Annotated in this window: 185 protein-coding genes, 2 tRNA genes, 1 other RNA gene, 3 pseudogenes, 1 riboswitch and 1 other annotated feature (2 of these 193 running past the window's edge); of the genes and pseudogenes, 93 read left to right on the forward strand and 98 right to left on the reverse strand. The window is 48.2% G+C overall.

Annotation, left to right across the window (positions count from 1 at the left end; translation table 11 throughout):
- The 3 genes from odhB to sucD form a co-directional block, all read left to right on the forward strand.
- Positions 1 to 57, forward strand: partial view of a 2-oxoglutarate dehydrogenase complex dihydrolipoyllysine-residue succinyltransferase gene (gene odhB, locus VP504_RS16565; protein WP_325892130.1) — the end only. 1155 nt of this gene lie to the left of the window's left edge; only the last 57 of its 1212 coding nucleotides appear in the window; the start codon falls outside the window, past its left edge; the stop codon is at positions 55 to 57.
- Between the two features lie 95 nt (positions 58 to 152).
- Complete coding sequence (sucC, locus tag VP504_RS16570; RefSeq protein WP_062662709.1) at positions 153 to 1319, forward strand: ADP-forming succinate--CoA ligase subunit beta; 1167 nt, start codon at positions 153 to 155, stop codon at positions 1317 to 1319.
- On the forward strand, positions 1319 to 2191 hold the full coding sequence (gene sucD / locus VP504_RS16575) for a succinate--CoA ligase subunit alpha (RefSeq protein ID WP_325892131.1): 873 nt from the start codon (positions 1319 to 1321) through the stop codon (positions 2189 to 2191). The genes sucC and sucD overlap by 1 nt, the downstream gene beginning before the upstream one ends.
- Before the next feature lie 56 nt (positions 2192 to 2247).
- Here sucD and znuB read toward each other — a convergent pair whose 3' ends face one another.
- Together znuB and znuC are read right to left on the reverse strand one after the other, a co-directional pair.
- Complete coding sequence (gene znuB / locus VP504_RS16580) at positions 2248 to 3033, reverse strand: zinc ABC transporter permease subunit ZnuB (protein ID WP_325892132.1); 786 nt, start codon at positions 3031 to 3033, stop codon at positions 2248 to 2250.
- A complete protein-coding gene (gene znuC / locus VP504_RS16585; RefSeq protein ID WP_062704913.1) occupies positions 3026 to 3793 on the reverse strand; it encodes a zinc ABC transporter ATP-binding protein ZnuC in 768 nt (255 codons plus the stop codon). Before znuC ends, znuB begins: the two co-directional genes overlap by 8 nt.
- Before the next feature lie 81 nt (positions 3794 to 3874).
- On the opposite strand from znuC, the gene znuA reads away from it, so the two are divergent.
- From znuA to VP504_RS16610, 5 genes are all read left to right on the forward strand, one after another.
- Entirely contained in the window at positions 3875 to 4780 is a 906-nt protein-coding gene (gene znuA / locus VP504_RS16590; RefSeq protein WP_325892133.1) for a zinc ABC transporter substrate-binding protein ZnuA, read from the forward strand.
- Between the two features lie 103 nt (positions 4781 to 4883).
- Complete coding sequence (locus VP504_RS16595; RefSeq protein ID WP_325892135.1) at positions 4884 to 7616, forward strand: helix-turn-helix domain-containing protein; 2733 nt, start codon at positions 4884 to 4886, stop codon at positions 7614 to 7616.
- An 840-nt stretch (positions 7617 to 8456) separates the two neighbouring features.
- A complete protein-coding gene (locus VP504_RS16600; protein WP_325894067.1) occupies positions 8457 to 8690 on the forward strand; it encodes a FeoA family protein in 234 nt (77 codons plus the stop codon).
- Positions 8683 to 10959, forward strand: a complete 2277-nt coding sequence (feoB, locus tag VP504_RS16605; protein WP_325894068.1) for a Fe(2+) transporter permease subunit FeoB — start codon at positions 8683 to 8685, stop codon at positions 10957 to 10959. Before VP504_RS16600 ends, feoB begins: the two co-directional genes overlap by 8 nt.
- A complete protein-coding gene (locus tag VP504_RS16610; RefSeq protein WP_325892137.1) occupies positions 10956 to 11180 on the forward strand; it encodes a FeoC-like transcriptional regulator in 225 nt (74 codons plus the stop codon). The genes feoB and VP504_RS16610 overlap by 4 nt, the downstream gene beginning before the upstream one ends.
- A 37-nt stretch (positions 11181 to 11217) precedes the next feature.
- Here VP504_RS16610 and VP504_RS16615 read toward each other — a convergent pair whose 3' ends face one another.
- Entirely contained in the window at positions 11218 to 11649 is a 432-nt protein-coding gene (locus VP504_RS16615) for an HIT domain-containing protein (RefSeq protein WP_062704920.1), read from the reverse strand.
- 278 nt (positions 11650 to 11927) lie between these two features.
- On the opposite strand from VP504_RS16615, the gene VP504_RS16620 reads away from it, so the two are divergent.
- Entirely contained in the window at positions 11928 to 12527 is a 600-nt protein-coding gene (locus VP504_RS16620; protein WP_325892138.1) for a DUF924 family protein, read from the forward strand.
- A gap of 9 nt (positions 12528 to 12536) precedes the next feature.
- Here the strand turns inward: VP504_RS16620 and VP504_RS16625 are convergent, their stop codons facing one another.
- Positions 12537 to 13559, reverse strand: a complete 1023-nt coding sequence (locus VP504_RS16625) for a GGDEF domain-containing protein (RefSeq protein WP_325892139.1) — start codon at positions 13557 to 13559, stop codon at positions 12537 to 12539.
- A 134-nt stretch (positions 13560 to 13693) separates the two neighbouring features.
- Positions 13694 to 15424, reverse strand: coding sequence for an arginine--tRNA ligase (gene argS / locus VP504_RS16630; protein WP_325892140.1), 1731 nt, complete (start codon positions 15422 to 15424; stop codon positions 13694 to 13696).
- A gap of 295 nt (positions 15425 to 15719) precedes the next feature.
- Between argS and VP504_RS16635 the strand changes: the two genes are divergently transcribed.
- Positions 15720 to 16298, forward strand: coding sequence for a VOC family protein (locus VP504_RS16635; protein ID WP_325892141.1), 579 nt, complete (start codon positions 15720 to 15722; stop codon positions 16296 to 16298).
- Between the two features lie 29 nt (positions 16299 to 16327).
- On the opposite strand, the gene purU is transcribed toward VP504_RS16635, so the two are convergent.
- Positions 16328 to 17164: a formyltetrahydrofolate deformylase gene (gene purU / locus VP504_RS16640; protein WP_325892142.1), complete on the reverse strand. Its 837-nt coding sequence runs from the start codon at positions 17162 to 17164 to the stop codon at positions 16328 to 16330.
- A gap of 160 nt (positions 17165 to 17324) precedes the next feature.
- Between purU and VP504_RS16645 the strand changes: the two genes are divergently transcribed.
- From VP504_RS16645 to rnd, 6 genes are all read left to right on the forward strand, one after another.
- Positions 17325 to 19280, forward strand: a complete 1956-nt coding sequence (locus tag VP504_RS16645) for an ATP-dependent DNA helicase (protein WP_325892143.1) — start codon at positions 17325 to 17327, stop codon at positions 19278 to 19280.
- Positions 19281 to 19976: a tRNA (adenosine(37)-N6)-threonylcarbamoyltransferase complex dimerization subunit type 1 TsaB gene (gene tsaB, locus VP504_RS16650; protein ID WP_325892144.1), complete on the forward strand. Its 696-nt coding sequence runs from the start codon at positions 19281 to 19283 to the stop codon at positions 19974 to 19976. It abuts the gene before it with no gap.
- A 31-nt stretch (positions 19977 to 20007) separates the two neighbouring features.
- The gene (locus tag VP504_RS16655; protein WP_325892145.1) at positions 20008 to 20298 is read left to right on the forward strand and encodes a chromosome segregation ATPase; all 291 of its coding nucleotides are present in this window, start codon (positions 20008 to 20010) and stop codon (positions 20296 to 20298) included.
- Positions 20299 to 20365: 67 nt separating this feature from the next.
- Positions 20366 to 21244 (forward strand): alpha/beta fold hydrolase, encoded by an 879-nt coding sequence (locus tag VP504_RS16660; RefSeq protein ID WP_325892147.1) that lies wholly within the window; start codon positions 20366 to 20368, stop codon positions 21242 to 21244.
- A gap of 99 nt (positions 21245 to 21343) precedes the next feature.
- A complete protein-coding gene (gene fadD, locus VP504_RS16665) occupies positions 21344 to 23029 on the forward strand; it encodes a long-chain-fatty-acid--CoA ligase FadD (protein ID WP_325892148.1) in 1686 nt (561 codons plus the stop codon).
- Between the two features lie 128 nt (positions 23030 to 23157).
- A complete protein-coding gene (gene rnd, locus VP504_RS16670; protein WP_325892149.1) occupies positions 23158 to 24279 on the forward strand; it encodes a ribonuclease D in 1122 nt (373 codons plus the stop codon).
- A gap of 69 nt (positions 24280 to 24348) precedes the next feature.
- Here the strand turns inward: rnd and minE are convergent, their stop codons facing one another.
- From minE to minC, 3 genes are read right to left on the reverse strand one after another with little or no spacing between them, the layout of a single operon-like run.
- Positions 24349 to 24609, reverse strand: coding sequence for a cell division topological specificity factor MinE (minE, locus tag VP504_RS16675; protein WP_325892150.1), 261 nt, complete (start codon positions 24607 to 24609; stop codon positions 24349 to 24351).
- Between the two features lie 3 nt (positions 24610 to 24612).
- Complete coding sequence (gene minD / locus VP504_RS16680; protein WP_325892151.1) at positions 24613 to 25425, reverse strand: septum site-determining protein MinD; 813 nt, start codon at positions 25423 to 25425, stop codon at positions 24613 to 24615.
- 19 nt (positions 25426 to 25444) lie between these two features.
- Complete coding sequence (gene minC / locus VP504_RS16685) at positions 25445 to 26110, reverse strand: septum site-determining protein MinC (protein WP_325892152.1); 666 nt, start codon at positions 26108 to 26110, stop codon at positions 25445 to 25447.
- 287 nt (positions 26111 to 26397) lie between these two features.
- Here minC and VP504_RS16690 point away from each other — a divergent pair, with 287 nt between their 5' ends.
- Together VP504_RS16690 and VP504_RS16695 are read left to right on the forward strand one after the other, a co-directional pair.
- Positions 26398 to 26694, forward strand: coding sequence for a YcgL domain-containing protein (locus VP504_RS16690; RefSeq protein ID WP_442788884.1), 297 nt, complete (start codon positions 26398 to 26400; stop codon positions 26692 to 26694).
- Between the two features lie 9 nt (positions 26695 to 26703).
- Positions 26704 to 27681 carry a lytic murein transglycosylase gene (locus tag VP504_RS16695; RefSeq protein WP_325892153.1) on the forward strand — a complete coding sequence of 326 codons (978 nt, stop codon included), beginning with the start codon at positions 26704 to 26706 and terminating at the stop codon, positions 27679 to 27681.
- 161 nt (positions 27682 to 27842) lie between these two features.
- Here VP504_RS16695 and VP504_RS16700 read toward each other — a convergent pair whose 3' ends face one another.
- On the reverse strand, positions 27843 to 28241 hold the full coding sequence (locus VP504_RS16700) for an H-NS family histone-like protein (protein ID WP_062704950.1): 399 nt from the start codon (positions 28239 to 28241) through the stop codon (positions 27843 to 27845).
- Positions 28242 to 28658: 417 nt separating this feature from the next.
- Positions 28659 to 28839, forward strand: a riboswitch (Lysine riboswitch).
- An 89-nt stretch (positions 28840 to 28928) separates the two neighbouring features.
- Between VP504_RS16700 and VP504_RS16705 the strand changes: the two genes are divergently transcribed.
- Both VP504_RS16705 and VP504_RS16710 read left to right on the forward strand, forming a co-directional pair.
- Complete coding sequence (locus VP504_RS16705; protein WP_325892154.1) at positions 28929 to 30509, forward strand: Na+/H+ antiporter NhaC family protein; 1581 nt, start codon at positions 28929 to 28931, stop codon at positions 30507 to 30509.
- A 115-nt stretch (positions 30510 to 30624) separates the two neighbouring features.
- The gene (locus VP504_RS16710) at positions 30625 to 31203 is read left to right on the forward strand and encodes a thymidine kinase (protein WP_325892155.1); all 579 of its coding nucleotides are present in this window, start codon (positions 30625 to 30627) and stop codon (positions 31201 to 31203) included.
- A 73-nt stretch (positions 31204 to 31276) separates the two neighbouring features.
- Here the strand turns inward: VP504_RS16710 and VP504_RS16715 are convergent, their stop codons facing one another.
- From VP504_RS16715 to VP504_RS16735, 5 genes are read right to left on the reverse strand one after another with little or no spacing between them, the layout of a single operon-like run.
- Positions 31277 to 33043, reverse strand: coding sequence for a bifunctional molybdopterin-guanine dinucleotide biosynthesis adaptor protein MobB/molybdopterin molybdotransferase MoeA (locus VP504_RS16715; RefSeq protein WP_325892157.1), 1767 nt, complete (start codon positions 33041 to 33043; stop codon positions 31277 to 31279).
- The gene (gene mobA, locus VP504_RS16720) at positions 33040 to 33624 is read right to left on the reverse strand and encodes a molybdenum cofactor guanylyltransferase MobA (RefSeq protein WP_325892158.1); all 585 of its coding nucleotides are present in this window, start codon (positions 33622 to 33624) and stop codon (positions 33040 to 33042) included. Before mobA ends, VP504_RS16715 begins: the two co-directional genes overlap by 4 nt.
- Positions 33608 to 34309, reverse strand: coding sequence for an energy-coupling factor ABC transporter ATP-binding protein (locus VP504_RS16725; protein WP_325892159.1), 702 nt, complete (start codon positions 34307 to 34309; stop codon positions 33608 to 33610). The genes mobA and VP504_RS16725 overlap by 17 nt, the downstream gene beginning before the upstream one ends.
- Positions 34310 to 34317: 8 nt before the next feature.
- Positions 34318 to 35019, reverse strand: coding sequence for an ABC transporter permease (locus VP504_RS16730; RefSeq protein WP_325892160.1), 702 nt, complete (start codon positions 35017 to 35019; stop codon positions 34318 to 34320).
- A complete protein-coding gene (locus tag VP504_RS16735; protein WP_325892161.1) occupies positions 35019 to 35828 on the reverse strand; it encodes a substrate-binding domain-containing protein in 810 nt (269 codons plus the stop codon). Before VP504_RS16735 ends, VP504_RS16730 begins: the two co-directional genes overlap by 1 nt.
- A 423-nt stretch (positions 35829 to 36251) precedes the next feature.
- Here VP504_RS16735 and VP504_RS16740 point away from each other — a divergent pair, with 423 nt between their 5' ends.
- The gene (locus VP504_RS16740) at positions 36252 to 37631 is read left to right on the forward strand and encodes a sigma-54-dependent transcriptional regulator (protein WP_325892162.1); all 1380 of its coding nucleotides are present in this window, start codon (positions 36252 to 36254) and stop codon (positions 37629 to 37631) included.
- A gap of 18 nt (positions 37632 to 37649) precedes the next feature.
- A complete protein-coding gene (locus VP504_RS16745) occupies positions 37650 to 39686 on the forward strand; it encodes a sensor histidine kinase (protein ID WP_325892164.1) in 2037 nt (678 codons plus the stop codon).
- A 9-nt stretch (positions 39687 to 39695) separates the two neighbouring features.
- Here the strand turns inward: VP504_RS16745 and VP504_RS16750 are convergent, their stop codons facing one another.
- Together VP504_RS16750 and VP504_RS16755 are read right to left on the reverse strand one after the other, a co-directional pair.
- Positions 39696 to 40595, reverse strand: a complete 900-nt coding sequence (locus tag VP504_RS16750; RefSeq protein WP_325892165.1) for a helix-turn-helix transcriptional regulator — start codon at positions 40593 to 40595, stop codon at positions 39696 to 39698.
- Positions 40588 to 41418: a formate dehydrogenase accessory sulfurtransferase FdhD gene (locus VP504_RS16755; protein WP_325892166.1), complete on the reverse strand. Its 831-nt coding sequence runs from the start codon at positions 41416 to 41418 to the stop codon at positions 40588 to 40590. The genes VP504_RS16750 and VP504_RS16755 overlap by 8 nt, the downstream gene beginning before the upstream one ends.
- A 198-nt stretch (positions 41419 to 41616) precedes the next feature.
- On the opposite strand from VP504_RS16755, the gene VP504_RS16760 reads away from it, so the two are divergent.
- The 9 genes from VP504_RS16760 (at position 41617) to VP504_RS16800 (ending at position 50771) form a co-directional block, all read left to right on the forward strand.
- Positions 41617 to 42069 carry a DUF3305 domain-containing protein gene (locus tag VP504_RS16760; protein WP_325892167.1) on the forward strand — a complete coding sequence of 151 codons (453 nt, stop codon included), beginning with the start codon at positions 41617 to 41619 and terminating at the stop codon, positions 42067 to 42069.
- Positions 42059 to 42640, forward strand: a complete 582-nt coding sequence (locus VP504_RS16765; protein WP_325892169.1) for a DUF3306 domain-containing protein — start codon at positions 42059 to 42061, stop codon at positions 42638 to 42640. Before VP504_RS16760 ends, VP504_RS16765 begins: the two co-directional genes overlap by 11 nt.
- A gap of 180 nt (positions 42641 to 42820) precedes the next feature.
- Positions 42821 to 44536: a 4Fe-4S binding protein gene (locus VP504_RS16770; RefSeq protein ID WP_442788885.1), complete on the forward strand. Its 1716-nt coding sequence runs from the start codon at positions 42821 to 42823 to the stop codon at positions 44534 to 44536.
- 9 nt (positions 44537 to 44545) lie between these two features.
- Positions 44546 to 45157, forward strand: a complete 612-nt coding sequence (locus tag VP504_RS16775) for a TorD/DmsD family molecular chaperone (protein WP_325892170.1) — start codon at positions 44546 to 44548, stop codon at positions 45155 to 45157.
- 56 nt (positions 45158 to 45213) lie between these two features.
- Positions 45214 to 45423, forward strand: coding sequence for a twin-arginine translocation signal domain-containing protein (locus VP504_RS16780; protein WP_062704981.1), 210 nt, complete (start codon positions 45214 to 45216; stop codon positions 45421 to 45423).
- 21 nt (positions 45424 to 45444) lie between these two features.
- Complete coding sequence (locus VP504_RS16785; protein WP_325894073.1) at positions 45445 to 48300, forward strand: formate dehydrogenase subunit alpha; 2856 nt, start codon at positions 45445 to 45447, stop codon at positions 48298 to 48300.
- 15 nt (positions 48301 to 48315) lie between these two features.
- Positions 48316 to 48921, forward strand: a complete 606-nt coding sequence (gene fdh3B, locus VP504_RS16790) for a formate dehydrogenase FDH3 subunit beta (RefSeq protein ID WP_062704985.1) — start codon at positions 48316 to 48318, stop codon at positions 48919 to 48921.
- A 53-nt stretch (positions 48922 to 48974) separates the two neighbouring features.
- Entirely contained in the window at positions 48975 to 49979 is a 1005-nt protein-coding gene (locus VP504_RS16795) for a formate dehydrogenase subunit gamma (RefSeq protein WP_325892171.1), read from the forward strand.
- A 156-nt stretch (positions 49980 to 50135) separates the two neighbouring features.
- Positions 50136 to 50771 (forward strand): alternative oxidase, encoded by a 636-nt coding sequence (locus tag VP504_RS16800; RefSeq protein ID WP_325892173.1) that lies wholly within the window; start codon positions 50136 to 50138, stop codon positions 50769 to 50771.
- 123 nt (positions 50772 to 50894) lie between these two features.
- On the opposite strand, the gene arsJ is transcribed toward VP504_RS16800, so the two are convergent.
- From arsJ to VP504_RS16890, 18 genes are all read right to left on the reverse strand, one after another.
- Positions 50895 to 52121 carry an organoarsenical effux MFS transporter ArsJ gene (gene arsJ / locus VP504_RS16805; RefSeq protein ID WP_325892175.1) on the reverse strand — a complete coding sequence of 409 codons (1227 nt, stop codon included), beginning with the start codon at positions 52119 to 52121 and terminating at the stop codon, positions 50895 to 50897.
- 54 nt (positions 52122 to 52175) lie between these two features.
- Entirely contained in the window at positions 52176 to 53177 is a 1002-nt protein-coding gene (locus tag VP504_RS16810; protein ID WP_325892176.1) for an ArsJ-associated glyceraldehyde-3-phosphate dehydrogenase, read from the reverse strand.
- 12 nt (positions 53178 to 53189) lie between these two features.
- A complete protein-coding gene (locus VP504_RS16815) occupies positions 53190 to 53531 on the reverse strand; it encodes a metalloregulator ArsR/SmtB family transcription factor (RefSeq protein WP_325892177.1) in 342 nt (113 codons plus the stop codon).
- 144 nt (positions 53532 to 53675) lie between these two features.
- The gene (pseI, locus tag VP504_RS16820; protein ID WP_325892178.1) at positions 53676 to 54728 is read right to left on the reverse strand and encodes a pseudaminic acid synthase; all 1053 of its coding nucleotides are present in this window, start codon (positions 54726 to 54728) and stop codon (positions 53676 to 53678) included.
- Positions 54725 to 56311, reverse strand: coding sequence for a UDP-2,4-diacetamido-2,4,6-trideoxy-beta-L-altropyranose hydrolase (pseG, locus tag VP504_RS16825; protein ID WP_325892180.1), 1587 nt, complete (start codon positions 56309 to 56311; stop codon positions 54725 to 54727). Before pseG ends, pseI begins: the two co-directional genes overlap by 4 nt.
- Positions 56308 to 57009, reverse strand: a complete 702-nt coding sequence (gene pseF / locus VP504_RS16830) for a pseudaminic acid cytidylyltransferase (RefSeq protein ID WP_325892181.1) — start codon at positions 57007 to 57009, stop codon at positions 56308 to 56310. Before pseF ends, pseG begins: the two co-directional genes overlap by 4 nt.
- A 7-nt stretch (positions 57010 to 57016) precedes the next feature.
- Positions 57017 to 58165, reverse strand: coding sequence for a UDP-4-amino-4,6-dideoxy-N-acetyl-beta-L-altrosamine transaminase (gene pseC / locus VP504_RS16835; protein WP_325892183.1), 1149 nt, complete (start codon positions 58163 to 58165; stop codon positions 57017 to 57019).
- A gap of 220 nt (positions 58166 to 58385) precedes the next feature.
- A complete protein-coding gene (hisIE, locus tag VP504_RS16840; protein ID WP_325892184.1) occupies positions 58386 to 59018 on the reverse strand; it encodes a bifunctional phosphoribosyl-AMP cyclohydrolase/phosphoribosyl-ATP diphosphatase HisIE in 633 nt (210 codons plus the stop codon).
- Positions 59015 to 59788: an imidazole glycerol phosphate synthase subunit HisF gene (hisF, locus tag VP504_RS16845; RefSeq protein WP_046305799.1), complete on the reverse strand. Its 774-nt coding sequence runs from the start codon at positions 59786 to 59788 to the stop codon at positions 59015 to 59017. Before hisF ends, hisIE begins: the two co-directional genes overlap by 4 nt.
- Positions 59770 to 60507 carry a 1-(5-phosphoribosyl)-5-[(5-phosphoribosylamino)methylideneamino]imidazole-4-carboxamide isomerase gene (gene hisA / locus VP504_RS16850; protein ID WP_062705008.1) on the reverse strand — a complete coding sequence of 246 codons (738 nt, stop codon included), beginning with the start codon at positions 60505 to 60507 and terminating at the stop codon, positions 59770 to 59772. Before hisA ends, hisF begins: the two co-directional genes overlap by 19 nt.
- 6 nt (positions 60508 to 60513) lie before the next feature.
- Positions 60514 to 61116, reverse strand: a complete 603-nt coding sequence (hisH, locus tag VP504_RS16855; protein ID WP_062662602.1) for an imidazole glycerol phosphate synthase subunit HisH — start codon at positions 61114 to 61116, stop codon at positions 60514 to 60516.
- A complete protein-coding gene (gene hisB, locus VP504_RS16860; RefSeq protein WP_046305804.1) occupies positions 61116 to 62183 on the reverse strand; it encodes a bifunctional histidinol-phosphatase/imidazoleglycerol-phosphate dehydratase HisB in 1068 nt (355 codons plus the stop codon). Before hisB ends, hisH begins: the two co-directional genes overlap by 1 nt.
- 24 nt (positions 62184 to 62207) lie before the next feature.
- Positions 62208 to 63248 (reverse strand): histidinol-phosphate transaminase, encoded by a 1041-nt coding sequence (gene hisC, locus VP504_RS16865; RefSeq protein WP_156168218.1) that lies wholly within the window; start codon positions 63246 to 63248, stop codon positions 62208 to 62210.
- A gap of 19 nt (positions 63249 to 63267) precedes the next feature.
- Complete coding sequence (hisD, locus tag VP504_RS16870) at positions 63268 to 64563, reverse strand: histidinol dehydrogenase (RefSeq protein WP_325892185.1); 1296 nt, start codon at positions 64561 to 64563, stop codon at positions 63268 to 63270.
- Between the two features lie 3 nt (positions 64564 to 64566).
- Positions 64567 to 65463 (reverse strand): ATP phosphoribosyltransferase, encoded by an 897-nt coding sequence (gene hisG, locus VP504_RS16875; RefSeq protein ID WP_325892186.1) that lies wholly within the window; start codon positions 65461 to 65463, stop codon positions 64567 to 64569.
- Between the two features lie 77 nt (positions 65464 to 65540).
- Positions 65541 to 65680, reverse strand: a sequence feature (His leader region).
- Between the two features lie 279 nt (positions 65681 to 65959).
- A complete protein-coding gene (locus VP504_RS16880) occupies positions 65960 to 66145 on the reverse strand; it encodes a hypothetical protein (RefSeq protein ID WP_325892187.1) in 186 nt (61 codons plus the stop codon).
- A 62-nt stretch (positions 66146 to 66207) separates the two neighbouring features.
- A complete protein-coding gene (locus VP504_RS16885; RefSeq protein ID WP_062705014.1) occupies positions 66208 to 66684 on the reverse strand; it encodes a YchJ family metal-binding protein in 477 nt (158 codons plus the stop codon).
- A 115-nt stretch (positions 66685 to 66799) separates the two neighbouring features.
- Positions 66800 to 68209 carry a glutamine synthetase family protein gene (locus tag VP504_RS16890; RefSeq protein ID WP_325892188.1) on the reverse strand — a complete coding sequence of 470 codons (1410 nt, stop codon included), beginning with the start codon at positions 68207 to 68209 and terminating at the stop codon, positions 66800 to 66802.
- A gap of 313 nt (positions 68210 to 68522) precedes the next feature.
- On the opposite strand from VP504_RS16890, the gene VP504_RS16895 reads away from it, so the two are divergent.
- The 8 genes from VP504_RS16895 (at position 68523) to VP504_RS16930 (ending at position 77714) form a co-directional block, all read left to right on the forward strand.
- Positions 68523 to 69302 carry a gamma-glutamyl-gamma-aminobutyrate hydrolase family protein gene (locus tag VP504_RS16895; protein ID WP_325892189.1) on the forward strand — a complete coding sequence of 260 codons (780 nt, stop codon included), beginning with the start codon at positions 68523 to 68525 and terminating at the stop codon, positions 69300 to 69302.
- A complete protein-coding gene (locus VP504_RS16900; RefSeq protein ID WP_062705021.1) occupies positions 69289 to 70635 on the forward strand; it encodes a glutamine synthetase family protein in 1347 nt (448 codons plus the stop codon). Before VP504_RS16895 ends, VP504_RS16900 begins: the two co-directional genes overlap by 14 nt.
- A gap of 95 nt (positions 70636 to 70730) precedes the next feature.
- Entirely contained in the window at positions 70731 to 72119 is a 1389-nt protein-coding gene (locus tag VP504_RS16905; RefSeq protein WP_325892191.1) for an aspartate aminotransferase family protein, read from the forward strand.
- 155 nt (positions 72120 to 72274) lie between these two features.
- Positions 72275 to 73375 carry a polyamine ABC transporter substrate-binding protein gene (locus VP504_RS16910; RefSeq protein WP_325892193.1) on the forward strand — a complete coding sequence of 367 codons (1101 nt, stop codon included), beginning with the start codon at positions 72275 to 72277 and terminating at the stop codon, positions 73373 to 73375.
- 71 nt (positions 73376 to 73446) lie between these two features.
- Positions 73447 to 74577 (forward strand): ABC transporter ATP-binding protein, encoded by a 1131-nt coding sequence (locus tag VP504_RS16915; protein ID WP_325892195.1) that lies wholly within the window; start codon positions 73447 to 73449, stop codon positions 74575 to 74577.
- Positions 74578 to 74669: 92 nt separating this feature from the next.
- A complete protein-coding gene (locus VP504_RS16920; RefSeq protein ID WP_442788917.1) occupies positions 74670 to 75527 on the forward strand; it encodes an ABC transporter permease subunit in 858 nt (285 codons plus the stop codon).
- Entirely contained in the window at positions 75524 to 76363 is an 840-nt protein-coding gene (locus VP504_RS16925) for an ABC transporter permease subunit (RefSeq protein ID WP_325892197.1), read from the forward strand. The genes VP504_RS16920 and VP504_RS16925 overlap by 4 nt, the downstream gene beginning before the upstream one ends.
- 124 nt (positions 76364 to 76487) lie before the next feature.
- Positions 76488 to 77714: an NAD(P)/FAD-dependent oxidoreductase gene (locus VP504_RS16930; RefSeq protein WP_325894076.1), complete on the forward strand. Its 1227-nt coding sequence runs from the start codon at positions 76488 to 76490 to the stop codon at positions 77712 to 77714.
- 52 nt (positions 77715 to 77766) lie between these two features.
- Here VP504_RS16930 and VP504_RS16935 read toward each other — a convergent pair whose 3' ends face one another.
- Positions 77767 to 78315 (reverse strand): cupin domain-containing protein, encoded by a 549-nt coding sequence (locus tag VP504_RS16935; protein WP_062705035.1) that lies wholly within the window; start codon positions 78313 to 78315, stop codon positions 77767 to 77769.
- 348 nt (positions 78316 to 78663) lie between these two features.
- Here VP504_RS16935 and VP504_RS16940 point away from each other — a divergent pair, with 348 nt between their 5' ends.
- Together VP504_RS16940 and VP504_RS16945 are read left to right on the forward strand one after the other, a co-directional pair.
- Positions 78664 to 79968: an NAD(P)/FAD-dependent oxidoreductase gene (locus VP504_RS16940; RefSeq protein ID WP_325892198.1), complete on the forward strand. Its 1305-nt coding sequence runs from the start codon at positions 78664 to 78666 to the stop codon at positions 79966 to 79968.
- Between the two features lie 147 nt (positions 79969 to 80115).
- Complete coding sequence (locus VP504_RS16945) at positions 80116 to 81336, forward strand: bifunctional alpha/beta hydrolase/OsmC family protein (RefSeq protein ID WP_325892199.1); 1221 nt, start codon at positions 80116 to 80118, stop codon at positions 81334 to 81336.
- 72 nt (positions 81337 to 81408) lie between these two features.
- Here the strand turns inward: VP504_RS16945 and VP504_RS16950 are convergent, their stop codons facing one another.
- Positions 81409 to 82905 (reverse strand): aldehyde dehydrogenase, encoded by a 1497-nt coding sequence (locus VP504_RS16950; RefSeq protein ID WP_325892200.1) that lies wholly within the window; start codon positions 82903 to 82905, stop codon positions 81409 to 81411.
- Between the two features lie 193 nt (positions 82906 to 83098).
- Between VP504_RS16950 and VP504_RS16955 the strand changes: the two genes are divergently transcribed.
- Positions 83099 to 84436, forward strand: coding sequence for an aspartate aminotransferase family protein (locus VP504_RS16955; RefSeq protein WP_325892201.1), 1338 nt, complete (start codon positions 83099 to 83101; stop codon positions 84434 to 84436).
- A 20-nt stretch (positions 84437 to 84456) separates the two neighbouring features.
- Entirely contained in the window at positions 84457 to 85941 is a 1485-nt protein-coding gene (locus VP504_RS16960; protein ID WP_325892202.1) for a CoA-acylating methylmalonate-semialdehyde dehydrogenase, read from the forward strand.
- A gap of 231 nt (positions 85942 to 86172) precedes the next feature.
- Here the strand turns inward: VP504_RS16960 and VP504_RS16965 are convergent, their stop codons facing one another.
- The 3 genes from VP504_RS16965 to VP504_RS16975 form a co-directional block, all read right to left on the reverse strand.
- Entirely contained in the window at positions 86173 to 86781 is a 609-nt protein-coding gene (locus VP504_RS16965) for an EAL and HDOD domain-containing protein (protein ID WP_325892203.1), read from the reverse strand.
- 167 nt (positions 86782 to 86948) lie between these two features.
- Entirely contained in the window at positions 86949 to 87671 is a 723-nt protein-coding gene (lpxH, locus tag VP504_RS16970) for a UDP-2,3-diacylglucosamine diphosphatase (RefSeq protein ID WP_325892204.1), read from the reverse strand.
- 42 nt (positions 87672 to 87713) lie between these two features.
- A complete protein-coding gene (locus tag VP504_RS16975; RefSeq protein WP_325892205.1) occupies positions 87714 to 88211 on the reverse strand; it encodes a peptidylprolyl isomerase in 498 nt (165 codons plus the stop codon).
- A 226-nt stretch (positions 88212 to 88437) separates the two neighbouring features.
- Here VP504_RS16975 and cysS point away from each other — a divergent pair, with 226 nt between their 5' ends.
- The gene (cysS, locus tag VP504_RS16980) at positions 88438 to 89820 is read left to right on the forward strand and encodes a cysteine--tRNA ligase (protein WP_325892206.1); all 1383 of its coding nucleotides are present in this window, start codon (positions 88438 to 88440) and stop codon (positions 89818 to 89820) included.
- A 336-nt stretch (positions 89821 to 90156) separates the two neighbouring features.
- Positions 90157 to 91119 (forward strand): porin, encoded by a 963-nt coding sequence (locus VP504_RS16985; protein WP_062705050.1) that lies wholly within the window; start codon positions 90157 to 90159, stop codon positions 91117 to 91119.
- A gap of 228 nt (positions 91120 to 91347) precedes the next feature.
- Here VP504_RS16985 and VP504_RS16990 read toward each other — a convergent pair whose 3' ends face one another.
- Together VP504_RS16990 and VP504_RS16995 are read right to left on the reverse strand one after the other, a co-directional pair.
- Positions 91348 to 92178 carry an ion transporter gene (locus VP504_RS16990; protein ID WP_325892207.1) on the reverse strand — a complete coding sequence of 277 codons (831 nt, stop codon included), beginning with the start codon at positions 92176 to 92178 and terminating at the stop codon, positions 91348 to 91350.
- 89 nt (positions 92179 to 92267) lie between these two features.
- Positions 92268 to 92906, reverse strand: coding sequence for a YchE family NAAT transporter (locus VP504_RS16995; protein ID WP_325892208.1), 639 nt, complete (start codon positions 92904 to 92906; stop codon positions 92268 to 92270).
- A 606-nt stretch (positions 92907 to 93512) separates the two neighbouring features.
- On the opposite strand from VP504_RS16995, the gene adhE reads away from it, so the two are divergent.
- Positions 93513 to 96218 carry a bifunctional acetaldehyde-CoA/alcohol dehydrogenase gene (gene adhE / locus VP504_RS17000; RefSeq protein WP_062705055.1) on the forward strand — a complete coding sequence of 902 codons (2706 nt, stop codon included), beginning with the start codon at positions 93513 to 93515 and terminating at the stop codon, positions 96216 to 96218.
- Between the two features lie 174 nt (positions 96219 to 96392).
- Here adhE and VP504_RS17005 read toward each other — a convergent pair whose 3' ends face one another.
- From VP504_RS17005 to VP504_RS17025, 5 genes and pseudogenes are all read right to left on the reverse strand, one after another.
- Positions 96393 to 97079: an SDR family NAD(P)-dependent oxidoreductase gene (locus tag VP504_RS17005; protein WP_062705057.1), complete on the reverse strand. Its 687-nt coding sequence runs from the start codon at positions 97077 to 97079 to the stop codon at positions 96393 to 96395.
- A gap of 267 nt (positions 97080 to 97346) precedes the next feature.
- Complete coding sequence (locus VP504_RS17010) at positions 97347 to 97856, reverse strand: VC2046/SO_2500 family protein (protein ID WP_325892209.1); 510 nt, start codon at positions 97854 to 97856, stop codon at positions 97347 to 97349.
- Positions 97857 to 98022: 166 nt separating this feature from the next.
- Positions 98023 to 99291, reverse strand: coding sequence for an O-acetylhomoserine aminocarboxypropyltransferase/cysteine synthase family protein (locus VP504_RS17015; protein WP_325892210.1), 1269 nt, complete (start codon positions 99289 to 99291; stop codon positions 98023 to 98025).
- 83 nt (positions 99292 to 99374) lie between these two features.
- Positions 99375 to 100052: pseudogene (locus VP504_RS17020) on the reverse strand (YoaK family protein).
- A gap of 133 nt (positions 100053 to 100185) precedes the next feature.
- Positions 100186 to 100470, reverse strand: coding sequence for a 2Fe-2S iron-sulfur cluster-binding protein (locus tag VP504_RS17025; protein WP_062705064.1), 285 nt, complete (start codon positions 100468 to 100470; stop codon positions 100186 to 100188).
- Between the two features lie 166 nt (positions 100471 to 100636).
- Here VP504_RS17025 and VP504_RS17030 point away from each other — a divergent pair, with 166 nt between their 5' ends.
- A complete protein-coding gene (locus tag VP504_RS17030) occupies positions 100637 to 102127 on the forward strand; it encodes a deoxyribodipyrimidine photo-lyase (protein WP_325892211.1) in 1491 nt (496 codons plus the stop codon).
- A 354-nt stretch (positions 102128 to 102481) separates the two neighbouring features.
- On the opposite strand, the gene VP504_RS17035 is transcribed toward VP504_RS17030, so the two are convergent.
- Together VP504_RS17035 and VP504_RS17040 are read right to left on the reverse strand one after the other, a co-directional pair.
- The gene (locus VP504_RS17035; RefSeq protein ID WP_325892212.1) at positions 102482 to 102847 is read right to left on the reverse strand and encodes a hypothetical protein; all 366 of its coding nucleotides are present in this window, start codon (positions 102845 to 102847) and stop codon (positions 102482 to 102484) included.
- A 126-nt stretch (positions 102848 to 102973) separates the two neighbouring features.
- Complete coding sequence (locus VP504_RS17040) at positions 102974 to 103306, reverse strand: hypothetical protein (protein WP_325892213.1); 333 nt, start codon at positions 103304 to 103306, stop codon at positions 102974 to 102976.
- A 12-nt stretch (positions 103307 to 103318) separates the two neighbouring features.
- Here VP504_RS17040 and VP504_RS17045 point away from each other — a divergent pair, with 12 nt between their 5' ends.
- Positions 103319 to 103585 (forward strand): hypothetical protein, encoded by a 267-nt coding sequence (locus tag VP504_RS17045; protein ID WP_325892214.1) that lies wholly within the window; start codon positions 103319 to 103321, stop codon positions 103583 to 103585.
- A gap of 222 nt (positions 103586 to 103807) precedes the next feature.
- Here VP504_RS17045 and VP504_RS17050 read toward each other — a convergent pair whose 3' ends face one another.
- The 9 genes from VP504_RS17050 to VP504_RS17090 form a co-directional block, all read right to left on the reverse strand.
- Complete coding sequence (locus VP504_RS17050) at positions 103808 to 104140, reverse strand: hypothetical protein (protein WP_325892215.1); 333 nt, start codon at positions 104138 to 104140, stop codon at positions 103808 to 103810.
- 171 nt (positions 104141 to 104311) lie between these two features.
- A complete protein-coding gene (locus VP504_RS17055) occupies positions 104312 to 104662 on the reverse strand; it encodes a hypothetical protein (RefSeq protein ID WP_325892217.1) in 351 nt (116 codons plus the stop codon).
- A gap of 453 nt (positions 104663 to 105115) precedes the next feature.
- Positions 105116 to 105496, reverse strand: a complete 381-nt coding sequence (locus VP504_RS17060) for a hypothetical protein (RefSeq protein ID WP_325892218.1) — start codon at positions 105494 to 105496, stop codon at positions 105116 to 105118.
- A 73-nt stretch (positions 105497 to 105569) separates the two neighbouring features.
- Positions 105570 to 105899, reverse strand: a complete 330-nt coding sequence (locus tag VP504_RS17065) for a hypothetical protein (RefSeq protein ID WP_325892219.1) — start codon at positions 105897 to 105899, stop codon at positions 105570 to 105572.
- A gap of 485 nt (positions 105900 to 106384) precedes the next feature.
- Positions 106385 to 106933, reverse strand: coding sequence for a hypothetical protein (locus VP504_RS17070; RefSeq protein ID WP_325892220.1), 549 nt, complete (start codon positions 106931 to 106933; stop codon positions 106385 to 106387).
- 524 nt (positions 106934 to 107457) lie between these two features.
- Positions 107458 to 107790, reverse strand: a complete 333-nt coding sequence (locus VP504_RS17075; protein ID WP_325892221.1) for a hypothetical protein — start codon at positions 107788 to 107790, stop codon at positions 107458 to 107460.
- A 698-nt stretch (positions 107791 to 108488) separates the two neighbouring features.
- Positions 108489 to 108953 (reverse strand): hypothetical protein, encoded by a 465-nt coding sequence (locus VP504_RS17080; protein ID WP_325892222.1) that lies wholly within the window; start codon positions 108951 to 108953, stop codon positions 108489 to 108491.
- A complete protein-coding gene (locus VP504_RS17085; protein WP_325892223.1) occupies positions 108953 to 116608 on the reverse strand; it encodes a polymorphic toxin-type HINT domain-containing protein in 7656 nt (2551 codons plus the stop codon). The genes VP504_RS17080 and VP504_RS17085 overlap by 1 nt, the downstream gene beginning before the upstream one ends.
- Positions 116609 to 116678: 70 nt before the next feature.
- The gene (locus tag VP504_RS17090) at positions 116679 to 117071 is read right to left on the reverse strand and encodes a hypothetical protein (RefSeq protein ID WP_325892224.1); all 393 of its coding nucleotides are present in this window, start codon (positions 117069 to 117071) and stop codon (positions 116679 to 116681) included.
- Between the two features lie 340 nt (positions 117072 to 117411).
- On the opposite strand from VP504_RS17090, the gene VP504_RS17095 reads away from it, so the two are divergent.
- Positions 117412 to 118524, forward strand: a complete 1113-nt coding sequence (locus tag VP504_RS17095; RefSeq protein WP_325892225.1) for a sensor domain-containing diguanylate cyclase — start codon at positions 117412 to 117414, stop codon at positions 118522 to 118524.
- 10 nt (positions 118525 to 118534) lie between these two features.
- Here VP504_RS17095 and VP504_RS17100 read toward each other — a convergent pair whose 3' ends face one another.
- Entirely contained in the window at positions 118535 to 119017 is a 483-nt protein-coding gene (locus VP504_RS17100; protein ID WP_325892226.1) for an arsenate reductase/protein-tyrosine-phosphatase family protein, read from the reverse strand.
- Between the two features lie 401 nt (positions 119018 to 119418).
- Between VP504_RS17100 and VP504_RS17105 the strand changes: the two genes are divergently transcribed.
- The 6 genes from VP504_RS17105 (at position 119419) to VP504_RS17130 (ending at position 124576) form a co-directional block, all read left to right on the forward strand.
- Positions 119419 to 120459: a PstS family phosphate ABC transporter substrate-binding protein gene (locus VP504_RS17105; RefSeq protein ID WP_062714752.1), complete on the forward strand. Its 1041-nt coding sequence runs from the start codon at positions 119419 to 119421 to the stop codon at positions 120457 to 120459.
- A gap of 107 nt (positions 120460 to 120566) precedes the next feature.
- Positions 120567 to 121949: a phosphate ABC transporter permease subunit PstC gene (gene pstC / locus VP504_RS17110; RefSeq protein ID WP_325892227.1), complete on the forward strand. Its 1383-nt coding sequence runs from the start codon at positions 120567 to 120569 to the stop codon at positions 121947 to 121949.
- Positions 121942 to 123243, forward strand: a complete 1302-nt coding sequence (pstA, locus tag VP504_RS17115; RefSeq protein WP_325892228.1) for a phosphate ABC transporter permease PstA — start codon at positions 121942 to 121944, stop codon at positions 123241 to 123243. The genes pstC and pstA overlap by 8 nt, the downstream gene beginning before the upstream one ends.
- A 10-nt stretch (positions 123244 to 123253) precedes the next feature.
- A complete protein-coding gene (pstB, locus tag VP504_RS17120) occupies positions 123254 to 124123 on the forward strand; it encodes a phosphate ABC transporter ATP-binding protein PstB (RefSeq protein WP_046307479.1) in 870 nt (289 codons plus the stop codon).
- Between the two features lie 171 nt (positions 124124 to 124294).
- Positions 124295 to 124385: transfer RNA gene (locus tag VP504_RS17125), tRNA-Ser, on the forward strand.
- Between the two features lie 43 nt (positions 124386 to 124428).
- Positions 124429 to 124576, forward strand: a non-coding RNA gene (locus tag VP504_RS17130) — RtT sRNA.
- A 185-nt stretch (positions 124577 to 124761) separates the two neighbouring features.
- Here VP504_RS17130 and VP504_RS17135 read toward each other — a convergent pair.
- Complete coding sequence (locus VP504_RS17135; RefSeq protein ID WP_325892229.1) at positions 124762 to 125094, reverse strand: hypothetical protein; 333 nt, start codon at positions 125092 to 125094, stop codon at positions 124762 to 124764.
- A gap of 698 nt (positions 125095 to 125792) precedes the next feature.
- On the opposite strand from VP504_RS17135, the gene galE reads away from it, so the two are divergent.
- Positions 125793 to 126800, forward strand: coding sequence for a UDP-glucose 4-epimerase GalE (gene galE / locus VP504_RS17140; protein WP_325892230.1), 1008 nt, complete (start codon positions 125793 to 125795; stop codon positions 126798 to 126800).
- Positions 126801 to 126879: 79 nt separating this feature from the next.
- Here galE and ppsA read toward each other — a convergent pair whose 3' ends face one another.
- Positions 126880 to 129255 (reverse strand): phosphoenolpyruvate synthase, encoded by a 2376-nt coding sequence (gene ppsA, locus VP504_RS17145; RefSeq protein WP_325892231.1) that lies wholly within the window; start codon positions 129253 to 129255, stop codon positions 126880 to 126882.
- Between the two features lie 163 nt (positions 129256 to 129418).
- Between ppsA and ppsR the strand changes: the two genes are divergently transcribed.
- The 3 genes from ppsR (at position 129419) to VP504_RS17160 (ending at position 132332) form a co-directional block, all read left to right on the forward strand.
- Complete coding sequence (ppsR, locus tag VP504_RS17150) at positions 129419 to 130255, forward strand: posphoenolpyruvate synthetase regulatory kinase/phosphorylase PpsR (protein WP_325892232.1); 837 nt, start codon at positions 129419 to 129421, stop codon at positions 130253 to 130255.
- A gap of 77 nt (positions 130256 to 130332) precedes the next feature.
- Positions 130333 to 131232 (forward strand): LysR family transcriptional regulator, encoded by a 900-nt coding sequence (locus tag VP504_RS17155; protein WP_325892233.1) that lies wholly within the window; start codon positions 130333 to 130335, stop codon positions 131230 to 131232.
- A gap of 50 nt (positions 131233 to 131282) precedes the next feature.
- Positions 131283 to 132332 (forward strand): helix-turn-helix domain-containing protein, encoded by a 1050-nt coding sequence (locus VP504_RS17160; protein WP_325892234.1) that lies wholly within the window; start codon positions 131283 to 131285, stop codon positions 132330 to 132332.
- A 12-nt stretch (positions 132333 to 132344) separates the two neighbouring features.
- On the opposite strand, the gene VP504_RS17165 is transcribed toward VP504_RS17160, so the two are convergent.
- On the reverse strand, positions 132345 to 133358 hold the full coding sequence (locus VP504_RS17165) for an alpha/beta hydrolase family protein (RefSeq protein ID WP_325892235.1): 1014 nt from the start codon (positions 133356 to 133358) through the stop codon (positions 132345 to 132347).
- Between the two features lie 131 nt (positions 133359 to 133489).
- Between VP504_RS17165 and VP504_RS17170 the strand changes: the two are divergent.
- Positions 133490 to 133670 (forward strand): annotated as a pseudogene (locus VP504_RS17170) (PTS glucose transporter subunit IIBC); the annotation flags it as partial.
- Between the two features lie 189 nt (positions 133671 to 133859).
- Here VP504_RS17170 and VP504_RS17175 read toward each other — a convergent pair.
- A complete protein-coding gene (locus tag VP504_RS17175; protein WP_325892236.1) occupies positions 133860 to 134474 on the reverse strand; it encodes a cytochrome b/b6 domain-containing protein in 615 nt (204 codons plus the stop codon).
- A gap of 150 nt (positions 134475 to 134624) precedes the next feature.
- Here VP504_RS17175 and VP504_RS17180 point away from each other — a divergent pair, with 150 nt between their 5' ends.
- Positions 134625 to 135080 (forward strand): c-type cytochrome, encoded by a 456-nt coding sequence (locus tag VP504_RS17180; protein WP_325892238.1) that lies wholly within the window; start codon positions 134625 to 134627, stop codon positions 135078 to 135080.
- A gap of 247 nt (positions 135081 to 135327) precedes the next feature.
- Positions 135328 to 135867 (forward strand): DUF1176 domain-containing protein, encoded by a 540-nt coding sequence (locus tag VP504_RS17185; protein WP_325892239.1) that lies wholly within the window; start codon positions 135328 to 135330, stop codon positions 135865 to 135867.
- 96 nt (positions 135868 to 135963) lie between these two features.
- On the opposite strand, the gene VP504_RS17190 is transcribed toward VP504_RS17185, so the two are convergent.
- The 6 genes from VP504_RS17190 to cmoA form a co-directional block, all read right to left on the reverse strand.
- Complete coding sequence (locus VP504_RS17190; protein WP_325892240.1) at positions 135964 to 137133, reverse strand: MalY/PatB family protein; 1170 nt, start codon at positions 137131 to 137133, stop codon at positions 135964 to 135966.
- 384 nt (positions 137134 to 137517) lie between these two features.
- The gene (locus VP504_RS17195; RefSeq protein WP_325892241.1) at positions 137518 to 138501 is read right to left on the reverse strand and encodes an alpha-L-glutamate ligase-like protein; all 984 of its coding nucleotides are present in this window, start codon (positions 138499 to 138501) and stop codon (positions 137518 to 137520) included.
- Positions 138502 to 138504: 3 nt separating this feature from the next.
- Positions 138505 to 140010, reverse strand: coding sequence for an inactive transglutaminase family protein (locus tag VP504_RS17200; protein ID WP_325892242.1), 1506 nt, complete (start codon positions 140008 to 140010; stop codon positions 138505 to 138507).
- A 41-nt stretch (positions 140011 to 140051) separates the two neighbouring features.
- Positions 140052 to 140813 carry an ATP-dependent zinc protease family protein gene (locus VP504_RS17205; protein ID WP_325892243.1) on the reverse strand — a complete coding sequence of 254 codons (762 nt, stop codon included), beginning with the start codon at positions 140811 to 140813 and terminating at the stop codon, positions 140052 to 140054.
- A 315-nt stretch (positions 140814 to 141128) separates the two neighbouring features.
- The gene (gene cmoB, locus VP504_RS17210; protein ID WP_325892244.1) at positions 141129 to 142100 is read right to left on the reverse strand and encodes a tRNA 5-methoxyuridine(34)/uridine 5-oxyacetic acid(34) synthase CmoB; all 972 of its coding nucleotides are present in this window, start codon (positions 142098 to 142100) and stop codon (positions 141129 to 141131) included.
- Positions 142101 to 142168: 68 nt separating this feature from the next.
- Positions 142169 to 142897 (reverse strand): carboxy-S-adenosyl-L-methionine synthase CmoA, encoded by a 729-nt coding sequence (gene cmoA, locus VP504_RS17215; RefSeq protein ID WP_325892245.1) that lies wholly within the window; start codon positions 142895 to 142897, stop codon positions 142169 to 142171.
- 277 nt (positions 142898 to 143174) lie between these two features.
- Here cmoA and VP504_RS17220 point away from each other — a divergent pair, with 277 nt between their 5' ends.
- The 4 genes from VP504_RS17220 to VP504_RS17235 all read left to right on the forward strand — a co-directional run bounded on the left by VP504_RS17220 (position 143175) and on the right by VP504_RS17235 (position 148550).
- On the forward strand, positions 143175 to 143960 hold the full coding sequence (locus tag VP504_RS17220; protein WP_325892246.1) for a TetR/AcrR family transcriptional regulator: 786 nt from the start codon (positions 143175 to 143177) through the stop codon (positions 143958 to 143960).
- Positions 143961 to 144210: 250 nt separating this feature from the next.
- On the forward strand, positions 144211 to 146532 hold the full coding sequence (locus VP504_RS17225; RefSeq protein ID WP_325892247.1) for an efflux RND transporter permease subunit: 2322 nt from the start codon (positions 144211 to 144213) through the stop codon (positions 146530 to 146532).
- A gap of 48 nt (positions 146533 to 146580) precedes the next feature.
- Positions 146581 to 147366, forward strand: a complete 786-nt coding sequence (locus VP504_RS17230; RefSeq protein WP_325894078.1) for an outer membrane lipoprotein-sorting protein — start codon at positions 146581 to 146583, stop codon at positions 147364 to 147366.
- A gap of 8 nt (positions 147367 to 147374) precedes the next feature.
- Positions 147375 to 148550, forward strand: coding sequence for a hypothetical protein (locus VP504_RS17235; protein WP_325892248.1), 1176 nt, complete (start codon positions 147375 to 147377; stop codon positions 148548 to 148550).
- Positions 148551 to 148562: 12 nt separating this feature from the next.
- Here VP504_RS17235 and VP504_RS17240 read toward each other — a convergent pair whose 3' ends face one another.
- Positions 148563 to 149405: a DUF72 domain-containing protein gene (locus tag VP504_RS17240; protein ID WP_325894079.1), complete on the reverse strand. Its 843-nt coding sequence runs from the start codon at positions 149403 to 149405 to the stop codon at positions 148563 to 148565.
- A gap of 498 nt (positions 149406 to 149903) precedes the next feature.
- On the opposite strand from VP504_RS17240, the gene aspS reads away from it, so the two are divergent.
- Positions 149904 to 151691 (forward strand): aspartate--tRNA ligase, encoded by a 1788-nt coding sequence (gene aspS, locus VP504_RS17245; RefSeq protein WP_325892249.1) that lies wholly within the window; start codon positions 149904 to 149906, stop codon positions 151689 to 151691.
- A gap of 119 nt (positions 151692 to 151810) precedes the next feature.
- On the opposite strand, the gene VP504_RS17250 is transcribed toward aspS, so the two are convergent.
- The 7 genes from VP504_RS17250 to VP504_RS17280 are packed head-to-tail and all read right to left on the reverse strand — an operon-like array spanning position 151811 to position 160327.
- Positions 151811 to 153118 carry a type VI secretion system ImpA family N-terminal domain-containing protein gene (locus VP504_RS17250; RefSeq protein ID WP_325894080.1) on the reverse strand — a complete coding sequence of 436 codons (1308 nt, stop codon included), beginning with the start codon at positions 153116 to 153118 and terminating at the stop codon, positions 151811 to 151813.
- Positions 153118 to 153978: a hypothetical protein gene (locus VP504_RS17255; RefSeq protein ID WP_325892250.1), complete on the reverse strand. Its 861-nt coding sequence runs from the start codon at positions 153976 to 153978 to the stop codon at positions 153118 to 153120. The genes VP504_RS17250 and VP504_RS17255 overlap by 1 nt, the downstream gene beginning before the upstream one ends.
- 21 nt (positions 153979 to 153999) lie before the next feature.
- Positions 154000 to 157377 (reverse strand): type VI secretion protein IcmF/TssM N-terminal domain-containing protein, encoded by a 3378-nt coding sequence (locus VP504_RS17260; RefSeq protein WP_325892251.1) that lies wholly within the window; start codon positions 157375 to 157377, stop codon positions 154000 to 154002.
- Between the two features lie 23 nt (positions 157378 to 157400).
- Positions 157401 to 158036 carry a DotU family type IV/VI secretion system protein gene (locus VP504_RS17265; RefSeq protein WP_325892252.1) on the reverse strand — a complete coding sequence of 212 codons (636 nt, stop codon included), beginning with the start codon at positions 158034 to 158036 and terminating at the stop codon, positions 157401 to 157403.
- Between the two features lie 6 nt (positions 158037 to 158042).
- Entirely contained in the window at positions 158043 to 159416 is a 1374-nt protein-coding gene (gene tssK / locus VP504_RS17270) for a type VI secretion system baseplate subunit TssK (RefSeq protein WP_325892253.1), read from the reverse strand.
- A gap of 12 nt (positions 159417 to 159428) precedes the next feature.
- Positions 159429 to 159995, reverse strand: a complete 567-nt coding sequence (tssJ, locus tag VP504_RS17275) for a type VI secretion system lipoprotein TssJ (RefSeq protein WP_325892254.1) — start codon at positions 159993 to 159995, stop codon at positions 159429 to 159431.
- A 5-nt stretch (positions 159996 to 160000) separates the two neighbouring features.
- Entirely contained in the window at positions 160001 to 160327 is a 327-nt protein-coding gene (locus VP504_RS17280; RefSeq protein ID WP_325894082.1) for a PAAR-like domain-containing protein, read from the reverse strand.
- On the opposite strand from VP504_RS17280, the gene VP504_RS17285 reads away from it, so the two are divergent.
- Positions 160290 to 160424, forward strand: a complete 135-nt coding sequence (locus VP504_RS17285) for a hypothetical protein (protein ID WP_277814926.1) — start codon at positions 160290 to 160292, stop codon at positions 160422 to 160424. The genes VP504_RS17280 and VP504_RS17285 overlap by 38 nt on opposite strands.
- Here VP504_RS17285 and VP504_RS17290 read toward each other — a convergent pair.
- From VP504_RS17290 to VP504_RS17340, 11 genes are all read right to left on the reverse strand, one after another.
- A complete protein-coding gene (locus tag VP504_RS17290) occupies positions 160412 to 161062 on the reverse strand; it encodes a DUF3540 domain-containing protein (RefSeq protein ID WP_325892255.1) in 651 nt (216 codons plus the stop codon). The genes VP504_RS17285 and VP504_RS17290 overlap by 13 nt on opposite strands.
- Positions 161063 to 161077: 15 nt before the next feature.
- The gene (locus tag VP504_RS17295; protein ID WP_325892256.1) at positions 161078 to 162124 is read right to left on the reverse strand and encodes a pentapeptide repeat-containing protein; all 1047 of its coding nucleotides are present in this window, start codon (positions 162122 to 162124) and stop codon (positions 161078 to 161080) included.
- Positions 162125 to 162148: 24 nt separating this feature from the next.
- Positions 162149 to 165658, reverse strand: coding sequence for a DUF2169 domain-containing protein (locus VP504_RS17300; protein ID WP_325892257.1), 3510 nt, complete (start codon positions 165656 to 165658; stop codon positions 162149 to 162151).
- Between the two features lie 34 nt (positions 165659 to 165692).
- The gene (locus VP504_RS17305; protein ID WP_039849950.1) at positions 165693 to 167249 is read right to left on the reverse strand and encodes a type VI secretion system Vgr family protein; all 1557 of its coding nucleotides are present in this window, start codon (positions 167247 to 167249) and stop codon (positions 165693 to 165695) included.
- Positions 167250 to 167333: 84 nt separating this feature from the next.
- Entirely contained in the window at positions 167334 to 168317 is a 984-nt protein-coding gene (tssG, locus tag VP504_RS17310) for a type VI secretion system baseplate subunit TssG (RefSeq protein WP_002538472.1), read from the reverse strand.
- On the reverse strand, positions 168305 to 170017 hold the full coding sequence (tssF, locus tag VP504_RS17315) for a type VI secretion system baseplate subunit TssF (RefSeq protein WP_325892258.1): 1713 nt from the start codon (positions 170015 to 170017) through the stop codon (positions 168305 to 168307). The genes tssG and tssF overlap by 13 nt, the downstream gene beginning before the upstream one ends.
- 6 nt (positions 170018 to 170023) lie before the next feature.
- On the reverse strand, positions 170024 to 170428 hold the full coding sequence (gene tssE / locus VP504_RS17320) for a type VI secretion system baseplate subunit TssE (RefSeq protein WP_325892259.1): 405 nt from the start codon (positions 170426 to 170428) through the stop codon (positions 170024 to 170026).
- Positions 170429 to 170476: 48 nt separating this feature from the next.
- A complete protein-coding gene (gene tssD, locus VP504_RS17325) occupies positions 170477 to 170959 on the reverse strand; it encodes a type VI secretion system tube protein TssD (RefSeq protein ID WP_039849948.1) in 483 nt (160 codons plus the stop codon).
- A 34-nt stretch (positions 170960 to 170993) separates the two neighbouring features.
- Positions 170994 to 172478 carry a type VI secretion system contractile sheath large subunit gene (gene tssC / locus VP504_RS17330; RefSeq protein WP_325892260.1) on the reverse strand — a complete coding sequence of 495 codons (1485 nt, stop codon included), beginning with the start codon at positions 172476 to 172478 and terminating at the stop codon, positions 170994 to 170996.
- The gene (gene tssB / locus VP504_RS17335) at positions 172475 to 172987 is read right to left on the reverse strand and encodes a type VI secretion system contractile sheath small subunit (RefSeq protein WP_325892261.1); all 513 of its coding nucleotides are present in this window, start codon (positions 172985 to 172987) and stop codon (positions 172475 to 172477) included. The genes tssC and tssB overlap by 4 nt, the downstream gene beginning before the upstream one ends.
- Before the next feature lie 20 nt (positions 172988 to 173007).
- On the reverse strand, positions 173008 to 174459 hold the full coding sequence (locus tag VP504_RS17340) for a TssA family type VI secretion system protein (protein ID WP_325892263.1): 1452 nt from the start codon (positions 174457 to 174459) through the stop codon (positions 173008 to 173010).
- A 1031-nt stretch (positions 174460 to 175490) separates the two neighbouring features.
- Here VP504_RS17340 and VP504_RS17345 point away from each other — a divergent pair.
- The 22 genes and pseudogenes from VP504_RS17345 (at position 175491) to nadA (ending at position 195693) form a co-directional block, all read left to right on the forward strand.
- Positions 175491 to 176690, forward strand: a pseudogene (locus VP504_RS17345) (IS4 family transposase).
- A gap of 396 nt (positions 176691 to 177086) precedes the next feature.
- Positions 177087 to 177833 (forward strand): YebC/PmpR family DNA-binding transcriptional regulator, encoded by a 747-nt coding sequence (locus VP504_RS17350; RefSeq protein WP_325892264.1) that lies wholly within the window; start codon positions 177087 to 177089, stop codon positions 177831 to 177833.
- A 6-nt stretch (positions 177834 to 177839) separates the two neighbouring features.
- Entirely contained in the window at positions 177840 to 178361 is a 522-nt protein-coding gene (gene ruvC, locus VP504_RS17355) for a crossover junction endodeoxyribonuclease RuvC (protein ID WP_325892265.1), read from the forward strand.
- Positions 178362 to 178560: 199 nt separating this feature from the next.
- On the forward strand, positions 178561 to 178986 hold the full coding sequence (locus VP504_RS17360) for a hypothetical protein (protein ID WP_325892266.1): 426 nt from the start codon (positions 178561 to 178563) through the stop codon (positions 178984 to 178986).
- Positions 178987 to 179067: 81 nt separating this feature from the next.
- Complete coding sequence (locus VP504_RS17365; RefSeq protein ID WP_325892267.1) at positions 179068 to 180870, forward strand: ABC transporter transmembrane domain-containing protein; 1803 nt, start codon at positions 179068 to 179070, stop codon at positions 180868 to 180870.
- Between the two features lie 193 nt (positions 180871 to 181063).
- The gene (locus tag VP504_RS17370; RefSeq protein WP_325892268.1) at positions 181064 to 182479 is read left to right on the forward strand and encodes a cytochrome ubiquinol oxidase subunit I; all 1416 of its coding nucleotides are present in this window, start codon (positions 181064 to 181066) and stop codon (positions 182477 to 182479) included.
- Positions 182479 to 183477: a cytochrome d ubiquinol oxidase subunit II gene (cydB, locus tag VP504_RS17375; protein WP_325892269.1), complete on the forward strand. Its 999-nt coding sequence runs from the start codon at positions 182479 to 182481 to the stop codon at positions 183475 to 183477. Before VP504_RS17370 ends, cydB (VP504_RS17375) begins: the two co-directional genes overlap by 1 nt.
- Positions 183470 to 183589, forward strand: a complete 120-nt coding sequence (locus VP504_RS17380) for a DUF2474 family protein (protein WP_325892270.1) — start codon at positions 183470 to 183472, stop codon at positions 183587 to 183589. The genes cydB (VP504_RS17375) and VP504_RS17380 overlap by 8 nt, the downstream gene beginning before the upstream one ends.
- Before the next feature lie 102 nt (positions 183590 to 183691).
- Positions 183692 to 184321 (forward strand): Holliday junction branch migration protein RuvA, encoded by a 630-nt coding sequence (ruvA, locus tag VP504_RS17385; protein ID WP_325892272.1) that lies wholly within the window; start codon positions 183692 to 183694, stop codon positions 184319 to 184321.
- A gap of 14 nt (positions 184322 to 184335) precedes the next feature.
- On the forward strand, positions 184336 to 185343 hold the full coding sequence (gene ruvB / locus VP504_RS17390; protein ID WP_325892273.1) for a Holliday junction branch migration DNA helicase RuvB: 1008 nt from the start codon (positions 184336 to 184338) through the stop codon (positions 185341 to 185343).
- A 479-nt stretch (positions 185344 to 185822) separates the two neighbouring features.
- Positions 185823 to 187409: a cytochrome ubiquinol oxidase subunit I gene (gene cydA, locus VP504_RS17395; RefSeq protein ID WP_062710883.1), complete on the forward strand. Its 1587-nt coding sequence runs from the start codon at positions 185823 to 185825 to the stop codon at positions 187407 to 187409.
- A gap of 14 nt (positions 187410 to 187423) precedes the next feature.
- Entirely contained in the window at positions 187424 to 188560 is a 1137-nt protein-coding gene (gene cydB / locus VP504_RS17400; protein ID WP_325892274.1) for a cytochrome d ubiquinol oxidase subunit II, read from the forward strand.
- A gap of 19 nt (positions 188561 to 188579) precedes the next feature.
- Positions 188580 to 188690 carry a cytochrome bd-I oxidase subunit CydX gene (gene cydX / locus VP504_RS17405; RefSeq protein WP_039849945.1) on the forward strand — a complete coding sequence of 37 codons (111 nt, stop codon included), beginning with the start codon at positions 188580 to 188582 and terminating at the stop codon, positions 188688 to 188690.
- A gap of 10 nt (positions 188691 to 188700) precedes the next feature.
- Complete coding sequence (locus tag VP504_RS17410) at positions 188701 to 188985, forward strand: cyd operon YbgE family protein (RefSeq protein WP_062710890.1); 285 nt, start codon at positions 188701 to 188703, stop codon at positions 188983 to 188985.
- A gap of 166 nt (positions 188986 to 189151) precedes the next feature.
- On the forward strand, positions 189152 to 189565 hold the full coding sequence (ybgC, locus tag VP504_RS17415) for a tol-pal system-associated acyl-CoA thioesterase (protein WP_062710893.1): 414 nt from the start codon (positions 189152 to 189154) through the stop codon (positions 189563 to 189565).
- Complete coding sequence (tolQ, locus tag VP504_RS17420; protein ID WP_046306749.1) at positions 189555 to 190241, forward strand: protein TolQ; 687 nt, start codon at positions 189555 to 189557, stop codon at positions 190239 to 190241. Before ybgC ends, tolQ begins: the two co-directional genes overlap by 11 nt.
- A gap of 3 nt (positions 190242 to 190244) precedes the next feature.
- A complete protein-coding gene (gene tolR / locus VP504_RS17425) occupies positions 190245 to 190691 on the forward strand; it encodes a protein TolR (RefSeq protein ID WP_062710895.1) in 447 nt (148 codons plus the stop codon).
- An 8-nt stretch (positions 190692 to 190699) separates the two neighbouring features.
- Positions 190700 to 191797 carry a cell envelope integrity protein TolA gene (gene tolA, locus VP504_RS17430; RefSeq protein ID WP_325892276.1) on the forward strand — a complete coding sequence of 366 codons (1098 nt, stop codon included), beginning with the start codon at positions 190700 to 190702 and terminating at the stop codon, positions 191795 to 191797.
- Between the two features lie 10 nt (positions 191798 to 191807).
- On the forward strand, positions 191808 to 193160 hold the full coding sequence (gene tolB, locus VP504_RS17435; RefSeq protein ID WP_325892277.1) for a Tol-Pal system beta propeller repeat protein TolB: 1353 nt from the start codon (positions 191808 to 191810) through the stop codon (positions 193158 to 193160).
- 33 nt (positions 193161 to 193193) lie between these two features.
- Entirely contained in the window at positions 193194 to 193715 is a 522-nt protein-coding gene (pal, locus tag VP504_RS17440) for a peptidoglycan-associated lipoprotein Pal (RefSeq protein ID WP_062710903.1), read from the forward strand.
- Between the two features lie 15 nt (positions 193716 to 193730).
- Complete coding sequence (gene ybgF / locus VP504_RS17445; RefSeq protein ID WP_325892278.1) at positions 193731 to 194465, forward strand: tol-pal system protein YbgF; 735 nt, start codon at positions 193731 to 193733, stop codon at positions 194463 to 194465.
- 166 nt (positions 194466 to 194631) lie between these two features.
- Positions 194632 to 195693 carry a quinolinate synthase NadA gene (gene nadA / locus VP504_RS17450; RefSeq protein WP_325892279.1) on the forward strand — a complete coding sequence of 354 codons (1062 nt, stop codon included), beginning with the start codon at positions 194632 to 194634 and terminating at the stop codon, positions 195691 to 195693.
- Between the two features lie 77 nt (positions 195694 to 195770).
- Here nadA and VP504_RS17455 read toward each other — a convergent pair whose 3' ends face one another.
- Genes VP504_RS17455 through VP504_RS17465 form a run of 3 tightly spaced genes read right to left on the reverse strand, consistent with a single transcriptional unit; the run spans position 195771 to position 200010 of the window.
- The gene (locus tag VP504_RS17455; RefSeq protein ID WP_325892280.1) at positions 195771 to 197264 is read right to left on the reverse strand and encodes a CoA-acylating methylmalonate-semialdehyde dehydrogenase; all 1494 of its coding nucleotides are present in this window, start codon (positions 197262 to 197264) and stop codon (positions 195771 to 195773) included.
- A gap of 11 nt (positions 197265 to 197275) precedes the next feature.
- Positions 197276 to 198436: an iron-containing alcohol dehydrogenase gene (locus VP504_RS17460; RefSeq protein ID WP_325892281.1), complete on the reverse strand. Its 1161-nt coding sequence runs from the start codon at positions 198434 to 198436 to the stop codon at positions 197276 to 197278.
- Positions 198433 to 200010: a BCCT family transporter gene (locus tag VP504_RS17465; RefSeq protein ID WP_325892282.1), complete on the reverse strand. Its 1578-nt coding sequence runs from the start codon at positions 200008 to 200010 to the stop codon at positions 198433 to 198435. The genes VP504_RS17460 and VP504_RS17465 overlap by 4 nt, the downstream gene beginning before the upstream one ends.
- Positions 200011 to 200391: 381 nt before the next feature.
- Between VP504_RS17465 and VP504_RS17470 the strand changes: the two genes are divergently transcribed.
- Positions 200392 to 201318, forward strand: a complete 927-nt coding sequence (locus tag VP504_RS17470; RefSeq protein WP_325892283.1) for a LysR substrate-binding domain-containing protein — start codon at positions 200392 to 200394, stop codon at positions 201316 to 201318.
- Positions 201319 to 201466: 148 nt separating this feature from the next.
- On the forward strand, positions 201467 to 203968 hold the full coding sequence (locus tag VP504_RS17475; protein WP_325892284.1) for a CoA transferase: 2502 nt from the start codon (positions 201467 to 201469) through the stop codon (positions 203966 to 203968).
- Between the two features lie 81 nt (positions 203969 to 204049).
- On the opposite strand, the gene dbpA is transcribed toward VP504_RS17475, so the two are convergent.
- Together dbpA and VP504_RS17485 are read right to left on the reverse strand one after the other, a co-directional pair.
- Complete coding sequence (gene dbpA, locus VP504_RS17480) at positions 204050 to 205435, reverse strand: ATP-dependent RNA helicase DbpA (RefSeq protein ID WP_325892285.1); 1386 nt, start codon at positions 205433 to 205435, stop codon at positions 204050 to 204052.
- Between the two features lie 149 nt (positions 205436 to 205584).
- Complete coding sequence (locus VP504_RS17485) at positions 205585 to 206160, reverse strand: UPF0149 family protein (RefSeq protein WP_325892286.1); 576 nt, start codon at positions 206158 to 206160, stop codon at positions 205585 to 205587.
- A gap of 204 nt (positions 206161 to 206364) precedes the next feature.
- Between VP504_RS17485 and VP504_RS17490 the strand changes: the two genes are divergently transcribed.
- Positions 206365 to 206452: transfer RNA gene (locus VP504_RS17490), tRNA-Ser, on the forward strand.
- 216 nt (positions 206453 to 206668) lie between these two features.
- On the opposite strand, the gene VP504_RS17495 is transcribed toward VP504_RS17490, so the two are convergent.
- The 5 genes in view from VP504_RS17495 to VP504_RS17515 are tightly spaced (at most 55 nt apart) and all read right to left on the reverse strand, a layout consistent with a single transcriptional unit that may run on beyond the window.
- A complete protein-coding gene (locus VP504_RS17495) occupies positions 206669 to 208633 on the reverse strand; it encodes a bifunctional diguanylate cyclase/phosphodiesterase (protein WP_325892287.1) in 1965 nt (654 codons plus the stop codon).
- 55 nt (positions 208634 to 208688) lie between these two features.
- Positions 208689 to 210041: a TolC family outer membrane protein gene (locus VP504_RS17500; RefSeq protein ID WP_325892289.1), complete on the reverse strand. Its 1353-nt coding sequence runs from the start codon at positions 210039 to 210041 to the stop codon at positions 208689 to 208691.
- A 31-nt stretch (positions 210042 to 210072) separates the two neighbouring features.
- Positions 210073 to 211455, reverse strand: a complete 1383-nt coding sequence (locus tag VP504_RS17505; RefSeq protein WP_325892290.1) for an HlyD family type I secretion periplasmic adaptor subunit — start codon at positions 211453 to 211455, stop codon at positions 210073 to 210075.
- Positions 211448 to 213649 carry a type I secretion system permease/ATPase gene (locus tag VP504_RS17510; RefSeq protein WP_325894084.1) on the reverse strand — a complete coding sequence of 734 codons (2202 nt, stop codon included), beginning with the start codon at positions 213647 to 213649 and terminating at the stop codon, positions 211448 to 211450. The genes VP504_RS17505 and VP504_RS17510 overlap by 8 nt, the downstream gene beginning before the upstream one ends.
- A gap of 11 nt (positions 213650 to 213660) precedes the next feature.
- Positions 213661 to 230686, reverse strand: partial view of a hypothetical protein gene (locus VP504_RS17515; RefSeq protein WP_325892292.1) — the end only. It continues 33692 nt past the right edge of the window; the window shows 17026 of its 50718 coding nt (coding positions 33693–50718); the start codon falls outside the window, past its right edge; it ends in the stop codon at positions 213661 to 213663.

A 230686-nucleotide genomic window follows, 5' to 3' on the forward strand; every position in this document is an offset into this window, starting at 1 on the left:
TTGGTGACTGTAAAAGAGCTTTTAGAAGACCCAACGCGTCTGCTGCTTGACGTATAAGCAGCCCGGTTTATACCGGAGAGCAGGGGGCTGGAGCCCCCTGTGTGGAAAGCAAATTAAACCTATAAAACGGAAATAGACACGGATAGAACATCATGAATCTGCACGAATATCAGTCAAAACAGCTGTTTGCTGAATACGGGCTGCCAGTATCCGAAGGGTATGCCTGTGACACTCCTCAAGAAGCTGCTGAAGCCGCTGACAAACTAGGCGGAAACAAGTGGGTTGTTAAATGTCAGGTACACGCTGGTGGTCGCGGTAAAGCGGGCGGTGTGAAACTGGTTAGCAACAAAGAAGAAATCAAAGAATTCGCACAGAACTGGTTGGGCAAAAATCTGGTGACTTACCAGACAGATGCAAATGGCCAGCCTGTTAGCAAAATCCTGGTTGAAGAGTGTACTGACATTGCTCAAGAACTCTACCTGGGCGCAGTAGTAGACCGTGGTTCACGTCGCGTTGTTTTCATGGCATCTACTGAAGGTGGTGTGGAAATCGAAAAAGTCGCTGAGGAGACGCCAGAGCTGATCCACAAAGCGGCGATCGATCCATTGGTAGGGCCTCAGCCATACCAAGGCCGCCAACTGGCTTTCAAACTGGGTCTTCAAGGCGAGCAAATCAAGCAATTCACCAAAATTTTCATGGGTATTGCAAAGCTGTTCATCGAGCGCGATGTTGCACTGGTGGAAGTGAATCCACTGGTTATTACTGATCAAGGTAACCTGCACTGTCTGGATGCAAAACTGGCTGTAGATAGCAACGCCGTTTACCGTCAGCCAAAAATCCGTGAAATGCACGATCCATCTCAGGACGATCCACGTGAAGCACACGCTGCACAGTGGGAACTGAACTATGTTGCTTTGGACGGTAGCATTGGTTGTATGGTCAACGGTGCGGGCCTGGCAATGGGTACCATGGACATCGTAAACCTGCACGGCGGCAGCCCTGCAAACTTCCTGGATGTTGGTGGCGGCGCAACGAAAGAACGCGTTACTGAAGCATTCAAAATCATCCTCTCTGACGACAACGTAAAAGCTGTTCTGGTGAACATCTTCGGCGGTATCGTGCGCTGTGACCTGATAGCTGACGGCATCATCGGTGCGGTAGAAGAAGTTGGCGTTAAAGTACCGGTTGTTGTGCGCCTTGAAGGTAACAACGCTGAGCTTGGCGCGAAGAAACTGGCTGAGTCTGGCCTGAACATTATTGCTGCGACCTCACTGACTGAAGCAGCAGAGAAAGTTGTTGCTGCAGCGGAGGGCAAATAATGTCTGTTTTGATTAACAAAGATACCAAAGTAATCTGTCAGGGTTTCACCGGTGGTCAGGGTACTTTCCACTCAGAACAAGCGATAGAGTACGGAACGCAGATGGTTGGTGGTGTATCACCAGGCAAAGGCGGCACGACTCATCTGGGTCTTCCAGTGTTCAACACTGTGGCAGAAGCCGTGGAAGCAACTGGCGCGACAGCGACTGTAATCTATGTACCAGCACCGTTCTGTAAAGATGCGATCCTGGAAGCGATTGATGCAGGTATCGAACTGATTGTGACCATCACCGAAGGTATCCCTACGCTGGATATGCTGGAAGTGAAGGTGAAGCTTGATGAAGCTGGCGTTCGCATGATTGGCCCAAACTGCCCAGGCGTTATTACTCCGGGCGAATGTAAGATTGGTATTATGCCTGGCCACATTCACAAGCCAGGTAAAGTGGGTATCGTGTCTCGTTCAGGTACCCTGACTTATGAAGCGGTTAAGCAGACGACTGACGAAGGTTTCGGCCAATCTACTTGTGTAGGTATCGGTGGTGACCCAATCCCAGGCTCTAACTTCATCGACGTTCTGAAAATGTTTGAAGAAGATCCACAGACTGAAGCGATTGTGATGATCGGTGAAATCGGTGGTACCGCAGAAGAAGAAGCCGCTGCATTCATCAAAGAGAATGTGACTAAGCCAGTTGTTTCTTACATTGCTGGTGTGACTGCTCCTCCGGGCAAACGTATGGGTCACGCAGGTGCGATCATCTCTGGCGGTAAAGGTACTGCGGAAGACAAATTCGCAGCACTGGAAACCGCTGGTGTAACTACAGTAAAAAGCCTAGCCGATATCGGTAAAGCACTGCGTTCACGTACTGGCTGGTAAAACACCAGACGTTAAAAAACCGCTCCTCGGAGCGGTTTTTTTGTATCTAGGAAATGCTACTCAGCTTGCTTGTAAAACTGGCTGAGAAAGAAAAGAAAACCTGCAGCGACAACCACAGAAGGGCCAGCTGGCGTATCTTCAAACCACGACAATGCAATGCCGCCAAACACTGCAATAACACCAATCGCGCTGGCAAGTAACGCCATCTGCTCAGGACTCTTGGAAAACCGTCGCGCTGTTGCGGCGGGAATAATCATTAGCGAAGTAATAATAAGCGCACCGACAAACTTCATGGCGACCGCTATGACCAACCCAACCAACAGCATCAGAACAAGTTTGAGTCTATCGACGTTGTAACCGTCGACCCTAGCCATCTCTTCGTTAACGGTAATCGCAAGAAACGGCGTCCAGAGTTTGTATAGAAGAGCAGATACAACGACGCATCCTGCTGCAATCCAACTAATGTCCCCCATTGTGACAGATAAGAGATCACCAAACAGATAAGCCATTAAATCGACGCGCAGATCGTCGACAAAGCTTATCGTGACCAAGCCAAGCGACAGGGAAGTGTGAGCAATAATACCAAGCAGGGTATCTGTAGAAACGCTGCTTTTACGCTGCAGTCCAACCAACAAAGTGCCAATGACAACACAACTAAAAATCAGTGCAATATTCAGGTTTACCTGAAGCATAAATCCAAGAGCTAATCCCAAGAGGGAGCCATGTGCCAGCGTATCGCCGAAATATGCCATCTTGCGCCAAACAACGAACGAGCCTAGAGGACCGACAGTTGCAGCAATAAGGATGCCTGCAAAAAGTGGGATCGCAAGAAACTCAAGCATTATGGTTATCTCCGTGTTGGCAGGGACCAATAGGGCTTCCTGACAGGTCGTGTTCATGGTTATGGTGATGTTGGTAGAGTGCCAGTTGTTCGCATTCACGACGACCGAACAAAGCAATGTACTTAGGGTGTGAAGAGATGGCTTCAGGCTCACCTGAGCAGCAAACGTGGTGTTGAAGGCAGATAACTTCGTCAGTTTTTGCCATTACAATATGGAGGTCATGAGAAACCATGAGCACTGAGCACTGTAATTTGTCTTTCAATTCGCTTATTAGACTGTAAAGTTCAAGTTGGCCTGATACATCCACGCCTTGAACGGGTTCATCTAAAACCAACAAGTCGGGTTTTTTTAATACGGCGCTTGCCAACAATACCCGTTGACATTCCCCGCCGGACAAGGTGTGCATATTGGCATGGAGCAATTTAGTCGCACCAACAAGTGCCAACGCTTCAACAATGCTCTTCCGATTAGCTCCCGGCGAAAGCTTTAAAAAGCGTTCCACATTAAGGGGGAGACTTTCATTTAGTTTGAGTTTCTGCGGTACATAGCCAACTTTCAATCCTTTACTCTTTTCCACTTTCCCAATGCAGGGTTTTGTTAAGCCAATAACCGTCTTAACAAGCGTGGATTTTCCGGCACCATTTGGGCCGATCAATGTCGTGATCTTATTTCTGTAGAGGGACAGAGAGACGCGGTCCAATACACTTTTGCCATCAAAGATGACAGAAACGTGGTCGAGTTTAACGAGAGCTGAGGACATATTTTGAACAAGTTGTTTAAAAATGAAATGTTATATTATAACATTTCTCGCCTTATTTAAATTCGCATGATGGATGACACGATGATCAGTAGTACAAAGAAGTTTTTCATAGCCCTTTTGTTAATCCTTCCGGCTGTTGCGAGTGCCCAACCTAATCTGGTGACGACTATCAAACCACTTGGGCTGATAGCCAAAGATATAGCAGGTAATCATGCCAACGTGGAAGTCTTACTGCCGGATAGCGCTTCTCCGCATGATTATGCGCTTAAACCGTCGGACCTAAAAAAAATCTCTAAGGCTGACGCGGTATTCTGGGTAGGCCCAGAAGTGGAATTGTTTTTGGAGAAGCTTCTGGGTGACGCGGATAACGCAGTGCGTCTGACGACTTACCCAGGTATGCCAGTGCGTTATTTTGAAGAAGGTGCACATGGCCATGATGATCATGACCATCATGGTCACTCACATGATGGAATTGATGGTCATATATGGTTAGGACCGGATCAGAGTGTGGTGATTGCCCAAGCGGTGAAAGACAAATTGGTCAAACTTGATCCTTCAAATACCAAGGACTACGAGGTTAACTACGCCAGGTTTAAAACGGAACTGGAAAATTTGAAATCTTCTCTGCAAAACCGCTTTTCAGTCATCGATAATAAGGGATATTTTCTTTTCCATGATGCCTATGGGTATTTTGAAGATGCGTTTAAGCTGAACTCATTGGGACATCTCACCATCAACCCTGAACGTAAACCAGGTGCAAAAACGTTGGTGGCAATTCGAGGCGCTATTAAAAAAGGTCATGCAAAGTGTGTATTCAGTGAACCGCAGTTTAACCCAGCGATGGTATCAACACTGGTAAAAGGGACTAATGCTAAAGTACTGGTGCTTGACCCAATGGGAACGGACCTGAGGGTGGATAAGGATAAATATGTTGATTTCCTAAATCAATTGGGAAGTCAGTATTTGGCTTGTTTCGGAGAAATTTGAGTCGAGGTAATGTGAGGTTGTTCGCATAACCTCCAACTTCGCCGAAGACCAATTTCGAAAAGCTGCGAAAATGCAGTGACAGTAAGGAACATACAAAACAATAATGTCACTGCTTTACTATTTGCTTGCTAAATATAGACTTTTCCCCTTGGTGATCTTGACCTTTATCGGGCAGTCGGTAGCGGTTCAGGCGTCGCCCATTTTTTATACCTTTCCATTTCCCTCTGCTAGCGACACCTCAAAAATTAAAGAGATTGAATATGCGGATCGAAGAGGTGTTTGGCTTCTAGATACCAATGGGCGTGTTAGCTATTACGATGGCGTCCACTATCACAAGCTAGATGCATTTACACCCATAGGGCAGGATGTTTCGCATATTGAATTGTTTAATAGAGACTTGTGGCTGGTCTCCAAGGGGCAGCTACTTCAATATGACATAAGCAACAACCGATTGGCCCCGTTCAATTTGAAGGGGAAGGTGACGGAAATTATTGGAACACCTGACCACTTGTGGGTTAATACCGTCACCCACACCTATTTGATAGATAAAAAGGCACTCCAGACCCAGACGTATTCAGACGTCCCTTTTTCGGGGATCTTCGAGTTGGGGGAGCGTGCTGTTGCCCAGGACGGTGATAAGGTCTTTGCGTTGCCTTCGGGGTCTTTGATTTTTGAATTAAGCACTGAGCTAAGTGCGATTGAGGAAATCAATGACCAGTATTGGGCTGGAACCGAACAAGGGATCTTTGTCTTTGAAGAAGGAAATGGGCAGAGGCGTTATCTTAGCAATATTCGGATTGACCATTTAGCTGTGACGGCTGAGGGGGTATGGGCAGGTACTCCTTCAGGGCTTTTTCTTAAGAAAGCTGAAGACGAAGAGTTCGTACTTCTTTCGGGGCAAAGTGATGATGCATTTAGCTTTTCCGGGCACGCTATTCGTGACCTTCAACTAGGCGTGATGGAAGAGCTTTGGGTCGCAACTGACGTGGGGCTGAATTACCGCAGCACGGTTGCTACCCATATTGACCGATTTCCAATGTATATTCTGTCACCTGAGCCTGGTGAAGAGCAGCTTTCTGCACTTGTGCCTCATGGTAATGATTACCTGCTAAGTACGCGTTATAAACTAGTCGCCCTAGATGACAAACTTAACCCTATAAAATCGACACAGTTTGATTCCGCAATCGATAGCATGATCATGTTTGATGGTATTTTGTGGGTCGCCTCGGCTTCAGGCCTCAAAGCTTATGACCCCGAGACATTTTCGTTGCTGGAAGGAAAAGTGCCAAAGGCGATCGAGGATACTCCTGTGAACCGTATTATCAGTGACAGTCATTCTCTATGGCTCGCTGAGGGGGCTAATATTATGCGTTTTTGGCCCAAAGGTCAGACGGTGGTGGATTTTGGTAGTGACTGGTCGGGCTCTTTTAATAACAGGTTAACTTCTGTTATAGATCTTGAAGAGAGTGGCACTTGGCTAGGAACGATCAATGGCCTCTATTTCTATTTCGATGGCAGGTTTATTCCCAAGCTGACCCGAGAGCAAGTCGGCGCCATAAAGTCTCTCAAAGTGGGGCCTGACGGCGAAGTGTGGATGCTGACCCAACGTGGGGTTTATACCTATGACGCAGTAAAGCAAGCGCTGCCGCAAGAGCGCTTCGTAAATACACCTGATGATATTGCTAAGTGTTTGGTCGTAAACGGTGCGTCTTCTTTGTACGTCACCAGTAAAGGAATATATCGACATCAGTTTTCAAACCAGGCGTTGCAATTTGTTCAGGGTGCGCCGAATTCAGTCCCTTCGCTCCGCCACTATTGCCAAAAGAACGAAGAGAAAATGCTGATTGCTGGTGACTTCGGTGTGTTCTCAATACCCGAGCCAACTTTAGCCTTCCTTTTCAATGCTCCACCTGCCCCTGTTTCTCCTAGTGCAATATACGTGAATGGAATTCCTTGGAGGCTGGGACCTTCTTCAGATGAGCCTTTGAGTATATCCACCAGAGGAACGGTAGCGATTGAAGTGGGACAAATGCCTTTTGCCACTACCGATAAGGTCGAATATCGCCTGGAAGGCAATGGTGATGATAGCTGGTATACAACCAATGATCAGAAACTAGTATTCAGCGCTCTGAATACTGGCAAATACACGCTTGTTCTCAAGTTGAGAAAAGGAAGTGGCCCGAGCCAAGAGGTGAGTGTAATCAGTTTTGTGATTGAGCCTCCATGGCATGAGCGAATCGGGTACTTCCTGTTTGTGTTATGTGTTGTCATCATCTGCACCGCTTTGTACTACAGGAAGAAGAACACAGCTATTAGGGCGCAGAACAAGCAGTTAAGGGAAACCGTTCATCGCAAAGTCATTGAGATTGATAAGCGAGAGGCATCCACTAAGCGTTTCTGCAACGGCTCTCGCGACTCATTATCAGTTTTTGAATCTGGATCAGTCGAAATACCTCATAGTATGACCACAGACTCAGTGTCCAATAGCGTTGACAAAGAAGCCGAAGACTGGCACGAGCGTATCTTGTCCGAAATCGGAAACCATTTCCACGATCCTGAATATTCGACGGCATTATTGGCAAAAGCGCTGTTTACCTCTGAGCGGAGCTTACAACGAAGATTCAAGCTGGAGCTTGGCAGTACCTTCAAGGAAGTATTGATTACAACACGTTTGGAGAATGCAAAGCGAATGTTGTGCCAGGGAGACAAGATCACTGATGTGGCGGTAGCTTGCGGATTTAATGAGCCTTCCTACTTTACTAAGTCGTTCAAGTTGAAATATGGCGTCACACCCTCACAGTTCAGGGATACGTGTGGCAGTGAACAGCACGCATAACTATACCCAAGCAACCTGAATATGCAGTATTTAGTGAGTTTGACTAGCGTTGTGATCGCCGCGTTACTCAACGCGCCCGAAGGGAGTTCATCAATGCGCCTACTTCTTCGTTAAATTCCACGGAAACAGAACGACGATTTCCCGCAAAACTTGCCTTGAATTAAACGCATTGATGGCCTCTGAATGCGAGTATGTTCAGCTCGTTTGGGGACAAAGCGCCCTGAATAAAGTTTTTACTTGTGATTTGAGCCAGATACTTTCCGATAAGCGGGGAAATATAGATATGCTTGAGACTTAGGTTGATTGTAGCGCTTGAAAAGTAGAAGGAAGGAAAAAAAGAGCGTGGTATAGCCTGCTGACCATACCACGGGCGTCAAAGACACCTTCGCTTGCTGCCGGAGGTGTGTGGGAGGCCACACACCATCTGGAATTAGGTTTTAAATAACTTGGGTTTATTAAAGCGGTTTCAGCGTTTCAGCCGATAGTAATTTTCCGCCATTATTTCATTTCGATTAAAAAGCCCCCATTTTTTTGCACCGACTCTAAATTTTAGTGGGGTGAAAAACGCGTCTTTTTGAGCTTTTAACGTTTTTGACGAAAAATTCACGTGAAGTTTTTCTCTTTGACCCCTGCCAGTAATGTGCGTCAATCATGCAGTTTTAGCCGGAAATTTACGAAGTTAACGAAGAAATTAACGTTTTTGACGGCGATGCCGAAAGGAAAGCCATCCAAACTTTGCGCAATTCCCCTAACTTTGTTGATCAAAAACAACTTTCTTTATGAAACAATTTGCAATACTTTTGACTGCAAATGTGTATGATTCTCATTTTGGTTGTATTTATGAAGCTCACCGAACTCAAACCCGGCATGGCAGGGAGGGTTTTATCTCTTTCCACGGTCCCCACAATTCCAAGAAAAAAACTGATGGCAATGGGTTTACTGCCTGATACCGACATCAGTGTTGTTCGCTACGCTCCAATGGGAGATCCAATTCAAATCAGGGTGAGAGGATGTGACATCGCGCTCCGTGTATCTTTAGCGCAAAACATCGAGGTGACTTCTCATGATGGGTAAGCAATTACTTACTGTCGGTAATCCTAACTCAGGTAAGACGACCTTATTTAACCGACTAACAGGCTCTCGTCAGGAGATCGGCAATTGGACGGGCGTCACCGTCGATAAAAAGAAAGGTAAACTAACCTTGGAAGACCAGGACGCTACTCTCACTGATCTGCCGGGTATCTACACTCTGGATAATGCCGACGGTGAAAACAGCCTTGATGAGTCAATCGCGATATCTGCTTTGTTCAATCTCCCTTGTGATTTGATTATCAATGTTCTTGACGCCAGTAGCCTAGAGCGCAGTTTGTACCTTACGCTTCAGCTCCGTGAACTCGGCAGACCTATGGCAGTTATCCTCAATAAAATGGATGTTGTTAAAGCACTGGGCTTTGAGATTGACACATTGAAGTTGTCAAATCTCCTCCAGTGCCCGGTTTATTCGGTAACAGCAACGGATATGGAATCTGTCGCTTCGCTGAACGCATCATTATCAAATGCGTTGGCCGAGATTCAATCTGATACATCGTTAATGTTGGATTATGGTCAGGAGTTAGAGAGAGGCATTGAAACCCTTTCGAAGGAGTTGGAAAAAGAAGGGCAGGTTTATACCCGTGCCAGTGCGATTCGACTCCTCTGTGGAGACTGCGGGTTAAAACGACAGGTTTCTGAAGAAACCATTCAAACATTGTCGGGGGTTATCAGCCAACTCGATTCAACAGATATTGATCTTACTGTTGCAGATGTTCGCTATTCGCGTGTAGCGGAGATTTGCAGAGAATCCAAAACGCAGCTGATCCCCCTCAAAGCGAGAATCACAGATGCGATTGATAACCTTGTATTGAGCCGCTTCTTCGGATTGCCAATCTTCTTCGCTTTGATGTACCTGATGTTCATGTTTTCCATCAATATTGGCGGTGCATTCATCGACTTCTTCGACATTGGTACAGGGGCATTATTGGTCGATGGCAGTCACTACGTGCTGGATAATCACTTGCCAGTTTGGCTGGTGACGATCATTGCTGATGGCGTCGGTGGCGGTATCCAGACCGTTGCAACCTTCATACCCGTCATTGCCTGTTTGTATTTGTTCATGTCACTACTTGAAACGTCAGGTTACATGGCCCGCGCGGCTTTTGTATTGGACAAAGCTATGCAAAAAATTGGCTTACCAGGAAAGGCATTTGTTCCACTGGTGTTGGGCTTTGGCTGTAATGTACCTGCCATTATGGCAACTCGCACACTCGATCAAGAACGTGAACGTAGACTGGCAGCAGCCATGGCGCCATTCATGTCCTGTGGGGCGAGGTTACCGGTTTATGCGCTCTTTGCCGCCGCATTCTTTCCGGATAATGGTCAAAACATTGTGTTCCTCCTTTACCTTCTTGGGATCGCTGTTGCGATTTTCACTGGGGTTGTATTGCGCAGAACGCTTTATCCTGGAGACAGCGAGGCTTTACTGATGGAAATGCCCCGCTATGAATGGCCACGAGTGAAGGACATCCATGTGAAAACCTGGCAGAAACTGAAGCGTTTCGTGCTGGGTGCAGGTAAAACCATAGTGGTGGTTGTAACCATATTAAGCTTCGTTAACTCGATTGGCAGTGACGGTTCGTTTGGAAACGAAGATTCAGAGAATTCAGTGCTGGCAAAAGCTGCTCAATTTGTTACGCCTGTATTTGCGCCAATTGGTATTCAGGAAGACAATTGGCAGGCTACTGTCGGCATCATTACGGGGATTTTTGCAAAAGAAGCCGTCGTAGGTACGCTCAATAATCTCTATGCCTCTCCGAGCGGTGACGAAGCTTCAGAATATGACTTGTTGGGTAGCTTTACCGAAGCACTGCAGACGATTCCTGAAAACCTGATGGGGCTCAACTATGCAGATCCGCTGGGTATTAAGCTTGGCGATTTAGCAGACAATGAAGCGGTGGCCGAAGAGCAAGACGTTGACCTGAGCATTTTTGCTAATCTTAGCGCAAACTTTACCGTTGCCAGTGCCTTTGCTTATTTGGTCTTCGTTTTGCTTTACACGCCTTGTGTAGCAGCCATGGGCGCTTATGTGCGTGAATTCGGCCGGCCATTTGCCGTGTTCATTGCAGGGTGGACCATGCTGCTAGGCATAGTCGTGGCGACTATTACTTATCAATCGATGATGTTGATGGTGACGCCTCTGGTCAGTGGGCTTTGGATTGCCGGTAGCATCGCGCTAATGGTGGCGACGGTTGCACTACTTAAACGTAAGGGTTCTTTCAGTAATGCGCTCAGGGTTGTTGCAGTATGATTTTGTTTACCTTGAGGGATTATATTCAGTCTCACCCCAAATGCTCATTGAATGAGTTATCAAAAGCGTTCGCTCTTTCTGAGGATGGCGTTGAAGCCATGCTGGGTGAGTGGATTAAACGGGGAAAACTCAAGGTGACTGTGTCAGAGCGAACATCGGGGGAAGTCAGGCAATACATCTGGCTTGATGATTCTGAGCTTGGCGTGACTGTCTATCAGTAGAAAACAAAAAAGCGCGGTATGATTCCGCGCTTTGCTTTTATCCTGCTGGGGTAAATCCGGCCGAGTCTAATAACAGGCTACGCCACTTTTCGGCCATTTCAACTTGAGCCAACTGATGGCGCTGCACGCCATTGGTGTTTCCCCAAACTGGGCCAGGCCAAGCGATGTCTGTTTGAAAACGGGCAATATGGTGAACGTGCAGTTGAGGAACCATATTTCCCAGTGCGCCGATGTTGAGCTTGTCAGGGTTGGAGTGTGATTCCAGCTTTTCTGCAACCAACGAAGATTCTTTGATGAACTGTTGTTGTTCACTTTCCGTTAGGTGGTGAATTTCTCTAATCCCTTCGACTTTAGGAACCAAAATCAGCCAAGGGCCAATATCTTCTTTACTTAATAGCACTCGACAGAGCGGCAGATCGCCTAGCCATGTGGTGTCTGCATCCAATCGGGGGTGGAGTTCGAATGGCATCTCATCTTCTCTTGATGTCAGGAAATCAGGTCAAAACTACTTGTATTCAGCGCCAATGTAAATAATCGTTGACTTGCCTTTTCTTAAGATTAGAAAAACAGCTCAATCCCTTAAGGCGGCTTGACCAAGATTAAACTCTTGGTTGTCTGCCTGAGCGCGCTTTGCGCAAATGTCATAGTGAAATCACAAATCTAGCTCCAATCGTGTCATTGAACCACGTTGTGAAAAATATGCAGTTAGGCTTTAAGAGTAATTAATAGCATCAGATGGAGGCGCGAATGGACTATACAGAAGTTCTGGAGTTTTGGTTTGGTGCTCCAGACGCGCCCAAAACTGACGATGTGCTTAATTTCATGTGGTTTGAAGGTGGTGATAGCCTGGACAAAGATATCCGGGAAAAATTCCTTCCTTATGTCAGTATGGCTGGTGAAGGAAAATTAAGTCAGTGGCTTTCATCTCCGCAAGGAACGTTGGCGACTATTATATTGCTCGATCAGTTCAGTCGCCGTATCTATCGCGGATTAAGCGCGGCATTCCGCTATGATGAGTTTGCTCTTGCAGTGTGTAAGCGTGGCTTGGCAGAAGCGCAGGATTTCGAGTTACCAACGGTTCAGCGTGCGTTTTTCTACATGCCATTACAGCACTCTGAGCATATGGAAGATCAAGAGGAAGCACTTTTCAGGTTTAGCCAACTTTGCAGTTCAGCCGGACAGGAAGAAGCAGGGTTATTCGAGAATATTTTTCGTCACGCCCGTAACAACTTTGATGTAATAAAACGCTTTGGACGTTTTCCTACACGCAATGCGTCTCTAGGCAGACTCTCTACAGAGGCTGAATTACAGTGGCTTGCTGGTGGCGGTGCAAAGTTAACCCAATAGCCGGCTCGTTCATCTAACCTGCGGCATCACACAATTTCTGCCTTTGTGTTTAGCACAGTATAAAGCTTCGTCTGCTCTTGCTAGCAGCGCATGTCCACACTCATTTTTCTCATGTTCAGCAATGCCAAATGACGCAGTGATTGAATTTATCTTCTGGCCAGAACGTTTATCTGTGACTGACAGCCTTTCAAGCGTTGAACGCATTTTCTCAGCGACCAAGAAAGTTGATTTGAGGGGCTGACTGGGCAGAATCGCCACAAATTCTTCTCCTCCATACCTGAATACCGCGCCTGAAGTATCTACTACCTGCTTGAGTTTCGCTGCGACAATCTGAAGAACCTTGTCTCCCATTTGATGGCCAAATTCATCATTGAACGATTTGAAGTGATCAATGTCGACCATCATCACGCTGAATACATTGTTTTGATCGACGTGTTCATCAAGCTGCTTTTCGAACTCACGACGGTTTAAGCAGCCTGTCAAAGCATCATGCGAAGCTTGTTTCTGATATTCCTGGAGTTGTTTTTTTAGTGCGTCAATTTCAGTTTTTTGCGAGGTAACTTGTAACTGGTATTGGGACGTAGCACTCAGTAGATGCTGGGAGCCTTTGAGAAGTTCATGCAACACTTGCTTGTTTTCCCCGTTTTGGGCGATATCACCTTTTACGTTTTTTAATTTATCTACAGAACTACTTAGGATGTCTCTGAACTCTTCGGTATCTGATACCGTGTGTTCCATGGATTCGCCAAGATCAGCAGTCAGGTTTTGGAGCTTTTGACGGAAATTGTTCACTTCGCGTTTGGCATCATCCATGAGATACGTATCGATAATTTCATCGCAGTGTTTAATTGAGCAGGCCCCAAAAAGGCTGACTTTATTATCAACTGCTTGATTTAACCGAGGGTTAGTACCTGCACAATAGGTATACCAAAGCGAGAAATAGTGAGGTGTTGTCGGTACCTTATATTTTACCATTAAAGGTACGGCGCGCTTGAAAATACTGGTTGCTTCAAAAAAGGCGTAATCACTCATTAGTGTCTCCTTATCGAACACCTTATCCACTATTGATACAGGATTATGTGCGATAAATTAACACTAGGTGTAAAAAACCCCGTACATAAGCACAGGGTCTTTGAGAATTGTGATATTAATCTTATTTTGTCTGATTACATACGTTCTAACGTGTTAATACCGAGTAGATCAAGACCTTGTTTTATAGTGCGTGATGTCAATGCAGCTAGTTTCATTCTGCTTTGTTTAGTTTCGCCTTCTGCATTCAGAATTGGGCACGCTTCGTAGAAACTTGAGAAGGTGCCAGCCAGATCAAACAGGTAGCTGCACATGATGTGTGGCTGACCTTCGCGAGCGACACCATCAACGGCTTCTTCAAATTGCAGAAGTTTAGAAACCAGTGCTTTCTCTTTCTCTTCAGACACAATGATTTGGCCTTCGATGCTGTTCGCATCAATGCCAGCTTTGTTGAAGATAGAGGCCACGCGGGTGTAAGCGTATTGCATGTAAGGCGCAGTATTGCCTTCAAATGCCAGCATGTTGTCCCAGTCAAACACATAGTCAGTGGTGCGGTGCTTAGACAAGTCAGCGTATTTTACGGCTGCCATTGCTACTGTGTTCGCAATGTTGTCTTTTTCTTCCGCTGACAGTTCAGGGTTTTTCTCTTCAATTAGCTTCTTCGCGCGCACTTCTGCTTCGTCCAGCAGGTCAGCCAGACGAACGGTACCGCCTGCACGGGTCTTGAATGGCTTACCGTCTTTACCCAGCATCATGCCGAATGCATGGTGCTCAAGGCTCATGCTTTCAGGTACATAACCGGCTTTACGAACGATAGTCCACGCCTGCATCAGGTGCTGGTGCTGACGTGAGTCGATGAAGTACAGCACGCGATCTGCGTTGAAGGTTTCGTAGCGGTATTTCGCGCATGCGATATCCGTAGTGGTGTACAGGAAGCCGCCATCACGCTTCTGGATGATCACACCCATAGGCTCGCCATCTTTGTTCTTGTACTCGTCCAGGAACACAACCATGGCGCCGTCATCTTCGACTGCCAGACCTTGTGCTTTAAGGTCTTCAACAATGCCAGCCAGCATGCCGTTGTACATGCTTTCACCCATCACGTCTTTATCGGTTAGGGATACGTTCAAACGGTCGTAGTTACGCTGGTTTTGTTCCAGAGTGATTTTTACCAGTTGCTGCCACTTTTCTTTGCAGTACTCGTCTCCACTTTGCAGGCGAACCACGTAGTTACGTGCAGTCTTTGCAAACTCTTCGTCTTCGTCGTAAAGCTTCTTCGATTCACGGTAGAAGCCTTCGATGTCGCTAAGATCCATCGAAATGTCGCCGCCTTGCGCTTCATGACGCTCAAGGTTTGCGATCAGCATGCCGAACTGGGTACCCCAGTCGCCAAGGTGGTTAGCGCGGATAACGTTGTGACCCATGAACTCCAGAGTGCGCACAACCGCGTCACCAATGATGGTTGAACGCAAGTGACCAACGTGCATTTCTTTCGCTACGTTTGGTGCTGAGTAGTCAACCACAATGTTTTGTTTTTCAGCTTCTGCCACGCCCAGACGGTCACTCGCCAGCGCTTCGTCTGCTTTGGCTGCAAGCCACTCAGTGCTTAAGAAAATATTGATAAACCCAGGGCCAGCGATTTCGGTTTTTTCCGCCATGCCATCCAGATCCAGAACATCCAGCACTTTCTGCGCGAATTCGCGTGGGTTACAACCCAGCTTTTTGGCAACACCCATGATGCCGTTTGCCTGGTAGTCACCAAACTGTGGTTTCGCTGATTGACGGACAGCCGCTGGGCTGCCTTCAGGTGCACCTGCAGCAACCATGGCTGCAGCGACTTTGTCGTTAAGAAGGGCTTGAATATTCACTTGCTTACCTTAATTCTGACACCCGGCAAAATACAGCCGGGTTAAAGCAAAAAATCCGTCAACAATACCCACTGCAATTTGAGGCAAACAGGGCATGGTTGACGGCTTTAGCACTGAAACTTGGGCATCAAAGTGTGATGCGCGTATGTAGGCGTAATAATACCCACAAACAGGCGCAGTTTAAAAGCTGAATCCTGCGAAATAGGTGGATTTCATAACAAGTAAAAGCGTGTGCGTTCCAGTGATATCAACGCTGTGGTAAATTCCTGTCATCTTTGAAGGTAACGAGATGACCATGCCAGCATTAACCGTCGAATCCCTCTACGCCACACTCCCCGATTTTTCTGCTCGCTTGGATGCGCTGTTGGAAGTGTTGGAGTTGGATCTTAGCGCCTATCGTGCCGACCACATCGCTTTGCGCATCAACGACAGAAAAGCCGCTGAGGAACTTCACCAATCCTGGCTCTCTTCGGGTGAAGAACTTTCCGTGAATAACATCAATGGCCGTCCTATTGTGGTGATCAAAGCCAACGATCCGCTGTCTTTCGGTCAATGGCAAACGCAATGTGTCGAGTTGCCGTATCCGGGTGACAAGCTTTATCCGGAGGAAGGATGGGAACACGCCGAATGGGTGGTACCGTCAAAGGCGACAACACCGGAAGCATTGCTCGAGGATGTGTTTGGCTTGTTCCCAGCGCTTGCAGCAAAGTGGGATCAACTGGCATCACTGGGTGTGAAGGTGAAGCTGAGCTCTCCCGCAGGCGAGGGCGAGCGTATTGCCAACCCGACTGTGGCATTCAAGTTCAAGGGCATTTGCGTCAAGCTCCACCCCGTGACTCTGGAGCAAGTGATAGAAAGTGAAAAAGGAGCCTGAGGCTCCTTTTTCTTTGGTCGATTTCCTGCTTACAGAATGACGGTCTTATTGCCATAAACGAAGACTTTGTCTTCGATCACTTGGCTCAGAGCATTACTCAGCACGGTTTTCTCTACGTCACGACCCGCTTTCACCATGTCTTCTGCACTGAAGGTGTGGTCAACATGTTTCACGTTCTGGTCGATGATTGGACCTTCATCTAAATCGTTGGTCACGAAATGTGCCGTTGCACCAATGATTTTTACGCCTCGTTCCCATGCCTGATGATAAGGGCGTGCGCCGATGAATGCTGGCAGGAAGCTGTGGTGAATGTTGATGATTTTACGAGGGAAACGTGCAACGAAGTTTGGTGTCAGCACACGCATAAACTTTGCCAGAACAATATGGTTCGGTTCATACCCTTCGATGATGTCGATGATTTGGTTTTCATGCTCTTCACGTTCCAAGCCTTCATGGCTCACAAAGTGGAACGGAATATCGAATTTTTCCGTTAATGCTGCCAGCTTATCGTGGTTACCAATTACGGCGGCAATATCCACATCCAAAGAACCGTCATAGGCTTTCATCAGGATGTCACCCAGACAATGTGACTCTTTGGTCACCATGATCACCACACGTTTACGGCGACTGGTGTCAACGAGATTGCGGTGGCTGCCTGCCGGGAGCGCCTGATCGATATCCATCAGGAAGGTTTTATCATTGAAAATCCCTTCCAGCTCAGTACGCATGAAGAACTGACCGGTACTGTGGTCAACGTACTCATTGTTATGGATGATGTTGAGTTGGTGTTTGTAACAGATGTTGGTGATCTTGGCGATGAGGCCTTGAGCGTCAGGGCAGTCCGTCAGCAGGATTTTTCTTTCCATAGAAACGTATTACTCGTGATGAATTTTAATTTGCTATTCATCACGTTTTACTCTGAATTGGCCTCAAGGTCAAAGACTTGACGGTGGCGTTCTGCATGTCTGGCGATAAGGGGGGATTGTTGGCATAATGCAATCCTTTCAAATACTGTATAAATGACCAATGATTTCGAAGGTTTTCTCCACCACAGGTGCGTTGGCTAGAGCGATAAAAGGCTTCCAGCCACGCCAGCCGCAGACCGACATGGCGTTGTCAGTTGAGCGTTCAATCAAAAACCAAACTCAACTTGTGGTCGAGGCAGGGACGGGTACCGGTAAAACATATGCGTATCTGGTGCCGGCACTGCTCAGTGGAAAGAAAACCATTGTCAGCACAGGTTCGAAAAACCTTCAGGAACAGCTGTTTCACCGCGACCTACCTTTGATGGTCGATACGCTCGGCTTCTCAGGTCGCGTTGCCTTGCTGAAAGGGCGTGCAAACTACCTTTGTCCAGAACGTTTAAGCCGACAGATGATTGAGAGTCACGACGGTCACGCCGACCCGACGTTGCTTAGCCAGTTAGTAAAAGTACGAAGCTGGTCTTCAGAAACCAAAACTGGAGACTTGGGCGAGTGCGATGATTTGGCGGAAGACAGCCCAATCATTCCCACAATTACCTCGACCAATGACAACTGCCTGGGTAAAGAATGCCCAAGCTATGAAGACTGTTTTGTGGTGAAGGCCCGTAAGCGCGCCATGGATGCAGATTTGGTGGTTGTGAATCACCATCTTTTCCTTGCCGATCTGGCGATCAAAGAGACAGGGTTTGGTGAGCTTATCCCGGAAGCGGAAGTGTTTATCTTCGATGAAGCGCATCAGATCCCGGATATTGCCAGCCAGTATTTCGGCCAGAGTCTTTCCAGTCGTCAGCTTCAAGAACTCGCCAAAGACATCAACATTGCGTATCGCACGGAGCTTCGTGATACCAAACAGCTTGAGAAAGTGGCTGACCGCCTTTCTCAATCGGCATCAGATTTACGCATTGTACTGGGTGAGCCGGGCTTTCGCGGTAACTGGCGTGAAATAAGCACTTCGCCAGCCGTGGCAAGGGAGCTGGTGCGTTTGACTGATGCACTAGAACTTGCCCATGACGTGATGAAGCTGTCGTTGGGTCGAAGTCAGTTGTTGGATGCTGCTTTCGATCGCGCCACTTTATTTAAAGCCAGACTTGAGCGGGTAAAAGATATTTCCATCCCTGGCTATTCCTACTGGTACGAATGCAGCCGTCATCATTTCAGCCTGAACATCACGCCATTGTCAGTGGCTGAAAAATTCCGCGAGCAAATTCAGCAGCAGGAAGGGGCGTGGATATTTACCTCCGCAACGCTCGCGGTGAACGATGATTTCAGTCACTTCAGCAACCGCTTGGGTTTAGAGCCTACGGAGCAGTTTACCCTGCCAAGTCCATTCGATTACGAATCTCAGGCGATTCTCTGTGTGCCGCGCTTTTTGCCCGAGCCAAACAGCTATGGCATTGCAGACAAGCTGGTGGACTTGCTGATACCAGTGATTGAGCAAAACAATGGACGCTGTTTCTTCCTTTGTACCTCACATCAAATGGTGCGTGATTTGTCTGAGCGTTTCCGCGAATTGTCAGACTTGCCGGTGTTGGTGCAGGGGGAAATGTCTAAACAGAAACTGCTCACTGAATTTTTGGAGCTGGGTAATGCGCTTTTGGTTGCCACAGGAGCGTTCTGGGAAGGGATAGACGTTAGAGGGCAGGCGCTGAGCTGTGTTATTATCGACAAATTGCCTTTTACTGCACCGGATGATCCGCTGCTCAAAGCGCGGATTGAAGATTGTCGTCTTCAGGGCGGCGACCCGTTTTCCCAGGTTCAAATTCCCGATGCGGTGATCACCCTCAAGCAGGGGGTTGGGAGACTTATCCGCGACAGAAACGATCATGGTGCGCTCATTCTCTGTGATAACCGCTTGGTGAGCAGAAACTATGGCGAAACCTTCCTGCGCAGCTTACCGCCAATTCCGCGAACGCGTGATCTGGCAAAAGTCAGCGAGTTTCTCGCTGAAATAGATACGAACAACCAGTCTGCAGAATCATCTGCAGCGTCAGAGGTATAAATGGCTTCTAAGATCCTTGCCGTCGATACGGCCACTGAAAACTGCTCCGTCGCCCTGAAGGTGGGGAACGACATTATCGCGCGTTGTGAAATGGCACCGCGTGAACACACCACGAAAATCCTGCCTATGGTCGATAGTGTACTGGCTGAAGCAGGCTTAAAGCTTAACCAGCTGGATGCGCTGGCGTTTGGTCGTGGTCCTGGCAGTTTTACTGGTGTGCGAATCGGAATTGGTATCGCTCAGGGTCTGGCATTTGGTGCCGACCTGCCAATGGTCGGTGTATCTACGCTGACTGCGATGGCGGAGCAAGCACACCGAAAACAGTTGGCTACACACGTGCTGTCCACCATCGATGCGCGCATGAACGAAATCTATGCAGGTGGCTATGTACGCCTTGATAACGGCGATTGGGATATCGTCTTAGAAGAAGCGGTCCTGCCTCCTGAAATGTTCAAGCCAGAATTGGCAAAAGGTGAGTGGTTTGTAGCAGGAACAGGCTGGCAAGCTTACCCTGATTTGCAAGGCCAGCTACACTTGTCGGTAAGCGACAGTGGTGTGTTGTATCCTGAATCGCAGGATATGTTAATCCTTGCTCATCATGCGTTTGCGCGCGGAGAGGCAGTGGATGCAGAACACGCCAGCCCGGTATATCTTCGTGATACTGTGGCATGGAAGAAATTACCAGGTCGCGAATAGTTTTATCTAAAGCTAACCGATAAGGTCTTTCATGATTTCAATACAGGGATTACCTCAGCAGATACAGCGTCCGGGAAAAACCGGACGTAAACCTACAACTAAGAAGAATGAGGCACGTGATGTCTCTGAGCCTTCGGTGGTGGCAAAAGCGGTATCCCGTGGTATTCGAAACCCTGAAATGGCGGAAGATGCGTTTCAAAACATTCATTATGATTTACCCGATGGGCGAAGCCGTTATGCGCTGGCGTCCTATATGGATGTTAAGAATCAGGCTCGCCGTGAAGAACTTATCGCCATGTTCGGCGTAGATGTCTTCGTTTAAGAAACTCCTCGTACCACTTGACCTACACTCTCTGTGTTAGGCTTCGCGCGCCCTCAAACGGTCCAATATGACATTACAAGAAAAAAAATATGCAGTGAGATTTGGCGACCTCGCCGCGCAGGTTTATCTGACCGAGCGAAACACGCCGATTCTTCTGATGTTGCATGGGTGGCAAGATAATAGCGGAAGCTTTGTGCCACTGGCCCCGCAGCTCAGCGAGTACTTTGATTTAGTCATGCCAGATTGGCCCGGGCACGGTTATTCCGACCATAAAGGCGCCGACAGCTTCTATCCCTTCTTTGATTATGTGGACGACCTTCACCAACTGATCCTTCAGCTGGGCGACAAGCCGATCTACCTGGTCGGGCATTCACTGGGCGCATTGGTAGCGTCTTGCTGGAGTGCCGCCTTTCCGGAAAGGGCGAAAGGGTTGGTGATGATAGAAGCGCTTGGCCCAATGTCTGAGCGCGAAGATAAAGTCGTCGAAAGACTGAAACACGGCGTAGAAAGCCGCGCGAATATGAGGTTGCTACGTGATTTACCCTCGCTGGATGCGGCGCTGAAACTTCGCCGGGGTATCAACAAAGTCAGCATTGAAGATCTGACACCGTTGGTTACGCGCGGCATTGAGCAAGTAGGCGATATCTGGCGCTGGCGTCATGATGCCAAGTTGAAGACGGAATCGATTTACCGGATGTCGACACATCATGCCGAACATTTGGTCCGTGGCATTGAATGTCCAGTGATGGCGATTATTGGCGAAGACGGCTATCCAGAACTTCGCAGCCCAATGGCTGAAAAACGTAAGGCGTGGTTCAAGAACCTGACCGCGGAAATGGTGGAAGGTACACATCACTGCCACCTTCAGAGTCAGACAAAAACGGCGTCTTTGATCATTGATTTTGTGACCAAGTTACATCTCACAGCGCTTAGCGATGTTAATTGAATGTTACTTCTGGTCTAATTGCGAGTTAAAACACTCGTTTGAATTTATTGCGTCTGTCGCGGACTTTTTCTGTTCGCGGTAAAAAATAGGAGAGATCAAGTGGATAAGGTTTGGCTTAACCGCTACCCATCAGATGTACCAGCGGAAATTTCTTCGGACATGTACCCTTCACTGGTAGAAATGTTCGAGAAGTCTGTTCAGAAATATGCTGATCAGACTGCCTTCATCAATATGGGGCAGGTGATGACCTTCCGCAAACTGGAAGAGCGTAGCCGTGCTTTCGCTGCCTACCTGCAAACTGATCTTGGCCTGAAAAAAGGCGACCGCGTGGCTGTCATGATGCCAAACCTACTGCAATACCCAATTGCGCTGTTTGGAATTCTGCGTGCTGGCTGTGTGGTGGTTAACGTTAACCCGCTTTACACTCCACGTGAACTCGAACATCAGCTGAATGACTCGGGTGCGGCCGCGATTGTTATCGTGTCGAACTTCGCACATACGCTGGAAAAAATCGTCGATAACACCAGTGTGCGTCACGTTATTCTGACCAGCCTTGGCGATCAACTGCCACGTGCAAAAGGAACCATCGTTAATTTCGTGGTGAAATATATCAAGAAGATGGTGCCGAAATACAATCTGCCACATGCGACTTCAATGCGCCTTGCATTGAAGCGAGGCCGCCGTATGCAGTACGTGAAGCCTTTTATGACGGGTGATGACATTGCTTTCCTACAGTACACAGGTGGAACGACGGGTGTTGCAAAAGGTGCGGTTCTGACCCATAACAACATGCTGGCGAACCTGAACCAGGCGAAAGCCATGTATGCGCCTATATTGAAAGAAGGCCGTGAGTTAGTGGTCACTGCGCTGCCGCTTTACCATGTGTTTGCTCTGACCGTGAATGGCTTGCTGTTTATTGAAATGGGTGGTCAGAACCTGTTGATTACCAACCCGCGCGATATTCCTGCGTTTGTGAAAGAACTGAAACAGCATCCGTTTACGGCAATCACTGGCGTAAATACCCTGTTCAATGCACTGTTGAACAATGAAGACTTCCATGAGTTGGATTTCAGTAATCTCAGCCTGACAGTCGGCGGTGGCATGGCGGTGCAACGTGCCGTGGCTGAAAGCTGGATGAAGCTGACGGGTAAACACCTGCTGGAAGGTTATGGCCTGACCGAGTGTTCTCCGCTGGTCGCGGCGTACCCGTATGATCTGAAAGAGTACAATGGCTCAATCGGCCTGCCAGTGCCATCAACTGATGTCCGCATCGTTGATGAGGAAGGTAACGCACTGGCAAACGATCAGATTGGCGAGCTGCAGGTAAAAGGTCCTCAGGTGATGCAGGGTTACTGGCAGCGTCCAGAAGCGACCAAAGAAGTGATCACCGAAGACGGTTGGCTATCAACAGGCGATATCGTCAAATTCGATGACGACGGCTTCCTTCACATTGTTGACCGCAAGAAAGATATGATTCTGGTTTCCGGTTTCAATGTTTATCCAAACGAAATTGAAGATGTTGTCGCGCTGCACGGTAAAGTACTGGAAGTAGCGGCAATTGGTCAGCCACACGAAACCTCTGGTGAAATCGTGAAGATTTGTGTGGTTAAGCGCGATCCGAGCCTGACGAAAGATGAGCTTCTTGCGCATTGTCGTGAACACCTCACGGGTTACAAAGTGCCTAAGGTGATCGAATTCCGCGAAGAACTGCCGAAAACCAATGTCGGTAAGATCTTGCGTCGGGCTCTTCGTGAAGAGCAGGATGCCAAAAGCGCAGAAGCATAATCAGGCATGCGCTTAAACCATTAAGCGCGTAGAATAACGATATGCCTTTGAAAACATGCTGGCTAAGGCCGGCATGTTTGTTTTCTGCGCTAATAGAATAAGCGCAGAGCCTAAATGTGGATGACAGCGTGAATTTTGAAATTGTAACTGAGCTATCCCAACTCGAACGTGTGTGCGAGAAAGCACGCCAGGTGCCAGCAGTGATGCTGGATACCGAGTTTGTGCGTACCCGCACACTATATCCGCGCCTTGGCCTTATCCAACTTTATGATGGCGAAACGCTCTCTCTGATTGATCCGATAGAGCTTGAAGACATGTCGCCACTTTGGGCGTTACTGACGGACGAGTCAGTGGTGAAAGTGCTACACGCATGCAGTGAAGATCTGGAGGTCTTTCATCATCATGCGGGTGTGATGCCTACGCCAATGGTAGATACCCAAATCATGGCGGCCTTTCTGGGTCATGGCCTGTCAACGGGCTTCGCGACGTTGGTGGAAGAGTATCTTGAGGTAACATTGGACAAAGGGGAGGCCAGAACTGATTGGTGTGCCCGCCCGTTGAGTGAAAAACAGCTCGAGTATGCCGCTGCGGACGTTTATTACCTGTTGCCTCTCTTCAATCTGTTAGCGAAACGCATTACTGAAGAAGGCTGGGACGAAGCGGTTAAGCAAGAATGTGCACTGATGGTGAGCAAGCGCGGCAAAACACCCGATCCGGAAAAAGCCTACCTTGATATTAAAAATGCGTGGCAATTACGTCCTAAACAACTTGCCGTACTGCAAAAGCTTGCGAGCTGGCGATTGAGAGAAGCTCAGCGTCGGGACTTGGCGTTAAACTTCGTGGTGAAAGAACTGCACCTTTGGAAAATGGCGCGTTTTAACATCCGTTCTTTAGACAAAATGGCGGATGAAGACTTTGACCGATTTGAGATTGAACGCCATGGCAGTCGCCTGATTCGCATGGCGCAGGAGGCAGACAAAACGCCTGCTTCTCATTACCCAGAAGAGATTCAGCGTCTTGTTGATATGCCTGGCTACAAGCAGGCGGTGAAAAACATCAAAGAACAAACTAACGCAGTCGCTGAACAACTGGGTATGGTCCCTGAGTTCATTGGGTCAAAAAAACAAATTCACCAAGTGCTCAAGTGGGCGTGGATCAATGACCGCAACCCAGAAAAAGCACCGGATATTCTCTCGGGGTGGCGTAAAGCTTATCTTGAAGAAAAAGTGTTGGCGGTGCTAGATAAATAACGGATGGCCCGAGACCACAATAAGAAAAACCGGCGAATTTGCCGGTTTTTTTCTCTCTTCCAAATAAGATTATTTGTCTTCAGGCAGGGTAACGTTGAGTTCGAGAACGGACAAATCGTCGTCACGCTGTTCAAGGGCAACTGAAACCTGCTCAGGAGAGATATCCACGTACTTACGGATAACCTCAAGGATGTCTTGCTTTAGCTGGGGTAGGTACTTTGGCTCAGCACTCCCTGCGCTGCGGCGTTCAGCGACGATAATCTGCAGGCGCTCTTTCGCGAGCGATGCGGACGTCTTCTTCTTTGGACGGAAAAACTCCAGCAGTGCCATTGATTATCCTCCGAACAGTCGCTTCAAGAAGCCTTTCTTCTCTTCCTCCAGGAAGCGGAAAGGACACTCGTTACCCAGCAGACGGGTGATGGCGTCGCTGTATGCCAGACCTGCATCAGACTCTTGATCCAGAATTACCGGCTCACCTTTATTTGACGCGTGCAGAACAGAGGGACTTTCAGGGATCACACTCAGTAACGGTATGCGTAATATTTCTTCTACGTCTGCGACGCTCAGCATCTCGCCTCGTACAACTCGGGCAGGATTGTAGCGAGTTAGCAGTAAGTGAGTTTTCACTGGCTCTTCGCCGTTCTCAGCACGGCGGGATTTAGAATCAAGGATGCCTAGAATACGGTCTGAATCGCGAACAGAGGAAACTTCAGGGTTGGTTGTGACGATTGCTTCGTCTGCAAAGTAAAGCGCCATTAGTGCACCGGCTTCGATACCTGCAGGAGAGTCACAGATGATGAAGTCGAAATCCATCGCCTTCAAGTCATCCAATACACGGGCAACGCCTTCTTTGGTGAGGGCATCTTTATCGCGAGTTTGAGAAGCTGGAAGAACAAATAGGTTTTCAACACGCTTGTCTTTGATCAGAGCCTGGTGAAGGTTAGCTTCGCCGTTGATGACGTTAACAAAGTCATAAACCACGCGACGTTCACAACCCATGATGAGATCAAGGTTACGAAGGCCGATATCAAAGTCGATAACAGCGGTTTTCTTTCCCGACAGCGCAAGGCCGGTAGCAATGGCAGCACTGGAAGTGGTTTTACCCACGCCGCCTTTGCCAGAAGTGATTACGATAATTCGAGTCATTCCTCAGTCCTTTGGAAAGTTAGAGTGTGAGGTGTTCAATGTTTAATGAGTCTTCTTTCAGTGAAACCTTCACGGGACGGGCAGCGTACTGCTCCGGAATGGTTTCGCTGAGCCAGTACGTGCCTGCGATAGAAAGCAATTCGGATTGCAAGTTCTGGCAGAAAATATGTGTTTCTTTTTGTCCGCTGGCACCTGCAATTGCACGGCCACGGAGCACGCCGTAAACATGAATGCTGCCATCAGCAATGATTTCCGCGCCGGCGCTGACGTGGTTCAATACAACTAGATCGGCATTTTTTGCGTATACCTGCTGACCTGAGCGTATCGGTGTTGTGATGACTTTTGTTGGCGTTTGGATCGGGTCATTAACACGATTAGCCTGCTTCGCAGGGTTCATGACAGCCAACCCGGCGAGCTTGGCTGCTTCACGTACCTGATTTTGTTTACAGCCAGTGACTCCGACAACCAGCATGCCAGTCTTTTCGATGGTGGTTTTCAACTGAAAAAAATCGAGCTGCGCATGAAGCCGAGAGATGTCGACAACAACAGGGGCACCGTCAAAAAAGGCCGGAGCTTTGCTGACTTTGTCAGACAGCACTTGCATCGCGCTATCCAAGTCGTCATCCATTAAATGGAGCACTGAAAGTGTAAATGAACTGCCTTTGAGTTCAGCATTTTTGGTCATTCGGGTAGTTATCCAGCTGGCACGGTGTTGTTGGGTTTGACAACACTAACGTGAATTTTCGTCACCCAATTTTTCCGGTGGCGGACAAATTTAATTTGTTTGCCATTTTCAGGAGGAAGAAAGCAGGTTTCGTGCATTATCAGACAGTGTTCTGCATGGTATATTCATGACATCTTTGCGGCAAGCGCCAACGCTGATTGTGCTGCTTTAATCGCCGATTTCATTGCGATTTTCTAAGCCATTTCTCCAAATGTGGAACTGCGAAAAAACGTTTGCTGCAAACTGGCATGAATAGTGAGAGGTACAAGGTGTATTGCGCAATTTATAAGAGCACGAAAAAGGAATCGACCTATCTTTACGTAAGCAGTAAGGATGATTTTTCAGACGTGCCTGAACAATTGTTACAAACTTTCGGGAACCCACGGTTCGTTATGATGGTCAACTTAGACAAACGCGAAAAACTGGCGATTGCCAATATCAATAAAGTACGTGAAAACCTTAAGAACGATGGATATTACCTGCAGCTACCACCTGCACCGGATGCAGCGCTGCAGCACATTAGACAAAAAAATACCAAGTTATAAAGGAGCGCTATGCGTAAGGGATTAATTGGGATCCTCATTGGGGCTGCGTTATCTTTGTCTGCATCAGCATTGGCTGAAAAGCAGAGTTTTGACAGTTACGTTGAAGGTTTGAAAAAAGAGAGTGTCGAAAAGGGTTATGACGTCGCATTGATTGAAGCTGCATTCAGTAACCTAACTTATCGCGAGCGAGCGGTTAAAGCAGATCGAAATCAGCCTGAGAAACGTTTAACGTTGGATGAGTATATTCCACGCGCAGTTCCAGATTGGAAAGTTGCTCAGGCACGTAAACTTTACGATGAGCATTACGATGACTTGAAACGAATTAGTGAAATATATGGCGTTCAACCCCGTTTTTTAGTTGCTCTGTGGGGGGTTGAAAGCAACTTTGGTAAATTCACTGGTAACTTTAATGTTATTGAAGCGCTATCTACAATGGCCTACGACGGCCGACGCGAAGCGTTTTTCCGCAATGAAGTTTTCTCAGCGTTAACAATATTGCAGGAAGGTCACATCGACATTAGTAAGATGAAAGGGTCTTGGGCAGGTGCCATGGGTCAATGCCAGTTCATGCCAAGTTCCTTTATCTCCTTCGCCGCAGATGGGAATAATGATGGTAGAAAAGATATCTGGAATTCGAAGCCAGATGTATTTGCTTCATCTGCAAACTATTTAAAAAATGCCGGATGGGATGATGAATATACTTGGGGACGCCAAGTTATCGTTCCTAAAAACCTCGATAAAGGTTTGTCAGGTTTAAGTCAGGAGAAAGCAAAAACTTTGGCTGAATGGCAAGTACTTGGCGTACGACGTATGAATAATGCTTCGTTACCAGATGTCGATTTAAAAGCTTGGTTAATTCAGCCTGATGATGAATATGGTCGTAGCTATTTGGTCTATGGTAATTATCAAAGCTTGATGAAGTGGAATCGCTCTCACTACTTTGCGCTAGCAGTGAGCCACTTGGCTGATCGTATTAAATTTGGCTGAGAAGTGTACTAAAAAGAAAGCGCATGTTTAACGCTCTTTTTTGTATGCCGCAGTTGTACTTTGTGCTTAGAAGCGTACAGATTTGTCAACAGTCATAAAAAAGGAGCAATTTGCTCCTTTTTCAATGGTATTTTTCTATCTTCGTATCTGACGTTACCCGATTAGATCAGGAAGTCTTCTACTTTACCGCCAGCATCAATTGCATCTTTGATTACTTTTGGTGTACGACCCTGACCAGTCCATGTTTTCTCTGAACCGTCTACATCTATATATTTGTACTTCGCTGGGCGCGCTGCACGCTTAGATTTAGGCTTAGTACCGCCAAGTGTTGCCAAAAGTTCTTCTGGATCAATACCATCTTTGATAAGCATTTCGCGGTATTTCTCAAGCTTCTCAACACGCTCTTTTTCAGCTTCACGTGCTTCAGCTTCAGCTTCCTCACGCTCACTAACGACTGCTTGTAGTTTTTCCAGAGCTTCTTGTAGTTGTTCCAGAGTAAGTTCACGCGCAACGGCACGAAGGCTGCGCAGGTTTAACAATACTTTTAGTGCATCAGACATTATGCCAGTCCTATTCTCTCGTTATGTAATATTTTATTGCTTCACTAAGAATAGCAAGAATAAATAATTCTTTGCAATATTTAACAAATAAACTTCGCGCATATTAGATATGTATTTTAATTAAAGTGCAAATCTAATATTAAACCTCCCATAGATTTGATAGGAAATCCCTTCTTTTTCGGTAGGCTGTACAATAAACACGTCATACTTGTGAGAGTTTATGTGCGGAGAGAATAACGAAATTGTGAAATGTGGCCAGTTTGTAACCATCTTGAGCTTAGTGTGTAAAAATTTTTATCTTTGTATTGCAAATAGACCATTGTTACATAAAATACGCTAGCTTTTTGCTCAAACGGGCCTACTTTATGTGTATATATCGGTGCGAGAACCGTTGATCGTATAAAGTTGTTTGAGTTTGATACACGTAGAGGTGCGCGGTTTATCATTAGTTTGTCTTAGGGTGATGCCAGTGAGGATAAATGAAAGGAGATAGCGCCGAAGCAGAATGTCATTTATCAGGGACTCTGCTGGGGTTGTGACCGAAAAGGCACAACACTGCCATAGTAATGGGATTTAACTATGGAGCGCTACTGTAGTGTTTAATGATGTGTATAACCGTTGTCTTCATTCAGTCTGGTTTTCCATTTCTGCAGTAGATCTCCAACCGAATAGGTTGATACAGAGATCATGAATTTAGTCGATTTTTCTTCTTCTTCTCTTTCTTTGCTCCCCGCCGTGTTGGCGTTGGGACTCGCGGTTGTGACCCGTCGTGTCTTATTGTCTCTTGGATTGGGTATCTTTTCCGGCGCATTGTTTCTCAATGATTTTTCTGCCATCGGCACTGCTTCTTATCTCGGCAACCTGATTAAGGGGTTGTTTGTTTCTGATGGCAGTGTTAACTCGTGGAATATGAGTATCGTTGCCTTTCTCCTATTGTTGGGTGCAATTACTGCGTTGTTGACACTTTCCGGTGGTACTCGTGCGTTTGCAGAGTGGGCGCAGAGTCGGGTAAAAAGTAAACGCGGCGCGAAACTGTTGGCAGCTTTCCTTGGTGTATTCATCTTTGTGGACGATTATTTCAACAGTCTGGCTGTGGGTGCAATCAGTCGCCCGGTCACTGACCGTTTCCATGTATCCCGAGCAAAACTGGCATATATTCTCGATTCAACTGCGGCGCCAATGTGTGTCATTATGCCCGCTTCAAGTTGGGGTGCTTACATCATCACTGTGATTGGCGGTATTCTGGTCAGCCATGGCGTGACAGAATACAGTCCGCTCAGCGCATTCGCACACATGATTCCAATGAACTTCTACGCTGTGTTTGCACTGTTGATGGTGTTCGCTGTCGCTTGGTTCCAGATGGATGTGGGTCCAATGCGCCGCTTTGAATATCAGGCATCAACTGGGAGCCGTTTGGGTGATGAAGAAAGCGGCCATGAACCGATTGATGATGAGCTTGGTATTGAAGAAAGCGAAAAAGGTCGAGTATCTGATCTGGTTGTGCCGATTATCGTCCTTATCGTGGCGACCATGTCTTGGATGGTTTACTCAGGTGCACAGGCGCTGGAAGCAGACGGTAAAGCTTTCTCTGTACTGGGCGCGTTTGAGAACACAGATGTAGGCATGTCGCTGCTATACGGTGGTGTGATGGGCTTGCTTTCTGCATTGATCACTGTGGCTAAACAAGGTCTGGCAGCCTCTGATATTGCTCGTACCACTTGGATTGGTGCGAAATCTATGTTCGGTGCCATCCTGATCCTTTTCTTTGCTTGGTCAATCGGCGGTGTTATCGGTGACATGGCCACCGGTAAATTCCTCTCGACTCTGATCCAGGGCAATCTGCCAACGCAACTGCTGCCAGTGCTGCTGTTCCTTTTGTCAGCGGCAATGGCATTTTCAACAGGTACATCCTGGGGGACGTTCGGTATCATGCTACCAATCGCGGGTGACCTTGCAGGGGCAACAGATATCGCGCTGATGCTGCCTATGTTGTCTGCGGTTTTGGCGGGTGCAGTATTCGGTGACCACTGTTCACCAATTTCTGATACCACCATTTTGTCTTCAACGGGGGCGCGCTGTGGTCACATCGACCACGTAGCGACCCAGCTACCATACGCCCTAGGGGGCGCAGTTGTTGCTGCCATTTCTTATCTGGTTTTGGGCTTCACCGATTCACTGAGCATTTCCCTGTTGGCAGGGATGTGTGTTTTTGTGGTGGTGTGTACGCTATTTGGCTGGATATCACGTCGGCCGGGTAAGCTGGCATAACCTCTTCTCTGGGCCTCCAATTTCGGGGGCTTTTTTCCTGTAACGCGCTTTACGCCGCTTTTACCATTCCCTATTTTTCGGTAGCATTCGTCAGTCTTAATTTCGGGAGAACTCCATGGCCCAGCTGTACTTCTATTACTCTGCGATGAACGCTGGTAAATCCACCACGCTTTTGCAGTCCTCGTTCAACTATCAGGAACGCGGTATGAACCCGCTGATTTTTACGGCTGCAATCGATGACCGTTACGGTGTGGGTAAAGTCAGCTCTCGAATTGGTCTTCAGGCGGAAGCGCAACTCTACACGCCGAAAGACGATATCTACGCGACGGTTTGCGATATTAACGCCAATAACAAGGTCGATTGCCTGCTGATTGATGAGTGTCAGTTCCTGACCGAAAAGCAGGTATATCAAATCACGGAAGTAGTAGATAAATTGCGTATTCCTGTGCTTTGTTATGGCCTGCGTACCGACTTCCGTGGTGAGCTGTTTGAAGGGGCGAAATACCTGTTGGCATGGGCAGACAAGTTGGTTGAGTTAAAGACCATTTGTCATTGTGGCCGTAAAGCGAATATGGTGATCCGCACTGACGCAGAAGGCAATGCCATTGCAGATGGTGATCAAGTGGTCATCGGTGGCAACGACAGATATGTGTCGGTGTGCCGGGTGCACTATAAAGAGGCGCTGGGTAAGTAATCTGGACGTCTACAAACCAGAGTTGAATAAAAAATGCCGCTGAATTCAGCGGCATTTTTGTTTAGGGGGTGAGTTAGAGCCTTGAGGCGAGAGGAATAATATTAACGCGATCACCCACTTCTGCGCTTTCTACTTCCGGCGACACCTCAATCAGGCAATTCGCTTCATGCATCGAACGTAAAATGCCTGAGCCTTGAGAACCTGTTGAACGCACTTCAATCTGGCCATTGGCGCTGATGGAATAAACACCGCGGGTATACTCTGTGCGGCCAAGTCGGGACCGAATTTTCTCTTGGGTTAATGCAGAGAAACATTGGGGCTGCCAGTGAATATCCCCCTGCATTTTACGAATGGCCGGTTCTACAAACTGAAGGAAGGTCACCATAACGGCTACCGGATTACCAGGTAAGCCAAAGAAAGGTGTGTTACCTAACTTACCAAAGGCGAGAGGTCTACCAGGACGCATATTTACACGCCAGAAGTTAATGTCACCCAAGGCATCCAGTACGTTCTTGATATAGTCCACATCACCGACTGATACTCCACCAGAAGAAATCACCAAATCGGCTTTTTCCATTGCCGTGGTCAGTGTGTTTGTCAGTGCTTCCTCACTGTCTTCGATAATGCCCAAATCAAGAATCTGGCAACCGAGGTTTCCCAACATACTGCGAACCGTAAAACGATTAGCATCATAGATGCAGCTTTCTTTGGCAGGAGTTCCGGGTGCCTGCACTTCATCACCGGTTGAAAACAGAGCAACGGTGAGAGGCTTATAGCACTTGGCTTCAACGAAACCCAGTGATGCCATCATACCTACTGATGCGGCATTTAGGCGGGTGCCTGCATTAAACACTGCCGTACCTTTTTTAAGGTCTTCCCCTGCCTGACGCACATTTTGCCCGGGACGAATGGCACCTTTTCGGGTATCGAATATCACCAGATCGCCTTCCATCGTCGCTTGTTCACGCATCACGACAGTGTCAGCGCCTGTGGGAACAGGCGCGCCTGTCATGATGCGGACACACTCGCCTTTTTGCAGTGGTATGCCAAGACCATGACCTGCATAAATTTCGCCTAAGATTTGATAGCTGTCGCGCTCTAAATCATCACTACGAATCGCGAAACCGTCCATGGCTGAGTTGGTGCTGGAAGGGACATTGACAGGAGCGATAACATCTTCCGACAGAACCCGCCCAGGTAGAGACTCGAGCGGATGAACTTCGATAGTCCCCGGCTCGTTAATGGCTGCTAGAATCTTATCCCTTCCGGCATCTACGGAAAGCATCGTGGGGGAGAGGGAATCACAGGTGGCCGTTTGTGCTTTGTGACCTTCCATCCAGAGCAGAATGAAGCCGCAAATTGCCGGTACATCATTGATGTCGAGTGCTGGTAAATCCGAATCAGGGTTACTGTCGCAGGCAATGGCAATAATGTTCTTGTCTTCTTTGTATAGCCATTGCTTTGCGAGTTCGTCGCGGCGAAGTTCGATTTTCGGGAAGTTCTCGTGCTTAAAGCCTTCAACCAGAACAAGGTCGGCGAGGTTTTGGTCAAGGCGGCCGAGAAGTTGGTTGAGGGAATATTCTTCTTCCGGTGTTTCTGTCATCAAAGCATTGCGATAACGCGAGCTGATTAGCATTTGGGATGCGCCTGCTTTTCTGAGGCGATAACTGTCTTTACCCGGCTTATCGACGTCAAACTCGTGGTGTGCATGCTTCACCATCGCAATTCGCACACCTGATTCCACCAACTGCGGAATGAGTTTTTCAAGCAGGGTGGTTTTACCTGTACCACTGAAGGCCGCAAACCCAAGTACAGGTAAGGAACAGTTGGAGAGACTCATGAAAGTGCCCCGAATTTTTCCAGCTCGTCGGGTGTGTTCAGGTTGATGAACGCATCATGTTCATCACTGAAGTCAACGAATGCTGTCTTGCAAATGTCGTAAAGCAAAACGATTTTACGGTCACCGTTATTGAGAAAATTTTCCAGTCGCTCAAATACACTGCTCTTATACATGGTCACGACAGGCTGCACCGACTCCCCGTCATGGGCGACAACAATCTCGGTATCATCAGAAATAGATTGGTACATCTTTTCCAGCAGGTTATGGGGCAGGTTAGGGCAGTCGCACGGGACAAAACCATACCATTCACTGTCCAATTGCGCCATCGCGGCATGAATACCGCCTAAGGGCCCAGGAAAGCCTTCAAAGACATCACTGAAAACCTGCCCATATTTTGCGTAGGTTTCCTGATTACGGTTAGCGTTGACGGCAACATTCGCACCTTGTTCGCTGAGGCGGTCATGAACATAATCGATGAGGGGTTTGTTATTCAGGCTTACAAGGCCCTTGTCTTTTCCGCCCATGCGGCGGGCTTGTCCGCCGGCAAGAATGACCCACGTGGTTTCAGGAAGCGGCTGCATGGTTATCCTCGTTGATTAAGTTGAGTTTTGGCTTATGAATCAATCTCTGGTTCTCGATCAACCAGTGCTGATTGCAGCAAGCGGTTAGCGAATTTGAATGATGGCTGGTGATCACTAAGCTTGAGCCACGATCTAGCAGATCTTCGACCATGACCTTCTGCGCTTCGATAGCATCAGGGTCAAGGTTGGCACATGACTCATCCATCAAAAGAATAGAAGGGTTCAGTGCCCAAGCACGAGCCATAGCGACTTTTTGTTTTTCTCCGCCGGAAAGCACAGAGATATGCTCTCGGCTGAGGCTTTCAAGCCCAATCATTCGTAAGGCTTGCATTGTAAGCTGGCGACAGGTTCTTTGACAGAAATGCTTACCTTTCAGGCCGTAAGCGACGTTATCTGCCACTGTCCCGTCAAAAAGGTAAGCGGCCTGATGCATGTAGATGACACCACTTTGTCCGGCAAACCCTGCCAAACGTTGCATCAAAGAAGGACTCCTGAGATTCAGGCCGCCGCTGGTGGGTTTTTGGATACCTGCCAGCACTTTGAGCAGGGAGGTTTTCCCGATGCCATTTTGCCCGGTGAGGTAGATAGCATCGCCGGGAGTGATTTTCAGCGATGGAATGTGAAACAGAAGTCGATGCTTATATTTCACCGACAAGTCGCAGGCTTCCAAAATTATCTGACTCATCCTTGCCCCTAACTCGTTCTCAGGTGACCGTTGCCACGCGCATAACTAATGAAGAAGTTCATCGTGAGCGCGAGGATCAATAAAACCATGCCCAACGCAACGCCTTGGGCGAATGCCCCTTTAGACGTTTCCAACGCAATGGCGGTTGGGATGTTTCGCGTATAATTCAAAATATTGCCGCCAACCATCATGGAGCAGCCGACTTCTGTGATGATGCGGCTGAAAGCAGTGATGATCGCTGCTAACAATGGGAATCGGATTTCCCACATCAGTGTCAGCATGGCGCGGGGGATCGAAGCGCCCAGTGTATAGGCTGTTTCCCAGGCACGACGGTCGCTGTTCTGAAAGGCTGCATGCATCAAGGCAATCAAGATCGGCATGGCGATCAAAATCTGTCCCAGGATCATCGCCTTTTGAGTGAATAGCATTTTCCAGTCGCCCATGGGGCCGGCCCGGGAAAGCAACATGTAAAGCAATAGTCCGATGACGACGGTGGGGACGGATTGGAGGGTGTTAACCAGTGACAATACTATCCATTTGCCGGGGATATCCCAATAAGCGAGAGCAAAGCTGATCAAAAGAGCTGGCAAAATCACCAACCCAATTGCAAACAGTGACACTGAAAACGATACTCCGACAATGCCCCATAGTGTTGTATCGCCGCTAAACAGCAAGGCAGCGGCCTGTCGGGTTGTTTCCAGCATATCCATCAGCCCGCGTCCGCCACAAACAGTTGCTGACCATTCACTTTAAAATCGTTGATCATCGCTTGTGCTTTTGGGTTGATAAGCCAATCACTGAAGACTTTTGCACCTTCATAGTTCATGTCTGGGTAGCGACCTGGGTTAATCAAAATCACTTGGTAAGGGTTGAACAGACGCTTGTCGCCTTCCACCAACACTTCCAAATCCAATTTACTCTGATACGCCAACCAAGTACCTCTGTCAGTCAGCGTGTAACCTTGCATTTCGTTTGCCATAGTTAGAGTTGGCCCCATACCCTGACCAACAGCTTTGTAGGCGCCAAACTCTGGTCGTTGGCCAGCTGCTTCCCAAAGGAGTAATTCCTTTTTGTTGGTGCCTGAGTCGTCACCGCGTGAAATGAAGTCTGCATTGGCTGCTGCCACTTTTTTCAGCGCTTCCGCAACATCATTGTTCTCTTTCACATTGGCAGGATCAGTTTTCGGCCCCACTAGAACAAAGTCGTTGTACATCAGGCCTCTTGGAAGTACCCCAAAGCCATTTCCCACGAACCTGGCTTCTGCATTTGGCGCATGTGTCATCACCAAATCTACGTCTCCATTTTCACCCATTTTGAGTGCTTTACCTGTGCCTGCTGCAAGGATCTGTACTTCATACCCGGTGTCTTTCTTGAATTCGGGCAAAAGATAATCTAACAAACCTGAGTGGTAGGTACTGGTCGTGGTTGCCAGCCTAATAAGCTCCGCGGCATTTGCCGTTACGGAAAAGGTTAATAATGTAATAAGCGCAAAAAGTTTATGGTTTTTATTGAATTTCATTCTGTCTTCCTGACATTTGATTGCTTTTTTGTTATGTAGGTTTCGCTTAACCTGCTTAGGTATATTGGACAAAGCAACAAAAATGCCAAAAATTTCCCTTAGGCACTTAAGCGTATAAATTATTGAAAATTAAATAGGTTTGTCACAATTTTTCGATCTGATGACCGACTTTATATACATAATCCATTTAAGGCTTTGTTGGACTGAGTCAAAATGTCCTATGTATGATGAAACTCTCTAGGGTCTGTTGAACTTTGGTGATGGTTTTTGTAGCAGTTTGTGGGGGTTTTATGCTTTGTTGAGGTGTATTTGCTTAGAATGACTAGGCGGCACACACCTCGCCGCGTCTAAAACGCTTATGGCTAGAACAAAATTCAACCACCAAAGGTCAACAGACCCTAAAACATGAAGGCTTTAGACTGAATGAAGGACGCATTACAGCAATTCGGTTTCTCCGCGCTGGTCGTTGATGACGAACCTGGCATGCGCGCAATCTTGAATAAAGCGCTGTCAAAGAAGCTCACTCAGGTGGAAACAGCATCTTCGTTGGAAGAAGCTGAAGCGCTGCGGCAACGTAACTATTTCGATTTACTGATCGTTGATATTAATCTTCCCGGGCGGTCAGGTATTGATTGGCATGAAGCCTTCACCGATGATGAAAGACGCAGCGACATCATTTTCATGACAGGTTATGCCGAAATGGAAACGGCTATTAAAGCACTGCGTGCAGGAGCATCAGACTTCATTCTCAAACCCTTCAACCTTGAACAAATGCTGCAATCTGTGCAGCGCTGCCTCGATAAACGCATGATGGAAAGGCGTAATGTCGCCCTGCAACGTGATGTCGCCCGCTCTTTCCCTGTCGACATTATTGGCGAAGCACCCAAAACCCTCGCTATGCGTGAAATGGTCTCCCGCCTTGCTCCTTCGCCCGCTGCAGTGTTGATTGAAGGGGAGTCAGGAACTGGTAAAGAGTTAGTGGCTCGTGCTTTGCACTCATTGAGCGGACGCAGTGGCCCATTTGTTCCTTTAAACTGCGGTGCTATAGCGCCGGAGCTTTTGGAAAGTGAGCTATTCGGTCATGTTTCCGGTGCCTTTACCGGCGCACGCAAGAGCAAAGATGGCCTTTTCCGTGTGGCTGACAAAGGTACACTTTTCCTTGATGAAATTGGTGAAATGCCACTGCCGATGCAGGCTTCACTGCTTCGGACTCTTGAACAAAAGACTATTCGCCCCGTCGGCGCAGAGCGGGAAGTGCAGGTGGATGTACGTATCGTTGCGGCGACTAACCGAAACTTACAGGAAGAAGTGAACGCAGGTCGATTCCGCAAAGATCTCTACTACCGCCTGAATGTACTTTCCGTTGAATTACCTCCGCTTAGAGAACGCACTGAAGATATTGGTTTGTTGCTCAATCATTTCTCCGAATCACTTTCGCGGGAAATGGGATTGAAACCTGTGGTGTGGTCAGCGGAAGAATTAACCGCAATGCAAGGCTATGAGTGGCCGGGCAACATTCGTGAGCTTAAAAATACCGTTGAAAGGGCGGTACTGCTGGGCAAGCCAGATCCCCAACACTGGAGTGACGGAGAATTGCTAAAAGCCACCTCCGGAGGAGAATCCCAAGTTGTGACTGCCTGTGAGGATGGTTATCCGCAAGAATGGCAATTAAAAGACGTAGAACGCGCGCACATCGAAAAAGTCGTCGATGCTCACGAAGGAAATAAATCTGCGGCTGCGCGACAACTTGGTGTGGCACGAAAAACCCTAGAGCGTAAATTTAAAGAGTGGAATGACGATTAACATGGTGGAGCATTAAGGATGAATCGTCTCAATAAATGGCGACAGCGTTTTCGTACTATGGTGCGCTACCGCCTCTTGGTGCTGACATCTGTTCCTATCATTATTACTTTGCTTGCACTGATTGCGCTCACCATGTATTGGACCTTGGCGTACTCCTGGAAAAGCGCGTTAGCGGGCGTGAATGCAGACCTTGCGGTTGCCAGTAATAGTATGGAAGTCTTGCAGCGGGAACAGCGATTGCATTTGAACGCCATTGCAGGTTCCTACGACTTTCAGATACAGATTGAACGCGAGCCGGAACACATCTTCTCCTGGGCCCAATCTAGAGCGGCGAAATATGATGTGGACTTTCTGGCAGTCTACCCAGCTTCTGAGATAGATCGACTCCCTCACACTCTACGCAGGCCTTTACTTGAAGGCCGTGAGCGAACCTTTTTTCAAGTCATGTCTGATATTGAACTTGAATCCATTACCTCCGAGCTCTCAGCGCGTGCAGAAATCCCCTTACTGAATGAACAGGTGATAGAGTCGCGTGGGTTAATCAGCCGAAGCCTCTTACCATTATTTAACGAAGAAGGAGAGCTTGAGTGGATCATCGATGGCGGCATTCTGCTGAACAACAGTACCGAGTTAGTGGATAGGATCCGCGATCTGGTTTTTCCCGACGGTACACTACCTGATGCTAGTGTTGGGACAGTGACGCTGTTTATGGATGATATCCGCGTCAGTACCAATGTGCCGCTCGACTCTGAGAACAAGTTTGGTCGTGCTATTGGTACCCGGGTTTCGGACGAAGTGCGAAAGTCGGTGCTCGAAAACGGTGATGTGTGGGTGAACCGAGCTTATGTTTACGATGCTTGGTATATCTCAGCATACAAGCCAATCAGAGACTTTAATAATCGGGTGATAGGCATGCTTTACACGGGTTATCTTGAATGGCCGCTGATCTCCCGTTATCTCACTAATCTCGTAGAACTCAGCTTTGGCATTCTTGCGACTTTATTTGTGACGGGGCTTTTGGTTTACCGCGGCGCGAAAGACCTGTTTAGGCCCATTGAGCGCATTCACCGTGTCGTGCGTTTAGTCCGGTTCGATCAGGATGCGCGTATTGGTAAGTTGGGTTTGGACCCACAACATGAACTCGCAATACTCGCTCGGCAGTTCGATACTATGCTCGACCAACTTAAGCAGCAAAATGAGGACATCCGGCAGAATGCATTGGAGCTTGAAGACAAAGTCAAAGAGCGTACTGCAAGCCTTCACGAAACTACCGAAGAGCTTCGCCGGAATATTTTCTTACTGGAGCAAACCCGCAGCAAGCTGCTGTTGAATGAAAAGCTTGCTGCGTTAGGGGAACTGACTGCAGGGATTGCTCATGAAATCAATAACCCAACCGCAGTAATTCTTGGCAACATTGAACTGATGGAATATGAACTGGGTAAAGACGCCACGCTGGTATCAGAAGAAATGAGTGCGGTCTTGGAGCAGATTGATCGTATCCGTAATATTACCCGAAGCCTGCTGCAGTACAGCCGTCAGGGTGGGGTACAGGATGAGATCACTTGGCAGCACGTTAATCCGGTGATTGAAGAAAGTGTTACGCTAGTTCGCTCCGGGACAAAAAAATCCGATGTAGAAGTAGTGACAGAGCTCAACGCCAAATGTTGTGTGGAGATTAATCGTCATCAGCTTTTACAGGTACTGGTTAACCTACAGATGAATGGTGTCCATGCCATGAATGACAGAGGAAAGTTGGTGGTGCGTTCTTCTGATTGGTTGGATGAAAACGGCAAACCGATGGGGGCGACTATTTCTGTGCAGGACTTCGGCTGCGGTATTGCGAACGAAAACCTTACCAAGATTTTCGATCCGTTCTTCACTACGCGCCGATCGGGCACTGGGCTAGGGCTTGCGGTAACTCATGGCATCGTCAGTGGGTTGGGTGGAGAGATTAAAGTGGAATCCGAACTTGGCGAGGGCACCACTTTCACGCTTTATCTGCGTGAGAAGATTCAGACCGATGATGAAATTACTTCGCTGCAGGTAATGGAATAAGGCTGGCGTTTAGCCAGCTGCCCACATTTGCTTGCCTGCATGTTGAAGGTTGTAACCGCCGAACTGCTCGCTCTGATTGACGATTTCCTCGTCATCCAGATGTTGCATCAGCTGTTGAACCAAGGAGCGGAAATAGATGTTTTTCGGGATGACCAGTTCAAAGGCCTCATTGGCAATGGGATGAAAAGCGAGGCCAAATTCTCCCGCGGCACTTTGGCTTCCAAACCCAATGTCTGCTGTTCCTCGGGCAATCGCAGAGCCCAATTCCCGTTCATTCAGACAAACCGTGACCGTATTGAGCATGTCAGTGGTGATCCCGTTTCTGAATAGCCATTCTTCCATCGCTCTTGCGCTGCCTGCGCCGTCCTGACGGCCAGCCCATCGCCATTCCTTACCAGTGAAATGATGCGGGTCGTTCAATTCCTCAGCCAGTTCAGGGCGAATAATCAAACCTTGTTGGCGCTCAAAAGCATGGAGCAACACCCAGTTTTTGTGTCCTGCATATTGTTGGACAAGTGCAGGGTGACGGAGCTTGGCCTCTTCGGCATTTCCCCAGTGAATCGCGCAGATATCGACATGACCTTTCTCCAGCATCGACAAACCCTGTTTGGTGCCTGTGGCGGTGTAGCCCACCAACGCTGTACTGCCCAATGCGTTCGCCATTTTGCTCACAATATGTTGCAGCAAAGGGTCGTCAGAACCTGCAATCAGAAGTCTGTCGCTGAATACACCGTTGTGGCTGGACTCCAGTAACCAACGGTCAAGTAAGCTTCTGGGAAACAGCCATTTGCCCGTGACCTTGGTGGCCGGAAGCACGCCGTCATTGGCCAGGCTGTAGACCTTCTTTTCATTCAGATCGAGGTATTCTGCTACCTGTCGGGCATTCATGAACTCCGGGAAATCACTCATTGGATTCACCTTTCACATCGAATTCGATGTTCTTGGCGCCATTGAACACTTGAAAACGGTGGCCTTTGGCGCGGGCAATCATGGTTATACCAAGCTGTTGGGCAAGGTCATAACCCATCTGGGTCACGCCCGAGCGTGATAGCAGCACGGGTATACCCATTTGCGCCACCTTAATCACCATCTCTGAAGTCAGGCGACCTGTGGTGTAGAAAATTTTGTCTTCGCCAGTTTCGCCTTTCAACCACATTTCGCCAGACAAGGTATCCACGGCATTGTGGCGACCAATATCCTCAACGAAAGAGAGAATTTCCGTGCCTTTGCACACCGCACAACCATGCACTGCACCTGCTGCTTTATAAGTGTCATTGTGATGAGTGAGCGCTTCCAGCAGGCCATACAGGGAAGACTGGGTAATGCGGTGTTCTGGTAGTTTCAGGTCTTCGAGCTTTTTCATCACGTTGCCAAACATGGTGCCCTGACCGCATCCCGACGTGACGGTTTTCTTGGAAAGCGTCTCGTCAATATCTTCATTTTGCTCTGCCGTGACCACAGCAGCAGATTGGGTTTCCCAGTCTATGATCACTGAATCTAGCGCGTCAGCATCATTAATCAATTCTTGGTTTTTGAGGTAGCCCAATACCAGCATATCTGGGCGGGCACCCAATGTCATCAGGGTCACGATCTCCTTCCAATTCAGATAAACCGTCAGGGCGCGTTCACAGGCAATCTGCTTGGTCATTTGCTCGCCGTATTCGTCGAACACAGTGACATCAATCGTTTGAGGGATGTCGGTCTGGGTTTGGATAATTTTTGGTTGGGTCATTTACCCGGCTTCCTTTTGGGTGTGTTAGAGACACAAAAACTGAATGTCATTGGGGCATCAGTAAAGGTAGCAATTCCCGTTCCAATCACGCAGGGTCATCGGGGCTATGGTATGTGTTTTGCTTTATGGGGTTAGAAAACCAGACTTCTCGGAACCACCGATAGTGATTTTGAAGCCTGGATCCACAAGGAGTGTTGTGTGACGAAAACGATAAAAGACCCTCAATATTGGCTAATGCAATTTGACCTTGAAGCAATGGAAGTCGATGTGGGCCGCTGGAAAACCAGGCGTTGGTCTATTGTGAACCTAAACCTGCCTCATACTGAAGAAGAGTGTTCAGACACCCAGATTTCCCTTCCTTTGGAGCTGTTTAAAGACGAACGAACAGACTATCGATTTAATCTCAGCTCCCGCGACCCACACCTCTTTTTCATTTTTGAAGTCGAAGACGATGAGGCTCTCAAACCGCTTCAGGTGACAGCCTCTCAAACTCACGCAGCAAGCTTTATGGATGGTGACGATCTGGTGCTGTCCATTTCGATGCCACTTGCGGTACAGGCATGGATGGAGGCTTTCATTGGTCGCCACGGCGAGCTTCTCGAAGTACGTAAGAAAAAGCGCAGAGGCGCGGGGAGGGCAAGTGGCAACTGAGTCTTTTCTAAATCGTTGGTCAAAGCGCAAGCAAGAGACACAAAGTGAAAACACTGATGAATTAACAGAAGAAAACCTTGCTCCAGAAACACCTGAAATGGAGGGAGACGAGCTATCCCTTCAAGACGATTCGTTGGAAGACGAAGCCCCTTCTATGGAAGACGTAGAGCAACTAAAGGCGGGTGATTCAGCCTCGGTATTCTTGGCGAAAGGCGTCGCGTCAGAAGTGAAAAAAGCCGCCCTGAGAAAGTTATTTCATAGTGAGGCTTACAATGTGTTGGATGGCATGAATGAATACGACCTTGATTATTCGAATACGCCAAACCTCGCGGCTGACGTTGCTGCTTCTCTCAGAAAATGGACCAAGGAAAAGCTTGAAGAGGCCACTCAGGATGAACAGGAAAATCTGCCAGAAACCTCGGCTGATCAAACGGTTAATGAAGAGAGTCTCAACTCGCTTAAAGAAAGTGAGACAAAAAGTACCCATGAAGAATCAGGGGACAATTTGTCCTATCCGCTGGGACAAAATGTCCCAAATGAAAGTGTGGATAAGAATTCGGACGGATCCTGACTCCGTTTAGGTCATTTTTCTTCCTTCAATTCTGGTTCGTTACTTGCTGCACCAGAAGAGTCTTACTTGAAGACGTAGCTAAGCCTCTGTTCAGTAAAGCTAAACGGCGTGATGCCAGCCTTGAAGAACTATCGCATGAAACAGAGTAACGCCGTTTGCCGGCTAGGAACGCAGGTATCTATGGCTACACAAACTACAGCAATTGAGCATATGTCGACGGAAAATAACATAACAACACTCAATCAGTATCTTGAAAATCAAACAGATACCAATGGATTGGCTAGGCTGCATGCGCTTAGAAGCACAGTCACGTTAGGAAACTTAATCCCGCCCACGGTGAGTTTTGAAAGCCGTGGGCTTGCGCTCGTCGTGGGAAACGCCTCTTCACTTTCTTCATTCAGTCAATCAATCGCAGATGATATACGTGACCGTATTGTGCTGCTGTGCAATGAAGCGGGGGCCACGCTTTCAAACCCTGCTGAAGGAATGACATTGTTCTTTAGCAGTGACGTTAAGATTGATGGCTTTCTCGGGTCTTTCCTAGTGACGCTAACCCGCAATGGCGCTCTGCAGAATCTGGCGCAAATTGCTTTCGGGCGTGAGTATTTTGACCTTATTGTTGACCTCACTGAAAAAGGTATTCACGCAGCGCAACTGCCACCTTTGGGTTATCACGCTGTTGGGCGCGGCTTGGTAACGGCTGCCGATGCCTCGGAAGTGGTGATAGAAACCGTTGGGACGTTCGACAAACCGAAATTCTTCCGTTTAGACAATGAGCGCTGCGCCCATGTTTCTCGTGGATTGGAGGGCTGCACCCGTTGCATCGATACCTGTCCGGCAGACGCGTTAAGTTCTATCGAGCAGACTATCACCATCAATCCTTACCTTTGCCAAGGTATGGGATCGTGCGCGACCGCGTGTCCGACAGAAGCCATCAGCTATGCATTGCCAGATCCGGAAAATACCCAGCACTTTGTGTTTGACCTGATTCAACGCTACCGCCAGCAGGGGGGCGAAGTGCCAGCGATTCTTTTTTACGCGGAAGCGGATGAAGATACCTTGGTCGCAGCTATGTCGTCGCTGCCTAACAATACGATTCCAGTGCGATTGGAGGAGTTGGCCTCAGTGGGTTTAGACACTTGGTTGAATGCATTGGTTTACGGTGCTTCACAGGTAATTTTAGCGATGGCCCCAAATCTGCACGCCAAAACACGCCACGTGCTGGAACAGGAACTATTGGTTGCTTCTTCATTCCTCAGCGACCTCAACATTGAGCGGGATCGCATTGCCTTAAAAGCACTGGACACTTTTTCCTCGCTGACCCAATACAGCAACGCGCTGATGACACATCCGGAAAAACTGACGGGTACCAAGCGTGAAAAACTGTGCCAAGCATTGGACTTACTATCTGCGCAATCGGCTCAAACTCTCACCGCATCATTGGTTCCTCAAAATGCGCCATATGGTCGCGTCAACGTGAAAACTGACGAGTGTACCCTTTGTATGGGGTGTGTGGCCGTGTGTCCGACTGATGCACTCCTAGCGATAGGCTCCCATCCGGGAATGACATTCCGTGAGCAGGACTGTGTGCAATGTGGGCTGTGTGAAACAAGCTGCCCTGAATCTGTCATCACGCTTGAACCCCGCTACAACTGGGACACCGAAACGCGTCAACAAAGAGAAACCCTATATGAAGAGGAAGCGGCGAAGTGCACCAGTTGCGGTAAGCCATTTGCGCCGGTTTCCATGGTGAACATGCTGATAGAAAAACTGCAAAACCACAGTCACTTTGAAGGTGACGCCATCAAACGTCTCTCGATGTGCGAAGACTGCCGGGTTCGCGACATTGTCGCTGAAACAATGATCAGCAACCCAGAGAAACAGATGAAGGTTTAGGAGGGACGAATGGCAATGCAGGAAATCATCAACGTGGAAGATGTCACCCGTGAAGAAAACGAAATTCGCCTCAACATCTATCACCTTCTGGCGCACCTATTCAGACAGGCACCTGATCAGGATGTGCTGAACTGGCTGGCGACACTGGAAGTGGAAGGCGACGAAGATACTGGCATGGCTGCGGCCTGGTCTGTTCTCAAGCTGTCCGCAAGTAAAACCAAACCTATGCAGGCGGCCGATGAGTATCAACAGTTGTTTATCGGTGTCGGGCGTGGAGAGGTGGTGCCATTCGGTTCCTGGTATCTCACCGGATCTTTGATGGAGCTGCCGCTGGCACACCTTCGTCAGGACTTACGCCGATTGGGGTTTGAGCGTCAGGAAGAAACCAAAGAGCCGGAAGATCATATCGCCGCATTGCTGGAAGTGATGGCGATGCTGGTGGATGAAGAGGATACAGAAAGCCAAAAGGCTTTTTTCAACCGTCATATTGCGCCATGGTTTGAGCGATTGTGTGACGACGTGATTCGTGCGAATGCAGCAGTATTTTACTCCTCTGTTGCTGCACTCGCGAAACAGTTCTTAACGATAGAAAAAATAAGTTTTACCCAGCGTCCTTGGTAATTCCGCCTGGCAGAAAGCGGACTGAAGCGCTGATAAAAAGTACAAGGAGCAATGTGATGTCAGAAAACCAAAAAGAGACGGGCAAGCCAAATGAAGCGCGCCGCCAGTTCCTTAAGGGATTAGGTGTTGCCGCAGCAGCTGGAGCGGCCACCACAGTGGTTAGTGGAGCGGCTCAAGCGGAAGTGACAGTGGCTAAGCCGGAACAGGAAAACACCTCGGGCTATCGTGAAACGCAACATGTTCGCGATTACTACGATTCCCTCTAACCTGGCTGATGGAGTGAGATGATGAAACTGACGAAACGGTCTGACACCGTCAGCAAGGACGAAAAGCAACTGGGTGTTTCCCGTCGTACCTTTATGCGTAACTCTACGTTGGCTACCGCAGGTGGTATTGCAGCGGCAGGGATGTTTGCGCCGGGCATGATGAAAAAAGCCGCAGCGAAAGACGCTGATCCTAACAAACCAGTTGAACAAAAACGCACGATTTGTTCTCACTGTTCAGTGGGTTGTGGCGTGTATGCAGAAGTACAGGATGGTGTCTGGACAGGCCAAGAGGCTGCGTTTGACCACCCATTCAATGCCGGTGGTCACTGTGCCAAAGGGGCTGCACTGCGTGAACATGGCCATGGTGAACGTCGCCTCAAATACCCAATGAAGCTGGTGGATGGCAAGTGGCAGAAAATTAGCTGGGACACCGCCATTAATGAAATTGGCGACAAGTGTATGGAAATCCGCAAGCAGGACGGTCCGGATTCTGTGTATTTTCTAGGTTCGGCTAAACATAGCAACGAACAGGCATACATGTTCCGTAAAATGGCATCGCTTTGGGGAACCAATAATGTTGACCATCAGGCGCGTATTTGTCACTCCACCACGGTAGCGGGTGTGGCAAATACTTGGGGCTACGGTGCGATGACGAACTCCTTTAACGACATGCATAATTGTAAGTCGATCCTTTTCGTCGGCTCTAACCCTGCCGAAGCGCACCCTGTTGCAATGCAGCATATCCTTATCGCGAAAGAGAAAAACGGCTGTAAGATTATTGTGGCTGATCCACGTCGCACCCGCACTGCCGCGAAAGGCGACCACTTTGTATCCCTCCGCCCGGGAACCGATATTGCGTTTATCTGGGGCCTGCTATGGCACATCTTTGATAACAACTGGGAAGACAAAGAGTTCATTTACCAGCGGGTTTTCGGCATGGATGAAATCCGTGAAGAAGTCGCGAAATGGAACCCTGAAGAAGTAGAGCGTGTGTCCGGTGTTGGACGTGACGACATGTATCAGGCGGCGAAAATCCTTGCCGAAAACCGCCCAGGCTGTGTGGTTTGGTGTATGGGTGGCACGCAGCACACCACAGGTAATAATAACACCCGCGCTTACTGTGTGCTGGAGCTTGCTCTGGGGAATATCGGTAAATCAGGCGGTGGTGCGAATATTTTCCGTGGTCACGACAACGTGCAGGGTGCCACCGATCTTGGCGTTTTATCCCACACCTTACCGGGTTACTACGGCTTGTCTAACGGTGCCTGGAAGCATTGGTCGAAAGTCTGGGATCTGGAATATGACTGGGTTCAGGGACGTTTTGATCAAACGGAATACAATGGCTCTAAACCAATGAACAGCAGCGGTATTCCAGTTTCACGCTGGATTGATGGCGTGCTGGAGGACCCGGACAAAATTGCCCAGAAAGCCAATATCCGCGCCATGTTTTATTGGGGGCATGCGGTGAACTCGCAGACCCGTGGTCCAGAGATGCAAAAGGCGATGGAGCAATTGGACATGATGGTCATTGTTGACCCTTATCCAACTGTTGCTGCGGTAATGAACAATCGTAAAGACGGTGTTTATCTGCTGCCAACAACAACACAGTTTGAGACGTATGGTTCGGTGACGGCTTCTAACCGTTCACTGCAATGGCGTGACAAGGTGGTTGAGCCTCTGTTTGACTCTAAGCCTGATCACAACATCATGTATTTACTCTCCAAAAAACTGGGCTTCTCAGACCAACTGTTTAAGAACATAAAAGTGAACGGTGACGAGCCTTTGGTTGAAGATATCACCCGCGAGTTCAACCGCGGTATGTGGACGATCGGATATACGGGCCAGAGCCCAGAGCGCTTGAAAACGCACCAGCAGAATTGGCATACCTTCAATAAGACGTCACTTGAAGCGGAAGGTGGCCCGGTTAATGGTGAGACTTATGGTTTGCCATGGCCTTGTTGGGGATCACCGGAAATGAAACATCCGGGTACGCACATTCTCTATGACACGTCGAAAGAAGTCGCCCGCGGCGGCGGTAACTTCCGAGCACGCTTTGGCGTGGAGTATGAAGGTGAAAATTTGCTGGCGGTTGACAGCTATTCAAAGGGTTGTGAGCTGGAAGACGGTTACCCTGAATTCACTGACAAGATGCTTAAGCAACTCGGCTGGTGGGATGATCTGACTGCAGAAGAAAAGGCCGCTGCTGAAGGCAAAAACTGGAAAACAGACTTGTCTGGCGGTATTCAGCGTGTCGCCATCAATCACGGGTGTATCCCATTTGGTAACGCCAAAGCCCGTGCAATTGTCTGGACCTTCCCAGATAAGGTGCCGCTGCACCGTGAACCGCTGTATACACCGCGCCGTGACCTGTTGCCTAAATATGCGACTTGGGATGACAAGGCAGACATCTACCGTCTTCCTACTTTGTACAAGTCCATTCAGGATATTGATGCAGTAAAAGACTACCCCATCATTCTCACATCTGGTCGCTTAGTTGAGTATGAGGGCGGGGGTGAAGAAACCCGATCAAACCCTTGGCTTGCGAAATTGCAGCAAGAAATGTTCGTGGAAATCAATATTGCTGATGCCAATGACCTAGGCATTGTGGATGGACAGGATGTTTGGGTCGAGGGGGCGGACAAAGGGCGAGTGAAAGTGAAAGCCATGATTACACCTCGTGTCTACAAAGGGCTGGCCTTTATGCCGTTCCATTTTGGGGGAGTATTTGAAGGCGAGGATCTCAGGTCAAAATATCCAGAGGGTGCTGACCCTTATGTAATTGGTGAAGCGGCAAATACTGCAACGACTTATGGTTATGACCCAGTGACCTTGATGCAGGAAAGTAAAGTGACCCTTTGTAAGATCTTACCAGCGTAATGGGAGCGCATAGTTATGGCTGATATGAAATTCTTATGTGACACCAAACGCTGCATTGATTGCAATGGCTGTGTCACTGCGTGTAGCAACGCTAACTCTGAAGTGGTGACCTGGGGAACGCAGCGTCGTCGTGTCGTTACCTTGAACGATGGCGAGGCGGGCGAAAACTCAGTTTCTGTTGCCTGTATGCACTGTGCCGATGCACCTTGTATGGCAGTGTGTCCAGCTGACTGTTTCTACAAAACAGAAGATGGCATTGTCTTACACAACAAGGAGACCTGCATTGGCTGCGGATACTGCCTGTTTGCTTGTCCGTTTGGGGCTCCTCAGTTCCCGAAAACGGCGGCATTTGGGGAGCGTGGCAAGATGGATAAATGTACCTTCTGTGCAGGCGGTCCAGAGCCGGACGGTTCGGCAAAAGAGCGAGAGCTATATGGTGCAAACCGTATTGCCGAAGGTAAGTTGCCTTTGTGTGCTGAAATGTGTTCTACCAAAGCACTGTTGGCGGGGGATGCAGAGAAAATCTCAGCAGTATTCCGTCAACGCGTTGTAGAGCGTGGCGCAAAAGGAGCAGGCTGGACCAAGGGCGATGACCTTGCCTACGATGCGACAAAAAGCTGATTAGCATGGAACCTGTGGGACTTGTTGTGTCCCACAGTATCAGGAGGAGAGATATGTTTAGAACATTGCTCGCCATGCTAATGGTGATAGCAACCTTTTGGTCTCCAATCAGTCTTGCAGAAGACGGTGCCAAGGCGGATCCCCAGAAAGAAATGGTGCAACTGGCTGGCCCTGAATTCTGGAGAGAAGTGCGAGGTGGGGAATCCGGTTATACGGTTGCGACGGGAGCAGAGGCTGGGCAACTTATTAATGTTGACGGTCAACGCTGGCGGGAAATTCGTAATGAGTGGATCAGTCCACTCGGGCTAATTTTTCTCGCTGTGTCCTTAGGTAGTTTGCTGTTGTTTTACCTTTGGGCAGGACGCATAGAGTTATCGCATAAGCGGACTGGCAAAAAGGTCATGCGCTGGACGCCTTTTGAGCGCGCCATGCACTGGTTTACCGCCATCAACTTTCTGATCTTGGGTTTCAGTGGCGTACTCTTGCTATATGGCAAGCACTTTATTAAACCTGTGGCGCCTGAAGCAGTTTGGGGCAGCATCATCTATGCTGCTAAAGTGTCGCATAACTATCTGGGTCCGCTGTTTGTGCTCGGACTGTTGTGTATGTTGGTGAAGTGGATGAAGAACAATCTCATCAACAAAGTCGACATTGAATGGTTCAAGCAGGGCGGTGGTATTTTGCCAAACGGTAAACACCCGGATGCAGGTTTTTGTAATGGTGGCGAGAAGATCTGGTTCTGGCTGCTAGCAACAGTTGGTGTGGTGGTCTGTATTACTGGTCTGGTGATGGATTTCCCACTCTTTGGTCAAACCCGTGAAGACATGCAGATAGCAAACCTGCTCCATGGTATTGCTTCTTTGGGCCTGTTCGCAGCGGCGTTAGGGCACATCTACATTGGTACGGTGGGTACTGAAGGCGCGCTTGAAGGCATGGCAACAGGCTATGTAGATGAGAGTTGGGCGAAACAACACCACAAGCTTTGGCTCGAAGAGGTGCAGGAAGGAAGCCATAAACCAAAAGCTTCACCAGATAACCAAATTAGTCAAGAAACGTAATGGTCTGTTAATAATGGAAAAGCTGGATTTCTGTCCGGCTTTTTTGTGCTCATCTCACGGGGTAATTTAAAAATATTTTAATTAAATAAAAAATAGTTGAGCTCTTACATTTAAAGATGTAATTTAAATGCATCAATATAAATAAAGGAGTTTCTTATGTCAGGTTTCAACTTAACTCACAAGAAAGCGTCGAAGGTATCCGAGCACATCGCTCTGAAAATCACCAAAATGCTTAAGTTTGTATTGAATATTTTCTATGGCAAGAAATACGCGAAGCGGGCGGTCATTCTTGAAACCATCGCTGCAGTACCAGGCATGGTGGCAGGGATGTTTAACCACCTCAAAGCATTGCGCAGAATGAAAGATGACGAAGGGTGGATTCGAGAGCTGCTAGATGAAGCAGAGAATGAGCGTATGCACCTTATGATCTTTTTGGATATTGCAAAACCAAGCTGGGTTGAACGTATTTTAGTGTTGCTAGGTCAGGGTGTATTTATTCTTGTTTATAGTTTGATTTATCTGTTGTCTTCTAAGATTGCTCATCGCGTAGTCGGTTACTTTGAGGAAGAGGCTTGTAAAAGTTATACCGAATACCTCGAGAAAATCGATAGTGGAGAAGTGGAGAACGTCGATGCCCCTGAACTTGCGATCAACTACTATCAGTTGCCATCAAACGCGAAACTGAGAGATGTTGTCTTGCGTATCCGTGAAGATGAGGCTGGACATCGTGACCGTAACCATGGGTTTGCTGACGCCTATGAACAAAAAGAGCTTCCGGCACATCAGATATAGAGATAGCTGTGACCGGGGCTGAGCGAAAATGGCCTTTTTGAGAAATGAATAGAGCAGTCAGAATCCGAGTGTATTTCGCCGCTCGGATTCTGTGATTTATGCGCTAAGCGCTAGCTCCTAGAGTTATTTCTCAATGGCAACTACAGTCTTGCTATTCGGCAGCCAAAACGAAATCACTGTGGTTGTTGCGAGGAAAGCGAAAGACACCCAGAGACACGCTGCGAATCCCCAGACTTGGAATACCCACCCCGAGAGAATGGTGCCAATCAAGCGTCCCATTGCGTTCGCCATGTAATAGAACCCAACATCCAGCGAAACGCCGTCACCTTTTGCATAACTGACAATCAGGTAAGAGTGTAGTGACGAGTTCACAGCAAAAACAGCACCGAACACCATCAAGCCAACAATGATAACGGTTTCAGGATGCCATTGTTGTTGCACGCTGACGGCGATGATCCCTGTGACGACGGAAAGCAACATTGCCCAATAAATTGCGGCTTTGCCATCCGGCGTTTTACCAGAAGCTTTGCCTGTGATCTTCGGAGCAATTCCCTGAATAAAGCCATAGCCAATCACCCAAGTTGCCAGAAATGCACCGACGGCACTGTGGTCCCAGCCAAAGGTGGTACCGAGATAGATGGGAAGGGCAATCACAAACCAGACATCACGGGCACCGAACAAGAACATACGGGCAGCAGACAGAATATTCACACTGCTGGATTTCGAGAATATCTCTGAGAACTTAGGCTTGGTTTTCGCTTTGCCGATATCCGACTTCAGGAACAGCAGGCTGCCGATAAATACCAGCAGCAAGACACCCGCCATCGCAGCAACCGCAGATTGGAAACCAATCAAGGAGAGCAGTGCACCGCCCAGGAAGAAACCAGCACCTTTCAATGCGTTCTTAGATCCAGTAAGGATCGCAATCCACTTGTAGAGTGCGCCCTGTGCATCTTCAGGAACCAGCGTTTTGATTGAGCTCTTGGCGCTCATTTTATTGAGGTCTTTGGCAATGCCGGACATGGCTTGCGCTGCCATTACCCAAGGAATACTGAGCCAAGCTGTCGGTACCGCCAGCATGGCGAGCGCGACAATTTGCATGCCGAGACCAATGTTCATGGTTCGGTTAAGACCCAACCTTGCGCCGAGCCAGCCGCCAATCAGGTTGGTCACCACACCAAAGAATTCATAGAAAAGAAAGAGTGAAGCGATTTCCAGACTGGAGTAACCCAGGTCATAAAAATAAAGCACCACCAACATGCGCAGTGCACCGTCAGTGATGGTAAAATTCCAATAATTGAATGTCACCAGCATGTACTGGCGAACGTGGGAATTTAATTGAGACAACATAACAACCCGCCCAAAAAAGAGCTGCATTTGCAGCTCTTGATATTTCTTCTGTGTTTACGCTAGACCTACTTTACGTACCAACTCTGCGGTGCGCGTAGCGTAGCCCATTTCGTTGTCATACCAGGCGTAGACTTTCACCATGCGCTTTCCTACCACCATCGTAGAGAGTGCATCAACGATAGTAGAGCGCTGGTCGCCTTTGTAATCGATAGACACCAGTGGGCGCTCTTCAAAGCCAAGAATGCCTTTCAGCTCGCCTTCAGACGCTTCCTTCAGCAGAGCGTTCACTTCTTCTGCGGTAGTGTCGCGCTTCACATCGAAGATGATGTCAGTCAGAGAGGCATTCGCCAGCGGAACACGGACTGCGTGGCCGTTAATTTTACCTTCCAGCTCAGGGAAGATTTCAACGATAGCTTTCGCGGAACCTGTGGTGGTTGGGATCAAACTCATGCCACAGGCGCGCGCACGGCGAAGGTCTTTGTGCGGTGCATCCAGAATGGTTTGGGTGTTGGTGAGATCGTGAATCGTCGTGAAAGCAGATTGCTCGATACCCAGTTTATCGTGAATCACTTTCACTACAGGAGCGATACAGTTGGTGGTGCACGATGCCGCAGTCACGATACGGTGGATTTCTGGGTCGAAGATGTTGTCGTTGATGCCTACAACAATGTTGGCAATACCGTTTTCTTTCACCGGTGCAGAGACAACAACGCGTTTAACGCCTTGCTCGAGATATTGATTCAGGAACTCGGATTTACGGTGTACACCCGTTGCTTCGATAACAACGTCACAGCCAGACCAATCGATATCACTGATGTTCTTTTGCTGTGTAGTGCGGATGGTTTTGCCATTGATCAGCATGGCATCGCCATCGGTGGTGACTTCGTGATGCCAGCGACCCTGAACAGAGTCGAACTCCAGGAGGTGAGCCAGCGTCGCTGTATCGCCAGCGACATCGTTGATTTGGACAAACTCAAGTTCAGGCCAGTCGAATGCGGCGCGAAGTGCCAGACGGCCGATACGGCCAAAACCATTAATTCCTATTTTAATAGACATCTCAATTTTCCTCTAAACACAGCACTCTGGGCGAGATTTCATCTCCGAGAGGCGCTTGATATCTTGCTGGTATTCTTGTTTAAGGCAGTTCGAATCGACCAGCCCCTGAATTTGTTTGCGCATCCAACCGGGAAGTTGGTCAGACAAGCGGTAAAACACCCATTGACCCTGGCGGGTATCCAAAATCACGCCGCTTGAACGAAGCAACGCAAGGTGACGAGACACCTTGGGTTGGCTTTCACTGAGCGCAGTCGTTAGCTCTGCGACACAGACTTTTTGCTCGCGAGCGATAACCAATAAACAACGAACTCGGGTTTCGTCGGAGAGCAATTTAAAAAACTGATGGGGCAACATGCTCACATCCTCATATATGGATGTGCGTATATTAAATTCATCATAATGAGAGTCAATCAGAAAGGAGGAAATGTCATCAAAGCTTCATACTTGGAGCAAGAACGAAACAACAGAGTCTTAAAAACTCTGTTGTTTCGATGGGAGCTATTTGGAAATGAGTTCCCAACTAAGGGCCGTGCCCGCGGGAATATCAGAGAGTGCGATTCGTCCCATGACTGCATCATAGTGCTTAGGCGCTAAACCAAACCCTGGACGAACGCTTCTCACGTTGTCTGGATTAAGGGTTTCACCTTTCTTGATGTCTTGGGCAACATAGAGCGAACGGCGGAATTGCACGTTACCTTTTTCGGCGTCTTTTAACTGATAACCCGCTCGTCCCAATGCCTGCCAAGCGGTTTCTGTATCCCGACAGAGTGATGCCAGTTCATTAGGCTCCAGAGAAAAGGTAGAGTCTGGGCCCGAGTCATTGCGGCTCAGAGTGACGTGTTTTTCAATCACGGACGCGCCGAGCGCAACAGCAGCAACAGAGACTGTGGTACCCAATGTGTGGTCAGACAGACCGCCTATCACACCGAACTTTTCTGCGAGATCGGGAATGGTACGCAGATGGCTTTGGGAAGCTGGAGCAGGGTAGGCGCTTATGCAATGAAGAAGTACCAGTTGCTCACAACCATTGTCACGGGCAGTCGCTACCGCTTCGGCAATCTCATCACCGTTAGCCATGCCTGTGGAGATGATCATCGGTTTTCCGGTTTGCGCCACATAACGGATCAGCGGTAAATCGACTGCTTCAAACGACGCTATCTTGTAGGCAGGTGCATTGAGATCTTCCAGCAAGTCTACTGCTGTAAAATCAAACGGCGTGCTGAACAGTGTAATGCCCACGTCCCGCGCTTTATCAAACAGCGGCTTGTGCCATTCAAAGGGCGTGTGGGCTTCTTGGTAAAGGTCATAAAGAGTGCGACCATCCCAGAGCCCGCCTTTGATTTGGAATTCGTCAGAATCGCAATTAAGGGTGATGGTGTCAGCGGTATAGCTCTGCATCTTAATCGCATCAGCGCCAGCGCGTTTGGCCATTTCAATGGTCTGGAAAGCACGTTCGATGGAGCCGTTATGGTTCGCTGACATTTCAGCGATGATGTAAGGCTTGTGGTCTGGGCCAATTTTACGGCCATCGATGGTAATAAACGGGGTCATGATGCTGTGTTACCGTTCCAGTATTCACGTGAAAGGAAGAAAGCAAAATAGTCTTTGTCTCCCTCTGCTGTAATTAGAGTTTGCGTGTCCTTTTCCTTTGAAAAGCCAAGCTTGTGGTGAAGGTAAAGGACTTTTGGATTGCTGCAAAGCACCCGGCTGCGAATACCTTCAAGCCCCAACTTATCAAAGCCAAGGTGCAATGCTTCAAATAACAGCGTAAAGCCAGTGCCTGAGGGCGCTTCAGGGGATTTATAAAACCCCCATTCTGCGGTGTTTGATTGTCTTTCAATCTCGGTGAAAGAGACCATGCCAACCGGCGTTCCCTCAGCGTGCGCAATAAAAATCTGTTTCGTGGCGTCAGTTGAAGCTTTGGCAAACCAGCGCTCATGCTCCTCAGCACTGATCTCATGTTGGGTGAACATCATCTCGCGAACGCCAGGGTCATTTCGCCAACCTCGAACCATGGGTAAATCTTCGGTCGTCATGGGGCGGAATATCATCTGATTATTCGTTTCTGGCGGACACAATCTTTCCATGACTTCGACTACACGCTGTGCACCATTGCCATCGATATCTGATTTTTCCAAGCGATAAGGCAAAGTCTTCCAATGTTCTGCCAGCCATTTCAGCTCATTGGCGTAATCGTGCTCGGTGGTTTTATCGCTGACACCAAGGTAACGATACAGGCCGCTGGCACCAAGGTGTTCGGCCATTTGGCGTTGGTTTTCTGCCACGGAAACGAGGGTTCCCGGCACACCGAGACTCGCGCGTTCAATCGCGCTGACACCGGCACCGCCAAAGGCATAACGGCAGGCGGCAAGCTCAGCTTCGTAGTCGGGCAGGTTGTCAGAAAGCGTCACGAATTCCGGTAAAGGCAGCGACGCAATGTCGTCTTTCCTTGGGTTCGCCAGCCCGTGCACGACATGCAGCCGGAAAGGGAGTGAATCAAAGTGTCTGCTGGCGTTCAAAAGCTTAATGCATTCGCCACTTGGGTCTGTGCCACTGAAAAAAGCCAGTACGACATTCTTCAGCGCTGGAGGTTGCTGGCGAAGCTCGGAAAAGCGTGGGCGCAGCAGGCCAAATTTGGGTCCCAGAAGTTGAGTGCATTCCTTTGACACAACCTGATGATAGCGGTTTTCAAAATCCGGCCACGGGTTGTGGTCTAAGAGCACATCACACTTGTGTTCGCGGTTAGCCAGATCATCAATGGTAAAGATTTTGGCACCCGATGTACGCATCAAGTCTTGCCACTCACGGTCGAGCGCATAATGATCCATGGCAATCCAGTCAGGCTGAAACCCTTTCAGTGCTGCCAAACATTCGTTCGCATCAGCTTCCTGTGTCACGCCGAGCCAGTGTTTGTAATCGTCGGCATCGGGTAAGAAGGTTTCCTGAATGGTTTTCAGGGAAATCACCTCGACACCCTCAGCTTTGCTGTAATCGATAAGGTTGCCCGTCAGAGGGCGGCTCAGAAGCACAACCTCATGGCCGCGCTCAATCAGCTTTTTTGCCAATACCAGACAGCGCATGATATGTCCGGTACCAATCTGGCTGGAGGCATCGGCGCGAATGGCAACCTTCATAGCTCTCCCCGCTGTTCAAGAATTTGATAGAGCATTTCAGCGCGGATCCAATCGTCGGGCTCATCGATATCCTGAACCCGGAAATGAGGGATCTGAACGGCTTTGGAATGTGGTGCGAAAATCGGTTTTCCGGAAAGGAAAGCGTCCGGCTTGCCCCAGTAAAACATCCCCGCATCGTGATAAGCGGTCTCTAAATCCTGTGATCGGGTGGAGAAATTCTCAGGCCAGAACATTTCCACATTGCCTTCGCCATTCATTCGGATACTGCGCTGAATGGGGAATGAAAAGCGTGTGGCGGCGAACGTGTATTGGGTCTGTTCTTTTTCCAGCAGTTCCAGACCTTCTTCCAAATCCTTGGCGCGGGTAAACGGCACGGTGGCATAAAGACAGCAGACCGAGCCCAATGGACGGGTATCGTTCTCCTGAAGCCATTCGATGGCATGTTTGATCACGTCCAACGTTGTCGCATGGTCATTCGCGATATCTGCAGGACGAAGGAAAGGCACCTCTGCGCCATGTTCTTTGGCGACACCGGCAATATCCTCGCTGTCTGTCGAGACAATGATGCGGTCAAACAGGCCAGACTTTTTGGCAACATCAATGGCGTAGGCAATGATTGGCTTGCCAATGAAGGTTTTGAGGTTTTTTCCCGGAATACGTTTGCTGCCGCCACGGGCAGGAATAATACAGACTTTCATTTCGTCCTCAGCGCAGCGCGTCAGCCAGAGCCTTAATCACTGTGTCCTGCTCATCTTCCGTCATATCAAAGTAAAGAGGCAGGCTGAGCGCAGCTTGATAATAATTTTCTGCAGCAGGGAATTGTCCCCACTCAAATCCCAATTCGCGGTAATACGGTTGGGTGTGAACCGGAATGTAATGCACGTGTACACCGATGCCTTTCGCGCGAAGTTCATCAAACACGCGGCGGCGGCAATCTGGTTCCGCTAACTGGATGACATACAAATGCCATGCCGATTTACTGGCGGGAAGTAATGTTGGTGTGGTCAGTGGCAGTGCCAACAGCTTTTCAGTGTAGCGATCTGCAAGTGCTTGTCGGCGTTCTACAAAAGCATCCAGTCTCGCCAGCTGAGAAGTTCCCAGCGCGGCTTGAAGATCCGTCATGCGGTAATTGAAACCCAGTGACTGCTGCTCGTAGTACCAAGCGCCTTGGTTGCTGTCGACCAAAGCTTCCATATCCCGGGTAACACCGTGGCTGCGAAGATTCTCCATCGCTTTGGCGAGCGCTGGATTGTTGGTCAGTGCCATACCACCTTCTGCGGTGGTGATGATTTTTACCGGGTGAAAGCTGAAAACGGTGATATCGCTGTATTGGCAGTTACCAACATACTTATCCAGATATTTGCCGCCAATGGCATGAGAGGCGTCTTCGATGATGCGGAAACCATACTGCTTTGATAGCTGATGGATAGCTTCCATATCGCAGCTTTGGCCGCACATATGTACCACGACCACTATATGCGGCAGAGTGTGTGTCAGCTTTGCGTGTTCCAGTTTTTCAGCTAAACGCTTTGGGCAAAGGTTGTATGTCCCTGGGTCGATATCGACGAAGTCGACATCTGCACCACAATACAAACCACAGTTTGCTGAGGCCACAAAGGTGTTGGGAGAGGTCCATAAACGCTGACTTTTGCCAAGCTCCAGCGCCAGGCAAGCAATATGCAGCGCGGAAGTCGCACTGTTAAGTGCGATGGCGAACTCAGCCCCCACTTTATTTGCTGTAGCTTGTTCGAATTCTCTGACTCTAGGACCCTGAGTGATGAATTCAGAATTGATTGCTGATAAAACCGCTTCAATATCACTTTGCTCAATAGATTGCTTACTGTAGCTATTCATTGTGTCTCAGGCTTACGCTATAACATCCAACTTTTCAGCAAATTTCATGCCGACAAATTTTTGACTAAGAAAATAAAAGATGAATTTGTAGGAAAATAGATGATTGCAATTCTAACTGATTTGGAATGTGTTGTTTTTATAAAAGTGATGGGTAGGTGATCAAACGAAAAAAAAGACAATCTCTTTCGAAATTGCCTTTTATTGTGATTAGCTGAGATGCTTACTTGTGACGTTCCTTCAGCTTATTTGCTACATCTTCGAGCGAGAAGCCTTGGTCTTGCAGCAGCACCATCAAGTGGTACATCAGGTCTGCAGACTCGTTGATCAGCTCCTCCTTATCGCCCGACGTCGCTGCAAGCGCGACTTCGACGCCTTCTTCGCCCACTTTCTGCGAAATGCGCTTGGTGCCCTTGGCATACAAGGACGCCGTATAAGACGTTGAAGGAGCGGATCCTCGACGGGAAGCCAGCACCTGCTCCAGTTGATGAAGAAACACCAGAGCAGGTTTGTTTGCGTCGTCTTCTCCCCAGCAGGTTTCGGTGCCAAGGTGACAGGTTGGGCCGATTGGGTCGGCTTGCACCAGCAGGGTGTCTTTGTCGCAGTCCACAGCAATGTGTTTGAGACGCAGCACGTTACCGGAGGTTTCGCCTTTGGTCCAAAGACGCTCCTTGGTGCGTGAGAAAAAGGTCACTTGCTCGGTATCGAGCGTTTTTGCCAGCGCGTCCTGATTCATGTAACCCATCATCAGAACCTGTCCGCTCTGCGAGTTTTGGACAATGGCTGGTACCAAGCCGTCGACTTTTTCCCAGTCGATGCTTTCAGCGAGCGCCGCGTTTGATTGTGTCTGGCTCATAAGCGGATCTCCACGTCTTGTTGTTTTAAGTATTGTTTCAGTTCACCAATGTTGATGATCTGCTTGTGGAATACAGACGCTGCCAATGCACCGTCAACATTCGCTTTTTTGTAGGCTTCGGCAAAGTGCACCATTTCACCTGCGCCGCCCGAAGCAATCAGTGGAACGTGACACACTTCGCGGACCATGTTTAATTGCTCAAGGTCGTAGCCGTTGCGCACGCCATCTTGGTTCATCATGTTCAGCACGATTTCACCAGCACCACGCTTTTGCACTTCCTGCACCCAGTCGCGGGTTTCCCATTGGGTCGCTTTGGTGCGGGTTTCGTCACCCGTGAACTGATAAACCTGATACTTGCCTGTGTCTTTGTCGTAGTAGGAATCGATACCGACCACGATACATTGCACGCCGAATTTCTCCGCAAGCTCGGTAATGAGCTCTGGATTAGCCAACGCAGGTGAGTTGATGGAGATTTTATCTGCACCGAATTCCAGAATGCGTTTGGCGTCCTCTGCGGTTTTAATGCCGCCAGCGACACAAAATGGAATGTCGATGACTTCTGCCACACGCGCGACCCAGCTTTTGTCAACCACACGGCCATCACTGGATGCGGTGATATCGTAAAACACCAGTTCGTCTGCGCCTTCTGCCGCGTAACGCGCGGCCAGCGGGACGATATCGCCGATGATTTCGTGGTTACGGAACTGAACGCCTTTCACCACCTGACCATCGCGAACATCAAGACATGGGATTATCCTTCTTGCCAGCATGCGAATGCCTCCTCTGCAGTGAACTTGCCGTCCAGCAAGGCTCGGCCGACGATAACGCCTGCGACGCCTGTGCCTTTCAGCGCTTCGAGGTCAGCCAGTGAGCCGATACCGCCGGAAGACTGGAACTGAACCTGTGGGTACGCTGCACACAAGTCTTTGTATAGATCGACGTTGGAACCTGCCAAGGTGCCGTCACGAGAGATGTCAGTACACAGCACGTGCTTGAGACCAACCGTCAGGAAATCGTCCAGCAGCGCTTCGATGGTCACGCCAGAATCTTCCTGCCAGCCGGAAACCGCGACCATACGGTTGCCGTTGTCATCAATGTTGATGTCCAGCGCCAGCACGATTTGCTCTGCGCCGTATTTTTCCATCCAGCCTTTAACCAGTTCAGGTTGCTTAACAGCGGTTGAACCGATGACGACACGTTTTGCGCCGGCACGTAGCAGCTCTACCACGTCGCTTTCTTTGCGCACGCCACCGCCAATTTGGATGTTGGCTGGTGTGCTGGCAATCAGTTTTTCAATCAATGGCAGCTGACGGGCAGAGGTATCTTTTGCTCCGGTCAGGTCTACCAAGTGCAGCCAGTTTGCGCCTGCGTTGTGGTAAATCGCGAACTGTTCGCTTGGGTCAACTTTGTATTCGGTAACTTGTCCGTAGTCACCCTGATAGAGACGGACGACCTGCCCATCGATTAAATCCAAAGCGGGAATAATCATCCTTAATTACATCTCCAAAAAGTTCTTAATCAGTTGCGCACCAGCTTTGCTTGAGCGCTCAGGGTGGAATTGCACACCGTAATAGTTGCCACTTTGCACTGCTGCGGTAAACGGCTTGCCGTAGTCGCATTGACCAATGGTGTAATCACCGACTGGCATGGCGTAGCTGTGAACAAAATAGAAGTAGCTGTTTTCTGGAATGTCTTTAAACAGCGGGTGATTGTTCACTGGGGTGACCGTGTTCCAACCCATGTGGGGAAGTGGCAACTCGCCGGTTTCCATCAAGCTGGTGTCGGCATCAACGTGGCCTAGGCAGTTCACCTGCTCTTTGCCTTCCTGTGAGGATTTACCCAGAAGCTGCATACCAAGGCAAATGCCGAGAAGAGGCTGTTTTACTTCGCGTACCAGCGAAATCAGGTCGCGCTCTTCCAGGTTTTTCATCGCCTCGGACGCGGTGCCGACACCCGGAAGAAAGAGTTTGTCTGCTGCCAGCACGACATCTGGGTCGCGGCTGATCGTGACATCGTAACCGAGGCGCTCAATCGCAAAACGCACAGAGCTGACGTTCGCACAACCCGTGTCGATGATGACAATCTTTGCATCGCTCATTACAGCACCCCTTTGCTGCTTGGCAGCTCGTTACCTTCTACGCGAATCGCCTGACGCAAAGTGCGGCCATAGGCTTTAAACAGGCTTTCCACGATGTGGTGTGTATTGTCGCCGTCTGATGACAAGTGCAGAGTACAGGCCATGGTGTCAGTCAGTGAGCGGAAGAAGTGCTCGACCATTTCTGTAGAGAGGTCGCCAACCTTGTCCTGAGAGAAGGTCGCTTCGAACTTGAGGTAAGGACGGCCAGACAAATCCAGAGCACATTGCGCAAGACACTCATCCATTGGCAGACTGAAACCGAAACGACCGATACCGCGTTTGTCACCCAGCGCTTCTTTCAGCGCCTGACCCAGCGCGAGCGCCGTGTCTTCTACTGTGTGGTGATCGTCGATGTGTAGGTCGCCATCAACCGCCACTTCCATACGGAAGCCACCGTGGGTCGCGATTTGATCCAGCATGTGGTCGAAGAAACCAAGGCCAGTGCTGATCTTATTACCGCCAGTTTCATCGAGGTTCACCGTGATACGGATATCCGTCTCTTTGGTGGTGCGAACAACCGTTGCCACGCGAGGGTTGGTGGTCAAATCCTTCAGAATTTGCTGCCAGCCCATGGTTTCCGGGTTGTATTGAATACCGCGGATTGCCATGTTTTCAGCAAGCTGCAGGTCGGTCTGACGGTCGCCTATCACGGCAGAAGTTTTGAAATCCACACGGCCTTGCTGGAGGTAATCTTTAACCAAACCAAGCTTTGGCTTGCGGCAGCTACAATCTTCGTGGTCGAAGTGCGGGCAAATCAAAACGTCAGCAAATTTCACGCCCTGAGATTCGAAAATCTCCATCATCATGTTGTGTGGGGCGTCGAAATCTTCCTGTGGGTAGCTGTCAGTGCCCAGACCATCCTGGTTGGTCACCATCACCAGCTTATAGCCAGCGTCTTGCAGCGCCAGCAGGGCAGGGATCACGAATGGCTCAAGCTTGAGTTTGTCGAGGCGGTCGACCTGAAAATCTACAGGTGGCTCAACAATCAGCGTGCCATCGCGGTCGATAAAGAGGATTTTTTCTTTCACTACAAATTCCTTTTGTTGCGCTCTTTATGCCAGTTGCTGGCGGATAAAGGTCAGGGTCTTTTCACACTCTTCGCGGTTGCCCACGCTGATTCGGATGCATCCTTCAATTGGCGAACGGCGCAAGATAATGCCGTTGTCCCAAAGGGCTGAGAACAGAAGGTCAGCGTCTGGGAATTTCACCAGCAGATAGTTGCCATAGCCATCGAACACTTCCACGCCCGGCAGCATCGCAAGACCCGCCTGCAGATAGGCACGGTTGGCATTCAAGTCCAGCACTTGATACTTCATGCGGGCAAGGCCTGCTTCGCTTAACGCCTGTACCGCGATTTCAGTAACAGGCACTGGCACCGGATATGGCGCAATCACTTTGGTCATCAATTGAATGATCTGCTGATTCGCCAGCGTGAAGCCACAACGCAAGCCCGCTAAAGCGAAGGCTTTTGACAGCGTACGAAGAATCGCCAGGTTCGGGTAGCGTACCAGTAAGTCAACGGTTGAGGCTTCTGGACAGAAGTCGATGTAGGCTTCGTCCATGACTACCAGCGCGCGGCCAGCCGTCATTTCCAGCAGTGTTTCAATATCGTCGCGGTTAATCAGGTTACCGGTCGGGTTGTTTGGGCTACACACAAACACCAGTTTGACGCTATCAAGATTCTTTTCGATTTCCGGCAGGTTTAATTGCCATTCATCGGTCAGCGGCACTGTTTTGCGCGCAACACCGGTTGTTTCTGCGCTGATGGCATACATGCCGTAAGTTGGTGGGCAGAACAGAATGCTGTCTTCACCGGTTTCACAGAAAGTACGGATCAGTAGTTCGATGCTTTCATCTGCGCCACGAGAGGTCAGGACCTGCTCTGGGCGAACACCTGCGTAGTCTGCGTAAGCACGGATCAGTTCTTCAGGCTGACAGGTGCTGTAGCGGTTTAGGCCAGCGCCGTTGATGGTGTATTCGTTGTTAAATGGTGATTCGTTAGCATTCAGCCAAACATCACCAGAGCCGCCCAATCGGCGGGCGGACATGTAAGGGGTCAGTGCTTGAACGTCCTTACGGGCTAATTTTTCAATATCCATTGCTTCCCCTTTGTTATTTTTTGTTATTGAGCTTTTCAACACGAAGGGTCACGGCGTTTCTGTGCGCATCCAGACCTTCAGCGTTAGCCATCGCAACGACTGTCGGGGCCAATGCTTGCAAGCCATCAGATGACAACTCTTGCACTGTCATGCGCTTGCTGAAATCGGCAAGGCCAAGGCTTGAGTAGGTGCGCGTATAGCCGTAAGTTGGCAGTACGTGGTTGGTGCCAGATGCGTAATCGCCAACAGATTCCGGCGACCATGCACCCAGGAAAATCGAGCCTGCATTATCCAGCAGTGGCAGCAATTCACGTGGGTTCTTGGTCTGAACAATCAAGTGCTCAGGGCCGTAGTTGTTTGAAATCGCAACACACTGGGTCAGGCTGTCTGCAATGATGATGATGCTAGAACCCAGTGCCTGGCTTGCGATGTCAGCGCGGCTCAGTGCTTTTAGCTGTGCTTTGACAGCGTCAGCCACTTTCTCTGCCAGCACTGGCGACGGTGTGACAAGCACAACCTGAGAATCTGGGCCATGTTCAGCCTGACTCAGCAAATCTGCAGCAACGAAATCCGCATCAGCATCTTCATCTGCAATCACCAACACTTCAGAAGGGCCAGCCGGCATATCAATCGCTGCACCTTGGTGATCATTGCTGACCTGACGCTTAGCTTCGGTCACGAAGGCGTTACCCGGACCAAAAATCTTATCAACCTTGCTCACTGTTTCAGTGCCGTAAGCCATGGCTGCAACAGCCTGTGCGCCACCGAGGTTGTAGACTTCATCGATGCCACAAAGCTTGGCAACGTAAAGAATTTCATCGGCGATTGGTGGTGGAGAACAAAGCACCACTTTACGACAACCTGCAATTTGTGAAGGCACACCCAACATCAATACGGTTGATGGCAGCGGCGCACTGCCACCCGGAATGTAAAGACCAACGCGGTTGATCGGGCGGGTCATCAGCTCACATACCACACCCGGCATAGTTTCTACCGTCAGTGGCTCTGCTTTTTGCGCTTTGTGGAAGCAGGCGATGTTGTCGTAAGCCTGTTTGAGTGCTGTTTTGATTTCCTCACCCAGACGAGCTTCCGCCGCATCGATTTCGCTTTGTGAAACCTGAATATTCTCAGGTACCACTTTATCGAATTTCTCTGTCAGTGCTTTCAGCGCAGCATCACCGCCAGTACGGACTTGTTTGATCACGCCTTCAACGGCTTCAGTGATTGATGCACTTTCAGAGATAGCAGGGCGCTCAAGCGCTTTCGCCTGCTGTGTATCACTGAGGGATTTCCAAACCACTGTTTTCATGGCTTACTCCATCATCTTCTCGATTGGCAGCACCAGAATGGAGCTCGCACCCAAGGCCTTCAGTTTTTCCATGGTTTCCCAAAACAGGTTCTCGGTACTGACCAAGTGAACAGCGACACGTTGTTTGTCGTGTGCAAGAGGCAAAATAGTTGGGTCTTCTGCGCCTGGCAGCAATTCAACGACTTGCTCCAAGGTCTCGCTTGGCGCGTGAAGCATGATGTATTTTGATTCTTTAGCTTGGATAACGCCTTTGATACGGGTCAGCAGGCGTTCAATTAGTGCAGTTTTGTCTGCATCGAACTCACCTATGCGCTGAATAAGTACCGCTTTAGAGCGGAAGATAACTTCTGCTTCTTTTAGGCCGTTGGCTTCAAGCGTTGCACCTGTAGACACCAGGTCACAGATAGCATCCGCAAGACCAGCGCGCGGCGCGACTTCAACAGAGCCGTTCAACATACAAGTGCTGAATTTAACGTCTTGTTTGTCGAGATAATCTTTGAGGATATTTGGATAAGTCGTGGCAATACGCTTGCCAGCTAGATCCTGTGGGCCGTTGTAAGTTTTGTCTTTATCGATAGCCACAGACAGGCGGCAGCCACCAAAGTCGAGACGACGAAGCTTCACGTACTCGTTTGGCTCGCCCAGTGCAACGCGCTCTAAACGCACTTCTTCGAGTTCGTTTTCGCCGATAACACCTAAGTCAACCACACCATCCATGATGAGGCCTGGGATATCGTCGTCACGTACTAGCAGCAAATCGATTGGCATATTCTCGGCGTGAACGATCAGACGGTCGCCGGAAAAGTTAATTTTCACACCGCATCGCTTGAGCAGTTCGTGACACTCTTTCGCAAGGCGGCCTTTTTTCTGAATGGCAATTCTTAGACGTTCTGTTTGCATGATCTATTCCCTGTATCTTTTTCGCAATGACGACTTCCCGTTTCCTTGAAGTGTCATCGCAATTTTTTGAATCCTAAAAGTAAAAACCCCCGGAAGGTTCGCTTCCGGGGGTCTGAATCTTGTGTTCGCTTTGATGACCGGTGGAAGAACCTTACTCCTTGTCTTCCAGTCGAAACCACATCTCCCGAAAGACTAGTCAGGATGATGATGGTGATGAATGGTCATGAGCGATTTTTGCATATTTTTGTTCTCTAAATGCTGTAACGACTTAACGTTTGCTTGGCATCAACACTAACAAACTCTTTAAATATTGCAACAAGAAATTTGCGTGTTTAGAGAATTCAGTACTGGCTAAATACTAAACGTTCAAAAAAGAAGAAGTAATGAATGATAAGGGTGGAGTACAACCGAGAAACTTTGTTGCATCAATTATTAAAAATACCGGAGATAAGGCTCTTTAGTTTCTTACTGGATAAGAGGTGCTATTACGATGGTGTTACACGTAAATATCTAACAATCCGTCACTTTTCTTGTTCTCGTCCTCCGCATGATCATTTTCCTGCTTTTCGTCATGCTGTTTTTGACGTGCAGGCTTTTGCTGCTGCTGTTTAGTTTTTTCCTGTTTAACGACATTATTCACTTTTTGGGGCGAATAGTCGGAGATATTGGGGAACCCAGTCATATTACTGCTCCTTGATTGTTCCCCCCTTATATCGGCTTAGAGCCAAAAGGCTTGATAGTTTTTTAACCGCAGCACTTCTTGTGTTTTTTTCCGCTACCGCATGGGCATGGGTCATTACGCCCGACTTTCTCAGCCTTCGGGTATTCACCGTCGATGTAATACCAAAGTGTCTCGCCATCCTTTACTTCGGTGACGAAACGAGATTTCTCGTGCAGGCAATATTGTTTATCAGCGTCTTTGTAATGGGCTTTGAATTCAATGAAACCTTGTTTTCCACCCGGATCAACTGAGCTTGATAGCACTTCCAGCATCAACCATTCGCTGTTAACCGAATCTGCAATGGCGTCACGATGTTGCTCCGCGCCACAAGAGGGATGATAGGTTTTCACCACATAATCAACCAGCCCCTTTACGTGTGCTGAGTAGCGAGAACGCATCAGCTTTTCTGGATGGTCGGCATTGGCGTGATTTTGATGAATTGGCTCACAACATTCGCTGTAAGGTTTTTGGCTGCCACAAGGGCAAAGCGCTGTTGTCATAGCTAGAAACCGCGTTGAATAAATAACGGCGGTATTGTCCAAGTGAGTGTGAAGTGAGTCAAGGTGAAGTGCCGACCCAGACCGCGATAAAAACGGTCTGGGGAAAGGCGAGAAATCAGAAGGCGTGCAAGTACCAATCGTATTCGAGCGCAGTAACGTGCTGCTCAAACTCTTCAAGCTCTTTTTCTTTGCAGGTGACGAACACGTCTACAAAGTCCGTACCAAGGAACTGTCGCATGGCTTCAGAAGCTGAGAGTTCACGTAAGGCATCGCGAAGGTTGGTAGGCAGTGGCTTGTTATCCAAGTCGTAAGCATTACCGACCACAGGTTCGGAAGGTTCGATTTTGTTGTCGAGGCCATACATGATGGATGCCAGCAAAGCTGCCATCATCAGGTATGGGTTGGCATCTGTTCCTGCTACACGGTGTTCGATGCGCGTCGCAGCCGGCACATCCCCCGGAATACGAAGGGCCGTGGTACGGTTTTCGATGCCCCAGGTTGCCGCGTTCGGCACATAAAAATCTGGGGCAAAGCGGCGGTATGAGTTGATGTTGGGACACATAATTGCGAGGTATTGCGGCATAAGTTCCAACATACCACCCAGCGCGTGGCGCAGCGTGTCGGTCATGTCACCTTCTTCTTGAGGCTCGAACACATTGTTGCCATCATCATCCAGAAGACTGATATGAAGGTGCATGCCATTGCCTGCCTGATCTGCATAGGGCTTGGCCATAAAGGTGGTATCGAGATCGTTGTCGTGCGCGACTTGCTTAATAACACGCTTGAGTAAGATGGAATGATCACAGGCAGCGAGGGCGTCATCCGTGTGCTTAAGGTTAATTTCAAATTGGCCGGGTGCAGATTCCGCGACAATAGTATCTGCCGGTAAACCTTGTTCTCGGGCGGCTTCGATGATTTGAGTAAGAAGCTCTGCGTATTCATCCAGTTCATCGAGTGAATAAACCTGGGTGTTTTCAGGCCGCTTGCCAGTGATCGGCGATACAGGAGGAAGAGGAGCGCTGCCGGGTGTCTTACTGTCAATTAGGTAGAATTCGAGCTCGTATGCCGAAACGGGTGTCAGACCACGGGCTTTAAACTGACGGACGATACGGCGTAAAATCATCCGCGGGTCAGCGAAGAGTGGTGTTTCCTTGTCTTCGTACATTTCCAACATTAACTGGGCGATAGGGCGCTTTTGCCAAGGCTGTCGGGTAAGTGAGCCTGCCACGGGATAGCAAATGGCGTCAGATTCGCCAATTTCGAGCCCGAGCCCAGTTTCTTCAACAGGCGTGCCTTTAATATTCATTCCATAAATAGAAATTGGCAGAGCAATCCCCTGTTCGTAGGCTTTTTGAAGTTTATCCTTCTCTACGCGCTTGCCGCGCACGATGCCATTCATGTCGAGTAAGAGCAAATCGACAAACTCGATATCTGGATTCTTCGCAAGGAATTCAATGGCCTCGTTAGAATCCGGTAACTTTGCATCTTCGGGTACAAACATTTCCCTGTCTGTTTGATATCGCATGAAACACCTACCTGAGTGTAAATTATATCAATCACCTCGTTATGTAGTTCTGAGTGAATAGTAAAGCCTTGATTATGTCAACAACGTTTCACTTCACAAAACCTCTGTTCTTACTGCAAATCAATACGATAAGCTTCGAAAGAACATAAGGTTATCGATGTTGATAAAATGATAAATAAATAGATCGTTTTTGTTGCTTGTGTCACTTGCGTAATTTATTTTTAACGTGTAGCGTGAAAAAAAACGAACGCATAGCATACTGATAGTAGGTAGTGATTTGCTTTGAGATTCGGCTAGAAATGCAGAGGAAGATATGGAGTATTCAACTATCCCAATGATTGGCGTGACAGGATGTACCTCTCAGCTTGGTCTGCATCCCTTCCATATTGTTGGTGACAAGTACGTCAGAAGCGTGTCGGATGCCATGGGCGCTTGCCCTCTGGTCATTCCTGCGTTAGGACAGGACTTGCCGATGAAACGTCTGCTGGCGTCATTAGATGGCATTCTGTTCACTGGCTCTCCATCCAATATCGAACCTCATCATTACCAGGGGGCACCTAGCGAAGCAGGTACTGATCACGACCCAGCACGCGATGCAACCACCTTGCCAATGCTTGCTTTAGCCATAGAGTTTGGGGTTCCTGTACTTGCTATATGCCGTGGTTTTCAGGAACTCAATGTCGTCATGGGCGGCACTCTGCATCAAAAACTTCATGAGGTGGGCGGATACATCGAACACCGCGAAGACAAAATGGCTTCCGTTGATATCCAATACGGCATTTCTCACACCATTAACATCGAACCTGGGGGGCTTCTCTACGAGGCTTGGGGTCGCACCTCTGCTGACGTGAACTCTGTCCATACCCAGGGCATCGACAGACTAGGCAAAGGACTGCGACCAGAAGCGTACGCCCCGGACGGACTGATAGAGGCTGTCTCTGTCATCGATGCAAAAAATTTCGCCTTAGGTGTTCAGTGGCATCCTGAGTGGAAGGTCACGAATAATCCTTTTTATTCAGCTATCTTCGATATGTTTGGGGAAGCCTGCCGAATAAGGGCGAATCAGCGTGAGAAAGAATATGGACAAGCTTAAGAAGTGGTTGAAAGAAAACGAGATTACGGAAGTTGAGTGCGTTGTCAGCGACTTGTCAGGCATTGCGCGTGGGAAGATTGCGCCAGTCGATAAGTTCATTAATGAAGGCGAAATGCGCCTTCCAGAGAGTGTTTTGTTGCAAACTGTGACGGGTGACTATGTAGATGATGATATCTACTACGCGCTGCTTGATGAAGCAGATATCGATTTTATCTGTAAGCCGGATGAAGACGCCCTCTACCTCCTGCCATGGACAGTCGAGAAAACTGCGCAAATCATTCATGACACCTTCGACAAGATGGGGAATCCTATTGAGCTGACACCACGCAACGTGTTGAAAAAGGTACTGAAGCTCTATGAAGAGAAAAACTGGAAACCCGTTGTCGCACCGGAGATGGAGTTCTATCTGACAGCACGCTGCGAAGACCCTGATTTACCCCTCGAGCCGCCGATTGGCCGTTCCGGTCGCATGGAAACAGGGCGTCAGTCCTTCTCTATCGATGCGGCGAACGAGTTCGATCCGCTGTTTGAGGATATGTATGAATGGTGTGAAACACAGGGACTCGTCATCGATACCTTGATCCATGAAGAAGGTGTTGCTCAGATGGAAATCAATTTCCGTCATGGTGACCCTTTGGTTCTTGCGGATCAGGTGTTCCTCTTTAAACGCACTCTGCGTGAAGCCGCGCTTAAGCATCAAGTGGTGGCGACCTTCATGTCTAAGCCTATTACTGACGAACCGGGCAGTGCAATGCATCTGCATCAGAGCATTGTTGATGCCAAAACGGGCAAGAATGTGTTTACCAATGAAGATGGCACCAGCTCTTCACTCTTTTATGGCCACATTGCCGGCCTTCAGCAGTTCATACCTGAAATGCTGCCTATGTTCGCCCCGAACGTGAATTCGTTCCGCCGATTCCTGCCAGACACCTCAGCACCGGTAAATGTGGAGTGGGGTGAAGAAAACCGTACCTGCGGTCTTCGTGTGCCGAGCTGTTCACCACAGTCGCGTCGAGTTGAAAACCGCCTGCCTGGTGCAGATGCCAACAGCTATCTTGCTATTGCTGCAAGTCTGTTGTGCGGTTACATCGGTATGGTTCGAGACCTAAAACCTACGCCTCCGGCACAGGGGCGTGGTTATGAAATCCGGAGCCCGGTACTGCCTTACACACTCGAAGCAGCGCTTGAGATGATGGAAAACTGCGATGAGGTAGCTGAATACCTTGGTGAGTCCTTTGCCCGTGGGTATATCGCAGTGAAGCGCAAAGAGCAGGAAAACTTCAAGCGAGTCATCAGCTCATGGGAGCGGGAGTTCCTGTTATTGACTGTTTAATGTGAATCCCATCTGATTCGATTACTCATTGTTTTACAAGGGAGACAACCAAAAAGGTTGCCAGTATTTCAAACTTCAAGGATGTGGAGGTCAGAATGACACACGTCGTACAACACCCAGATACCCAAACGCTACAAGCATTGGATAACGCTCATTATCTTCATCCATTCAGCGATCATAAAACGTTGAGGGAAAAAGGAGCGCGTATGATAGTTCGCGCTCAGGGCGTGTATATCTGGGACAGCGATGGCAACCGTATTCTTGATGGTATGGCAGGGCTTTGGTGTACCAATATTGGTTATGGCGAAAAGCGTCTTGCAGATGCAGCTCACCGCCAAATGCTAGAGCTCCCTTACTACAACAGTTTCTTCCAATGTGCCCACCCACCTGTGGTTGAGTTGGCTAAAGAGATTGCAGAGCTCGCACCGGATCACATGAACCAGGTGTTCTTTACTGGGTCAGGCTCTGAATCCAATGACACTGTACTGCGCATGGTTCGACACTATTGGACACTGAAAGGCCAGCCTGAAAAATTCACTATCATTGGCCGTCACAATGGTTATCACGGCTCTACTGTCGCGGGTGCAAGCCTTGGGGGCATGAAAGCGATGCACAAGCAGGGTGGCCTTCCTATCCCGGGCATTCACCATATTCCACAGCCCTATTGGTTTGGTGAAGGGGGCGACCTGACGCCTGAAGAATTTGGCGTGAAAGCGGCGCAAGAGCTCGAAAAAGCGATTCTGGAAATCGGTGAAGACAAGGTTGCCGCTTTTATCGCTGAGCCTATTCAAGGCGCTGGTGGTGTTGTCATTCCGCCCTCGACTTATTGGCCGGAAATTAATCGTATTCTTGCGAAGTACGACATCCTAATGATTGCGGACGAGGTGATATGTGGATTTGGCCGAACCGGTGAATGGTTCGGTAGCCAGACTTTTGATATCAAGCCCGACTTTATGCCGATTGCGAAAGGCATGACTTCCGGTTACATCCCCATGGGTGGTGTGATTGTCAGCGACCGCATTGCCAATGCATTCGAAGAGAAAGGCGGAGACTTTAACCACGGTTACACCTATTCCGGTCACCCGGTTGCAGCCGCAGTGGCGCTGGAAAACCTTAAGGTGATGAAAGAGAAAAATCTGGTTCAGTATGTGAAGGAAGATATTGGACCTTACCTGCAGTCCCTGTGGCAAACGCTGGCTGAACACCCTCTGGTCGGTGAAGCACGCGGTGTTGGTTTAGTGGCGGCGATTGAGCTAGTTCAGGACAAAGCAACCCGTCAACGTTTTGATGAGGAAGTCGGCATCGGTGGAATCTGCCGGGATATTAGCGTGGAAAATGGCCTTGTGATGCGTGCCTGTGGCGACACCATGATTATCAGCCCACCATTAGTTATCACCCGAGCTGAGGTGGATGAGCTTATCCATAAGGCCAAGCTGGCATTGGATCTCACGCAGCAGGTACTGACAGACAAGGGTTTGCTCTAACCCGCAAAGAATTGAACTCTGCTGGCACTTAAGAACAAGAGACCCAAGTGCCGGCAAGCCATCAAAACCAGAGCCAAAGATCAGAAGGTCTTTTCTGGTTTGGACATTGGAATGTAGTAACGCGCTCGAGGGGAATCGAGCCAAAAGGAGAAAACATGAAGATGGTAATCCGCAACAAAGTTTCTGCCGTGCTATTGGCAGGATTGATGGTTTCAACCGGGCTGCAGGCTGAAGAAATCCTACGAATCTACAATTGGAGTGACTATATCGCGGAAGACACGATAGAAAACTTCGAAAAAGAAACGGGCATCAAGGTCACATACGACGTTTACGACAGCAACGATGTGCTGGAAGCTAAGCTGCTTTCCGGTAACTCAGGTTACGATCTCGTCGTGCCGTCGAATAACTTCCTTGCCAAGCAAATCAAAGCGGGTGCTTTCCAGCCTCTGGATAAGAGTCTTTTGACCAATAGTGGCAATCTGGACCAGAAGCTAATGAAGCGCCTTGAAATGGCAGATCCGGGTAACCAATACGCAATCCCTTACATGTGGGGCACTAATGGCATTGGCTACAACGTCGATAAAGTAAAAGAGCGTTTGGGCGATGATATCCCAGAAAACAAGCTGGACTTACTGCTGGACGCTAAATACGCAGCTAAACTTCAGGATTGTGGTATTGCAGTCGTAGATTCTGCCGACGAGGTGATGCCTCAGGTGCTGCAATATATTGGTAAAGATCCTAACTCCACCAATAAAGGCGATTACAAGGAAGCGGGTAAAGCGCTGGCGAAAATCCGCCCTTACGTGACCTACTTCCACTCATCCCGCTACATCACCGATTTAGCCAACGGCGATATTTGTTTGGCTTACGGCTTCTCCGGTGATATTTTCCAGGCGGCTTATCGTGCAGAAGAAGCAGGCAATGGCCAGGTGATTGACTACTCGATTCCAAGCAAAGGTGCGCAGCTTTGGTTCGACATGATGGCGATTCCGGCTGATGCGAAAAATGCCAAAAATGCCCATGCCTTTATGAACTACATCATGCGTCCCGAGGTTATTGCGCCAATCACTGATTACGTAGCCTATGCGAACCCAAATCCAGCCTCAAACAAGTTGGTTGACCCAGAAGTTCTAAATAACCCTTCTATTTATCCGCCTCAGGAAGTGATGAACAAGCTCTTTGTCTCTGAAGTGCTTCCGCTGAAAATCAGCCGCACATCCAACCGTACCTGGACACGCATGAAAACAGGCCAGTAATGGCTTAGAGAGGGAGCTGAGGACTTAGCTCCCTGTTTTCGAGTGTTTCAGGAAGCCACAGGGAGGATGAAATGGTGACCAGCAACTCTAACGGAAACGGTAACGACACGCTTAAGCCGGAGCTGTTGAAAATTGATCGTGTCAGCAAGCTTTATGGCGATGTCCGCGCAGTGGATGATGTTTCCTTAACGATCGAAAAAGGCGAGATTTTCTCCTTACTGGGAGGCTCTGGCTCTGGGAAATCGACCTTGCTTCGTATGTTGGCGGGTTTTGAAACTCCGTCGAGCGGACGCATCTATCTCGATGGAGAAGACATTACTGATATGGCGCCCTATGACAGGCCCATCAACATGATGTTCCAGTCGTACGCTTTATTTCCTCATATGACGGTTGAGCAGAATATCGCGTTTGGTCTGAAGCAGGACAAGCTCAAAAAAGCCGATATTCAAGAGCGTGTTCAAGAAATGTTGAAACTGGTGCATATGGAGCAATATGCCAAGCGTAAGCCGCACCAATTGTCAGGTGGTCAGCGTCAGCGTGTGGCGTTGGCCCGATCTTTGGCGAAACGCCCAAAACTCTTGCTGCTTGATGAGCCGATGGGTGCGCTGGACAAGAAACTACGCAACCAGATGCAACTGGAAGTAGTAGATATTCTGGAGCGTGTTGGTGTGACCTGTGTGATGGTGACCCACGATCAGGAAGAAGCCATGACGATGGCAGGGCGCATTGCCATCATGCATGAAGGCTGGATTGCCCAAACTGGCACACCCACAGATATTTACGAGTCACCAAACAGCTGCATGATTGCCGAATTCATTGGTTCGGTGAACCTGTTTGAAGGCGAAATCGTGGTGGATGAAACCGATCACTGTGTCATTTCGTCCAGCGACACAGCGCAACAAATCTACGTGGGGCACGGTGTGGCAACCAACGTGGAAGACAGAAAAGTGTGGTTAGCAGTTCGCCCTGAAAAAGCTTTTATTAGCCGAGAGCAACCGGACGGTGAATATAATTGGTCGAAGGGCACAGTACATGACATCGCCTACCTTGGCGGTACTTCCATGTACTATGTGAAGTTACCGAGCAACAAAGTGGTGATGTGCAGTATGGCCAATGTTTCCCGCCATCAGGATCGCCCCACTTGGGATGACGAGGTGTTCATCAGCTGGGAGGCCACCGGTGGTGTGGTATTACGCGTATGACGACCTTGACGAACGCCCAGACGAAAACGCCAGCACCAAGCAAAGCGCCGCACAAAAATAAGATGTTGTTTCCCAAGGGGCGGCACATCACCATGGGTATTCCTTACCTCTGGCTGCTGCTCTTTTTTGCTGTGCCATTCCTTATCGTATTCAAAATCAGTTTTTCGATGGCTGCGTTGGCCATTCCTCCCTACGAAGCCATTGTTGCTTACGTAGATGAAGTCATAGAAATTACCCTGAATCTCGAGAACTACTTGCGGATTTTGGACGATGATCTCTATTACCTTGCCTATCTGAGTTCGGTAAAAATCGCTTTTGTATCAACGCTAGGCTGTTTGCTTTTGGGTTACCCCATGGCGTATGCGATTGCCCGCGCGCCAGCGAGAATGCAAACCGTATTGTTGCTACTGATCATGCTGCCATCCTGGACCTCTTTCCTGATCCGCGTATACGCCTGGATGGGGCTACTCAGCAACACGGGGATCATTAACAACACCCTGATGTGGCTTGGCGTGATTTCTGAGCCAATTCAGATCCTGAATACTAACACTGCGGTTTATATTGGTATTGTTTATACCTATCTACCATTTATGGTGCTTCCGCTATACGCCAATCTGGTGAAGCTGGATGGCAGCTTACTGGAAGCCGCAGCAGACCTCGGCTCGCGCAACTTCAACACCTTCTGGAAAGTGACCTTACCGCTGTCAAAAGGTGGAATTATCGCAGGCTCCATGTTGGTGTTTATTCCTGTGGTGGGTGAAGTGGTGATCCCAGAACTTCTGGGTGGCCCGGAAACCCTGATGATAGGTAAAGTGCTGTGGCAGGAGTTTTTTAATAACCGTGACTGGCCGGTTGCCTCGGCGTTGGCGATTGTGATGCTGCTTTTGCTCATCATCCCGATCACGCTATTCCACCATTATCAGTCCAAGGACATGGAGGCTGACCGATGAAACGCTGGCAATTTTCGACGGTCATGCTTTGGGTAGGCTTGGTTTTTCTTTACCTGCCCATGCTGATCCTGGTGATTTACTCATTTAATGCATCCAAGCTGGTCACCGTCTGGGGTGGGTTTTCGCCCAAATGGTATGCCGCGCTGTTCAAAGACGAACAAATCCTGCAAGCGGTTTGGACCAGTCTCCGGATTGCTTTCTATAGTTCTACGATGGCGGTGATCATCGGCACGTTAGCAGCCTTCGTGATGACGCGGTTTCGACGTTCATGGGGACGATTAACACTCTCCAATATGATTACTGCACCGCTCGTTATGCCAGACGTCATTATCGGCTTGTCACTGCTGCTTTTGTTTGTGCAAATGGGCGACCTGTTTGGTTGGCCTGCAGAGCGCGGGATGACCACGGTATGGATTGCACATTCCACTTTCTGTGCTGCTTATGTCGCAGTGGTGGTCTCATCAAGGCTCAGGGAACTCGACTTTTCGATTGAAGAAGCGGGGATGGATTTGGGCGCAACGCCGTTCAAAGTCTTCTTTGTGATCACTGTGCCCATGATTGCCCCTGCGCTGGTGGCGGGATGGCTGCTGAGCTTTAGCCTCTCTCTCGACGACTTGGTCATCGCGAGCTTTGTCTCGGGGCCGGGTTCTACCACCTTGCCTATGGTGGTTTTTTCCTCGGTCAGGCTTGGTGTATCACCAAAAATCAATGCGCTTGCCACCATCATCATTCTGATTGTTTCTCTGTTTGCGTTTTTGTCTTGGTACGTGGCACGCCGCGCAGAGCAAAAATCGCTGGAAGACATGAAGCGGCTCAATCAAGAGATTCAGGAATAGGATTGTCATCATGGAACAAGCCAGTTCAATTCAGAACCCACAAAACCAGATTCAACAAACTAGGTTGGAGGCCAGCCAAGCTCATGCGCCGTCATATTATGCGGCGTCGGCTAACGCTTCACCGATGCGTGAAGTACTGAAGGAAGACATAACAGCGGATATTTGTATCGTCGGCGCGGGTTATACAGGGCTTTCTTCGGCGCTGCATCTGTTGGAAGTGGGTTTCAATGTCGTAGTGTTGGAAGCGTCTAAAGTCGGATGGGGCGCATCTGGCCGTAACGGTGGCCAGATTGTGAATAGCTTCAGCCGTGACATTGATGTGATTGAGAAAACCGTCGGTAAGGAAAAAATTGGCCTGTTTGGCGAGATGGCCTTTGAAGGCGGAAAAATCATTCGCGAGCGCGTAGAAAAATATCACATCCAGTGCGATCTAAAAGATGGCGGTGTGTTTGCTGCACTCAATGCCAAGCAGATGCATGAGCTCGAAAGCCAGAAAGTGCTGTGGGAGCGATACGGTAACAACCAACTTGAAATGCTCAGCGACAGAGATATACGTTCAGTGGTCGATACTGAGTGTTATGTTGGTGGTCTGCTGGACAAATCCGGTGGTCATATTCATCCGTTGAATCTCGCTCTTGGTGAGGCTGCAGCGGTGGAGAGCCTGGGCGGAAAAATCTACGAACACTCGCCAGTCGTGAACATTCAACGAGGTGAACCGGCGAAAGTGGTGACTGAGCAAGGCTCGGTGACGGCTTCTTTTGTGATTGTGGCGGGCAATGCTTACCTTGGTAACCTGATGCCAGAGCTTCGCGCTAAATCTATGCCCTGTGGAACGCAAGTCATTGCCACCGAACCCCTATCGGATGAACTGGCGCAAAGCTTACTGCCGCAGGATTATTGTGTGGAAGACTGTAACTACCTTCTCGACTACTTCAGGCTTTCCGGTGACAAGCGACTGATTTATGGCGGTGGTGTGGTTTATGGAGCGCGTGACCCAGCTGACATAGATGCGATTATCCGGCCGAAAATGCTGAAGACTTTCCCTCAGCTTGGCAGTGTGAAAATTGATTACCGCTGGACGGGTAACTTCCTGATGACCTTGTCTCGTTTACCGCAGGTGGGGCGTATTGGCAGCAATATCTACTACTCACAGGGCTGCAGTGGTCATGGTGTTACCTATACCCACTTGGCGGGAAGATTGATGTCGGAAGTGCTGAAAGGACAGGCAGAGCGCTTTGATGCCTTCGCTGATTTGCCGCACTTACCGTTTCCTGGTGGTCACTTGCTGAGTGTGCCGTTCTCGGCGTTGGGAGCCTGGTATTACACCGTGCGGGACAAATTTGGCATTTAGCTGATAGCAAAACGCCCGATATCCGGGCGTTTGGTAAAACGGGTTTGTAGGCTCAGAAGTTGGCAGGCGTAGTCGCACTGAACAGACGGCAAATTGACTCGAATGGGTTGGAAAAGCGGTGCGGACGGTTACTGTCAAAGTAATAGCTGTCACCGACTTCCAGAACGAAAATATCGTCACCAACGGTAAGTTCGAGTTTACCTTCAACCACCAGGCCAGCTTCTTCACCTTCATGCTGGAGCATCTCTTCACCAGAATGCCCGCCTGGCGGATAGGTTTCAGAAAGTACTGATATAGCGCGGTTAGGGAATTCTTTCCCAATCAGCTTCATTGAGACAGAGTCGTCGCCGATTTCGAGCAAGTCTTGCTGGCGATATATGACGGGTGCAGATTCAGTTTGACCAATGTCAGCAGAGAAGAACTCAACCAGAGACATGGGAATGCCGGACAATACTTTTTTCAGAGAACTGACGGAGGGACTGACACTGTTTTTCTCAATCATCGAGATGGTACTGTTGGTCACGCCTGCGCGTTTAGCGAGTTCGCGTTGCGATAATCCGCGACTTTTTCTAACGGCCTTGAGGTTTGCACCAATGTCCAATGTTCGATTCTCCCTGCTTGAATTGGGTTTTTATAAGCGTGCCCAATCACTGTAATAGATTTTGAACAAGCAATCCTACTTTCACTGGGGCAGTAATCAAGCATTTTGTGATGTTATCGTCATTATGTAAAAAATATAAATCAACAATACGTAGTGAATTATGCATATTATTGAATAATATCTTTCTTTGATAAAACCGGTTAATTGGCTTGAGTAAAGCTTATCTCATTCTTCAGACGGAGTGATGTTCAGGTATTGAGCAGCAAACAAAGCGTATATTTTTTGCTTCACTACGACGATGAAAATACGATAGTCTTTGTTAATTATATTTTACAAAGGATGTAAGGCATGGCGCATACACCATCAAATCTCCCCCATACCTCCTCTTTTTACGCGGCAACGGCAAAGTATCCGCAACGCTATCCGGTTCTGACTGAATCTATCAGCGTGGATGTTTGTATAGTTGGTGGTGGCTTTAGTGGTGTGAACAGTGCGATTGAGCTTGCACAACTCGGCTATTCAGTGGCTATTCTGGAAGCTAATAAGATTGGGTGGGGTGCGTCAGGTCGAAATGGTGGCGAATTGATCCGTGGTATTGGTCATGGCATCGATCAGTTCACCAACCAGATAGGTAAAGAAGGTGTCGCCGCCATCAGTCAAATGGGATTGGAAGCGGTGCAGATCGTTAAAGATCGCGTGGAAGCGTTCAGCATCGATTGCGATCTGACGATGGGATATTGCGATCTGGCGATGAAACCTTCCCACATGAAAGAGCTTCAGGAAGATTTTGATGATCTGAGCTCAAACCAGTATCCCCATGAAATCCGCATGCTTGAAAAAGCAGATCTTGCGGAAGTGATTGGGTCCGACCGATATATTGGTGGCATGCTGGATATGGGCAGTGGACATTTACACCCTTTGAACTTGGTAACAGGAGAAGCGGCAGCAGCAGCGAGCCTTGGTGTCCAGTTGTTTGAAGATAGCGCAGCCACTGAAATAGTCAAAGGTCAAAAGCCGGTCGTGAAAACGGCGCAAGGGCAGGTAACCTGTAGCTATCTGCTGCTGGCCGGTAACGCTTATATCGGCCACAAGCTGGAACCCTATATTGGCGGAAAGGTGCTCCCAGCGGGCAGCTACCTTATTGCTACTGAGCCGCTGAATGTCGAGCAGGTCAACAGCACCATTCCAAAGAACATGGCTTTCGCTGATCTCAGCATTGCGCTCGATTACTACCACTTGTCCGGTGACAACCGATTACTGTTCGGTGGGTTGTGTACCTATTCTGGAAAAGATCCGAAAGACATTACCGGAGCCTTACTGCCAAATCTTGAGCGGGTATTTCCTCAACTGAAAGGCGTGGGTATCGATTTTGAATGGGGTGGCATGATAGGGATTGGTGCTAACCGTCTTCCACAAATTGGCCGATTGCCGGATGCCCCCAATATCTTCTATGCACAGGCATATTCCGGTCACGGCGTAAATGCTACGCATATGGCGGGTAAAGTTATTGCAGAAGCGATTTCAGGCACCGCAGAACGGTTTGATGTATTTGCTAAAGTGAAGCACATGACCTTCCCGGGTGGTCCTCTGTTACGTTCGCCTTTATTGGCGATCGGCATGACTTATCACCGCCTAAAAGAAGCACTGCAATAAACCTCATACTTAAATCATCCGTAGAAAGCGTCTCAAGCTTAAGCCTGAGGCGCTTTGTTATCTTTTATGCCCTGTTCCGGTCTTGTCTATGAATGTTAGCGTTAGCTAAATGATTTGAAGCACATAATAAACAACCGGGAGACGGAAATGGCAGGGAAAAGAAGCAAAGTTACCTTCCTGAGTAAGGGGCTTGAGCTGGCTGGGATGTTAGAGACACCAGAGCAAAATGCGAGGGGTTATGCGTTGTTTGCCCACTGCTTTACTTGTGGTAAAGACGTCGCTGCAGCCTCCCGTATTTCACGTGCGTTAGTGAACATTGGTTTTGCAGTATTCCGTTTTGACTTCACAGGGTTGGGCGGGAGTGATGGTGACTTTGCCAACACCAATTTTTCTTCCAACGTTGACGATTTGGTGGCGGCGGCAGATTTCCTGCGGGAGAACAATGAAGCACCGCTATTGTTGATTGGTCACAGCTTAGGGGGCCGTGCGGTGCTGTCGGCCGCGCACCGTATTCCAGAAGTATCGGCAGTTGCCACCATTGGCGCGCCAGCTGACGCTGAACATGTGTCCAAGCAGTTTGCTGCCCATGTGGAAAAAATTGAGGCCGAAGGTGAAGCAGAGCTTTCTTTGGCTGGTCGTCCTTTCACTATCAAAAAGCAGTTCCTTGATGATATCCGAGCTGACAACGATGATATTGAAAACCTGCGCGTACCGCTGCTGGTGATGCATTCGCCTATCGACAACGTTGTGTTGATCAAAGAGGCAGAGAAAATATATACCCGTGCCAAACACCCAAAGAGCTTTGTCACCCTTGATAGTGCTGGCCACTTGCTGACCAATAAAGACGATGCCCAGTATGTGGCTGAGCTTATTGCTGCCTGGTCTCATCGTTACATAGACAGAGCTGCGCCGGTCAAAGAGGTTGAAGAGGGCGTGAAGCGCGGTGAAGTGCTTGTGCATGAGCATAACAAGCAATTTACCCGGACTATACAAACAGACCATCACCAGTGGTTTGCCGATGAACCCGTTGATTACAGTGGCGATAACCTTGGTCCCGACCCATACGAGCACGTGCTGGCTGGTTTAGGTGCTTGTACCTCCATGACGCTGCGCATGTATGCCAACCGTAAAAAGCTGCCACTGGAAGATGTGAAAGTGACGCTGTCGCATAGTCGTCAGCACGGTGAAGATTGCGAGCATTGTGATGAAAACAACGCGAAGGTGGAGGTCATGTCTCGTGAAATCGAGCTTTTTGGCGACTTAACCGATGAAGAACGTCAGCGCTTGCTTGAGATTGCGGATAAATGTCCGGTACACAAAACGCTGGAAGGTAAGATTGTTATCACTACCGAACTGAAAGATAAGTAATACGGCTTCGGTAAATAAAAAAGACCAGCTCATCGAGCCGGTCTTTTTTATCTGATTTAGAAAATTGTCAGATCAAAGCGCAATCCAGGTGGCTTTCACTTCTGTGTATTTCTCGAACGCATGAAGTGATTTATCGCGGCCATTGCCTGATTGCTTGTAGCCACCAAATGGCGCTGTCATATCACCGCCATCGTAGTGGTTAATCCACACCATACCAGTGCGCAGCGCTTTCGCGGTTTTGTGTGCTTTGCCGATGTCAGATGTCCATACCGCAGAAGCAAGGCCATAATCGGTATCGTTGGCAATCGCGACTGCTTGCTCGGGTGTGTCGAAGGTGATCACCGACAATACAGGGCCGAAGATCTCTTCGCGGGCAATCGCCATCTCATTGTTCACATTATCGAACACCGTGGGTTCGACAAATAAACCACCGGTTTCTGCCATGACACGGCTGCCGCCACACACCATCTTGGCACCTCCTTGGGCACCTTTATCAATATAGGTCAGCACGGTATCAAGCTGTTGTTGGTCAACCACTGCACCGACCTGAGTTTCCGGGTCGAGCGGATGCCCTGGCTGCCAGCCTTTCAGGTTTTCGACGACCTTTTCGATGAAGACATCTTTGATGGACGCTTCCACCAATAGCCGTGAGCCCGCTGTACAGACTTCGCCTTGATTGAAAGCAATGGCGGACGCAGCGGCAGAGGCTGCAGCGTCTAAATCCGGTGCATCAGCAAAGACGATATTCGGGCTCTTACCCCCCGCTTCCAGCCAGACACGTTTCATGTTCGACTCGCCAGCGTAAATCATCAGTTGTTTGGCGATTTTGGTCGAGCCCGTGAACACCAGAGTATCAACATCCATGTGCAGTGCGAGCGCTTTGCCCACTGTGTGCCCAAAACCAGGGAGTACATTCAGCACGCCTTTTGGCATACCTGCCTCAATGGCAAGTTCGCCAAGACGGATGGCGGTGAGTGGTGATTTCTCTGAAGGTTTAAGTACGACAGAATTGCCAGAGGCGAGGGCAGGGCCAAGCTTCCAACAGGCCATCAGCATAGGGAAGTTCCAGGGCACGATAGCGGCCACAACGCCCACAGGTTCACGGGTGACCATGCCGATTTCATTGTGCGGCGTAGGAGCGAGTTCATCGTAAATCTTGTCGACCGCTTCGCCTGACCAACGAATAGCACGGGCGGCGCCGTTCACATCAACCGCTTTGGAATACCGGATAGGTTTGCCCATGTCCAGTGTTTCCAGGAGTGCCAGTTCGTCGCCGTTTTCTTCTATTAATTCCGCAAAACGGATCACGATTTTTTTACGCTCTGCAGGAGGAAGGTGAGCCCATACACCAGACTCAAACGTTGCACGGGCATTGCTGACAGCGTGGTTGGCGTCAGCAAGATCGCAACTGGCAACATCGGCCAGCACACGACCATCGACCGGACTGATGCAGGCAAAAGTCTCTCCAGAAACCGCATCGCGGTATTCACCATCGATGAATGCCTGTCCTTTAATTGTTATAGATTGTGCGAGTGCATCCCAGTCTTGACGAGACTTGTGCGAAGTCATAGCAGCCCCTTTTTCCTTTTATGTGCGATGAATGTGGTCACTGTGCACCATTTCAAAATATTTTACAATTGACGTAATTTGTTCTTTAGATATTGAACAAAACACGTTTACTGTTCGTTATATTTGACATAGTATTGCAAATATTAGCCGCTAGGCAACATCTTGTTAACAACGCAAGCAAGGATATCGGACTATGGCAGTGAACAAACCACAGAGTGAAGGAGCGCGTTTGGACAACTTCTGGATGCCTTTCACCGCAAACCGTCAGTACAAAACCACGCCACGCTTACTCGCTAGAGCAGAAGGCATGTATTACACCGACGTTGAAGGCAATCCGGTGCTGGATTCTACTGCCGGACTGTGGTGTTGTAACGCTGGTCATAGCCGTCAGCAAATCACTGATGCAGTGAGCAAGCAGATTAAAGAGCTCGACTATGCGCCGACATTCCAGATGGGGCACCCGCTTCCGTTTGAACTCGCAGAACGTCTGGCAGAACTGGCACCCGCTGATCTGAACCGTGTGTTTTTTACCAATTCAGGTTCTGAGTCTGCCGATACGGCGTTGAAAATTGCACTGGCTTACCAACGCGCTCGTGGTCATGCTAACCGGACTATGTTTATTGGCCGCGAGCAGGGTTATCACGGGACCTGCTTCGGCGGTATCTCTGTCGGCGGCATGGTGAACAACCGCAAAGCGTTTAACAGTCAGTTGCTGCCGAGTGTTGCTCATCTCCCACATACTTTGGATATTGAGCGAAATGCCTTTTCTAAAGGCCTACCCGAACACGGTATCGAGCGTGCTGAAGTGCTGGAGCAGTTGATTGCCCTGCACGGTGCCGAAAACATAGCGGCAGTGATGGTTGAGCCAATGTCAGGCTCGGGTGGTGTTATTCTTCCACCGAAAGGCTACCTAAAACGTCTTCGTGAAATCACCTCCAAACATGACATTCTGCTGATCTTTGATGAAGTGATCACAGGCTTCGGCCGCGTGGGCGATGCTTTTGCTTCGCAGCGCTGGGATGTCACTCCAGACATTATTACCACGGCGAAAGCGCTAACCAATGGCGCGATCCCAATGGGGGCTGTTCTGGTGAGTGACCGTATTTACGATGCCTGTATGAACGCAGCGCCGGAAGACACTATCGAACTTTTCCACGGTTATACCTATTCCGGTCACCCTGTTGCGGCAGCAGCGGCGTTGGCGTCTCTGGATGTTTATCGTGATGAGAATCTGTTTGAGCGTGCAAGGCAACTGGAAACCGAATGGGAAGAGGCACTGCATTCGCTCGATAATTTGCCGAATGTGATTGATGTTCGAAACACAGGTTTAATTGCCGGTATTCAGTTTGCACCAAGCACTGAGGGTATTGGCAAGCGTGGCTATGACATTTTTACGCGCTGTTTCTACGATGGTCTGTTAGTTCGCGCTTCGGGCGACATCATTGCTATGTCACCGCCACTTATCATGGAATCTAAACACATCGATCAGATGGTTAGCACGCTGGAACGCGCCATCAAGCAAGCGATTTAACTTCAAGGGGATATAAGGATATGTCTGTAACGCACTACATTGATGGCAAATACACAGTGGAAAGCGAGCGCAAACAAGCGCTGTTCAACCCAGCGACAGGCGAGCAAAGTGGCCAAGTCTCTTTGGCATCAGTTGCCGAAACCGAAGCTGCAATTGCTTATGCCAAAGCGGCTTTTCCAGCATGGTCTGAAATGTCGCCACTTCGCCGTGCCCGTGTGATGTTTAAGTTCAAGGCGTTGGTAGAAGAAAACATCGACGAGCTCGCTGCCCTCATCACCAAAGAGCACGGGAAGGTACTGGATGATGCAAAGGGCGAGCTGACCCGTGGTCTGGAAGTGGTGGAATTTGCATGCGGTATTCCGCATTTGTTGAAAGGTGAGATGACAGAGCAAATTGGCTCAGGCATTGACGCCTGGTCACTCAATCAGCCTTTGGGTGTGGTGGCAGGTATTTCGCCGTTCAACTTCCCGGTGATGGTGCCGATGTGGATGTTCCCGATTGCCATTGCCTGTGGTAACACCTTTGTGATGAAACCTTCGGAAAAGGATCCAAGTTCAACGCTACGTATCGCAGAGCTGCTGACTAAAGCGGGTTTGCCAGATGGCGTATTTAATGTGGTCAATGGGGACAAAGAAGCAGTAGATGTGTTGCTGACTCACCCAGATGTGCAAGCGGTCAGCTTTGTGGGTTCCACGCCGATTGCAGAATATATCTATAGTACGGCATCGGCGCACGGTAAGCGCGTTCAGGCATTGGGCGGCGCGAAAAACCATATGGTGGTGATGCCAGATGCAGACTTGGATCAGGCGGTTGCGGCGTTGATGGGTGCAGCTTATGGTTCTGCCGGCGAGCGTTGTATGGCAATTTCTGTCGCAGTTGCCGTCGGTAATGTTGCAGATGCCCTAATTGAAAAACTGACGCCAAAAGTCCGAGAGCTTCGTGTTGGTAATGGCGTGATGGAAGGCATGGAAATGGGGCCTTTGGTGACGAAAGAACACCTGAGCAAAGTGGAAGGCTATGTGGCAAAAGGCGTGGAAGAAGGCGCGGATCTGATTGTAGACGGGCGAGGCATTGAGGCTGAAGGTGGAGACGGCTACTTCTTGGGCGGTTGTCTGTTCGACAACGTCACGCCGGAGATGACCATCTACCGCGATGAAATATTTGGTCCGGTTTTATCCGTCGTTCGCGTGCCTGATTATGCGACAGCGGTGAAGCTGATCAACGAACATGAATTTGGTAACGGTACGGCAATCTTCACCCAAAATGGTGATGCAGCCCGCCAGTTCTGCCATGAAATTCAGGTAGGTATGGTTGGCGTGAATGTGCCTATCCCAGTACCAATGGCATTCCACAGCTTTGGCGGTTGGAAGCGTTCGCTGTTTGGTTCGCTGCATGTGCACGGTCCCGATGGTGTGCGTTTCTACACTAGACGCAAGGCGATCACAGCGCGATGGCCAACTGGACTCAGGGCAAACGCCGATTTTATTATGCCAACCATGAAATAATGGCAATATGCCTGAAAGAAAAAAGGAACCGAACGGTTCCTTTTTTCATGTGGAGTACTGATACCAATCGTAGTAAATATCTACTCATCCTAGCTTGTTAAAATGTTTGATAACTGCGTTGAAAAATTTGATTGTAGAATAACTACTTATCGAAATTTTCCGCCTTGTTCTCGAGCATTTTTCCTGCGCTATTTCTGATCAGCTACCTACTGTGATTGGTATGATTGAACGTTAAGCGACGTTTGAAAAGAAAATACGCTCAGGTTTACTTAGTTGATAACCCTGAAACAGGTCGAACCCCATCTCAAGTGCCGCGTGATATTCGTCGTCTGTTTCAATCTTTTCTGCCAGCAGTTTAAAGTCAAAACGCTTTCGGTATTTGCAGACAAACTGGGAAATCTGATTCAGGGTCTGTGCCCGGAAGTCGATTTTTACGTAATCGGCTAAACGAAGGAAAGGGAGCCAGTCAGAAGACGGAATAAAATCATCAAAGGCGATTTGGTAGCCGCGTGTTTTCAGATGTTCCAACGCAGTGTATAGAGAAGCATCAGCGATGCAGTCTTCCAACACTTCAACGACAAGATCTTCAACCGGATAGTTAAACGTTTTACCCTGAGTCAGACTTTCGTAACAGAAGTTAACAAAGCAGGGGAGACCATCGGACACTTGTTTGGCACTCTTATTAGCTTCAGAAAAGAGATCATTAAGTACGCTTGCGGTAGCTATTTCTGACTCCACACAAGGAAAAGCGTCATGACAGCCTTCCCGAAACAACAACTCGTATGCCACGACCGTTTGCTCTGAGTTATAGATAGCCTGTCGTGCAATGTTCGAACGCATAAAATGCCAAGAATTCCTTGAAGAGAACTACAAAAGAAAGTTTACACCATGTCTCATATATGAGAGTACTAATAAAGACTGATATTTCGCGAAGAAAATTAATTGACGAGCTAATGCTTTTCTCATCTTGACGATGTAACTATAAGTAAATAATTTTAATGGAAAATTTAGAATGCACGTGTTTGCAGTGCGCAGCCTTCTTCGGTACAGACCAAAACTGAGCCCTGAGTGTACCAATCTCCAAGAACAATTCGTTGAGCAGGATCAGTATCGAGTTGAATGTCGTGAATATCCGGACGGTGGGTATGACCGTGAATAAGCTGCTTCACTCCGCTTTCTTTCATCACACGTTGTACCTCAGATTGATCCACATCCATGATGTCTTCAGACTTTTCCTGATTGCTCTTAGTACTGCCAGCTCTGATCTTTTCACCGATGCGACGTCTTACTGACAGTGGTAATCTGAAAAAAAGCCACTGAATGAAAGGGTTGTGCACTTTCTTGCGGTAGCGTTGGTAAGCTTCATCCTGAATGCATAGCGTATCGCCATGCATGATCAATGTCGGTTTGCCGAACAGATCGATCACTTTGTGTTCGGGGAGTAAAGTCATGCCGGATGCTCTGGCAAACCGTTTACCGACCAGAAAATCGCGGTTTCCGTGAATGAAGTAAATCGGTACCCCTGTATCGCTGAGCGCTTTGAATGCGTCAGCAACTTCAATTTGAAGCGGGGTGCCATCGTCATCGCCAATCCAAGACTCGAACAAGTCACCCAGCACGTAAAGTGCGCTTGCTTCCGGCGCCTCCTCGTTGAGGAAACGGAGAAAGCACTGGGTAATTTCAGGATGGGAAGGACTGAGATGGAGGTCAGCTATAAATAATACGGTCATAGGTAATATAAGGGCAGCAAGTCCTTGCTGCCCCTCAGTGCCTTATTCTTCGATAGTCACGCTTTCGATCAGCACTTCTTCTACAGGCACGTCCTGGTGAACGTAGCCCCAGTTACCCGTCGCAACGTCTTTGATCTTGTTAACCACGTCCATACCTTCAACCACTTCACCGAATACACAGTAACCCCAACCGTCTGGCGTTTCAGATTTGAAATCCAGGAAGGTGTTGTCATTGACGTTAATGAAGAACTGGGAGCTCGCTGAGTGCGGTTCCATAGTACGTGCCATTGCAATGGTACCTACTTTGTTGCTCAGACCATTGTTAGCTTCGTTTTTGATTGATGCGCGGGTTTCTTTCTCTTGCATGCCAGTAGCCACGCCGCCGCCCTGAATCATGAAACCGTCAATGACGCGGTGGAACAGGGTGTCGTTGTAAAAACCGTCGCGGCAGTATTGCAGGAAGTTCTCTGCAGTTGCCGGCGCTTTTTCGCTGTTCAGTTGGATTTTGATATCACCAAAGTTGGTATGAAGCGTAACCATGATTTGTTCCTATAAATTAGCGTTTAGCTTTGAACGCTTGATTCTATCTTAGTGGTCGTGACATTCAACTGCTCACATCAGAAAAATCAGCTCTATGACTCAGCATAGCGCCTGCATACTTTAATTGTGCGCGCACCTCTGTTCATCCTTGCCTAAACTCGGCGGAAAAGGTGTAATATGCCACTCCTCTTATCATTTAATATTTGTAATGGGTAACCCGACTACCATGTTGAAGATCTACAACTCCCTCACCAAGCAAAAAGAAGAATTCAAACCTATTTATCCTGGCAAGGTTGGCATGTATGTGTGTGGGGTTACCATTTACGATTTGTGCCACATCGGCCATGGACGCACCTTCGTTTCATTCGATGTTGTTTCTCGATATCTGCGTTTTCTGGGTTATGACCTGAAGTTCGTTCGTAACATCACAGATATCGACGACAAGATCATCAAGCGCGCCGCCGAAAACGGCGAGAGCTGTGACTCACTGACCGAGCGTTTGATCGGTGAAATGTATGCTGACTTTGACGCACTGAACATGAAGCGTCCGGACGTTGAGCCTCGCGCAACCCAATTTATTGCAGAAATCATTGCGCTGGTGGAGCGTTTGATTGCGCGTGGCTTCGCTTATGTTGCTTCTAACGGCGACGTGCTGTTCGAAGTGGCGAAGTTTGACGAATACGGCAAGCTGTCACGTCAGGATCTTGACCAGCTTCAGGCGGGTGCACGTGTTGATGTGGAAGAAGCGAAGAAAAGCCCACTGGATTTTGTTCTGTGGAAAATGTCTAAGCCGGGTGAACCAACATGGGAATCTCCTTGGGGCCCAGGCCGTCCGGGCTGGCACATTGAATGTTCTGCAATGAACTCTGCGATTCTGGGTAATCACTTTGACATCCATGGTGGTGGTTCAGATTTGACCTTCCCACACCACGAAAATGAAATCGCACAATCTTGCTGTGCACATGACACCCAGTATGTGAATACCTGGATGCACAGCGGCATGGTGATGGTAGACCGCGAGAAGATGTCGAAGTCACTGGGTAACTTCTTCACCATCCGTGATGTGCTGGCACACTACGATGCTGAAACTGTTCGCTACTTCCTGATGTCTGGTCACTACCGCAGCCAACTGAACTACAGTGAAGAGAACCTGAAACAAGCGCGTGCGTCGATGGAGCGTCTATACACGTCACTTCGCGGCCTTGACCTTTCAGTAGCTGCAGAAGGCGGCGAAGAATTCGTTGAACGTTTCAAAGCAGCGATGGATGATGATTTCAACACGCCAGAAGCGTATTCAGTGCTGTTCGATATGGCGCGCGAAATCAACCGCCTGAAAGCGGAAGATGTCGAAGGAGCATCTAAACTGGCGGCAAGCATGCGTGAACTGGCTGAAGTGCTTGGCTTGCTGGAGCAAGACCCAGAAGCCTTCCTGCAAGGCAACGCTGGTGGCGATGATGAAGTGGCTGAAATCGAAGCCCTGATCAAAGCGCGTAACGATGCACGTGCTAGCAAAGACTGGGCGGCAGCAGATGCTGCGCGTGATGCATTGACCGCATTGGGCATCGTGCTGGAAGACGGCGCAGTCGGTACCACTTGGCGTCGTAAATAAACAATATTGAATTGAACAGAAACGGAGCCGAGGGCTCCGTTTTTTTACTTTCCTTTTCTCTTCTGCACAGTCTTTATCACAATACGCATCTTCAAATTGATTGTATGAATGCGTCTAAATCCAACCATTCATCAATTTCGCGTCGATACGAGCGCTTTTTCATTGAGTTTGTTTTCATAATCTCACTTATGGGAGCCCATTTTTACTGGCTTTGAGCGATTCTTGCTGTGATGTTCAGGCGCTTGTCGTAATTATTTTCTAATCGTTGTAGGCGCGATTACGTGCAGTTGTTTTGATGGAACTCAAGCGGCTGTAAAGCCGCAGGGATGGATTGAAATGAAAAAAACGATGATAACAGCGTCAATAATTGGCGCGGCAGTGGGCTTTAACACTTACGCGTACACGGTTTATTCCAGTGATGAGTCAGCGCTTGATATTGGTGGTCGTATTGAGCCTAGATTTAATGTATCCGATGCAAATGAGGTTAAGGCGGGTGATAGTTCTTTTAAAGATATCAGCCGTGCACGCCTTCACTTCGCTGGTGAAACTCAGGTAAATGATAACGTGAGTGTTTTTGGTTTTTATGAAGGTGAAATGGCATCTGGCACTTCACAGATTGATGACCGATACATGTTCGCAGGGTTTGACACCAACTTTGGTGCATTTTCCTATGGTAAGCAGGATTCTGCGCAGGTCATACTGACTAATGTCACCGATATTATGGACACGTTTGGAGGCAGTGCAGCGGATCTTATCGATGCAAACCAAGACAAAAGGGAAAATAACTTTGTATACGAGTTGGAGATTCCTTTTGGGGTGACAGCGACAGTTAACTATGTCGCATCGGATGCAAAAGACAATGACAGTGCAGGCATATCATTGTTTTATGATGATCCGATTGGCTTTGCGTTTGGTGCAGGTTATGTCGGAGGTAAGCAAGCTGTTCTTGGAAAGAACGTAGATGTTGATCAAATCAACTTAGCTGCCTCCTATGAGGTGGGTGGCTTTTACATAGGCGGCATATACGTTAACGGTGAAATAGATAATGTAGACGTAGATGGATTTGAGATTGCTGCTGCTTACGGTATCAATGACTTTGTTTTCCGTTATGTCTTCAATTATCGCGATACTGATAACAAAGCCAAGACGCCTGTAGATTATCGCGTGGATTACAACGCCATTGAAGGTGCTTATAACGTCACGGAGAATTTTGTCGGGTATGCTGGCTATGAGTTTAATCGTCTCGATGGTAAACAGAATGATGATCAGATGCAGGCTGGTATTCGCTACTCGTTCTGATTTCTAGATTTACAGAAGTAAAAAGCGGAGCTGATGCTCCGCTTTTTTGTAGGGCAGCTTTGCAAAAAATGGCTTCCCAAAGGTAACCAAAAAATTGATGGTGAATCATAGGGTCTGTTGATCTTTGGTGATAGCTTTTTAAGCAGTTTGTGGGGGCCAGAGGCTTCGATGTGTAGCTAGCCTACATAAGAAGTCGAGATTAAGTCCAACTGTGTCCTTGCTTCGATTTCATCTTTTATCTGTTCCTGTTGCACTTAAATCGCTGCCGCAATATTTGCAAAACGCCGCATCATTTTCGTGTCCCGGTTTTGAACAGTTAGGACATAGAACGGTTTGTCTTTTTGTGGTCATTTGTTGCCCCATTTGTGCGGTGATAATACCTGTAGGCACCGCAATGATGGAGTAGCCCATCAGCATGGTAATGGAGGCCAAAGCTTTGCCAATGTCTGTTTGCGGCACCAAATCGCCATAACCGACTGTCGTCATGGTAACAATCGCCCAGTAAATGCTGTAAGGAATGCTGGTGAAGCCATGCTCTGGGCCTTCAATCACAAACATCAACGAGCCAAATATGGTGACCAAAACCATCACCGCATAAAAGAAGATAAAGATCTTTCTGCCAGAGGATTTGAGTGCTACGAGCAAGATGTTTGACTCTTCAAGATAGCGCATCAGTTTTAGCACCCGGAATATACGCAGTACCCTGAGTAAACGAATAGCCATCAGGTAATTTGCACCGGGGAAAAGCATTGCGATATAGGTTGGAAGAATGGCGAGCAAATCGACAATACCATAGAAGCTTTTTGCATAGGCTTTCGGGGCAGGGGAGCAGTATAGGCGCAGGGCATACTCGATAGTAAAGAACAAAGTGAAGCCCCACTCAATGGAAAAGAACCAACCCCCATATTTAGCCTGCATATCACCGACAGATTCGAGCATCAATACTGCGATTGACGCCAGAATAACAATGATGAGGGTAACGTCAAAGGCCTTACCGGCCCTGGTTTCGGTACCGAAAATGGTGGTGTAAAGGGACTCCTGAACAGCATTCCTGCTCATGCTAAGCGCTCTAGGAAAGTATTTAGATATGAAAAGTTTAGCAGGAGAAGCCCGCTCGTGATATGAGCGGGCTATAAAACAAGGAATGTTTAGCTTAGCCCCGGAAATAGGGCGCGGAGCCCGTTGGCAATAAATTCAATACCAAGGGCTGCCAGAATCAAACCCATGATACGGGTGATGACGTTAATACCTGTTTGGCCTAGGAATTTCACAATGGCTGGCGCCAGTCTTAGCAAACCCCATATGCCAGCAGCAAAAATACAAATACTACCGATAAGACCAAGCGTATCCACAGAATTTGGATAGCGGCTCGCGTATACAATTGTCGAACTGATAGCACCAGGACCAGCCAAAAGTGGCATTGCCAGCGGGACGACACCAATCTGCTCACGGCTGACAGATTCAGATTGTTCCTGCTTGTTTTGCTTATCTTCACCCAACTTACCGCTCATCATGGTGAAAGCGATACTCACCAGTAGCAGACCACCAGCAACACGGAAAGAGTCGAGAGAAATACTGAAGAAATCCAGCAGTAACTGACCCGCCAATAATGAGACAACCAGAATAGCTGCCACGGCTAGACTTGCGGTATATGCAGTCTTGTTCCGTTCAACTGGGTCCTGATGCGCTGTTAGCGACACAAAGATAGGCATAATGCCTAATGGGTTCACGGCTGCAAACAAACCAATGAAAAACTGAAAAAATATTACAAGTTCAATATTGTTCATTCCCAAACACTCGAAATCTGAGAAACGTAAGGATTAGATTTGGATCGCAAAAGTGCCAATCTTGAGCGCTAGTATAACGTCGAAAGATGAAATGCCAATCGATACACGTCGAGTGAGGAAGAAATAATATCTCCAAGTCCAGAGGTCAGGTATTTGGGGCGATCCGAGCAATAAGTGTCCGAAATATAATCGATTGGGTAAGGCTGAAAACTGGTCTATACGCGGCCTTGCCAGTCTATCTATGTGATTCTGGTCACACCTTAAAATCTAAGAGGGACAACAGTAGTCAAAGAAGTTACACAAGTGTATGAGACACAGTGCGTATGTGTTACATTCTCGTAGTTTTATTGTGGATTTAGGCTTTCAAAACATCGATTATAGCGTAATTCGATTGATTATTAATCGGTTGATGAAAAACTTCGTGAAAGTTTACTACACATGATCCCGATCAATCTTCTGCCCTTCTGAAAATCTATAATCAGTTTTGAAAGTTATTTACTAAATGCTTGCCAAGGCTCACTGAGGAAGTGTGACGCTTAGGCCTCCAAGTAAACGAGCATGTAGTTACTAAATAATTTTCAAACTTTAGGTATGTAGGAGACAACTATGCCTGTAACTAACGTAGCCGAACTCAACGCAATGGTTGAGCGTGTAAAGAAAGCGCAGAAAGAGTTTGCAACTTACTCTCAAGAGCAAGTAGACAAAATCTTCCGTGCTGCGTCTTTGGCTGCTAACAACGCCCGTATTCCTCTGGCTCAACAAGCCGTTGCAGAATCTGGCATGGGTATTGTCGAAGACAAAGTCATCAAAAACCACTTCGCTTCTGAATTTATCTACAACAAATACAAAGATGAAAAAACCTGCGGCATTTTGGAAGAAAACGACGAGTTCGGTACTTTCACTATCGCTGAGCCAGTAGGTATCATCTGTGGTATCGTTCCAACTACCAACCCGACTTCTACCGCTATCTTCAAATCTCTGATTTCTCTGAAGACCCGTAACGGTATTATCTTCTCGCCACACCCACGTGCGAAAAACTCGACTAATGATGCAGCTAAACTGGTTCTGGACGCAGCAGTCGCAGCAGGCGCACCAAAAGACATCATCGGCTGGATTGACCAGCCTTCAGTAGAACTGTCAAACGCACTGATGAAGCACGACGACATCAACCTGATCCTGGCAACAGGTGGTCCAGGTATGGTTAAAGCAGCTTACTCTTCTGGTAAACCAGCAATCGGTGTGGGCGCAGGTAACGTTCCAGTTGTTATCGATGAAACGGCCGATGTTAAGCGTGCTGTTGCATCTATCCTGATGTCTAAGACTTTCGATAATGGCGTAGTGTGTGCTTCTGAGCAGGCTGCAATCGTTGTTGACGCAGTATATGACGAAGTGAAAGAGCGTTTTGCTTCTCACAAAGGCTATGTCCTGAGCAAAGATGAAGCCGAAAAAGTTCGTAAAGTTCTGCTGATTGATGGCGCTCTGAACGCGAAAATCGTAGGTCAGCCAGCAGCAGCAATCGCTGAAATGGCAGGCGTAACCGTTCCTGCTGACACCAAAGTGCTGGTTGGTGAAGGCCTGGGTAAAGTGTCTATCGATGATGCATTTGCTCACGAGAAACTGTCTCCAACACTGGGTCTGTTCCGCGCAACGGATTTTGAAGACGCAGTAGCACAAGCGGTCACCATGGTTGAAATCGGTGGTATCGGCCACACCTCTGGTCTGTACACTAACCAAGACGTGAACCAAGATCGCATCAAATACTTCGGCGATAAGCTGAAAACTGCACGTATTCTTGTGAATATCCCAACCACTCACGGTGGTATCGGTGACCTGTACAACTTCAACGTTGCACCATCACTGACTCTAGGCTGTGGTTCTTGGGGCGGTAACTCAATCTCTGAGAACGTTGGACCTAAGCACCTCATCAACAAGAAAACTGTAGCGAAGCGAGCTGAAAACATGCTGTGGCACAAACTACCTAAATCTATCTACTTCCGTCGTGGCAGCCTGCCAATCGCACTGGGTGATCTGGAAGGTAAGAAACGTGCAATGGTTGTTACCGACCGCTTCCTGTTCAACAACGGTTACTCTGATGAAGTGGTAGCGCTGTTGAAAGCACAAGGCATGGAAGTACAGACCTTCTTCGAAGTAGAAGCTGACCCAACGCTGACTGTGGTAGAAAAAGGTGCAGCAGCAATGCAAAGCTTCCAGCCAGACGTGATTATCGCGCTGGGCGGCGGTTCACCGATGGATGCAGCGAAAATCATGTGGGTAATGTACGAGCACCCAGAAACGCACTTCGAAGAACTGGCAATGCGCTTTATGGACATTCGTAAACGTATCTACAAGTTCCCGAAAATGGGTAAAAAGGCTGAGCTTGTATGTATCACTACCACTTCAGGTACAGGTTCAGAAGTGACACCATTCGCGGTTGTAACTGACGACAAGACTGGTGCGAAATACCCGCTGGCTGACTACGAACTGACGCCTCAAATGGCAATCGTAGATGCGAACCTGGTGATGAACATGCCTAAGTCTCTGACAGCATTCGGTGGTTACGATGCAGTCACTCACGCATTGGAAGCTTACGTATCTGTTCTGGCGAACGAATATTCTGATGGTCAAGCTCTACAAGCACTGAAGATGCTGAAAGAATACCTGCCATCAAGCTATGCGAACGGTGCACAAGACCCAATCGCACGTGAGAAAGTTCACAACGCAGCGACTATCGCAGGTATCGCATTTGCTAACGCATTCTTGGGTGTATGTCACTCAATGGCGCACAAAATCGGTGCTGAGTTCCACCTGCCACACGGTCTGGCGAACGCACTGCTGATTTCTAACGTGGTACGCTACAACGCGAATGACAACCCAACTAAGCAAACAGCATTCTCTCAGTACGACCGCCCACAAGCACGTCGCCGTTATGCTGAAGTTGCTGACCACCTGGGTCTGTCACAAGCGGGTGACCGTACTTCTCAGAAAATCGAGCGCCTGCTGGGCTGGTTGGACGAGCTGAAAGCGAACCTGGACATCCCAATGTCTATTCAGGAAGCTGGCGTTAAAGAAGCTGACTTCCTGGCGAAACTGAATGAGCTGGCAGTTGAAGCGTTTGATGACCAGTGTACTGGTGCAAACCCACGCTACCCACTGATCACTGAGCTGAAAGAAGTACTTCTGGCTTCTTACTACGGTAAAGCATTTGTTGAAGGCGAAACGGTAGAAGGCACTTCAGTTATCAAGAAGCGCGTAGATCAAGAAGCAGCGGTAAAGCCTGCCCCTAAAGCGAAAAAAGAAGCAGCGAAAGCATAACCTTCTGATTGAAACATAAAGAGAAAGCCCGCATAAGCGGGCTTTTTTATTGGCAGTGGCAATACCCTTTTGAGGTGAAAACGCCCTGACGATGGGACCTATCCAATCGCCTGATGTGTTATCACTTCAATTTAACAGGGCATAGAAGCGGCTACGGCAAACCTCACCGGCCGTTTAACTCGCAGCTTCTAAGATACGGCCGGTGAAACTGTCGTTTTCTACGATGTAAGCGGCGCCATCAATCATGTCGTAGTTCACTGCAGGGTGATAACGAACGTTACCTTCATCACTATGACGCATTCTTGGCAAAACGCCGCCTACCCGAATATTGGCATGTTCCAGTTCTTGCGCCCAACTGCGGGTCAGCCCTTTAATTACAGCATTAGAACTGTCAAAGGTTGGCGTACTATTATTAGGAGTCAGAACACCGGGAATATTCACAATCACACCCTTACGTCCTTTGTTCAGCATATTGAATGCTGCTCCCCGTCCAAACAGGTACAGATTCGAAGCTACATCAGCGAGAGTGTCTTTCACGACATCATTAGCAGCTTCCTGACTGGCGAGCAGATTTGGAAGCGACCCACCTTGCCAGTAGTTGATAAGTACATCCACAGCCCCCATCTCGCGATTTACTTCCTCAAACAGGTAAGAAATATTCTCAACATTGCGGTTTGCAAGTAAGAAGGAAAAGCAAATGCCCCCGACTTTCATACAAGATTCATACGTTGACTGAAGTTGATTCGAGTTGGTATCTACGAGAGCAACGCGGGCATTCAGTCTACAAAAATGTTCAGCCATAGCGCGACCTGTTGGAGTCCCAGCAGCTGTAATCACAATGACGGATTTAGCAATATCCATTGTCTGACCTTTCTAATTTATTACCGACACACTTCATTGTTATACGACGATGACTAACAACTTATACCCAGCTTTTTAAGAGATGGATAACAATCTTGGACCATGATCTACGAAAGTGGTGTGAATTTGTTCAAAAAAGGTTGTGCAACCTGTGTGCAAAATTAATTTTTTAGTAAGTGATCACAGTTTGGTTTTTTTGGGCTAAAGTTCTTGAGTTGATGAGCTGGCTATGGTAATGGGTTTGATAATCGTAATTAAATCAGAAGATTACGCCCTAATATGCATTTCATTGAAACGTTTTGCGGTAACTAATTGACTATATAAATTTGCCGAATCTAGCGCGGCTGTCTTGCCATTTTCGCTATCTAATTGTCTTCGTTGATGTCCAGACAGATTATGATAAACATCTTCGCCCAAATTGTGTGTTCCAATTGCTGGAAAATGTAGTGCAGAGGGATTCACGCAATCATTAAGTTTTGCGCTTGCCAATCCCGCTTTATGAAAGGCCTCCGCTTGGGATCCACAAAGTTCATAGTCTCTTTCTTCCGCAACCAGACGGATAGGCTCAGGAAGATCAAATGTTTTTCGAAGCTGCGCTTCTGTCATCTTTTCTGGATAGGGCGGATTGAGCGGAGTGGTTTCGGTGGCATCACCGGAAAGCAGTGCCAGCATCAAGGCAAAATCAGAACGGCGTCCCTGACATACAGCATGATTGAGGTTTCCCCCTAGCTGTATATCCGAAATGAGTTGTGCTTTGTCGAGCGCGTGAATTTCCATGTTAACCTGGCATTGACTTCTTACTCCCTATGTATCGGTATTGCGACGTAATACTTTAATAAAAAGAGAAAAAATCTTATCGGTCAGCGTGGAGCAATATCGAGTTATCTTATGCACAATAAAAAGCCCACCTTACCTAAGGCGGGCTTGTTTGCGAAAATAGGAATTAAGCGTTCAGCGCTTGCTCCAAATCCGCAATGATATCGTCGATATGTTCGATGCCGACGGACAAGCGGATCATTTCTGGCGATACGCCAGCTTGCGCTTGTTCTTCCACGCTTAATTGGCGGTGGGTTGTTGAAGCTGGGTGACAAGCCAGTGATTTGGCATCACCAATATTCACCAAACGCTTGAACAGTCCCAGCGCATCGTAGAATCGGACACCTGCGTCGTACCCGTCTTTCAAGCCGAAAGAAAGAATTGCCGACGGTTTGCCGTCCATGTACTTCTGTGCCAGAGCATGATGCTCAGATTCAGGGAGACCGGCATAACTTACCCAGCTGACTTTCTCGTGACCTTTCAGGTATTCCGCCACTTTCAATGCATTTTCTACATGGCGCTCCATGCGAAGTGGCAAGGTTTCCAGACCTTGCATCAGCAAAAAGGCATTCATTGGCGACAACGCAGCACCCGTATTGCGCAGAGGTACAGTGCGGGCACGACCGATAAAAGCAGCTTCACCGAAGGCTTCGGCATACACCACACCGTGGTAAGAAGGCTCTGGCTGGTTTAGGACTGGGAATCGTTCTTTGTGTTGTGCCCAAGGGAATTTACCGGAATCAACAATCACACCGCCCAGCGTGGTGCCATGACCACCGATGTATTTGGTCAGGGAATGGACCACGATGTCCGCGCCGTGTTCAATTGGCTTGCACAGCACAGGGGTAGCGACTGTGTTATCAACGATAACCGGTACGCCTTTCTCGTGCGCAAGCTCTGCAACACGGCCTAGGTCAACGATGTTACCCGCAGGGTTACCGATACTTTCACAGTACACCGCCTTCGTGTTGTCATCGATGAGCTCTGCTAGAGATTCAGGACTGTCATCTTTGGCGAACTTCACCTCGATACCTTGCTTTGGCAACATGTGCGCGAAAAGCGTATAAGTGCCGCCGTAGAGTTGTGGCGTTGAAACGATGTTGTCTCCCGCTTCCGCCAGCGTCAGGATGGCGTAATTAATCGCTGCACTGCCCGCACTCACAACAAGAGACGCCAGTCCACCTTCCAGTGCGGCCATGCGCTGTTCCAACACATCGTTGGTAGGGTTCATGATGCGGGTGTATATGTTCCCTGGGACTTCAAGGTTAAACAGATCCGCGCCGTGTTGCGCGCTGTCAAATTCATAGGCGACGGTTTGATAAATCGGTGTGGCGACCGACTTTGTTGTTGGGTCCGTCTGATAGCCAGCGTGGATCGAGAGAGTTTCGTCTTTCATTCTGCGTCCTTGTGCTTGATTTAGTCGAAAACTCTCACTATGGCACAAACCTCACAGGTGAAATTTGCCAATGTTCAAGAATTTCAAATATCACGCAGGCGGATGTGCGCCTGTCGCATATGCAGACGATACACAATCGCCAGAGAGACACAGACTACGGCAGGTGCAGCGAAAGAAAATGCCCCCAAAACAGGGAATACAATGGCACTGGCTGTGCCGCCCAAAATAAAGCCGATAGCAATAACAATGAACAGAACCATTTTTCGTTGGTTTAACGGCTGCCCGCGTAGCGATGCACCGAACATTAACCCCAAATCAGTAATGATCCCTGTGATGTGTGTGGTACGCACGATCGCGCCACTGTAACTGGTAACCAAGCCATTCTGAATACCGCAAGCTGCGGCTGCAAAATATAAACCATATACTGCGTTCTGACTCATTGGGTAAATGGGACCGAGCAGCAGTGCCGCTTCTACAAGCAGCAGAAAGTCATAACGACGACCCAAAGCTAACGTGCTGTCTTTCAGGATCAGGCCAGAGAGCAGGGCACCCCCGAAAAATCCTACGAGAATGCAAAGCAAGTGCACCAGCTAGACTGGGTGACCGTTGATAATATCCGTACCAATCAATGTGGCTGTTCCAGACAGATGGGAGATGGCCTGGTGCTCAAAGCCGAGCAAACCAATTCCGTTAACAAAGCCGGCAGTGAGCGCAAGAATAAATGCGCCATACTCAACCCATTTGGGCAGTTTGGATATCACGCGAAAACCTTCATTGAGTTGGTTGTGGTAACCGAGCAGAAAGCCCGGAGAAAGGCAGAATTCTACCTCATCAGAAGGACGTGCATGAGGTTTAGATCAAACACACATGCACATTTTTCTACAGAGAGGGATTTCAGTTAAGCGGCGTGATAGTGACATCACCAAAGAGCTTACATTGACAGGCGAGGCGTCGTTTGTCGCCATCCATATCGAGATCATGAAGAAGATCTTGTTCTTCCTCGGTTCGTGGGCCAAGGTTATTCATGCCCGCTTCCACATCAATCAAGCAAGTGCCACATGCGGCAGAGCGACAGCCAAAGGGTACTTCACTTCTTCCGGTATCTTCCAAATCAATCAGCGAGCTGCCACTGGAAAGCTCAACACTGTTTCCGGTTTTACCGAAGGTCACTTTAGGCATGATAAGCCTCCTGAAAGCTGTGATTTCATTTATCGGTCGAGGTGCTACTAAAAGCGTAGATTCAACACTTTGATAATTCGAATTTATTGGTGTTTCTCGCGCGAACGGAAGATCGAAGCTGTGAGGTAAAGCGTAAAAAGTCAAAACCCTTAACCCTGTTGACTTGATGCCTTCATCACCAACCCAAAACCGAGATGCTATCAGCCTAGTCTGGTTCAAACGCGATTTGCGTCTGACTGACCATGCGCCATTACAGGCGGCGATAGCATCGGGCTTACCTGTCCTATTGCTTTATGTCTTTGAGCCGATATCGCTTGAGGATGAACATTACTCAGAACGCCATTGGCGGTTTGTGTGGCAATCGCTGGAGGATCTGAACCAACAACTTGCGCCTTTTGGCGGCAAAGTGCTGGTGGTACGAAGCGGATGTATTGAGGCGCTGTCATCTCTTCATACCCAGTTCAAGATTAAAACCCTCTATTCCCATGAGGAAACGGGGTTAATGAAGACATTCGCCCGGGACAAAGAGGTAGGGAAATGGTGCAAAGAACATGAGATAGACTGGCAGGAGCATCAAACCGGCGCGGTAAAACGTGGGGCAATCAGCCGTGAAGGATGGGACAAAGCGTGGGACAAAACCATGCGCGCACCTGTCGTTACGCCGAATCTTGAAGCCGCTGCGTTTATTAACAACCAACCTGCTCACATGACAGAATTTGTGCCACCAGCAACCTGGCAAAGCAAACAGCGGGGGATGCAGACAGGTGGTCCCACCTTGGCGTGGAAAACGCTACACAGTTTCTACGAGGGGCGGGGGAAGTCGTACGCGTTCAAAATCTCCAAGCCTGCAGAAAGTCGCAACCATTGTTCCCGACTCTCGCCGTATCTCGCGTGGGGAAACCTCAGTGTGCGGGAGGTCTACCAAACGTTGTTACAGCATTGGAATGTACCGGGATGGCGACGGTCATTGAGCGCGCTGTCATCACGGTTTCACTGGCACTGTCATTTCATTCAAAAATTTGAGAGTGAATGCGAGATGGAGTTTCGCCATGTTAACCGTGGCTATGAAGCGTTTCCGTACAGAAAAGATGAAGACATCACTAAGGATTTAGCGTGTTGGATGCAAGGCATGACAGGCTATCCGTTGGTGGATGCGTGCATGCGTTGCCTTCACGCGACCGGTTACATCAACTTTCGTATGCGCTCCATGCTGGTCAGTTTCCTTTGCCATCACCTCAATATTGACTGGCGATGGGGTGTAAAACACTTGGCGAGTCTCTTTTTGGACTTCGAACCCGGCATTCATTACGCCCAGTTTCAAATGCAGGCAAGCGTGACTGGCACCAATACCATTCGGATTTACAACCCGACCAAACAGGCACAAGAACACGACCCTGACGCTGCATTTATTCACCGCTGGTTGCCCGAATTGAAGAAACTCCCCCCGCCTTTAGTGTTCGAGCCTTGGCTGTTAACGCCGCTGGAACAGAAAATGTACGGCATCAGCATCGGTGAAGCAGGGGATTATCCAGAGCCTTGTATCGAACTTGATGCTGCGTCAAAAGTGGCCCGAGACAGATTATGGAGCTGGAAAAAACGTGCGGAGGTGAAAAAAGAGAGCAAGCGGATACTTGCCGTGCATGTGCGACCGGAGTGAGTTTATCGGTATCCTACAGCGTAAACCTGACAGTACTTAGCGCTGGAGCCGTGCCAAGGTTCGTCAATTAGCCCATGAATTTGAACAGTCGACTTTGCTTGATATGCAGCGATGACCATAGACAAATTGGCTTGAAATGCGGGGGTCTGTTTTACGCAGCCAATAGCCGTTTGGGTAACCAGGCGTGGCGTTGTTAATTTTAAAAACCACATCGTCTCCACCGTATTCAGAATAAGATTACACGGACGTGATAATTGAATGAGATGAGTTGTCGTAATTTTGTTTGATGGCCGATGCTGTTAAAGGGAGAAACAAAAAAGAAAAATGAGATAACGCATTAGATTTATATCCTGATTAGTAATCGACCATAATCCAAAAAGGGCGCTCTCTATCCGCCCAAGCAGCACAATCACCTGAGCCTTTTACAGTAACTGACTTGCCTTGAGAGGCTGCGGCTAGTAAAAGGGCATACATCGCTTTTCCTTGGTCATTATTCGCATCAAAAGCCCATTCGTGACCCGGACAGGATGCAGGTGGATTGGTGTGAGTTTCGACATTGAACATAATCACCCCTGCCCCGCCATTTTTCTCGTGAGCGTAGATACGAGTGATTTTACCACTACCTTCACCTGCTGTGGCGCTGAGAGGAAGTGACAAAATAGTGATAAATATAAGGCTTTTCCAGAGCACATTTAGGTTTAATGATTGAAATTTATTCATATTATTAAATAACCGAATGTTAGAATTTAATAGAATCATTCATTGAGAGATTGCATCCAGGCTATCTCTTCAACTGGTGTCTATCCCATTAGATCAATCAAAGTACGTTAACTACTTTATTTTTTATTAAAGTAGAAGGTGGAATATTCGAGGGAAGCCATCCTCACACTTATTACTTGCATCATCCGAAACTATAATTGTTATAGGTTTTCCAGATACTCTTGCGCTTAGTAATAAAGAGTAATTCTCTTTGATAAACTGGTGGTTTTGGTGAAGGATATAAAAATCATTTCTTGGGCAAATACCTGCGGTGCTTTGCATGTTTGAAGTTTTAATGAGGTGTCCATTATGGCCTTCCCAGTTAAGCACAGTAGTTAACTCACCTGTTACATGGATATTCTTAGCTGAGGTTGTTGTTGGTAAAAATAACAGGAATAATGTTAGAAATACTTTAGTCATTACTCTTCCTATATGGATTTAATTATATGGTTCCGAACTATAGACTACCTAGAGCTTGTCGACTGGACGGGTAGACAAATCCGCGATGATAAACGCGGTCACATCGACAACACCTTGCAGCCCATTCTTTCCAGACTCGGTTGTACCTCTGCCGAATGGATGATTGCTTGTACTCACATCGAGCAGGGTAGGCTGGTTGGCAGCAGCCGAGCGATTAAAGCAGCACTACCTCACCTAAACCGAAAGCGGCTATCAGGGGTTGGACTGCCTGACTGCTAACTTTCTTCCTCAACTCAAACGTTAACTACCAACAGGCTATTACCTGTTTTTGTGCTGTTTGACGTTTGCAAGTTTGGCTTGGATTGACGGGGAATCTCGTATGCGGCCATTTCTGAGCATCTTTCTGACAAATTCAACTTTATATCAATGAGCTGTTGATATAAGAGAGACTGGATTTTTCTTATGGTGTCTGTCCCGTTAACTCTAATTTCACAATGTTTCCTATTGTGAAATTTTAAATTCCACTATTTGGCACATTCTTCCTGCATATGTGTCGACGCCCTTTGTTACCAATGACACCGTTTTGTTAGAAACATACGCAGCCAACAATGCTGACATCATGCCCTTGCTTCCGGGGTCTGCTTCATTGATGTATGACCATGAGGGGTTTTTAGGACCATTATGGCAGTGCCAAGCATCAGGATTGTCTGATATCACCCGAAAATGAAAATTTGCTGGGTGAGACATAAAAATCTCTTTTATCTTGAAAGGGCCGGGTGTTTCTGCTGCAAATGTACTAAAGCTAAGCAATAGAAGGGAAATTAAGTATTTCATTGAACTGATCACTCCTTGTTCTTTTAGGGTGCCTGTTCCGTTAATTATTCTGTTTGAAATTTGCGGGTTTAGCTTGGATTTACTCGGAACCACGTCTGTAGCCACTTCTGAACGTTTTTTGGTAGTTTCAACATTATATCCTTGGGTTGTTGATATAATAATGATTGGATTTTACCAGGGTATGGTTCCCATTTTTATTCCAAGAATATCTTGTGCATTACCCCAATGGTTGCATGTGTCAGAAACATAAATGTCCACATTATTCTGCTGAGAGGTATAAGCTGTCATTGCTATTGTGACCATTTCTTTATAGTGGGGAGCAGTGCTGCTGATTGCTAATCTGCGAGTTGAAGCACATTGAGGCATTCCACTTTTATCACCACTTATATCTATCATTAATATGCTTCTGTTTTCGCTATAGTAAATCCCTGCACCAATAATTGTTCTTGCTCGAAAGTAACTGGCAGCAGAGACGCTCGAGCAAAAAAGAAATAAAATAGTAATGATCGCTATCCGTTTCATATTTAAATCCTTGATAAAAAATAAAACCATTTAAATAATGGTTAGCCATTAATTGAAATATGGGTGCTAGTAATAAAAATCTTTTCCGATGCTATCAATTTAAAAATAATTCCATTTCAGTTAATGGATTACCTAGAGCTTGTCAATTGGACGGGCGGATATATCCGCGATGATTAACGCGGTCACATCGACAATACCTTGCCGCCCATTCTTTCCAGACTCGGTTGTACCTCTGCCGAATGGCTGAGTGCTTGCAATCAAATTGAGCAGGGTAGGTTGGTCGGGAGCAGCTGAGCGATTAAAGCTGCACTACCTCACCTAAACCGACTATCAGGTTTTAGTCAGCCTGACGGCCAACTTTCTTCCTCAACTCAAACATTAGCAACCAACAGGCTATTGCCTGTTTTGGTGCCCGTTAATTGGCGCTACCTTACTTATTGATGATTAATCATATTACTGCTTTATAACTGACGCGTAGACTAAACTGCATCGCCCAGGATAAGCAGTATAAGTAGGATTATCAGTCACACCAATGTTTAAAGGCTTTGAAGCTGCATGAGCTGTAAGTAATACAGCAACCATATCTTGAAATCCAACGCCATCATTACTAGTTGTTAAATGATTCGGGTCACAGTTAAGCCCTTTTAAATCTGCTATCCCATTTGTAACCTTAATTTCAAGGTTACCTGCTTTGTGGCCAAATGATGCGACATTAGTTATAGTGACATTATCTAACATGATAGGACCTATATGTACATCTTTGGCATTAACAACATTACTTATAGCTGCAAAAATAAATAGTACTATTAACCCAAACTTATTAAATATGAACATAATAAGATCTCCATTAAACGATAGTTCTAATGTGGAAACTGGCTATGGTAATTATGTCAGAGATAAAATTAGTTTACTGAGGTTTAGAGTGCAGCCAAGTTTGAGTTGTGTTATCTAATGTGGGATAACCAGCAAAGCATCCATTCGTTCTAAATTGAATTTCCCCACCAGTTGTATATGCGCTAAGTGTTATGCTTAACCAGCGATCTATTTGTGGGTGATGAGGAGCGACATCAATTCTAGTTCCTTCGCATCCGGGTTCATTTATAAGTCGATCTGTTTGTACAAAAAAACGCCCATCCCCATAGAGCCCAGTAAAAATCACTTTTCCAGTAAGATTGTCCGATGCATGAGCATAAAAGCTACTTAAAAATACCAAAACAGGTAGCAATACTTTCTTCATTGACATGTTCCTCAAGATTATTTTTATGGTTGAACTGTTATATTGAGTGATTGAGAAAATCCACAAACGCGATCACATTGACAGCACCTTACCGCCCATTCTTTCCAGACTCGATTTTACCTATGCCGAATGGCTGAGCGCTTGCAATCAAATTGAACAGGTAGGTTGGTCGGCAGCAGCCGAGCGATTAAAGCGGCACCGCCTCGCCTAAACCGAAAGCGGCTATCAGGGTTTAGACTCCCTGACGGCTAACTTTCTTCCTCAACTCAAACACTAACAACCAACAGGCTATTGCCTGTTTTTTTGCTGTTTGAAATTTGCAGGTTTGGCTTGGATTGACGCGGAATCTCGTCTGTAGTCACTTCTGAGCACCTTTATGATAAATTTAAAATTATATCAATTAGTTATTGATATAAGAGTGACTAGATTTTTCTTATGGTGTCTGTCCCAGTAGTTAGCATAACAATGACTTACTGATAGAAGAGTTACTGCTCTCCTCTTAAAGTGTCTGTCCCGCTAACTCTGCTATTAATTAAATTAGAAATAACTGCGCCATCCACAGTAACTATATTACTTCTAAATCCTATATTTAATATATTTCTACTCTCGACAAAAAAGCATACATCTCGTGACTCTATACTTAGATCATAGTTCATATAATATATCTGATTTTTATTTCTTTTGGTTGATTCTGGGATCATTCTTTTTTCATATTGATCTTTCACTCGCCAGTCAGTTTCATATAAAAATATTTCACCTTTATGATTTAAGAGTTTTATAAATGGAGAGCTTATATTCACTACTTCGGAAGGTATTTCACAAAAGTAAGCGTCTGCACTTATCAATCCCCCTATTTCAGATGCTAGATTAAATAGATCATCTGAAGACGAAAATACAACTTTTATTTTTTCTATGGGATTTTCATTTTTTGAATTGTCCGTGTAAAAGCTCATGCTAACAATTGATATATCTTTTGGGTAACTAACACATGAGGTGCAGACTATGCACAGTAATGAAAGGAGCATATGCTTCATTGTGATAGTCCTTTAATAATGATTACAATAATCTGAGCACTCATTCACGTGGTCTTTCATAGAATTAATTGGTTCATCTGGATTCAAACCAACGGCTTCATGATTTTTCTTGCGGTGCCTGTCCCAGTAGCTTTTTAACTCTGCCGAATGGCTGAGCGCTTGCAATCAAATTGAGCAGGGTAGGTTAGTCGGCAGCAGCCGAGCGATTAAAGCAGCGCTACCTCACCGAAACCGAAAACTACTATCAGGCTTTAGACTGCCTGACGGCTAACTTTCTTCCTCAACTCACTAACAACCAACAAGCTATTGCCTGTTCTTGTGCTGTTTGAAGTATGCAGATTTGGCTTGGATTGACGCGGAATCTCGTCTGTAACCACTTCTTCGCGTCTTTCTGATAAATTCAACATTATATCAATGAGTTGCTGATATAAGAGTGATTAAGTTTTTTTACGGTGTCTGTCCAAGTAGTTTTGGGATTTTCTTAAGATATCTGTATCATCAACCATAAAGTAATTCTAACTTAACTATATATCCACAGCCATAATTGCACATGTGGATGAAGTATCCCAAGGGGCTTTTATCATGAAGTTATAATGAATAGTTACTTCCTGGCCAGAAGACTTTGCAGCTAATAAAAAAGATACAGCAGACTTATCTTCAGGGGTAAGATATAACCATACACAGTTTCCGCCTAAAGGACTTGTTGGCTTCACCGTAATATGCTGACGAACTGCACTTGTTGGGTGATCTGCTGTGTGAGTTCTAACTATATCCAGTGTGGATGTAATAGTCTCAGCATTTACGCATGTGCTAGCAATCAGCAATGGAAACATTAACATTGGCTTCAGTCTTTTCATTGTATTTTCCTTGTTCATAATAAAAAACTCCGATTATAAAGTTAATGTTCAATTCCAGACACGGTTTCCTATCTGCCGAATGGCTGAGCTCATGTACTCAAATAGAGCAGGGTCGGTTGATCGGCAGCAGCCGAGCGATTAAAGCAGCGCTACCTCATTTAAACCGAAAGCGACTATCAGGGTTTAGACTGCCTGACGGCTAACTTTCTTCCTCAACTCAAACGCTAACAACCAACAGGCTATTGCCTGTTATTGTGCTTTTTGAAATTTGCATATTTGGCTTAGATTGACGCGGAATCTCGTCTGTAGCCACTTCTGAGCGTCTTTCTGATAAATTCAACATTATATCAATGAGTTGTTGATATAAGAGTGATTAGATTTTTCTTACGGTGTCTGTCCCAGTAGTTTTTCCCTACCTGGTTCAAGCCTGTTCGGGACAAGGGCATCAAGCCCGAGTGTCTGTTGAAGGCGGTCAGGTACGGAACTCATTAGAGGCCGAGGCGAGAAAATCGCCTCATTCTACTCAAAGAAACGAGCCTGGATATATGTCAGTACTGACCTTCCCTTAAGGGGAATGAAAACCAGAGCATCAACGCTGAACACAGTGGTAAAAAGAACGTAAATATCGTCTCGCTATGCGAAACGACAAGAGCTGTTTGGCTTGACGTTGAGAGAGCGTCCATATATGTCCCAGTAGTTCATTTTAAATAGCTACTATTTATTCCAACAGCGTATGTATTACTTTTTGTGTAGAATATATAATTATCATCGCTATCAAAGTCATTTGTTATGTCACACATTATTTCTAAAAATAAGTCCCCACTAAATTCAATTTTAATGTCATATGTTGAAGGGTCTATTTTAACTCCTGTTACTTTTCTTTTTGATAGCGTATTTATTTCTTTCATTTTGTCATCACAAAGAGCATCTCGCCATCCTAAGATTATACTATCTGATGTTCTTATTCTCCAGCAACAATATATGATGAGTTCTAGCTCAAAAGTATAGTTTTTGGATTCTTCTGTTAGCTGATCATTTCGCAGTGGGACTTTTCTTTTTATCTTATCTCCAAATCCTATGCTTATAATGGAACCTGTCCCTTTTCCATATACAACAGAGCCACACAACTTATTTTCTATTATTTTTTCTATCTCGCCTATCATTATAATTTACCATCTTTAATTTCTTGGGCTATTTCTCTTATTGTCTCATAATCATAGCCTTGTCCAGATATTTCATTATGCAGCTTCTTCTGTTGATCTTTATTTAATCCTGCTGCTTTAGCTGCGTCTCTAGGCATTTTATTCTCTCTTCTAAGAGCATCAGTCCCTTTATTTTGTCCTAATGAACCTGGTTTTTTCCTGATTTCCTTTTTATTGCCCCTCGTCCCCTTGGGGCCATCACAATTATGCACCCATACCTGATTTTCTCCAACTGCAAAGGTATCTAACCCCAGAACATCAAGGTCGTACATAGTCTGCGCTTCCTGAACAACATTGATACTCAATAGCTCAATGTCATTGCCGGAAATGTCAGAAAGAACGTCCGTTTCTTTTAAGTCAGCGACCTCTGTCCAGCCTTCGCCTTTGACCCAGAATGGATGCTCTTTGGTTGTGATGATGAACTCTTTTCCATTTGGCCCTTTGATTTCCAAATAGATAATAAATTCATGGTCTGATTGAGTACGTTCTATTACAGGTTTACTACTGACAATGCCTGAACCGTTGTCATTTCGGGCAAGAACCGTGTCACCACTGTTTATGGTTTCGATGGCAACAGCTCCCGTAGAGGTCGCTATGAGAGTGCCAGCGATAAATGAATTGGGGCACGTAATTTTATCGACTACTTTCTTTACGCCTTTGAATTTTCTGGTGACTACACCAACTGCTGTGTCGCCCATGATACCAGCAGCGCCAGTATAGTCCCCCTCTGCAACGGCGTTTAGAGCTCCAGCTACACCAGTGACAACATCAACAGCAGTCGATACCGGAGACATGTCATACGCAAATTCTACAGTTGTAGCTACAACATCAACAATATCATCCCACCAACTGGTTTCCTCTTCTGGCTCGGGTTCCTCTCCTGGGGTCTCATTAGAACTTCCCCCCTCCCCACCTCCAGGGTTATGAGGATTCTCAGGGCTCTCTGGTGGGACGTAGGGGTCTTTGTCATTGCCATTATCCGGTCCGCTTGGCTTGCTGGGTTTGTCTTCCCCAGATGGCGACATATCAGAAGGATAATCACAAATACAGAATCCAGATGGATCTCTGTATTTGAGAGGGTTGTTCCGTACGTAAGTGTATCGGTTAAAACTATTGGTAATGAACGGGGCTTCCACTAAAGGATCGGCACTCGTAAACCGCCCCAGCTCCTCATCATAAACCCGCCCATTCATATGGGTCAGACCGACTTCCTCGATCTGCTCATGGCCGGTATAGCCGCGGTTGGTGCTGACCGCAGTCTCGACGAGCGTTGGGCTCTTATTCGCGTTCCAGATGATTTCCCGCTGCTTACCCCATACGCTGTAGCTGCGACGCTCAACCACCAGACGGTCTCTTGCAAACCGCTCTTCAATACCATTAGCACTAATCACGCCATAGCCATCGGTGATCATGTCCACCGATTCAAGCGCATCATAGTGGAGGTATTGGGTTTTCTTATTGAGTAGTTTCTGGGCGCTGTCACGCTCATGCACAACCAGTGAAATTAACTTCCCATCCGCATACACAAAGTGCTTATGCTCAACGTTACCTGTCGTTGTGTCTTTAACCCGTTCATACACCTTATCGAAGTAGAAGGTTTCCACGCCATCACTGTTGGTTTTCAGGTAGCGGCTGTGGTTAGCGTCATACTTGAAGTTAACCGTTTTGCCATTGCGCGTGATTTTGGTCGGTTTGTTGAATTCGTTCCATTCCAGTTCACGTTCCAAGGCATTGTCTGTGCCTGCCACGGCTTTGGCGCTGACCATGTTACCGACTTCGTCATACTGGTAAGTCAGACCATTAGCCTGTGTGACCGCATGTGGGCCCGCCTGCAAACCGCTATAGGTGTAGGCGCCGATTTCAGAGCGCTGCTTGATGTTGCCCAATTTGTCATATTGCACGGTATGGAGTCCGGCAAAATCAGGGGTGGCACCCAGATAGTCGTCTAACGAATCAAGGGTGACGTTGTTTCTGGTGACGCGATCCAGCCCGTCGTATTCGAAGGTGTCTTGAATACCCAGAATGCGGTCATACCGCATCTTCACATTGTCGTGATTGTCGTAGGTGTATTCGATATGACGCAGCAATTGTGCCGACGATTTCTTAATCCGTTGGTCAAACAGACCCGAGGCGATATGGGTGGTGATATGGTCAGGGCGACCCGTTCTCGCATTGTGTTTATAGGTGTTGACCAAACCATTACCCAGCATTTCAGTGAGGGTGTGGTTCCACGCATCGGTTTCACGACGCTGCCAGTAGTAGATATAGGCGTCTGCACCTTCTTCCATTTTTGATTGTGTCAGAATGGTATCCAGTTGTTCTGCCTGACTGTCTTCCTTGTAGTGTTGGTCATGTAAATTATTGGTACATTTCTGGCGTTGTGCGGTCGTTAAATCACCGCCTAACTGATTCGCCATTTCACAGTAAATGCCGGAAAACTCAGCCACATCTTCAGAGAGCGAAATCAACGCCGTCGCCAGATGGGTATAGAACTGGTATCGGCTACCCGCGATGCTGGCCGCCTTATCAAGGTCTTCGGCAGTGAACAGCAACTCTTCCTGCGTTTCAGCATCGGCCTGCGCAACATAAATATCCTTGGTGGACATCAGGTCTGGTTGGCCGTTCTTGTCATAGTCGGTGAGGATAAAGTCATGAGCCGCAGTCAGTGCGGCGCTGTTAAATTCTGCCTCAGAGACTTTGTGCACAGTGGTGGTGTAGTTACGCTTGCCTGCTGTACTGCTTTCAAGGGTGGATTCGATGCGGTAAATGTCGCCATCCAGCGTCACATCAATCGGGGTGACGACATCATCATGCAGCATGACCCAGGTGCCGGGACGGAGGTAACACACCTTGTTAGCGTTGCACCATTGTTTAAAGCGGTAACCACCCGCCAGCATCGCAGCTGAGGAGCTATCCAACGTGTGGACATTGACGGTTTTTTGGTTGTATTCAGCCGCTTTTCCTTTAAAGAAGCTTTCCTGTGCTGCGTATTTTTCAGCCCGCTCTAGGTAGGTATTGGCAAGTGCAATGGCTTGGTCGAGCAATTGTTTAATTTCAGCGCGGAAGCTCGCACTGGTGAACACTTCATCGGCGTAGTTTTTCGGGCTACGCACGGCAGACATATAACCGTTGGGGTTGTAGATGTATTGCAACACCAGTCTGTCTTCCGGTTTGTCTCCCCGGTTGAGTGCGTTAGGGCGGGATAAGGGAGAGGTATCTATCCCGTTTGGTCGCACTTCCTGATTAACACGCTCATAGTCGTCATAGAAATAGTGTGAGCTGAATTTCTCGCCAAGGGTCTTTTTCGCAACTTCTGACAGCAGGCCATTGTTGTTGTAGTAGTAGTCGGTGGTCAGTCCGTTACCACCCACAGTGGTGAGGGTGCCGGGTTTTCCATTGCCGTCGTATTCCCACGACATGAGATTGACCTGATTGTTTTTGTCACTGCGCTCTGAGGTTTTACGACCCAGCGCATCATAGCTAAGGGTGGTTTTTACCCCGTTCGCATCCGTTTTTTCACTGAGTTCGCCCAGCGCATTATAGGTGTAGCCCCACACGCCCATATCCGGGTCGTCAAGGCTTTTACGGTGACCGAGTGAGTCATAGCCAATCGTGGTCACGTTGCCGGATGAATCTGTGGTGTCTTTGAGCTTGCCATCCGGGTAGTAGGTGTAGGTCTGGTAAGCGCCGTCTGGCTCGTCTTTTCGCAGAATATGCCCCAGCACGTTTTGGGTGGTGCTGTGTTGGTAAGTGCGGGCATCTGTCAGCTCAGTCACAAAGCCTGTGTATTGGGTTTTGAACACGGCACGCTGACCGGCGGTGGCGGCTGGCTCGTCCTTTTCAATTTCACGGTGCAATTCATCGTATTTGAAGTTCACGATGGAAACGGCATTGTCTGTCAGGAAGCGCGGACGGGTGGCTGAGACTTTGCGGCCGCTTTTATCCCAAGTGTTGTCCTGCACAATCCATTCACCATTGAAGCCCTGATGGAGTGAGCGGATTTCACGGCCTGCGTAGTCAAAATGCGTCACCGCTTTACCACGGTCAGGCGCACTGGTTTCCACACAGGAGACGGTTTGTGCTGTGGCAGCGGTACAGGCATCCCCCAGTTTATAAACGTGCTTGATGACGTTGCTGGTGCCCGGACGGGTTTCGGATTTCAAGCGTTGGAAGGCGTCATAGGCGTAGCCCATGGTACGTCCCGCCAGTGGGCTCACCGATTGTTTCATCAAACCATTCGGGTAATAGGCGAGGGACGTTGTATGACCCTTGGCATTGCTTTGTGAGGTGGGGAACAACCCATTGGCGTCATAGGCCGTGGTCGACATGCGAGGATGGGCAATGCCTGTGCCTGTCACCTTGGTTTCGGTGACATTGCCGTAATCATCATATTTAAAACTGTTGGTGAGAGACTTGGCGGAAGAAATCGCATCGGACGTCCCGTACTCTGAGGCACGGGTGGTATTGCTCATCAGCAATTTGTCGTCGTTGTACTCAAAGCTATTTTCAACGGCGCGTTTGTCGTTGGTTGTTTTGTCTTCAATCACCGTGGTGGAGAGGTTGAGTGCGCCTATCTTCCAATAGTTTTCCGCTGTCTCTGACACCAACTCTGTGCGGCTGGAGGTGGTGGTACCAAACTCAGATTTCCCGTCACCATCGATGTCACTGTACACATAGCTACCGCACGAGGTAGGGGAAGCCGCATTAAATTGCGCGGCAGTAATGCCGACCAGATTTCCGGTTACCGTGGTCAGGCCATCTAAATCTGTCGATGAACCGGAGGCATCGTAACGGTAGTAGCTGTTGTAACGCTGAAGGACGATAGGGGTATCGACCTCCCCGTGAATAATGACGATGTGGTCATTGGGTTTGAAGTAGAGCTTGCCATCTGTCCCACAGTAGCGGCCAAGGCCCGCTTTAAAGGTGGAAAGCGTCGCTTCGAAGTTCTCGATATTCTGGACGGAAGAAATGTCGTAAATCTGGTGATTACTGTTCACCCCGGTAGAGAGATACTGGTTCGCGGTGGAGGTGTAGAAATGCCCACCGCCATCAATCCCACTGGTGATGGTATTGGTTTCATTCAGCACATTGCCGAAATGGTCGAGTGTACGGGTCGTGACTTCTTTTCTTTTTACCACCGGATTGTCGGCTGGACTGGCGAGGTCAAAGGCCTGTGTGGTAATCGTGTTGGCATAGATTTGGTAATACTTGGCACCATAGCCTTGTTTAGTCACCAGTTGGTAGTCGAAACTCTGTTCGCTAACTTTTTTGTCATTGCGGGTTTCAATAATAGAGAGTGGCTTACCCGCTTTAATGCCGTCATTCACCTCATACGTCGTCGTTGTCACGGTTTTAATTGCTGCGTTTTCGGTGCGGGTGATTTTGTTAAAACCTAAGAACCCATAACCTTTGTAGTGCGAGCGGGCACCTTCGTAGACATAGCTGTAAGTGGTGGGTGAATAGCCCTCGGGTGACTTGCTGTACCCTGACACCAAGAAGCGACGAGGTGTTGTGTTGAGGTAGGGGTATTGGTAGTAGCGAACCTGTTTGTGTACAGAGATGTCTGCGGCGAATTTGTAGGAGATGCTGTAATCAACACCAGCTTCTTGAATAGAAGTAATTTTGTTGGAATACGGATAACCACGTTGGATCTTAGCGTTTCCATCTTTTGGTGTGATGATGGTGTCTGAGTAACCATCACCGTTTACATCAACAAACTGAAGGGCATCTTCCTTTTCGTAGACCTTTGTCCCTGAATTTGGATCGATTGTGCCTTTGTTGTTTTTGTATTGTTTCCCCTCGAAGAAAAGCTCAGGATAGCCGTCTCTATCAGTGTCATGAAAATAGAGAGATAGTTTCGGAGAGTTGGTCTCCAAGTTTATCGTTTGGGGACTGAGATAGTTTAAGCCATTGAAAAAGTAGACGTAGAGCTTACTTGAACCACGGCCACGCATAACAACATCCAGATACCCGTCATTGTTGATGTCGGCAAAGTCGACTGGCTGGCTATATGCGGCACTAGAGCTGGAAGTGACAACACTATAGCCGTCGCTAGAGGTTGAGGTAACAACACCATAGCCGTCACTAGAGTTGGAAGTGACAACACCATAGCTAACAGTACCAGTGAAGCTAGTCGAGCTTGAAGTAGGCACACCACTAAGCGCACCACTAGGCCCTCCAGTAATTTGGTACTTAAATCCTCCATTTGGGTCATCAAAGTTATGTTTGTCGTCAAGCCCATCACCGTTGATGTCTATGACAGACCAGCCAGTTACCAGTGTTTCTTTCCCAGTACCACTAAAGTCGCCTGCATTCTGACCCTTGGAGCCAATTGAACAATATCCATTGCTCACGTCACAGGATGTGAACTTACAGTAGGCGGTTAGCGTGCCATTTCCAGCTTTTGCATAACTGCCACCAACATTTTTTTCGCATTGATTAAGTGCGAGAGAAGGGGCATTCAACGAGCCTACCGTAGAAAAAGACTTTACATTATTGTGTCCAGTGCCATTTTGATCGCGAATGTTAACTTGGCCGTTACTGTGCTTGGCGATGACACCATACTGCTCCAATTGGCCGTCTCGATTTTTGTCGGTAAACAGAATCTGTTTGTAGTCAGTTTCTGTTGGTTGATACCCCTTTAGATTGGTGCGGAACAGAGAACTAAATGTGATGTCTGTTGCGCAAGAGGATGGGGTGCAATAGCGGATTCGATTCAAGAAGCTAAAAATTGACGAATCGTTATCATATTCGAGCGAATAGCTCCCGACCTCAGTCACTTTATCGCTTTGATAAACAGTCACCGTTTTCAGCCTTTGGTTTCTGGTCAGAAGACTTCCGCCAAGGTAGTAACTTCTTGTATCCGTTCTACCTTCATAACTAAAAACAACTTTCCCGCCGACATAGTCAATGGATGCGATTTTTTGGTCGCTGCCAGAAGCCTGCTCGGAGTAATGGAAAGTGATGCTGTTTTTGCCTGTGATATCGGTAATTTTGTTCAGCGCCCATTTGTAGACATGAGCCTGACCGGGTAATTGTGCCTGTGAGTCTTGAGTCGCACCGTACTCGTAAACAGAGCCGTTTTTGGTCCACACTTTAAAAAATGCAGGGCCGCTTCCTGCTGCGCCGTAAGAAATGACTTTTGAATAACCGTTCTCTTTCAAGCGGTACTCTGCAAGATTTCCACCATCTTTACCCGTGATGGCAATCAGGCGTTTGCCATCTAAGCAATATCTATCATCAGCGTTAAACTGTACGCCTCCCCAACGTCCGTCCGTGGCTAAGTTTTTTCCACAACGTGTAATGGCGGATAAGCCACCGACTGACCAACCCATCCCCAAATAGCCATTAGGGCCATCACTGCGGTATTCAAGGGAAAGTTGAGGCTGATGACCTGCACGGCCGGGAGAGACAGAGATAGGAAGGGAATAAGTCGCCTCACCGCCAGAAACAGAAAAGTCACCGGACAACACGGCGGTTTCGCCACCGCTGGGTGTCAGCGCCAAGGTGGGCGTTGGCAGGCTGAATATCGTCAAGGCGGTGAAAACGCCTGTCAGCCATTTTGATGCGATTGATGTGCTCTTCGATGTACCCACTGCAGACGAACAGATATCCATATCTACTACCTGATTTTTATTTTTAAAGAGGAGAGGTGGAAATTGGAAACAGTGTTTCTTGTCCCAATGGCTATTGGGAGTTTGATATTTGCTTTAACGCGTTAAGCCTTGCTTTGAGGTTTGCCAGCTCATCAGGGACTTGTTGTGAGTCATCAATGTTGCTCTGGGCAAACGATTCCAAATCTCCCTTGAGAATGGGGAGAGAAGGGGCGTCGGCATTGACGATTCCGTACGTTAATGTTTGTTGAAGCTGAACAACCGGTGTTGGGTACTCTGCATCGTCGCTGAGCAGTTTTTTGGCAGGTGTATCCACGTCCACTTCACTTTCAGGTGTGACACCTTGTGTCTCACTTTCAACTAGAAGCGATGAATGTGGTGTTGGAGCAGAAGAAATAGATACAAAGCCAATAACGCTGACAAGCAGAGCAACACCGGTAGCCGCATAGATGTGTGTTTTATTCATTGGCTACCTAATGAGTATGTCGGGTGAGGGCTCAATGTTAATAGCGTAAAAAATAAAAACGCTACCGCCCTTCGTAGTTAAACGACTAAAGGCAACGTTAGATGATTTCTGAGGTGAGTTTTAGGGTAGGTAATGGGTAACTGTCGATATTTTTAACAATGAATCAATGTGTTGAGATGTGCTCCATACGCTATCTGTATGAAAATTTTGTATACACTATTGTAAAGAACGCTGTTCATTTCATTTTATTTGCAAGAAAGCGTGGCAATAGTTAGATAATCAGACCAATGAGCCTGATTGTGCTATTTGTTTCTATAGGGCTATTGAACAAGGTACCGCCATGTCATCTCATGCTTCTGATCCCGAAATATCTGTTTTGCAAACCAGTATTGTTGGTCGTATCCAACACCTTACCCGTCGCAAAGACTTAGAATTTTCGGAATGGGTGAAGGAACTGCTTCAAATTGCGGCGTGGCAATTTGATGCTGACACCGCTTGCCTTTCCCGCATCGATAACGTCGAGTTGGAGGTGGTCGAATGCTATTCGAATGGCAATGTGGTTGCGAAAAAAGCGGGGGATGTTGTCGCGCTTGGCAGCACGTTTTGCAGTGTAACGGCGGGTATGTCAAAGCCACTGATGGCGCCGGATACCCGAAAGCACGAGAAACTTTCCGGTCACCGGGGCGTAAACCGCCTTCCGACTGCCTATTGGGGGGTGGCAATACACTACGGCGGAATTGTTTGGGGCACGTTAAGTGTTGTCGCTGATGCAGATGGCAGTCAGCATCTGGACAATGATGGCATCCTGACTCTGTTGGCGGGAATTCTGGAGCTGAAGTTGGAAAACGAGGAATACCGCGAAGAGCTCAACGGTGCTCACGAATCTTACCGTCAACTCCATCAGCGGTTGGAAAACTTGCAAGAGGTGGATTTACTGACAGAGTTACCAAGCCGCCAGGCCTTATTTGACTACTTATATCGTGAACTCAATCAGTTGATCCGACGTGATGGTGAAGGTGCGATTGCGCTGCTGGACATAGATTCTTTCCGTGCGATCAATGAAAAGTATGGCCATGAAGAGGGCGATCGCATCCTAAAAGGGGTGGCGACAGCCCTTCGTCAGGCGGTGCGAAATTATGACTATGTAGCGCGCTACAGTGGTCAGAAATTCCTTGTTTGGCTGCCAGACACGCTTCAGTCAGAAGTGGTGAAAGTGTGCGAACGTATGTCAGAAGGTGTTGCCCTGTGTGCGATAGACAATAAGCCGATAACTATCAGCATTGGCTTCTGCGCTTTCCGGAGTGATAGCGAAAAGCAAATTCCTTATGACCGTGCCGTAGACAAACTGATCAACCTTGCACATAACGCGTTGGCAGAGGCGAAAGCCAAGGGGCGTAACTGCGCAATTTCGGCCTCCAAACGTCCTGTTACCATCACGTCAATTACCCACTAACTTGCACCACTCAACGATACAGATAAACAGAAAGAAAATAGTTTATCTGGTCGTTGATGTATTTAATGGCTTTCTGCTGATCGCTAGACTCCCCACCTTCAGTAATATCCCATGGGATGAACTTCTCATATTTTGGTAGGACTTTGCCCGATTGAACGGATGCAGGGGTTAACGCAATCAAGTAATCCACATTGTTTTGGTGATAAGCTTCAATAGGCCGGAAATGCGAATTTGAGCAGGCGATGTTGTAGTGCTTGAGCGTTTTGCAGGCGCTAGTGACATCACAATTGCTGCTGGTATAAGCGCTGTAGCTATCAAAGTGACTGTCTGCCTTGTGGGACAAAATCGCTTCTGCCACCAGTGAATAACCTTCTTTCCCGTCACACAGAAACAGCACGGACGGTTTGTGTTTCAAGCGAGAATCACGTTCAGAAAGCGCCGTTGAATCGAAGCTTTCAGCTAGATTTGAGCTGGCAGAAGCGGTTTGAGCCATTTCTTTACTCTCTTTTATTTATTGGAATGTTTAAAGCCACTGCGTTGCGATGCCCAAGCAGCCTTGAGGCGTGGAATTAGGCACACGCACTTCTGTTTTGTGCCATTCAGCAAGCGAATATCCGCGATATAACGCAGTCAATACAGCAAGAAAAGACAGGTGCGGAGAGGGGTAGGCACAAAAATAAACTAGGCAGAAAATGTGTCAACGCGATGAAAAATGGGTGTAAGTAATATTTCAGTTAAATGACATTTCCTGTTGTAATTAAATGTTCACATTTCATTAAGGTTAGTGTCACAAGCGATCTCTAATTTTGATAGCAGTTTTTGATCAGAAATCGAATAACAGTCAGTGAGAACACTGGCAGTTGAACTCAAAAAACTATCGACTTGGAGGTTGATGTGAAACTTAAGGCTCTGATTGCGGCATCGACAGTATGCCTGTCAGCATTCGCTGCTAACAACGCAGCTGCAGCGACTCGTGACTACATTAGCATTGTTGGTTCTTCAACAGTGTATCCTTTTGCTACTGTTGTAGCGGAACGCTTTGGTCGCACTTCAGAATTCTCGGTACCGAAAATCGAATCTACGGGTTCGGGCGGCGGTCTGAAACTGTTCTGTGCAGGTGTGGGTGAAAACACCCCAGACATCACTAACGCATCGCGAAAAATCAAAAGCTCTGAAATCGAGCTGTGTGCAAAGAACGGCGTTAAAGACATCACCGAAATCAAAGTAGGTTACGACGGCATCGCTTTCGCTAACTCTAAAAAGTCTGAGCAGTTCGATATCACTCTGAAAGATCTTTTCACTGCACTGGCTAAAGTCGTTCCTGATGCGAACGGCAACCTCATCGAAAATCCGAACAAAACCTGGAAAGACGTCAACCCTTCTCTTCCAGCGACCAAAATTGAAGTTCTGGGTCCACCACCAACGTCTGGTACTCGCGATGCATTCGTAGAGCTGGCAATGGAAGGTGGCTGTAAGCAGTACCCAGAGCTCAAAGCGATGAAGAAGCAAGACAAGAAGAAGTACAAAGCAGTATGTCACGGCATTCGTGAAGATGGCGCATTCATCGAAGCGGGTGAGAACGACAACCTGATCGTACAGAAGCTCGACGCGAACCCTAACGCATTCGGCATCTTCGGCTACAGCTTCCTTGAGCAAAACTCTGACAAAGTTCAGGGCGCGAAAATCGGTGGTGTTGTACCAACGTTTGATGCGATTGGTGACGGTTCTTACCCTGTATCACGTTCACTGTACTTCTACGTGAAAAATGCACATGCAGACGTGATTCCTGGCCTGAAAGAGTATGTAACAGCCTTCACTTCTGAAGATGCGATTGGTGACGAAGGTTACCTGACTGACCGTGGCCTGATTCCTCTGTCAGCACGTGATTGGAAACTGGTTCGTAACGATGCGGTTGATTTGAAACCAAACCTGTAAGTTACTAACCCGAGGTGGTGCACTTTTTAAGGTGCACCACCTTTTGCTGTATTTATCTAAATCGAATTGAAAAGCGGTTTCGGTAAAAAGAGATTTAAGGAATACGGATGCAGACGTCCACATTGATGGTGATTTTAGCGCTGTTTGCGATAAGCGCTTTTGTACTCGCCAAAAAACGTTCCCGGGAAGTAGCTACCATTGAAGGTGGCTTGAACAAGCTTCACTCCCGACCCGCCTACTATGGTTCTTTTGCTGCGATTTTAGCAGCGGTACCCGCAGTGATTCTTCTTCTGATCTGGCAGGCGATTGAACCCAGCATGGTTCATTCTCTGGTCATGGCTCAACTCCCATCAGCGACGCTTCAAGCACACGAGAGCATGACACTGCTATATAGCCAAATTGTGCATATCGCGAATGGCGTATTGAAAACAGAAGACCCTGCCTTGTTGGCTGCTTCGGAGCATTACAAACATCTGCAGAGCATCGGACTGACCTTAAGGTGGGTTGCGGTGTTGGCAGTGTCACTGGTGGGGTTGGCTGTGGGTTGGCGAATAGTTCGTCCAAAGCTGAAAGCACGTCACTATGTGGAAAAATGCCTGCAAATATTCCTCATGTTCTGTTCAACACTGGCCATCCTGACTACGGCAGGTATCGTACTTTCTGTGTTGTTTGAAGCGATTCGCTTCTTCCAGATTATTCCCGTCACAGACTTCCTGTTTGGGACAGAATGGTCACCGCAAATTGCCCTGCGTGCTGACCAGCAAGGTGCGAGTGGTGCATTCGGTGCCATTCCGCTGTTTACCGGCACTCTGATGATTTCCTTTATCGCCATGTGTATTGCGGCGCCTATTGGTTTGATGAGTGCAATTTACTTGGCGGAATATGCCTCTCCGCGCGTGCGTAACATCGTTAAGCCTATTCTGGAAATCCTCGCTGGTATCCCAACCGTGGTTTATGGCTTCTTTGCCGCTTTGACTGCGGCGCCGTTTATCCGTGATGTTGCTCAGGCCATCGGCCTTAGCAATACTTCATCCGAAAGTGCATTGGCAGCAGGGGCGGTGATGGGTGTCATGATCATCCCGTTTGTGTCATCACTTTCTGATGATGTGATTACCGCGGTACCACAATCTCTTCGTGATGGTTCACTTGGCTTGGGCGCAACGCGTTCAGAAACTATTCGTAAAGTTGTATTGCCAGCTGCACTTCCGGGGATTGTGGGTGGCTTGCTGCTCGCCGTTTCACGCGCTATTGGCGAAACCATGATCGTGGTAATGGCTGCAGGCTTGTCAGCAAACCTTACCGCTAACCCGCTGGACTCTGTGACCACAGTGACGGTGCAAATCGTGACCCTACTGGTGGGTGACCAAGAGTTTGACAGCCCTAAGACCTTGGCGGCGTTCGCACTTGGCCTGACATTGTTCGTTGTGACATTGGCACTTAACTTTGTCGCCCTTCGAATCGTGAAAAAATATCGAGAGCAGTATGACTGATAAATTACTAAAACTGGCCGAAACCAAACGCGAGCGAGTGAAAGCTGGCGTTGCCCGTCGTCGTGCTAAAGAGCAGCGCTTCCGCTTCTACGGTATCGCTTCGATTTCGATGGCGTTTGCGTTCCTGATTGTCTTGATGACTACCATCTTTTCGGAAGGCTACACCGCGTTTTACACCACGGAAATTGAGCTTACGGTAGACCTTTCACCGGAAGTGCTCGGCATTGAAGGTGACGAAACCGATCCTAAAGTGTTGATGGGCGCAAGCTATCGCAAGGTGCTTCGTCAGGCGCTGCGTGATGAGATTTCTGTCGATGGCCGCAAACAGCGCCGTGCACTTTACAGCTTCATTTCTAATGGCGCGGAATATGACCTGCGTGACAAAGTGATGGCAGATCCTTCCCTGATCGGTCAGACCATCACCTATTGGGCGCAAGCGGGCGACAACTTTAACCAGTACAACAAAGGCAACATCAAAGCGAGTACGCCGGAAGATGGCCGTCAGTTCAAGAACCTCCAAATCGAATGGTATGACGAACTGAAAAAAGAAGACCGCGTTCGCACCGTTTTCAACACCAAGTTCTTCACCAATGGTGACAGCCGTGACCCAGAGCTGGCTGGTATTTGGGGCGCAACCGTTGGGTCGTTCTACACCTTACTGGTCACGCTCGTATTGAGCTTCCCAATTGGTGTTGCGGCTGCAATCTATCTTGAAGAGTTCGCACCGCGTAACCGCGCGACTGAGCTAATTGAAATCAACATTAACAACCTTGCCGCTGTGCCATCTATCGTGTTCGGTTTGCTTGGCCTGGCGGTGTTCCTGAATGTGGCTGACTTGCCACGATCTGCACCAGTTGTTGGTGGTTTGGTGCTGACCCTGATGACATTGCCCACCATCATTATATCTAGCCGCGCTGCAATCAAAGCCGTTCCTCCTTCCGTGCGTGATGCCGCGTTGGGGGTGGGCGCTTCAAAAATGCAGATGGTGCTTCACCACGTTCTTCCGCTGGCAATGCCAGGCATGCTGACCGGTACCATTATCGGTATGGCGCAGGCGCTGGGTGAAACTGCACCGCTGCTGATGATCGGTATGGTGGCGTTTATTGTGGACGTTCCTTCTGGTCCGTTAGATGCAGCCACCGCGCTGCCAGTACAAATTTATCTCTGGGCTGAAAACCCGGAAAAAGGTTTTGTTGAGAACACCTCAGGCGCGATCATGGTATTGCTGGCGTTCTTGGCACTGATGAATGCATGTGCCGTTATCATGCGTAAGCGCCTTGAGCGCAGATGGTAGGAGTATGGATATGACAACCGTAATGACTCACACAGGTGAACTGAATCAAATACCTCAAGAAATGGCGGCTGAAAAAACCGCGGCGCCAAAAGAGACCTGTGGCCTGCCATTTGTCACAGCTCCACGCATGACAGCGCGTGATGTCAGCGTGAGCTATGAAGGTGGCGCAAAGTCTGCCATTCGTAATATTAATCTCGACATCGGTGAGAAACAGGTGTTGGCGATGATTGGCCCTTCAGGTTGTGGTAAATCCACTTTCCTGCGCTGTCTGAACCGGATGAACGACACTGTACCGGGTTGTGAAGTGAAAGGTGAAATCCTGCTAGATGGCCATAACATCTATGCCAAAGAACAGGAAATCGTTGAGTTGCGTTCACAGGTGGGCATGGTATTCCAGCGCCCAAACCCGTTTCCAAAATCTATTTATGACAATGTGGCTTATGGTCCCCGCATTCATGGCTTGGTGGATGGAAAAGATGAACTGGATGGCGTGATTGAAGAATCGCTGCGCCGTGCAGGTCTTTGGGCTGAAGTGGCAGACCGCCTTGATCAACCAGCAACTGGCCTTTCAGGTGGTCAGCAGCAGCGTCTGTGTATCGCCCGTACTATCGCGATTGCACCAGAAGTTATCCTGATGGATGAGCCATGTTCAGCGCTTGACCCGATTGCTACTGGCATCATCGAAGAGCTGATCAGCGAGCTAAAAGAAAACTTCAGTATCGTGATGGTGACGCACTCCATGTCTCAGGCGAAGCGTGTTTCTGACCGCACCGCTTACTTCCACTTGGGTGACTTGGTAGAAGTTAACGAAACGGCGCGTGTGTTTGAAGACCCAGAGCACAAGTTGACACGTGACTACATCGGTGGCCGCTTCGGCTAATCGACGAAAGCGACGATGCAAACAAGGCGAGCTTCGGTTCGCCTTGTTTGTTTGGCGCCTTTTATTGGTGCTAGTGTGTGCAATGTGTCTAAACCCTGTTCAAACGAGCGCATTTGACTAAATTCGGGCTTTACAAGCTCGTGAGGGCTTTGTAATATGCGCGGCACTTACGGAGAGATGGCTGAGTGGTTGAAAGCACCGGTCTTGAAAACCGGCATACGTTAATAGCGTATCTAGGGTTCAAATCCCTATCTCTCCGCCACATTAGAAAAGGCCGCTGAACTACCAGCGGCCTTTTTGCATTTTTACCTCTTTCAAGAGATAGGGTGCAGAACCCTAGACCCTATGGGTTCAGCCGAGCGAAGCGAGACAACGTTGCCCGGCGAAGCCGAGTAGGCAACGGCCCGAAGGGCAAGGGAGCTTGCGACCGAGTAAATCCCGCCTTTCTTTGCTACTCGCTCCGCTACAATTAGATTAAGCCCGCTCAATGAGCGGGCTTTTTCGTATTTGGAATAAAACGCTGGATATAAAGAGAAAGAAACTAAATTATTGATAAAAAATCCATTATGTAGTCTTCGTCAAACGATGAGATCGTGACTTGGGCATTGAGTTTATTTCTTATGCGTAGCTAGAGTTAATTAGAGACCCACAGCAGTAACAGCACAAGTGTCGTAGACATGCCACGGTGCTATATCAGAATAGTCGTAATGAACGGTAATAGTATGACCAGATGTTTTCGCGGTAAGAACCTGATTGACGGCATTCTCATCTTTCGAGTTCAAGAATAGCCACTCGCAGCCACCTCCTAAAGACTCATTAAGCTGAATCGTCACAAACTGCCGAACAGCAGCTGTAGGACGAACTTCGGTGTGAACACGGACTTTGCTTACAGTACTGTTAACTGCCTCGGCACTGTTTACGAGGCTGGCAAAGGAGAGAAGTAATCCACACATGGCAATCTGTTTTTTCATCAAATTGTCCTCATCAGAAACGCTAATTAATAAACCTGCCCAACGACAATGTTCACTAGTAAGTTAGGTGTGTTTTCACTCACTGCCTAGAAAATCACTGTTTTGTGCGATCGGTTGCTGATTTTCTTGACATTGAAACACTGATGTAAAAATAGATAAGAAACACGTCAGTGACGCTTCTCAATGAAACAGCTAGGTAATGCCTACGGTATTGATGACCGAGGCCGCTGACGATCTTTACTCTTGCACCCTAAACGGGAAGGGACAAACATCCACTAGAAACTGCTGAGCGATCAGGTGGGAGTTGGGTTCAATAGGAAGGGAGCAACTCACCACCATTAAATGACACATAAATCAAAGGGAGGTGGGGAGGTTATTCCTGAAATATTAATAATGAACCAAAAGCTCAAAAAAGAGACCAAGACAAATGAGAGGGCCGTCAGGGATGGGCTATACCCAAAAAGTAAATCACCTAGTCCGTTATACCGAAACAACCTGAATCCTGCATCTTAAGGTTGTTTCGGTATATATCCAATTTCGAGCAACCCAACTGATTTTGCGTTTGATACTGTGATTTTTAGCTGATTCGGCGTGCGTCACTGGCACTTCCTATATGCTCAGGTATAGTGGTCGACATAACAAAACCGTACTTGAATTTAGGCACGGAACCTAAAATCGCAACCCAATTGAGATTTGACATGAACGTACTTGTAACTGGCGGCGTTGGCTATATTGGCAGCCATACCTGTGTTCAAATGATTGAAGCAGGCCTGAATCCCATTCTTCTCGACAATCTCCATAATAGTAAGCTTGCGGTGCTTGGACGTATTGAGAAACTGACGGGCAAAAAGCCAACATTTTATCAGGGCGATATCCGTGACATAGCTTTTCTGACGTCTGTTTTCGAAAAAGAAAACATTGATGCAGTGATTCACTTTGCTGGCTTGAAAGCTGTTGGTGAGTCGGTTGAAAAGCCGTTGGAATACTACGATAACAACGTCAATGGTACCTTGGTGCTGGTGGATGCAATGCGAGATGCGGGTGTTCACTCGCTGATCTTCAGCTCATCGGCGACTGTTTATGGTGATCCTGCCTCTGTACCAATCCGCGAAGATTTCCCAACGTCTGCGACCAATCCTTATGGTCGCAGTAAGCTGATGGTGGAAGAGTGTTTGACTGATTTCCAAAAGGCAAACCCAGATTGGAGCATCACGCTGCTTCGCTACTTTAACCCAGTAGGCTCGCACAAATCCGGTGAGATGGGCGAAGACCCTCAGGGCATTCCGAACAACCTGATGCCGTTTATTTCACAAGTGGCGGTTGGTCGTCGTGAATTTCTGTCTGTATTTGGTGACGACTACCCAACCTGCGATGGCAGTGGTGTGCGTGACTATATCCATGTCGTCGATCTAGCTGAAGGTCACCTTGCTGCGTTGGACAAAGTAGGCAAGAAAGCGGGCTTACACATCTACAACCTCGGAACCGGCGACGGCAAGAGTGTTCTAGAAATGGTTGCGGCATTTAGCAAGGCATGTGGCAAAGAGATCGCGTATCAAATCGCACCTCGTCGCCCGGGTGATATTGCAGAGTGTTGGGCTGATCCTGCAAAAGCGCAGCAAGATCTGGGATGGAAAGCAACCCACACCCTTATTGACATGGTGGAAGATACATGGCGCTGGCAGTCAAAGAACCCTCAGGGCTACTAATCGCTGAAGGCACTTGACCCTTTTACGTAAAAAAGCCGCTCATCAAATGAGCGGCTTTTTATATCCACCAAATAATGAATTAGGCCTTGGCAGCAACCTTGCCCAGTTTCATCCAGGTATCCACCACGGTATCCGGGTTGAGGGACACAGAGCTAATACCTTGGTCCATCAGCCATTGCGCCAAATCATCATGATCCGAAGGTCCCTGACCACAGATACCGACGTATTTGCCTGCTTTGGTAGCTGCATCAATCGCCATCTTCAGCATGGCTTTCACTGCCGGGTTGCGCTCATCAAAAAGATGCGCGACATCACCGGAATCCCGGTCAAGGCCCAGCGTCAATTGGGTCATGTCGTTTGAACCAATAGAGAAGCCATCAAAGTACTTCAGGAAGTCTTCAGCCAACACAGCATTGGATGGCAGTTCGCACATCATAATGACTTTAAGACCCTGCTCACCGCGGCGAAGGTTGTGTTTCGCCAGAAGGTCATTCACTTCTGCTGCTTCACCTGTGGTGCGAACGAACGGGATCATGATTTCGACGTTCTTCAGACCCATCTCGTTGCGTACGCGACTGATCGCCTGAGTTTCCAATTCAAAGCAATCTTCAAATGCTGGCGAGATATAGCGGGATGCGCCACGGAAGCCCAGCATTGGGTTTTCTTCATGTGGTTCGAACTCACTGCCACCTATCAGGTTACTGTATTCGTTCGATTTGAAGTCTGACATACGCACGATGACGCGCTTCGGCCAGAAAGCGGCACCAATGGTCGCAATCCCTTCGGTCAGCTTGCTGACGTAGAAATCGACGGGGTCCTTGTAACCACGGATACGCTCGCTGATAGTTACTTTCAGTTCGTCACTTTGCGCGTCGAAGTTCAGCAAGGCTTTCGGGTGAATACCAATCATCTTGTTGATGATGAATTCAAGACGGGCAAGACCGACGCCTTCATTTGGTATCTGAGCGAAGTCGAATGCGCGATCCGGGTTACCTACGTTCATCATCACTTTGGTTGGCAGCATTGGCAGTTCGTCTACCGCAGTTTGGCTGACGGCAAAGTCGAGCTTACCTTCATAAACGTAGCCTGTTTCGCCTTCCGCACAGGAGATGGTCACTTCCATACCATCATTCAGTTTACTGGTAGCATCGCCACAACCGACAATGGCAGGAATACCAAGTTCACGGGCAATGATAGCCGCATGACAAGTGCGGCCACCGCGATTGGTAACAATCGCAGAGGCTTTCTTCATCACGGGTTCCCAGTCTGGGTCTGTCATATCAGTGACCAGCACATCGCCGTCCTGCACCAGTGACATCTCATCCAGTGATTTCACAACACGCACATTACCGTTGCCGATACGCTGACCGATAGCGCGGCCTTCCACCAACACACCGGCTTTGGCGCTCAGCTCGTAACGCTCAATCACGTTGCCTTGCTTCTGGGAGCAAACCGTTTCTGGGCGCGCCTGAACGATATACAGCTTGCCGTCGATACCGTCTTTTGCCCACTCAATGTCCATCGGACGTTTGTAGTGCTTCTCGATGATCATCGCTTGTTTGGCTAGTTCTGCGATTTCATCATCGTTCAGCGAGAACTGGCTTTGCTCTTCTGCCGAAGTATCGATGATTTCAACTTGCTTACCAATCACCTGACTATCAGCGTAAATCATCTTGATCAGCTTGGAGCCGAAAGTACGTTTTACTACCGCAGGGTGACCCGCTTCCAGCAGTGGTTTATGTACGTAGAACTCGTCAGGGTTCACCGCACCTTGCACCACCATTTCACCGAGACCCCATGAGGAAGTGATAAACACCACCTGATCGAAGCCTGATTCAGTGTCGAGCGTGAACATCACGCCTGATGATGCTTTGTCTGAACGCACCATGCGCTGAATGCCTGCAGACAGAGAGATACCACGGTGATCAAAGCCTTGATGCACACGGTAAGAAATGGCACGGTCATTAAACAGTGAGGCGAAGACGTGCTTGGTTGCCTCAAGTACGGCATCAATGCCTTTAACGTTCAGGAAGGTTTCTTGCTGACCAGCAAAAGAGGCGTCCGGCAAATCTTCTGCGGTAGCGGAAGATCGAACAGCGACAGAAAGCTCCGAGTTTCCATCAACGAGTGTAGAGTAGTTGTCACGAATATCTTGTTCCAAATCAGTAGGGAAGGGGGCATCGAGTACCCATTGACGAATTTGGGAACCTGCGTTGCGAAGGGCTTCAACATCTTCAATATCCAGTTCATCGAGCACTTGGTGAATGCGATCGTCCAATCCTTCGTAATCAAGGAACTGGTTGAATGCATACGAAGTGGTCGCAAACCCATTCGGCACAGAAACACCTACATTAGCGAGGTTAGACACCATTTCGCCCAGTGAAGCATTTTTTCCGCCGACCTTGTCAACATCATCCATGGACAGGGTATCGAACCAGAGGGTGTTCTTTTGCATGTCTTTCTCCAGAAACTATGCAGTTTTTTATTGGGTATGCAGACATCGAGCCCTAAGCTTCAAAACCTCACAAAATTCCAAAGCTGTGGGCGCGTTAATAGCCTGCTGGGTTTTGTTATTGTTATGTTTGTATCCTATATAAATTTTGCGAGCAGATTAACCTTTGAAGCACACAGAAATTCAAACCCGAGACGTCTTTTATGTCTCGGACGGGACAGCCATCACATGCGAGACGTTAGGGCATGTTGTTTTAGGCCAGTTTTCCTTTATCCCAAACGAGAAAACCTTCCCTTTTGTCGAGTCTGAAGAAAAAGTGGCAGATTTAGTCAAACAAATCCAACAATCCCACGATAAATATGGGGTAAAACCGCTGGTTTTCTTTTCTATGGTCGTTCCGACTATGCGAGAGCAACTTCTCCGGGCACCAGCGTTTTTCTATGATGTATTGGAAAGCATTGTTCAGCGTGTGGCGGAAGACACACAAATTGAACCCAAGCCAAAACTCCAGCGTTCCCGGAGTGTCGGTAAAGACTCGGATACCTACTTTGACCGTATTTCAGCGATTGAATACACACTCGCACACGATGACGGTATTTCTCTAAAAGACTTGGATAAAGCTGACATCATTTTACTTGGTGTTTCCCGCAGCGGTAAAACCCCGACCAGCCTTTACATGGCCATGCAATTTGGTCTTCGTGTGGTGAACTATCCTTTTATTGCGGAAGACATGAAAATGCTGCGCTTATTGCCAGAGTTTGAGTTCCAGCGTCACAAGCTCTTTGGATTAACCATTGAGCCCGAGCGCTTGACTCAGATTCGCCAGAACCGATTGTCGGGCAGTGAGTACGCCAGTAGTGAACAGTGTCATCAGGAGATTGCGACTATTGAGTCCTTGTTCCGCCGAGAAGCGATTCCTTACATCAATACCAGTTCACTCTCGGTAGAGGAAATCTCGACAAGGATTCTCGAGAAAACAGGGATGAAGCGAAGACTATTCTGATACCAGTAATCAGGTGTTTACTTTTTAATAGAAAAGGAAATAATAAGAATCACTATTTCTGAATGTGAGTAAATGTTTTGCGAGCGGATGACCTGATCCTATTTTCTCAAGTGGTTGAGTTGGGCAGTTTCAGTAAGGCAGCAGAACAAAACAGCCTGACAAATTCCGTTGTCAGCAAACGTGTTGCCCGTTTAGAGGAAGAGTTGGGTGTTCAACTCCTCTACCGCACTACTCGCAAGCTCACACTGACAGAAGCAGGAAAAGCCCTCTTGCAGGGGGCTAAAAACGTCAAGCAAGCTACCCAAGAAGCGGTCGATTCTGTCGTGGGGTTTGGCGTAAACATCACAGGGCATATTAAAATGTCAGTGCCAACAATTTCCGGTGATTTGCTACTGGCAGATGCAGTGGCAGAGTTTTGTTACCAAAACCCTGGCCTGACGGTCGATATGTCGCTCGACAACAAATTTGTCGATCTGATTGAGGGTGGCTACGATCTGGTTATCCGTACCGGATATCTTGAAGATTCGAGCTTGATTGCGCGTCATTTCCTTGATTCCCAATGGATAGTTTGCGCCTCACCGGATTATATTGCCTGCCATGGAAAACCTGCTACGCCAGAAGCACTGGTTGATCATAATTGCCTCCAATATGCTTACCAAACTACAGGTGCATCTGAGTGGGAATTCAAGGCATTAAAAGGAAACTACATCGTCAAAGTCTCGGGCAGTTTTTCCACTGACAATGCTACCGCACTTCGCAAAGCGGCACTGGGCGGTTATGGTATCGCTTATGTGCCACGCTGTTTGGTTTACCACGATCTGTTAGATGGGACACTGATTGATATTCTTCCTGAGCAAGTGGGCAAGAAACTCGGAATCTATGCCGTGTATCCCTTTACCCGCCAGCCCCCAACCAAGGTGAAGGCGTTGATCGAACATATCCGTAACCGGTATCTGGAAATAGCACATTACTTTTAAGTGATGGACGAATCCCTCTCATTGTGACGAGTTCAATTTAAAGGATGAAAATGCTCTCTATTCCATTGCCATTTGTAGCGTCTTTGATGTTGCTTTTTGGGGCGTCGATTATTTTCAATCGTTCATACTACCAGTCAAAACGCCCTTTCTGGTTTTTGATCCTGTGTGCTGTCGCAACCGCAGTCGTGGGTTTGAGGTGGACGACGGATATTGGTTTTTTCCGTGCGATACAGCCAGTGTTAGGTGCGTGTCTTCCCATATCCGCATGGTGGTGCTTTTCACAAGCTCACACAAATAAGCCATTTAGCAAGGCTCACTGGCTTGGTCCTGTACTTGTGGGAGTCGCTTCCGCTGGCTATCCGCATCTATGGCTGGGACTAACCGATGTTGTACTGGTCGCCTTGTACGTTGCCTACGGCGTTTGGCTGCTTTCTAGCTCCTTTAATGTGGCGGCGAGAGTGAGACTAAGCGACGCAGGCCGCACGAGTTATGTCGAAAGAGCGGCAGGCGCTTTACTGCTATTTTCGGCAATCATCGACAGCGCTATCTCTTATGACTTTGTCGCATTTAATGCCGAGCATACGGGTCACATTCTCACTTTCAGCTACCTGATACTGATACCTGTAATCGCTTTGCTGGTGGTGATTGTAGATGCGAGTGTACCTTCTAAAGAGAAAGCCGCTGAAGGCAAAGACATCGAACTTACTTCTGATTTAGCTATTTCTGAGACGACGCAGCAGCCTGAGCAAAATACTGGTGTCAGTGACGAAGTGACATCCATTGTCGCGAAGCTGGACGAGGTGATGAAGCTGAGAGAACTTTTCAAAGATCCCGATCTGACGCTGAATAAGCTGGCAAGGAAAATGGGTATTCCGGGGAGAAAAATTTCTTCATCGGTGAATCTGGTTTGTGGGGAAAACCTTTCGCGTGTGATTAACCAATACCGGATAGAACATGCCAAGTCATTACTGGAAAGTAGCGACTTGGCCATCACTGAGATTTATCTTGAAGCAGGTTTTCAGACCAAATCCAACTTCAACCGGGAATTTTTGCGGATCACAGGTAAAACTCCCAGTGAGTATCGAAATGCTTGTCTTTGATACACCAGCGAATTACTCCAGAAACCATAGAATATCTTTAAATATTCTGGCATGCAGCTTCTCTCGGCTGATGCCGAATCCATCTTTACAGATAATACCATCACCCTTGTATTCTTTTTCCAGCAAATCGACAGCGCCTGCCTTACAGCGCTGCATAAAACTGAAATGGGTGGCTTGCTCATACACTTTATAGTGTCTTGTCTCCAAGGGTAGATGTTCGGCCAAATAGCCTGACTCCATAGCTTGTGGCAAATCACCAATGTCGATACCGGCCGCCAGAATGAGCGCTGGCGTTTGCGTTCTGGTCATACTTTGCACAGAAAACCCTCGCGCTAAACCCAAATCCAAACTGACAACACGTTTGATACGTGTGTCTTTTAGTGAGCTAGCCAGAGGCTCCTTAGGCTGAATATCAGTAAGCCCCAGTTCCTTGGCTGAACCACATGTTCTTTGATTGAACACAAGTTGGCATTGCTGCTTCATGGTGTGCCTGTCAAATTCAACCCCTGCCAATTGCATTGCTGTCCAGCCGCCCAAAGAGTGGCCGATTGCGGAAATGTTTTCAGCATCTAAAGCGTGTTTCCTTTTCGTATCGTTCAGCAGAAAACTCAGTACACGGGAAATATCCCTTGGTCTCTGCCACCATTGGGCTGCCTGTTTGGGAGAACGGTCAAAGGTTGTAGTACCAGGATGGTCAGGTGCTGCCACCACGTAACCACGTTTAGCAAGCTTAGTCGCCAGCCAATTAAGATTTCGCCAACTTCCGCGATAACCATGAGAGAGCAAAACAACCGGTGCTTTTCTCACATCAAGCGTTGCTGCTTTGATCACTTCAGTACCAACAAAAGCTGGGTTTTCGCCAACCACGGTTTTTGGTGACGGTTGAACTGTTGGGTACCAGATGGAAACATTCAGTGGTCTTGATGTGTCATCTTCAAGCGAGAATTGCTCAAACCCCACATTCGCTGCAAAGGCAGAGTTTAGGACGAACGTTAACAAGATAACGAGTAAATAAATGGGTTTCACCTTGTGGCTCCTTAAACCATGAGATTGGAGCCAGTATGTTCTGAGACCAGTGCTGCCGAGTCCTAGAACACGATCGAGTACGTCCTCGATCGTGATTTTATTCCTAATACATGAGCTTCTTGTTAGTTCGTGTCACCCGTCTTCGCCTGACAGTGAAAGACTCTGGATTGGCAGATAGTGAATAGTGAGAAACTGAAACAACTGGGCGCGGCAGATGTGATTCCAATCGGTAAAGCTGGCCTACAAGTGGTCGTCGGATTGGGCAAGGTCGACAAAGTCGCCGAGCAGATGAAAGTCGCACTCTCTAATTAAACCGAATCAAACGGCATTTAAACGCCAATAGGTTCCCCCTGAAGTGCAGTTTCGCATTCCCCCCGTGATTCTGCACTTCGCTTATTGTGCTGGCTTATATTTTCATAATGCTCAACCAGTCCTTTCCTTTTCTGAAATAACAGTCGTCTTGGTGAGTTGGCCCAAATGGCCATTGATGTTCTTTTTAGGTTATCCAGAAACGAAGTACGTCAGAAATCCACCGATACCGAGTAGTATCGCACCTGCGCGTCTGTTCGACCGGAAGAAGAGTGAGGTTGGCTGTAACTGAGACTGCCTTCCCGTAATCATGGCTTTCACCAATGATTTTCCTTTCGCGCTGTAAATGGCGATTGCTGCTAGGTGTATGCCTACCAATCCAATCAACAAATACGCACCATACAGGTGGATCATTGCCAAAAGGTCGATGTCGTAAAGCCAGCTTTCGTCGCTGATGTAGTCGTCAAAATACCCAGCTTGGGCCATCCCGATAAAACACTGAAACATCAACAATGACAGCATCAAGATGACCATCAATCCGCCAGCGGGGTTGTGGCCAACACCATCGTGTTCTTCCTTACCGAGAAGGTAGTTTACTGCTGAACGCGGGGATTTTACAAAATGCAGGAAACGGCTGGTCTTGCTGCCGACTAAGCCCCAAAGGATTCGCCAAACCAGCAGTGCAGCGAGCGCGAGGCCAATGGTCAGGTGTGGACCTTCTTGAAGAAATCCGGTCACACACATCGCCGTAAACAATGCAGCTTGTAGCCAATGATAAATGCGGGTCGGTGCGTCCCATATCTTCATGATTTGTTCCTGATTTTCCCTGAAAATGTAGGCATGGAGTTTAACGCGAAACGTTACAATTTTTCTGTCGAGTTTTAACAGAAATATCCATAAAATTGTTGGGTTTTATGATGTTATTCGTCGATTCAACAGCATTACAGGGATAAAGTCGTGAAAAGAATTGCAACAAGAAGTAAAGCAATCGGTTTGGTCAGTGCTCTGCTGATGGTATCTGGTGCAGCAATTGCGCGGGATTTTTCAGAAGTGATTGATAATCGCCAGCAAAACTTCCTCTCTATTGCAGACACATTTAAAAGCTTGAAGAAAGCCGAAGACGGCAGCGACTCGGATTGGGACACCATCCGCAACCTTGCTATTAAGAATGCCGATACTGTCGTCGCGCTGAAAGGGATGTTCCCAGAAGGTAGCAGCTTTGACAGTCGCAGTAAGCCAGTAGTTTGGACCAAATGGGACAAGTTTGAATCCGGTCTTGATGGCTTGAAAACCAGCTTTGTTTCAATGGCAGACGCTGCTATGGCGCAAGATGATGATGCTCTAGAGGCGGCAATCAAAAGTGCTGACCGTTCCTGTAAAGCGTGTCACCGTGGTTATCGAGTTAAACGCTAGCAGAAAAAAACAGCGCCATTTGGCGCTGTTTTTGTATTCATGACTCTAAGGGCTGTTGATCTTTGGTGGTTAAACTCCGCTCTGGCCAAAAGCGTTATCGCTTCTCGTGTAGGCTAGCTGAATGAGAAGCCTCTGCCTTGCATAAAATCCCCACAAACTGCTGATAAAAACATCACCAAAGGTCAGCAGACTCTAGTAGGATATATAAAACAACCTGTTCATGAGATGGATACAGAGGAGAGGGGCTGTGAAGAGGCAAGTGTTAAAAATGTCCTATATATTTTGGTTACTCCTGCTTAGTTCGTTCCAGCTTGCTGCTTTTCCCGGAGAAGTGAGGAGTTATTTCAAAGACTGGTTAGTCGTGTGCCAAGAGATATCAAATTCACGCAGCTCCGGAATATGCCGTGCTAATGCCAGTGTTCGTGATAAGTCGGCGTTCAACTATGGGGATGGCACTGTTTTTCAACTGACTCTGCAGCGTGGTATCTCCACTCATTACACGATTGAGTTTTACAATGTTTTGGACGGTAAATACCCCTCAGACCGTGTGACATTCCATATAGATAACGATCCAGCAATGACGTTCTCAGCCCAACCCAACTCATTGAATGGTGTTAAGTTGAGTGCTGAAGATACACAGAAACTTATCCCAGCTATGAAAGCGGGACGATGGATGAAGATCGACTATGTTAGCCAAAGCGGCAATGAAGTTTCATACAGATTATCGTTGCGAGGCGTCACGGCATCACTATTATTTATCGAGCAGTTTTATATCAATAGGGGTTAAACTCGAAGGGAGCTGAAGTCGGTGGGCGCAAGGCTGAAAGACCTGAAGGTACATGATTTGGCATGTGCCTTCAGGTGTTGCCATGACTAAGTTTCTCTAGCCTTCTAAAGGCAAAGCCATAATGGCGATTTTCATTCGTTGCAACGCCTGCTCCAACGTTTTCCTCGTGCACCCAAAGTTCAGTCTGACGAATTTGCGGTTACCAAAGTCCAGTCCAGGGGAGAGCCCTACGCCTGCTTCCTCAAAGAAACGATGAGGATTGTCGACAGGCAATTCACTGCAATCAATCCAAGCAAGGTAAGTGGCTTCGATGTGCTCCAGTTTCATGCCGGGCAGGGCGTTGATTTCCTGCATGAGGTAATCGCGGTGGCCTGCCAGATAGCAAAGTTGCTCTTGAAGCCAAGCTTCGCCATGTTCATAAGCTGCTTCGGCCGCGGTGAAGGCCAATACGTTAACCCCCGGTACGATACCACGCTTGATCTTGCTAAAGCGCTGGCGAAGTTTCGCATTGGGAATGATGGCGATAGAAGCACCAAGCCCAGCAATGTTAAAGGTTTTACTGGGTGCCATGAGTGTCACGCTGCGCTGCTCGGCACTTTCACTGATGCTTGCGAATGGAATGTGTTGCTTGTCACCGTCCAGGATCAGATCGCAATGGATTTCGTCTGAACACACAAACAAATCATGTTTTTCCGCAAACGCTAGCGTAGCTTCCAACTCTTCGCGGGTATAAACCGTCCCACCCGGGTTCAGCGGGTTACACATTTGCAGTAAACCACCTTTACCAGAGAGTTGTTCCTCAGCTTCTACCAAATTCGGCATCCTGCGGCCATCTGACAGCTTCACTGTGGCTTTCACTAGCGGACGCTCAGCGAATTTTGCAGAAGAAATAAAAGGTGGATAGATTGGGCTCGGGCTGATAATGGTTTGGCCTTCGTCAGTCAAAGCGCGTGCTGCGATATTAAGCCCACATACTAAACCAGGAAGATAAACCACCCACTCAGGTTGAATGTCCCAGTTGTAGCGGGATTTCATGCGGGCGACGAAAATCGCAGTCAAGGTATCTGACGCATGGGTATAGCCAAACACGCCGTGTGATACGCGCTCTTGGAGTGCTTCGATTACCGCTGGTGGGGATTGGAAATCACTGTCAGCAACCCACATTGGAAGGATGTCCTGACCTTTGTATTTATCCCATTTGTCGCTTTGGCTTTTTGTACGGTCGACTTCTTTATCAAAATCAAATTGGTGGGTTGATGCGTCCATTCTCAGTGTTCCTTAGGGGTCAATAACCTTAGCTTACTGAAACTGGATGGAAATGGGAAAGGGCAGGAGTCGTCTGAAACAAAATCGGGCCGAAGCCCGATTGACGTATACCCAAAAAACCTGAAGATGCTCGCATTCAGAGGTCATCAATACGTTCAATTCGAGGCAAATTTCGCGAGGAATAGTCGTTCTATTTCCGTGGAATTTAACGATGAAGTGGGCGTATTGAGGGCCTCCCTTCGGGCGAGTTGACTGACGTCGTGCTCTTTGTTGTTCCTTTTTGATGGAGGTGACTACACCTACAAAGGAACGCCGCGATCACAACGCCAGTCAAACTCGCTGAATCCTGCATCTTCAGGTTATTTGGGTATATCTTGTTTAAACTTAACGTCCGGGCGTGCAGGTGCCTGAAAAATTCTTCGCTGCGTAAGCCACGCGCTCTTCCGGTGTCGTGAGGTGAGCAGTTTCTCCGATTGCTTCGATATGACGAAGCCTTGGCAGCAGTCCACAGCCGTTAGCAATTTGAATCGCCAGACCGGGGCGGGCATTGAGCTCCAGCACCATCGGACCCTTTTCTTTGTCGAGCACCATATCCGTACCCAGATAGCCAAGGCCTGTCATTTCCCATGCGCTCGCGGCGAGAGTCAGTAGCAGTTCCCAATGAGGAACATGAAGCTCGCTCAATAAGCGGCCAGTATCGGGGTGATGCTCAATCGGTCGGTTAAATTGCACTGCACGCAGCGCCTTACCCGTCGCGATATCAATACCGACTCCTACTGCACCTTGGTGAAGGTTGGCTTTACCATCGGATGCAGCAGTAGAAAGACGCATCATCGCCATCACAGGGTAACCTTTAAACACGATCACGCGGATATCTGGTACACCTTCGTAGCTGAAACCATCAAACACATCATCAAACTGGATCAGGTTTTCTACAACAGCGACATCGTTTTTACCACCCAGAGAGAACAAGCCCGCCAAGGTGTTGGTGATGTGGCGTTCCACTTCTTCCTTACTGACCTCAGATCCAGATGGCTTTTTATATACGCCATCCTTGTTTGAGGTTACGACCAGAATACCTTTACCGCCCGAGCCCTGAGCAGGCTTTATCACAAAGCCAGGCCAGTCTTTTACCATCTCGTGGATTGATGGGACTTGGTGCTGCTCGTTGATGACGCCAATCAACTCTGGAACCGTTGCTCCGGCACGCTGCGCAATTTTTTTGGTTTTCAGTTTGTTATCCACCAATGGGAACAAACTGCGTTTGTTATATCGGCCGATATAGCTGATATTCCGGCGGTTCATTCCCATGATGCCTGCATTGTGCAGCTTAAAAGGCGATGTGTATTTCTTGAGGATACCCAGCATGCCTTAGTCCTTCACCAGTGGCTTGAAGCGCTTCAACTCACTCAGACGGTAGCCAGTGTAGTTACCCAACATCAGGATAAGTGCCAGAATCACCAACTGAATACCCACGAAGTTGAACGTAATATGGCGGACAAAGTCATTGGTCATTGCCAGGTATACCAGGACAGCGGTCAGTAGCGAGCCGCCACCTTGAATAAGCACTTGTTTCGCGCCTTCCTCTTCCCAGAGGATCGACATACGTTCGATGGTCCAGGAGAGAATAATCATTGGGAAGAAGGTAATAGTCAGGCCTTCGACCAATCCAATTTTGAATGCAACAATGGTGAAGATAGAGATGATCATGATTACCGTGATAATCACGGCAGATATTCTCGCAACAAGGAGCAGATTAAGCCTTGATAGATAACTTCTGATAATCAGACCGGTACCAACAATCAACAGGAAGCCAACAAGGCCCGGCACTAATTGTGTCTGAACAAAAGCGACAGCAATCAGCACGGGCATAAACGTACCGGAAGTTTTCAGGCCGACAAGTACACGCAGCAGCACAACAATCAGAGCGCCAATGGGGATCAGCATGATGGTTTTAAACATCGCCTGTTCTTCAATAGGCAGGCTGTGAATAGAGAAATTCAGCAGGCTTTCGGCCTGTATTTTCTCATCAGTTGCCTGCTGCGGACTGATGTCCTGCGCAATGATAGAGAAGCGGACTTGGCTGTTGGTGCCACCCATGACTTCGAGTAAAGGCGTGCCTTTTTGATTCCAGATCAAAAGATTGTCGAAAGAATCTTCTGTTCCGGTATCTAGGTTAAACAATTGCCAATGTTCGTTATCCCAAACTTCCACCATTGGGATGATACTTTGGCGGCGTCGACCATCTTCCAATTGCAATGCGCCAACGACACGGGCATGGATGTTTTCCAGCGAAAGAATAGCCACGATCGCTTGGGCCTTGCTCATTTCTTTGGTGAGAAGGGCTGCATTTTGGCTTTCTTTGTCGTTGAACTGTTTGATGAGCTCACGCGCGAGTGTCACATTGTCTGCGGAGCGCTGTCTGGCTTGTTCGAGAAGAGCATCTGCAGCAGTCTTGATAGGGCCATCAAGCACGGCTGGTGTCACATCACTTAGGGGTGGTTCGATAGGGTAGTTGGCGTTTTCATCAACCAGCATTTGGTTTTTGAAATAGAGAATTTGTTGTCCGCTAGCTTCGCGCTTGCTCCACTCCGCTCTGCGGCCATCTTCCGTATTGATCAATGCAAATCCGTAGCCCGGTGAGCTGGTATTTTCATTGATGAGGGTAAAGCCTTCCTGGGTATCCGGTGTTGCCAATGAAACTTTAACGGGCTTACCGTTGGCTTCGAATTCAACGCGGGCTTCCACTTCCCACACTTGGTGTTTTTGTCCCGCTGTCCAGGGTACGCCGTAGACATTATGGCGGTAAATACTCATGCCCATGCCGACGATGATCAGCACACTGATGAGCAAATAAAAAGGAACGCGTGAAGTCATTCTTTCCTCGTTATTGGCACTGTGGTTTGAAGTTCAGTGCGCTATTTCTTTTCGGCAACAAACTTTGGATGGATGTAAGACTTAGAGACGTCAACGACGGCAATGTCTTTAAAGAACTCACGACCCAGAAGAACCGGAAATTCCATATGCGAACGGTCAGCCAGCGTAAATTGCGTTTTTTCATGCAGTTCACCTACTCTGATACGCAGTTCTACAACCGGACGACGCTCAAGACCCTCAGTGGAAGCTTGACGGATCTTTACCCAGCGAGTCACTGGTGCTTCGATATTTGCTAGTGGTTCGGACTCACCCTTGCCATTTTGGGTATGTGCAAGATTGAAGCTGACCCAGGTTTTACCGTCACGTTCGAACTCCTGAATGCCAGTCGCATTCAGAGAGGACGTTGTTGCGCCGGTGTCTACACGGGCCTTGTAGTTGGAGCCCGCAGCATCAATCCAAACCCACTCTTGTTCACCAAGCACAGCTTTATCGGATTTTTGCGGCACTGGTACTTCTTTCTCAACGTAGACCACTTGTGGCTCAGCTCTATTCGCAGCTTCGCGGGCCTGATTCTGACGCATGATTTTGAGTGTGTCAGAAATATCGGCAACCTGATGTTCAAGGGTTGCGATTTGTTCTTGCTGTATTTGAACACTTTGGTTTAGCGACGAGTAGTCACTCTGAATGTTGGTCTCTATGTTACTGATTGCATTCAGGGTCTGTTGGTGCTGTTCCTGAGATGTAATGCTGCAGCCAGAGAGGACAGCAGAGAAAAGAATCAGCAATCCGCTGCGAGTTAGCATGTGGAGCTCCGTGCTGGGTGGTTAAGGCGTTGAAAATAGGAGTGTAGTTTATCCCGAAAAAAACGAAGCGAGAAGGGAGATTTGTCATATCTGAGTCAGAATTGTCAATTATCGGAACATTCTGATCTGTGACGATTTTTTTACCTTTGGTGTATAGTAATTAGGTCAATTCAAAACTAGATCTGCGGAGATTCATTGGCCTTTTTGCGGGAATGAGACAGGGCTACCATCAAAATGATGAGACTGAGTTTCTGGATATTATGAATCTATCAGGCAGTCATTGAACTGCCTGTTAGATCCATGAACAAAGCAATCTTAGTCTGGGTTACGTGCAACCAAAATGGCGCGTTTTGGTGCCGGATAACCTTCAACCGTTTTTGTTGGATCATTTGGGTCAAGATAATCAGGTAGCGAATTGTGCGTCATCCAATCTGTTGTGCGCTGCTCGTCAGTGGTGGTCACGCACTCATCGACAATGCGTACGTCCACAAACCCAACTTTCTCCAACCACACTTTCAGTGCTTTCGCGGAAGGGAAGAAGTAGACATTGTGCATTTGCGCGTAACGACTGAATGGCACCAGCACCGCGTTTTCATCGCCATCAATCACCAAGGTTTCTAATACAAGCTCACCATTTTTTACCAATTGATTTTTCAACTGGATCACGTGGTCAAGCGGAGAGCGACGGTGATAAAGCACGCCCATACTGAAGACGGTATCGAAAGCTCTCAGCTCTGGTAGCTTTTCAATACCCAGTGGAAGTAGGTGGGCACGTTGGTCGTTGCCCATCATGCGGCGAATCGCCTCGAACTGAACGAGGAACAACTCAGAAGGATCGATACCTACAGTTAACTCTGCTCCTTCACCCAGCATGCGCCACATGTGGTAGCCATTACCGCAGCCCACATCTAAGACATAGCGTCCTTTTAAAGGAGAGATATGTGGTAGTACACGATCCCATTTCCAGTCTGAGCGCCACTCAGTGTCTATGTTGATGCCATGAACATGGTAAGGACCTTTGCGCCAAGGGTGGAAAGCGCGCAGCAAGTTTTCAACTTTCGCACGCTGTCCAGTCGGCAGTTCGTCTTCTGTACCAATGGTCACGCTGTCTTTCAGGTCAACGTAGGAAGGTGTATCCATCGGGATCTTCTTCAGCACGCGCATCCATTTTGGCAGGTCACCATGTGGCTGGTTTTGCCATTCCGTCAATTGCGCTGGCAATACATTCAGCCAGTTTTGGAGACGGTTTTTAGCAATCAGTTGGTAGAAGTCAGAAAAATCGAACATAGGTATCGTCTTATTGTTTTCGTGTTGCGCCAGCTTACCTAACGCGATGAATTTTTAGCTGTGAGCTTTTACTTGATGGCAAACATGGAGCCAAAGTTAAAGCACTGGAACCACACCGCCACGCTAGTGAAACCAATGTCAGTCAGGCGCTGTTTGTGGGTGTCGATACTGTCAGGCTTCATCACATTTTCCAGTGCACTGCGTTTTTGACTGATTTCCAGTTCGCTATAACCGTTAGCGCGTTTGAAATCATGGTGCAGGTCGATGAGGAGCTCGTTCGCGGTTTCATCGGCAAAGTTGTATTTCTCAGAGAGAATAAGAATGCCACCAGGCTTAAGGCCTGCGAAGATTTTCTCAAGCAATGCCTGACGATCGTCTGGGGTCAAAAACTGCAAGGTAAAGTTCAGCACAACCACAGAAGCGTTTTGGATATCGACATTACGGATATCGTCTTCAATGATTTGTACATCGGTGTCTGAGCGGTAGGCATTCACGTGCAGTTTGCAGCGTTCAACCATCGCAGGCGAGTTATCGACGCCAATAATGGTACAGTGTTGTGCTTTAATATGGCGACGCATAGACAGTGTTGCCGCACCTAGCGAACAACCTAAATCGTACACGCGGCTGCCGTCAGTGGCGAAACGCTCAGCCAGCATACCAATCGCGGAAATGATATTGCTATAGCCCGGTACCGAGCGCTGAATCATATCCGGAAAAACTTCTGCGACGTTTTCGTCGAAGGTAAAGTCACCCAGTTTTTCAATTGGCGCAGCAAAAATATTGTCGCGATTTGCCATCTGTACCTGCCTAAAAAGAACCGTTTGCCATCAATCTCTGCATTCCTGAGTGCTGGCATTACTACACGCCGTGACGCCAGTTTCCATCCAGCATCGAAAGGGCGCGTATTGTAGAGAATTTTGTGTCGTTTGTCTCTACTATGCTGTTGCGAAGCGGACGGTGAGAAATTCGTAACTGTTGAATTTCGTCAAGTAGTCAGGTTTTAAATACAGTGTCCGTTTTTCGTTTTGTTATATTCCGTGCTATAAGTGACCCGATCTTATTTGGGAAGTCGTTATGTTAGAGCAAACCATCGAAAACAGAATGTCCGCGATTGAAAACCTTGATACTTCTTCTCTTAGCCGCAAGCAATTAGCCATGCGTGACAGAGAGAAAGAATTGTTGGGTATCGCGCGTGACGTGGTAATGCGAGAAGGTTTTGCTCAATTGACCATGGATAAAGTGGCTGCTGCCAGCCCATATTCCAAAGGGACGATTTACAACCACTTCAACAGCAAAGAAGATCTGATTGCTGCTTTGGCGATTGAAGCGCTGAGCCGCGAGCTTCCTATGTTCAAACGTTCATTGTCATTTGAAGGCTCCAGCCGTGAAAAGTGTGTTGCGATGCATGTTGGCTATTTCGTTTTCTCCCAGCTAGAACCCATCCTTTCCATGTGCGCCATGGTTAGCCGCACGCCTGCAGTGACAGAAAAGAGCGCTCCGGCGCGTCTGGAAAAACTCAACGAACTCGAAGAAATTGCCGTTTCCATTGGTGATGCGTTTGTTCAAAATGGTATTGATTCAGGTGAGCTGGTATTAAACCCCGGCGTGACACCAGATAGCGTGGTGTTTGCGAACTGGGCGATGGGTTTTGGTACCAATGCTTTGGTTCATAATGCTGCGCACAGCTCTTGTGTAGCTCGTCAAATGAATCACAACCTTGTCCTTCAAAACATTAACTTTCTGCTGGATGGCCTCGGTTGGAAGCCTTTATCGACCGAGTTTGACTACGAGCAAACCTGGTCGCGTGCAAGGAAGGAACTCTTCTCTGAGGAGCTTGCTCTTCTCGGGCAAAAAGCCTAATCCTGACGAACCGTCAAAAATCACTTTCAATATGATGCTTGTTGACTTATAGTGACGAAACGTCATTTATGACGAATCGTCAACTTCACGATTGTATGTGGATTGTTGTCGTAGCGCGTTAGCGCTTTTTAATTTTTCCAATTTTGACGTTTCGTCAAGGTTGGTTCGGAAATCTGTTGAGTCTTACTAAGCCACTGTGTTGGCTTTTTAAAGCGGATTTATTGACGAATCGTCACAAACGGAGCCTGTGATGAACAGAGACCTTTCCCAATGGCCAACCTTGAGGCCATGGTTGTTTTTAGTCCTTAGTGTTTTGATTTCCCTACTCGCGGCGTTTGGTGCCTCCAAACTTTATTTCCGCGGCGATTACCAAATCTTCTTTGATGAAGGAAACCCCCAGCTTCAGGCGTTTAAAGAGCTGGAAGCCACCTTCAACAAAACCGATACCCTATCTATCGTGGTTGCACCTGCTAATCGTGACGTCTTTACCGAAGAAAACCTGTCACTGGTGAAGCAACTGACCAATGAAGCATGGCAAACCCCTTATGCCAGCCGCGTCGATTCCATTACCAATTATCAGCATACGACAGCAGAAGAAGATGACTTGTTGGTTGAGGATTTGGCGGCAGATTACATCGAGTTGGATGCTTCACGTCTCGCCTATATTCGAGATGTCGCATTGAACGAACCGCGACTCGTAGGTTCAAGTGTTTCTAAGGATGGCAGTGTTGCTGTCGTGACGATTACCTTCCAACTTCCTGACGGTGACCAGAGTGTTGAAGTCAATGAAATCTCTGTTTTCGCTGACCAGTTGCTCGACAGCGTTAGCCAGACGCATAGCGATGTAGAGTTTCATCTCGGCGGGATCATTGCTTTGAACAATGCCTTTGCTCTCGCAGCCATGGATGACGGCAATACATTGGTACCTATGATGTTGTTGGTGATTCTGGTCTTTCTGGGTTTCATGCTGCGTTCGTGGAAGTTTGTTTTTGCCACGCTGGTGGTTATCGTGCTCACGATTGCCAGCACAATGGGATTACTTGGCTGGGTGGGGCACTACCTCAATAATGGCACCGTGAATGTGCCTACATTGATCATGACGTTGGCGGTGGCGGACTGTGTTCACCTGATCACGTCTTATGTTCATGGACTTCGTGAAGGTAAAGCGAAATCTGAGGCAATCAGCTATGCCTTGAAGCTGAACTTCCTTGCACTGCTGATCACTTCGGTCACCACATCTATCGGTTTCCTGATGATGAATGCCTCGAACTCTCCGGTACTACGTGACATGGGTAACCTAGCAGCGGTGGGTGTGATGATCGCGTTTTTCATTTCCGTTACCTTGCTACCAGCATTGCTACAACTGATGCCAGTAAAAGTGAAGCAATCGCAAAGTCCGGGCAATAAGGTGATGGGCTGGATTGCTGATTCAGTCATTCGTCACCACAAAATGATCTTGCCTGTCAGTGCTGTTGTGGTGGTGCTGAGCAGCATGCTGCTGGTTCAGAACCAAGTGAACGATAACTCAGTGGAGTACTTTGGCCCAGAAAATACCTTCCGTCAGGCAGCTGACTTTATGGAAGAAAACATCAGTGGTACCACGGCCATCAGCTTGTCGATTAAGTCTGGTCAGCCGCAAGGCATCACCCAGCCGGAATTCTTGCAAACGGTCAGCACTTTTACTGATTGGTTGCGTATTCAACCGGAAGTCGACCATGTTGCGTCTATTTCAGACACGTTCAAGCGTTTGAACAAGAACATGTATGCCGATGATGAAGCTTACTATCAATTGCCGACCGATCCCGAGCTAGCGGCGCAATACCTGTTGCTTTATGAGATGTCTCTTCCTTACGGCCTAGACCTGAACAATGAAGTAAACATTGATAAGTCTGCAGTGAAGTTGCTGCTTACTGTCGACAACTTGGGCAGCGTTGAACTCATCGATCTTGAGCAGCGCATGGATAAATGGTTTGCCGCTAACGCGCCGCAATTCGACATGACCTCTTCCGGTCCGAACCTGATGTTTGCCCACATTGGCGAAACCAATATGGAAAGCATGCTTAAGACCTTGCCGATTGCACTGGTGCTGATTTCTGGGCTGCTGGTGTTTGCGCTGCGCTCATGGCGACTGGGCGCGATCAGTCTGGTGCCGAATCTTGCTCCCGCCATTATCGGCTTTGGTTTTTGGGCAGTGATTTCCGGTGAAATCAATCTGGGACTCTCTATTGTCGTGACTCTCACGCTTGGCATCGTAGTAGATGACACGGTTCATTTCCTATCCAAGTATCGCTATGCGCGCCTTCAAGGACGCAATGTTGAAGAGGGTATCCGTTACGCATTCAGCACCGTTGGCCGTGCACTTTGGATCACCACAGTGGTGTTGGTGGCAGGCTTTAGTGTGCTGGCAACGTCCGTATTCCGCTTAAACGCTGACATGGGCATGTTGAGTGCCATGGTGATCTTCATTGCGCTGGTGGTCGATTTCATTCTTCTTCCTGCAGTATTGCTGGTTGCCGACCGCAAGTCTTACGCCCGTGAATCGGAAGATCTGGTTATACAAACCGCCCAATAGTAGAACAGACAATAGACAAAAAGAATCAAGGAGAGAACGATGAGCACGATGAAGAAGTTAAGTCAGGCGGTGGTGGTGTCATTGAGCCTGTTGAGCGTATCGATGCCGCTTATGGCAGATGAAGCTCGCGGTTTGGAAATTGCTCAAGAACGCAAAAAACGTGATGAAGGGTGGGGCGACAGCGCTTCTACCCTGACCATGGTGCTGCAAAATGCGAATGGTGATACCAGTGAACGAAAGCTTCGCATCAACACTCTGGAAGTGGCAGATGACGGCGATAAAGGCCTGACGATTTTTGATGAGCCGCGCGATGTGCGTGGCACGGTATTTCTGAACTATTCGCATGTGACAGGCCCGGATGACCAGTGGCTGTATCTGCCAGCGCTTAAACGCACTAAGCGAATTGCATCGCGCAACAAATCAGGTCCATTTATGGGTAGTGAGTTTGCCTATGAAGATCTGAGCTCATTTGAACTGGAAAAATACCGCTTTAACTATTTAGGTGATGAGTCTGTCGAAGGCTTGGATAGCTTTGTGGTTGAGCAAATTCCGACTGACAAATATTCCGGTTATACCCGTCAGAAAGTGTGGCTGGATAAAGAGCACTATCGTCCGCTGAAAATCGAGTTTTACGACCGTCGTAACACTTTGCTGAAAACCCTGAGCTTCGCGGATTATCAGCAGTATATGGACCAGTATTGGCGTGCGCTTGAAATGGTGATGGAAAACCACCAGACCGGAAAAGTCACCACACTGACCACCAGCAAACTGGCATTTAACACGGGACTTGAAGAAAAAGATTTCTCCAAATCCAGCCTGAAACGTGCACGCTAGGAGGTTGGATGAAATCAGCAGTATTGGGGGCAGCACTGGCGCTGACTGCGCTTCCCCTTTCTGCCTTTGAGCATTTTGAGGCAGAAGGTGAAATCTCATTCCAGCAGCGTCAGTTTGCGGAAACTGGCTTGTTGGGGCAAAGCAAAAGCCAGACTTCGGTGGCGATAGAGCCAGAGCTTTATTGGGAAACTGAAGAGGGCAACTCGAGTTTTGTGTTCTCGCCATTTCTCCGTTGGGATTCCATGGACGACGACCGCACTCATGGTGATGTTCGCGAGGCCTTGTGGCGACACTATGACAGCAATTATGAAATTCGTGCGGGTGTCGGTATTGTCTTCTGGGGCGTGACGGAGTCACAACATTTAGTTGATGTGATTAACCAAACCGACGCAGTAGAAGCGATTGATGGTGAAGTAAAACTCGGGCAACCCATGGTGAGCATCGGTTGGGAGTTTGATGACAGCCTGCTCGATTTGTACCTGCTTCCTTACTTTCGGGAACGAACCTTCGCCAGCAATGATGGCAGACTGGCTTTCCCGGGGTTGGGCGATACAGAAGCGCAATACGAATCGCGACATGAAGAGTGGTATCCGGATGTGGCGGGGCGTTACTCGCTAATGTGGGACCAATGGGATTTCGGTGTCAGTGCTTTTCATGGCACTAATCGGGATCCTTATTTCGTGCAGGGATTGTCGAAATCTGTGGAACCGTATTACGCATTGATGAGTCAGTTTGGACTGGATGTGCAGGCGATTTTCGGGGATTGGCTTTGGAAAGCAGAAGCCATTCGAAGATTCAGCTTAGACAATCACACGGCGTTTACTGGTGGCTTTGAATATACCTATGTTGGCGTCAATGGCGGCATGACCGATCTTGGGTTTTTGGTGGAATACCTTTATGACAACCGAGGTGAAAAAGCGCCAGTGGCAGGCCAAAATGATGTGTTTGCCGGACTTCGTTGGGTGTTGAACGATTTAGACGGCACCGAGTTTCTCGTGGGTGGTACGGTGGATTTGGATAACTCTGATTCAGTCACCATGAGGCTCGAATCCAGTGGGCGTTTCAGTAACGATTGGAGCTGGACAGTTACGGGCTGGATGTTTGATTCTGATACCCCATCTGACCCTGTATACTCGCTCCGCAAAGATGATTTTCTGGAAGCGGAAATCAGTTGGTATTTTTGAAAAGGCTTCCCTCTAAAGCAAACTCATCTGGCTGCTGTTTGGTTGCTCCGGCATTAAGGGTGCCAATGGTGGCAAGGTAATGTGCTCACAAAGCTTTTCGTAATAACGCGCCGCTAACTGCGGCGCTTCGTCGTTATTGGCGGTGTGAATAAAGAGGTAAGGCGTTTTACCTTCATTTATCCAGACTGGGATCTTCTTCAGCCAGTTGGCAAAGAACTTATCGTTTCGCTCAAGCGTTGGATCTCCGATAAATCGCACCATGGGGGTTTCGGCCGTCGAAATAGCATGTACAGGCAATTTCGGCTTTTTCTGCTGAGCATCAAGCAGGGCGTCGGTATCGGGTGAAACCGCGAAAACAGGGCGGCTATCCATGATGATGCGGTTTGCGCCAAGCTCCATCAGCATCGCATTCAACGCGCGTTCTTCCTCACCTTTGGCAAAAAACGCGAGATGACGAACTTCCACACCCAGTTTAAAGCCTGTTGGCATTGCGCTCAGAAAGCGTTTGAGGTCGGGCAAATTCTCAGGCCCAAACGCTGCAGGAAGCTGAATTTTCCAAAGGCCAATGCGCTCATGGAGTGGCTGCATAAGAGTAATAAATTCTGAGACCATTTCATCAGAATGGCGCAGCATCATTTGGTGCGTCACGGGTTGGGGAAACTTGAAGGTAAAACTGAATGCATCGCTGGTGGCCGCTTTCCAGTTTGCCACCGTGGCGTGGGAAGGACTCGCGTAAAAGGTGGTGTTACCTTCCACGGAATTAAACACTTCAGCATAACGGGCCAGTCGTTCGCCGCTTTTTGTGCCTGAAGGGTAGAACACGCGCTGCCATGAATTGTGCGACCATTGAGTCATACCAAGGCGGATTGGTGGTGAAGTCAGTTGGGAAAGCGGCGTTTGCAAACCTAGCGTCCTTTCTGTTGTTTGAGCGGCTATTGTGGAATTAATACCAATCGTAGTAAATATCTGCTCATCCTAGCTTGTTAAAATGCTCGATAACTGCGTTGAAAAATTTGATTGTAGAATAACTACTTATCGAAATTTCCCGCCTTGTTCTCGAGCATTTTTCCTGCGCTATTTCTGATCAGCTACCTACTGTGATTGGTATAACTCTGGCGAGAGGTCAATCTTTGCTGATTTTTTGCGCAGTTGCGACGATTTCCCTCCTTAGTCTGGCTACGATTTACCGCAGGCTCATTTTTTCCTTTATAATGCGCCGTCTTTTTGAAATATTTAGAGGTTCGCTGGTGCAGTTTTTCCAGCGGGCATCAGCAGTGAAAGCTGCAAACCCTCATTCGATACTTTGCGTCTTGTGGCGTAAAAGGACAGTAAGTAACAGATCGGGAAATTCATATGCGCACCCAATATTGTGGTCACCTGAACAAAGCCCTCGCAGGGCAAACTGTAGAACTATGCGGCTGGGTTAACCGTCGTCGCGATTTAGGCGGTCTTATCTTCATCGATATGCGAGATCGTGAAGGTATCGTTCAGGTAGTTGTAGACCCGGATATGAAAGATATCTTCGAGGTTGCTAACCAACTGCGTAACGAATTCTGTATCAAGATCACCGGTGAAGTGCGTCTGCGTCCTGACAGCCAAATTAATAAAGGTATGGAGACGGGTGAAGTCGAAGTGCTGGCGAGTGGTGTTGAGATCATCAACCGAGCAGCGCCACTTCCATTGGACTTCAACCAGAACAACTCTGAAGAACAGCGTCTGAAACACCGTTACCTTGACCTGCGTCGTCCTGAAATGAGTGACCGCATCAAGCTGCGCGCAAAAGCGTCGAGCTTTGTCCGTCGTTTCCTGGATGACAACGGTTTCCTGGACATCGAAACGCCAGTACTGACCAAAGCGACCCCAGAAGGCGCGCGTGACTACTTGGTGCCAAGCCGTGTTCACAAAGGTAGCTTCTACGCGCTGCCTCAGTCTCCACAGCTGTTCAAACAGCTGCTGATGATGTCTGGTTTCGACCGTTACTACCAAATCGTGAAGTGTTTCCGCGACGAAGACCTGCGTGCAGACCGTCAGCCTGAATTCACCCAAATCGATATCGAAACCTCGTTCATGAACGCAGAACAAGTGCGCGAAGTGACTGAAAACATGGTTCGCGATATGTGGCAAGAATTGTTGAACGTCGATCTGGGTCAATTCCCAATCATGTCGTTCGAAGAAGCGATGCGTCGTTTCGGTTCAGACAAACCAGACCTGCGTAACCCGCTGGAAATGGTTGATGTTGCAGATATCCTGAAAGACGTTGAATTCAAGGTTTTCTCTGGCCCAGCAAACGATCCGAAAGGCCGTGTTGCAGTTATCCGTGTACCGGGTGGCGCAGAACTGTCTCGTAAGCAAATCGACGACTACACCAAGTTTGTTGGTATCTACGGCGCGAAGGGTCTGGCATGGATGAAAGTGAACGACCGTGCAGCAGGCTTTGAAGGTGTTCAGTCTCCGGTTGCCAAATTCCTGAACGAGGAAGTGGTTAACGCCATTCTTGATCGCACTGGCGCAGAGTCTGGCGACATCATCCTGTTCGGTGCTGACAGCAAGAAAGTGGTGACTGAAGCGATGGGTGCACTGCGTCTGAAGCTGGGTACCGATCTGGGTCTGACCGACACCAGCAAGTGGGCACCACTGTGGGTGGTTGACTTCCCAATGTTCGAAGAAGATGACGAAGGTAATTTGCACGCGATGCACCACCCATTCACGTCACCTTTGGGCATGACGGCAGAAGAGCTACGCGCAAACCCGGCATCAGCAATTTCTAACGCATATGACATGGTTCTAAACGGCTACGAAGTGGGTGGTGGTTCTGTGCGTATTCACAACTCTGACATGCAAACTGTTGTGTTTGATATTCTGGGTATTGAATCAGACGAGCAGAAAGAGAAGTTCGGCTTCCTGCTTGAAGCTTTGAAGTACGGTACGCCACCACACGCAGGTCTTGCATTCGGTCTTGACCGTTTGGTCATGCTGCTTTGTGGCACTGAAAACATCCGTGATGTTATCGCGTTCCCGAAAACCACTGCAGCGGCGTGTCTTTTGACTGATGCACCAAGCCTTGCTAACCCGGCAGCGCTTGAGGAACTGGCGATTGCGGTTACCGTAGCAGCGAAGAAGAACGAAGAAGACGACGCGTAACGTACACGAAGTCTGCACAAGGGTCAGCACTTTCTGGCCCTTTTTTACACCCAAATTGCCTGAATTCAGTCAGCTTCAGGTAGTTTGATTTTATCCAAGAAAAGGGGCTTAGCTCAGGCTTATGGCGAAACGCTTCTCCTCCCCTCTGCGTTTACTCCCAAGCTTTGCAATTCAAGGTCCTCACGAAGTTGGTTAATCTTGTACTGATAGCTGTTGAGGATGTATTGCGCTCTATCCAGCGCTTCCAATGATTGCTCGCTCTCGGCGAAGTTAATTCTGCCCATCAATGGAAACAGGGTGTTGCTGTATTGATAGGATTTTATGATACCTGCTTGTTCACCTCCTGCTTCTTTCAGGTTCGCGAACAGGGTTCTGGCTTTCTTGAAGCCCTCGTTTAAGGCCGCCCACTCGCTGACTAAACCAGCATGTTTAGAAACAAACGCCTTTTCTAACACTTCGGCTTTGTTCGATTCAGGGTAAAGCCGCTCAAACTCCTTGATGGATGCCAGCACTTTATGGCTTTTATCAACAGAAAACGGCTCGTGGCCATAGGTGTTGACAATCGCCGCGAGCCTTTCATACAAAGGCTGTTGTATAGCGGTGAGTTCTGTCGGCGTATCCGCATGTCTGATCACGCTCAGTACGCGTTCAATGGAATAGTCTTTGATGTTTTCTTTTAGCCTCTCCAATTGTTTTTCTTGGTAGATAATGTAGAAAAACGCCGCAAAAAAGGTCAGTGCGATCATCAGTAGCAAAGGCGTATTTGCCTTTTTGCTGCTGGGTTTTTGGGAAAGCGCGGCCTCAGGCTCGGTCGAAGCAGGCGCAACCAAAGGCTGGGGGGGAGGCGGTTCAGCCTGGTCAAATAGTGTCAGCGACGCCCGCTGTTTCGCCTCAAGATTTTCAATACGGCGGGAAAACAGCGCGACCAATGAATCAAAAGCAGGCGCTGCTCTTCCATAGTGCTTGAGCAATTCTTCATGTATATCAAGCGCCAGCGAACGGCCTAATTCTAGCTTGGCTTTGTCTTTCTCTTCTTGTATCAAGGCTTTGGTAGGTAAAATATTTTCGATATACCATTCAAACGCGGCTAACCGGGCATCTTTTTTTCCTCCTTTGGGAAAGCCGTTATCCCAATAGATCAGGCACATGTCCAAAATGGCGTTTAACCCATCGAATAATCCCTCTATCCCTCTGTTGTGCGTGGCAGCAACGGCGTAATAACACACGCAGCGGAAATCCTTACTATGGTGGCGTAATATCTCCTCCGTGCCTTTTTCGACCACTGGCCAGGAAACCCTGGCCATGATCTTGCTCTTATTATTAATCTGAGCCTTTACTTCATCAAATGGCTCAGTTTCCGCTGCGTTGATACCGCAAGGACTTGTGTGAAATATGGGTCTTTTGATGATACTATTCTTCTTTTTCATCACGCGAAAATCCATTTATCAGCAGTTGTAACAGCTCCCTCCTTCTTGAGTTCGAGGACTGGACTTCCAGTTGGGTGAAGCTTAATTTTTTCTGGTTCTAGAATGATCCTTGAATTTTTAAAATTATTGTCTGATTTTAATTCAATAGAAGACGGACTAATAGTGACACTGGCCTCACTTTTTGATGATACGTTCACTGCCGCTAATTTAGCTTCAGCATTGTAATTACTTCCTAAGTTTTCATATGCGCTTATATTTATTTTCTGTGACTTATATTCAACCTCCCCCAATATTCGCTTTGTTTCATCACCAGTCATTTCCTTTTTTTCGCTTCCATCAATGTATATATTACTAACCAGATTGTTATTATAATTTACTCCTATTACAGGATCATCACCTTCAATATACTTTTCTTTAAAAAACCAATTCTTAGGATTTTTTGGTTTTAATTTATCCACCCCTATATAAACCTTATTATCTTTCATCATATCCGTCCTGTTAACGGCGTATATGTTATAATCCTTACTTAATTGTGTGTCTTCTACTGAGGCGCTAATCCTTCCTTTACTCCATTTATTCACTTTTTCATAATTAAGTTCAGCTTTCATTGCATAACTCACGCTAACTCCTCCGCCAATACTTACAGATAATGCGGGTCCAATTTTTAAGCTCTCACTAGGACCGACCGAAACGTCAGCAGAGTTTCCAACTAGTACATTATTAAAAGAACCTAGCGTTATAAAGGACTTTGAGCCCATTGTAATACTCCTGTAATTCCCCTTGTTGTTATCTTGGTGTTTATCAGGGTTTTCCAGAGCAAGAATTTTTTCATCCTGTTCAATATCATATTGTGTTGACATTTTTTCCTTTCCTCTTTTCGGTTATTTGACATCACAGTGAACGATTTTTTCTGGCATCACGAGGTTTCTGGCTTTTTTCCAGTTCCTTATTGAACGTCCTCCTTGTATTTCATAATTGATGGTCACTTGCTTAATATTGTGTTTTTTCAATGAAAGCAGTGAGCCTGAAAAATCATAGGGAGCCAGTCTCAGGGAGCCTCCGGCCATATCTTGAAGGAAATCGGGAAATGCGCCTTCACCCTCCCAGGCTTTATTCAAAATGAAATCGCCAAAATCGATGCTGATTTTGGTGGTGAAACAGGAAGAGGGCTGCCATTTGAACACCTGCTTCTTGTCATAGTTATGGTTGACCAAAGTCTGTTCGCCGCTTTCACAGGAAAGTGAAAGGGTGGTTTTTTGCGGGTAAGTTAACGCATCCCGGTTGACGGTAACGGGTAAGGACCGAACGCGCACCGTATATTCCTGTTGCTGCGAACCCCGAACATACGCCCCCCGTTCCACTAAGTTGAAAAAGGCGGGCTGGAACTCAATTTGCTTGCCTTGCAACATTTTGGGCTTCCAGCCTCTCCCGTCAAGGCTGACGAAAGGGGTGAGCTGTTGGGTAAGAAAGGTATCTAACAACCCTTTTTTTTCATACAGTCGCTGTACTTTTTCTCTATTGGGCAGATACTTGAGTGGCCCGAGCACGTCACTTTCCCATGCACTTTGTATGCGACAGGCGGCGGTTTCCATGCTGGATTCGAGCATAAACTGGTAGATATTGTTGAAAAGCTGATCGCCCCCCAGCGATGTTGAGCCGGGCGCTAAGGCCAATAAATTCTCCAGTTGCTGTGTGGCCGTAAAGGCATCTTCTATGCCAGCACCGGAAGCTGCGCCGCTTAGCCATCGCCCCAGGCTTTCTGTCACTTTGGACTGATTATCAATATTCTGGTTTTGCACCACCATGGCTTGAGTGAATGCGCCAACCCATTCTTTGCCTTTTTCTATTTTTTCGAAATATGCGCTGTCCCCTTCGACCAGACTGTTGACTGCCGAATCTATAAACGCCTGTCCTTTATTCAGGTTGTCTTGTTCTTTCTCCGCCCAGTAGCCTTTTAACATCGTTTCCGCGAGCGTGAGGGAACGTAAGCTCACATCATTGATTGCTGCTATGGCCTGCAGCGCTTTAAGGGTTCTTTGCTGCAAGATGGCGAAAGGGTTGTCGGGTTGGTTCACCGTGAGAGACACCATACGCCTTTCTGCCATGGTCATGCCTTCGCCGGTCTGGTTGAAGTTCAGGTTCAGGTTGCGCCAATGTTCGAGGTATTGAACGGCATAACCACTGTTGAAACGAGAAACCTGACTGTTGTCGACCAACTTCAAGGCACTGAGTGTGGTCAGCAAGGCTTGAATGTGTTGATGGCCCTGTTCGGTAAATGCCCCCGGTATTTTAAGCGGACTCACTAAAGGTAATTGCCAGAACTCATTGGAGCTGACAGGTCGGTTGTGGTGATTTGCCCAGCTGACCAACCAGGAGAGTTCACCGTTGATGGCAAGCAGATTGTTCAACTGGTTGTCGAGTTGGGCGCGCAATGCGAGCAATTGTTTAGGCTGGGTGTTAAAGCCCAGGTAGGCGTTAAACAGTGATTCGTATACACCTTGGTATAGCCAGGGGGTTTCGCTGTCTTCTGCTTGTCCCGCCGGCGTTGAAAGCGTGATGGGGCGATAAGTATCGTTGAGGGTAGCATCGACTCCCTTTAGCTGGGAGGCGAAATTATCAATCACGGCACCGAGCGCCACACTGGGGTCTTCTGCATGTTTGAGCCACTGCAATTGCCGTTGGTTGGTGGGGTGGATGACCTGACGGTGAAAGTTCTCGCTGTATATGTTTTTCGCGTTAGCAAGGGCGATAACCATGGGCTCCTTTAAGCTGACAGGCTGCAAATAACGGGGGGGCAATTCGCGCTCGAAACCAGCAATCTGGGTATGTAAATCTGACAGCCTGAGCAAACTTTGTTCGGGCGACGTAGTTTGCTTCGCATGTTGTTGAAGGTTCACCAGACTGTTCTGTAGGGCTGATAGCTGGTTGTGACCTTGCCAAAACACATAGGTGAGGGTGAGTGCGCCTACCGTGAGGATGGCAACAAATACGCCACCCAGGGTGTAGACTTTTTTCCGTTGAACATTTAACCATGCGCTGCTGGGGTGGTATGCCGCTCGCTGACTGGGTAACAAGTGTGAAAAGAAATCGTGAAGAAAGAGACCGTGTTCCCTCTCAGGGCCTGTGCTTTGGCTGATTTTCGAGAAACAGGCGCTTTGGGTGGGGTGTTGTTGTCTGGCACTGGAAAGGTAGATCCCTCTCAGTAACACGGCTTCATGATATTTCCCATGACCAAACGCGGATCTGGCGAACTGGTTTAATACTGTTTTCAACGCTTTCAGCTCGTCCGTTAGGCTGAGCTCAGCACATGAGACCTGATTCGGAGAAAGCAGTGATAACGCTTCAATTCGGTCACACAGGTCGTTCAATGCCATGTCAATAAAGTCGGAGGCTTCCAACGTCTGCTCAATGGTGATGCCCAGCGCCTCTTTTTGCTTGTCGGCGCTGAGCTGTTCAGCAAATTCGTTGAAACCAAAGATGTGATCGGCTTTAGTTATCATTAAATATACGGATACACGTGCTTTTAATTCTGTCGTCAGCGCGTTGAGTCGATTAGCAATGTAAGTGCCGTATTTTTTTATTCTCTCTGCATCGCCTTCCACCAGCATTTCTGCGGGTAAGGTAATCACAATGCCATTGATTGGTTCGCGTTTTCGGTGTTTTCCGAGTAGCGTGAGAAATTCCTGCCATTCGTATTCGTCGTCGTCACCATTAAGCGGCAGGGTGTACCTTCCTGCGGTATCGAGTACGACGGCATCTTCAAAAAACCACCAATCACAGGTGTCGGTAGAATCGGCGTTTAACTTTGGACCTGCTTTGGAAATTAACGACGTTAAACCGCATTTTCGTAGCGCGGATGTTTTTCCGGAGTCGGTTTCACCGAGCACCAAAAACCATGGTAAGGCATGCACGGGGTCGCCCTGTGCCGACAACGTCGATTTCTTTAGTGTGTCTATGGCGGCCAAGAACTGGCTTTTTACCTCGGTTTGGCGGTGTTTGTGTTGCTCTTCCGTGGTGTCCAGTTGCGGCTGGTCATGGGTGACCATACGTTTAATGAGACGCTTTTGCCGACGTCGACGTATCCATTTCGCCAGTGAAACCAGAGTGAAGGCAAACGCACAGATCAATAAGGCACCGATTGCGCCATACCACCATGGCCATTGGTTTTTATTCACGGTGTAAAAAAGTGCTGCTGATAAAAGCAGTAACAGGGTGATTAAACAAAGCCAACCTATTAACGCCAGGATTTTCTTTTTCATTCCACTTCTCGTTAGTTGTGTAATTACACAATCAGCTGCTTAAGCAATAATTCCCGATAGATAAAGAAGAGCCCTATAACAAAGCCCACACCGATGACCAGCATGATGAACAGTCCTTTTACTCCCATAGCAGGTCTTAGAGGAATGTCTGACACGCCCGATGAGGTGTAGGTATTAAGTGCAGGAATTTTTATATTGAAAATTTCAAGAAGTGATTGGCGGAACTGGTTCAACGCTGGCTCACCATCCTTGTAATATTTGCCTTTAAAACCGGCATTGAGGCACATCGCATAAACACGCATTACCTCGACCAACGCCTTTTTTTCTGCAGCAGTAGCGCTTTGATATTCGTTGATGAGCATGTTTAAACGCTCGAAAAAGAGCTCTCCCCCGCAAGTGGTCTTGAAGTGGCGGGTCTGTAAGGGTTTCCATTGGGTATCCCTTGCCCAAGCGGAAGCCAGCAGTCTTTCATCTGCCCATACATAGAGTGCAAATAAAGCGAGGTTCGCGTGCTTGTTTGACGATGTGTTCATCCCTTGTTCTAGTTCGATGCACCTTTTTTGTAGCTGCGCAACGAGCTCTTCGTGGGGAGTGGTTAGCCTGTGTTCTGCGATCGCGGACGTTGTCGCCATAAATTTGCGTATTTGACTATCATTCATTGCTGTCTACTTCCTCAGCACATAGAGTGTGACTTGGGCACCCTCATCAGTTGGCCAGAACAAGGCAATCTGGCCTTCTTCTGCTGTTTCCTGCCAGAGTTCATGAGTCACATCGATTTCACAGTAAACCCCTTGTTCTTCTTTGGGTAATCCCCGTGGGGAGGTGCTGTGGGGTTGTAACGGAATACCAGAAAGCGCCCGCATGAGAATGGTGCTTAACATGGATTCCGGTGCCAGCTTTATCAGGTGGCTGAGTGCCTCTTCAATGTCTTCACGGTGTTGTCCTTCAAACAACAACCAGAATTGATAGTCTTCGTTAAAGGCGTCCTCCTCTATTTGGCAATACCAGGTTTCTTGCTGTTGACTGAACCTGATCACATGTTGAGGACCTACCGTGATCGTGTTTAGGGCTTGCTTTATTTGTGTTTGAAGTTCATCAAAAATCTGGCTGAGATTTTCATGATCGTATTCCGGCCAGCGCTCTTTCCCTGATTCGCCGACAACAGATAACTGGCTCACGAAACTGCTTAGCTTAGCCACAATGGAGCAAACATCTGACCAGGCTTTTCTCGGATGGAGGATAGGGGTTTCTGTCACATCCTGAATTTTCCAAGCGCATTCTACGAGTACCCCAAGAACAAGCGTTAACCCGAAGTCATTGCTTCCCTGTTCAAGCAGTTCTTCCGCGGTGGGTTTGAACCTTTCAATGTGTTTTGCCCGCATCAAAATGTGATCACGAATATCAGTAAGCTGGGCTTTTAGGCGTTGTGAGTGTTGAACATTGATTAACGGCGGCACATAGCTTGATACTAAGCGGAATGCTCCACCTTCATGCTCGAGGCGCGCAATGGGTAAAAGGTCGTAGTCACTGATGTGTTCAAGCTCTGATTCAAAAAAAATCTTAACTAAAAACTTCATACTACGAACTTGGGCGTTCAACCCTTTACCATAGAGGTCAGGCACTGAATCCGATTCTTCTGGCACATAAAATCTTGATTCTAGTGAATTTGATAGCTGGTCGCGGCCCATTTCATCGGCATTGGCACCTTCTCCCCGCCATCGTTTGATACCGATGTAGACATTCACTGTTCGTCCCGGTGGAATGTCATCGTCGTCCAGTGTTCGTGTTAACACTGTCGCTTCCTGCGGCACTCTGAATACACTGCCTTCAGGAAAGAAAAACTCGCCACTATTGACGACAAACCGGCCTTGATCCAGATCTTCTGTCCGAATATGAATGTCCTTTAACCCCCAGTGTTCGTTTCGTGTTAACTGGTCTATCCTGTTTTGTCGAAACTGAAGATACTGAGACTCCATTTGAAAATGCTGAGGTTGCAGCAACATCCCCTGATGCCAATACACTGGTGTGATCTTGTCCATGTCCTGCTTACCTTATTCCGTTTCTGTTTCAGACCAGAGGGACTGTTCACCCGCTTTTAGCCGCACAGCCAATTTACCGGGACGGTAATGGTCCGTTTCCCACAATAAACTGCCCGTGGTGGTGTAATCGGTTGGGAATGCATAAAGCTGGGTGACATTTTTGGTGTCCAAATTCCAATATCCCGCTACTACGGCGAGGAATCTGACGCCTTCATGTCTATCCATCACATCAGAAAGAGTTAGCCCCGGTTGAAGATAGAGCCGCTGATAAAATGCCACGGAAGGGCCAAAGCGTTCACATTCCAGCAACTGCCGCACTCCTTGCTCACTTTGGCTGAATTGCACGAACTCAGCGCTGTCAGTCAGTTGGTAAACGCACAACATCAGACTGGTTGGCGCGTCGTTATTCACATTGAGTCGTTCGTCAGCTTGTATGTGGTAGCTCACAGCAGATTTTTGCTTGGTCCACACCATTTGGTTGGGATGTTCCGCAGACGGTGGCAGTTCTTCGGCCAACTCGTCCGAACTGGAACAGGCCGTGAGGCCGAATAACAACATGGCAAGGAGTGTGTACTTCATGACGGTTACCTCATTATCATGACTTTGGTTTGTGAAGGCGCGACGCCGTTTCCAACCGTATTAGGCGACATGCCATTGTGCATAGAAGGGTGAATTAAGGTTGTCGCTGGCATACCAGCATGGATCACACATGCACTGCCTGTGGAATTCCGGCATGGGCCAATAATCATAGAGGAGGCGACACCGCCCATCACACCAGCTTCATCGCCACTACTTAGCAATACTATGGTGTTCGTTGTAGCGGCAGGACCGCTCACGATGATCACCTTGGTATTGGCGGTTGAAGGGTTAGACATGGATCTGTTCATCATGTTGGGGAAAGGGGCTGGTATGCCAAACGGCGGCGTTTTACATACGTCTGCCGGCGCCATGGAACTGCCTGAAACCGCGTTGTTAGCCATGCACATGTTGTTCTCCTATCCCAAATGAATTTTCTTGGCATCCATTGCCATGTGTTTACGTGCGATATGTACGCTGTTTTCTGATTCCACGACATGGGATCCTTCTACCCTCTGCGTGTAGCTGCCACTGCGTTGCTCATCATGTTCACGGACAGTGCGGATACATCGCCCCAGTTTGCTGATGAGCCATTCCGTATATGTTTCCGCCCGTTCGATCACTTGGTGGAGGATTGTCAGGGCAACATCAGCCTTTTCTGCAGTGAGCTTGACCTGGCTAGTTTGTACATGAGTAGATTGGGTTTTTACGTTCATTTCACTCGCGACAAGCGCGGCTTTCGCCGGGGTTTGTAACGTCAACCCAGCGAGGCTTGATAGCGTTAGCTTTTGTCCAGTATGCAAATTTAAAGAGCCGGGGAAGCTGATGTTGGCTGTCTCGATATTTGATTTTTCAAGAACATCAAGAATCCAGAACTTTCCACCCAATATGGCAAGTAAAACGGTGTCGCCGGCCTCAGGCACCAACAGGCATCCGGCTGCTTTGTTCGAAGAAAAGCGGCGGTGATTAACAGTGACAGTAAAAGTACCGTCGCAGACAGTATTGACAATACCGCTGGCCAGCCCGCCTTCCCGTTGATGAGCTGACGTTTTTAATGGTGAGACGACCATGATTATTCTCCCTCTCTATTTCCAGTTTTCTGCTTCTAATAGACCGGTATCAGTCCCTTTTGACCCACGTTTGTCTGCACCTGAAAAATCGGTGTGTTCTAATTTTGTTCGATGAAATTTTGTATATTTGAGATTGCTTTTTGTGAAGTTGGCGAGACTAAAATCAGCATATGAAAAGTCGCAATAAGGCATATTGGCTTTGTAAAAGCTTGATGCTGAACCCATTACGGTTGTCATAATGCATTTTTGCATATCAGCTTCGGTAAAATTAGCGCCAGTCATTTCGGCACTATCAAAGATACAGCCTAATAAGGAGGTATTCTTAAAAGAGGAAAAATTGAGTTGTGCATTTTGAAATGCACAGCTTTTTAACATGGAATAAGACCAGTCGGTCTGTGAAAGCTTTGAATGGTTAAAATAACAATGTGCCATGCTGCTATTTTTTAAATCTAAATTTGTCATATCACAGTTATTAATTTGACAAGCAAAGAAACTGGTATCTTTTAATACTATTTTTGTCAGGTCTTGGTCATCCATGTGGCATTTCTGAAATCGACATTTAATAAAACTAACGTCATTGATTTTACCTTCAGAAAAGATGATGGATTTTAACTTTACTCGATTAAAAACTGATTCTGATATTTTACAGTCAGTCATCATCATTATGTTAATGGAGTTACTGTACCAGCGGGTGTGGTAGAGGCAGCAGGCTTCAATAGAAGAGTGCTCAAATGTGCTGTCTGATATAGTACAGAAGTTCATTTGATTATGTTTAAATGAGACAAATTCGGCCTCAATTTTTCTTAAGGTACTCGATATCATTAAACATCGTTCAAACTTAGTATTTTTTATCTTAGAAAAGCTGAAGTTTGTCTTATTGAGGACACAATTAATGAATGTTGTGTTTGACAAATCAGATTGATGAAATTTGTTTGAAGAAAAATCACATCCCTCAAAAGTCTTTCCGGATAGGTCTATATCAGATAGATCTGTATGCTTTAACTCTACATTACTGATATGCTCTGACTTATCTATCAGACTCAAAAAATCGATCCTTTTCATTATTGATAACCTCGAGTAATACCATTATCCAAGTAAAGTGCGCTTTATATTGCTAGTACGAAAAGCGTCTTTATTGATTTTTATCTTTCTTATATCTGCGTTAAATAAACAGGCTCTTTGGAAGTTAGCACCTAAAAAACTTGATTTGATAAGGGAAGATTGCATGAGATTGGTACTGATGAAACTACAGCCTTCCATATCAGTTCTTCTAACTTGCCCTTGCTTTAATTGAACATTATTGAAGTTGTTACAAGTGAGTTTACTTTCGTTAATATATGCGTGATTGAGTTCGGCCCCATGGAAGTTAGTATTCTTAATATCTGCTTCTATAATACTGAGGCTGTCCAACTTTGCATGCATAAAGCTTGCATTGTCTAATTCTGCTTCGCTTAATGCTAAATGGGATATTTCTGAATTATCCATACACAGTGCTTCCCCTTTTATTCCCCACATACAGCAACGCTCACCTTGCGATTCACTAAGGTTCGTATTGTTGAAGCGGGCTTCATTAAAGATAGAGCGATTAAATATGCTTCCTTTCATCATTGCGTTATCAAAATTAGCTTCAAAAGCCATAACAGAAGAAAAGTCAGCATTGATTAAATACGATTGAGAGAGATTAGCTTTATCCATTTGCGACATATTAAATTTTGCGTGTGTGAGATCTGCAGCGGTTAAGTTGGCCTGTGTCAAATTAGATTCGCTAAAATCACTCTTTGCACACTGAGCTTCAATAAATGATGCTTCTTGTATTAATGCTCTGGTAAAGTCGCTTTCTTCCATCATGCAATGATCGAATTTGGCTTTCTCTGCTTGCACTTCCCGCATTGTGGTATTGGTGAGATCGCTACCGGTAAAGTCTGTCTCCATCATTAAAGCATTCGATAGATCTGCGCCTGACAATTGAATATTGGTTAAGTCTAATTCTGTTAAATCGAGTGACTGCAGTGATTCACCGTTGGCATAGGCTTGTTCCAATTCTTCGCGTGTCAGCTTTTGATTGGCTATACCTTTTTGTTGTTTAGTGGCTTTCGCTTGTTCTTCCAGCGCTTGAACATTTTTCTCAGCTTGCTCAGCATCATCGATTAACTGATTCATTTCTTCGTTAAATGCTGCCTGTTTTTTCTTGGCTTCAGCCAGTTTTAATTCGATGTCTTCTAAAGGGACATCTTTCATCGATTTCATCTTTGGCAGCAAGGTGTCAGGGCTTGGCTGATTGTTCAGCGCATCTCTCATATCCTGATATGTCATGGGGGTGGCAGGCGCGTTTACTTGTGCCCTCGCTTTTTCTATTGCAGCATAAATGGGGGCTTTATCTTCTAGAAAGCGACCTTGCTTTAATAAGGTTTCTTCTGTTCGAGCAAGGTGCTTTTCTGCCTGCTCCTTCATAAATTGCTCAGGCGGTTTTCCTTCGGTGTGTTTGTCGTATGTTGCTCGGATGAGCTCTTCTATTGAGGGCGGTTCAAGGGCATTATCAGACACATAAGGTTGCAACCATTCGCGTGGTTCATGTTCGTTTGCTATCAGGTCATGCAGACGCTCACAATCTTGCGGCAAATACCAAGCGATGACATTAGGGTGCAGGGCTTGCCAGGGTTCGAGCAAACTCTGGTCGCTATTGTTGCCAGTTGCAACGGGGATCAGAATGGCTCCTGCGTGCGCTAGTTCGTCAGCCTTAACCAAGGTGACATCTTCGGCGACGATCACCATGATGGAGTCATCAACGTCCTGCGCGATTTGCCAACCCAGAAACAATTCATCTGCTATGAGGATGTTTTTTCCTTCTGGTCCCGAGCGCCAATTGACAGTTTGGCCGCCGGGAACTTGATACTCCCCATTGGGGTCGCTCAGGTGGTTTGGTCTGACAGTGATAGATACAAATTCGTCGCCCTGATATGTGGGTAGTAGCCATCCTGGGCCAATATCTAAGCTTTCTGGTGCTTCAAGGCCCCATTCTTTTGCTACAAAGGGGTAAGGTTTGTCTATATAGCCCAGCATGTAACGCGCAGCACTCACTGATCTCAGACCGCTAGCCTGATATTCCTCCCAGTGTTTTGAGACGTTTAATTCCGCCAGTGCCAGCAGACTGCTGGCACGCAGGTTCCAGTCTTCCGGGTCTCTGCCCACGTTGTTTATTTTTTCTTTTGCAGCTTGTAATTTCTGTTGTGCATCTAACGTTGCCTGACTGTTTGTCTGTTGAGAATTACCAGCCGCTTCTTTGCTCAATCTTTCATATTGTTTGTCTAATGTCTTGAGGCTTGATTGTTTGAATTCGCTGAGCTGTTTTTGTTGCTTTTCTAACCCTTCCAAGAATTCACTGGTGTCTTCGCCAAATCCTTCGAGCATATCTGTCATAAAGGATCCGTAGTCTGCTATTCCAACGGTAAGGGTGGGTACCAGTCCTCTTAGCTGGGCGATTTCAAAATGACGTTGCCTCGCATTGTCTGCATTGGCTTTTTCTCTCTCCCGTTGAATAGCGAGTTCTTTGAGAGACGCTTCCTGAGCAGCGGCTTCATTGTCCGAAGGATCAATGCCAGCCATTTTTGCTGCCTGCTCAGCAGGCGTGCTGTTTGCTTCGGCAAGGTAATGTTCGATAGGCAAAAGCTCGGTGCCCGGTGGCTCCAAGCCCAGCACTACCGTTTTTACGTCCAGAGCCTCATCATCTGTAATTTCAATTACCCCGTGGTAAATGACTACGCCAAGCTCGACACTGGGAAAGAACCAAACCGTATCGCGGTTCAATGTGATTTCTGAAAACAGCGTGCTGTCTTCTGTTTCATGAAGCGCAAATGCTCTTGGCGTATGAGTGGGTATGCGCCCGGTAAAGACCGGCTGAGTGGGGTGGAGATTAACCAACTGGAACTCTGCACCTTCAGGCACCCATCCCGAAAGCTGTTGGTCAGTGGGGGCGACATTAAAGTAGTTGAGATCAAAATCCTGTGGGTAGCCTGGCCAATGATCAGCAAACCAATCTTTATCGTAAGTTCCCAGTTGTTTGTAGCGACGCGGATGATGGGCATACAAAGGTAAGAAACTCGCGGGTTCTATTTCATGGTCTCTATGCAGTTGGGTATGGCCTGGATAGTTCACCATGGCAGGTTGCTGGAACACATTTCCACTGGGATTCTCGGCGCACTTTTCGTGTCCGTAGGCGTTCGCCCAATCGATAGCCACTGTGCGAAATGGTGACGCAGAGGTCGCTTCGTCTTTCTGCCAATGCCTCGGGCCATGGACTTCAAGGGTTTTACTGTTCCCTGCGAGCCCTGATTTGACCCTTGTATGCTCTTTGGGCGACTCGTAGCAATGTGCTTTTCCTTTGACCAACCATTCACCGTTTGTTTTCGGCATGCCTGTATCCAGGATCTCTTCTCCCAGCTCTTCAGCCAGTAGATTCCACATCTCTTGTTCATCTTTGAGTGTGTTTTGTTGACCAAGCGTGAAAGCCACTGTTGTTGTGACAGTAAAATATTGCTTACCAGCCAGTGAAAACGGGGCGGTTAATATGCCTTGATTAAGGTCTTTTATAATTCTCATTTTTCATTAATCCCGATTAATCAGACATCTATGCTTATAAGTCTATGTCGCCCATTTCTATGGAAACGCCGCCTATTCTGAGGCAAATATGTTGGTTACCTGGGGTGTCATCCATGACGATTTCCGCTCCTGACACTGTTTTGAGCGTATTTCTGTATGGCGTTTGGTCATTCACGATGTTTTGGTTTTTGGCATTTGGGATCGTGCTTTGTATGACGGGCAGGTCAGGGTTGCCTTCTTCAAAAGTGAGGAGTACCTCTGTGCCTTTGAGCAATGGAAAGTGGAAGCCTTGGGCATTTCCGCCATAAGGTTGAGCGAGTCGAATCCAATGGGATGCTTTACCGTCTTCTTTGCTATCTGATGCCAGATCAAAAGGCATGATAACTTTGTAGCGACCTTGTTCGTCGAGCAGGGCACTGTCCCCATTTCCTATTCCGTCTATCACTGCGCTGAGCACACCAGTGATTTGGGGAGTCGGTGTGTTGGGCTGGCTGTAATAGTGCACGGAGGCTGGAACACAAGTGAATTGGTTGGTGTAGTTAATCGTGTCAACGTTTTCATTCTTACTGATGCCGTGCGTAAGAAATGTGGATTGTTTTGCTGTGTGACGAACTTCTGTGATCAGATACGATTGATTTAAACGGCCAAGGAAATGGTCTTTTAAGGCGAAGGTATAGCCTGACTCTACCCAGATTGCGCGACTTTTACCGACATACTGTTTTAACTGGCAAGCGAGTTGACGTGCACAGATTTCTGCAAGATGGTCCACATCTTCGCTCCGTTTAAACTGGGTGCTGTAAACGTAGGTTTTGCCAAAGCCTTTATCTGCGACGGGATGGATAACTTCACTTTGAACATCAGGCTTTTGTTCATCAAAAGCTCTTAGGTGGACATCAACTGTACGGTGCTGCAAATGTTCGGTGAAAGTATGTATCAATTGAGGCTTATTGCTGGAGGCTTCCTGTTCGTCTTCAATGGAATCTAAACCGGATATTGACGCATAAGTAAGCTGTGCTTCGTTTTTACTCTCGTGGATGAGACTTAAATCTCTGATACACAGACAATCCGTCCCATTTTTTTGGTCGAAAAAGTAGTAGATGCCCGTTTTTTCCATAAGACGTGAAACAAAGTCCAATGCGGATTCATTGAATTGGCAGACGTATTCATGTTGCGGATATTCTTTAGTGAGTGAGACATCAATGGTCAAGGTTATCCCGTTGGACTCTATGTCGGTTAACACATGAGTAATGATCTCCGGAACGTTTTTATCTAAGAAAATCTGGCTTTGCGTACCCAGTCCCAATGCCCATAAACGAGGTACTAAAGTGACTTGTATACGCCACTGGCCATGCGTTTTTGCCAACAGTCGGGTTTCGGAGATAATACCGTGATATGTCTGGGGTTCATCGACGCCATTACGCATCAAAAACTGACCTCCTTGTCCGAGAAATACATCTGGATCAATCGGTTCGGGACAGCTTAGGGTGATGTCAAAACAGTAGGGTTGTGAGATAGCCTCTTTGCCATCGACTTCAATGACGTTTAGCGGACTGCCTTGCCAGTTTGTGGAAGTGAATTCAAAGTCCATCATAAATCCCTATCTCTGGAGTGTTTACCTATCATCTTTAGTGCTGATAATGTGGGTTTATTTGATTCTATTTATCTGTTTTGGAAATCAATTACTCGTTCCGTCGACAGAAAAATAATCCAGCTGGAAGTTCAATTTAAATAATCCGTTTCCTAATGAGGAATTCAGTCCAAGCAGCGCTGAATTATCGTCACCTAAGTAGGATTGGGTACCTTCCAAACGCTCGTACCTAAGGTCTAAATTAACGTCCAGCCCTTCTTGTATATATTTCTTTAATGTTCTGAGTAGCTTTCTATGCTTATTGCCATCAGGCATTAATCCGAGAAAAAGTGTGTAGTCATGGGTTGTTATTCGTATTTGGATATTGTTGGCACAGTCAAGTAGCTGTTCACCCAAATAGCATTCTCCATTTAGGTGGGTGTTCTGTTGACCTAGCAGGCACAACTGGCTTGAAGGGACATCTACCCATTTGGGGTACCATTGATATATTGAAACTGACGCATCGTTTCCAACCAGTTCTTGAACCACTGACTTTAGCCCGTATGCCGATCGCCTTGTCTGTGTGAATAGTCCTGCATAGGGGAGGAGTTCGAAGGCGTCGAATTCATCTTGGGCACTGGTTGCCGGAATGCACTGACCTAAAAACGAAAACAGATGGCTCGTTTTTGCTTGATCATTTCGCTCAACAAGCCAGGATATGAGCCGGTACTTCTCCCATGCCTGAAAGTACTGCTCATAAACAGGTTCCACCAAGAGATCCAGAAAATCACGTTGTACTGTTTCATCATTTCTGAATTCCGCTAGAAGCTCTTCTGTATAGAAGGTTGGCAACGGTGAGGCGATACCATACAAACCAAGAATGTTGGTGGTGATTTCTATATGGTCATTGTCTTTAACTATGCTTTCCAGATGATTAGCTGAAAAAGCCAGTGATAACGTAGAACGTGACTTTATTTTGTTTTTAGTCTCTGTGAGACCAGAATTTAATAACCTAATAGCCTGTATATAAGTGAACTTATGTGGCTCTTCAAAAAGCAGGTCAATAGGCTGACGTTTATTCAAACTAGACATTTTAAACCCACCTTTTCTGGCCAGGTAATACGATAATGTGTCCCTGCTTCTTCAACGACAAGTCTTGTAAAGCTATTAATGCTGGCATAGCCAGACAGAAGTTTGTTGATCGCACAACCAAACAAATACATGTCGCCTTTCCCAGAAAAGCCATCTGGATGAAGAGTGATGACTATTTCATTTCCTCTCGCCATCATTCCTTCAAAAAGTCGTAATATGGGTTGTGAGGTGATGGTCAAAATCGATTCAACACGTTTTGTATTAGCAAGGGTGGTTGACGTATCCTTTGAGTCGGTAAATATATATAGCTTGAGCAAAGTAATTAGGTTCTGTCTTTCCGCCAAGCTAGCCTGGTTGATATATAAGTGTGACAGCATTCTCCACAGTAACTGGTCACCAAGTGGTGATTCTACAGCGGTCGTGGGTTTGGTGATGTTAGAGAACTCGGCTAATACAGGCGATGTACTGGTTGCTTCACATATGTCGCCCACTCTCAGACTGTCTGCAACACTGCCATTTGTACACTTCACTTTAATCGCTAAGTGTTCTTGCTTTATTTGATTTAACGGATCGGTATAGGCTACTGATATATAGGAATCGCAGGCATCTCTTACCATCGAGGCCTTTCTCTTCATAGAATAAACAGGTACTCGGGTAGATTGAGGGTTAAACATGGTAAAGGGCAAATACTCTCTCTGATTAGCTGAGCCTTGTTGGAAGCCTACAATACTTTCAAGAGAATAAATCTGGTACTTATCTCCACCCGCGGGGTTAACTCTATATTCAGTGATACTATGGTCTAAACTGATGCTATCAGCATGATGGTTGAATAAATTAACAGCTGGGACGCAAAATAGCTGAAAGTCTTCGCGTTTAAATGCTTTGTATGGGTTAGGCGTTTTCCATCTCAGTTGTATTGAGAACGTTTTCTCATTGAGAAATCGATTTTGTTGTAACCATTCTATGCCAAGAATATCTACATATAATTGATGTTTTGGTAGTGTGAAATATTCCTGAATACTTTTAAAAGATGTATTGGCATTATTGGGATACTCAAACAAACTGATAGCACCACTCTCAGAAAGTAGACTTATTGATTGGTTGCCAATTAAAGAGTACTTCTTTCCTTGACAAACCAATGTAGTGCCTTCGAGGTTTTCTCGAATAAATAGCAGGTTGTCCGAGGCGTCAACATAGCTCCCGTCTAAATAAATACGAAGGTAGTTTTCTTTTAGTACAGCTACTGATGCTTCGATGAAATTAAAATTAAGTTGCAAAAAACTGGGTTGAACTTCAGCCGAATCTAACGCTAAAGGATAGATACTGAGATCTTCGCAGGTAGTGAATTTGCAGGTAACACCCTTATTTTCAATGCTGTTGAGCTCTGTACCCGCTTTTACTTTACACAGTTCATTCAGGCCTATCTTAGGCTTGAATTGAACGATTGTTGTTGCAGGTAAAGGACGCATATAATGCGGGAATAGCAGATGAGCCAGACTATGGATCAGCTCAGGAAAATCATCATCAAGGCGCTGTTGAACAGAGCCTGTTAGGTATGCGACCCCTTCAAGAAGCCTCTCCACATCAGGGTCAGCACTTTGGTCTGCCAACATAGGTGCTAGAGAGGGGTGCCTCTTAGAGAACTCCTTCCCTAGGCTCCTGAGCAGAGACAGTTGATTTTGATAATGATCTTTGAACATGCTTAATTATTTCCGCTGTAAGGCAATATAGCCGTCAGACTTTAATACTGTTTCAAAAACTAACGGTATTATCTTATTCTTGAGTTCAATCTTTGCCTCTAAAACAAAACATAATACTAGTGGTGATTTATTATCTTTCTGTGTATAGACATTAACTGACTTAACTCTTCTTTCATATTTCAAAATCAATTCTGAAAGGAATTTCTCAAGATCATGTCTGATATCAGAGCCTTCACCCCAGCGTAAATCACTAAAATCAGGCATACCAAAGTCTTTATCAATGGGTACGCTTCCCTGTTGGGTATTTAAGATTCTATGTATATGATTTGTGATAGAGTCCAACAGTAACTCTTTATCAGAAGAATTTTCACCACCAGATCTGATTCTCTCTAGTAATCGTTGCTGTTTCATATAAGACCCAAATAGGGGGCGTCCCCCCTAGATTAATGGCTCAGGGGTTTATACCCATGAATCCTCAGCCGAAATATTTCCGTCATTGTAAGTATGAATTATCTTCGAGTAGCTAAAGCTGACCTCTTCCATATCCATATAAGCTTGATTATCCGGATGGAATGTTAGCGGGGTATGTGCCTTTCGATTTACAATAATTGCATCTTCTAACTGGATAGTATAATAATGCTCTTCAATACCTTCCGCAGTAATACGCCAAAAATCTAAGGTCACGTTTGAAAACCTTTCGCCACTACATACGGCTTGGAATATTTTTGGTGAAGCGACATCAAGACCTTTTACTACGGTGAGAGGGTTATGAATCCTCTGTCCCGTTGGTAAACCATCATGCGGGTTTTTAGGAATTGTTGTTTCCTGTTCACATTGATAAACAAGTATTTTATCTTTCTTGCTATCGTGTGATTGAATACAACCACCTTTAATATCTCCCTGTGTTTTTCCAGTTAGAGACATGTACATTGTTAATGCCATGCGTAAGCTCCTTTAATGATTTAAATACACGCTTTTACTCTTTGTCGAGTTTCCCGACCAATGAGAGGGTAAATGACGCTCCCATATATTTAAAATGAGGCCTTGCTTTAAGTGATACCTGATACCAACCTGGATCACCTTCAACATCATTCACAGCAATTTGTGCTCCCCTTAAAGGATGTTTACTTCTTACGCCCGGCTGTGGGTTATCCATCTCTGTGACATATTGGCTAATCCAATTATTTAGCTCTCGTTCGAGATCTTGTTTTTCTTTCCAGCTGCCAATATTTTCTCGTTGTAATACTTTTATGTAGTGTGCCAACCGATCCATCACCAGCATGTAGGGAAGCTGGGTAGAGAGCTTGTAATTAAGCTCGGCTTCTTTAGCGCCTGGGCCAGAGAAAGTTTTGGGCTTTTGACAAGAGTTTGCCGAAAAGAATGCTGCGTTATCGCTCCCTTTTCGCATGGTCAAGCCAATAAAGCCTTCTTCGCTGAGTTCGTACTCTCTGCGCTCTGAAAGTAAAACTTCTGTGGGAATTTGTGATTTGACCTCACCCTGCGAGTGGAACTGGTAAGTCGCGAGATCGTCAACCATGCCACCGCTTTGTGGGCCAATAATGTTTGCACACCAGCGATAGTCTGCGAAGCTGGCAGCAAGCCTTGTTGCAAATGCAAAAGCTGTGTTGCCCCAGCAGAAATTATCGTCGTTGTTATTGACCTGCTCTTTATAGTTGAATAAATTGCAGATTTTTCCGTCTCCGCCATAAGGCTGACGAAGAAGGAACCTTGGTAATGTTAAACCTATATGGCGAGCATCTTCACTCTCTCTGAACGAATTCCATTTTTGATATTGAGGCCCTTCAAATACAGACCTGAGGTCTTTTAATGAGGGCAGATTCTTCCAATTATCAATACCAAAGAACTCTCGGCCTGCTGCTGCAATGAAAGGTGAATGAGACATAGTGCAAACTGCCGCGATATCAGAGAGCAGTTTCATGTCTTGAGAGCCCGGGCCGAATTCATAATCTGCTATGATTGCCCCATAAGGTTGACCGCCAAACTGCCCATATTCTTTTGTGTAGGCTAACTGGTACAAACCTGACTTCACGACTTCTGGGCTATCCTCAAAGTCTTCATACAAGTCTTGTTTGGACAGGTTCATCATTTCCAGACGAATGTTTTCCCTAAAATCCGTTCTTTCCACCAGAAATTGTAAACCGCGCCAAGTGCTCTCAATCTTAAGAAAGTTAGGATCATGCAATATTTCATCGACTTGAAGAGACATCTGCTCATCAATTTCTCCAATGATGGCATCGACTAGGTCACCATTAATTTTTACTCCACGGTACTCGGGTTTCACCAGATCCCTAATTAACGCTTCAACACCGCTTTTCATGATTGGAAATGCTTGGTTGTCTGGTGTGACTTTTGTGGCTTCTATGATTTGATCCAGCAAAGTAATATCTTGGATACTATTAACCTGCTGACCACTGTCTTGTACTATGTTTGTGTCGCTCATTCTGAGTCTCCTTTCTCTATGAACTCATCTAAGCCGATTTCTTTTAACAAAGTGGTGCGCGATTCATCATCAACAATAAGCGTTTGTAGTTTTTTTCTAAATTCAGGTACGTTACTTAATGGTCCTTTTAGTGCTTTCAGAGCCTCTCTTAACTCCAGTAATTTTCTGAGTTCAGGAACTTGTTTGATAATGTTGTCAGGTTCAAAGTCCTTCATACTTTCAACATTTAGAGAAACGGCTATATTTTCACCTTCCTCTGCACCTGCTAATTTCCTTGGAACAGAAAGCTGCAAGCTCAATCCTTGCGATTGAAGAACATCATCAAAATTGGCTTTGTTTATATCTACTGGATTACGTTCTTCAACGGGTCTCTCGTCCTCTTGATTTGAAAACTCTCCAACTACCAACATTTTTAGTGGAAGTTCTACACCTTCAGATGCGCCATCAGTAGCGGGACGATAAACTATATTTACCCTTTCTTTTGGGGCGACAGTTCCTTTATCACTCATTATTGACTCCTAGCTTTTAACTATTTACTTCTGAATAACTCCCTTACCTTTGTGGGATCTATTCTAGAAATCTTTTGTATAACATGAAGGTATTGTGACCTTTGATTGGTTCTGTAATAGACTTCTGCTGCACACTCCAAGAAATCAATGCATAGCCTTGGTTCCCACTCCTCTAACTTATAAGTATCTATAGCTGTTATTAATAACTCAAGCTGACACAATGAAAGTTCGAGATTTCCACTATTTAATGATGACTTTACTTGGTGGTAGATCTCTCTATATAAACTACTTTTTGATTTGCTTATTTCTAATCTTTTTGTCAGCTTCGATTCTGAATGCTCTGTAACTAAATGATTTTTATGTTGATATTTATTTTCTTTTTCTATCCAGTCTATAGTATCTAATTCGGCAAATGGTGTGCCGTCTGAAAAAGAGTAAAGATGAATACTTCCTATGTGGTCAATAAATTTAAGTAACTCTCGCTTTACTTGTTTGGCAATATCTATATGGTCTAGTTTCTTCAAGGCGATATAAGTGAATCTATTCAGATCTAGCCAATAAGGATACTGTAAAAGCTTAGATTCACTCGACTTTATCAGCTCTATCCAATTCTCAGAATCAAATAGCGTTTTTAATATTCTCTTATCATTGATATCAGGTGGTAATATACCTGTTTTATTTTCCTCTATAGTTGTTGGAGGAAGATATATATCGCTCCAGACCCCTATTCTTCTTAGCCTATAGTGCTTACTACTAAAAATATCGTTATCCATTATTTGTAAAGAAAGACTCTTCAATTGATTTAGATTGGCCTTTATCAATTTTTCGTGGCTTTCTGCACAGTAAAATTTCTCTACATTATTTTCCAGGCTCTCTTTAGGATAATGTACGCTATTTTCTGATTCTTTTTTTCCGACATCAATGGGATCGTATCCTAGTATGCTTGAACCTTCGTCGCAAACATTCTCAGAGATAGCAGAGTGTAAACAACTAATTAACCTCTGAGTTGGAATCAGCTGTGTGGTACTGTCAGAAAACTGTTCTTGTATTTTTTCTAAATCTTTTAAAAGGATAGAAGCTTTATCTCTACTTAATTCTTCTTTGTGCTTTGAAATCCAATCAATAGTTTTTTCTATCCACCAATCAAAGAATTTTTCATTTTTCTTTGATGTCTCTACTTTTACTTCTTTAACAAAGCCATCAAGAACATTATACGATTCTAAGATTGTTTGACATCCATGATTGTATAGCCTGGCTATAAACCAATAGGTTAAGATCTGAAGACTCTTGTCAAAATTTTCAAGTATATCATATGAATACTCTTCTACTTTTTTCCAGTCTATCTTCTTTTCTGGATTGATCTCGTTTAGCTTTCTTATTTCTTCTTTTACTAAATAATAGGAATTATTGTCATGTAACTCATCTAATGAGATTTTCTTGTCATCAGTAATCGGTTTTAGTATTCTCTCCATCGTCTTTCTTCACTTTCTTAATAACAGGGTAAAGTTATCTATTTGATTTATTTCAAGTAGACAGATGCTTGTATGGAGAACAATCTTCCTTTCGCTACCAATATTCAGACATAGACTACTTATCTCTCTTGCTTATTTGTAATTGCCCATGAGGGTCATGATTATAGAAGTGCTAAGTGGTGTGAGACTTAGAGGCACTCTATATAATCGCTTAAGCAAATGTCTAAAATAATATACTTTGCTTATATATGGTTTTTTAATAACTATTTACGTATTTAATTCCGCCTTAGGCTTCTATTTTTTATAAGTGAATTTCATGTCTTAAGAGTTGTTTACATTTATACAACAAAAATATCTTTTGATGTTGTGATTTTTTTTCTAGGTATCCGATATTCTAGTTCTAAAGTAATCAATCACTCATACTTTTATAAGCTGGTCTGGCGTCTTTTTGTATTAGCTATATTAGATGATAGTGTTGAAATATTTCATTTTGTTTATCTAAAACTCTAAATATTGACAGTGTTAAGGGTTATACATCTGTCGATGATAAAATTTTTGGCTGAAGTATGATATCCATCATGATAATTTGAAACTTTATGATTTGTGATTGAAAACGCATTTAATATGCGGCGAAATATTTTTTCCTAATGCTTCTATTTAACTTAATGAAAAATAAAAAGAAAATTTATACTGGTATGCTGATCACTTAAAAATTCACGGTATTTTCGACTATATAAATAAGGGGTAGGGAAGCGCTAATATCCACAAAGGAGATAACTTACATCAAGCAGGACACACGAGAATGCTCTTAAAGCTAAGAGCAGCTTATGTAAATAGAAATTGTTGTGGTAGGCAGCGCTCAATGTGTAAAGAGTTTTATACCATTGAACAGATTATTCTTGAGGGAGCGTTACTCTCAGGCTAGCGAATCCCCTCAAAATTCCTATTCCAAACAATAAGAAGGACGCGCACCGTACCCTTTGATCTAATGAATTTCGCCAAAAACCACATTCCACCAAGAGGAATTACCGATGCGCGATGTTCAGATCTTACTCGATACCTTAACTAATCAGTGTCCCACTATTCATAAAAAACGACTTCAATCTCTGCTACTTGCGACTGAGTCTGTACTCGATGGTGCTGACCTCACTCTTACCAAGCTCGGCCGTTCTCTCAATACCCGAACGACCACTAAGCACGCTATCAAGCGCATCGACAGACTACTGAGTAACAACCAATTACATCGCGAAAAGGAAGACATCTATAAGTGGCATGCCCGTCTAATTACTGGCGCCAACCCTTGTCCGGTTATCCTTGTTGATTGGTCTGATGTGCGTGAGCAACTCCGACATATGACGCTTCGTGCTTCTGTTGTCCTCGATGGCCGTGCCGTGACTTTGTATGAACAAGCCTTTGAATATAAGCAATATAATTCACCAAGTTCCCATCAGCGCTTTCTCGATAAGCTTCAAGATATTCTCCCCCAAGGCGCCACGCCCATTGTGATATCTGATGCGGGATCCCGGAACACCTGGTTTCGCCAAGTCCAACAAAAAGGCTGGTTCTGGATTGGTCGTGTGCGGGGGGAAGTCTCAATAAAACTCAACCGCCAAGATTGGCAATGCAACAAAGCGCTTTACCACAAAGCCACGAGTAAACCGAATGACCTCGGGAGATGCCAACTCGCGAAACGCTCTCCGCTCGCTTGCCAAGCATACATAGTAAAACAATCACCTAAAGGACGAAAAGCACTTCGTCATGCCCGCACAAACTCAAAACACACTGCCTCGAAAGTCTTCGCCAAAAGTGCTAATGACCCGTGGCTACTTGTCACTAATATCCCCAATTAAACCCTCCATGCTGTGCAGATAACCCGTTTATATGCCAAGAGAATGCAAATTGAAGAAGCCTTCAGAGACCTCAAAAGTACCGCCTATGGAAAAGCGTTGCGGCACAATAGAACCCGTTGTGTGAAGCGGCTAGATATCTTACTTCTCATCGCTTTACTGGCTGACATTCTTTTTTGGTGGAATGGCCTTATTGCCAGCCAAGCGAAATGGCACTTCCACTTTCAAGCGAACACCATCAAGCACCGCCGGGTGCTATCCATTCCTCGGCTGGGAAAGGAGGTCAGAAATCATCGACGTTATGATATCAACGAACAGCAATATCACTGGGCTATACTCGAATATCAAACGCTGGCACACAGTGCTGGGCTTGGAAAATTATGAGGGGATCCTTCAGACTCTCAGGTTAATGAGATTTTATGATTATTTGTCAAAGGTGGTTATCTTTCTTTCTGATTAGTTGTAAACGATAGCGTTAGTTTAATGTTTACAGATGATGCTGATTTTCTGGACCGGAAATGAAGAACATAAAGACTATTTGCTAATTGGAGCTATTAGCACTTAAACATGTTTCGCTTGGATTTTATCCTTTCTGTGTGATCCTATTCTTTGTGGACTCATTGATTTTTATATGTTTAATAGATGGCTATATGTTCACCAAATATGGTAATCGAGTGATGTTTTTACTTTGAGCTCCACCTTCTTTCGCTTAAGGTATGTCGAGTCTGAAGCTATTGGCAATAATGCTTTGAGGGCTTGAGAAAAGAGAGGAGAGAGGGGATGGCAGGTCATAGTAAATTCGCCAACATCAAACACCGTAAAGCAGCGCAAGATGCCAAGCGCGGTAAAATTTTCACCAAGCTGATTCGTGAAATCGTGGTGGCCGCTAAAGAAGGTGGGCCTGAGCCGGAAAACAATCCACGCTTGCGCGCAGCGATTGATAAAGCACTGTCAAACAACATGACCCGAGACACTGTTAACCGTGCTGTCACCCGTGGTGCTGGCGGTGAAGGTGAAGAGAACATGGAAACTGTGATCTATGAAGGTTACGGTCCAGCGGGTACTGCTGTCATGGTCGAGTGTATGACCGACAACCGTAACCGCACTGTATCTGGCGTCCGTCATGCGTTTTCTAAAGCAGGAGGTAACCTGGGCACAGATGGCAGCGTGAGCTACCTGTTCGACAAAAAAGGTGTTATTTCTTATGCGCCGGGTCTGGATGAAGACTCAGTGATTGAAGCGGCACTAGAAGGTGGTGCGGATGATATCGAAACTAACGAAGACGGTTCAATCGACGTTTATACAACACCTACAGAGTTCGGTACTGTGAAAGATGCGCTCGATGCTGCTGGGTATGAAGCGCAAAACGCAGAAGTGACGCTGATTCCTTCAACCAAAGCAGATTTGGACGAAACCACAGCCCCCAAACTACTTCGTCTGATTGACGCACTCGAAGATCTTGATGACGTTCAAGAGGTCTACCACAACGGCGATATTTCTGATGAAGTCGCAGCAACTCTGGAATAATCATACGTGGCTATTATTCTCGGGATTGACCCGGGTTCGCGGATCACTGGCTATGGCGTGATCCGACATCAAGGCAGACATTTGGAATACCTTGGCAGCGGTTGTATTCGTACGGACTGTGAAGATTTGGCAGGACGATTGGGTCAAATTTATGCCGGTGTCAGCGAAGTGATTACTCAGTTCCAGCCGGATACGTTTGCCATTGAGCAGGTGTTTATGGCACGAAATGCTGATTCGGCACTTAAGCTGGGTCAGGCACGCGGAAGTGCCATTGTGGCCGCCGTCAATGCAGGATTACCTGTTTCTGAATACGCAGCACGTTTGATCAAGCAGGCTGTGGTCGGCAAAGGCAGTGCAGATAAGAAGCAGGTTCAACACATGGTTGTTCATATGCTCAAACTGCCATCCACCCCTCAAGCCGATGCAGCCGACGCCTTGGCTGTGGCGATTTGTCATGCCCATACCAACCACACGCTGGTGGCGATGGCCGGGCAGGCGAAAAGTGCCAAGCGCGGACGCTATCGCTAGGTTGAGATCATGTCGAAGAAAGTAGCCAAATGGCTGCTTTTTTTATTTTTCAATCATCACGAATGTCTATTATCAAACTCCGCTGACAGTTATCACTAAATGGATTTAGTGTCTCAATCTTGGCGTGAATTTGATTAGAGAAATTCTCGCTCTTTTCTATCGTTGTTAATGGATATCGATATTTTGAACGGGGCCAAATATGAAATACCTTAAAACAGGCTTGTGTATCTTCATCGCATTTGTATTTATTCAATCGCTGTTCTTCAAGTTCTCTGGGTCACCGGAAACTGAGTTTATCTTCGGTACACTGGGTGAGTGGTCTGGGCTAGCTTGGTTCGGTAAATACGGCGCTTATATGGTAGGTATTGTGGAGTTGATAGCCTCTATTCTGCTGTTTACCCGTTTTCACGCATTGGGTGCTTTTTTAGCAGTTGGTACGATGACGGGCGCAATTTTCTTCCACTTGTTCACACCAATCGGTGTTGCGCAGCCAGCGTTTAATGAAGCAGGTGAGGTTGTTGGTAACGATGGCGGCACATTGTTTGTGATGGCATGTTTGGTCTGGCTGTCAGCGGCATTCTTGCTTTACCAAACAAGAAAGGGTGACAGAGAAGAAGTCGATTAATCTCATCTTGCTCTCTCGCTGATAACCGCAACTTGTTGTAACGTGTTAGCCAGTCAGCAAAAAAGCGAGAGAGTCATTATCTTGTCAGAGAAATATTCCCAACAATCTTCCAGCACGCGTTCAGTTCTGAAATGGATAGCGACATATTTATTGCCTTATCGGGGCAAAGTTATTGCCGCTGTATTTTTTCTCTTCCTTGGTTCCTTAAGCTGGCTGGCTCTTGGTCAGGCTGTGAAGCTTGTGGTCGATGAAGGCTTTCTTTCTGGTAATGCCACTGAGTTGAACAAATTAGTTTTGGTCATTCTGGGTATTACGGTTGTCAGCGGTTTTGCGACCTTCTGTCGTTTTTACCTGATGAGCTGGTTGGGCGAGCGTGTCAGTGCGGATATCCGAATGACGGTATATCACCATCTTCTAAAGCTCTCGCCTTCTTTTTACGCAAAAGAAAGAACCGGTGAAGTTATCAGTCGGTTTACCGCAGACACTACACTCCTGCAGACGGTAGTGGGTTCGAGCCTTTCGATGGCACTGCGTTCTGGCGTCTCTGTGATTGGTGGTCTAATAATGATGGCGTTCACCAGTATCACTTTAACAGGGCTAGTATTGCTGGCGGTCCCTGTGGTGCTGGTTCCTATTTTCGTGTTGGGAAGAAAAGTGCGTCGATTGGCACGTGTGAGTCAGAACAGGGTGGCTGACCTTGGTGCTCATGTGGATGAAACGCTACACGAAATTCGTACTGTTCAATCTTACAACCATGAAGATGCTGATGCACATCACTTCAATGGCCGTGTCGAGTCTGTTATGGATGCAGCCAAAATACGAATTCGCTATCGCGCAACGTTAATGGGGTCGGTGGTGTTTCTGTCTATTGTGGCCATTGTCTTGGTCACTTGGGTTGGTGCATTGAGCGTCTTGGATGGCTCATTGACCGCAGGCCAGTTGTCAGCCTTTATGTTTTATGCCTTGTTAGTGGCAGGTGGTGTGGCCACCATTGGCGAGGTAATTGGGGATATTCAACGTGCAGCAGGTGCGACTGAACGGCTAATTGAACTCTCACAAATGGAGCAGGATATTCAGGAGCCGCAGAGTCCGCGCCAATTGCTAGAACCGGTTGCCGGGGCTGTCCGTTTTGATAGTGTCTCTTTCTCCTATCCCGGTGACGAAAACCTCCCGGTATTTTATTCACTCTCTTTTGATGTAAAAGCGGGTGAGCGCATCGCGTTGGTTGGCCCAAGTGGGGCAGGGAAAAGTACGGTTTTTGCGCTGCTTCAACGCTTTTTTGATGTTCAGGAAGGGTACATTGATATTGATGGCGTCAGCATTTCAGACCTCTCAATTGAAACCTTGAGAAAGCAGTTTGCTCTGGTTCCGCAAGAATCGGTGATTTTCGCCACCACTGTGCTTGAGAATGTACGTTACGGTGTACCGGAAGCTGGAGAAGAAGCTGTGATAGCTGCATGTAAGGCGGCGAGAGCACATGACTTTATCGCCGAGTTTCCTGACGGTTACCATACTGAATTGGGTGAGCGGGGAGTCCGTCTTTCGGGAGGCCAAAAGCAGCGAATATCTATTGCACGCGCGATATTGGCAGACCGCCCTATTTTACTGTTGGATGAGGCAACCAGTGCCTTGGATGCGGTCAGTGAGCACAAAGTGAAATCAGCGCTTGATGAACTGATGTCGCACAAAACGTCGATAGTGATTGCTCACCGTTTAGCAACGGTCGTCAATGCAGACAAGATACTGGTAATGGACAAAGGGCAAATTGTCGCGACGGGAACACATGATGAATTGATGGATTCTTCTCCACTTTATCGTGAATTTGCCGCCTTGCAGCTAGTATCTGTTAATGACGAAACACCTATGAAAATTGTCGGTGAATGACGGGTGAGTTCCATTACCGGATCCATTGACTATACAGATGGGCACTCAGTTTGATGCTGTTTTGAAAACAACTCGAAAGGAGAGGGCTCAATAGAGATAACCCTTGCCTTCCTTAAGAATTCTCCGCCAAAGTGATCTCAGTCTTAAAATTTGACGTTCCAACTACAGTCACTCACGTTTAGTGGAGTTGAGTATGTCGGAGCTAGCCATAGACCTGGCGCGCATTCAGTTTGCGTTCACTGTGTCTTTTCACATTATCTTCCCTGCCTTTTCAATTGGGCTTGCAAGCTATATCACTGTGCTTGAAGCATTGCACCTGCGGACCAAACAACACCAATATCTCGAACTCTCCAAATATTGGACGAAGATTTTTGCGGTCACGTTTGGCATGGGTGTGGTGAGTGGTATCGTGATGAGTTACCAGTTCGGGACAAATTGGGGTGTCTTCTCCGACAAAACGGGCCCTGTGCTTGGCCCCTTGATGGGATATGAAGTGCTTACCGCTTTTTTCTTGGAAGCGGGCTTCCTCGGCATCATGCTGTTTGGGCGCGAGCGTGTGGGTCCAAAACTTCACTTTCTGGCCGTTGCTGTCGTTGCTTTCGGTACGTTGCTGTCCGCAACCTGGATTCTGTCCGTGAATAGTTGGATGCAAACCCCTGCGGGATTCGATTTCAACGACAAGGGCCAATTCGTCGTCACTGACTGGTTCGAAGTCGTATTTAATCCCTCTTTCCCCTACCGCCTCGTCCACATGGTCATTGCTGCTTACCTTACAACGGCTTTCATGGTGGCTGGCGTCGGTGCCTGGCATTTGTTGCGAGCGCCACACAATGAGCTAGGGCGGATAAGCCTATCCATGGGAATGTGGATGGCGGTATTGGTGACGCCTATCCAGATCGTCGCGGGCGATCTACACGGCCTTAATACGCTGGAACATCAGCCAATGAAAGTGGCCGCTATGGAAGGGCATTTTGATACCCAGAAAGGTGCGCCACTTATCTTGTTTGGTATTCCGAATGAGGAAACTGAAACGGTTGACTACAAAGTCGAAATCCCCAAATTAGGCAGCATTATCCTGACCCATTCTATTGATGGCGAAATAAAAGGCCTCAAGTCAGTCCCACCTGAAGAAAGGCCGCCCGTTGCAACTGTGTTCTGGAGTTTCAGAATCATGGTGGGCATTGGTTTCTTAATGTTGGGCATGGGACTGGTGTCGCTGTGGCTTCGCTATAAGAAAACCCTATACGAAACTCCTTGGTTCCTCCGAACCTGCGTGTATGCCGCGCCTTGCGGGTTTTTAGCGATATTAGCGGGTTGGGTGACCACAGAAGTGGGGCGTCAGCCTTATACCGTATACGGATTACTTAGAACGTCAGAATCTGTGTCACCCATTGATGCTAGTGCGGTCGGTGCTTCGCTCGCCGTGTTCGTCGTGGTTTACTTTGTCATATTTGGTGCGGGTATCTACTACTTACTGAAGCTGATGAGAAAATCGCCGTCGAAGTACGAGCAGGATTTGGATGGGCGTATTGTTACCCGGCTTTCACATGGTAATTCGACCAAAGATATTACCGTGAATCCGCAGCCCGCATCGGGTAAGGAGTCATAATGGATTACGCACTCATCTGGGCAGCGATAATCGCTTTTGCGGTATTCGCCTATGTCATTCTTGATGGCTTTGACCTAGGGGTTGGCATACTGTTTCCTTCGTTGACCGATGACGAAAAAGATGCCGCCATGAACTCCATCGCACCCATCTGGGATGGCAATGAAACCTGGCTCGTGCTTGGTGGCGGTGGGTTGTTTGCTGTATTCCCGCTGGCGTATGCCATCATCATGCCTGCTGTCTATGCGCCAATTATTGCGATGTTAATCGGACTCATATTTCGTGGTGTCGCGTTTGAATACCGTTATCGTACCAAAAAAGGCCGTTACCTCTGGGATTGGTCTTTCGCAGGTGGCTCGATGGTGGCGACGTTTTCTCAAGGGATGATACTCGGGACTTTGCTCCAAGGAATTGAAGTCGCAGACAGACAATACGCTGGGGGCTGGTTTGACTGGCTGACGCCTTTTTCGCTTTTTTGTGGTCTAGCAGTAACGGCGGGATATACCTTGCTTGGTGGCTGCTGGCTCCTTATAAAAACCACTGGTAGTATCGAAGAGAAGCTATTCATTAAGTGTAAAAAGCTCTCCTTGCTCTTCCTGGGCGCGATAGGTGTGGTGAGCGTTTGGTTGCCATTTATTTCAAGTGACATTGCCGCAAGATGGTTTACTTTCCCGAATGCCGCCGGCTTTTTCCTTATCCCTGCCATTTCAGCGCTTGCGGCCTATCAACTATGGAATGCATTAAGTACGCGAAGAGCTGGTGCGGCTTATTGCTGGACTCTGGTCATTTACCTGATGGCGTTTGCTGGCTTTGCTATCAGCATCTTCCCTTATATGGTGCCAAGAGCGGTGACACTCTGGGATGCCGCCGCGCCAGATAACAGCCTGATTTTCTTGTTTGCTGGAGCCGTGGTTCTTCTACCAATTATCATCATTTACTCTGCGTATTCCTATTGGGTGTTCCGCGGCAAGGTTAGAGCAGACGAGGGATACCATGAATAAACTAAGCAAAGCTTTTGCGTGGTTTGTCGGATTATGGATAGCAGGTGTACTGGCTGTGAGTGCGCTCGCTTATTTCATTCGCTACACCATGCAGTGGGTAGGATTAGTCTGATCGCATACCCATTTCAGGTACTCGCTGGGCTTTAAAACTGGATATCTATCCAGTTGTTCATTATCCTAATCACAATTATTAGCAACAATTTGAGTTTTGATTGTGATTGGCCGATTACGCGGAATTTTGCTTGAAAAGCAACCCCCTGAAATCCTGTTGGAAGTTAATGGCATAGGTTACGAAGTCAGTATGCCCATGAGCTGCTTCTACGAACTGCCAGAAGCGGGTGAAGAAGCGATTGTCTACACACATTTTGTGGTTCGTGAAGATGCACAGTTGCTTTATGGATTCAATACCACCATCGAGCGCGCCCTATTCCGTGAAGTGATAAAAGCCAATGGTGTGGGTCCGAAGCTGGGCCTCGCAATTCTTTCTGGTATGACGGCTACACAATTCGTTGACAGTGTAGAACGTGAAGATGTCTCGACACTGGTCAAAATCCCGGGTGTAGGTAAGAAAACGGCAGAGCGCCTGGTGATTGAAATGCGCGATCGCCTTAAAAACTGGCATGCCTTTGACCTTTTCACGCCTCATGCAGATGCTGCAGCACGTCGCGTAGCGAGCTATGAAACCGTTGTTGTTGCATCTAATGATCCGAAAGATGAAGCGATCAGTGCACTTATCGCGCTCGGTTACAAAGCCGCGCAGGCTGAGAAAGTGGTCAAGCAAGTGGCCGTTGATGGCATGAAGAGCGAAGCGATTATCCGTGATGCGCTGCGTTCAATGGTCTAACAGGGTGATTTGGAATGATTGAAGCTGATCGACTGATGGGCACGGTACCCCCGAGCCGTGAAGACGACGTCATTGACCGCGCCATTCGACCAAAGATGCTGTCGGATTATCAAGGTCAGGATCACGTCCGTAATCAAATGGAAATCTTTATTCATGCGGCACGTAAACGTGAAGAAGCCCTCGATCACTTGCTAATTTTTGGGCCTCCGGGTCTGGGTAAAACCACGCTGGCAAATATTGTCGCCAATGAGATGGAAGTGAATATTCGCACGACCTCAGGCCCTGTGTTGGAAAAAGCAGGAGACTTGGCTGCACTTCTGACCAATCTTGAGCCCAACGATGTGCTCTTCATCGACGAAATCCACCGTTTGAGCCCGGTCGTCGAAGAAGTCCTATACCCAGCAATGGAAGACTATCAGCTGGATATCATGATTGGCGAAGGTCCGGCTGCACGCTCCATCAAAATCGATTTGCCTCCCTTTACGCTGGTGGGAGCGACGACTCGGGCAGGCTCTCTGACTTCGCCACTGCGTGACCGCTTCGGGATTACTCAGCGCCTTGAGTATTACAACATTGCTGATCTTAAAGGTATTGTTCAACGCAGCGCGAATTGCCTGAATCTTGATATGGATGAGGAAGGAGCATTTGAAATCGCTCGTCGTGCTCGTGGAACACCACGTATTGCAAACCGCCTTCTTCGCCGCGTTCGTGACTATGCGGAAGTCAAAGCTGATGGTCGAATCAATGCAGATGTGGCCTCGAAAGCCTTAGATATGCTAGATGTCGACAACCAGGGCTTTGACTATATGGACCGCAAACTGCTCACCGCGATTATCGAGAAGTTTGATGGCGGTCCTGTGGGATTGGACAACCTCGCTGCGGCAATTGGCGAAGCCAAAGACACGATTGAAGATGTGCTTGAACCTTATTTGATACAACAAGGTTACCTGCAACGCACACCACGAGGGCGTATCGCAAGTCAGCGCGCTTATCTTCATTTTGGTTTTGATATGCCTGAGTGACAAAAGGTCACTATCCGCTTCTTTTCAAAGGCTGGCTTCTTGCCAGCCTTTGCTATTTTTTCCCTCTGAACAATACTTCTAGTGCAATAAGTTCGTGCCAGTGGGTCGCATGTTCTTGCAAGTAGGTCGCAGGACGTAGCGCTTGCTCATTAGCGTTTTGTTTTGATCTGGATCTTGAATTCAAACGATTTGAACAACCGAAGTTGATTATTTTGACAGCAATCAATGTGTGATTGCTCCAAATGCTTTGAAGCCCATCGCGAGAATGTTTAGTATTAGCTAGCACTATATTAGGAGATGCTTAACAAAATCCTAACCAGTGCGGCACATTCGTGCAACATAAAAAGGGATGGCTGTTTACACGGTCCCCGTAGGGAAGCTCAGTGAAGCGCGGGCTATAAGGCTCGCAGGTGATTAAGCATTTACTTAACGATACGTAAGTGTCGTGCGTCAGTCAGCCTGACGATGAAGGAGTTACTATGTTAACTGATATTGTTGATCTGTCGCGGTTCCAGTTTGCACTGACTGCGATGTATCACTTCTTGTTTGTCCCACTGACTCTGGGTATGGCGTTTCTGCTAGCCATCATGGAGTCTCTGTATGTGATGACCGATAAGCAAATCTACAAGGACATGACCAAGTTCTGGGGTAAGCTGTTTGGTATTAACTTCGCGTTGGGCGTCGCTACCGGCCTCACCATGGAGTTCCAGTTTGGTACTAACTGGGCATACTATTCTCACTATGTCGGCGATATTTTCGGTGCTCCTCTGGCTATCGAAGCGCTGATGGCCTTCTTCCTGGAATCTACTCTTGTAGGTATGTTCTTCTTCGGTTGGGACCGTCTCTCCAAGCGCCAACACCTTACCGTCACTTGGCTAACTGCCATTGGCTCCAACTTTTCAGCGCTATGGATCCTTGTTGCAAACGGCTGGATGCAAAACCCTGTGGGTGCTGAGTTCAACTTCGAAAGCATGCGAATGGAAATGGTGAGCTTTGCTGAAGTTGTGCTTAACCCTGTTGCTCAGGTGAAATTTGTTCACACTGTGGCAGCTGGCTACACAACAGGTGCTATGTTTGTGCTTGGTATAAGTGCTTACTATCTCCTTAAAGGCCGTGATGTGGCGTTTGCTCGCCGTTCATTCGCTATCGCTGCGTCATTTGGTATGGCGGGAATCCTGTCTACTATCGTACTGGGTGATGAATCTGGTTATGAGTTGGGTGATGTTCAGAAAGTAAAACTGGCGGCGATCGAAGCGGAGTGGCACACAGAGCCAGCACCAGCAGCGTTCACCGTATTTGGTTTCCCTAACCAAGAAACCATGGAAACGGACTACGCGATTAAGATCCCGTACGTGATGGGAATCATCGCAACGCGTTCTTTAGATAAGCAAGTGACCGGTCTACATGACATTGTTGATGAGCACGAAGCACGTATCCGTAACGGTATGATTGCTTATGGTTTGCTTGAAAAACTGCGTGCAGGTGAAAGAACGCCTGAAAACCTGGCTGCGTTTGACGACGTGAAGAAAGACCTTGGCTTTGGTCTGCTCCTGAAAGAACAAACACCAAATGTTGTTGATGCGACAGAAGCACAAATCAAACAAGCGGCGCAAGACTCTATTCCTCAGGTAGCACCGCTATTCTGGAGCTTCCGTATCATGGTCGCTTGTGGTTTCGCAATGCTGTTTATCTTCGGTATGTCCTTCTACCAAACTTGTCGCCAGAAAATCGACGAAAAACCGTGGCTTCTGAAACTGGCGGTATTGGGTATTCCATTGCCATGGATTGCCTGTGAAGCAGGCTGGTTCGTTGCTGAATATGGTCGTCAGCCATGGGCGGTGGGTGAAATTCTGCCAGTACACATGGCAGCATCCAATCTTCCTGCGTCAGAAATCATCACTTCTTTGGTTGCCATCGTTACACTGTACACAGTGTTCCTGATTGCTGAAGTATACCTGATGGTTAAATTCGCGCGCTTAGGCCCTAGCAGCCTAAAAACAGGCCGTTATCACTTTGAAACGCTAAAGACCCCGGAAACGGATCTTGCGCGTCAAGTTGAAGCATAAGGAGAGCGTGAAACATGTTTGAATACGAGATTCTACGCCTGATCTGGTGGGTACTGATTGGTGTTTTGTTGATTGGCTTCGCCATTACCGATGGCTTTGATATGGGTGTCGGCGCCTTGTTACCAGTTATTGGTAAAACCGATAACGAGCGCCGTGTGATGATTAACTCAATAGCGCCTCACTGGGATGGTAACCAAGTTTGGCTGGTCACCGCTGGTGGTGCATTGTTTGCGGCATGGCCTCTGGTCTACGCGGTGTCATTCTCAGGCTTCTATTTGGCGATGATTCTGACGCTGGCCGCATTATGGCTCCGTCCAATTGGTTTCGACTACCGTTCAAAAATTGAAGACCCACGCTGGCGTAAAACCTGGGATAAAGGCATTTTTGTGGGTAGCTTCGTGCCGCCTATCATCTTCGGCGTCGCTTTCGGTAACCTATTGCAAGGTGTACCGTTTGAACTGAACGAGTTCCTGATACCAACTTACCGTGGTTCTTTCTTTGGTTTGTTGAATCCGTTTGCGATTCTATGTGGTCTGGTAAGCTTGTTCATGATCGTGACGCAAGGCGCGACTTATCTTCAGATGAAAACCACCGATGCGCTGCATGTTCGTGCACGTAACGTGGCACAGATATCTGCGATTCTGACTGCGGTATGTTTCGCACTTGCCGGCTTCTGGGCTCAAAGCATTGAAGGCTATGTGATCACAAGCGAAATCATGACCAATGCAACGTCGAACCCATTGAACAAAGAAGTGATGACCTTAACCGGTGCACTGTTCAATAACTACGAAGCTTATCCACTACTATGGGTTGCACCGGCGTTGGCGGTATTTATGCCGCTGTTGGTTGCCGTATGTGCGCGTTTCGAGCGTGACGGTTTTGCGTTCTTGTTCAACAGCTTTGCGATTGCAGGCGTGATTTTGACAGCAGGTTTTGCGATGTTCCCATTCGTGATGCCTTCCAGCCTGTTCCCAGCTCATAGCCTAACGATGTGGGATGCTACATCAAGCGAGTTGACGCTGAACATTATGACGGGCGTTGCGATTGTGATGGTGCCAATCATTCTGTCTTACACCGCATGGTGTTACTACAAGATGTTTGGCCGTCTTGATGAAAAGTTCATCGAAGAAAACAAAACCTCACTGTACTAAGAGAAGGAAGGAGTTAACCATGTGGTATTTCGCTTGGATTCTAGGTGTATTGCTGGCGTGCTCGTTCGGTATTATCAATGCGCTTTGGTTAGAACACACTGAAGCCATGGATCGTGACAGTGAAGAGTAACTTCACGACTATGTTGGACGGTCTCCATGACCGTCTTCATATCCGTGCGCTCATGCTGTTGTCGCTGGCAATGGCGCTCACATGTGGCGGGTTAGTCATATGGGACCCTCAGACATTTGCAGATAAAATTGGTGGCTTTACTGTTGCTAATGGTCCCGCACTGATTTGGGCAACCTGTACCGGAATGATTCACGGTATGGCGTTCAAGCCAAGATTCTGGCTTTGGCAGCTTGTTTTCTTTCCACCGTTTGCGTGGGTGGTGATGGGGGTTGTCTTAGTAAAGGCATTCCTTTGACATCCCATTTTCATAAACTGTCACCGACAGCCCGGCTTAAAACAGCCGGGCTGTTTTATTTTGCGCCATTCGTGACCAGCCTCGTCGCTTGGCGCTTTTATTACACTGAGTAAGTCAGTTATAGTATTTCGCTAAACCTTACTATGGATTTCAGGTAATTATCAGGATGAGGAGTCACCATCCGTTTTGCTGGCCTGTTCGCATCTACTACGAAGACACTGATACCGGTGGGATCGTCTATCATGCGAACTACCTCAAATACTTTGAGCGTGCGCGAACAGAACTTCTGCGCAGCATTGGTGTCCATCAACATACGTTATTTGAAGAACATACGGCGTTTGTCGTACGTCATATGGACATCGATTTCCTTAAAGGCGCAAGGCTTGACGAAGAACTTATCGTTCAAACAACGGTACCTGATATTCGTCGCGCTACCCTCACATTCTGTCAAGATTTGGTGAATTCAGAAGGCGATGTGTTGTGTCGTGCCACCGTTAAGGTAGCCTGTGTCGATTCTGAGAAAATGAAGCCGAAATCCATCCCTAAATCGATTCAATCGGAGATTTTAAGTGAGCGCTGAACTTTCAATTCTTGATCTGTTCTTGCAGGCGAGTCTGCTGGTTAAAGCAGTGATGTTGGTTCTGCTGGGCATGTCTGTAGTGTCTTGGGCAATGATCATTAAGCGTTCGCAGGTGCTTTCAGAGGCGTCATCGAAAGCAGAGCGTTTTGAAGACCGTTTCTGGTCTGGTATGGACTTGTCTCAACTATTCCAAGAAGTGCAGGCGCGCAAAGACAACCTGTCAGGCAGTGAGCAAATCTTCTACTCAGGCTTTAAAGAGTTTGCCCGTCTTCACCGCAGCAATGGCAAAGTGCCAGAAGCTGTGATGGAAGGCACTTCCCGAGCAATGCGCGTTTCTCTTTCAAAAGAAGTGGAATCGCTGGAAACCAATCTGCCATTCCTTGCAACCGTTGGTTCAATTACGCCTTACATCGGCCTGTTTGGTACCGTTTGGGGCATCATGCATGCATTTATCGCTTTGGGTGCTGTGAAGCAGGCAACACTGGCAATGGTAGCACCGGGTATTGCAGAGGCGCTGGTGGCAACAGCGATGGGTCTATTTGCCGCTATCCCAGCTGTTATGGCGTACAACCGATTTACCGCGAAAGTGGGTAAGCTTGAGAACAACTATATCAACTTCATGGAAGAGTTTTCGAGCATTCTCCACCGCCAGGCGTTTGCTTCACCGAAGGAGTAATGTATGCCTTACCAGCGTAAACGGCGGAAAATGAACGCCGAAATCAACGTGGTGCCATACATTGACGTGATGTTGGTACTCTTGATTATCTTTATGGTAACTGCACCTTTTGTCACGCAGGGCGTGGATGTGGATCTCCCACAAACGTCGACGGCGAAAACCGCCGCGGAGCTTGCAAAAGAAGAGGACAGCGGTGCATTTATCATCGTAGAAGTTGATCAAAATGGTGGTTTGGGACTTTCAGTGAATAATGGAGACATGCAACGCGGTCTGTCACTTCAGGATCTGCTTATCCGTGTGAAGGCAGAGCTGGAAATTAACCCAAAATCACCTGTGTTGGTCGGTGGTGATGGGCGCGTGCCGTATTCAGAAATCATTCTCACCTTGGATGCATTGAACCAAGCTGGGGTTTCATCAGTGGGCTTGATGACGGAACCGCTTGATTCATGAGAGATGGAATGAAGAAAACTCAAAAGTCGGGCTATACGGGCGCAACCTTCGTTTCTGTATTGTTACACGCCGCATTGTTCGGTGTTTTACTTTGGGGGGCAGACTTTACGAAAGTCTCCCACCAACCTGTCGGGCAAAGTATTGAGGCTGTGGTTATCGACCCGAGTGTAGTGAATGAGCAGGCGAGAAAGATCCGTCAACAGCGGGACGAAGCTAAACGTCAGGAAGACGATCGTCTTCGCCGTCTAGAACAACAAGCTGACTTGCTCGAGCAGCAACGCGAGCAGGAAGAAAAACGCCTGCGTGAGCTGAGAGCAGAAAAGCTAGCCGCTGAAAAAGAGGCTCGAGAAGCGGAAGTCGAGCGTAAGCGAATTGCTGATGCCAAGAGAAAAGCTGCTGAAGAGCAACGTAAAGCAGAAGAAGCTACGCGCATTGCTCAGGAAAAAGCAGCAGCGGCTGAAGCTGAACGTGTTCGTCGTGTAGAGGAGCAACGCAAAGCGGAAGAAGCGGCGAAGAAAGCAGAAGCAGACCGTCAACGCGCCGTGGAAGAGCAGCGTAAAGCTGAGGAAGAACGTCAACGTAAACTGGCTGAAAAGCAGCGTGCTGAAGAAGAAGCACGCAAAGCGGAAGAAGAACGCCAACGTAAGTTAGCCGAGAAGAAAAAAGCCGAAGAGGAAGCCCGTAAAGCAGAAGCTGCGCGCAAAGAAGCTGAGCGCAAAGCTGCAGAAGCTCAGCGGAAGCAGGCAGAGCAGGAGGCTGCCCTCAACGAGCTTTTTAGCGGTCTCGAGTCGGAATCTGAAAGCAGGGGATCGGCTCGAGGGCAACAGGTTTCAAATGAAGTTGCTCGCTATATGGGTATTTACAAAGACATGATCTCTCGTAAATACAACAGAGATGCTGTGCCTGATGGGCAAGGCTGTGAAGTTAGATTGACACTGTCTGGAACTGGGTTAGTGTTGGACGTTCAAGAGTTGAGCGGAAATGCTAGAGCTTGTCGAGCCGCGAGTTCGGCAATTTTTGCTGTCGGCACTTTTCCAATGTCTGAAGACGACGCAGTAAGAGAACAATTTAGAGCGTTTACCTTTGAGTTCAGGCCAAATGATTAGAGGATTTTAGATGCTGAAACGATTTCTTGTAAGTGCATTCGCCACTTTTCTTGCATTCTCCCCTCCGGCTTTTGCCGAGCTTAGAATCGTGATTACAGAGGGCATCAGTTCCGCGCGCCCAATTGCCATTGTTCCTTTTAAATGGGAAGGCGAAGGTAAACTTCCTACGGATGTTTCAGCGGTCGTTGCTTCGGATTTACAGCGAAGCGGTAAGTTTAGCCCGATACCAATCGACAAAATGCCACAAACGCCATACAACGATGAGCAGATCGATTTTAATGACTGGACTGCAATGGGTGTGGATGCGCTGGTGACAGGCACTATCAGCCCAGCGGCAGATGGTAAGTACCTGATTACCTATCAGTTGATTGATATTGTTCGTGGCCAATTGACGGGCGGCCAGAGCAAAGGGCTTTCTGAAACCGGCGAACTGGTGCTGACCAAAGATCATCTGTTGTTGAACAACCGCAAAGTCGTTGGAAATAATCAACTTCGCCAGTATGCACATCGTATTTCTGATCTGGTTTATGAAAAGCTTACCGGAGAAAAAGGTGCGTTTTTGACTCGCATCGCCTACGTGGTTATTGACGACAAAGCAGAACACCCATACCAATTACGTATCGCCGACTACGATGGCTACAACGAGCTACTGGTACTCCGTTCCAAGCAGCCCTTGATGTCACCAACTTGGTCCCCAGATGGAAAGCAACTGGCTTATGTGAGTTTCGAGAACGGTCAGGCGCAAGTTTTCCTGATGAACATCTACACTGGTGAACGTGAAATGATTTCGTCATTCCCACGTCACAACGGTTCTCCACGCTTCTCTCCGGACGGGAGCAAGCTGGCGTTGGTGTTGTCCAAAACCGGTAGTCTTCAAGTTTATGTGATGGACTTGAAAACCCGTAAACTGGAGCAAATCACCAAAGGTCGTGCGAATAACACGGAACCATTCTGGGATCCAGACGGGCAGTCTTTGATCTTTACCTCAGACCGGGGTGGTAAACCACAGATTTATCGAGTAAATTTAGCCGATGGTTCTACCAATAGGATTACTTGGCAAGGTAGTCAGAACCTCGGCGGTCAACTTACCCCGGATGGTAGATACCTGGTGATGGTTCACCGCTCTGACTCAGGCTACAACATTGCAAAACAAGATTTGCAAACGGGTGCTGTTGAGATTCTAACGAAAACTATGTTGGACGAATCTCCAAGCTTGGCGCCAAACGGCGGTATGGTCATTTACAGCTCAGTTTACGGGCGTAATAATGTGCTTTCTTTGGTGTCCATTGATGGACGCTTCAAAGCGAGACTACCAGCTACCAATGGCAGGGTGAGAGCCCCAGCATGGTCCCCGTTCCAATAAACATTTGCGCTTATTTGATATAAGGAAAACAAGATGCAAGTTAATAAAGTACTTAAGGGTTTGGCTGTAGCGCTGCCTATGTTTACTCTGGCGGCATGTAGCTCAAGCGACAGCTCTACCGACAGCACTGGCACTGAAACAAACAACGGTTCACAAACCACTGTTGTGACTCCAGTTGATGGCGGTCAAGGCAGCCTGACTGAGCAAGAGATCCGTAACAACGAACTGCGTCAGTCTCAAACTGTTTACTTCAGCTTCGACGACTACTCTGTTCTGCCACAGTTTGAAGATATGCTGGATGCACATGCAGAATTCCTGCGCGCTAATGCAGATATCAAAGTCGTTGTAGAAGGTCATGCAGATGAGCGTGGTACTCCTGAGTACAACATCGCGCTGGGTGAGCGCCGTGCAAATGCAGTAGCTAAGTACCTGCAAGCACTGGGTGTACCAGCATCTCAAATTTCTATCGTAAGCTATGGCGAAGAAAAGCCACTGGTTCTTGGCCAGGGTGAAGAAGCTTACGCGAAGAACCGCCGTGCGGTTCTGGTTTACTAATCAAAGGTAAATCTTATGAACAGTAACACTTTGCGTGCTCTATCGCTGGCGTTACTGGTGAGTGCGGCAGCCCCTGTGGCTGCCGCACCTGCTCCGGTGACTGAGTTGGGCGGTAGTGGTAGCTCTGTTGAGCGCTTGGAGCGAATGCTGGAAGCTCGAAACCAGATGCAAATCGACATGCAGCGCCAACTGGACCAGATGGCGAGCGAACTCGATGAGTTGCGTGGCACGGTCGAAAGAAACAATTACGAATTAAATCAGATGCTGGAACGTCAGCGCGATCTTTACCGTGAGATTGACTCGCTGAGAAACGCGAGGCCGGCACCTGCTGTTGAAGTGAAACCTCAGGAAAGTACTTCAACGGAAAAGTACTCGGCGAATCAGTCTGAGAATACGGAATATGATGCGGCAGTGAATCTTATCCTGAAAGAGAAGAACTACGCTGGTGCAACACAAGCGTTTAATGCTTTCTTGGCTAAATACCCTGAGTCAATTTACAAGCCCAATGCGCATTATTGGCTGGGGCAACTCTACTTCTCAAAAAGCCAGTTGGACGATGCGAAGAAAAACTTCACGGCGGTGAGCCAGTTTGCTAAATCAAGCAAACGTGCCGATGCACTGTTGAAGTTGGGCATTATTGCTGACCGTCAGAAAGATACGGCAACAGCCAAAACCCTCTTTAAGCAAGTTGTGAAGGAATATCCCGGAACAACCACGGCAAAACAAGCAGAGAAGCAATTGAGTCAATAACGCCGAAAAGTCTCACTCAAGAAAGCCAGCATGATTGCTGGCTTTCTTGTATCTAAATGAATCAACTTGGGTGTCATCGATATTACGCTTTAGCGTCATAAAAGATGAAAACTCGATACCAAGCTGGGTATAATGTCCGGATTGGAAGCCAAATCTGAGTAAGTTGATGAGCCAGATTATTAATACTGCAGAGACAGTATATCCTTTCCCTCCGAAGCCGGAGGCCTTGTCCGAGCAACAGAAAACTGACTACATCGCGAGCATCAAGCAACTGCTTGAGGAAAAAGATGCAGTGATGATTGCTCACTACTATACCGACCCTGAAATTCAGGCGCTGGCCGAAGAAACCGGTGGTTTCGTCGGCGACTCCCTGGAAATGGCGAAGTTTGGTAACAAGCATCCTGCCAAGACCCTTCTGGTTGCTGGTGTTCGGTTTATGGGCGAAAGTGCCAAAATCCTTACTCCGGAAAAAACCGTTCTGATGCCAACACTTGAAGCCGAGTGTTCGTTGGATTTAGGCTGTCCGGAAGATCGTTTTACCGAATTTTGTGATGCTCACCCTGATCATACGGTAGTGGTTTACGCCAATACTTCTGCTGCGGTTAAAGCTCGCGCGGATTGGGTAGTCACATCGTCTATCGCCTTGGAAATCGTCGAACATCTCGACGCAGAAGATAAGAAAATCATCTGGGGCCCGGACCGCCATTTAGGTTCATACATCGCGAATAAGACCGGTGCAGAAATGCTGCTTTGGCAAGGCGAGTGTGTGGTGCACGATGAATTCTCCGCGAAAGCGTTGAGAGACATGAAAGCGGTCTACCCAGATGCTGCGATTCTGGTTCACCCTGAATCGCCTGCAAGCGTTGTAGAGCTTGCGGATGCTGTCGGCTCAACGAGTCAGCTGATTAAAGCAGCGAAAGAGTTACCAAACAAGCAACTGGTTGTAGCGACTGACAAAGGCATCTTCTTCAAGATGCAGCAAATGGTGCCGGAAAAAGAGCTGATTGAAGCGCCAACTGCGGGTGCTGGAGCGACTTGCCGAAGCTGTGCCCATTGTCCGTGGATGGCAATGAACGGCTTGAAGGCAATTGAACTGGCATTACGTGAAGGTGGCGAAGAGCACGAGATTTTCGTTGATGAAGCGATCCGGGTGAAATCCCTTATTCCACTGAACCGTATGCTGGATTTTGCCGCGTCTCTGCAGTTGCAGGTTAAAGGTAACGCGTAAGGCAGAGAAAACTAGCCTCTTGAGGAAAGAGCTGCCATTGGCAGCTCTTTTTACACCTGTAGAACGACAATGTTGGTTTAAAGCGTTGGCATAGAGAAGGATGTATTCTCACGCACACTCGCTGAAGGCCAGCGCTGGGTGATTGTTTTGCGTCGGGTATAGAACTTCACCGAGTCTGGTCCATAGGCATGCAGATCACCGAAGAGTGACTGCTTCCAGCCACCAAAGCTATGATAGGCAACAGGAACAGGTAGGGGAATATTGATACCGACCATGCCGACTTTGATGTGATCAGAGAAGTAACGCGCTGCTTCACCGTCACGGGTAAAAATACACGTACCATTGCCATATCTGTGCTCGTTGATAAGCGTCATGGCTTCTTCCATGGAATTTACTCTGACGACTTGCAGTACCGGGCCAAATATTTCTTCCTGATAGCTGATCATGTCTGCGCGAACATTGTCGATGAGTGTTGCGCCTACATAGAAGCCATTCTCATAGCCCTTCACTTCAGGGTTACGCCCATCAACTATGAGGTTAGCGCCATCTTCCGCGGCAGAAGCGATGTACGTTTCAACTTTCTCTTTGTGTTCTTTGGTGATGACTGGCCCAAAATCATTGTCGTTATCGTAAAACGGGCCAACGCGCAGTGATGAAAGCTTCTCAGCCAAACGGCCTACCAATCTATCCGCTACCTCATCTCCTACAGCGACCGCCACAGACAACGCCATGCAACGTTCGCCACTGGAACCAAATGCAGCACCAAGCAGTTGATTTACTGCATTCTCCATATCGCAGTCCGGCATGACAATCGCGTGATTTTTCGCGCCGCCGAGAGCCTGACAGCGTTTGCCGGACTGGCTGGCCTTTTCATAGATATATTGGGCGATGGGTGTGCTGCCGACAAAGCTGACCGCTTCTATACCTTGGCTTTCAATAAGGCGGTTCACTACGGCTTTATCACCCTGAATTACTTGCATGACGCCATCAGGCAATCCTGCTTCTTTTAATAAACCCGCGATGTAGAGCGAGGCACTAGGGTCTCGCTCGGAGGGTTTAAGGATAAAGCAGTTCCCACAGACTAGCGCCATGGGGAACATCCAAAGGGGTACCATAGCGGGGAAGTTGAAGGGTGTAATACCTGCAACAACGCCAAGTGGTTGATGCTCTGACCAGGAATCGATGCCAGCCCCCACATTCTTGCTGAACTCGCCTTTGAGTAACTCGGTGGCAGAGCATGCATACTCGACATTTTCGATACCACGTTGAAGCTCGCCCATAGCGTCATGTTGGATCTTTCCGTGCTCCTCACCAATCAGGCGACAAATGGTTTCCTTGTTGTCTTCGAGCAGCTGTTTGTAGCGGAACATGATGCGCGCACGTTTAATTGCTGGTGTGTTGCGCCACTCCGGGAACGCAGCGTTAGCGATTTCAATCGCTTCATCCACCAACTCCACGGGTGCCAGCAATACATCCTTAGCATGCTCGCCCGTTGCCGGGTTATAAACCGCCTGCTTTCTGGTGCATGTTTCCCTGATCTCTCCGTTGATCAAATGCCCAATATCCATCATTTCCTTTTCTCCTATTTCCAGAGGCTGGTGTAGAGCGTTTTCATTTCATCTTCATTGGGGACTCTTGGGTTGTTCCCGGGGGAACCTGATCCAAACGCCTGCTGGATCATGGTGTCGAGCACGGCGTCGAAGTCATTTTTCACAACGCCCAATTCTTCTAAGGATGGAACTTTCAACTCTTCGTTCAGCGCGAGCAACTCTTGCTGTAGTCGAGTATTGGCTTCTTCTACGCTAGCTGATTCATCCACCAGCCCCATGGCTTTGGCACATTGCGCATAACGCTCGGGACAAGCTGGAATAGAGAAAGTTGTAATGCTTGGCAGCAATATGGCATTGGACAATCCATGCGGAACATGGAAAAACGCGCCGATAGGTCGGCTCATGCCGTGAACCAAGGCAACCGAGGCATTGGAGAAAGCAATACCTGCGAGCGTCGAACCCATCATCATCTTCTGACGTGCTTCAACGTTTTGGCCATCGTGATAAACCTTGCGAAGGTTTGGTGCGATAAGACGCATCGCTTCTAACGCGTTGTAATCACTGAATGGGTTTGCTTTCTTACTGACGTAAGCTTCGATGGCATGAGTAAGTGCGTCTATCCCAGTGTCCGCGGTGATACGAGGGGGGACAGACATGGTCAGCTTGTAGTCCACCAAGGCTGCGACAGGGAGAAAGCCGAGGCCAATACACAGCATTTTTTCGTCGGTATCAGAGTCTGTGATGATGGTGAACTTGGTGACTTCTGAGCCTGTACCCGCCGTGGTGGGTATCGCCACGACAGGAATACCCGATTCGTTGACGATGCGCGGAGCTTTATAATCGCGCATAATGCCACCGTGACAGGCAAGCATGCCGATGGCTTTTGCGCTGTCGATAGCGCTACCACCGCCCAATGCAACAATGCAGTCAGTTTGACTGTCTCGCGTTATAGATACCGCTTCTTCTATCGATTGTGATGTCGGCTCTGGAATCGTGTCAGCGTAAATTTGGCTTTGAATGCCAGCGTCCGAAAGCAGTTCTGTCACCATGGCGGCATAGCCCATCTGAACCATCGTTTTGTCTGTAAGAATCAGCACGCTAGAGGCGTTGAATCCTTTCACAATATCCGGCAAACGCTTGGTCGCGTCTTCGCCAAACTCCATCATCCGTGGCATAGCAACTGAAGTGCTCATTTTGTCGCTCCTATTGTATTTGTCTCAGGTTTTCCGGGAAGGGGTTCTCTGCGAAGTGAACGATATAAGCCGACGGTAGTGGCAATCACGACGATGGAATAGGGGAGGGCAGCTATAATCGATGCCGTCTGTAATGCGCCTAAACCGCCAGCTAGCAATAGCACAGCTGCGACCAGACCGATTGATATGCCCCAAAATACGCGATAGCGCGATGGAGGGTGCTCGTCACCCATTGAAATCAAGGTACAAATCACCAGCGTCGCTGAGTCTGCAGACGTCACGAAGTAAGTGACAAGCATGACGGTACAGATTGTTGCTCCAATGGTAGTGAGAATAGTACCCACATCCATCAGTTCAATGGTTTTGAATAAAGCCAATGTCAGGTCTTCATTGACGGCTTCCACAACGCCGCCGTTACCAAACAACTCGATGTACATAGCGGTATTACCGAAGATGGTGATCCAAAAGGTGGCCAATAGCGTGGGCGCGAGCAGCACGCCCAGCGTGAATTCCCGAATGGTTCGGCCGCGTGAAATGCGTGCGATGAAAATCCCACAGAAGGGTGCCCATGCAATCCACCAACCCCAATAGAAAATGGTCCAAGCGCCTTGCCAGGTATTCTCAGGGTTTGGGTCAACCCAAAGACCAAGCTTGACCACGTTTAGCATGTAGTCACCGAGGTTGGTAAAGAAGGAGCCAATCACATAGGCCGTTGGCCCCAAGATGATAAAGAAAGCCAGCATCACAACGGTGAGTTGCATGTTTAGCTCACTGAGTATTCGGATACCTTTGTTCACACCTGTCAGGACAGAAATGGTCGCAAGAGCGGAGATAGCAATGATGAGAACAATCTGGACTGTAGTACTGATTTCGATACCGAGCAGGTAGTTGAGCCCCGCATTCATCTGCTGTGCACCCAACCCGAGGGAGGTGGCAATACCAAACACCGTCCCGAATACAGCTAAAAGGTCTGCTGCATGTCCTAATGGGCCGTAAATACGATCGCCAAGAAGAGGGTAAAGCCCCGAACGAATAGATAGCGGCAATCCTTTACGATATGAGAAGTAGGCCAGAGACAACCCGCAGATGGCGAAAAGCCCCCAGCCATGCAACCCCCAGTGGAATATTGCTATACGCATGGCGACTTGACCAGCGAGGATCGACTGCGCTTGGCCATCGGTAACAAAGGGATTACTTTGGAAGTGGTACATTGGCTCCGCGATACTCCAGAACAGAATACCAATTCCTATCCCTGCACCGAACAACATGGAAAACCATGAGAAGAATCCAAACTCTGGCTCTTCATCATCCTGACCGAGCTTAATGCCGCCGTAGCGGCTGACAATGAGGTAAAAAGCGATGAAAAGGAAGACGCTCATCAAGCCAACGTAGTACCAAGATAGGTTGGTTGCGATGTAATCTTTACAGTACTTGTATAGAGCGCTGGCCTGTTCTGGCACAACGACAGTATACAAAACAAATAATATGACGAGAACGGAAGAGCCGACGGCCATGAACGGATTAACACCCGCAAAGAGGCCGCCTCCTTCGTTTGAATTAACCTCTGAACTCATTTTGATACTCCTTTTTGAAGTGCTGTGTAATTAAATAAATGATGAGTTTTTACTTAATTCACCTTCTCAACTTTTTATATTTACAGTTTTGCGACTTATAGGTGTCGCATTTTGATATGTTGATGTGGTTTTTACCCGAGGTAGTAACCTTTCATACTTCGATGCTTTTCGACAATTAATAAATTTTTAGCCAATGATATAAAAATAATTATACATAGACGGGGTGTTTCACTATTTATACATTCTTCATATTTGTTTCTGTGTTAATTAGGTTTAAATAGGTAAATTGAATAACGAAAGATTGAGTCTTTTAAACTTCAATGAGAAGGGTATGCCCTTAAAAAAACTGTTGGTTTTAACGTAGTACAAGGAAAATAACGCATGAAAAAACGGCTACCTCCACTGAATTGGCTTAGGTCGTTTGAAGCTGCTGCAAGGCATCTTAGCTTTACCCATGCTTCGCAAGAGTTGCACATTACGCAGGCGGCAATGAGCCAGCAGATTAAGGCGTTGGAAAGTCAACTGGGAGCCGTGCTATTCGTAAGGCTACCTAGGGGGTTGGAGCTGACAGAGGCAGGAGCGGCCTATTTACCAGTTCTCCATGAATCCATCGAAAAGATGAATGAAGTGACCGAAGAGTTATTTGGGAAAGGTAGAAACAAGCTTCTGAATGTTAAAGTTAATCTTGTCTTTTTCGTCAATTGGCTTGCTCCTCGCTTGTCGCGGTTCTACGCTCAAAACCCAAACATTAACCTTAAGATCACGAGTAATATTTGGGTTAATAGCCAAGAGAAATCCTCAGATTGCGACCTAGAAGTGATTTATGGCAATGGTCGCTGGCAACAGTATGAAGCGAGAAGACTAACTTGGGACTTGCTACAACCGGTCTGTAGCCCTCACTATGCTAAGCGTTTTGAGACTAAGCCTTTACCAGATCAAATCGTTACCGAAAACCTGATACATGTCATTGGCTACGAAGATGGTTGGAATCACTGGTTTCAGTCTATTGGCATGCCGTATACCGACTTTAGTCTAGGTAGCCAGTTTGACACATTGGTTAATGCGTTTGAAGTGGCAGCAAATGATGGGGGAATTGCATTGGGTAGGAGTAGTCTTTTACAGCGGTATGTTAAGGAGAAAAGGTTGATCTCTTTATTCGAGCAGAAGGTTTTAACGACAGAAGCATTTTACCTTGTTAATCATAAGTCTCGATTTTTACATCCTCATGCTGAAGCATTTATCTCTTGGGTAATGGAAGAGGTTAATAACGATGAAATTAATAAGGTAAATAGACCTCTTTATAATTGATTTTAATCTTGTGTATTAAAAAATTTATGATAAGGGCAAATTTAAATTAATAGTCGCTAAACTTCAAAGTCATTAACATCCGGCAATGAATTCACCTTCAGGGTGGTTCTCATTCGATATAACTGTCTCTTAGCAAGGAGCGAGATAAATGAGAAATGCGTTGCCGTTTTCAGGTCTTAATGTTGTTGACTTTGGCCAGTATATTTCTGGCCCAGCTGTTGCGATGATCCTTGCCGATTTGGGGGCCAATGTGGTTCATATTGACCCACCCAAAGGGCCTCTTTGGGATCATTCCGCCAATGCTGTTTTAAACCGAAGTAAAACCAATATTAAGTTAGATCTGAAGTCAGGCTCAGATCTCGACAGAGCATTGTCCTTGTGTTCACAAGCTGACGTTATTATTGAAAACTTCCGTCCAGGCACCATGAAAAAACTGGGCGTTGATTTAGAAACCCTACGCAAAACCAATCCCAGCCTTATCACGCTATCACTACCTGGTTTTGCGTCAAACGACCAGCTACGTAAGCAATGGAAAGCAACTGAAGCGGTGATTGCGGCATCTTCAGGTGCATTTACAGACATGGGCTACAACCGGGTGTTGATGGGGTGCGATCCTAGCTTTTCCCCCCTTACATTGGGCTCGGCTTACGCGACCATGCTGGCAGCAAGTGGTGTTTCACTTGCTCTGTTTGAGAGAGAGCAAAGCGGTCACGGCGACCATATTGAAGTACCCGTGGCTACTGCACTAATGGAAGGACTTTCGTATAACTCCATTAATATTGAAGGCATGCCCGAGCGTTACCACACTATGCGGGAAAAAGAGATTACCCGACGTCGAGAAGCGGGGTTACCTATGGATGTAACGTATGATGAGCTTCAGGAGTACCTGGATCCGTTTTATCGTACCTACAAATGCAAAGATAACCGTTATTTCTATGTAGTCTGTCCGTCACACCGTAACCATGCCCGTCGTTGTTTAGAGTTGGTGGGTATTTATGATGAGCTGGTGGCTGAAGGCCTGCCTGACATTGAAGACCTCTATATCCCTCAGTCTCAATGGGAAGCAGAAACTTCTATTGGTGTTTATCCTTTGCCAGCGAACTGGGCTGCAAAAATCTCTGAGAAGATGAAGCGTGTGTTTTTGACAAGGACTTCCGAAGAGTGGGGCAAGCTATTTGGTGAAGGAGGCATTCCCGGTGCGCCGCATCGCTCTACGCAAGAGTGGGTCAACGCCCCTTATTCGCTGGAAAGCGGTCTGATCGTTGAAGTGAATGATCCGGAATATGGCTTGATGAAACAGCCCGGCCCTTTGGTTTGGTTTGAAGAGTTGGGTGAAGAACTGTGCGACATAGAGCCACGGAAATTTGCTGAATATAAGGACGCAGAAAGGCTTTTTAGCCAAACAGGACTTCCTAGGAACTACGAACCTTTGCCCAATGTCGAGCCCGACCGCCAATGGCTGAAAGGCGTTCGTGTTCTCGACCTGACAAATGTTATCGCAGGTCCGCATTCCACTGCGTTTTTGACACGATTTGGGGCAGAAGTTATCAAGTTGGATCCGACCAAGCCAATGTATGATCCGCTGATTGGTGTGTTCTTCAGTTACCTCTCCAATATTGGGAAGAAGAGCTTGCTGCTTGATATGCTGACTGACGAAGGAAAACCCATTTTTGAAGCATTGGTGAAGACCTGCGATATAGTCGTTATCAATGCTCCTTTACGTCAGGTAGAGCCTCTGGGACTTAGTGAGGAGCGTCTAAAAGCATTGAATCCTGATGTCATTTTCTGCCGTCTGGATTGTCTTGGTGGACCTAAGCGCGGAGAGAAAACAGATTACATTGGCTATGACGATATCATTCAAGCGAACAGTGGCATCATGACACGCTTTGGCGGCGCGGAAACACCAGAGGAACATGCTCATCTTGGAACGCTGGATGTGAATTGTGGCTTCGCTGCTGGGCTGGCGATGTCGGTCGCTTTGTATGTGCGGGCGAAAACAGGACAAGTACTGCGTCCCAGAACGTCACTGTCATCTACGACCAATCTGGCACAGATTAAATACAGCCATGATTATGAAGGTGCGCCGCCGTTCGATGAGCCAACTGGTCGCGAAGCGTTGGGTTATGATGCCTTGTCGCACTTCTATCAAACTCATGATGGGTGGCTATATCTCGATGCGACGGAAGCCGATATCAATAAACTCGACACGCTCGAGGAGCTCAGAGGTATTTCGAGGTGTGATGAAGCGGGGCGCAAGATCATGCTTACCAATCAATTCAAACGTAAGCCAAATGATGTCTGGTTGAATAAGCTGTCCCAGTTAGATATTGCAGCAGCACAAACTCGCAGTATTGAATGGTTGAGAAAACGCTATAGCCGACCACAGGATGGTCAGGTGGGGTTTGATTCTGGTAGTTATGCCTTTTCGATCCATGAAGAGCATCCAAGTGGCTATGTGACAACCATGGTAGATCACTATTCGATTCGTCCGAAAGAGGCAAAGATTATTGCAGCTCCGCAAACAGAACGTTTCGGGCGATCGAGCCGGAGAGTTTTAGGTGAGCTTGGATTCGGTGAGTCAGATATCCAGAGTTTGATAGATAAAGGTATCGTGAGTGATGGTTGGTCAGAGGAATTTCTGCCAAGCTGATTCACATGGCCTACAGACCCTAGTAAAGATTAGAGAGACTAAAAAGCCGTCGCTACGACGGCTTTTGTTGTTTTGTGGGGTTTAGCGAAGTTGCCATACGCGGTAGGTTTTACCTTTGATTTTGCCGCTGGAGAGTTTCTTCAAGGCTTTCTTCGCCACGCTGCGCTCAACGGCGACATAAGAACGGTAATCGGTGACTTTGATTTTACCGACTTGTTTACCTTCAATACCATTCTCACCGGTCAATGCGCCAAGAATATCACCAGGGCGAACCTTGCTTTTCTTACCACCATCAATGTGCAGCGTTACCATGGCAGGTGTGCGTGGCACATTGTTCAACACACTGGAATCAGGCAGTGCTGAGGGTTTGATGTCGCGCTCTAGATGATCTTCCAGCAATGCAACACGATAACCATCTTCATCACCGAAGAGGGTAAACGCGGCTCCTTCGCTGCCTGCACGACCAGTGCGGCCAATGCGGTGAATGTGAACTTCGGTATCGAACGCCATGTGGTAGTTAATCACCGCATCTAACGCTTCGATGTCCAAACCACGGGCTGCAACGTCTGTCGCTACCATGATGTTGGTACTTTTGTTGGCAAACTTCAAAAGCATTTGGTCGCGATCGCGTTGCTCTAAATCGCCATGCAGGGCAACCACAGAGAAGCCTTCGTTATCCAGTACAGCGGCCACGTCTTTCACATCACGCTTGGTGTTACAGAACACCACCGCACTTTCTGGCTGATGCTTCAGCAGCAGAAGCTGAAGTGCTTCGATACGCTCGCGATTATTTGCACAGCGGTAGAAATGTTGAGTAATGCTGGTTTCATCGTGGTTTGATTCCACTTTCACCATTAGAGGGTTTGCCATGATTTGCTTGCTGATGCTTTGGATTTGCGCCGGGTAAGTGGCGCTGAATAGCAGCGTTTGGCGGTCAGACGGCACTTGGTCAAAAATAGCATCGAGCGCAGGTTGGAAACCCATTTCCAGCATGCGGTCTGCTTCATCCAGAATCAGTGTGTTCACTTCTTCAAGAGATAGGCGACCTTTTTCCATGTGGTCAAGAATACGGCCAGGTGTGCCCACGATAATGTGTGCACCATGCTCCAGTGACCCAATCTGAGGGCCCATAGGAACACCGCCACACAGTGTCAGCACCTTTATGTTGTGGATGCCACGTGCCAGTTTGCGGATTTCAATGGCGACCTGATCGGCCAGCTCTCTGGTAGGACAGAGCACCAGTGATTGAACGCGAAAACGTTTGACGTTGAGTCGGTTCAGCAATCCAAGACCAAAAGCCGCTGTTTTGCCTGAGCCTGTTTTACCCTGACCGATGACATCTTTCCCATCAAGTATGGAAGGCAGGCTCTGTGCCTGAATTGGCGTCATGGTTTTGTAGCCAATGTCAGTGAGTGTAGAAAGCAATTCATCTTTCAACGGAAGTGTTGAGAAAACTTGATTCGTCACAGGGAGAGTCTCGTTGTCAGTGCCGTTCGAGCGGCGAGTATATTCAGGGGCGCGACTATATCAGGTATGGTTGAAAACTGCGCGAAAACTTTGAAGATAAAAAAGCGGCTCGCTGGCCGCTTTTTTAAACACACGAGGAAAATTGCGGATTATTGTGCTTCAACCATCTGCATGGCTCGCATCGTCAGGCCACAAAGCATCACTGGCATCCCATTAAATACTTCGTCAAACTGCGCAAGCTCTGCTGCACCTTGTTCTTCCATCACTGCCAATGCAGCCTCAGGATCAAACAGCAGACTGATAGAAAGTAGAACACCACCCAGAAGCGCATTTTCTTGAGAGTCTTCAGGCATTAGAGTTTCCCAGTCATCACGGCACAGGGTCCAACCCTGAAGCATACCTTCGCAGTATTCGCGTGTCGCTTCGTTAACGATATCGCTCTCGCTCAGTGCACAGACTTCCGGCCATTGCCATTCGTTTGAAAGTAAAACGCCACGCTGCTCGTTCCACATGGCCACGATGATATTCGCGTATTGCTCGAGTTGTTCATGACTACCGAACGGCGCTTCTTCTTCGCCACCCCACATAAATGCAAGCCATTCACTTGGGTCGATAAGGTGTGGCGCTGCAGCCATTGCAGTCACAAAACCTTCTGTTTGCGTGGCAGATAGCAGTTTTTGCTCTAATCCGTTTTCGGTAATAAATTGTGATAGCGAGATAGACATGAAAAACTCTCTTTTTCTAACAAGGCGCTTATTCTAACAGTCTGAGCTCAAAACAGAGAAAGAAAAGCGGTGAGGGCGTGGAAATCACGCAATGTCGCTTGAATCTTAAACACTTGCACGATTTTTTCAGAAATCTTATTGACCTTAAATCCGTGCTTCCCTATAGTAGCGACCCGTTGAGGCGTATAAGCCCAACGATAATTTGGTGAGTTGTCCGAGTGGCTGAAGGAGCACGCCTGGAAAGTGTGTATACGGCAACGTATCGAGAGTTCGAATCTCTCACTCACCGCCACATTCAAAACCCTAGCAGAAATGCTGGGGTTTTCTCTTTTCTGGCTGATAGAAAAATGATTTTGAAAGTGGGAGAGTGCTTAGCCAGTGCATCGCAGCGGCGCTGCCAAGCGATATAATCTTGCTGGAAAGGTGGAATATCGTAATAACAAATAACCCCCTAAGCGTTTTATCTATGATTCAAACGGAGGCGCTCAGGTTGTTTAGGTATAGGTATTTAATGTGACCGAATGGAAACATTCTCCAAGCCTGAATTGAGTAAAGACAAAAGAGGGATAGGAGGGGAGATATACCCGAAGTATCCATCAACTTTTATATCAGCCAGAGAGTTTAATTGTTGTTGATACTCAACAGCAGAGACGATCACGTCAATACCGAGTGTTGAAGCCAATTTAACCATAGGTTTCAACAGCAGATGATTGCTATCGTCTTGCTGGTTTTGAAGGAATGACTGTTCAAGCTTAACGAATGCAGGTTTCAGTTGTTTAAGGTAGGCCACGGAGTTTAAATTCTGCCCAAATCTATCGATTCCAAAACGTAAACCGGCTTCTCTAAGAGCTTTTGAGACTACCTCGCAATCCTTAGGATGTAGGCTGACGAGTGATTCAGAGAACTCAAAAAAGATACGATTTTCGAGTTTGTTCTTCTTCACTGTTTGAACCAACCATTTCAAGAAGTCTGAATTTCGCACGCTGCTTGAGGTTAGGTTTATCGACAAAGGCGGGACATGAAGATCACCTAAAAGAATTGCTGCAACATGATTGATTACAGATTTGTCAAATTTAGTAGATAGTGAGTAACGAGACAAAGTAGAGATTAATTTTGATGCTGGAATAACTTGGTTATCTAATTTCAGATGGGCGTAGACTTCGTAGTGCTGAACAGTTTGTGTCGTTTTAGAAATAATAGGTTGTGCCATTAATTCGAAAGCTTCTGTATTGACGACCTCAGTGAGTTTGGTACCAAGTTGTTCTTCAGAATAGGCTTTATCAGCCACAGAAAAATGAAACACTTGTCGTGTGCTTTCTGCATCCTGTAATGTGGCATTTGCCCTAGAGAGGAGTGAAGATGCGGAGTCGTTTTCTTTCTTCTCTGTAATACCAATAATAAAGGCGTTCGCGGTGGATTGTCCGCTACTGATTACTTGGTTGTTGAGCGTTCGAATGAGAGGGCCCAATATTGTCCGAGTTTGTTTTTCATCAACACTTGGCAAAAGAATCGCTAACTCGATTTTACTCATTCTCGCGATGAGAGCGTTTTGGGTTTTAGGAATAACACCACTCAACTCCTGTCGCAATGAACGCATGACTTTATTCAAATCTTCGCCATTCTCGGAGAGTGAGTTGCGTGTAAGCCATTTCAAATTAACCAGCATGACAATGCCGCTATCACCGTCCTCAAGCCAGCTCTCGAGCTGCCGCACAAAGAAGTTTCTGTTGTGAAATCCTGAGGGAGAGTCAAATAGATACCTCTGCCTTAATGCATTAATTTCCTCGTTCAGAGTTTCAAATAAGCTTTCAACTTGTGAAGACATATCATTGAAAGCAGCAGTGAGCTCGACGAGTTCGTTTCCTTTTGGGGCTGGTAGTGGCGAGGGGAAATCTAGCTTTGCAATACGTCTAGCCCCTTCCGTCATCACTGAAATAGGCGTTAAGGCTCTTCCCAAAACGAGACGAATAAGAAGAGCCGTAACGAGCATCACTGCCACAGTGAAAAGAACAAATTGAACCGAAAACTTCCAAAGCGCTAAATATGCATAATCAGGTGTCAATGAGACTGTTAATGTGGCCAGATCTGTCCAACCATTATTCACTTGAGTTTCAAGTGTTAATGGTTCGAGAAACCCTAATGCCATGAACCAGCCTGGCACTTCCTGATGGGTGTTGGACTGGTGCGACCAAGTTTGCACATCTCCGTCAAACAACCACATCAGTTTTACGTGCTGTAACTGTGTTCCCTCCGACATGATGGCAGAGAAAAATATCTCACTGTTCTCACGGTCTCCTGTTTCCAATATCGGAATGACAGAGACGCTCAGCGTGTGCAAAGAACTCTCTGCTTGAAACTGCATCTCTTTTTTGAGCAACGTGAGATTGTTCGAAAACTCTGCCACAGCAAGGATTGCAAACAGGCCAAAAAGTGTTCCTATTACACACAGCGTGACTTTGTTCGTTATTGTCATACTATTTCCACTTTATGGTACTTGTTACACCTTACAATTTAAGCAGTTAACAGCATCATTTGTTGTTCAAACGTTCAATTTCTTCAAGGACTTCTGGTTGAATTTCCAAAGAAGAAAGGAGCTGCCCTGTCGCGTTTAAGATACGATATTCAGCAATAAGCTGATCGAATTGTGCTGCTTCTAGGTCTTTTCTGGAATCGAAAAGCTCATTTTCTGCGTCCAAAAGATCAAGCAGAGAGCGCTGACCTAATCTGAACTGAAGCGTATAGGCGCTCTGAGTTTCGATAGAAGCTTCAACATGTTCTGCAAGATACCCTACTTGGTCTTGGAGGCTAACATGTGCATTCCAAGCCAGCGTAGTGCCCTCAACCACTTCTCTTCTTGCTCTGTGTTTGATTTCCTCTGATTCACCAATTCGGAATGCTGTTTCTCGCTCGTAAGCGTGATCTCTTCCACCATTAAATAAGTTGTAGCGCATTCGAAGCATGGCTTGAACATCATTATTATGCCCCAGACTGCCGCTAATATCGTTATCCCAGTTGCTGTTCAATTCAAGGCTGACTTCAGGGTAATACGTAGATTTTGACGTCTCATACTGATATCTAGCGGCTGACACATCTGCTATCGCAAGCTTTAATGTAGGGTGGACGCTTTCGGCGGTGGCAAGCGCCTGTTGCAAATTTTCTGGTAACAAGCTGGTTTTGGGTTGCGGTGCTTTCAGATCTATCGGAGGCACATTGACGATCTTGACGTAGCTGGCTCTGGCATCAAGTAGATTATTTTCTGCTGCTGCTAAATTTGCTTTTGCTCTCGCTAGACGCCCCATGACCTGAGAGAGGTCGGCAGAGGAGCCCAAACCAGAGTCAGTCTTTTCTTTTATCTGCCTATAGATGTTCTGATGAGATAGCAGATTATCTCGAGACAAGCTCACGACCCGTTCTGCCTGAATGTACTTGATATAAGCCCTTATAGTCTCTAATGCGTGATCTTCAGATGTAGAGACAACTCCCCAATATTCTGCTTCCGTCTCAGCCTCTGTCCTGCTCACTTCATTCATGGTCCGGAAGCCACTAAAAAGTGCTTGTCTTATACTCAAACCAGCTTCCCCAGGATTAAGTCTGTCGTTCTGGGTACCGGATGAACGTGTAGACGGACTGTCTGTTTCAGCAATGCCATATCCGGCATTTAAGTCCACTGTAGGTAAATAGCCTGCATACGCCTGCGAAATTTGTTCTCGTTGAGCTTGGTAGGAATTAAATGCTCTTCTTACTTCTGGGCTCGAGGATAATGCAGTAGCAACAGCTTGCTCTAAAGTGTCTGAATGACTTGCGGTTGAAAAAGCTATTAGGCAAGGCAGAGACCAGTGAAGAATTTTGTTGCATCTGTTACTTATTTTCTTGTTCGCCATTTTTAGAACTCCTGACTGAGGCAGCGATCGTTTAGCGTTCGCGAAGAGCCGACTCCCTTGCTCGCAATATTGGATTAAGTATGTAGTTAAGTATGGTTCTTTTACCAGTGATGATATCTACACTGGTAAGCATGCCAGGAATAATTGGCATGGAAGTACCATCTTTATCTGATAAATTTGATACGTCGGTTCTAACTCGTACCAGATAAAAGCTGTTACCTTCTTCGTCTTGTGTCGTATCGGCACTAATGTGCTCTAGTTTCCCAGAGAGACCGCCATAACGAGTAAAGTCATAGGCTGTCACCTTGACAACGGCCGGTAGACCAGAGTGAAGGAATGCAATGTCTTTAGGTTCAATTTTTGCTTCAATGAGCAGTTGATCCTCTGTAGGGACAATTTCAAGAATATCTTTTCCTGGTGTAATAACACCGCCAAGCGTATTAATGTGAACAGTTTTGATAGTTCCTGTCACGGGGGAAGTAATAATCGCTTTATTCACTTTATCCTGTGCCCCGACTTGCGCTTGCTGGAGCCTAGCGAGCTTCGCTTCAAGCTCACTAATTTGCATTCTGTTCTCATTTTGAAATGAAAGGACGGCTTCACGGCGCTTTAAAATGGCTTCGTCTTGTTGTGCTTTGAGCTTAGGTTGTAATTGATAAAGTGCTGCTATTTCACCACGAATATCATTAAGTTGACGTTGTAGTTTGAGCAACTCTACTTCGGCCACTATTTTTTTTCTTGCCAGAGGCTTGGTCAGTTCGTATTCACGTGAGACAAGTTTTGCACTTCCTTCTAGTGTTTTTATCTTAGTTTTTAGTTCTTTTATTTCTTGGTACTTTTGTAAAACCTGGCGTGATTGAATCTCTATCTTATTTTTTAAATCGTCTAAGCGACCTTGAAACTCCAGAGCTTGTCGCTGGAGCAGTTCAGGCTCGCTCTCCTTGAGCTCATCAGAAAAGAGCAGCGATGTAGGCTGGATGCTGATTTGGTCTTGCCAGTTTACATCTAGACCTTTTAAATCGATGCTGCTTAGTTCCTGCTGCAAACGAGCGATATTTGCGATAATACTGACACCTTCCTCTTCTTGTTGTGCAACATCAGAGCGGAAACGGGTATCATCGATGCGTACGAGTGGCGTCCCTTTTTGTACTATCATGCCTTCCTTGACGTACATTTCTTGCAAAATTCCGCCATCCAGACTTTGAATAAGCTGAACCTGTGAAGAGGGAATTACCTTCCCTTCTCCACGAGTGATCTCGTCAAGCGATGACACTGATGCCCATACAATAAAGACCACGACCATAATGACAAAAAGCCAAACAACAATGCGATATTTGCGCGGGACATCCATCATCATTGCGCCGTAGATGTCGTCTGCCATATCGAGGTGTTCGCGCTCTTTCGAATTACTCATTATGCGAATCCTTCTTTGAATCGTTCCGACTTCCCTGGCCTTGGGAGAGTTTATTTAATACCTCATCTCTTGGCCCATCCAGGAAAATACGCCCTTTATCTATTACCACGACACGATCGACGAGCCTTAAAAGTGGCATTTTGTGTGTAATGAGAACCAATGTCCGGTTCTTACAAACCAAAGGGATAGAAGACATAAATTGCTTTTCAGCGTATGCGTCCATGGAAGAAGTAGGTTCGTCCATTAGCAAGATAGAAGGGTCATTAAGAATGGAACGAGCAAGGGCAACAGCTTGACGCTGCCCCCTGGAAAGAGCATCTCCACGTTCACCAACTTGTTTATCTAAACCCTGAGAGTCGAGAGAGGTAAATTGGATTACACCAGAGAGTTGCACTGCTCGAATAAGTTGGTGTTCAGTAACCTGACGAGTACCGAAAAGTATGTTGTCTCGAATGGTGCCGTGGAAGAGGGTGATGTCTTGTGGCATGTAGCCAACGTTCCTACGTAGGTCTGCAGGATGGATCTGTTTTGAGTCAATGCCATCGAATCGCAGATTTCCCTGAGTTGGCTGGTATAGTCCTGCAAACATTTTAAGTAGGGTTGTTTTCCCTGACCCATTTTTCCCAATGATTGCGACTTTTTCACCTTCTTTGATTTTAAGTGAGCATGGGTAGAGCACAGGCTCTTCGGTTTCAGGATAACTAAAAGTAACACCAGAGCACTCGATTTGGCCTTGCAATTGGTTACGGCTTATCAGGTGCCCTTTATTTTCATATTCATCTTCTTGACCCATCAACTCATCAAGTTGCTTCAAAGAACTTATCGTCTGATTGGCTCGTGTTAGGAGATTTGCCAACTGAGCCATTGGAGATACCACACGGCTTGACAGCATGACTGCGGCAATGATTCCGCCCATGGAAATATCACCCTCGGAAACCCGGTAAACGCCAAGTATGACAACGGCTACCGATGTTACTTGAGTGATAAATGTTGTGAGGTAAGAGACCGATTGAGAAATCTTCTTAACCTTCATTCCCCACGTTGCGGAATGAGCAATCATCTGTTGCCAAGTTTTTTGAACCACACCTTCAGCCAGATTCGCCTTAATCGCTTCCATAGCAGCAAGGCTCTCCACTAAATGCCCATTTTTTAGTCCCGCAAATTGGTTGCTTTCGTCAATAGCATCTCTCAATCGTGGTTGTATCGCTATGGCATAACCGAGAATGATAATACTTGCTATGATTGGAATGAAAACGAGGTCACCTGCGAATATGTAGATGACGAAGAGAAAGAAAATAGCAAAGGGCAGGTCTACCAGAGCGGTAACAGTGGTGGAGGTTAACATTTCCCTCACACTATCAAACTCATTGATCTGCCTTGCCATGCCTCCAACACTTGGTCCGCGTTTTTCCAATGGGATCCCAATGGATTTCGCAAACAAACGTGAAGAAACGATGATATCTATTTTCTTACCTGCATCATCAATCATGACGCTTCTGACGTACCGGAGGATATAGTCGAATACAAAGACTAATGCCGCGCCACTGGCTAGCACCCAAAGGGACTCAAATGCCTGATTGGGAAGTATTTTGTCATATACGTTCATGACAAAAAGAGGCGATACCAGAGCAAAAATGTTGACAATAACCGAAGCTAACAAGGCTTCCCGATATATCGGAGCTGCCTCTCTTAACATCGAAAATAGCCAGTGACCTTTCTTCGTATAGCGATGAAGCTCTACGCTCTGATCACCTCTGTACTGCTTCTTAACCAGAATGGCATATCCCGTATATTGGGCTTCAAGCTCCTCTATCGTAAGTTCGGTTTCACCTCCAGTATCAGGCAGTTGAATCACTGCCTTTCCTGTTTCGCTGTCCAATAATCGAAGAATACAGGCCTTCTTTTCCACGAGGAGTAACACGCATGGCATTAACATATCCCCGATGGTATTCAGAGGCTTCCTAACCACTCGTGAGAGTAAACCCGCACGCGCTGACGCCTGAGGAAACAAGTCAGGTGTCAGCGTTACCTCTCTGAGAGGTAAACTGGCAATCAGTGCCTCACCAGAACACGGTGTTCCATAGTGCTCGGTCAAAATCACCAAGCTCTCAAGCAAAGGGTCATCAGTGGTTTGCGTTGAACCACTGATGTCCCACTGAGATTGTGTGTTATCTGCTAATCGCACAATATCCAGCCTTCTACTCGTTATGGATCAACGTTTGGATCGTCAAGAAGTGTTGTTGAATTCTCTACGACATCGGTCTCCGAAGCTTGCTGGAACAAGGCTTTAACGTTGTCATCTTCAAATACGCTATTTTTAATCACTCCATTCTCATCAACGATATCTTGTAATGACACGCCTTCAAGAATGATTTCTTGATTCCAAGTGTTGTCACCAGTGGTGTCAACTCTCAGCACTACAGAGCCATCTTGCTCGAAAATATCTACGTCATCAGCAGACAACAAGATATCGTTTTCATCTGTGACAAGATCCGAGAGATTCAAGTGCGTTTGACCAACCGCGAAATCTGAAACAGTGTCGGAAGTCGGGATATCACCCAAGTCGTCTGTACTCCATGCTAATTCGTCACTGTCTAAACCACTGATACTCTTGTATTCGATATCAGGCTGGCCAGCGCCGGCGTCCGTGACTATGGCTCCAGCATCAAACATTCCATTGATAATGTCTTCTTTCGTAGAGCCATAAATATCGAACAAATCAACCCCTTCCAGAATGATAGACTGTTCATAGGTTCCACTAAGATCTGCATCAATAGAGATTACCGTTGAACCGTTGTTCAGCTCGAATTTGAGGTAATTTCCTAGCGGGTTTTGAGACTCATTGATCAGGAGATCCCCAAGATCCAAGGTGTCGAATTTAGGGTTGAAGTCTAATATGCGGTCCGTACCAAACTCATTTTTCTGCCAGACAAACGTGTCGTTACCCGAATCACCCCGCAAGACATCGTTTCCTAGTCCCCCAATAATAGTATCGTCACCTGTACCCCCTCTGATGCCATCGTTATGTCTGCCACCATCAAGAGTATCGTCACCACTATGCCCGTAAAGTATGTCAGAACCGGATTGGCCAAAGACCTGATCGTTACCACTTCCCGCATTGACAATGTCAGCTTCGACACCAGTAATATCGGAAGAGTTGAGCTGACCATTATTGTTGGTTATTGAACCAAGGTTTCCGGTCATAATATTTAAGCTATTGATCTCATTTGCGGTGAGTTCAATATCATCGTCCGTATTACCAGTTTGTGAGTTCCCGGTGGCTCCTGCGTAAACTTGGTCATTGCCACTACCGGCTTCAACGTAGTCCTTGCCTTGGCCTGTGCTGATGACTTGCGCATTACTCCCGTTATTGAAGCCTGTTTCTGTAGTTCCCGGCGAAGTGGTTATCGTTTGTTCGTTACCACTTGCGTTAAGAACTTTTCCTTCAAAGTTGTCATCAACGAAGACTTGAACTTGATCCGGATTAGTCGCATTTTCTCCGCCGGCTACAATAACCGTATCATCGCCATCATTCGTCTCAACAGTAACGTCTGTTCCGACTGGAATACCGTTAAAGTCTTCTGGTGTGACACCAATTATCAACTGGTTGGTTGAAGTATCTCCGTCGCCATCTCTAACAGTGTAGATAAAGTTCTCTGTAGCGTCCTTCGGAATGCTGTCAGCGCTGGACTCAAGTTCGTAGCGATAGCTACCATCAGATTGCAATACAAGGAAACCATATGTGCCCTGAATCTTTGTACCCACACCGGTAGAGAGATCGGTTCCTGTATTTGTACCTACACCAACACCGACCACAGTGAGTCCATCAGCACCAGAATCGTTATCCAGGACATTACCCTCCTTATCTGGTAACGCATAGCCATTACCTTCGACAATACGGGCAATTAACTGGTAACTATTGGACTGTTGTTCATAGGTTCTAACTGTATCGACTAGATCACCTTGTTCATCAATAAAACCGAGGACCTTAATAGTGTAGAAATCGCCTTCATATTCGAACGTGACTTCAGGCTGACCAATCTGAATAATGTCACGCGATACTTCTGGGTCTGAGGTATTCGGCGTTTCATTGTGGTCAAAGTCGATATCGATTGTGATAGGAGTGACTACACCATAAGAGTCGGTAATCGTGAAGGTCACGGTTAAGGTTGCTGCTGAAATGGCCGAACCTGAAGGAACAGGGTTGTTATAGTGAGTAAACACACCCAGATTGATATCCTGGTTCAGCTCCAATACCCCGTTGAGGTTGGCGTCATTGTCGACAAAACCATAGCCTGATGAAGTTGCGTTACTGTCTTTACCCCAGCGCATTTGATCGAGGCCGGTATCATTGTCACTACCGTCATAACGCCTCAGCGGGTTACCTCCGACCACAGAATTCCATTCCCCAACAATCCCAGAAGCCTCAAAGCCATCCACCAATACATTAACGCCATTGGTATTGACGATAGTTGTGACATCATCATCAACAACATTCACTTTCAGGCTAGTATTGTTGCTATCGCCATCGACGTCATACGCGGTAATAGAGAAATTATCGACCAGCGTATCTGTTGATGAATGGTTTTGTGCTGATGACAGAACATAGTCAAAGCTCACTACCCCTGTATTAAAATCAGTCCCTTGATAGTCAGTAATTTCGATGGTGCCGTATTGACCATTAATCACTACTGGGTTTTCAGGGGTTGCAGCCTCTAGCGCAGCGAGCGTGACCGTTGTGCTGTTTGTTCCGTCGTTGAACACGATACGATCTAAACCATCAGGTGACGTTACTGTAAATTGCCCTGACTGCGTCACAGGTGTTGTACCGCCTTGTGTCCCCCCTGGTAGCGTACTCTCGTTGACCGTTATCTCTGCAGGGGTGGTTATCGCAACGCCATCATCTCTAGCATCAACCGTAATGTTCAGGGTTGAGCTATCAGTGCTATCACCATCGGTGAGTACATAGTTAATTGCTGGTACCGCACCGAAATAGTTAGTAGCTGGAACAAATGTATATGCACCGTTAGCTGCCAACGTAATTGTACCTACACCCGATATGGCATACGCCGTGCCCACTACAAAAGGTCCTGACTCACCAGCGACACTGAAGCTTTGTACCGTTAATGGACCATCGACACTGGTACCGTCAATCACATTACCAGAGATACCAGTAGTGCTGTCCTCAGTGACATTGACGCTTTCATTGTTATCGGTGAATTCGTCATTAACTGGAGATACCGTTATATCCAGTACGGCGGTATCTCCGATGTTAGTGGTATAGGTGATATCAGGTACTTCACCATTCCAGTTGGCAACTGGTGTAAAGGTGTACGTACCGCTAGCGTTAATCAAAATGGTACCAATACCAGACAAGGTTGCTGTTTGGCCAGCAGTGTAGGTAGTTGAATCACCATCAACGACAAAGCTGGTAATGCCGGTACTGCCCGTGTCATTAGTAAGTAAATTACCATTAAGTGTGTTGTCTTCTGGGGAAGTTTTCACATCATTAACGGTGTTACTCAGCTGAGCAGTATCACTTCCCCCTGTCGATACATTACCGTCACGGTCGGTTTGTGTAGCAGAAACTGTGATGGTATCGCCTTTAGCCACCGCCTCTGTCCACGTAATGATACCGTCGCCGGCGGCATAGCTGTAAGTACGGCTACTGTCATCTGAAACTAGCTGAGTGCCATTCCAGGTGAGCGTGACGTTAGACAGTGTGCCATCGTTGTTGATGGTCAGGTTGATTTGACCACCGGCTACCAGCTCATCGTGGTCAACGTCGACTTGAAGCTGCACATTGTCACTGCCGAGCTCAGACGCGTTGATGACGCCATCGTCTGGGTTGTTGTCATCGACGATGGTCACCGTCGGTGCACCGGTGTTGGCGGTGGTATCGATTTCCGCCGTATCACTGCCAGCCGTAGAGACGTTACCGTCACTGTCGGTCTGGGTCGCCGATACCGTAATGGTATTGCCTTCGGCAACCACTTCGGTCCAGGTAATGGTGCCATTGTTGTAGCTAAAGCCGGATACGGCATTACCGTTGCCGTCAACCACCACAGGGTTACCGTTGTTGTCGAGTGACAGGACGATCTGGGAGGTGGTGGTGCCATTGTTGATGGTCAGGTTGATTTGACCACCGGCTACCAGCTCATCGTGGTCAACGTCGACTTGAAGCTGCACATTGTCACTGCCGAGCTCAGACGCGTTGATGACGCCATCGTCTGGGTTGTTGTCATCGACAATGGTCACCGTCGGTGCACCGGTGTTGGCGGTGGTATCGATTTCCGCCGTATCACTGCCAGCCGTAGAGACGTTACCGTCACTGTCGGTCTGGGTCGCCGATACCGTAATGGTATTGCCTTCGGCAACCACTTCGGTCCAGGTAATGGTGCCATTGTTGTAGCTAAAGCCGGATACGGCATTACCGTTGCCGTCAACCACCACAGGGTTACCGTTGTTGTCGAGTGACAGGACGATCTGGGAGGTGGTGGTGCCATTGTTGATGGTCAGGTTGATTTGACCACCGGCTACCAGCTCATCGTGGTCAACGTCGACTTGAAGCTGCACATTGTCACTGCCGAGCTCAGACGCGTTGATGACGCCATCGTCTGGGTTGTTGTCATCGACGATGGTCACCGTCGGTGCACCGGTGTTGGCGGTGGTATCGATTTCCGCCGTATCACTGCCAGCCGTAGAGACGTTACCGTCACTGTCGGTCTGGGTCGCCGATACCGTAATGGTATTGCCTTCGGCAACCACTTCGGTCCAGGTAATGGTGCCATTGTTGTAGCTAAAGCCGGATACGGCATTACCGTTGCCGTCAACCACCACAGGGTTACCGTTGTTGTCGAGTGACAGGACGACCTGGGAGGTGGTGGTGCCATTGTTGATGGTCAGGTTGATTTGACCACCGGCTACCAGCTCATCGTGGTCAACGTCAACTTGAAGCTGCACATTGTCACTGCCGAGCTCAGACGCGTTGATGACGCCATCGTCTGGGTTGTTGTCATCGACGATGGTCACCGTCGGTGCACCGGTGTTGGCGGTGGTATCGATTTCCGCCGTATCACTGCCAGCCGTAGAGACGTTACCGTCACTGTCGGTCTGGGTCGCCGATACCGTAATGGTATTGCCTTCGGCAACCACTTCGGTCCAGGTAATGGTGCCATTGTTGTAGCTAAAGCCGGATACGGCATTACCGTTGCCGTCAACCACCACAGGGTTACCGTTGTTGTCGAGTGACAGGACGATCTGGGAGGTGGTGGTGCCATTGTTGATGGTCAGGTTGATTTGACCACCGGCTACCAGCTCATCGTGGTCAACGTCGACTTGAAGCTGCACATTGTCACTGCCGAGCTCAGACGCGTTGATGACGCCATCGTCAGGGTTGTTGTCATCGACGATGGTCACCGTCGGTGCACCGGTGTTGGCGGTGGTATCGATTTCCGCCGTATCACTGCCAGCCGTAGAGACGTTACCGTCACTGTCGGTCTGGGTCGCCGATACCGTAATGGTATTGCCTTCGGCAACCACTTCGGTCCAGGTAATGGTGCCATTGTTGTAGCTAAAGCCGGATACGGCATTACCGTTGCCGTCAACCACCACAGGGTTACCGTTGTTGTCGAGTGACAGGACGACCTGGGAGGTGGTGGTGCCATTGTTGATGGTCAGGTTGATTTGACCACCGGCTACCAGCTCATCGTGGTCAACGTCAACTTGAAGCTGCACATTGTCACTGCCGAGCTCAGACGCGTTGATGACGCCATCGTCAGGGTTGTTGTCATCGACGATGGTCACCGTCGGTGCACCGGTGTTGGCGATGGTATCAAGGATAGCTGTGTCCAGACCTGAAGCGGTGTTGCCCGCCGGGTCGGTCACGGTGGCGGTGACCGTAATGGTGGTGCCGGTGGCCGGGGCGGTCATGGTGACCGGCACGCCGTTGTCCAGCATGGCCTGGGTCACGGTGCCGTTAAAGAGTTCATTGCCATCCTGATCGGTGACAATCAGGGTATCGCCCACCGCCGTGCCTGCGCCCAGGGTGACGGTGATGTTGATGTCGCCATCAAGCTCCGCATCATTGATCAGGCCATTATTGTCGGCATCCTCGGTGATCTCGACGGTCGGGGCGGCCGGTGCGCCGCTGCCCACGCCGTAATCCAGGGTGGCGGAGTCGCTGCCTTGTGCGCTGTTGCCCGCCGGGTCAGTAATGGTGGCGGTCACTTCCAGCGTGGTGCCGGTGGCCGGTGGGTCAATGCTCAAATCAAGGCCGTTATCCAGCATCTCCTGGGTCACAGGGCCTTCAAACAGGGTGTTGCCATCCTGGTCGGTGACCACAATGGTGTCGCCCACCGCGGTACCAGCGCCCAGGGTGATGGTGATGTCCACCTGACCGTCCAGCTCGCCATCGTTGATGTAACCATCATCGTTGGCATCTTCGGTAATCTCGACCGTCGGCGCCGACGGGGCGCCGGTGCCGGTGCCGTAATCCAGGGTGGCCGCATCACTGCCGTTGGCGGTGTTGCCCGCCGGGTCGGTCACGGTGGCCGTCACGGTCAGGGTGGTGCCGGTCGCCGGTGGGGTGACCGTCAGGCCCAGGCCGTTATCCAGCATGCTTTGAGTCACGGTGCCGTTAAACAGCTCATTGCCATCCTGGTCGGTGACAATCAGGGTATCACCGACAGCGGTGCCGGCGCCCAGGGTGACGGTGATGTTGATGTCACCATCCAGCTCAGTGTCGTTGATGTAGCCGTCGTTGTTGGCATCTTCGCTAATCACCACGGTCGGGGCGGCCGGTGCGCCGGTGCCTGTGCCGTAATCCAGGGTGGCCGAGTCAGAGCCTTCAGCGGTGTTACCCGCAGGGTCGGTAATGGTGGCGGTAATTTCCAGGGTGGTGCCGGTCGCCGGGGCGGCCACAGACAGGTCAAGGCCATTGTCCAGCATGTCCTGGGTGACCGGGCCGGAGAACAGGGTGTTGCCATCCTGGTCGGTGACCACAATGGTGTCACCCACGGCGGTGCCAGCGCCCAGCGTGACGGTGATATCCACCTCGCCACTGAGCTCGCCATCGTTGATGTAACCATCATCGTTGGCATCTTCGGTAATCTCGACCGTCGGTGCAGCCGGTGCGCCGGTGCCTGTGCCGTAATCCAGGGTAGCGGAGTCACTGCCGGTCGCAGTGTTGCCACTGGTGTCGGTCACGGTGGCCGTCAGGGTCAGGCCGGTACCGGTCGCTGGCGGCGTCAGCGTCAGCGACAGGCCATTGTCCAGCATGTCCTGGGTCACGGTGCCGTTAAACACCTCGTTACCCGCCTGGTCAGTGATGACCAGGGAGTCACCCACCTCTGTGCCGGCGCCCAGCGTCACGCTGTAGTTGATGTCGCCATCCAGCTCGTCGTCATTGATGTAGCCATCATTGTTGGCATCTTCATCAATGGTCAGGGTCGGTGCCCCCAGATTTGGGTTGCCGCCACTGGTATCCAGTATCGCACTGTCACTGCCACTCGCGGTGTTGCCCGCCGCATCGGTGACGGTGGCGGTGACCACCAGATTGGTGCCACTGGCCGGTGCATCAATCGCCAAATCAAGGCCATTGTCCAGCATGTCCTGGGTCACCGGACCGGAGAAGATGACCGTGCCATCCTGGTCGGTCACCACAAGCGTGTCACCCACCGCCGTGCCGCCGGTCAGGGCCACGGTGATGTTCACCTGGCCCACCAGCTCGGCATCATTGATGGTGCCGTCGTTGTTGGCATCTTCGGTAATGGTCACGGTTGGCGTGCCCGGGGCGGTGCTGCCGTAATCCAGTATCGCGCTGTCACTGCCATTGGCAGTGTTGCCCGCCGGGTCGGTCACGTTAGCATTCACCGTGAGGGTCGTGCCCGCTGCCGGTGCATCCAGCGTCAGGCTCAGGCCATTGTCCAGCATGTCCTGTGTCACCGGACCGGAGAACAGCACAGTGCCATTCTGGTCGGTGACCACAAGGGTATCGCCCACGGCGGTCCCTGCGCCCAGCGTGACGCTAATGTCTATCTGCCCATTGAGCTCGCCATCATTGATGTAGCCATCGTTATTGGCATCTTCGGTAATCACCACGGTGGGTGAGGCCGGTGCGCCCGTGCCCACGCCGTAATCCATGACCGCCTGGTCGCTGCCTTCGGCGCTGTTGCCGGCAGGGTCGGTCACGGTGGCCGTAATCGCCAGTGTCTCGCCGGTCGCCGGCGCATCCACAGCCAACTGCAGGCCGTTATCCAGCATGTCCTGCGTCACGGTGCCGGAGAAGATGACGTTGCCATCCTGGTCGGTCACTTCAATGGTGTCGCCCACGGCGGTGCCGGCGCCCAGGGTCACGGTGATGTCCACCTGACCACTGAGCTCGGCATCATTGATGTAGCCGTCGTTGTTGGCATCTTCGGTAATGCTCACGGTCGGGGAGGCCGGTGCGCCGCTGCCCACGCCGTAATCCAGCGTGGCGTTGTCTGAGCCGGAAGCCGTGTTGCCTGCCGGGTCGGTGACGGTGGCGGTGACCACTAAATCAGTGCCGGTGGCCGGTGGGTCAATCGTCAGATCAAGTCCGTTATCCAGCATGTCCTGCGTGACCGGGTCGGAGAAGATGACGGTGCCATCCTGGTCGGTCACCACAAGCGTGTCGCCCACGGCGGTGCCCGCGCCCAGGGTCACGGTAATGTCTATCTGCCCATTGAGCTCAGCATCATTGATGTAGCCATCATTGTTGGCATCTTCGGTGATCACCACCGTCGGTGCCGCCGGGGCACCGCTGCCCACGCCGTAATCCAGCGTGGCATTGTCTGAGCCCTCGGCAGTGTTGCCCGATGGCGTGGTGACGGTGGCCGTGACCACCAGATTGGTGCCGGTGGCAGGCGGATCGATGCTCAGATCCAGACCATTATCCAGCATGGCCTGCGTCACGGTGCCGGAGAAGATGACGTTGCCATCCTGATCGGTCACTTCAAGGGTGTCACCCACGTCGGTGCCGCTGCCCAGGGTCACGGTAATGTCGATTTGACCGGACAGCTCGCCATCATTGATGTAGCCATCATTGTTGGCATCTTCGGTGATCACCACGGTTGGCGCTGATGGCGACGGTGGGTTACCGCTGTAATCCAGCAGGGCCGAGTCGCTGCCCTGGGCACTGTTGCCGGCAGGGTCGGTGACGGTGGCCGTCACGTTCAGCGTGGTGCCGGACGCCGGCGCATCAATGGCCAGATCCAGACCGTTATCCAGCATGTCCTGAGTAACCGGGCCGCTGAACAGGGTGTTGCCATCCTGATCGGTGACTACGATGGTGTCGCCCAGCGCGGTACCCGCGCCCAGCGCCACCGTGATGTTCACCTGACCGTCCAGCTCGGCATCATTGATGGTGCCGTCGTTATTGGTGTCTTCGGTGATGGTGACAGTCGGCGCTGCAGGCGCGCCGGTGCCGACGCCGTAATCCAGTACGGCGCTGTCACTGCCATTGGCGCTGTTACCCGCCGGGTCAGTGACCGTGGCGGTGACGCTGATGGCGGTACCGGTGGCTGGCGCGGTCATGGTGACCGGCACGCCGTTATCCAGCATGGCCTGGGTCACGGTGCCGTTAAACAGCTCATTGCCATCCTGGTCGGTGACAATCAGGGTATCGCCCACAGCGGTACCCGCGCCCAGGGTGACGGTGATATTGATGTCGCCGCTGAGCTCAGTGTTGTTGATATAGCCGTCGTTGTTGGCATCTTCATCAATCACCACAGTCGGTGCCGCCGGGGCGCCGCTGCCCACCCCGTAATCCAGGGTGGCGGAGTCAGTGCCTTCGGCGCTGTTGCCGGCGCTGTCGGTGACCGTGGCGGTAATGTCCAGTGTGGTGCCGGTGGCAGGCGGATCGATGCTCAGGTCGAGGCCATTATCCAGCATGTCCTGAGTGACCGGGCCGGAGAAGATGACGTTGCCATCCTGGTCGGTCACTTCAATGGTGTCACCCACTTCCGTGCCGTTGCCCAGGGTCACGGTGATGTTCACCTGGCCGTTGAGTTCGGCGTCATTGATGTAGCCATCGTCGTCGGCATCTTCGGTGATGTCCACCGTTGGCGCCGCCGGACCGCTATTGAGCAGTGCATTGTCACTGCCGCTGGCAGTGTTGCCCGCCGGATCGGTGACCGTGGCCGTCAGGGTGATGGCGGTGCCATCCGCCGGGGCCGGGATAGACAGGCTCAGCCCATTGTCCAGCATGTCCTGGGTGATGGTGGCGGTGTACACCTCATTGCCATCCTGGTCGGTGACCGTGAGGGTGTCACCCACCGCGGTGCCTGCGCCCAGGGCGATGGTGTAGTTGATGTCGCCATCGAGCTCATCATCATTGATGTAGCCGTCATTATCGGCATCCTCAATGATGGTCAGTACCGGCGCTTCAGGGGCGCCGATGCCCACCCCGTAATCCAGGGTAGCGGAGTCATTGCCATTGGCGCTGTTGCCCGCCGGGTCAGTCACCGTGGCGGTCACTGTGATAGTGGTGCCGGTGGCCGGGGCGGGCATAGAGACTGACAGGCCATTATCCAGCATGTCCTGCGTGACCGTGCCGGAGAAGATGACGTTACCGTCCTGGTCGGTCACTTCGATGGTGTCACCCACTTCGGTGCCGCTGCCCAGGGTGACGCTAATGTCTATATCGTTATTGAGCTCTGCTTCGTTGATGTAGCCGTCGTTGTCGGCATCTTCGGTAATGACCACGGTCGGTGCGGTAGGCGCACTGCTGCCATAATCCAGGGTCGCACTGTCACTGCTAGTGGCAGTGTTGCCCGCCGGGTCAGTCACGGTGGCGGTGACTGTGATGGTGGTGCCGGTGGCCGGGGCGGTCATGGTGACCGGCACGCCATTGTCCAGCATGGCCTGAGTCACGGTGCCGTTAAACAGCTCATTGCCATCCTGGTCGGTGACAATCAGGGTATCGCCGACAGCAGTCCCTGCGCCCAGCGTGACGGTGATGTTGATGTCGCCATCAAGCTCCGCATCATTAATCAGGCCATCATTGTTGGCATCTTCATCAATGACCACAGTCGGTGCACTCGGTGCGCCGCTGCCCACGCCGTAATCCAGGGTGGCGGAGTCGCTGCCTTGTGCGCTGTTGCCCGCCGGGTCAGTAATGGTGGCGGTCACTTCCAGCGTGGTGCCGGTGGCCGGTGGGTCAATGCTCAAATCAAGGCCGTTATCCAGCATGGCCTGGGTCACAGGGCCTTCAAACAGGGTGTTGCCATCCTGGTCGGTGACCACAATGGTGTCGCCCACCGCGGTACCAGCGCCCAGGGTGATGGTGATGTCCACCTGACCGTCCAGCTCGCCATCGTTGATGTAATCATCATCGTTGGCATCTTCGGTAATCTCGACCGTCGGCGCCGCCGGGGCGCCGGTGCCGGTGCCGTAATCCAGGGTGGCCGCATCACTGCCGTTGGCGGTGTTGCCCGCCGGGTCGGTCACGGTGGCCGTCACGGTCAGGGTGGTGCCGGTCGCCGGTGGGGTGACCGTCAGGCCCAGGCCGTTATCCAGCATGCTTTGAGTCACGGTGCCGTTAAACAGCTCATTGCCATCCTGGTCGGTGACAATCAGGGTATCACCGACAGCGGTGCCGGCGCCCAGGGTGACGGTGATGTTGATGTCACCATCCAGCTCAGTGTCGTTGATGTAGCCGTCGTTGTTGGCATCTTCGCTAATCACCACGGTCGGGGCGGCCGGTGCGCCGGTGCCTGTGCCGTAATCCAGGGTGGCCGAGTCAGAGCCTTCAGCGGTGTTACCCGCCGGGTCGGTAATGGTGGCGGTAATTTCCAGGGTGGTGCCGGTCGCCGGGGCGGCCACAGACAGGTCAAGGCCATTGTCCAGCATGTCCTGGGTGACCGGGCCGGAGAACAGGGTGTTGCCATCCTGGTCGGTGACCACAATGGTGTCACCCACGGCGGTGCCAGCGCCCAGCGTGACGGTGATATCCACCTCACCACTGAGCTCGCCATCGTTGATGTAACCATCATCGTTGGCATCTTCGGTAATCTCGACCGTCGGTGCAGCCGGTGCGCCGGTGCCTGTGCCGTAATCCAGGGTAGCGGAGTCACTGCCGGTCGCAGTGTTGCCACTGGTGTCGGTCACGGTGGCCGTCAGGGTCAGGCCGGTACCGGTCGCTGGCGGCGTCAGCGTCAGCGACAGGCCATTGTCCAGCATGTCCTGGGTCACGGTGCCGTTAAACACCTCGTTACCCGCCTGGTCAGTGATGACCAGGGAGTCACCCACCTCTGTGCCGGCGCCCAGCGTCACGCTGTAGTTGATGTCGCCATCCAGCTCGTCGTCATTGATGTAGCCATCATTGTTGGCATCTTCATCAATGGTCAGGGTCGGTGCCCCCAGATTTGGGTTGCCGCCACTGGTATCCAGTATCGCACTGTCACTGCCACTCGCGGTGTTGCCCGCCGCATCGGTGACGGTGGCGGTGACCACCAGATTGGTGCCACTGGCCGGTGCATCAATCGCCAAATCAAGGCCATTGTCCAGCATGTCCTGGGTCACCGGACCGGAGAAGATGACGGTGCCATCCTGGTCGGTCACCACAAGCGTGTCACCCACCGCCGTGCCGCCGGTCAGGGCCACGGTGATGTTCACCTGGCCCACCAGCTCAGCATCATTGATGGTGCCGTCGTTGTTGGCATCTTCGGTAATGGTCACGGTTGGCGTGCCCGGGGCGGTGCTGCCGTAATCCAGTATCGCGCTGTCACTGCCATTGGCGGTGTTGCCCGCCGGGTCGGTCACGTTAGCGGTGACGGTCAGCGTCGTGCCCGTTGCCGGTGCATCCAGCGTCAGGCTCAGGCCATTGTCCAGCATGTCCTGTGTCACCGGACCGGAGAACAGCACAGTGCCATCCTGGTCGGTGACCACAAGGGTATCGCCCACGGCGGTCCCTGCGCCCAGCGTGACGCTAATGTCTATCTGGCCATTGAGCTCGCCATCATTGATGTAGCCATCGTTATTGGCATCTTCGGTAATCTCCACGGTGGGCGAGGCCGGTGCGCCCGTGCCCACGCCGTAATCCATGACCGCCTGGTCGCTGCCTTCGGCGCTGTTGCCGGCAGGGTCGGTCACGGTGGCCGTAATCGCCAGTGTCTCGCCGGTCGCCGGCGCATCCACGGCCAACTGCAGGCCGTTATCCAGCATGTCCTGGGTCACGGTGCCGGAGAAGATGACGTTGCCATCCTGGTCGGTCACTTCAATGGTGTCGCCCACGGCAGTGCCGGCCCCCAGGGTCACGGTGATGTCCACCTGACCACTGAGCTCGGCATCATTGATGTAGCCGTCGTTGTTGGCATCTTCGGTAATGGTGACCGTCGGGGAGGCCGGTGCGCCGCTGCCCACGCCGTAATCCAGCGTGGCGTTGTCTGAGCCGGAAGCCGTGTTGCCTGCCGGGTCGGTGACGGTGGCGGTGACCACTAAATCAGTGCCGGTGGCCGGTGGGTCCATCGTCAGGTCAAGACCATTGTCCAGCATGGCCTGGGTGACCGGGCCGCTGAACAGGGTGTTGCCATCCTGGTCGGTCACCACAAGCGTGTCGCCCACAGCGGTGCCCGCGCCCAGGGTCACGGTAATGTCTATCTGCCCATTGAGCTCAGCATCATTGATGTAGCCATCATTGTTGGCATCTTCGGTGATCACCACCGTCGGTGCCGCCGGGGCACCGCTGCCGACGCCGTAATCCAGCGTGGCATTGTCTGAGCCCTCGGCAGTGTTGCCCGATGGCGTGGTGACGGTGGCCGTGACCACCAGATTGGTGCCGGTGGCAGGCGGATCTATGCTGAGATCCAGGCCATTATCCAGCATGGCCTGCGTCACGGTGCCGGCGAAGATGACGTTGCCATCCTGGTCGGTCACTTCAAGGGTGTCACCCACGTCAGTGCCGCTGCCCAGAGTCACGGTAATGTCGATTTGACCGGACAGCTCGCCATCATTGATGTAGCCATCATTGTTGGCATCTTCGGTGATCACCACGGTTGGCGCCGATGGCGACGGTGGGTTACCGCTGTAATCCAGCAGGGCAGAGTCGCTGCCCTGGGCACTGTTGCCGGCCGGGTCGGTGACGGTGGCCGTCACGTTCAGTGTGGTGCCGGATGCCGGCGCATCAATGGCCAGATCCAGACCGTTATCCAGCATGTCCTGAGTAACCGGGCCGCTGAACAGGGTGTTGCCATCCTGATCGGTGACCACAATGGTGTCGCCCAGCGCGGTACCCGCGCCCAGCGCCACCGTGATGTTCACCTGACCGTCCAGCTCGGCATCATTGATGGTGCCGTCGTTATTGGTGTCTTCGGTGATGGTGACAGTCGGCGCTGCAGGGGCGCCGGTGCCGACGCCGTAATCCAGTACGGCGCTGTCGGCGCCATTGGCGCTGTTGCCGGCCGGGTCAGTGACCGTGGCGGTGACGCTGATGGCGGTGCCGGTGGCCGGCGCGGTCATGGTGACCGGCACGCCGTTATCCAGCATGGCCTGGGTCACGGTGCCGTTAAACAGCTCATTGCCATCCTGGTCGGTGACAATCAGGATATCGCCGACAGCGGTACCCGCGCCCAGGGTGACGGTGATATTGATGTCGCCGCTGAGCTCAGTGTTGTTGATATAGCCGTCGTTGTTGGCATCTTCATCAATCACCACAGTCGGTGCCGCCGGGGCGCCGCTGCCCACCCCGTAATCCAGGGTGGCGGAGTCAGTGCCTTCGGCGCTGTTGCCGGCGCTGTCGGTGACCGTGGCGGTAATGTCCAGTGTGGTGCCGGTGGCAGGCGGATCGATGCTCAGGTCGAGGCCATTATCCAGCATGTCCTGAGTGACCGGGCCGGAGAAGATGACGTTGCCATCCTGGTCGGTCACTTCAATGGTGTCACCCACTTCCGTGCCGGTGGCCAGGGTGACGGTGATGTTCACCTGACCATTCAGCTCAGCGTCATTGATGTAGCCATCGTTGTTGGCATCTTCGGTAATGGTGACCGTTGGCGCGGCCGGGCCGCTGCTCAGTACCGCACTGTCTGTACCGCTGGCGGTGTTGCCTGCCGGATCGGTGACTGTGGCGGTCAGGGTGATGGCGGTGCCATCCGCCGGGGCCGGGATAGACAGGCTCAGCCCATTGTCCAGCATGTCCTGGGTGATGGTGGCGCTGTACACCTCATTGCCATCCTGATCGGTGACCGTGAGGGTGTCACCCACCGCGGTGCCGTCGCCCAGAGCGATGGTGTAGTTGATGTCGCCATCGAGCTCATCATCATTGATGTAGCCGTCGTTATCGGCATCTTCAGTGATGGTCAGGACTGGGGCCGCAGGGGCGCCGCCGCCCGCACCGTAATCCAGGGTGGCGGAGTCTGAGCCTTCGGCGCTGTTGCCAGCAGGGTCAGTAATGGTCGCCGTCACTTCCAGCGTGGTGCCCGTAGCCGGTGCATCCACGGCCAGCTGCAGACCATTATCCAGCATGTCCTGAGTGACCGTGCCGGAGAAGATGACGTTACCGTCCTGGTCGGTCACTTCGATGGTGTCACCCACTTCGGTGCCGCTGCCCAGGGTGACGCTAATGTCTATCTGGCCATTAAGCTCGGCATCATTGATGTAGCCGTCATTGTTGGCATCTTCGGTAATCACCACAGTCGGCGCGGTTGGGGCGCTGTCGCCGTAATCCAGGGTCGCACTGTCACTGCCATTGGCGGTGTTGCCCGCCGGGTCGGTCACGGTGGCGGTCACTGTGATGGTGGTGCCGGTGGCCGGGGCGGTCATGGTGACCGGCACGCCATTGTCCAGCATGGCCTGAGTCACGGTGCCGTTAAACAGCTCATTACCATCCTGGTCGGTGACAATCAGGGTATCGCCGACAGCGGTCCCTGCGCCCAGCGTGACGGTGATGTTGATGTCGCCATCAAGCTCCGCGTCATTAATCAGGCCATCATTGTTGGCATCTTCATCAATGACCACAGTCGGTGCACTCGGTGCGCCGCTGCCCACGCCGTAATCCAGGGTGGCGGAGTCGCTGCCTTGTGCGCTGTTGCCCGCCGGGTCAGTAATGGTGGCGGTCACTTCCAGCGTGGTGCCGGTGGCCGGTGGGTCAATGCTCAAATCAAGGCCGTTATCCAGCATGGCCTGGGTCACAGGGCCTTCAAACAGGGTGTTGCCATCCTGGTCGGTGACCACAATGGTGTCGCCCACCGCGGTACCAGCGCCCAGGGTGATGGTGATGTCCACCTGACCGTCCAGCTCGCCATCGTTGATGTAACCATCATCGTTGGCATCTTCGGTAATCTCGACCGTCGGCGCCGCCGGGGCGCCGGTGCCGGTGCCGTAATCCAGGGTGGCCGCATCACTGCCGTTGGCGGTGTTGCCCGCCGGGTCGGTCACGGTGGCCGTCACGGTCAGGGTGGTGCCGGTCGCCGGTGGGGTGACCGTCAGGCCCAGGCCGTTATCCAGCATGCTTTGAGTCACGGTGCCGTTAAACAGCTCATTGCCATCCTGGTCGGTGACAATCAGGGTATCACCGACAGCGGTGCCGGCGCCCAGGGTGACGGTGATGTTGATGTCACCATCCAGCTCAGTGTCGTTGATGTAGCCGTCGTTGTTGGCATCTTCGCTAATCACCACGGTCGGGGCGGCCGGTGCGCCGGTGCCTGTGCCGTAATCCAGGGTGGCCGAGTCAGAGCCTTCAGCGGTGTTACCCGCAGGGTCGGTAATGGTGGCGGTAATTTCCAGGGTGGTGCCGGTCGCCGGGGCGGCCACAGACAGGTCAAGGCCATTGTCCAGCATGTCCTGGGTCACAGGGCCGTCATACAGGGTGTTGCCCGCGTTATCGGTGACCACGATAGTGTCACCCACGGCGGTGCCAGCGCCCAGCGTGACGGTGATATCCACCTCGCCGCTGAGCTCGCCATCGTTGATGTAACCATCATTGTTGGCATCTTCGGTAATCTCGACCGTCGGTGCAGCCGGTGCGCCGGTGCCTGTGCCGTAATCCAGGGTAGCGGAGTCACTGCCGGTCGCAGTGTTGCCACTGGTGTCGGTCACGGTGGCCGTCAGGGTCAGGCCGGTACCGGTCGCTGGCGGCGTCAGCGTCAGCGACAGGCCATTGTCCAGCATGTCCTGGGTCACGGTGCCGTTAAACACCTCGTTACCCGCCTGGTCAGTGATGACCAGGGAGTCACCCACCTCTGTGCCGGCGCCCAGCGTCACGCTGTAGTTGATG

It is taken from the genome of Grimontia sp. NTOU-MAR1 (genome assembly GCF_035758505.1).
Taxonomy (GTDB): domain Bacteria; phylum Pseudomonadota; class Gammaproteobacteria; order Enterobacterales; family Vibrionaceae; genus Enterovibrio; species Enterovibrio marinus.

Bases quoted from the DNA above. Each gene is read 5' to 3' on its own strand.
- pstB (WP_046307479.1), top strand. From the start codon at position 123,254: ATGACAACCGTAATGACTCACACAGGTGAACTGAATCAAATACCTCAA.
- VP504_RS17200 (WP_325892242.1), bottom strand. From the start codon at position 140,010: ATGACTTCACGCGTTCCTTTTTATTTGCTCATCAGTGTGCTGATCATC.
- VP504_RS16810 (WP_325892176.1), bottom strand. From the start codon at position 53,177: ATGTCTATTAAAATAGGAATTAATGGTTTTGGCCGTATCGGCCGTCTG.
- VP504_RS17295 (WP_325892256.1), bottom strand. From the start codon at position 162,124: ATGAAAAGGATCGATTTTTTGAGTCTGATAGATAAGTCAGAGCATATC.
- VP504_RS17265 (WP_325892252.1), bottom strand. From the start codon at position 158,036: ATGAATGATAGTCAAATACGCAAATTTATGGCGACAACGTCCGCGATC.
- VP504_RS16930 (WP_325894076.1), top strand. From the start codon at position 76,488: ATGCGTGAAGTACTGAAGGAAGACATAACAGCGGATATTTGTATCGTC.
- hisG (WP_325892186.1), bottom strand. From the start codon at position 65,463: ATGCAAACAGAACGTCTAAGAATTGCCATTCAGAAAAAAGGCCGCCTT.
- VP504_RS17195 (WP_325892241.1), bottom strand. From the start codon at position 138,501: ATGCTGGGTATCCTCAAGAAATACACATCGCCTTTTAAGCTGCACAAT.
- VP504_RS17050 (WP_325892215.1), bottom strand. From the start codon at position 104,140: ATGAAATACTTAATTTCCCTTCTATTGCTTAGCTTTAGTACATTTGCA.
- VP504_RS16900 (WP_062705021.1), top strand. From the start codon at position 69,289: ATGGACAAGCTTAAGAAGTGGTTGAAAGAAAACGAGATTACGGAAGTT.
- arsJ (WP_325892175.1), bottom strand. From the start codon at position 52,121: ATGTTGTCTCAATTAAATTCCCACGTTCGCCAGTACATGCTGGTGACA.
- VP504_RS16795 (WP_325892171.1), top strand. From the start codon at position 48,975: ATGTTTAGAACATTGCTCGCCATGCTAATGGTGATAGCAACCTTTTGG.
- VP504_RS16600 (WP_325894067.1), top strand. From the start codon at position 8,457: ATGAAGCTCACCGAACTCAAACCCGGCATGGCAGGGAGGGTTTTATCT.
- tssG (WP_002538472.1), bottom strand. From the start codon at position 168,317: ATGTCTAGTTTGAATAAACGTCAGCCTATTGACCTGCTTTTTGAAGAG.
- VP504_RS17070 (WP_325892220.1), bottom strand. From the start codon at position 106,933: ATGAAGCATATGCTCCTTTCATTACTGTGCATAGTCTGCACCTCATGT.
- tssB (WP_325892261.1), bottom strand. From the start codon at position 172,987: ATGAGTGATAAAGGAACTGTCGCCCCAAAAGAAAGGGTAAATATAGTT.
- VP504_RS16960 (WP_325892202.1), top strand. From the start codon at position 84,457: ATGTCTGTAACGCACTACATTGATGGCAAATACACAGTGGAAAGCGAG.
- sucD (WP_325892131.1), top strand. From the start codon at position 1,319: ATGTCTGTTTTGATTAACAAAGATACCAAAGTAATCTGTCAGGGTTTC.
- VP504_RS16735 (WP_325892161.1), bottom strand. From the start codon at position 35,828: ATGAAATTCAATAAAAACCATAAACTTTTTGCGCTTATTACATTATTA.
- VP504_RS16920 (WP_442788917.1), top strand. From the start codon at position 74,670: ATGGGTATTCCTTACCTCTGGCTGCTGCTCTTTTTTGCTGTGCCATTC.
- VP504_RS17305 (WP_039849950.1), bottom strand. From the start codon at position 167,249: ATGATGGACTTTGAATTCACTTCCACAAACTGGCAAGGCAGTCCGCTA.
- VP504_RS16995 (WP_325892208.1), bottom strand. From the start codon at position 92,906: ATGAACAATATTGAACTTGTAATATTTTTTCAGTTTTTCATTGGTTTG.
- pseG (WP_325892180.1), bottom strand. From the start codon at position 56,311: ATGAAGGTTGCCATTCGCGCCGATGCCTCCAGCCAGATTGGTACCGGA.
- ybgF (WP_325892278.1), top strand. From the start codon at position 193,731: ATGAACAGTAACACTTTGCGTGCTCTATCGCTGGCGTTACTGGTGAGT.
- VP504_RS17025 (WP_062705064.1), bottom strand. From the start codon at position 100,470: ATGCCTAAAGTGACCTTCGGTAAAACCGGAAACAGTGTTGAGCTTTCC.
- VP504_RS16615 (WP_062704920.1), bottom strand. From the start codon at position 11,649: ATGCCATTCGAACTCCACCCCCGATTGGATGCAGACACCACATGGCTA.
- VP504_RS16985 (WP_062705050.1), top strand. From the start codon at position 90,157: ATGAAAAAAACGATGATAACAGCGTCAATAATTGGCGCGGCAGTGGGC.
- VP504_RS16815 (WP_325892177.1), bottom strand. From the start codon at position 53,531: ATGTTGCCCCATCAGTTTTTTAAATTGCTCTCCGACGAAACCCGAGTT.
- VP504_RS16940 (WP_325892198.1), top strand. From the start codon at position 78,664: ATGGCGCATACACCATCAAATCTCCCCCATACCTCCTCTTTTTACGCG.
- VP504_RS16660 (WP_325892147.1), top strand. From the start codon at position 20,366: ATGACATTACAAGAAAAAAAATATGCAGTGAGATTTGGCGACCTCGCC.
- cmoA (WP_325892245.1), bottom strand. From the start codon at position 142,897: ATGGCAAATCGCGACAATATTTTTGCTGCGCCAATTGAAAAACTGGGT.
- adhE (WP_062705055.1), top strand. From the start codon at position 93,513: ATGCCTGTAACTAACGTAGCCGAACTCAACGCAATGGTTGAGCGTGTA.
- VP504_RS16645 (WP_325892143.1), top strand. From the start codon at position 17,325: ATGATTTCGAAGGTTTTCTCCACCACAGGTGCGTTGGCTAGAGCGATA.
- VP504_RS16925 (WP_325892197.1), top strand. From the start codon at position 75,524: ATGAAACGCTGGCAATTTTCGACGGTCATGCTTTGGGTAGGCTTGGTT.
- VP504_RS17240 (WP_325894079.1), bottom strand. From the start codon at position 149,405: ATGACTCAATGGTCGCACAATTCATGGCAGCGCGTGTTCTACCCTTCA.
- VP504_RS17095 (WP_325892225.1), top strand. From the start codon at position 117,412: ATGTCATCTCATGCTTCTGATCCCGAAATATCTGTTTTGCAAACCAGT.
- VP504_RS16750 (WP_325892165.1), bottom strand. From the start codon at position 40,595: ATGAGTGATTTCCCGGAGTTCATGAATGCCCGACAGGTAGCAGAATAC.
- tssJ (WP_325892254.1), bottom strand. From the start codon at position 159,995: ATGAAGTACACACTCCTTGCCATGTTGTTATTCGGCCTCACGGCCTGT.
- VP504_RS17060 (WP_325892218.1), bottom strand. From the start codon at position 105,496: ATGTTCATATTTAATAAGTTTGGGTTAATAGTACTATTTATTTTTGCA.
- VP504_RS16880 (WP_325892187.1), bottom strand. From the start codon at position 66,145: ATGACTGGGTTCCCCAATATCTCCGACTATTCGCCCCAAAAAGTGAAT.
- VP504_RS17225 (WP_325892247.1), top strand. From the start codon at position 144,211: ATGAACAGAGACCTTTCCCAATGGCCAACCTTGAGGCCATGGTTGTTT.
- tolA (WP_325892276.1), top strand. From the start codon at position 190,700: ATGAAGAAAACTCAAAAGTCGGGCTATACGGGCGCAACCTTCGTTTCT.
- VP504_RS16910 (WP_325892193.1), top strand. From the start codon at position 72,275: ATGAAGATGGTAATCCGCAACAAAGTTTCTGCCGTGCTATTGGCAGGA.
- minD (WP_325892151.1), bottom strand. From the start codon at position 25,425: ATGACTCGAATTATCGTAATCACTTCTGGCAAAGGCGGCGTGGGTAAA.
- VP504_RS16755 (WP_325892166.1), bottom strand. From the start codon at position 41,418: ATGACCCAACCAAAAATTATCCAAACCCAGACCGACATCCCTCAAACG.
- minE (WP_325892150.1), bottom strand. From the start codon at position 24,609: ATGGCACTGCTGGAGTTTTTCCGTCCAAAGAAGAAGACGTCCGCATCG.
- VP504_RS16885 (WP_062705014.1), bottom strand. From the start codon at position 66,684: ATGACAACAGCGCTTTGCCCTTGTGGCAGCCAAAAACCTTACAGCGAA.
- cydA (WP_062710883.1), top strand. From the start codon at position 185,823: ATGTTAACTGATATTGTTGATCTGTCGCGGTTCCAGTTTGCACTGACT.
- znuB (WP_325892132.1), bottom strand. From the start codon at position 3,033: ATGCTTGAGTTTCTTGCGATCCCACTTTTTGCAGGCATCCTTATTGCT.
- VP504_RS16710 (WP_325892155.1), top strand. From the start codon at position 30,625: ATGGCCCAGCTGTACTTCTATTACTCTGCGATGAACGCTGGTAAATCC.
- VP504_RS17380 (WP_325892270.1), top strand. From the start codon at position 183,470: ATGAATAAACTAAGCAAAGCTTTTGCGTGGTTTGTCGGATTATGGATA.
- VP504_RS17135 (WP_325892229.1), bottom strand. From the start codon at position 125,094: ATGAAAAAACAGATTGCCATGTGTGGATTACTTCTCTCCTTTGCCAGC.
- cysS (WP_325892206.1), top strand. From the start codon at position 88,438: ATGTTGAAGATCTACAACTCCCTCACCAAGCAAAAAGAAGAATTCAAA.
- VP504_RS16740 (WP_325892162.1), top strand. From the start codon at position 36,252: ATGAAGGACGCATTACAGCAATTCGGTTTCTCCGCGCTGGTCGTTGAT.
- VP504_RS16635 (WP_325892141.1), top strand. From the start codon at position 15,720: ATGCCAGCATTAACCGTCGAATCCCTCTACGCCACACTCCCCGATTTT.
- VP504_RS17010 (WP_325892209.1), bottom strand. From the start codon at position 97,856: ATGGAAATTCACGCGCTCGACAAAGCACAACTCATTTCGGATATACAG.
- hisH (WP_062662602.1), bottom strand. From the start codon at position 61,116: ATGAGCGATGCAAAGATTGTCATCATCGACACGGGTTGTGCGAACGTC.
- VP504_RS17175 (WP_325892236.1), bottom strand. From the start codon at position 134,474: ATGAAGATATGGGACGCACCGACCCGCATTTATCATTGGCTACAAGCT.
- znuA (WP_325892133.1), top strand. From the start codon at position 3,875: ATGATCAGTAGTACAAAGAAGTTTTTCATAGCCCTTTTGTTAATCCTT.
- VP504_RS17065 (WP_325892219.1), bottom strand. From the start codon at position 105,899: ATGAAGAAAGTATTGCTACCTGTTTTGGTATTTTTAAGTAGCTTTTAT.
- aspS (WP_325892249.1), top strand. From the start codon at position 149,904: ATGCGCACCCAATATTGTGGTCACCTGAACAAAGCCCTCGCAGGGCAA.
- VP504_RS16955 (WP_325892201.1), top strand. From the start codon at position 83,099: ATGGCAGTGAACAAACCACAGAGTGAAGGAGCGCGTTTGGACAACTTC.
- VP504_RS17250 (WP_325894080.1), bottom strand. From the start codon at position 153,118: ATGAAAAAGAAGAATAGTATCATCAAAAGACCCATATTTCACACAAGT.
- VP504_RS17455 (WP_325892280.1), bottom strand. From the start codon at position 197,264: ATGATGGATATTGGGCATTTGATCAACGGAGAGATCAGGGAAACATGC.
- VP504_RS17505 (WP_325892290.1), bottom strand. From the start codon at position 211,455: ATGAGTAATTCGAAAGAGCGCGAACACCTCGATATGGCAGACGACATC.
- VP504_RS17255 (WP_325892250.1), bottom strand. From the start codon at position 153,978: ATGTCAACACAATATGATATTGAACAGGATGAAAAAATTCTTGCTCTG.
- VP504_RS17090 (WP_325892224.1), bottom strand. From the start codon at position 117,071: ATGAATAAAACACACATCTATGCGGCTACCGGTGTTGCTCTGCTTGTC.
- VP504_RS16800 (WP_325892173.1), top strand. From the start codon at position 50,136: ATGTCAGGTTTCAACTTAACTCACAAGAAAGCGTCGAAGGTATCCGAG.
- minC (WP_325892152.1), bottom strand. From the start codon at position 26,110: ATGACCAAAAATGCTGAACTCAAAGGCAGTTCATTTACACTTTCAGTG.
- VP504_RS16725 (WP_325892159.1), bottom strand. From the start codon at position 34,309: ATGAGTCAGATAATTTTGGAAGCCTGCGACTTGTCGGTGAAATATAAG.
- hisD (WP_325892185.1), bottom strand. From the start codon at position 64,563: ATGAAAACAGTGGTTTGGAAATCCCTCAGTGATACACAGCAGGCGAAA.
- VP504_RS16785 (WP_325894073.1), top strand. From the start codon at position 45,445: ATGAAACTGACGAAACGGTCTGACACCGTCAGCAAGGACGAAAAGCAA.
- VP504_RS17460 (WP_325892281.1), bottom strand. From the start codon at position 198,436: ATGAGCACTTCAGTTGCTATGCCACGGATGATGGAGTTTGGCGAAGAC.
- VP504_RS16730 (WP_325892160.1), bottom strand. From the start codon at position 35,019: ATGGATATGCTGGAAACAACCCGACAGGCCGCTGCCTTGCTGTTTAGC.
- ybgC (WP_062710893.1), top strand. From the start codon at position 189,152: ATGAGGAGTCACCATCCGTTTTGCTGGCCTGTTCGCATCTACTACGAA.
- hisF (WP_046305799.1), bottom strand. From the start codon at position 59,788: ATGCTGGCAAGAAGGATAATCCCATGTCTTGATGTTCGCGATGGTCAG.
- VP504_RS17340 (WP_325892263.1), bottom strand. From the start codon at position 174,459: ATGGAGAGAATACTAAAACCGATTACTGATGACAAGAAAATCTCATTA.
- VP504_RS17190 (WP_325892240.1), bottom strand. From the start codon at position 137,133: ATGGACGCATCAACCCACCAATTTGATTTTGATAAAGAAGTCGACCGT.
- VP504_RS16705 (WP_325892154.1), top strand. From the start codon at position 28,929: ATGAATTTAGTCGATTTTTCTTCTTCTTCTCTTTCTTTGCTCCCCGCC.
- VP504_RS17015 (WP_325892210.1), bottom strand. From the start codon at position 99,291: ATGAAAGACGAAACTCTCTCGATCCACGCTGGCTATCAGACGGACCCA.
- VP504_RS17055 (WP_325892217.1), bottom strand. From the start codon at position 104,662: ATGAAACGGATAGCGATCATTACTATTTTATTTCTTTTTTGCTCGAGC.
- VP504_RS16620 (WP_325892138.1), top strand. From the start codon at position 11,928: ATGGACTATACAGAAGTTCTGGAGTTTTGGTTTGGTGCTCCAGACGCG.
- VP504_RS16915 (WP_325892195.1), top strand. From the start codon at position 73,447: ATGGTGACCAGCAACTCTAACGGAAACGGTAACGACACGCTTAAGCCG.
- ppsA (WP_325892231.1), bottom strand. From the start codon at position 129,255: ATGCAAAAGAACACCCTCTGGTTCGATACCCTGTCCATGGATGATGTT.
- VP504_RS17470 (WP_325892283.1), top strand. From the start codon at position 200,392: ATGAAAAAACGGCTACCTCCACTGAATTGGCTTAGGTCGTTTGAAGCT.
- nadA (WP_325892279.1), top strand. From the start codon at position 194,632: ATGAGCCAGATTATTAATACTGCAGAGACAGTATATCCTTTCCCTCCG.
- tolB (WP_325892277.1), top strand. From the start codon at position 191,808: ATGCTGAAACGATTTCTTGTAAGTGCATTCGCCACTTTTCTTGCATTC.
- VP504_RS17475 (WP_325892284.1), top strand. From the start codon at position 201,467: ATGAGAAATGCGTTGCCGTTTTCAGGTCTTAATGTTGTTGACTTTGGC.
- VP504_RS16890 (WP_325892188.1), bottom strand. From the start codon at position 68,209: ATGCGATATCAAACAGACAGGGAAATGTTTGTACCCGAAGATGCAAAG.
- VP504_RS16655 (WP_325892145.1), top strand. From the start codon at position 20,008: ATGATTTCAATACAGGGATTACCTCAGCAGATACAGCGTCCGGGAAAA.
- lpxH (WP_325892204.1), bottom strand. From the start codon at position 87,671: ATGACCGTATTATTTATAGCTGACCTCCATCTCAGTCCTTCCCATCCT.
- VP504_RS16965 (WP_325892203.1), bottom strand. From the start codon at position 86,781: ATGCGTTCGAACATTGCACGACAGGCTATCTATAACTCAGAGCAAACG.
- VP504_RS16625 (WP_325892139.1), bottom strand. From the start codon at position 13,559: ATGAGTGATTACGCCTTTTTTGAAGCAACCAGTATTTTCAAGCGCGCC.
- tssE (WP_325892259.1), bottom strand. From the start codon at position 170,428: ATGAAACAGCAACGATTACTAGAGAGAATCAGATCTGGTGGTGAAAAT.
- VP504_RS16950 (WP_325892200.1), bottom strand. From the start codon at position 82,905: ATGACTTCGCACAAGTCTCGTCAAGACTGGGATGCACTCGCACAATCT.
- pseF (WP_325892181.1), bottom strand. From the start codon at position 57,009: ATGAAAGTCTGTATTATTCCTGCCCGTGGCGGCAGCAAACGTATTCCG.
- VP504_RS16775 (WP_325892170.1), top strand. From the start codon at position 44,546: ATGGCAATGCAGGAAATCATCAACGTGGAAGATGTCACCCGTGAAGAA.
- VP504_RS17260 (WP_325892251.1), bottom strand. From the start codon at position 157,377: ATGAAAAAGAAAATCCTGGCGTTAATAGGTTGGCTTTGTTTAATCACC.
- VP504_RS17360 (WP_325892266.1), top strand. From the start codon at position 178,561: ATGAAATACCTTAAAACAGGCTTGTGTATCTTCATCGCATTTGTATTT.
- VP504_RS17290 (WP_325892255.1), bottom strand. From the start codon at position 161,062: ATGGTCGTCTCACCATTAAAAACGTCAGCTCATCAACGGGAAGGCGGG.
- VP504_RS17040 (WP_325892213.1), bottom strand. From the start codon at position 103,306: ATGACTAAAGTATTTCTAACATTATTCCTGTTATTTTTACCAACAACA.
- tolR (WP_062710895.1), top strand. From the start codon at position 190,245: ATGCCTTACCAGCGTAAACGGCGGAAAATGAACGCCGAAATCAACGTG.
- VP504_RS17230 (WP_325894078.1), top strand. From the start codon at position 146,581: ATGAAGAAGTTAAGTCAGGCGGTGGTGGTGTCATTGAGCCTGTTGAGC.
- VP504_RS16715 (WP_325892157.1), bottom strand. From the start codon at position 33,043: ATGAGTCTCTCCAACTGTTCCTTACCTGTACTTGGGTTTGCGGCCTTC.
- VP504_RS17350 (WP_325892264.1), top strand. From the start codon at position 177,087: ATGGCAGGTCATAGTAAATTCGCCAACATCAAACACCGTAAAGCAGCG.
- VP504_RS17035 (WP_325892212.1), bottom strand. From the start codon at position 102,847: ATGAATAAATTTCAATCATTAAACCTAAATGTGCTCTGGAAAAGCCTT.
- VP504_RS16895 (WP_325892189.1), top strand. From the start codon at position 68,523: ATGGAGTATTCAACTATCCCAATGATTGGCGTGACAGGATGTACCTCT.
- pstA (WP_325892228.1), top strand. From the start codon at position 121,942: ATGACTGATAAATTACTAAAACTGGCCGAAACCAAACGCGAGCGAGTG.
- VP504_RS16905 (WP_325892191.1), top strand. From the start codon at position 70,731: ATGACACACGTCGTACAACACCCAGATACCCAAACGCTACAAGCATTG.
- VP504_RS16700 (WP_062704950.1), bottom strand. From the start codon at position 28,241: ATGTCTGATGCACTAAAAGTATTGTTAAACCTGCGCAGCCTTCGTGCC.
- VP504_RS17005 (WP_062705057.1), bottom strand. From the start codon at position 97,079: ATGGATATTGCTAAATCCGTCATTGTGATTACAGCTGCTGGGACTCCA.
- tssD (WP_039849948.1), bottom strand. From the start codon at position 170,959: ATGGCATTAACAATGTACATGTCTCTAACTGGAAAAACACAGGGAGAT.
- znuC (WP_062704913.1), bottom strand. From the start codon at position 3,793: ATGTCCTCAGCTCTCGTTAAACTCGACCACGTTTCTGTCATCTTTGAT.
- VP504_RS16595 (WP_325892135.1), top strand. From the start codon at position 4,884: ATGTCACTGCTTTACTATTTGCTTGCTAAATATAGACTTTTCCCCTTG.
- tssK (WP_325892253.1), bottom strand. From the start codon at position 159,416: ATGGACAAGATCACACCAGTGTATTGGCATCAGGGGATGTTGCTGCAA.
- VP504_RS16770 (WP_442788885.1), top strand. From the start codon at position 42,821: ATGGCTACACAAACTACAGCAATTGAGCATATGTCGACGGAAAATAAC.
- VP504_RS17500 (WP_325892289.1), bottom strand. From the start codon at position 210,041: ATGGCGAACAAGAAAATAAGTAACAGATGCAACAAAATTCTTCACTGG.
- VP504_RS16990 (WP_325892207.1), bottom strand. From the start codon at position 92,178: ATGAGCAGGAATGCTGTTCAGGAGTCCCTTTACACCACCATTTTCGGT.
- VP504_RS17080 (WP_325892222.1), bottom strand. From the start codon at position 108,953: ATGATAGGCGAGATAGAAAAAATAATAGAAAATAAGTTGTGTGGCTCT.
- VP504_RS16975 (WP_325892205.1), bottom strand. From the start codon at position 88,211: ATGGTTACGCTTCATACCAACTTTGGTGATATCAAAATCCAACTGAAC.
- VP504_RS16690 (WP_442788884.1), top strand. From the start codon at position 26,398: ATGAATAGTGAGAGGTACAAGGTGTATTGCGCAATTTATAAGAGCACG.
- VP504_RS17205 (WP_325892243.1), bottom strand. From the start codon at position 140,813: ATGCTAACTCGCAGCGGATTGCTGATTCTTTTCTCTGCTGTCCTCTCT.
- VP504_RS17075 (WP_325892221.1), bottom strand. From the start codon at position 107,790: ATGAAAAGACTGAAGCCAATGTTAATGTTTCCATTGCTGATTGCTAGC.
- VP504_RS17285 (WP_277814926.1), top strand. From the start codon at position 160,290: ATGGATCTGTTCATCATGTTGGGGAAAGGGGCTGGTATGCCAAACGGC.
- ruvB (WP_325892273.1), top strand. From the start codon at position 184,336: ATGATTGAAGCTGATCGACTGATGGGCACGGTACCCCCGAGCCGTGAA.
- mobA (WP_325892158.1), bottom strand. From the start codon at position 33,624: ATGCAGCCGCTTCCTGAAACCACGTGGGTCATTCTTGCCGGCGGACAA.
- VP504_RS17410 (WP_062710890.1), top strand. From the start codon at position 188,701: ATGTTGGACGGTCTCCATGACCGTCTTCATATCCGTGCGCTCATGCTG.
- VP504_RS16780 (WP_062704981.1), top strand. From the start codon at position 45,214: ATGTCAGAAAACCAAAAAGAGACGGGCAAGCCAAATGAAGCGCGCCGC.
- VP504_RS17235 (WP_325892248.1), top strand. From the start codon at position 147,375: ATGAAATCAGCAGTATTGGGGGCAGCACTGGCGCTGACTGCGCTTCCC.
- VP504_RS17220 (WP_325892246.1), top strand. From the start codon at position 143,175: ATGTTAGAGCAAACCATCGAAAACAGAATGTCCGCGATTGAAAACCTT.
- pal (WP_062710903.1), top strand. From the start codon at position 193,194: ATGCAAGTTAATAAAGTACTTAAGGGTTTGGCTGTAGCGCTGCCTATG.
- pseC (WP_325892183.1), bottom strand. From the start codon at position 58,165: ATGAATAGCTACAGTAAGCAATCTATTGAGCAAAGTGATATTGAAGCG.
- VP504_RS17370 (WP_325892268.1), top strand. From the start codon at position 181,064: ATGTCGGAGCTAGCCATAGACCTGGCGCGCATTCAGTTTGCGTTCACT.
- cydB (WP_325892269.1), top strand. From the start codon at position 182,479: ATGGATTACGCACTCATCTGGGCAGCGATAATCGCTTTTGCGGTATTC.
- VP504_RS17160 (WP_325892234.1), top strand. From the start codon at position 131,283: ATGCTCTCTATTCCATTGCCATTTGTAGCGTCTTTGATGTTGCTTTTT.
- hisIE (WP_325892184.1), bottom strand. From the start codon at position 59,018: ATGAGCCAGACACAATCAAACGCGGCGCTCGCTGAAAGCATCGACTGG.
- VP504_RS16945 (WP_325892199.1), top strand. From the start codon at position 80,116: ATGGCAGGGAAAAGAAGCAAAGTTACCTTCCTGAGTAAGGGGCTTGAG.
- pseI (WP_325892178.1), bottom strand. From the start codon at position 54,728: ATGACCCCGTTTATTACCATCGATGGCCGTAAAATTGGCCCAGACCAC.
- VP504_RS16610 (WP_325892137.1), top strand. From the start codon at position 10,956: ATGATTTTGTTTACCTTGAGGGATTATATTCAGTCTCACCCCAAATGC.
- VP504_RS17485 (WP_325892286.1), bottom strand. From the start codon at position 206,160: ATGTCTATCTCGCTATCACAATTTATTACCGAAAACGGATTAGAGCAA.
- VP504_RS17495 (WP_325892287.1), bottom strand. From the start codon at position 208,633: ATGACAATAACGAACAAAGTCACGCTGTGTGTAATAGGAACACTTTTT.
- galE (WP_325892230.1), top strand. From the start codon at position 125,793: ATGAACGTACTTGTAACTGGCGGCGTTGGCTATATTGGCAGCCATACC.
- VP504_RS17300 (WP_325892257.1), bottom strand. From the start codon at position 165,658: ATGAGAATTATAAAAGACCTTAATCAAGGCATATTAACCGCCCCGTTT.
- VP504_RS16745 (WP_325892164.1), top strand. From the start codon at position 37,650: ATGAATCGTCTCAATAAATGGCGACAGCGTTTTCGTACTATGGTGCGC.
- VP504_RS17030 (WP_325892211.1), top strand. From the start codon at position 100,637: ATGCCTTCATCACCAACCCAAAACCGAGATGCTATCAGCCTAGTCTGG.
- pstC (WP_325892227.1), top strand. From the start codon at position 120,567: ATGCAGACGTCCACATTGATGGTGATTTTAGCGCTGTTTGCGATAAGC.
- purU (WP_325892142.1), bottom strand. From the start codon at position 17,164: ATGGAAAGAAAAATCCTGCTGACGGACTGCCCTGACGCTCAAGGCCTC.
- cmoB (WP_325892244.1), bottom strand. From the start codon at position 142,100: ATGTTCGATTTTTCTGACTTCTACCAACTGATTGCTAAAAACCGTCTC.
- VP504_RS17465 (WP_325892282.1), bottom strand. From the start codon at position 200,010: ATGAGTTCAGAGGTTAATTCAAACGAAGGAGGCGGCCTCTTTGCGGGT.
- VP504_RS17045 (WP_325892214.1), top strand. From the start codon at position 103,319: ATGGATTTAATTATATGGTTCCGAACTATAGACTACCTAGAGCTTGTC.
- VP504_RS17100 (WP_325892226.1), bottom strand. From the start codon at position 119,017: ATGGCTCAAACCGCTTCTGCCAGCTCAAATCTAGCTGAAAGCTTCGAT.
- VP504_RS17085 (WP_325892223.1), bottom strand. From the start codon at position 116,608: ATGGATATCTGTTCGTCTGCAGTGGGTACATCGAAGAGCACATCAATC.
- feoB (WP_325894068.1), top strand. From the start codon at position 8,683: ATGGGTAAGCAATTACTTACTGTCGGTAATCCTAACTCAGGTAAGACG.
- cydB (WP_325892274.1), top strand. From the start codon at position 187,424: ATGTTTGAATACGAGATTCTACGCCTGATCTGGTGGGTACTGATTGGT.
- tsaB (WP_325892144.1), top strand. From the start codon at position 19,281: ATGGCTTCTAAGATCCTTGCCGTCGATACGGCCACTGAAAACTGCTCC.
- VP504_RS16695 (WP_325892153.1), top strand. From the start codon at position 26,704: ATGCGTAAGGGATTAATTGGGATCCTCATTGGGGCTGCGTTATCTTTG.
- cydX (WP_039849945.1), top strand. From the start codon at position 188,580: ATGTGGTATTTCGCTTGGATTCTAGGTGTATTGCTGGCGTGCTCGTTC.
- tssF (WP_325892258.1), bottom strand. From the start codon at position 170,017: ATGTTCAAAGATCATTATCAAAATCAACTGTCTCTGCTCAGGAGCCTA.
- fdh3B (WP_062704985.1), top strand. From the start codon at position 48,316: ATGGCTGATATGAAATTCTTATGTGACACCAAACGCTGCATTGATTGC.
- sucC (WP_062662709.1), top strand. From the start codon at position 153: ATGAATCTGCACGAATATCAGTCAAAACAGCTGTTTGCTGAATACGGG.
- hisA (WP_062705008.1), bottom strand. From the start codon at position 60,507: ATGATTATTCCCGCTTTGGATTTAATCGATGGGCAGGTCGTCCGTCTC.
- tssC (WP_325892260.1), bottom strand. From the start codon at position 172,478: ATGAGCGACACAAACATAGTACAAGACAGTGGTCAGCAGGTTAATAGT.